Source organism: Xanthobacter wiegelii, from assembly GCF_043193855.2.
GTDB classification, from domain to species: domain Bacteria; phylum Pseudomonadota; class Alphaproteobacteria; order Rhizobiales; family Xanthobacteraceae; genus Xanthobacter; species Xanthobacter flavus_A.
Map to the genome: position 1 here is coordinate 3,952,322 of NZ_CM195529.1, position 224,805 is coordinate 4,177,126.

General features: G+C 66.7%; 208 protein-coding genes, 3 tRNA genes, 5 pseudogenes and 1 riboswitch (2 of these 217 only partly in view). Of the genes and pseudogenes, 113 read left to right on the forward strand and 103 right to left on the reverse strand.

Going from position 1 to position 224,805, the window contains the following annotated elements:
- On the forward strand, positions 1–607 hold the 3' portion of the coding sequence (locus tag V5F63_RS18440; RefSeq protein WP_394100667.1) for a carbonic anhydrase. 146 nt of this gene lie to the left of the window's left edge; 607 of the gene's 753 nt are visible here — the last part of the coding sequence; the start codon falls outside the window, past its left edge; the stop codon is at positions 605–607.
- A 119-nt stretch (positions 608–726) separates the two neighbouring features.
- On the opposite strand, the gene V5F63_RS18445 is transcribed toward V5F63_RS18440, so the two are convergent.
- The 5 genes from V5F63_RS18445 to V5F63_RS18465 all read right to left on the reverse strand — a co-directional run bounded on the left by V5F63_RS18445 (position 727) and on the right by V5F63_RS18465 (position 6,259).
- Positions 727–1,131, reverse strand: a complete 405-nt coding sequence (locus V5F63_RS18445) for an EF-hand domain-containing protein (protein ID WP_209484725.1) — start codon at positions 1,129–1,131, stop codon at positions 727–729.
- A gap of 161 nt (positions 1,132–1,292) precedes the next feature.
- The gene (gene rpsA, locus V5F63_RS18450; RefSeq protein WP_209484727.1) at positions 1,293–3,014 is read right to left on the reverse strand and encodes a 30S ribosomal protein S1; all 1,722 of its coding nucleotides are present in this window, start codon (positions 3,012–3,014) and stop codon (positions 1,293–1,295) included.
- 341 nt (positions 3,015–3,355) lie between these two features.
- Entirely contained in the window at positions 3,356–3,880 is a 525-nt protein-coding gene (locus V5F63_RS18455; RefSeq protein WP_394100666.1) for a universal stress protein, read from the reverse strand.
- A gap of 94 nt (positions 3,881–3,974) precedes the next feature.
- Positions 3,975–5,525, reverse strand: a complete 1,551-nt coding sequence (locus V5F63_RS18460; protein WP_394100665.1) for a M48 family metalloprotease — start codon at positions 5,523–5,525, stop codon at positions 3,975–3,977.
- 20 nt (positions 5,526–5,545) lie between these two features.
- Entirely contained in the window at positions 5,546–6,259 is a 714-nt protein-coding gene (locus V5F63_RS18465; RefSeq protein WP_394100664.1) for a hypothetical protein, read from the reverse strand.
- Positions 6,260–6,669: 410 nt separating this feature from the next.
- Between V5F63_RS18465 and V5F63_RS18470 the strand changes: the two genes are divergently transcribed.
- A tRNA-Arg gene (locus tag V5F63_RS18470) sits at positions 6,670–6,746 on the forward strand.
- A 50-nt stretch (positions 6,747–6,796) separates the two neighbouring features.
- Here V5F63_RS18470 and coaA read toward each other — a convergent pair.
- The 7 genes from coaA to hisB all read right to left on the reverse strand — a co-directional run bounded on the left by coaA (position 6,797) and on the right by hisB (position 11,525).
- The gene (coaA, locus tag V5F63_RS18475; RefSeq protein ID WP_209484735.1) at positions 6,797–7,768 is read right to left on the reverse strand and encodes a type I pantothenate kinase; all 972 of its coding nucleotides are present in this window, start codon (positions 7,766–7,768) and stop codon (positions 6,797–6,799) included.
- Positions 7,769–7,784: 16 nt separating this feature from the next.
- Positions 7,785–8,111 carry a phosphoribosyl-ATP diphosphatase gene (locus V5F63_RS18480; protein WP_209484737.1) on the reverse strand — a complete coding sequence of 109 codons (327 nt, stop codon included), beginning with the start codon at positions 8,109–8,111 and terminating at the stop codon, positions 7,785–7,787.
- A gap of 134 nt (positions 8,112–8,245) precedes the next feature.
- Positions 8,246–9,019 (reverse strand): imidazole glycerol phosphate synthase subunit HisF, encoded by a 774-nt coding sequence (gene hisF / locus V5F63_RS18485; RefSeq protein ID WP_209484739.1) that lies wholly within the window; start codon positions 9,017–9,019, stop codon positions 8,246–8,248.
- A gap of 7 nt (positions 9,020–9,026) precedes the next feature.
- Positions 9,027–9,764, reverse strand: a complete 738-nt coding sequence (gene hisA / locus V5F63_RS18490) for a 1-(5-phosphoribosyl)-5-[(5-phosphoribosylamino)methylideneamino]imidazole-4-carboxamide isomerase (RefSeq protein ID WP_209484741.1) — start codon at positions 9,762–9,764, stop codon at positions 9,027–9,029.
- On the reverse strand, positions 9,752–10,351 hold the full coding sequence (gene hisH / locus V5F63_RS18495) for an imidazole glycerol phosphate synthase subunit HisH (RefSeq protein WP_245327709.1): 600 nt from the start codon (positions 10,349–10,351) through the stop codon (positions 9,752–9,754). Before hisH ends, hisA begins: the two co-directional genes overlap by 13 nt.
- A gap of 60 nt (positions 10,352–10,411) precedes the next feature.
- Complete coding sequence (locus V5F63_RS18500; RefSeq protein WP_209484745.1) at positions 10,412–10,897, reverse strand: DUF2628 domain-containing protein; 486 nt, start codon at positions 10,895–10,897, stop codon at positions 10,412–10,414.
- A gap of 34 nt (positions 10,898–10,931) precedes the next feature.
- A complete protein-coding gene (gene hisB / locus V5F63_RS18505) occupies positions 10,932–11,525 on the reverse strand; it encodes an imidazoleglycerol-phosphate dehydratase HisB (protein WP_394100663.1) in 594 nt (197 codons plus the stop codon).
- Positions 11,526–11,670: 145 nt separating this feature from the next.
- Between hisB and V5F63_RS18510 the strand changes: the two genes are divergently transcribed.
- From V5F63_RS18510 to hslU, 3 genes are read left to right on the forward strand one after another with little or no spacing between them, the layout of a single operon-like run.
- Positions 11,671–12,462: an alpha/beta fold hydrolase gene (locus V5F63_RS18510; protein WP_394100662.1), complete on the forward strand. Its 792-nt coding sequence runs from the start codon at positions 11,671–11,673 to the stop codon at positions 12,460–12,462.
- Between the two features lie 60 nt (positions 12,463–12,522).
- A complete protein-coding gene (gene hslV / locus V5F63_RS18515; RefSeq protein ID WP_209484751.1) occupies positions 12,523–13,071 on the forward strand; it encodes an ATP-dependent protease subunit HslV in 549 nt (182 codons plus the stop codon).
- 31 nt (positions 13,072–13,102) lie between these two features.
- Positions 13,103–14,410, forward strand: a complete 1,308-nt coding sequence (gene hslU / locus V5F63_RS18520) for an ATP-dependent protease ATPase subunit HslU (protein WP_209484753.1) — start codon at positions 13,103–13,105, stop codon at positions 14,408–14,410.
- Between the two features lie 6 nt (positions 14,411–14,416).
- Here hslU and V5F63_RS18525 read toward each other — a convergent pair whose 3' ends face one another.
- A complete protein-coding gene (locus V5F63_RS18525; RefSeq protein WP_209484755.1) occupies positions 14,417–15,802 on the reverse strand; it encodes a sigma-54-dependent transcriptional regulator in 1,386 nt (461 codons plus the stop codon).
- A 132-nt stretch (positions 15,803–15,934) separates the two neighbouring features.
- A complete protein-coding gene (locus V5F63_RS18530) occupies positions 15,935–17,803 on the reverse strand; it encodes a hypothetical protein (protein ID WP_394100661.1) in 1,869 nt (622 codons plus the stop codon).
- Between the two features lie 294 nt (positions 17,804–18,097).
- Between V5F63_RS18530 and aptA the strand changes: the two genes are divergently transcribed.
- Complete coding sequence (aptA, locus tag V5F63_RS18535; protein ID WP_394027886.1) at positions 18,098–19,453, forward strand: omega-aminotransferase AptA; 1,356 nt, start codon at positions 18,098–18,100, stop codon at positions 19,451–19,453.
- A gap of 241 nt (positions 19,454–19,694) precedes the next feature.
- Here aptA and V5F63_RS18540 read toward each other — a convergent pair whose 3' ends face one another.
- Positions 19,695–19,847 (reverse strand): DUF3309 family protein, encoded by a 153-nt coding sequence (locus V5F63_RS18540; protein ID WP_168460109.1) that lies wholly within the window; start codon positions 19,845–19,847, stop codon positions 19,695–19,697.
- A gap of 125 nt (positions 19,848–19,972) precedes the next feature.
- Positions 19,973–21,868 carry an aminopeptidase P family protein gene (locus tag V5F63_RS18545; RefSeq protein WP_394100660.1) on the reverse strand — a complete coding sequence of 632 codons (1,896 nt, stop codon included), beginning with the start codon at positions 21,866–21,868 and terminating at the stop codon, positions 19,973–19,975.
- Between the two features lie 131 nt (positions 21,869–21,999).
- On the opposite strand from V5F63_RS18545, the gene V5F63_RS18550 reads away from it, so the two are divergent.
- Positions 22,000–22,074: transfer RNA gene (locus tag V5F63_RS18550), tRNA-Gly, on the forward strand.
- 122 nt (positions 22,075–22,196) lie between these two features.
- Here the strand turns inward: V5F63_RS18550 and gltS are convergent.
- Positions 22,197–23,405: a sodium/glutamate symporter gene (gene gltS / locus V5F63_RS18555; RefSeq protein WP_394100659.1), complete on the reverse strand. Its 1,209-nt coding sequence runs from the start codon at positions 23,403–23,405 to the stop codon at positions 22,197–22,199.
- Positions 23,406–23,472: 67 nt separating this feature from the next.
- Positions 23,473–24,810: a sugar porter family MFS transporter gene (locus tag V5F63_RS18560; RefSeq protein ID WP_394100658.1), complete on the reverse strand. Its 1,338-nt coding sequence runs from the start codon at positions 24,808–24,810 to the stop codon at positions 23,473–23,475.
- Between the two features lie 160 nt (positions 24,811–24,970).
- Between V5F63_RS18560 and V5F63_RS18565 the strand changes: the two genes are divergently transcribed.
- The 4 genes from V5F63_RS18565 to V5F63_RS18580 are packed head-to-tail and all read left to right on the forward strand — an operon-like array spanning position 24,971 to position 29,748.
- On the forward strand, positions 24,971–26,293 hold the full coding sequence (locus tag V5F63_RS18565; protein ID WP_394100657.1) for a DegT/DnrJ/EryC1/StrS family aminotransferase: 1,323 nt from the start codon (positions 24,971–24,973) through the stop codon (positions 26,291–26,293).
- Between the two features lie 46 nt (positions 26,294–26,339).
- The gene (locus tag V5F63_RS18570; protein ID WP_394028241.1) at positions 26,340–27,752 is read left to right on the forward strand and encodes a sugar porter family MFS transporter; all 1,413 of its coding nucleotides are present in this window, start codon (positions 26,340–26,342) and stop codon (positions 27,750–27,752) included.
- A gap of 9 nt (positions 27,753–27,761) precedes the next feature.
- Positions 27,762–28,109: a hypothetical protein gene (locus V5F63_RS18575; RefSeq protein ID WP_394027881.1), complete on the forward strand. Its 348-nt coding sequence runs from the start codon at positions 27,762–27,764 to the stop codon at positions 28,107–28,109.
- A complete protein-coding gene (locus V5F63_RS18580) occupies positions 28,102–29,748 on the forward strand; it encodes a GMC oxidoreductase (RefSeq protein WP_209484822.1) in 1,647 nt (548 codons plus the stop codon). The genes V5F63_RS18575 and V5F63_RS18580 overlap by 8 nt, the downstream gene beginning before the upstream one ends.
- Before the next feature lie 128 nt (positions 29,749–29,876).
- On the opposite strand, the gene V5F63_RS18585 is transcribed toward V5F63_RS18580, so the two are convergent.
- The gene (locus V5F63_RS18585) at positions 29,877–30,182 is read right to left on the reverse strand and encodes a hypothetical protein (protein ID WP_209484824.1); all 306 of its coding nucleotides are present in this window, start codon (positions 30,180–30,182) and stop codon (positions 29,877–29,879) included.
- Positions 30,183–30,378: 196 nt separating this feature from the next.
- Between V5F63_RS18585 and V5F63_RS18590 the strand changes: the two genes are divergently transcribed.
- From V5F63_RS18590 to V5F63_RS18605, 4 genes are all read left to right on the forward strand, one after another.
- Entirely contained in the window at positions 30,379–31,494 is a 1,116-nt protein-coding gene (locus tag V5F63_RS18590) for an NAD(P)-dependent alcohol dehydrogenase (RefSeq protein WP_209489883.1), read from the forward strand.
- Between the two features lie 431 nt (positions 31,495–31,925).
- On the forward strand, positions 31,926–32,408 hold the full coding sequence (gene fldA / locus V5F63_RS18595; RefSeq protein WP_209484828.1) for a flavodoxin FldA: 483 nt from the start codon (positions 31,926–31,928) through the stop codon (positions 32,406–32,408).
- Entirely contained in the window at positions 32,387–32,842 is a 456-nt protein-coding gene (locus V5F63_RS18600; RefSeq protein WP_394100656.1) for a DUF2023 family protein, read from the forward strand. Before fldA ends, V5F63_RS18600 begins: the two co-directional genes overlap by 22 nt.
- A 132-nt stretch (positions 32,843–32,974) precedes the next feature.
- Entirely contained in the window at positions 32,975–34,540 is a 1,566-nt protein-coding gene (locus V5F63_RS18605; RefSeq protein ID WP_394100655.1) for a bifunctional aminoglycoside phosphotransferase/ATP-binding protein, read from the forward strand.
- On the opposite strand, the gene V5F63_RS18610 is transcribed toward V5F63_RS18605, so the two are convergent.
- The 4 genes from V5F63_RS18610 to V5F63_RS18625 form a co-directional block, all read right to left on the reverse strand.
- Entirely contained in the window at positions 34,506–34,913 is a 408-nt protein-coding gene (locus V5F63_RS18610) for a hypothetical protein (RefSeq protein WP_394100654.1), read from the reverse strand. The two genes, V5F63_RS18605 and V5F63_RS18610, sit on opposite strands and share 35 nt — an antisense overlap.
- Before the next feature lie 105 nt (positions 34,914–35,018).
- Positions 35,019–36,095: a selenide, water dikinase SelD gene (selD, locus tag V5F63_RS18615; protein ID WP_394100653.1), complete on the reverse strand. Its 1,077-nt coding sequence runs from the start codon at positions 36,093–36,095 to the stop codon at positions 35,019–35,021.
- A 133-nt stretch (positions 36,096–36,228) separates the two neighbouring features.
- Positions 36,229–37,371 (reverse strand): transglutaminase-like domain-containing protein, encoded by a 1,143-nt coding sequence (locus tag V5F63_RS18620; protein ID WP_209484837.1) that lies wholly within the window; start codon positions 37,369–37,371, stop codon positions 36,229–36,231.
- Positions 37,368–37,967: a TlpA family protein disulfide reductase gene (locus tag V5F63_RS18625; RefSeq protein ID WP_394100652.1), complete on the reverse strand. Its 600-nt coding sequence runs from the start codon at positions 37,965–37,967 to the stop codon at positions 37,368–37,370. Before V5F63_RS18625 ends, V5F63_RS18620 begins: the two co-directional genes overlap by 4 nt.
- 427 nt (positions 37,968–38,394) lie before the next feature.
- Between V5F63_RS18625 and fdnG the strand changes: the two genes are divergently transcribed.
- The 10 genes and pseudogenes from fdnG (at position 38,395) to V5F63_RS18675 (ending at position 50,053) form a co-directional block, all read left to right on the forward strand.
- Positions 38,395–41,481 (forward strand): formate dehydrogenase-N subunit alpha, encoded by a 3,087-nt coding sequence (fdnG, locus tag V5F63_RS18630; RefSeq protein ID WP_209484841.1) that lies wholly within the window; start codon positions 38,395–38,397, stop codon positions 41,479–41,481.
- Between the two features lie 17 nt (positions 41,482–41,498).
- Positions 41,499–42,455 (forward strand): formate dehydrogenase subunit beta, encoded by a 957-nt coding sequence (gene fdxH / locus V5F63_RS18635; RefSeq protein WP_209484843.1) that lies wholly within the window; start codon positions 41,499–41,501, stop codon positions 42,453–42,455.
- Positions 42,452–43,150, forward strand: a complete 699-nt coding sequence (locus V5F63_RS18640) for a formate dehydrogenase subunit gamma (protein ID WP_394027874.1) — start codon at positions 42,452–42,454, stop codon at positions 43,148–43,150. Before fdxH ends, V5F63_RS18640 begins: the two co-directional genes overlap by 4 nt.
- Positions 43,151–43,240: 90 nt before the next feature.
- The gene (gene fdhE, locus V5F63_RS18645; protein WP_394100651.1) at positions 43,241–44,173 is read left to right on the forward strand and encodes a formate dehydrogenase accessory protein FdhE; all 933 of its coding nucleotides are present in this window, start codon (positions 43,241–43,243) and stop codon (positions 44,171–44,173) included.
- A gap of 9 nt (positions 44,174–44,182) precedes the next feature.
- The gene (gene selA / locus V5F63_RS18650; RefSeq protein ID WP_394100650.1) at positions 44,183–45,613 is read left to right on the forward strand and encodes an L-seryl-tRNA(Sec) selenium transferase; all 1,431 of its coding nucleotides are present in this window, start codon (positions 44,183–44,185) and stop codon (positions 45,611–45,613) included.
- A 676-nt stretch (positions 45,614–46,289) separates the two neighbouring features.
- Complete coding sequence (locus tag V5F63_RS18655; RefSeq protein WP_209489885.1) at positions 46,290–47,018, forward strand: tetratricopeptide repeat protein; 729 nt, start codon at positions 46,290–46,292, stop codon at positions 47,016–47,018.
- A pseudogene (gene selB / locus V5F63_RS18660) lies at positions 47,019–48,887 on the forward strand (selenocysteine-specific translation elongation factor); the annotation flags it as partial.
- Positions 48,888–48,977: 90 nt separating this feature from the next.
- Positions 48,978–49,073 (forward strand) — tRNA-Sec (locus V5F63_RS18665).
- Between the two features lie 92 nt (positions 49,074–49,165).
- On the forward strand, positions 49,166–49,675 hold the full coding sequence (locus V5F63_RS18670; protein ID WP_394100649.1) for a hypothetical protein: 510 nt from the start codon (positions 49,166–49,168) through the stop codon (positions 49,673–49,675).
- Between the two features lie 6 nt (positions 49,676–49,681).
- Positions 49,682–50,053 carry a hypothetical protein gene (locus V5F63_RS18675; RefSeq protein ID WP_394100648.1) on the forward strand — a complete coding sequence of 124 codons (372 nt, stop codon included), beginning with the start codon at positions 49,682–49,684 and terminating at the stop codon, positions 50,051–50,053.
- 163 nt (positions 50,054–50,216) lie between these two features.
- Here V5F63_RS18675 and V5F63_RS18680 read toward each other — a convergent pair whose 3' ends face one another.
- The 4 genes from V5F63_RS18680 to trxB all read right to left on the reverse strand — a co-directional run bounded on the left by V5F63_RS18680 (position 50,217) and on the right by trxB (position 54,210).
- Complete coding sequence (locus V5F63_RS18680) at positions 50,217–50,918, reverse strand: M15 family metallopeptidase (RefSeq protein ID WP_394100647.1); 702 nt, start codon at positions 50,916–50,918, stop codon at positions 50,217–50,219.
- A gap of 447 nt (positions 50,919–51,365) precedes the next feature.
- Entirely contained in the window at positions 51,366–51,884 is a 519-nt protein-coding gene (locus V5F63_RS18685; RefSeq protein WP_394100646.1) for a peptidoglycan-binding domain-containing protein, read from the reverse strand.
- 319 nt (positions 51,885–52,203) lie between these two features.
- Positions 52,204–53,094 carry a LysR family transcriptional regulator gene (locus tag V5F63_RS18690; protein ID WP_024277513.1) on the reverse strand — a complete coding sequence of 297 codons (891 nt, stop codon included), beginning with the start codon at positions 53,092–53,094 and terminating at the stop codon, positions 52,204–52,206.
- Positions 53,095–53,247: 153 nt separating this feature from the next.
- On the reverse strand, positions 53,248–54,210 hold the full coding sequence (trxB, locus tag V5F63_RS18695; protein ID WP_209484858.1) for a thioredoxin-disulfide reductase: 963 nt from the start codon (positions 54,208–54,210) through the stop codon (positions 53,248–53,250).
- Positions 54,211–54,489: 279 nt separating this feature from the next.
- Between trxB and V5F63_RS18700 the strand changes: the two genes are divergently transcribed.
- Positions 54,490–54,975, forward strand: a complete 486-nt coding sequence (locus V5F63_RS18700) for an Lrp/AsnC family transcriptional regulator (protein ID WP_209484860.1) — start codon at positions 54,490–54,492, stop codon at positions 54,973–54,975.
- 222 nt (positions 54,976–55,197) lie between these two features.
- Here V5F63_RS18700 and greA read toward each other — a convergent pair whose 3' ends face one another.
- Both greA and carB read right to left on the reverse strand, forming a co-directional pair.
- Positions 55,198–55,671, reverse strand: coding sequence for a transcription elongation factor GreA (greA, locus tag V5F63_RS18705; protein ID WP_024277510.1), 474 nt, complete (start codon positions 55,669–55,671; stop codon positions 55,198–55,200).
- Positions 55,672–55,908: 237 nt separating this feature from the next.
- A complete protein-coding gene (gene carB, locus V5F63_RS18710) occupies positions 55,909–59,283 on the reverse strand; it encodes a carbamoyl-phosphate synthase large subunit (RefSeq protein ID WP_209484862.1) in 3,375 nt (1,124 codons plus the stop codon).
- 394 nt (positions 59,284–59,677) lie between these two features.
- On the opposite strand from carB, the gene V5F63_RS18715 reads away from it, so the two are divergent.
- Positions 59,678–60,124, forward strand: a complete 447-nt coding sequence (locus V5F63_RS18715; RefSeq protein ID WP_209484865.1) for a GtrA family protein — start codon at positions 59,678–59,680, stop codon at positions 60,122–60,124.
- Positions 60,125–60,131: 7 nt separating this feature from the next.
- Here V5F63_RS18715 and V5F63_RS18720 read toward each other — a convergent pair whose 3' ends face one another.
- Complete coding sequence (locus V5F63_RS18720; protein WP_394100645.1) at positions 60,132–60,407, reverse strand: hypothetical protein; 276 nt, start codon at positions 60,405–60,407, stop codon at positions 60,132–60,134.
- 29 nt (positions 60,408–60,436) lie between these two features.
- Entirely contained in the window at positions 60,437–60,847 is a 411-nt protein-coding gene (locus V5F63_RS18725) for a DUF930 domain-containing protein (protein ID WP_394100644.1), read from the reverse strand.
- Positions 60,848–61,045: 198 nt separating this feature from the next.
- Between V5F63_RS18725 and V5F63_RS18730 the strand changes: the two genes are divergently transcribed.
- Positions 61,046–61,597: a DUF2478 domain-containing protein gene (locus V5F63_RS18730; RefSeq protein WP_394100643.1), complete on the forward strand. Its 552-nt coding sequence runs from the start codon at positions 61,046–61,048 to the stop codon at positions 61,595–61,597.
- A gap of 36 nt (positions 61,598–61,633) precedes the next feature.
- Here the strand turns inward: V5F63_RS18730 and V5F63_RS18735 are convergent, their stop codons facing one another.
- Entirely contained in the window at positions 61,634–63,130 is a 1,497-nt protein-coding gene (locus V5F63_RS18735) for an MFS transporter (protein WP_245327225.1), read from the reverse strand.
- A gap of 201 nt (positions 63,131–63,331) precedes the next feature.
- Between V5F63_RS18735 and V5F63_RS18740 the strand changes: the two genes are divergently transcribed.
- The 4 genes from V5F63_RS18740 (at position 63,332) to V5F63_RS18755 (ending at position 65,941) form a co-directional block, all read left to right on the forward strand.
- Positions 63,332–64,036, forward strand: a complete 705-nt coding sequence (locus V5F63_RS18740) for a hypothetical protein (protein WP_209484868.1) — start codon at positions 63,332–63,334, stop codon at positions 64,034–64,036.
- Between the two features lie 272 nt (positions 64,037–64,308).
- On the forward strand, positions 64,309–64,791 hold the full coding sequence (locus V5F63_RS18745; RefSeq protein ID WP_209484869.1) for a hypothetical protein: 483 nt from the start codon (positions 64,309–64,311) through the stop codon (positions 64,789–64,791).
- Between the two features lie 165 nt (positions 64,792–64,956).
- Positions 64,957–65,211: a hypothetical protein gene (locus tag V5F63_RS18750; RefSeq protein WP_209484870.1), complete on the forward strand. Its 255-nt coding sequence runs from the start codon at positions 64,957–64,959 to the stop codon at positions 65,209–65,211.
- Positions 65,212–65,245: 34 nt separating this feature from the next.
- On the forward strand, positions 65,246–65,941 hold the full coding sequence (locus V5F63_RS18755) for a class I SAM-dependent methyltransferase (RefSeq protein WP_394100642.1): 696 nt from the start codon (positions 65,246–65,248) through the stop codon (positions 65,939–65,941).
- A 57-nt stretch (positions 65,942–65,998) separates the two neighbouring features.
- Here the strand turns inward: V5F63_RS18755 and V5F63_RS18760 are convergent, their stop codons facing one another.
- Positions 65,999–66,361, reverse strand: coding sequence for a DMT family protein (locus V5F63_RS18760; RefSeq protein WP_394100641.1), 363 nt, complete (start codon positions 66,359–66,361; stop codon positions 65,999–66,001).
- Positions 66,362–66,521: 160 nt separating this feature from the next.
- Here V5F63_RS18760 and V5F63_RS18765 point away from each other — a divergent pair, with 160 nt between their 5' ends.
- Both V5F63_RS18765 and uvrB read left to right on the forward strand, forming a co-directional pair.
- Positions 66,522–67,166 (forward strand): hypothetical protein, encoded by a 645-nt coding sequence (locus tag V5F63_RS18765; protein WP_394100640.1) that lies wholly within the window; start codon positions 66,522–66,524, stop codon positions 67,164–67,166.
- Between the two features lie 58 nt (positions 67,167–67,224).
- Complete coding sequence (gene uvrB / locus V5F63_RS18770; protein ID WP_394100639.1) at positions 67,225–69,873, forward strand: excinuclease ABC subunit UvrB; 2,649 nt, start codon at positions 67,225–67,227, stop codon at positions 69,871–69,873.
- 2 nt (positions 69,874–69,875) lie between these two features.
- On the opposite strand, the gene V5F63_RS18775 is transcribed toward uvrB, so the two are convergent.
- The 5 genes from V5F63_RS18775 to V5F63_RS18795 form a co-directional block, all read right to left on the reverse strand.
- Entirely contained in the window at positions 69,876–70,658 is a 783-nt protein-coding gene (locus V5F63_RS18775; protein ID WP_394100638.1) for a hypothetical protein, read from the reverse strand.
- Positions 70,659–70,744: 86 nt separating this feature from the next.
- The gene (locus V5F63_RS18780; RefSeq protein ID WP_394100637.1) at positions 70,745–72,109 is read right to left on the reverse strand and encodes an 8-oxoguanine deaminase; all 1,365 of its coding nucleotides are present in this window, start codon (positions 72,107–72,109) and stop codon (positions 70,745–70,747) included.
- A 73-nt stretch (positions 72,110–72,182) separates the two neighbouring features.
- Positions 72,183–73,286 (reverse strand): PQQ-dependent sugar dehydrogenase, encoded by a 1,104-nt coding sequence (locus V5F63_RS18785; RefSeq protein ID WP_394100955.1) that lies wholly within the window; start codon positions 73,284–73,286, stop codon positions 72,183–72,185.
- 121 nt (positions 73,287–73,407) lie between these two features.
- A complete protein-coding gene (locus tag V5F63_RS18790) occupies positions 73,408–73,803 on the reverse strand; it encodes a hypothetical protein (protein ID WP_394100636.1) in 396 nt (131 codons plus the stop codon).
- A gap of 199 nt (positions 73,804–74,002) precedes the next feature.
- Positions 74,003–74,671, reverse strand: coding sequence for a glutathione S-transferase family protein (locus V5F63_RS18795; RefSeq protein WP_245327728.1), 669 nt, complete (start codon positions 74,669–74,671; stop codon positions 74,003–74,005).
- 226 nt (positions 74,672–74,897) lie between these two features.
- On the opposite strand from V5F63_RS18795, the gene V5F63_RS18800 reads away from it, so the two are divergent.
- The 5 genes from V5F63_RS18800 (at position 74,898) to msrP (ending at position 79,248) form a co-directional block, all read left to right on the forward strand.
- The gene (locus V5F63_RS18800) at positions 74,898–76,100 is read left to right on the forward strand and encodes a pyridoxal phosphate-dependent aminotransferase (RefSeq protein WP_209484877.1); all 1,203 of its coding nucleotides are present in this window, start codon (positions 74,898–74,900) and stop codon (positions 76,098–76,100) included.
- Positions 76,101–76,316: 216 nt separating this feature from the next.
- A complete protein-coding gene (locus V5F63_RS18805) occupies positions 76,317–76,790 on the forward strand; it encodes a DUF992 domain-containing protein (protein ID WP_209484878.1) in 474 nt (157 codons plus the stop codon).
- A 233-nt stretch (positions 76,791–77,023) separates the two neighbouring features.
- Positions 77,024–77,554: a DUF992 domain-containing protein gene (locus V5F63_RS18810; RefSeq protein ID WP_394027858.1), complete on the forward strand. Its 531-nt coding sequence runs from the start codon at positions 77,024–77,026 to the stop codon at positions 77,552–77,554.
- 115 nt (positions 77,555–77,669) lie between these two features.
- Positions 77,670–78,182, forward strand: a complete 513-nt coding sequence (locus V5F63_RS18815; protein ID WP_209484880.1) for a DUF992 domain-containing protein — start codon at positions 77,670–77,672, stop codon at positions 78,180–78,182.
- 88 nt (positions 78,183–78,270) lie between these two features.
- Positions 78,271–79,248 (forward strand): protein-methionine-sulfoxide reductase catalytic subunit MsrP, encoded by a 978-nt coding sequence (gene msrP / locus V5F63_RS18820; protein WP_394027857.1) that lies wholly within the window; start codon positions 78,271–78,273, stop codon positions 79,246–79,248.
- 147 nt (positions 79,249–79,395) lie between these two features.
- Here msrP and V5F63_RS18825 read toward each other — a convergent pair whose 3' ends face one another.
- Entirely contained in the window at positions 79,396–80,637 is a 1,242-nt protein-coding gene (locus tag V5F63_RS18825; RefSeq protein ID WP_394100954.1) for a type III PLP-dependent enzyme domain-containing protein, read from the reverse strand.
- A 327-nt stretch (positions 80,638–80,964) separates the two neighbouring features.
- Here V5F63_RS18825 and V5F63_RS18830 point away from each other — a divergent pair, with 327 nt between their 5' ends.
- Entirely contained in the window at positions 80,965–81,444 is a 480-nt protein-coding gene (locus V5F63_RS18830; protein ID WP_209489900.1) for a hypothetical protein, read from the forward strand.
- A complete protein-coding gene (locus tag V5F63_RS18835) occupies positions 81,441–82,133 on the forward strand; it encodes a ribonuclease T2 family protein (RefSeq protein WP_394100635.1) in 693 nt (230 codons plus the stop codon). The genes V5F63_RS18830 and V5F63_RS18835 overlap by 4 nt, the downstream gene beginning before the upstream one ends.
- A 24-nt stretch (positions 82,134–82,157) precedes the next feature.
- Here the strand turns inward: V5F63_RS18835 and V5F63_RS18840 are convergent, their stop codons facing one another.
- The gene (locus V5F63_RS18840; protein WP_394100634.1) at positions 82,158–82,556 is read right to left on the reverse strand and encodes a hypothetical protein; all 399 of its coding nucleotides are present in this window, start codon (positions 82,554–82,556) and stop codon (positions 82,158–82,160) included.
- A gap of 169 nt (positions 82,557–82,725) precedes the next feature.
- On the opposite strand from V5F63_RS18840, the gene V5F63_RS18845 reads away from it, so the two are divergent.
- The 3 genes from V5F63_RS18845 to V5F63_RS18855 all read left to right on the forward strand — a co-directional run bounded on the left by V5F63_RS18845 (position 82,726) and on the right by V5F63_RS18855 (position 85,402).
- Positions 82,726–83,598: a 23S rRNA (adenine(2030)-N(6))-methyltransferase RlmJ gene (locus V5F63_RS18845; RefSeq protein ID WP_394027854.1), complete on the forward strand. Its 873-nt coding sequence runs from the start codon at positions 82,726–82,728 to the stop codon at positions 83,596–83,598.
- Positions 83,599–83,721: 123 nt separating this feature from the next.
- On the forward strand, positions 83,722–84,723 hold the full coding sequence (locus V5F63_RS18850; protein WP_394100633.1) for a hypothetical protein: 1,002 nt from the start codon (positions 83,722–83,724) through the stop codon (positions 84,721–84,723).
- 67 nt (positions 84,724–84,790) lie between these two features.
- Complete coding sequence (locus V5F63_RS18855) at positions 84,791–85,402, forward strand: glutathione S-transferase N-terminal domain-containing protein (RefSeq protein WP_394100632.1); 612 nt, start codon at positions 84,791–84,793, stop codon at positions 85,400–85,402.
- A gap of 57 nt (positions 85,403–85,459) precedes the next feature.
- Here the strand turns inward: V5F63_RS18855 and V5F63_RS18860 are convergent, their stop codons facing one another.
- Both V5F63_RS18860 and V5F63_RS18865 read right to left on the reverse strand, forming a co-directional pair.
- Complete coding sequence (locus V5F63_RS18860) at positions 85,460–85,861, reverse strand: DUF1236 domain-containing protein (protein ID WP_209484888.1); 402 nt, start codon at positions 85,859–85,861, stop codon at positions 85,460–85,462.
- Between the two features lie 178 nt (positions 85,862–86,039).
- Positions 86,040–87,473: an aspartate aminotransferase family protein gene (locus tag V5F63_RS18865; RefSeq protein ID WP_394100631.1), complete on the reverse strand. Its 1,434-nt coding sequence runs from the start codon at positions 87,471–87,473 to the stop codon at positions 86,040–86,042.
- 132 nt (positions 87,474–87,605) lie between these two features.
- On the opposite strand from V5F63_RS18865, the gene tmpT reads away from it, so the two are divergent.
- Positions 87,606–88,244 (forward strand): thiopurine S-methyltransferase, encoded by a 639-nt coding sequence (gene tmpT, locus V5F63_RS18870; protein WP_394100630.1) that lies wholly within the window; start codon positions 87,606–87,608, stop codon positions 88,242–88,244.
- Between the two features lie 163 nt (positions 88,245–88,407).
- Here tmpT and V5F63_RS18875 read toward each other — a convergent pair whose 3' ends face one another.
- From V5F63_RS18875 to V5F63_RS18895, 5 genes are all read right to left on the reverse strand, one after another.
- Positions 88,408–89,889: an aldehyde dehydrogenase gene (locus tag V5F63_RS18875; RefSeq protein ID WP_209484894.1), complete on the reverse strand. Its 1,482-nt coding sequence runs from the start codon at positions 89,887–89,889 to the stop codon at positions 88,408–88,410.
- Positions 89,890–89,984: 95 nt separating this feature from the next.
- Positions 89,985–90,608 (reverse strand): hypothetical protein, encoded by a 624-nt coding sequence (locus V5F63_RS18880; RefSeq protein ID WP_394100629.1) that lies wholly within the window; start codon positions 90,606–90,608, stop codon positions 89,985–89,987.
- Between the two features lie 2 nt (positions 90,609–90,610).
- Complete coding sequence (locus V5F63_RS18885; protein WP_209484898.1) at positions 90,611–91,498, reverse strand: hypothetical protein; 888 nt, start codon at positions 91,496–91,498, stop codon at positions 90,611–90,613.
- Positions 91,499–91,579: 81 nt separating this feature from the next.
- Complete coding sequence (gene yacG, locus V5F63_RS18890; protein ID WP_394100628.1) at positions 91,580–91,801, reverse strand: DNA gyrase inhibitor YacG; 222 nt, start codon at positions 91,799–91,801, stop codon at positions 91,580–91,582.
- Entirely contained in the window at positions 91,798–92,418 is a 621-nt protein-coding gene (locus V5F63_RS18895; RefSeq protein ID WP_394100627.1) for a Maf-like protein, read from the reverse strand. Before V5F63_RS18895 ends, yacG begins: the two co-directional genes overlap by 4 nt.
- Positions 92,419–92,607: 189 nt before the next feature.
- On the opposite strand from V5F63_RS18895, the gene V5F63_RS18900 reads away from it, so the two are divergent.
- A complete protein-coding gene (locus V5F63_RS18900) occupies positions 92,608–93,015 on the forward strand; it encodes a thioredoxin family protein (RefSeq protein WP_394100626.1) in 408 nt (135 codons plus the stop codon).
- A gap of 7 nt (positions 93,016–93,022) precedes the next feature.
- A complete protein-coding gene (locus V5F63_RS18905) occupies positions 93,023–93,760 on the forward strand; it encodes a cytochrome c biogenesis CcdA family protein (protein WP_209484905.1) in 738 nt (245 codons plus the stop codon).
- 162 nt (positions 93,761–93,922) lie between these two features.
- Here the strand turns inward: V5F63_RS18905 and V5F63_RS18910 are convergent, their stop codons facing one another.
- A complete protein-coding gene (locus V5F63_RS18910; RefSeq protein ID WP_209484907.1) occupies positions 93,923–94,408 on the reverse strand; it encodes an MgtC/SapB family protein in 486 nt (161 codons plus the stop codon).
- Positions 94,409–94,618: 210 nt separating this feature from the next.
- Between V5F63_RS18910 and V5F63_RS18915 the strand changes: the two genes are divergently transcribed.
- Both V5F63_RS18915 and V5F63_RS18920 read left to right on the forward strand, forming a co-directional pair.
- Positions 94,619–95,434 carry a WYL domain-containing protein gene (locus tag V5F63_RS18915; protein ID WP_394027846.1) on the forward strand — a complete coding sequence of 272 codons (816 nt, stop codon included), beginning with the start codon at positions 94,619–94,621 and terminating at the stop codon, positions 95,432–95,434.
- Between the two features lie 77 nt (positions 95,435–95,511).
- Positions 95,512–96,066, forward strand: a complete 555-nt coding sequence (locus V5F63_RS18920; protein ID WP_209484911.1) for a hypothetical protein — start codon at positions 95,512–95,514, stop codon at positions 96,064–96,066.
- A gap of 18 nt (positions 96,067–96,084) precedes the next feature.
- On the opposite strand, the gene zapE is transcribed toward V5F63_RS18920, so the two are convergent.
- Positions 96,085–97,272, reverse strand: coding sequence for a cell division protein ZapE (zapE, locus tag V5F63_RS18925; protein WP_394027845.1), 1,188 nt, complete (start codon positions 97,270–97,272; stop codon positions 96,085–96,087).
- 261 nt (positions 97,273–97,533) lie between these two features.
- Between zapE and V5F63_RS18930 the strand changes: the two genes are divergently transcribed.
- A complete protein-coding gene (locus tag V5F63_RS18930) occupies positions 97,534–99,774 on the forward strand; it encodes an FUSC family protein (RefSeq protein WP_394100625.1) in 2,241 nt (746 codons plus the stop codon).
- A 99-nt stretch (positions 99,775–99,873) separates the two neighbouring features.
- On the forward strand, positions 99,874–100,260 hold the full coding sequence (locus V5F63_RS18935) for a hypothetical protein (RefSeq protein ID WP_394100624.1): 387 nt from the start codon (positions 99,874–99,876) through the stop codon (positions 100,258–100,260).
- A gap of 85 nt (positions 100,261–100,345) precedes the next feature.
- On the opposite strand, the gene V5F63_RS18940 is transcribed toward V5F63_RS18935, so the two are convergent.
- Positions 100,346–101,473 (reverse strand): 2'-deoxycytidine 5'-triphosphate deaminase, encoded by a 1,128-nt coding sequence (locus V5F63_RS18940; RefSeq protein WP_394100623.1) that lies wholly within the window; start codon positions 101,471–101,473, stop codon positions 100,346–100,348.
- 69 nt (positions 101,474–101,542) lie between these two features.
- Positions 101,543–101,623, forward strand: a riboswitch (SAM riboswitch).
- 83 nt (positions 101,624–101,706) lie between these two features.
- On the opposite strand from V5F63_RS18940, the gene V5F63_RS18945 reads away from it, so the two are divergent.
- The 3 genes from V5F63_RS18945 (at position 101,707) to V5F63_RS18955 (ending at position 105,076) form a co-directional block, all read left to right on the forward strand.
- Positions 101,707–102,927, forward strand: coding sequence for an O-succinylhomoserine sulfhydrylase (locus V5F63_RS18945; protein ID WP_394100622.1), 1,221 nt, complete (start codon positions 101,707–101,709; stop codon positions 102,925–102,927).
- A 125-nt stretch (positions 102,928–103,052) separates the two neighbouring features.
- Positions 103,053–103,445, forward strand: coding sequence for a Co2+/Mg2+ efflux facilitator ApaG/CorD (gene apaG, locus V5F63_RS18950; protein WP_209484922.1), 393 nt, complete (start codon positions 103,053–103,055; stop codon positions 103,443–103,445).
- A gap of 122 nt (positions 103,446–103,567) precedes the next feature.
- Positions 103,568–105,076, forward strand: a complete 1,509-nt coding sequence (locus V5F63_RS18955; protein ID WP_209484925.1) for a TrkH family potassium uptake protein — start codon at positions 103,568–103,570, stop codon at positions 105,074–105,076.
- Between the two features lie 14 nt (positions 105,077–105,090).
- Here V5F63_RS18955 and V5F63_RS18960 read toward each other — a convergent pair whose 3' ends face one another.
- From V5F63_RS18960 to V5F63_RS19025, 14 genes are all read right to left on the reverse strand, one after another.
- Entirely contained in the window at positions 105,091–105,846 is a 756-nt protein-coding gene (locus tag V5F63_RS18960; protein WP_394100621.1) for an SDR family oxidoreductase, read from the reverse strand.
- A gap of 47 nt (positions 105,847–105,893) precedes the next feature.
- A complete protein-coding gene (locus tag V5F63_RS18965) occupies positions 105,894–107,018 on the reverse strand; it encodes an MFS transporter (protein ID WP_348634245.1) in 1,125 nt (374 codons plus the stop codon).
- Positions 107,015–107,191: a cbb3-type cytochrome oxidase assembly protein CcoS gene (gene ccoS / locus V5F63_RS18970; RefSeq protein ID WP_209484928.1), complete on the reverse strand. Its 177-nt coding sequence runs from the start codon at positions 107,189–107,191 to the stop codon at positions 107,015–107,017. Before ccoS ends, V5F63_RS18965 begins: the two co-directional genes overlap by 4 nt.
- Entirely contained in the window at positions 107,188–109,416 is a 2,229-nt protein-coding gene (locus tag V5F63_RS18975) for a heavy metal translocating P-type ATPase (protein ID WP_394100620.1), read from the reverse strand. Before V5F63_RS18975 ends, ccoS begins: the two co-directional genes overlap by 4 nt.
- A gap of 330 nt (positions 109,417–109,746) precedes the next feature.
- Positions 109,747–110,265, reverse strand: a complete 519-nt coding sequence (locus V5F63_RS18980; protein WP_394100619.1) for a FixH family protein — start codon at positions 110,263–110,265, stop codon at positions 109,747–109,749.
- A 25-nt stretch (positions 110,266–110,290) separates the two neighbouring features.
- Positions 110,291–111,754, reverse strand: coding sequence for a cytochrome c oxidase accessory protein CcoG (ccoG, locus tag V5F63_RS18985; protein ID WP_394100618.1), 1,464 nt, complete (start codon positions 111,752–111,754; stop codon positions 110,291–110,293).
- 269 nt (positions 111,755–112,023) lie between these two features.
- Complete coding sequence (ccoP, locus tag V5F63_RS18990; protein ID WP_209484936.1) at positions 112,024–112,905, reverse strand: cytochrome-c oxidase, cbb3-type subunit III; 882 nt, start codon at positions 112,903–112,905, stop codon at positions 112,024–112,026.
- 4 nt (positions 112,906–112,909) lie between these two features.
- A complete protein-coding gene (locus V5F63_RS18995; protein WP_394100617.1) occupies positions 112,910–113,071 on the reverse strand; it encodes a cbb3-type cytochrome c oxidase subunit 3 in 162 nt (53 codons plus the stop codon).
- Positions 113,072–113,075: 4 nt separating this feature from the next.
- The gene (gene ccoO, locus V5F63_RS19000) at positions 113,076–113,825 is read right to left on the reverse strand and encodes a cytochrome-c oxidase, cbb3-type subunit II (protein ID WP_394100616.1); all 750 of its coding nucleotides are present in this window, start codon (positions 113,823–113,825) and stop codon (positions 113,076–113,078) included.
- 10 nt (positions 113,826–113,835) lie between these two features.
- A complete protein-coding gene (gene ccoN, locus V5F63_RS19005; RefSeq protein WP_209484942.1) occupies positions 113,836–115,500 on the reverse strand; it encodes a cytochrome-c oxidase, cbb3-type subunit I in 1,665 nt (554 codons plus the stop codon).
- A gap of 314 nt (positions 115,501–115,814) precedes the next feature.
- Positions 115,815–116,951, reverse strand: a complete 1,137-nt coding sequence (locus V5F63_RS19010) for an ABC transporter permease (protein ID WP_209484944.1) — start codon at positions 116,949–116,951, stop codon at positions 115,815–115,817.
- Complete coding sequence (locus V5F63_RS19015) at positions 116,948–117,931, reverse strand: ABC transporter ATP-binding protein (protein WP_394100615.1); 984 nt, start codon at positions 117,929–117,931, stop codon at positions 116,948–116,950. Before V5F63_RS19015 ends, V5F63_RS19010 begins: the two co-directional genes overlap by 4 nt.
- Positions 117,928–118,890 (reverse strand): HlyD family secretion protein, encoded by a 963-nt coding sequence (locus V5F63_RS19020; RefSeq protein ID WP_394027841.1) that lies wholly within the window; start codon positions 118,888–118,890, stop codon positions 117,928–117,930. Before V5F63_RS19020 ends, V5F63_RS19015 begins: the two co-directional genes overlap by 4 nt.
- On the reverse strand, positions 118,887–119,558 hold the full coding sequence (locus V5F63_RS19025; RefSeq protein ID WP_394100614.1) for a TetR/AcrR family transcriptional regulator: 672 nt from the start codon (positions 119,556–119,558) through the stop codon (positions 118,887–118,889). The genes V5F63_RS19020 and V5F63_RS19025 overlap by 4 nt, the downstream gene beginning before the upstream one ends.
- 231 nt (positions 119,559–119,789) lie before the next feature.
- Between V5F63_RS19025 and V5F63_RS19030 the strand changes: the two genes are divergently transcribed.
- A complete protein-coding gene (locus V5F63_RS19030) occupies positions 119,790–120,461 on the forward strand; it encodes a transglutaminase-like cysteine peptidase (protein ID WP_394100613.1) in 672 nt (223 codons plus the stop codon).
- 117 nt (positions 120,462–120,578) lie between these two features.
- Here the strand turns inward: V5F63_RS19030 and V5F63_RS19035 are convergent, their stop codons facing one another.
- Positions 120,579–121,109 carry a gamma carbonic anhydrase family protein gene (locus V5F63_RS19035; RefSeq protein ID WP_209484954.1) on the reverse strand — a complete coding sequence of 177 codons (531 nt, stop codon included), beginning with the start codon at positions 121,107–121,109 and terminating at the stop codon, positions 120,579–120,581.
- 167 nt (positions 121,110–121,276) lie between these two features.
- On the opposite strand from V5F63_RS19035, the gene V5F63_RS19040 reads away from it, so the two are divergent.
- Positions 121,277–122,974, forward strand: coding sequence for an O-linked N-acetylglucosamine transferase, SPINDLY family protein (locus V5F63_RS19040; RefSeq protein WP_394100612.1), 1,698 nt, complete (start codon positions 121,277–121,279; stop codon positions 122,972–122,974).
- A gap of 9 nt (positions 122,975–122,983) precedes the next feature.
- Here V5F63_RS19040 and V5F63_RS19045 read toward each other — a convergent pair whose 3' ends face one another.
- Entirely contained in the window at positions 122,984–123,493 is a 510-nt protein-coding gene (locus V5F63_RS19045; RefSeq protein WP_394100611.1) for a low affinity iron permease family protein, read from the reverse strand.
- Between the two features lie 159 nt (positions 123,494–123,652).
- On the opposite strand from V5F63_RS19045, the gene V5F63_RS19050 reads away from it, so the two are divergent.
- The 6 genes from V5F63_RS19050 to V5F63_RS19075 all read left to right on the forward strand — a co-directional run bounded on the left by V5F63_RS19050 (position 123,653) and on the right by V5F63_RS19075 (position 130,153).
- Positions 123,653–124,006, forward strand: coding sequence for a hypothetical protein (locus tag V5F63_RS19050; RefSeq protein ID WP_209484961.1), 354 nt, complete (start codon positions 123,653–123,655; stop codon positions 124,004–124,006).
- An 89-nt stretch (positions 124,007–124,095) separates the two neighbouring features.
- On the forward strand, positions 124,096–124,758 hold the full coding sequence (locus V5F63_RS19055) for a 5'-methylthioadenosine/S-adenosylhomocysteine nucleosidase (RefSeq protein ID WP_209484963.1): 663 nt from the start codon (positions 124,096–124,098) through the stop codon (positions 124,756–124,758).
- 21 nt (positions 124,759–124,779) lie between these two features.
- Positions 124,780–126,081 (forward strand): RsmB/NOP family class I SAM-dependent RNA methyltransferase, encoded by a 1,302-nt coding sequence (locus V5F63_RS19060; protein ID WP_394100610.1) that lies wholly within the window; start codon positions 124,780–124,782, stop codon positions 126,079–126,081.
- 597 nt (positions 126,082–126,678) lie between these two features.
- Complete coding sequence (locus V5F63_RS19065; protein ID WP_394100609.1) at positions 126,679–126,900, forward strand: hypothetical protein; 222 nt, start codon at positions 126,679–126,681, stop codon at positions 126,898–126,900.
- A gap of 106 nt (positions 126,901–127,006) precedes the next feature.
- The gene (gene guaA, locus V5F63_RS19070; RefSeq protein WP_209484971.1) at positions 127,007–128,575 is read left to right on the forward strand and encodes a glutamine-hydrolyzing GMP synthase; all 1,569 of its coding nucleotides are present in this window, start codon (positions 127,007–127,009) and stop codon (positions 128,573–128,575) included.
- Positions 128,576–128,869: 294 nt separating this feature from the next.
- A complete protein-coding gene (locus V5F63_RS19075; RefSeq protein ID WP_394100608.1) occupies positions 128,870–130,153 on the forward strand; it encodes a tyrosine-type recombinase/integrase in 1,284 nt (427 codons plus the stop codon).
- Here the strand turns inward: V5F63_RS19075 and V5F63_RS19080 are convergent.
- The 6 genes from V5F63_RS19080 to V5F63_RS19105 form a co-directional block, all read right to left on the reverse strand.
- Positions 130,083–130,379, reverse strand: a complete 297-nt coding sequence (locus tag V5F63_RS19080; RefSeq protein WP_394100607.1) for a helix-turn-helix transcriptional regulator — start codon at positions 130,377–130,379, stop codon at positions 130,083–130,085. The two genes, V5F63_RS19075 and V5F63_RS19080, sit on opposite strands and share 71 nt — an antisense overlap.
- A gap of 175 nt (positions 130,380–130,554) precedes the next feature.
- A complete protein-coding gene (locus V5F63_RS19085) occupies positions 130,555–132,288 on the reverse strand; it encodes a recombinase family protein (RefSeq protein ID WP_394100606.1) in 1,734 nt (577 codons plus the stop codon).
- Between the two features lie 931 nt (positions 132,289–133,219).
- Positions 133,220–134,440: an IS91 family transposase gene (locus V5F63_RS19090; protein WP_394100605.1), complete on the reverse strand. Its 1,221-nt coding sequence runs from the start codon at positions 134,438–134,440 to the stop codon at positions 133,220–133,222.
- 13 nt (positions 134,441–134,453) lie between these two features.
- Complete coding sequence (locus tag V5F63_RS19095) at positions 134,454–135,332, reverse strand: tyrosine-type recombinase/integrase (RefSeq protein ID WP_394100604.1); 879 nt, start codon at positions 135,330–135,332, stop codon at positions 134,454–134,456.
- Positions 135,333–136,045: 713 nt separating this feature from the next.
- Entirely contained in the window at positions 136,046–137,050 is a 1,005-nt protein-coding gene (locus V5F63_RS19100; protein WP_394100603.1) for a phosphonate dehydrogenase, read from the reverse strand.
- 41 nt (positions 137,051–137,091) lie between these two features.
- Positions 137,092–137,961, reverse strand: coding sequence for a LysR family transcriptional regulator (locus V5F63_RS19105; RefSeq protein WP_394100602.1), 870 nt, complete (start codon positions 137,959–137,961; stop codon positions 137,092–137,094).
- Positions 137,962–138,311: 350 nt separating this feature from the next.
- On the opposite strand from V5F63_RS19105, the gene V5F63_RS19110 reads away from it, so the two are divergent.
- From V5F63_RS19110 to V5F63_RS19135, 6 genes are all read left to right on the forward strand, one after another.
- Positions 138,312–139,193 carry a phosphate/phosphite/phosphonate ABC transporter substrate-binding protein gene (locus tag V5F63_RS19110; protein WP_394100601.1) on the forward strand — a complete coding sequence of 294 codons (882 nt, stop codon included), beginning with the start codon at positions 138,312–138,314 and terminating at the stop codon, positions 139,191–139,193.
- Between the two features lie 108 nt (positions 139,194–139,301).
- Positions 139,302–140,183: a phosphonate ABC transporter, permease protein PhnE gene (phnE, locus tag V5F63_RS19115; protein ID WP_394100600.1), complete on the forward strand. Its 882-nt coding sequence runs from the start codon at positions 139,302–139,304 to the stop codon at positions 140,181–140,183.
- Positions 140,184–140,204: 21 nt separating this feature from the next.
- A complete protein-coding gene (gene phnC / locus V5F63_RS19120) occupies positions 140,205–141,008 on the forward strand; it encodes a phosphonate ABC transporter ATP-binding protein (protein WP_394100599.1) in 804 nt (267 codons plus the stop codon).
- Positions 140,992–142,500, forward strand: a complete 1,509-nt coding sequence (locus V5F63_RS19125) for an NADH-ubiquinone oxidoreductase-F iron-sulfur binding region domain-containing protein (protein ID WP_394100598.1) — start codon at positions 140,992–140,994, stop codon at positions 142,498–142,500. The genes phnC and V5F63_RS19125 overlap by 17 nt, the downstream gene beginning before the upstream one ends.
- The gene (locus tag V5F63_RS19130; protein ID WP_394100597.1) at positions 142,497–145,235 is read left to right on the forward strand and encodes a molybdopterin-dependent oxidoreductase; all 2,739 of its coding nucleotides are present in this window, start codon (positions 142,497–142,499) and stop codon (positions 145,233–145,235) included. The genes V5F63_RS19125 and V5F63_RS19130 overlap by 4 nt, the downstream gene beginning before the upstream one ends.
- A 485-nt stretch (positions 145,236–145,720) precedes the next feature.
- Positions 145,721–145,924 carry a hypothetical protein gene (locus tag V5F63_RS19135; protein WP_394100971.1) on the forward strand — a complete coding sequence of 68 codons (204 nt, stop codon included), beginning with the start codon at positions 145,721–145,723 and terminating at the stop codon, positions 145,922–145,924.
- Positions 145,925–145,970: 46 nt separating this feature from the next.
- Here V5F63_RS19135 and V5F63_RS19140 read toward each other — a convergent pair.
- A pseudogene (locus tag V5F63_RS19140) lies at positions 145,971–146,087 on the reverse strand (transposase); the annotation flags it as partial.
- A gap of 78 nt (positions 146,088–146,165) precedes the next feature.
- On the opposite strand from V5F63_RS19140, the gene V5F63_RS19145 reads away from it, so the two are divergent.
- Both V5F63_RS19145 and V5F63_RS19150 read left to right on the forward strand, forming a co-directional pair.
- Positions 146,166–146,867 carry a class I SAM-dependent methyltransferase gene (locus tag V5F63_RS19145; RefSeq protein ID WP_394100596.1) on the forward strand — a complete coding sequence of 234 codons (702 nt, stop codon included), beginning with the start codon at positions 146,166–146,168 and terminating at the stop codon, positions 146,865–146,867.
- A gap of 66 nt (positions 146,868–146,933) precedes the next feature.
- The gene (locus V5F63_RS19150) at positions 146,934–147,188 is read left to right on the forward strand and encodes a hypothetical protein (RefSeq protein ID WP_394100595.1); all 255 of its coding nucleotides are present in this window, start codon (positions 146,934–146,936) and stop codon (positions 147,186–147,188) included.
- A gap of 849 nt (positions 147,189–148,037) precedes the next feature.
- Here the strand turns inward: V5F63_RS19150 and V5F63_RS19155 are convergent.
- Positions 148,038–149,243: a M14 family metallopeptidase gene (locus tag V5F63_RS19155; protein ID WP_394100594.1), complete on the reverse strand. Its 1,206-nt coding sequence runs from the start codon at positions 149,241–149,243 to the stop codon at positions 148,038–148,040.
- 444 nt (positions 149,244–149,687) lie between these two features.
- Between V5F63_RS19155 and V5F63_RS19160 the strand changes: the two genes are divergently transcribed.
- Positions 149,688–150,947 (forward strand): hypothetical protein, encoded by a 1,260-nt coding sequence (locus V5F63_RS19160; RefSeq protein ID WP_394100593.1) that lies wholly within the window; start codon positions 149,688–149,690, stop codon positions 150,945–150,947.
- Here V5F63_RS19160 and V5F63_RS19165 read toward each other — a convergent pair.
- Positions 150,944–152,842 carry a DUF3363 domain-containing protein gene (locus tag V5F63_RS19165; protein ID WP_394100592.1) on the reverse strand — a complete coding sequence of 633 codons (1,899 nt, stop codon included), beginning with the start codon at positions 152,840–152,842 and terminating at the stop codon, positions 150,944–150,946. The two genes, V5F63_RS19160 and V5F63_RS19165, sit on opposite strands and share 4 nt — an antisense overlap.
- Positions 152,843–153,422: 580 nt before the next feature.
- Here V5F63_RS19165 and tnpA (V5F63_RS19170) point away from each other — a divergent pair.
- The 3 genes from tnpA (V5F63_RS19170) to tnpC (V5F63_RS19180) all read left to right on the forward strand — a co-directional run bounded on the left by tnpA (V5F63_RS19170) (position 153,423) and on the right by tnpC (V5F63_RS19180) (position 156,271).
- Positions 153,423–154,319 carry an IS66-like element accessory protein TnpA gene (gene tnpA / locus V5F63_RS19170; RefSeq protein WP_394100591.1) on the forward strand — a complete coding sequence of 299 codons (897 nt, stop codon included), beginning with the start codon at positions 153,423–153,425 and terminating at the stop codon, positions 154,317–154,319.
- Positions 154,316–154,669, forward strand: a complete 354-nt coding sequence (tnpB, locus tag V5F63_RS19175; RefSeq protein WP_149574310.1) for an IS66 family insertion sequence element accessory protein TnpB — start codon at positions 154,316–154,318, stop codon at positions 154,667–154,669. Before tnpA (V5F63_RS19170) ends, tnpB (V5F63_RS19175) begins: the two co-directional genes overlap by 4 nt.
- Positions 154,670–154,741: 72 nt before the next feature.
- Positions 154,742–156,271 (forward strand): IS66 family transposase, encoded by a 1,530-nt coding sequence (gene tnpC, locus V5F63_RS19180; RefSeq protein ID WP_394100590.1) that lies wholly within the window; start codon positions 154,742–154,744, stop codon positions 156,269–156,271.
- 351 nt (positions 156,272–156,622) lie between these two features.
- Here tnpC (V5F63_RS19180) and V5F63_RS19185 read toward each other — a convergent pair whose 3' ends face one another.
- On the reverse strand, positions 156,623–156,868 hold the full coding sequence (locus V5F63_RS19185) for a helix-turn-helix transcriptional regulator (RefSeq protein WP_394100589.1): 246 nt from the start codon (positions 156,866–156,868) through the stop codon (positions 156,623–156,625).
- Between the two features lie 500 nt (positions 156,869–157,368).
- Positions 157,369–158,720, reverse strand: a protein-coding gene (locus tag V5F63_RS19190; RefSeq protein ID WP_244450521.1) for an IS3 family transposase whose coding sequence is annotated in 2 segments (ribosomal slippage) — positions 157,369–158,384 and positions 158,384–158,720 — 1,353 coding nt in all. Because the reading frame shifts where the segments join, the coding sequence is not laid out codon by codon here.
- 154 nt (positions 158,721–158,874) lie between these two features.
- Here V5F63_RS19190 and V5F63_RS19195 point away from each other — a divergent pair.
- On the forward strand, positions 158,875–159,171 hold the full coding sequence (locus V5F63_RS19195) for a hypothetical protein (protein ID WP_394100588.1): 297 nt from the start codon (positions 158,875–158,877) through the stop codon (positions 159,169–159,171).
- Positions 159,172–159,189: 18 nt separating this feature from the next.
- Here V5F63_RS19195 and tnpC (V5F63_RS19200) read toward each other — a convergent pair whose 3' ends face one another.
- The 5 genes from tnpC (V5F63_RS19200) to V5F63_RS19220 all read right to left on the reverse strand — a co-directional run bounded on the left by tnpC (V5F63_RS19200) (position 159,190) and on the right by V5F63_RS19220 (position 167,674).
- Complete coding sequence (gene tnpC, locus V5F63_RS19200; RefSeq protein ID WP_394100953.1) at positions 159,190–160,668, reverse strand: IS66 family transposase; 1,479 nt, start codon at positions 160,666–160,668, stop codon at positions 159,190–159,192.
- A 98-nt stretch (positions 160,669–160,766) separates the two neighbouring features.
- On the reverse strand, positions 160,767–161,123 hold the full coding sequence (gene tnpB, locus V5F63_RS19205; protein ID WP_394100587.1) for an IS66 family insertion sequence element accessory protein TnpB: 357 nt from the start codon (positions 161,121–161,123) through the stop codon (positions 160,767–160,769).
- Positions 161,120–161,515: an IS66-like element accessory protein TnpA gene (gene tnpA, locus V5F63_RS19210; protein ID WP_394100586.1), complete on the reverse strand. Its 396-nt coding sequence runs from the start codon at positions 161,513–161,515 to the stop codon at positions 161,120–161,122. Before tnpA (V5F63_RS19210) ends, tnpB (V5F63_RS19205) begins: the two co-directional genes overlap by 4 nt.
- 364 nt (positions 161,516–161,879) lie before the next feature.
- Positions 161,880–164,174 (reverse strand): nSTAND3 domain-containing NTPase, encoded by a 2,295-nt coding sequence (locus V5F63_RS19215; protein WP_394100585.1) that lies wholly within the window; start codon positions 164,172–164,174, stop codon positions 161,880–161,882.
- Positions 164,175–164,341: 167 nt separating this feature from the next.
- Complete coding sequence (locus tag V5F63_RS19220; RefSeq protein WP_394100584.1) at positions 164,342–167,674, reverse strand: NERD domain-containing protein; 3,333 nt, start codon at positions 167,672–167,674, stop codon at positions 164,342–164,344.
- 101 nt (positions 167,675–167,775) lie between these two features.
- Here V5F63_RS19220 and V5F63_RS19225 point away from each other — a divergent pair.
- The 3 genes and pseudogenes from V5F63_RS19225 to V5F63_RS19235 all read left to right on the forward strand — a co-directional run.
- Positions 167,776–168,312 (forward strand): annotated as a pseudogene (locus V5F63_RS19225) (xanthine dehydrogenase family protein molybdopterin-binding subunit); the annotation flags it as partial.
- Positions 168,313–168,810: 498 nt separating this feature from the next.
- A complete protein-coding gene (locus V5F63_RS19230; RefSeq protein ID WP_394100583.1) occupies positions 168,811–170,010 on the forward strand; it encodes an efflux RND transporter periplasmic adaptor subunit in 1,200 nt (399 codons plus the stop codon).
- 10 nt (positions 170,011–170,020) lie between these two features.
- Complete coding sequence (locus tag V5F63_RS19235; RefSeq protein WP_394100582.1) at positions 170,021–173,179, forward strand: efflux RND transporter permease subunit; 3,159 nt, start codon at positions 170,021–170,023, stop codon at positions 173,177–173,179.
- Positions 173,180–173,256: 77 nt separating this feature from the next.
- Here the strand turns inward: V5F63_RS19235 and V5F63_RS19240 are convergent, their stop codons facing one another.
- Positions 173,257–174,192 carry a pirin family protein gene (locus V5F63_RS19240; protein WP_394100581.1) on the reverse strand — a complete coding sequence of 312 codons (936 nt, stop codon included), beginning with the start codon at positions 174,190–174,192 and terminating at the stop codon, positions 173,257–173,259.
- 165 nt (positions 174,193–174,357) lie between these two features.
- Positions 174,358–175,251, reverse strand: coding sequence for a LysR family transcriptional regulator (locus tag V5F63_RS19245; RefSeq protein ID WP_394100580.1), 894 nt, complete (start codon positions 175,249–175,251; stop codon positions 174,358–174,360).
- 153 nt (positions 175,252–175,404) lie between these two features.
- Here V5F63_RS19245 and V5F63_RS19250 point away from each other — a divergent pair, with 153 nt between their 5' ends.
- The 3 genes from V5F63_RS19250 to V5F63_RS19260 all read left to right on the forward strand — a co-directional run bounded on the left by V5F63_RS19250 (position 175,405) and on the right by V5F63_RS19260 (position 178,717).
- On the forward strand, positions 175,405–176,055 hold the full coding sequence (locus tag V5F63_RS19250; protein ID WP_394100579.1) for a hydrolase: 651 nt from the start codon (positions 175,405–175,407) through the stop codon (positions 176,053–176,055).
- 225 nt (positions 176,056–176,280) lie between these two features.
- Positions 176,281–176,913 carry a LysE family translocator gene (locus tag V5F63_RS19255; protein ID WP_394100578.1) on the forward strand — a complete coding sequence of 211 codons (633 nt, stop codon included), beginning with the start codon at positions 176,281–176,283 and terminating at the stop codon, positions 176,911–176,913.
- 34 nt (positions 176,914–176,947) lie between these two features.
- Entirely contained in the window at positions 176,948–178,717 is a 1,770-nt protein-coding gene (locus tag V5F63_RS19260) for a monovalent cation:proton antiporter-2 (CPA2) family protein (RefSeq protein ID WP_394100577.1), read from the forward strand.
- Here the strand turns inward: V5F63_RS19260 and V5F63_RS19265 are convergent.
- The 7 genes from V5F63_RS19265 to V5F63_RS19295 all read right to left on the reverse strand — a co-directional run bounded on the left by V5F63_RS19265 (position 178,662) and on the right by V5F63_RS19295 (position 185,387).
- Positions 178,662–178,964 (reverse strand): AraC family transcriptional regulator N-terminal domain-containing protein, encoded by a 303-nt coding sequence (locus tag V5F63_RS19265; RefSeq protein WP_394100576.1) that lies wholly within the window; start codon positions 178,962–178,964, stop codon positions 178,662–178,664. The two genes, V5F63_RS19260 and V5F63_RS19265, sit on opposite strands and share 56 nt — an antisense overlap.
- A gap of 63 nt (positions 178,965–179,027) precedes the next feature.
- A complete protein-coding gene (locus V5F63_RS19270) occupies positions 179,028–180,047 on the reverse strand; it encodes an XdhC family protein (RefSeq protein ID WP_394100575.1) in 1,020 nt (339 codons plus the stop codon).
- Between the two features lie 31 nt (positions 180,048–180,078).
- Complete coding sequence (locus V5F63_RS19275) at positions 180,079–182,310, reverse strand: xanthine dehydrogenase family protein molybdopterin-binding subunit (protein ID WP_394100574.1); 2,232 nt, start codon at positions 182,308–182,310, stop codon at positions 180,079–180,081.
- Between the two features lie 3 nt (positions 182,311–182,313).
- Positions 182,314–182,766, reverse strand: coding sequence for a (2Fe-2S)-binding protein (locus V5F63_RS19280; protein WP_394100573.1), 453 nt, complete (start codon positions 182,764–182,766; stop codon positions 182,314–182,316).
- A gap of 62 nt (positions 182,767–182,828) precedes the next feature.
- The gene (locus tag V5F63_RS19285; protein WP_394100572.1) at positions 182,829–183,170 is read right to left on the reverse strand and encodes a hypothetical protein; all 342 of its coding nucleotides are present in this window, start codon (positions 183,168–183,170) and stop codon (positions 182,829–182,831) included.
- A 176-nt stretch (positions 183,171–183,346) separates the two neighbouring features.
- Positions 183,347–183,943, reverse strand: coding sequence for a class I SAM-dependent methyltransferase (locus V5F63_RS19290; protein WP_394100571.1), 597 nt, complete (start codon positions 183,941–183,943; stop codon positions 183,347–183,349).
- Between the two features lie 127 nt (positions 183,944–184,070).
- Positions 184,071–185,387: an MFS transporter gene (locus tag V5F63_RS19295; RefSeq protein ID WP_394100570.1), complete on the reverse strand. Its 1,317-nt coding sequence runs from the start codon at positions 185,385–185,387 to the stop codon at positions 184,071–184,073.
- Between the two features lie 165 nt (positions 185,388–185,552).
- On the opposite strand from V5F63_RS19295, the gene V5F63_RS19300 reads away from it, so the two are divergent.
- From V5F63_RS19300 to V5F63_RS19320, 5 genes are all read left to right on the forward strand, one after another.
- On the forward strand, positions 185,553–186,512 hold the full coding sequence (locus tag V5F63_RS19300; protein ID WP_394100569.1) for an AraC family transcriptional regulator: 960 nt from the start codon (positions 185,553–185,555) through the stop codon (positions 186,510–186,512).
- Positions 186,513–186,853: 341 nt separating this feature from the next.
- The gene (locus V5F63_RS19305) at positions 186,854–187,321 is read left to right on the forward strand and encodes a DUF2147 domain-containing protein (RefSeq protein ID WP_394100568.1); all 468 of its coding nucleotides are present in this window, start codon (positions 186,854–186,856) and stop codon (positions 187,319–187,321) included.
- Positions 187,322–187,393: 72 nt separating this feature from the next.
- Positions 187,394–188,221: a DUF2306 domain-containing protein gene (locus tag V5F63_RS19310; protein ID WP_394100567.1), complete on the forward strand. Its 828-nt coding sequence runs from the start codon at positions 187,394–187,396 to the stop codon at positions 188,219–188,221.
- Between the two features lie 127 nt (positions 188,222–188,348).
- Entirely contained in the window at positions 188,349–189,266 is a 918-nt protein-coding gene (locus V5F63_RS19315) for an SDR family oxidoreductase (protein WP_394100566.1), read from the forward strand.
- Positions 189,267–189,491: 225 nt separating this feature from the next.
- Positions 189,492–189,971, forward strand: coding sequence for a hypothetical protein (locus V5F63_RS19320; RefSeq protein WP_394100565.1), 480 nt, complete (start codon positions 189,492–189,494; stop codon positions 189,969–189,971).
- Between the two features lie 752 nt (positions 189,972–190,723).
- Here the strand turns inward: V5F63_RS19320 and V5F63_RS19325 are convergent.
- Entirely contained in the window at positions 190,724–191,191 is a 468-nt protein-coding gene (locus V5F63_RS19325) for an Hsp20 family protein (protein ID WP_394100564.1), read from the reverse strand.
- A gap of 333 nt (positions 191,192–191,524) precedes the next feature.
- On the opposite strand from V5F63_RS19325, the gene groES reads away from it, so the two are divergent.
- The 4 genes from groES to V5F63_RS19345 all read left to right on the forward strand — a co-directional run bounded on the left by groES (position 191,525) and on the right by V5F63_RS19345 (position 197,097).
- Complete coding sequence (gene groES / locus V5F63_RS19330) at positions 191,525–191,839, forward strand: co-chaperone GroES (protein ID WP_394100563.1); 315 nt, start codon at positions 191,525–191,527, stop codon at positions 191,837–191,839.
- 53 nt (positions 191,840–191,892) lie between these two features.
- A complete protein-coding gene (groL, locus tag V5F63_RS19335; RefSeq protein WP_394100562.1) occupies positions 191,893–193,521 on the forward strand; it encodes a chaperonin GroEL in 1,629 nt (542 codons plus the stop codon).
- Between the two features lie 242 nt (positions 193,522–193,763).
- Positions 193,764–194,879, forward strand: a complete 1,116-nt coding sequence (locus tag V5F63_RS19340; protein WP_394100561.1) for a glycosyltransferase family 4 protein — start codon at positions 193,764–193,766, stop codon at positions 194,877–194,879.
- A 13-nt stretch (positions 194,880–194,892) separates the two neighbouring features.
- Positions 194,893–197,097 (forward strand): amylo-alpha-1,6-glucosidase, encoded by a 2,205-nt coding sequence (locus tag V5F63_RS19345; protein ID WP_394100560.1) that lies wholly within the window; start codon positions 194,893–194,895, stop codon positions 197,095–197,097.
- A 26-nt stretch (positions 197,098–197,123) separates the two neighbouring features.
- Here the strand turns inward: V5F63_RS19345 and V5F63_RS19350 are convergent, their stop codons facing one another.
- From V5F63_RS19350 to V5F63_RS19360, 3 genes and pseudogenes are all read right to left on the reverse strand, one after another.
- Positions 197,124–197,342 (reverse strand): hypothetical protein, encoded by a 219-nt coding sequence (locus V5F63_RS19350; RefSeq protein WP_394100559.1) that lies wholly within the window; start codon positions 197,340–197,342, stop codon positions 197,124–197,126.
- Between the two features lie 80 nt (positions 197,343–197,422).
- Positions 197,423–198,036, reverse strand: a pseudogene (locus tag V5F63_RS19355) (PDZ domain-containing protein); the annotation flags it as partial.
- Positions 198,037–198,486: 450 nt separating this feature from the next.
- Positions 198,487–198,852 carry a DUF5335 domain-containing protein gene (locus V5F63_RS19360; protein ID WP_394100558.1) on the reverse strand — a complete coding sequence of 122 codons (366 nt, stop codon included), beginning with the start codon at positions 198,850–198,852 and terminating at the stop codon, positions 198,487–198,489.
- Between the two features lie 296 nt (positions 198,853–199,148).
- Here V5F63_RS19360 and V5F63_RS19365 point away from each other — a divergent pair, with 296 nt between their 5' ends.
- The 4 genes from V5F63_RS19365 to V5F63_RS19380 all read left to right on the forward strand — a co-directional run bounded on the left by V5F63_RS19365 (position 199,149) and on the right by V5F63_RS19380 (position 201,779).
- On the forward strand, positions 199,149–200,075 hold the full coding sequence (locus V5F63_RS19365) for a DnaJ C-terminal domain-containing protein (protein ID WP_394100557.1): 927 nt from the start codon (positions 199,149–199,151) through the stop codon (positions 200,073–200,075).
- On the forward strand, positions 200,062–200,412 hold the full coding sequence (locus V5F63_RS19370) for a chaperone modulator CbpM (RefSeq protein WP_394100556.1): 351 nt from the start codon (positions 200,062–200,064) through the stop codon (positions 200,410–200,412). Before V5F63_RS19365 ends, V5F63_RS19370 begins: the two co-directional genes overlap by 14 nt.
- Positions 200,413–200,466: 54 nt before the next feature.
- A complete protein-coding gene (locus tag V5F63_RS19375) occupies positions 200,467–200,973 on the forward strand; it encodes a phosphate-starvation-inducible PsiE family protein (protein ID WP_394100555.1) in 507 nt (168 codons plus the stop codon).
- Between the two features lie 287 nt (positions 200,974–201,260).
- The gene (locus tag V5F63_RS19380) at positions 201,261–201,779 is read left to right on the forward strand and encodes a nucleotide exchange factor GrpE (protein WP_394100554.1); all 519 of its coding nucleotides are present in this window, start codon (positions 201,261–201,263) and stop codon (positions 201,777–201,779) included.
- A gap of 243 nt (positions 201,780–202,022) precedes the next feature.
- On the opposite strand, the gene V5F63_RS19385 is transcribed toward V5F63_RS19380, so the two are convergent.
- From V5F63_RS19385 to V5F63_RS19400, 4 genes and pseudogenes are all read right to left on the reverse strand, one after another.
- Positions 202,023–202,415, reverse strand: a complete 393-nt coding sequence (locus V5F63_RS19385; protein ID WP_394100553.1) for a hypothetical protein — start codon at positions 202,413–202,415, stop codon at positions 202,023–202,025.
- Between the two features lie 666 nt (positions 202,416–203,081).
- Positions 203,082–203,300 (reverse strand): annotated as a pseudogene (locus tag V5F63_RS19390) (hypothetical protein).
- A 98-nt stretch (positions 203,301–203,398) separates the two neighbouring features.
- Positions 203,399–203,689 carry a glutaredoxin family protein gene (locus tag V5F63_RS19395; protein WP_394100552.1) on the reverse strand — a complete coding sequence of 97 codons (291 nt, stop codon included), beginning with the start codon at positions 203,687–203,689 and terminating at the stop codon, positions 203,399–203,401.
- A gap of 12 nt (positions 203,690–203,701) precedes the next feature.
- On the reverse strand, positions 203,702–204,433 hold the full coding sequence (locus tag V5F63_RS19400) for a peroxiredoxin (RefSeq protein WP_394100551.1): 732 nt from the start codon (positions 204,431–204,433) through the stop codon (positions 203,702–203,704).
- A gap of 178 nt (positions 204,434–204,611) precedes the next feature.
- On the opposite strand from V5F63_RS19400, the gene trxC reads away from it, so the two are divergent.
- The 11 genes from trxC (at position 204,612) to V5F63_RS19455 (ending at position 214,048) form a co-directional block, all read left to right on the forward strand.
- Positions 204,612–205,061 (forward strand): thioredoxin TrxC, encoded by a 450-nt coding sequence (gene trxC, locus V5F63_RS19405; protein ID WP_394100550.1) that lies wholly within the window; start codon positions 204,612–204,614, stop codon positions 205,059–205,061.
- A gap of 155 nt (positions 205,062–205,216) precedes the next feature.
- The gene (locus tag V5F63_RS19410; RefSeq protein ID WP_394100549.1) at positions 205,217–205,699 is read left to right on the forward strand and encodes an Hsp20 family protein; all 483 of its coding nucleotides are present in this window, start codon (positions 205,217–205,219) and stop codon (positions 205,697–205,699) included.
- 94 nt (positions 205,700–205,793) lie between these two features.
- Positions 205,794–206,300 carry an Hsp20/alpha crystallin family protein gene (locus V5F63_RS19415; RefSeq protein WP_394100548.1) on the forward strand — a complete coding sequence of 169 codons (507 nt, stop codon included), beginning with the start codon at positions 205,794–205,796 and terminating at the stop codon, positions 206,298–206,300.
- A 74-nt stretch (positions 206,301–206,374) separates the two neighbouring features.
- Entirely contained in the window at positions 206,375–207,106 is a 732-nt protein-coding gene (locus tag V5F63_RS19420; RefSeq protein ID WP_394100952.1) for an ETC complex I subunit, read from the forward strand.
- Positions 207,107–207,115: 9 nt separating this feature from the next.
- The gene (locus V5F63_RS19425; protein ID WP_394100547.1) at positions 207,116–207,529 is read left to right on the forward strand and encodes a DNA-directed RNA polymerase subunit omega; all 414 of its coding nucleotides are present in this window, start codon (positions 207,116–207,118) and stop codon (positions 207,527–207,529) included.
- Positions 207,504–207,869, forward strand: coding sequence for an SPW repeat protein (locus V5F63_RS19430; protein WP_394100546.1), 366 nt, complete (start codon positions 207,504–207,506; stop codon positions 207,867–207,869). The genes V5F63_RS19425 and V5F63_RS19430 overlap by 26 nt, the downstream gene beginning before the upstream one ends.
- A 111-nt stretch (positions 207,870–207,980) precedes the next feature.
- On the forward strand, positions 207,981–209,366 hold the full coding sequence (locus V5F63_RS19435; protein WP_394100545.1) for a DegQ family serine endoprotease: 1,386 nt from the start codon (positions 207,981–207,983) through the stop codon (positions 209,364–209,366).
- A 15-nt stretch (positions 209,367–209,381) separates the two neighbouring features.
- Positions 209,382–211,217 carry an ATP-dependent zinc metalloprotease FtsH gene (gene ftsH, locus V5F63_RS19440; protein WP_394100544.1) on the forward strand — a complete coding sequence of 612 codons (1,836 nt, stop codon included), beginning with the start codon at positions 209,382–209,384 and terminating at the stop codon, positions 211,215–211,217.
- Entirely contained in the window at positions 211,214–211,711 is a 498-nt protein-coding gene (locus V5F63_RS19445) for a hybrid sensor histidine kinase/response regulator (protein WP_394100543.1), read from the forward strand. Before ftsH ends, V5F63_RS19445 begins: the two co-directional genes overlap by 4 nt.
- Before the next feature lie 56 nt (positions 211,712–211,767).
- The gene (locus V5F63_RS19450) at positions 211,768–212,019 is read left to right on the forward strand and encodes an ATP-binding protein (RefSeq protein WP_509210838.1); all 252 of its coding nucleotides are present in this window, start codon (positions 211,768–211,770) and stop codon (positions 212,017–212,019) included.
- A gap of 208 nt (positions 212,020–212,227) precedes the next feature.
- Positions 212,228–214,048, forward strand: a complete 1,821-nt coding sequence (locus V5F63_RS19455) for a cation:proton antiporter domain-containing protein (protein ID WP_394100541.1) — start codon at positions 212,228–212,230, stop codon at positions 214,046–214,048.
- A 46-nt stretch (positions 214,049–214,094) separates the two neighbouring features.
- Here V5F63_RS19455 and V5F63_RS19460 read toward each other — a convergent pair whose 3' ends face one another.
- A complete protein-coding gene (locus tag V5F63_RS19460) occupies positions 214,095–214,748 on the reverse strand; it encodes a helix-turn-helix domain-containing protein (RefSeq protein WP_394100540.1) in 654 nt (217 codons plus the stop codon).
- A 304-nt stretch (positions 214,749–215,052) separates the two neighbouring features.
- On the opposite strand from V5F63_RS19460, the gene V5F63_RS19465 reads away from it, so the two are divergent.
- Positions 215,053–216,152, forward strand: a protein-coding gene (locus V5F63_RS19465) for an IS3 family transposase (protein ID WP_394100539.1) whose coding sequence is annotated in 2 segments (ribosomal slippage) — positions 215,053–215,314 and positions 215,314–216,152 — 1,101 coding nt in all. Because the reading frame shifts where the segments join, the coding sequence is not laid out codon by codon here.
- Between the two features lie 137 nt (positions 216,153–216,289).
- Here the strand turns inward: V5F63_RS19465 and V5F63_RS19470 are convergent.
- Complete coding sequence (locus V5F63_RS19470; protein WP_394100538.1) at positions 216,290–217,381, reverse strand: LuxR C-terminal-related transcriptional regulator; 1,092 nt, start codon at positions 217,379–217,381, stop codon at positions 216,290–216,292.
- A 319-nt stretch (positions 217,382–217,700) separates the two neighbouring features.
- On the opposite strand from V5F63_RS19470, the gene V5F63_RS19475 reads away from it, so the two are divergent.
- From V5F63_RS19475 to V5F63_RS19490, 4 genes are all read left to right on the forward strand, one after another.
- Positions 217,701–217,934: a hypothetical protein gene (locus V5F63_RS19475; RefSeq protein WP_394100537.1), complete on the forward strand. Its 234-nt coding sequence runs from the start codon at positions 217,701–217,703 to the stop codon at positions 217,932–217,934.
- A gap of 270 nt (positions 217,935–218,204) precedes the next feature.
- Positions 218,205–218,645 (forward strand): Hsp20/alpha crystallin family protein, encoded by a 441-nt coding sequence (locus tag V5F63_RS19480; protein WP_394100536.1) that lies wholly within the window; start codon positions 218,205–218,207, stop codon positions 218,643–218,645.
- Positions 218,646–218,656: 11 nt separating this feature from the next.
- Positions 218,657–219,040: an Hsp20/alpha crystallin family protein gene (locus V5F63_RS19485; RefSeq protein WP_394100535.1), complete on the forward strand. Its 384-nt coding sequence runs from the start codon at positions 218,657–218,659 to the stop codon at positions 219,038–219,040.
- Between the two features lie 9 nt (positions 219,041–219,049).
- Complete coding sequence (locus V5F63_RS19490) at positions 219,050–219,553, forward strand: Hsp20/alpha crystallin family protein (RefSeq protein ID WP_394100534.1); 504 nt, start codon at positions 219,050–219,052, stop codon at positions 219,551–219,553.
- 210 nt (positions 219,554–219,763) lie between these two features.
- Here V5F63_RS19490 and V5F63_RS19495 read toward each other — a convergent pair whose 3' ends face one another.
- Together V5F63_RS19495 and V5F63_RS19500 are read right to left on the reverse strand one after the other, a co-directional pair.
- Positions 219,764–220,594 (reverse strand): aldo/keto reductase, encoded by an 831-nt coding sequence (locus V5F63_RS19495; RefSeq protein ID WP_394100533.1) that lies wholly within the window; start codon positions 220,592–220,594, stop codon positions 219,764–219,766.
- Between the two features lie 297 nt (positions 220,595–220,891).
- A complete protein-coding gene (locus V5F63_RS19500; RefSeq protein ID WP_394100532.1) occupies positions 220,892–221,932 on the reverse strand; it encodes a zinc-dependent alcohol dehydrogenase family protein in 1,041 nt (346 codons plus the stop codon).
- 515 nt (positions 221,933–222,447) lie between these two features.
- Here V5F63_RS19500 and V5F63_RS19505 point away from each other — a divergent pair.
- From V5F63_RS19505 to dnaK, 3 genes are all read left to right on the forward strand, one after another.
- On the forward strand, positions 222,448–223,284 hold the full coding sequence (locus tag V5F63_RS19505) for a universal stress protein (protein ID WP_394100531.1): 837 nt from the start codon (positions 222,448–222,450) through the stop codon (positions 223,282–223,284).
- Positions 223,285–223,354: 70 nt separating this feature from the next.
- Positions 223,355–224,014, forward strand: a complete 660-nt coding sequence (locus V5F63_RS19510) for a hypothetical protein (RefSeq protein ID WP_394100530.1) — start codon at positions 223,355–223,357, stop codon at positions 224,012–224,014.
- A gap of 283 nt (positions 224,015–224,297) precedes the next feature.
- Positions 224,298–224,805: the 5' portion of a molecular chaperone DnaK gene (gene dnaK / locus V5F63_RS19515; protein ID WP_394100529.1), read on the forward strand. It continues 1,394 nt past the right edge of the window; 508 of the gene's 1,902 nt are visible here — the first part of the coding sequence; it begins with the start codon at positions 224,298–224,300; its stop codon lies beyond the right edge, outside the window.

Sequence of the window (224,805 nt, forward strand, 5' to 3'; positions counted from 1 at the left end):
CGCCTGTTCGGTCGGCACCCAGCAGTCGCCCATTAATCTTGAAGGCGCGGTGAAAGCCGAGAGCGCCGGCCCCATGCTCGCGTGGAAACCGTTCGCCTACAAGGTGGTGAACAATGGCCACACCATTCAGGCCGACGTGACCGGGGACGGCGGCACCGCCACCCTCGGCGGCAAGACCTATGCGCTGAAGCAGTTCCACTTCCATGCGCCGAGCGAGCATGCCGTGGACGGCAAGCGCACCGCCATGGAAGCGCATTTCGTCCATGCCGCGCCCGAGGGCGGGCTTCTGGTGGCGGGCGTCTTCATGGTGCCCGGCACGGCCAATGCCGCTCTCTCCACCATCATGGCGGCGGCGCCGCGCGCGGCCGGAGACAAGACGCTGGCCGCCCCGCTCAATCCGGCTGGCTTTCTGCCATCGGCCCGCGGCACCTATCGCTACGAGGGGTCGCTGACCACCCCGCCCTGCTCTGAAATCGTGGACTGGAACGTGTTCGCGGCGCCCATCGAAGTGGCGCAGGCGGATATCGACGCCTTCCGCGCCATCTTCCCCATGAACGCCCGCCCGCTGCAGGCGGTGAACCGACGTTTCCTTCTGCGCCTCAACTGAGACGAAGCAGGGGACGGGAGGCGCCGCTATGGGGGGCGCCCACGTGCTTTCCATCGGGGAAGGACGCCGCGCCCTCCCCGACTCCCTCACGCTCGCGTCAGGCGCGCGTCAGCCCCGCGTCACTTGGCGATGAGCAGAATGAGCTGCTGGCCGGCGGGGGCATCCAGCTCCGCTTCGGTCAGCTTGCCGTCCTTGTTGGCATCGGCATCGTTGAAGCGCTTGCGGACGATGATGAGCCACTCGTCCAGCTCCAGCGTCTTGTCACCGTCCTTGTTGAACTGCGCCCAGTCCTCGTCGGACAGCCGGCCCTTGGTCTCGGCGGCCTCCAGGGTCTTGTCCTTGTCGGGATTGATGGCCTTGAACACCTTGGTCCCGAGGTCGATGGCCTCGACGATCTCGACGGTGCTGTCCTTGTCCTTGTTGTACTTGCGAAGGAATTCCTTGCCGGTGAGGGCGAAGGCCGACCCCGTGGCAGCGAGCGAGACCGCGGCGACGACGCCGAGGGAAATCATCCTGCGCTTCATGGCAAAACCTCCCGATTTTTGACATCAAGACTGGGATACGTCCGCACCGATCCCGGCACAAGAACGCCGGGCGGCGTCCGAATGGCGCACGGGTTGAAAAAAAGGGCCGGTGCAATGCACCGGCCCTTCGTTCTTTCAGACGGTCCGATCGCGCGTGGCGATCAGTCCTCCTTCTCGACCTCGTCGACGGTGGCATCGGCGGCGCGCTGCTTCAGCGCGGCACCCAGGATATCGCCGAGCGAAGCGCCCGAATCCTGCGAGCCGAACTGGGCCACGGCCTCACGCTCTTCCGCGATTTCCATCGCTTTGATGGAGACCTGCACCTTGCGCGCCTTGCGGTCGAACAGGGTGACGCGGGCGTCGAGCTTGTCGCCGACCGAGAAGCGCTCGGGGCGCTGGTCGTTGCGGTCACGAGCGAGCTCGGAGCGCTTGATGAAGGCGGACAGATCGGTGCCGGTGAGCTTCACCTCGATGCCGCCGTCCTTCACGTCGGAGACTTCGCAGGTCACGACCGCGCCCTTCTTCACCTCGCCCGCGTCGGCGAAGGGATCGCCGGCCAGCTGCTTGATGCCGAGGGAGATGCGCTCCTTCTCGACGTCCACGTCGAGCACCACGGCCTTCACCATGTCGCTCTTGCGGTATTCGTCGATCACCTGCTCGCCCGGACGGTTCCAGTCGAGGTCGGAGAGATGGACCATGCCGTCCACATCGCCGTCGAGGCCGAGGAACAGGCCGAACTCGGTCTTGTTCTTGACCTCGCCTTCCACCACCGCGCCGGGCGCATACTTCTCGGCGAAGGCCTCCCAGGGGTTCTGGAGGGTCTGCTTGAGGCCGAGGGAGATGCGGCGCTTGGCCGAATCCACTTCCAGCACCTGAACCTCGACCTCCTGGGAGGTGGAGACGATCTTGCCGGGGTGGACGTTCTTCTTGGTCCACGACATCTCGGAGACGTGGATGAGGCCCTCGATGCCGGGCTCCAGCTCCACGAACGCACCGTAGTCGGTGATGTTGGTGACGCGACCCTTGAAGCGGGCCTCCACCGGATACTTGGCCTCGATGCCCTCCCAGGGATCGCCCAGAAGCTGCTTCATGCCGAGCGAGATGCGGTGGGTCTCGTGGTTGATCTTGATGATCTTGACCTTCACCGTCTGGCCGATGTTGAGCACCTCGGTCGGGTGGTTCACGCGGCGCCAGGCGATGTCGGTGACGTGCAGCAGGCCGTCGATGCCGCCGAGATCAACGAACGCACCGTAATCGGTGATGTTCTTGACCACGCCGTCGATGGCCTGACCCTCTTCGAGGTTCTGCACCAGCTCGTGGCGCTGCTCGGCGCGGGTCTCTTCCAGCACGGTGCGGCGGGAGACGACGATGTTGCCGCGGCGACGATCCATCTTGAGGATCTGGAAAGGCTGCTGGTTGTGCATCAGCGGGCCGACGTCGCGGATCGGGCGGATGTCCACCTGGGAGCGCGGCAGGAAGGCCACGGCGCCGTCGAGATCGACGGTGAAGCCGCCCTTCACCTGGTTGAAGATCACGCCGAAGACCTTCTCGTTGGCCGTGAAGGCCTTCTCGAGCTTGACCCAGCTTTCCTCGCGGCGCGCCTTGTCGCGCGAGAGGACGGCTTCGCCCATGGCGTTCTCGACGCGCTCGAGATAGACCTCGACCTCGTCACCCACCTTGATGGCGTTCTCGCGGCCGGGGCCGGCGAACTCGCGCAGGGCCACGCGCCCTTCCGTCTTCAGGCCGATATCGATGATCGCCAGATCCTTCTCGATGGCGACCACGATGCCCTTGACCACCGAACCTTCATTGGTGTCGGCACGGCCGAAGCTCTCGTCGAGCAGGGCGGCAAAATCCTCACGGGTGGTTTCTACGGCGGACATTCACGCTCCAGACTTGCTGCGCCGGCATCTCGTGTTGCGAGGCCCGAGCCGCTCGGGTGTCCGCCATTCAAGAAATGACGAACGGCCGCCGCAAAAGCGGCGGGCCGGCGCGAAGGCCGGGCGGCACGGGCGATGAATTGGATGTCGCTGCGCGCTCACAGAAAGCCAGGGCGGGCTGCCTCCAACGATCAGGACCCGCGTATACCGCCGGTCCCTGCCCGCCCGGGCGGCTCCCCGCTTGGGGAGCGCGGCCACGAACGGGGCTCACATAGTGCAAAAACCCCGCTGGCGCAAGGCCGCGGGCCAGTGTCCCAAGCGCGGGCGGTACGCCGGGAGGCGGCTCAGCGCCCCGGCGCCAGGAAGGCGGGGCTGGGCTCGGGCCATTCCGCGCTACCGGCTGGCTTGGCCTGGACGGCGGGGGCCATCTCCTCCCGCACCACCAGCACCGGTATGCCGGAGTGCGTGAGCACCTTCGTCGTCTCGCTGCCCAGCACCACGGCCGAAAGCCCCCTGCGGCCGTGGGAGGCCATCACGATGAGATCGCAGCCCTCGGCCTCTGCGGTGGCGATGATGCCGTGGAAGGGCTGGTCGTCCTCCACATGCACCTGCTTGGCCTCGATCCCCGCCGCGCTGGCGGAAGCGGCGGCGCGGGAGAGCACGGCTTCGGCCTTTCGCCCGCTCTGGCGCCGGTATTCGGCCTCCGTGTCGGCGATCTGGTCGGCCTCGGTGCTGAAAAGGTGGAAGCGCTCGCTGGCGGTGACAATCACGAGGCCGGCGTGAAGCGCGGCGGCGAGCGCGACGGCGTGGGACACCGCGAGGACGGACAGGGCCGATCCATCGGTGGCGACGAGGATTTTCTTGTACATGGGCTCCCTCCCGAACGGGAGCTCGATCATAGCAGCGGGGGACAATGAAACCGCTTGCGCACCATCAATTCGCCGGGAGCGGGGAGAATGCCCGTCAGTCGGCGATGATCTTGACCTTCTCGCCATACTTCAGCCGGGCGTTCGCATCGAGCCCGTTCAGGATGAGGAACCGCTCCACCGGGCGGTCGGGCACCTGCATCTTGCCGGCCATCTTCTCCACCGTATCGCCGAGGCCCACCTGCACGATGCGCACGCGCAGCGGCTTCACCGTATCCGCCTCGCCGGAGGAGACGCGGCGGAAGGTGTCGGCGGCCGCGCGGAACTGCCGGTCCAGCTCCGGCGTCAGCTCACGGGCGGCGAAGATCAGGCGGTAGACATCCGAGCCGAAGCGGATGGCGAACATGCGGAACGACCACTGGTCCCCCCGCGCCACCGCCGTCGCGGCGCTGAAGCCGTTCACCGTGAGCGATTCGACGGTGTTGATCTCCACCCCGTCGATCCAGCCGGACGAGAGATATTGCGCCAGCGACTGGTCGCCGGGAATGCGGACGGCATCGAGCCTGAGCGCCTCGCGGCCGGTCTGGGTCGCGCCCAGCACCGCCTGGGAGGTGTTTTCCAGCGAGAAGCCTTCCGGCGCGGAGAAGGTGAAGCCGAGCTTGGGGTGCAGGAACCTGCGGCCGCGGACGAAGCCTTCCTTGGGATCGTCGCCGTAGACCATGCCGTTGATGACGTTGAAATAGGCGCTGCGGTCCCGCTCGCCGTCGGACGGGCCGGCCGCCGGCGCATACTGGCGGGCATTGGCGATGGCGATGGAGATGCGCTCGGGCGTCGCCGGGTGGGACGACAGGAAGTCCATGTCCGGCGTGCTGGAGGACGATCCCGAGATGGCCGTGCTCTTCATCTCCGAATAGCGGCCCATGTCGGTGAGGAAGCGCGAGGCGCCATAGGGATCGAAGCCGGCGCGCGCGGCGATGCCGACGCCGATGGCATCCGCCTCCAGTTCCTGCCCGCGATTGAACGAGGCGAGCGTGCGCCGGCTCTTCTGCATGGCAAGGGCGCCGAGATCCGGGTCGTTCACCACGTCCGAGATGACGCGGCTCACCAGCACCGCCTGCTTCACCTGATCCTCGCGAATGGTGGCGTGGCGGGCGATGACATGGGCCATCTCGTGCGCCAGCACGGAGGACAGCTCGGACGTGTCGTTGGCCAGCGCCAGTAGGCCGCGCGTCACGTAGAGCGAGCCATCCGGAAGGGCAAAGGCGTTGATGGCCGGGGAATTCAGCACGGTGACGCGATACTTCAGGTCCGGCCGCTCGGACGCCGCGACGAGGCGCTCCACCACCTTCTGGATGAGCGCCTTCAGCTCGGGATCGTCATAGGCACCGCCGTAGCTCGCAACGAGCTTTTCATGCTCGCGCCGCTGCGAGGGCGACATGTCGGCGAATTCGGACGCCGGGCTGGTGGAGGCGAGGGGCACGCTCACCTGATCGAGGTCGATGCCCGTGCATCCAGTGAGCCACAGCGGGAAGGCGACGGCGGCGCAGGCGAGCAGCGTACGAAGGCCTGATCGCGGGGCGTGCGCGTGCGCAGGCGCTTCCGCCCGAACCCGCCTCGCCGCACCCTGGCCTCTCAGCGCCTCACGCACCCAGCACCTCATTCATCCGTTCACCGCTCCCGGCGCCTCGACGGCAGCGCCTGCGTATCGGGCGCGGGATCGACCCTGCCCTCGATGCGCAGCACCTCGCCCCGCCGCCGCGGCGCCATGGCCGGCCCGCCTTCATCGCGGACGACTCCCCTTACCTGGATAAGGGAACCGCGCAAAATGGCAGGATCGAGCCTATCGCCCAAGATTGTGGCGAAATCCTCCCTCGCCAGCATGACAGTGAAATCTTGCTTCCACCTTGCCCCGAAATTCAGAAAAATCCGGTCGCGCCCGCCGGCGGCAAGGACCTTGCCTTCCGCAACGGAAAACAGGCCGAGCCGTTCCTCCATGGCCTGTTCATCGCCGGCTTGAGCAATCGCCGTGGCAAGGCTCCAGATGCCCCGGCGCGCGCCGCGCGCCTGCGCTTCGGCATCAAGGCGGCGCGCGGCGCAGGTGGTATCGCCATCCGCCGTCGCATAGCCGGCGCCCGCCCGAATGAGCGCCGTTGCGAGATCCTCCCGCCGCCCCTCCCCCGCCGCCGGGCACACGAGCCCCGCGGGGCCGACGAGCCGGCCGTGGCGGTCGGGCACAGCGGCGGCCGGCGCGATTGCGCAGCCATCAAGCACCGAAGCAACGGCCGCCCCCGCGAGCGCGAGCATCCGCCGGTCAGGCCAGAGGCGCGTCGGCAAGGCGATGCCTTCGGGGACAAGGCTTTTTCCATCCGCGAGGGAGAGCACCCCGGTTTCGCTCCAGCGGGCAACGCTTCCGGCCGCATCCGCCGGGTCTCCGGCACAGTCTGGAACACTTGCGGCGATCGGCGCGCCGCTCCGCTGGGGTGAGCGGGCAAGAGCCGGGGAGACGTTCGCGAGAATAAACCCCACCGCGAGAGCAAGACCCGCGAGACCGGCAAACGCCCGCCATGCCCCGCGCAATGCATGCATGTCGTGCGTAAGGACTGCGCGCTGTGGTGGATTGCCCCGCGTCATGCGACGACGATAGCGGCAACCCGCCCCTCAATTGAAGACAGGACCGATCAACTGTCCTTACCCCGCATTTCGCACCACCCCAGCCGTCCCCGCGCCGCACTGGGGAAAGCCGCCTTCCCGCCCCTTCCCTCCCGGCGTGCCGCGTTTTAGAAGAGGGGCATGTCCCGGTAGCTCAGCAGGATAGAGCAGCGGTTTCCTAAACCGCAGGTCAGGGGTTCGAATCCCTTCCGGGACACCATTTCCATTATAAATCAAAGACTTACACAAGGGCTCGCCACAGCGAGCAGCCTACAGCCGCCGGAGGCTCACCTCAGCCACCTCGTGGCGGCCGGCCTTGCGCAGGATGAGGTCGGCGCGCTGGCGGGTGGGCAGGATGTTTTCCTGCAGGTTCAAGAGATTGATCCGCCGCCAGATGGAGAGCGCGGTCGCCTGCGCTTCCTCCTCGGACAGCTGCGAGTAGCGGTGGAAGTAGGACAGGGGATCGGTGAAGGCGGTTTCGCGCAGGCGCATGAAGCGCTCCACGTACCAGCGCTCGATCACGTCCTCGTCGCCGTCGATATAGACCGAGAAGTCGAAGAAGTCGGAGACGAAGGGGATGGCCTTGCCGTCCTTGGGCGGGCGCGTGGTCTGCAGCACGTTCAGCCCCTCGACGATGAGGATGTCCGGCCGGTCGATCTCCACATACTGGTCAGGCATCACGTCGTAGAAGAAATGCGAGTAGAGCGGCGCGCGCACCGGCCGGCGGCCGGCCTTGATGTCTGTGAGGAAGCGCAGCAGCAAGGCGACGTCGTAGCTCTCCGGAAAGCCCTTCTTCTCCATCAGCCCCTCACGCTCGAGGATGGCGTTGGGCAGAAGGAAGCCGTCGGTGGTCACGAGGTCCACCTTGGGCGTGTTGGGCCAGCGGGCGAGCAGCGCCTGCAGCACGCGGGCGGTGGTGGATTTGCCCACCGCCACCGAGCCGGCGACGCCGATGATGTAGGGCATCTTCTCCTCGCCGTGGGCATCGCCCTCGCGATGGTCGAGGAAGTGGCTCATGGCGCGATAGAGCTTCTGCGTCGCCGCCACATAGAGCGACAGCAGGCGCGAGAGCGGGAGGTAGATCTCCTCCACCTCCTTCATGGAGAGGCGGACGCCGAGGCCTTCCAGCCGCGCGATCTCGTCCGGCCGCAGCGTCATGGGCGTGTCGCGGCGCAGCTTCGCCCACTCCTCACGCGAGAAGGAGCGATACGGGGAGAGGCCGGGATCGAGGGGCCGGTCCATGGTCGCGATGTCTCTGTCAGGCCTGAGGACGGGCGGCTTTTTCGGCGAGGCCGGACTGGGCGGTCCTGCGCGCAAGCTCGGCATGGATGTCGGCGAGCGCGATCCCGCGCGCCTTCAGCACCACCATGAGGTGGTAGAGGAGATCGCTCGCCTCTCCCACGAGATCCTTTTCGCTGCCCGAGACGGCGGCGATCACCGTCTCCACCGCCTCCTCGCCCAGCTTCTGGGCGCATTTGGCGACACCCTTGTCGAGCAGGGAGCGAGTGTAGGAGGCGCCGGCGTCCGCCGAGGCCCGCGCCGCGACGATGGCTTCGAGATCGGCGAGGGAGAAGCTGTCGCTCATCGGGTCGGCCCCACAAAAAGGGTCAGGAACGAAGGCACTGAAGCATTTTCAGCGACATGGGGCGCGGTTCGCATCAAGAAAATGCGAAAAACGGGTTAAACGGAAGCGCTGCTTTAGCAGTGCCCCCGCGAAGCTCAGTCGAGCCGTACCGGAAGACCGGCCTCGGCCAGCCGGTCCTTGGCCTCGCGCACCGTGAAGGTGCCGAAATGGAAGATGGATGCCGCGAGCACCGCCGAGGCGCCGCCGTCACGGATGCCCTCCACCAGATGGTCGAGGATGCCGACGCCGCCGGAGGCGATGACAGGAACGTGCACCGCATCCGCAACCGCACGGGTCAGCGCGCAGTCGAAGCCCCGGCCGGTGCCGTCGCGATCCATGGAGGTCAGCAGGATTTCCCCGGCGCCGAGGTCCACCACCTCGCGGGCATACTGGATGGCGTCGAGGCCGGTGGGGTTGCGCCCGCCATGGGTGAAGATCTCCCAGCGGTCCGCCTCGCCCGGCTGCGACACCTTCTTGGCGTCGATGGCGACGACGATGCACTGCTCGCCGAACTTCTCCGCCGCCTCGCCCACGAAGGCGCGGCGGTTCACGGCGGCGGTGTTGATGGAGACCTTGTCCGCCCCGGCGTGCAGCAACGTGCGCACGTCGTCCACCGTGCGGACGCCGCCGCCCACGGTGAGGGGCATGAAGCACTGCTCGGCGGTGCGGCGCACCACGTCGAGGATGGTGCCGCGGTTCTCGTGGCTGGCGGTGATGTCGAGGAAGGTGAGTTCGTCGGCCCCGGCGGCGTCATAGGCGCGCGCGGCTTCCACCGGGTCACCGGCGTCGCGCAGGTCCACGAACTGGACGCCCTTCACCACGCGGCCGTCCTTCACGTCGAGGCAGGGGATGACGCGGACCTTCAGCATGGCGCACCTACCGTCCTGCCACCAGCGCGAGGGCCTCGCGCGGGTCCAGCCGGCCGTCATAGAGGGCGCGGCCGGTGATGGCGCCTTCGAGCTTCTTCGCGGCAGGGGTGAGCAATCCCTCGATGTCGGCGAGGGAGGCGAGGCCTCCGGAGGCGATCACAGGCAGCGAGACGGCCTCGGCCAGCGCGATGGTGGCCTCAAGGTTGAGCCCCTTCAGCAGGCCGTCGCGGGCGATGTCGGTGTAGATGATGGCGGCGACGCCGGCATCCTCGAAGCGCCGGGCGATGTCCACGGCGGCAAGCTCGGACGTTTCCGCCCAGCCTTCCACGGCGACGTTCCCGTCGCGGGCGTCGAGGCCCACCACGATGCGTCCGGGATGGGCTTTCGCCGCCGCCTTCACGAAGTCCGGGTCGCGCACCGCCGCGGTGCCGAGGATGACGCGAGTGACGCCCTTCTCCAGCCAGCCTTCCACCGTGCGCATGTCGCGGATGCCGCCACCGAGCTGCACCGGGATGGAGACCGTCTCCAGGATGCGGTCCACCGCCGCCGCGTTCACCGGCTTGCCGGCGAAGGCGCCGTCCAGGTCCACCAGATGGAGATAGCGGAAGCCGAGGCTCTCGAATTCGGCCGCCTGGGCGGCCGGGTCGCGGTTGAAGACGGTCGCCCGCGCCATGTCGCCCTGTTCGAGGCGCACGGCGAGGCCGTCCTTGAGATCGATGGCCGGAAAGAGGATCACGGATGCCACTTCAGGAAATTGGCGAGGAGCGCGAGGCCGAGGGTCTGGCTCTTCTCGGGATGGAATTGGGTGCCGGCCACATTCTCCCGCGCCACCGCGGCGGTGATGGTGCCGCCGTAATCGGTGGTGGCGAGGAGGTCGATGCCGTCCGCCGGCTTGAGATGGTAGGAATGGACGAAATAGGCGTGAAGGCCGGACGCACCGGTGGGAATGCCGGCCAGCAGCGGGTGCTCGCGCGCGACTTCGAGCGTGTTCCAGCCCATGTGCGGGATCTTGAGGGTCGGATCGTTGGGGGTGATGCGGTCCACCTCGCCGCGGATCCAGCCGAGGCCCTGCGTAACGCCATGCTCCAGCCCGCGCTCGGCGAGGAGCTGGAGCCCCACGCAGATGCCGAGGAAGGGACGCCCCCTGCCCTTCACCGCCTCGGTCATGGCCTCAACCATCCCGGGAACGGCATCGAGGCCGGCCCGGCAGTCGGCGAAGGCGCCGACGCCCGGCAGCACGACGCGGTCGGCGGTGCGCACCACATCCGGATCACTGGTGACGACGACGCTCTGCCCCAGGTCGTGGGCGAGGCTCTGCGCCGCGCGCTCCATGGCCTTGGCGGCGGAGTGCAGGTTGCCGGAATTATAGTCGATGATGGCGACGTTCACGCCTCAGGCTCCCGGAAAGGCGCCGATGACGCCGGATGAACCGCCCGGAGCCGGGAAGGACGGGCGGATGGCCGGAAGGGCGGCGGCTGCGCGCGGCGCCGGATACAGGCCCTCCCATCCGGCGAAGAAGCGATGTTCCGCCTCATCCCGGTCGGATGCCACCACGACGGCGGCCTCCTCATAGCCGAGGCGCTCCAGCTTGCGCTGGCGCAGGCGGGGCAGCTCCAACGCGAGCAGGACATTGAAACCGATCATCACCACATTGCCCACGGCATCGGGAAGCCCGCCATAGACCTCGGCGAGGCCGAGGGTCACGGCCACTGCGACATAGGCGGCGAACACCAGCCACAGGCGGAAACGCAGCAGCACGATGGGGGCGAAGAACAGCGTCACCCAGGAGAATTTCTCGCGGACGAACACGGTGCGCCCGGCCGCGTGCTCGGCGGTGTCGCCGGGGACGGCGCGGGTCAGAACGGTCCAGCTGGCCATGGCTGCCTCGTCTCCTGCCTCGTCTCTGCCCGCCTCAGGTGCCCAGCGCGCCCTTGGTGGAGGGGATTTCCCCCGCCGCCGCCGGGTCTACCGCCACCGCCGCGCGCAGCACGCGGGCCAGGCCCTTGAAGCAGCTTTCCGCGATGTGGTGGGCGTTCACCCCGTACAGCGTCTCCACATGCAGGGTCACCCCGGCATTGGAAGCGAAGGCCTGGAAGAATTCCCGCACCAGCTCGGTATCGAACTCGCCGATCTTCTGCGCCGCGAACTCGGTGCGGAAGACCAGGAAAGGCCGGCCGGAAATGTCGATGGCGACGCGGGCCAGCGTCTCGTCCATGGGCAGCAGGACGTCGGCATAGCGCGTGATGCCGCGCATATCGCCGAGCGCCTTCTTGACCGCCTGGCCGAGCACGATGCCCACGTCCTCGGTGGTGTGGTGGAAATCGATGTGGAGATCGCCCACCGCCTTGATATCGAGGTCGAAACGCGCGTGGCGGCCGAGCAGGTCCAGCATATGGTCGAGGAAGCCGACACCGGTGGACACGCTGGTCCGCCCCGTCCCGTCGAGGTCGACGGCGAGCGTGACGCGGGTCTCCTTGGTCTCGCGGACGATTTCGGCCTTGCGCATGGAACTCCTCCAAGGCTGCGGCTTCTATCAGCAACCTCGCTGCAACGCCATATGGCGATGAGATGACGCCGCTCGCGCGTGGCCCGCCTCGCCTCGGGTCGCCATCTATGGCATAGCGGCACCGTCAACTCGACGGGGATCGCCGATGCCGACGACGCAGAACGACGGGCTGGAACTTGCCTATCAGGTCAGCGGCGAAGGCCCGCCGCTCCTCATCATCTCGGGCCTGTCTGCGGAGCGCTCTTTCTGGGCCCTGTCGCGCCCGCTTCTCAAGGGCTTCACCCTCGTCGAGTTCGATAACCGCGACATCGGGAAGAGCCAGCGGGCCACGGCGCCCTATACCGCCGCCGACATGGCCCGCGACGCCCTTGCCGTGCTCGACGCCTCGGGTTTTCAAAAGGCACACGTCATCGGCCATTCCATGGGTGGCATGATCGCGCAGGAACTGGCACTCGCCGCGCCGCAGCGGGTGAACCGGCTGGTGCTGGCCAACACCATCGCCCGCAACGACCTCTACACCACCGAGATCATGCGGCTTTTCAAGGAGCTGCGGCTGCAGCTCGACAACGAGCTGATGTTCGGCGCGGCGCTCACCACCTTCGTGCTCGGCATGCGCACGCTGAACAAGATCCCGCTTTTTGCGGCGGTCCAGCAATCGCTGGATGCGGGCCTTTATCAGGAAAAGGACGCCTTCATCCGTCAGGTCGGGGTCTGCGTCGGCTTCGACAGCCTCGCCCGCATCGGCCGTATTGCCGCCCCGACCCTCGCCATCTATTGCGACGACGATCGCGTGTTCTCCCCGCACATGGTGCGGGACCTGGCCAATGGCATCCCCGGTGCCAAGCTGGACGAGATCCTCGACAGCGGCCACTGCCCCATGGTGGAGGCGCCGGAGAACTTCTGCACCACGGTGCGCGCCTTCCTCAATGCGAGCTGACCGGGAGACGAGTTGCGTCCGCCACGGAAGCGCATAAGTAAGCTCCAAGCGGAGCACTTCATGCAGCATTCCCCTGATACCATTTACGGCACCACCATCGTCACCGTGCGCAAGGGCAACCGCGTCGCCATCGCCGGCGACGGGCAGGTTACCCTTGGTCAGACCGTGCTCAAGGCCAATGCGCGCAAGGTGCGGCGGCTCGGCAAGGGCGACGTGATCGGCGGGTTCGCCGGCGCGACGGCGGACGCCTTCACGCTGTTCGAGCGGCTGGAGGCGAAGCTGGAGCAGTATCCCGGTCAGTTGCAGCGTGCCGCCGTGGAACTCGCCAAGGACTGGCGGACCGACCGCTACCTGCGCCGGCTGGAAGCCATGATGATCGTGGCCGACGCCTCCATTTCCCTCGTCCTCACCGGCACCGGCGACGTCCTGGAGCCGGACGCGGGCGTGGCGGGCATCGGCTCGGGCGGCATGTTCGCCCTCGCGGCCGCGCGGGCCCTACTCGATCGCGAGGAGGATCCGGAAGCCATCGTGCGCCGGTCCCTGGAGATTGCGGCGGACATCTGCGTCTACACCAACCGGAACATCGTCGTGGAAACCATCGGGTCCTGAGCGCCCGCCACCGCCAGAAAGACACCATTCCATGAGCGATTTTTCCCCCCGCGAGATCGTTTCCGAGCTCGACCGCCACATCGTCGGCCAGGCCAAGGCCAAGCGCGCGGTCGCCATCGCCCTGCGCAACCGGTGGCGCCGTCAGCAGCTGGACGAGAAGCTGCGCGAGGAGGTTCTGCCCAAGAACATCCTGATGATCGGCCCCACAGGCGTCGGCAAGACCGAGATTTCCCGCCGCCTCGCCCGCCTGGCCGGCGCGCCCTTCCTGAAGGTAGAGGCCACCAAGTTCACCGAGGTCGGCTATGTGGGCCGCGACGTGGAGCAGATCGTGCGCGATCTCGTGGAGGTCGGCATCGGCCTGACGCGCGAGGCCAAGCGCAAGGATGTGCAGGCCAAAGCCCACCTCAACGCCGAGAACCGCGTGCTCGATGCCCTCGTCGGCGCCACCGCCTCGCAGGCCACCCGCGACGCGTTTCGCAAGAAGCTCCGCGCCGGCGAGCTGGACGACAAGGAAGTCGAGATCGAGGTGCAGCAGGGCTCCCAGGGCATGCCGATGTTCGAGATTCCGGGCATGCCCGGGGCGCAGATGGGCGCCATCTCGCTCGGCGACATGCTGGGCAAGGCCTTCGGCGGCCGGTCCAAGCCGCGCCGCGTGACGGTGAAGGAGGCCCATCCCCTCCTCCTCACCGAGGAGGCGGACAAGCTGATCGACCAGGACGCCATTACGCAGGAAGCGATCCACGCGGTCGAGAACAACGGCATCGTCTTCCTTGACGAGATCGACAAGATCGCCGGGCGCGAGGGCCGCTCCGGGGCCGATGTCTCCCGCGAGGGTGTGCAGCGCGACCTGCTGCCGCTCATCGAGGGTACCACCGTCTCCACCAAGCACGGGTCGGTGAAGACCGACCACATCCTGTTCATCGCCTCCGGCGCGTTTCACGTGTCGAAGCCCTCCGACCTCCTGCCGGAACTTCAGGGCCGGCTGCCCATCCGGGTGGAGCTGGAGGCGCTGACCCGCGCCGATTTCGTCCGCATCCTCACCGAGACCGAGGCGAGCCTTGTGAAGCAGTCGGTGGCCCTGATGGGCACCGAGGGCGTGACGCTCGACGTGACCGCGGATGCGGTTGAGGCCATCGCCGACGCGGCGGTGGAGGTGAATTCCAATGTGGAGAATATCGGCGCCCGCCGGCTGCAGACGGTGATCGAGCGCGTGCTCGACGACCTCTCCTTCTCCGCGCCCGACCGCTCCGGCGAAACGGTGGTGGTGGATGCGGACTATGTGCGCTCGCGCGTCGCCGACCTCGCGAAGAACGCCGACCTCAGCCGCTTCATCCTCTGAGGCGGCTCAGGACAGGCGGGTGCGCTCGCCCCAGGCGAGCTTCTTGCGATAGAGGGTCGAAGGACTGAGATCGAGGGCGGCCGCCGCAAGCGAGATGTTGCCGTCGAAGGCGGCAATGGCCGCCTCTATGGCCCGCCGCTCCACCACCGACAGGGGCTCGACCCGGCCCTGCCAGGCGAAGCTGTCCGACCAGCCCTGGATGAGCACCTCGGGGGGGCGCCCGGCGCCCGGCGCCTCGGGTGCCTCCGGCTCGGCCAGGAGGCCCGGCAGAATGGTACCCCCCTCGCTCAGCACGACCACCCGGCGCATGAGGTTCTGCAGTTCGCGCACATTCCCGGGGAAACGGCGGGCGCGCAGCGCCTCCACCACCTCGGGCGTGAAGCGCGGCATGGGGCGGCCTTCCTCGCCGGCGAAGCGGGCCAGGAAGGTTTCGGCCAGGAGGAGAACGTCGTCGCCCCGCGCCCGCAGGGGCGGCAGCGCCAGCGGCAGCACGGCGAGGCGGTAATAGAGGTCTTCCCTCAGGCGTCCCGCGCGCACTTCTTCCAGGGGGTCGCGGCTGGTGGCGCATACGAGGCGCACATCCGCTTCCCGCTCGGTCACCTCGCCCACCGGGCTGAAGCGGCCGGTTTCCACGAAGTGCATCAGCCGAGCCTGGCAGGCCAGGTCCATCTGCGTGATCTCGTCGAGGTGCAGCGTGCCGCTCTGGGCGCGGTCCATGGCGCCGGCATCCTCGCGGCCGAACAAAGCGATTTCCATCAGCTCGGCGGGAATGACGGCGCAGTTGAGCGCGACGAACGGCGCGTCGCGGCGGGACGAGGCGGCATGGACCGCCGCCGCCACGAGATCCTTGCCGGTGCCGCTCTCCCCCGTCACGAACACCGCCGCGCGCGAGGCGGCGAGACGCTCGATCTGCGCATAGACCGCCTGCATGGGCGCCGAGCGACCATAGAGACCGCAGAAGTCTCCGCCCCGCGGCAGGGGACGCGCCGCGCGGCGGCGACGTTCGGCCCGGCGCGCTGGCGTCGCGGCCAGCAGGCGGTCCATCACTTCCTCGACCACGAGCGGCTTCTGGACCACATCATCGGCCCCCGCCCGCATGGCGGCCACCGCCCCACTCACCGAGCTTTCCCCCAGCGCCACCACGAGCGTGCCGCCGAAGCCGCTGGCGCGGATTCGGCGCACCGCGTCTTCCGGCTCGTCGGAGCCGACGAGGGCCGAGGTGCAACGGGGCAGAAGCGGCAGCGCTGCGGCAATATCGGCGGCCTCGATCATGTCGAGGGAATCGCGGCGGGCGAGCGCGGCGCGCACGATGGCGCGCACGGCGGGATCAGGATCGCAGATCAGCAGGCGGGCAGGCCCGCTGGAGCGTCGCGCAAGGGAAAACTGAGACATGGATTGCGGATCGCGGGAAACGGACATCGCCGGGAGTAAACCGCGACAGGGTAAAGGAAGCCTTGTCGTGGGCGCAACCCGTTCACGCGCGGCCGAAGCTACCCCAGGCCCCACACCCCCATTGCCCTTGCGTCATCCCCTCGGCGGCTTGACCACTCTCGCCTCGACCGAGAGACCCGCGCTTTCAAGCGCGTCGAGCGCGCGGGTCGCATGGTCCTTGGAGGGCAGCAGGCGCGTCACCAGCCGGCGCACGCCATCGGCGCCGTCGGAGGCCTGATGAACCATCAGATTGACCACCTCCCGCTCCTCGCTGTGCCGGCCGAGAGCGTGGAGGCTGAGGGCGAGCGCGACCCGGTTCTCCACCGTCGGATGGAGGGTCAGCTGGGGCAGCATGGCCTGGGCCGCGATCAGGTCGCCGCGCAGGAAGGCCGCGAGCGCAAGATAGGAATCGCGGAACGGTGTCGCGACCGCGCCCTGCCGGCGGGCATTGGCCAGCAGCGCCTCGCCCTCGGCGATGCGTCCAGCGCCGATGAAGACCACGCCCGCCGTCGCCGCCACGTCGAAATCCAGCGGGTTGAGGCGCAGGGCGCGCTCGGCGGTGGCCACGGCCTCGTCGGGCTCTCCTGCGAACAATTGGACCAGAGCCAGGGCGCGGGCGGCATAGGCGCTGGCGGGAGCCAGTTCCACGGCCCGCTCGGCCTCGTCCAGCATCACTTCCAGCTCCGCCTCTGAGGGCGCGGGCGTGTCGTCGTGCAGGGTGCGCTGCAGCTGGGTTTCGGCACGCACGGCATGGCCGAGGGCGAAGGCGGGATCCCGGTGGGTGAGTTCCGCGAGGCACTCGTCCACGTTGATGCCGCGGGTTTCCTGCCGGGTCTCGGCCTTCATCTCCGGCCGGGTCTCCTGGCTGTCGCTACGGCGCTGGGCGGCAGCGGCGGCGACACAGCCATAGCCGGAGGCGGGAGCACGGGCGAGCGCCTGGGCCCGGGCGCGGACCTGCACCACGCCATAGCCTTCCATAACTGCGACGGCGACATCGTGGATGACCCGTTGCTCGCTCTCCGCCAGCTTTCCGGCCCCGGCCAGACCATCCATCACGGTGGACCAGACGATGGAGCCGTCGCAGCGGTCGGTCAGCCGCACGGCGAGGGAGAAGGTGCCGTCCGGCCGCCCCTCGGCGAGGCCGGCGAGGGAGAAGACCGAGCGCGGCACGGCCGCCGAGCAGGCTTCGGCGACGGTGCCCTCGCGAATGTCGGCACCTGCCGCGCGCACCTGGGCAAAATCGAACCGGGCGAACGCATCGCGCATGCGCTCCTCGATGGCCCGCAGCTCGGTCGTGTTCGGCGCGCCATCGCCGGCCGCCTCGAAGGTGCGGACCTCGACCAGCGGCAGGCGGATCCGATCCGCCGTCGCGGCGGCCGACACCGAATCCCGCGGCGTCTTGCTTTCCAGGTTCCACAGGGAGAGCCCGACACCCGCGGTCACGACCAGCGCGAGGCCCGCAGCCAGGGCCGGAAGCAGCCGGCGCGGCCGGATGGCCTGCGGCGGCGCATCGGAGGGGGGCGGATCGACCACATCCTGATCGGCCGGCGCAGCATCCTCCAGCCCACGGGTGCGGAACTGGGGCACATAGCCGCCCTTGGGCACATCGATGATGACAGGATCATCGACGCCAATCGTTGTATAATACCTTTCCAGCGCCCGCCGAAGCCGGGTGGCCTCCACCCTGACGATGGGATCGGACTGGGGATCGAAGGACGGCGGCCGGCCCAGCGCCTCCACCGCGATGGTGTAGCCCTTCAGCGCGTCCGCCCGGCCATCCAGAGTCGTTTCGACGACGAATCTCAGAAAGGCCGCGAGCCGCGGAGAAGCGGCGAAATCGGGCGAGGCGAGCACGCGATCAAGCGCCGCACGCACGCCAACGGAGGCATCGACCATCTCGGTCACGCCTTCGGAGACGGCCTCGACCGCGCCCTGTTCGCCTGCATCCGCAGCACTGCCCACCACAATACCGTCCTAACCTACGGTCATGACCTTTGTCCGTCAGAACCCTTGCACAAGCAAGAGGGCGGGATGATGGTGACCGCCTCCCTGCGTCAAGCCGCCACCGGCCAGTTTCCACCGGCGGTACGGGCTGCTAGCGTTGCAGCGACGCGACCGCATGCGAGGCCGCCGGGCGGCTCCAGGCCGCAGGCGCGAAACTCGCGCCGCACCGGCCGGAGCGTTGCAAAAAATCGGCGCCACAGGCCTGGCGCCCAAACATGGCGCGCGATCCATTGCGCGCGGGAGAGGACCATCATGGCTCTGGACGATCTGGTGACCGACGGCATGCGCGCGGACAGTGTTCCGAACGACCTCGAAGCCTTCTGGATGCCGTTTACCTCGAACCGCTCCTTCAAGAAGCGGCCACGGCTCGTGTCCCGCGCCAAGGACATGCACTATTACACGCCGGAAGGTCGCCCCATCCTCGACGGTTGCGCCGGCCTGTGGTGCGTCAACCCCGGCCATAACCGGGAGCCCATTGTCGAAGCCATCCGCGCCGGTGCCGCCGAGATGGATTTCGGCCCCACCTTCCAGTACGGCCATCCGAACGCCTTCCGCCTCGCCACCAAGATCGCCGACCTCGCGCCCGGCGATCTCGACCATGTGTTCTTCTGCAACTCGGGCTCCGAGGCGGTGGACACCGCGCTGAAGATCGCCCTCGCCTACCAGCAGACCATCGGCCAGGGCACCCGCACGCGCCTCATCGGCCGCGAGCGCGGGTATCACGGCGTCGGCTTCGGCGGCATCTCGGTGGGCGGCATGGTCGCCAACCGCCGCACCTTCGGCACCATGCTCGCCGGCGTCGACCACCTGCGCACCACCTATGACCGGGAGAACCAGGCCTTCTCCAAGGGCGAGCCGGACTATGGCGCGCACTTCGCCGACGAGCTGGAGCGCATCGTCGGGCTCCATGACGCCTCCACCATCGCCGCCGTCATCGTCGAGCCCATGGGCGGCTCCACCGGCGTGCTGCCGCCGCCGAAGGGCTATCTCAAGCGCCTGCGCGAGATCTGCGACAAGTACGGCATCCTGCTGATCTTCGACGAGGTGATCACCGGTTACGGTCGTCTCGGCTACGCCTTCGCCGCCGAGCGTTACGGCGTGATCCCGGACATGATCTGCTTCGCCAAGGGCATCACGGCCGGCGCGGTGCCGATGGGCGGCGTCATCGCCCGCAAGCATATCCACGATGCCTTCATGAAGGGGCCGGAGCACATGGTGGAGCTGTTCCACGGCTACACCTATTCCGCCCATCCGCTGGCCTGCGCCGCCGGGCTCGCGACGCTGGACCTCTACGCGCAGGAGAACACCTTCACCCACGCGCTGGCGCTGGAGCCCTTCTTTGCCGATGCGGTCATGTCGCTGAAGGACAAGCCCGGCGTGCTCGACATCCGCACGGTGGGCATCACCGGCGCGGTGGACCTCGCCCCGCGCGCCGGCTCGCCCGGCCTGCGCGGCTATGAGGCGCTGGAGAAGGCGTTCCATGAGGAAGGCCTGATGATGCGCATCGCCGGGGACACGCTGGTCATCACGCCGCCGCTCATCATTTCCAAGGATCAGGTCGGCGAGCTGGTCGAGAAGCTCGGGCGGGTCATCGAGAAGACCGTCTGAACACGAAATCGATCGTCCGACGGCCCAGCGGGCGGCGGACGATCGTTCGAACTCCGGACGCACCCTGGCCGCCGGTCCGCAGCGGGGTGCGGCCGACGGCCAGGTCGTTCGGGCCGCGAAGCAGGGGCGTCAAGCTCGTGAGCCGCACGTTCGCGGTCTTATGTGAAAGCGGTTTGACCAGAAGGGGTGCGCCCCGGGCGACCGGCTCGCCCGTGGCGGAGCCGGCGCAGCCGCTATGGCGCTAGAGCCGCCCTGTGAGCGCGAGCACGATTACGATGATCAGCAGCACACCCACGATGCCACCCGGCCCATACCCCCACCCGGAGCTGTAGCCCCACGTCGGCAGCGCTCCGACGAGCAGCAGCACGAGGATGATGATGAGGATCGTGGACATCAGCGGCCTCCCAGTCAGTCCGACGGAGCCACGCTCCGCCTTGCGTTTCTGGTAACGCGCGCGAGGCCTTGCAGTTCCTTGGCTTGTGGCGATCGCGCGCGGTCCTGCAGGCGATCGCACCCATCCTAGAGCGGCGCCGTCGCCGCTGCGAGCCAGTCCACGGTGCCCGCATCGACCAGCGGCGCAAGGGTGGCCCGGACCTCGGCGTGATAGGCATCGACCTGCGCCCGCTCGGTGCCGGTGAGGAGATCGAGGTCGATCAAGCGCCGGTCGTAGGGCACGAGGGTGAGGGTCGCGAAGCCGAAGCACGGCTTCTCCCCGTCCTCCACCGGACGGTCCTCCACCAGGATCAGGTTCTCGATGCGGATGCCGTAGGCGCCCGTGCGATAGAAGCCCGGCTCGTTGGAGAGGATCATTCCTGCCGCCAGTGGCAGATGGCCGAGCTGTGAGATGCGTGCCGGCCCCTCATGCACGGAGAGCCCCGCGCCGACACCATGGCCGGTGCCATGGTCGAAATCGAGCCCTGCCTCCCACAGGAACTGCCGCGCCAGCGGATCCAGCTGGGCGCCCGTGATGCCCTTTGGAAACACCGCGCGGGTGAGGGCCAGATGGCCCTTCAGCACCAGCGTGTAGTGGCGGCGCATGTCCCGGGTCGGCGTCCCGACGGCAAGGGTACGCGTGATGTCCGTGGTGCCGTCCGGATATTGCGCGCCGGAATCGAGCAGGAACAGCTCGCCCGGATGGATCGCCCGGTTGGTCTTGCGTGTGACCCGATAATGAACGATGGCGCCGTTCTCCCCCGCGCCGGCAATGGTCGGGAAGGAGATGTCGGTGAGACAGCCGGTGGCGCGGCGGAAGGTCTCCAGCGCCTCCACCGCATCGATCTCCGTGAGCGTGCCGGCGGGCGCCTCCCGGTCGAACCAAGCGAGGAAGCGGGCCAGCGCCGCGCCGTCGCGCACATGGGCCGCCCGCATCCCCGCGATCTCGGCCGGATTCTTCGACGCCTTGATGAGGGAGATGGGGTCGGCGCCCTTGTCGGCGACGCCGCCTGCGGTCTCGATGAGGGTGGCGAGGCGAACGGGTGCGGTGGCCTGATCGACGCGGATGCGCCGGCCCTTGCCGTTGCCATTCTCCCCCTTGGCGAAAGCAGCGAGCACGCGGTCGAGGTCGCCGACGCCGTGCAGGCGGGCGTGGCCGGCGAGGGCGGCGCGCACCTCATGGGAGAGCTTCAGCGCCTCGAGGAAAAGATCGGGCAGCCCCTCGCGCGGCACGATGCACCAGGCGAGCGGCAGCGGCGTGTGGGCCACGTCAGCGCCGCGCATGTTGAAGAGCCATGCCGCGCCGTGGGGGTCGGAGACGAGCAGGCCATCGAGCTTCTCCTCGGCGAGCTTCTCCTGCACCTGCCGGAGCTTGCTTGCCGTGTCCTCGCCGGCGACGGACAGGTCCAGCAGACGCACCGGCGCGCGCGGGGGGGCGGGCCGGTCGGGCCAGATGGGATCGAATGGATCGGCCTCCAGTGGCGCGAGGATGCCCCCGGCCGAAGCCACCGCCTTCACCAGCCGCTCGCGGCCGTCGATGGTGGTGCGCCACGGATCGAACCCGAGGCGGGCACCGCGGGGGAGATGTTCCTCGATCCACTTGTCCGGCCGCGTTTTGGAAAGCGGCACCACGGTGAAGGCCGCCTCGTCCACCTGCGCGGGGGCCTGGAGCGTGTAGCGTCCGTCCACGAAGAGCGCCGCCTCCGTGGGCAGCACAACGCAGGTACCGGCCGAGCCGGTGAAGCCGGTGAGGTAGGCGAGGCGCTCCTCGCACGCCGGCACATATTCGTTCTGATGCGCGTCGGCGCGGGGGATCACATAGCCGTCGAAGCCGAGGCGGGCGAGCTCCGCCCGGAGCGCCGCCAGCCGCGCCGGCCCCTCGGCGCCATCGGCCAGATCCTCGAAGGTCTGGAAGTGCGCCTTGAACGGGGGATGGCCGTGGGAGGCGGAATGAACGGACGAAGAGGACGAAGAAGACGTCATGGGCGGGGCGCCGGCGCAATCGTTGAAATCCCGCCGACCATAGGAGCCCCGCCGGGCGACGGCAACGCGGTGGGTATTTCGCGAAACGCCCTTGATGGGCAACCCCGCATCCGATTATGGTCGGCGCCATCGCGGGCGTAGTTCAGTGGTAGAACGACAGCTTCCCAAGCTGTATGTCGTGGGTTCGATTCCCATCGCCCGCTCCAGTTTCCCCCCATTCTGAGAGATCGGCCGGGATCCGGCCAGACGGTCCGCGCGCCGGCGCGCGCTCTATGCCGCGGCATGGGGTGGCAGCTTCGCGAGATCGCAAGCGCCCTGCCCCGCCCCCTCACCTCAGCATGAAGCCGATCGCAATCGCGTTGGCGATGTCGATGAAGAAGGCGGAGACCAGCGGCAGGATGATGAAGGCGATGGGCGCCGGGCCGTGGGTGCGGGTCACGGCGGTCATGTTGGCGATGGCGGTCGGCGTGGCGCCGAGGCTGATGCCGGTGAAGCCGGCGGCCAGCACCGCCGCCTGATAAGTCCGGCCCATGGCGGGAAACACCACGAACAGGATGTAGGCCACCGCCACCAGCGTCTGCAGCGCCAGCACCGTGCCGAGCGCCGGACCAAGGCCGCCGAGGGTCCACAGCTGCATGCTCATGAGCGACATGGCGAGGAAGATCTTCAGCGACAGGTCGGAGACCAGCGCCAGCGCCGGGGTGCGGGCCGGCCACGGCAGGCGCGGCGCCACCTTCGGCAGGATGTTGGTGATGACGATGGCGACCAGCATGCACACCACGAACATGGGCAGCTTCAGCCCGGTCTTCTCCACCACGCCTTCCAGCGCATAGGCGATGATGATGACGATGTTGAGCGCCAGGATGGTGACGAGGATGTTCTTGTAGTTCACCGAACCGCCCTCGGACTCGGCCGGTGTGTCCGGCAGGCCCACCATGGGGGCGTCGTCGCCGGTGCCGCGCAAGTTGAAGCGGGAGATGAGCAGGCCCGCCACCGGGCCGCCCACCAGGCTGGCGATGACGAGGCCGAGGGTGGCGCTGGCGATGCCGATTTCCAGTGCGTTGGGCAAATCGAACCGCTGCGCGATCAGCGGCGCCCAGGCGATGGTGGTGCCGTGGCCGCCCACCAGAGACACCGAGCCCAGCAGCGGCCCCACGCCATAGGGCAGGCCGAGCACTGCCGCGCCGCCGACGGCGACCACGTTCTGCAGCACCAGATAGACCACCGTCAGCAGCAGCAGGATCACCAGCGGCTTGCCGCCGGTGGCGAGGTCCGAGACCCGGGCGTTGAGGCCGATGCCGGTGAAGAAATAGAGCAGCAGCATGTCGCGCGCATTGAGGTCGAAGGTCACCGCGAGGCCCAGCACCTTGTAGGCGAACAGGGTGGCGAGCGCCGCGATGATGCCGCCGGTGACGGCCTCGGGGATGTTCCAGCGCTTGAGGGGGGTGATGATCTCGTTGAGGCCGGCGCCGAGAAAGTAGACGAGGATGGCGATGGTGAAGCTCAGCAGCCCCGAAACCTCGAACGTCGCTGGCATATGGCTTCCCCCTGCGCGGCACTGTCTCGCCCCACCTGTAGCCCATTCCGGGCGGGGCTGAAAACGGTCAGGCGCCGAGGTGTCGCAGGGCCTTGCCAGCGAGCACGTCCGTCTCGATGTCCTCCAGCTCCACCTGCCGCGTCTCCGGCACGTAGGCGAGGGAGATGAAGAGCGAGGCGACGCACACCACGAGGAAGATGCCGATGGTGGCGGCAAGGCCGATGCCCTCCACCACCGAGAGGAAGCTCGCCGCGACGATGGCGTTGAACAGCCAGCTCGTTGCCGAGGCGGCGGCGATGCCCCGTTCGCGGATGGCCGAGGGGAACAGCTCGGACATGAGCACATAGGGCAGCGGCCCGAGGCTCAGCGCGAAGGCGACGATGTAGGCGCAGAGCCCCGCGAGCGCCACATAGGGCCAGTCCGCCAGCGCCGCGACGATCACCACGGCGAGGCTCACCGCCATGGCCGCCGAGCCGGCGATGAGCAGCGGGCGGCGGCCGAGGCGGTCCACCAGCATCATGGCGGCCAGCGTCGCCAGCACGTTGACGAGGCCGAGCCCGAAGGTGGCGGCGAGGGCGGCGACGCCGGCCGGAAAGCCGAGCTCGGTGAAGATGTGCGGGGCGTAATAGAGAATGCCATCGATGCCGGAGAAATTCTGCAGCACGAACAGAACGCTGCACAGCACCAGCACCGCCTTGGTGCTGCCCGTGCCGAGCACGGCGCGCCAATCGCCGGCCGGCGCCGCGCCTTCCGCGTCGGCGGAGGAGATCTCGCCGGCAAGGCCCAGCCGCACCGCCGCCGCCTCGCCCTCTACGATCCGACCGCGGGACATGAGCCAGCGCGGGCTTTCCGGCAGCAGCAGCACGGCGCCCGCGCAGGCCGCCGCAATGAGCACGCCGCCGCCCAGCATCTGCGCCCACGTGGCGTGGCCGGTGAGCGCGAGGGGCACCGCATAGCCGAGCAGGATGCCGATGGTGACGGCGAGCTGGAACAGGGAGACCACCGCGCCTCGATGGCGGGCCGGCGTCACCTCCGCCGCATACATGGGGACCACCATGGAGGAGAGCCCCACCCCGAGGCCGATGAGGATGCGCGCCGCCACCAGCATCCCCACCCCCGGCGCCATCGCCTGCCCGAGCGGCACCAGCGCGTAGCCGGCGAAGGCCAGCGCCGCGGCGAGCAGGCAGGAGGGGCGCCGGCCGATCCGCTGGGAGATCGGCGCGGCCAGCACCGCGCCGACGAAGCAGCCGGCCAGCAGCGACGTCACCATCATCTCGGTGGCGCGGGTGGACAGGGCGAACGCCTCGGAGATGGTGCCGACCACACCGGCAATGGACGCCGTGCTGAAGCCGAACAGCATGCCATTGAGGAGCACGAGGCCCGCCGTGAGGAACAAGGTTGCCATGTGATCCGACGGGTATGGAGGTAGGGCGCGGATAACGTGCGCGAGATGGAGCGGCCTGCAGGACTTGTAAGCGCCACCTACAGTAGAGCATAAGTACGAAAAATCGAGCGGCGATAGGCCCGGCCACCTGCCGGAGCGTGCCGTATGGGGAGGGCGCCAAGTGACCGTTTCCGCGGCAACGCACGAACATGCCAACCGCCTCGCCATCGAGGGCGGCGAACCGGTCCGCACCAAGCCCCTGCCGTGGGAACTACCCGGCGCCCACTGGATCGGCGCGGAGGAGCTGGAACTCGTCTCCCGCGTGGTGCGCGCCCAGAGCCCCTTCCGCTTCTACGGCCCCGACCTCCAGCACATGGTGGACACGCTGGAGAAGGAATGGTGCGCCGCCTTCGGCCACAAGCACGCGCTGGGCGTCTCCTCCGGCACGGCCGCGCTGACCATTGCCATGTCGGCCCTCGACATCGGCCCCGGCGACGAGGTGCTGGTGCCCGGCTATCTGTGGGTGAGCTGCGTGGCCGCCGTGGTGCGCGCCGGCGCCATCCCGAAGCTGGTGGACGTGGACGACTGCTTCACCCTCGATCCCGCCGACGTGGAGCGCAAGATCGGCCCCCACACCCGCGCCGCGCTGATGGTGCACATGAGCGGCGCGCCCGGCCGGGTCGCCGATGTCGCCCGCATCTGCCGCGAGCGGGGCATCGCCCTCATCGAGGATTGCGCCCAGACCGCCGGCGCCAGCCAGAACGGCAAGGCCGTGGGTACGTTCGGCGATATCGGCATCTTCTCCTTCCAGCTCAACAAGAACATGACCTCGGGCGACGGCGGCATGGTGGTGACGGAGCGGGACGACCTGTTCCGCCGCATCGTCGCCCTGCATGACCTCGGCTATCCGCGCAACGAAAAGGGCCGGCTCGACACCTCGGACGAGAGCTGCCAGCTCTGGGGCGTCGGCGCCCGCATGTCGGAGCTGACGGGCGCCATGTGCCTCGCCCAGATGCGCAAGCTGCCGCAGATCACCGGCAACATGCGCTCGTCCAAGTGGCGCATCCGCAATGCCCTCGCCGACATCCCCGGCCTCGGCTTCCGCAACGTGCCCGACCCCTCCGGCGACACCGGTCCCTTCATGCTGATGACGCTGAAGGACGAGGCCACCGCCCGCCGCTTCGTGGACGCTTTGCGCGCTGAAGGCATCGCCGGCCCGGCCGGCTCGCTCGCCTGCCTCGCCATGCGCGAGTGGGGGATGCACTGGTATTCCAACATTCCGAGCCTCGTGCACAAGCGCTCCGACAGCCGCGACGGCTTCCCCTGGACCCACCCCTCCAACGCCTTCGGCGAGAGCTACAGCTACGCCGCCGGCGCCCTGCCCCATTGCGACGACCTGCACGCCCGCGGCGCGCTGCTCACCATCGCCTCGACGCTGACGACCGAGGACGAGGACGACATCATCGCCGCCGTCCGCAAGGTGGCGCGCGTGGTGCTGGCCTGACGCCCGGGCATCGGGCCTTCACGACACAGGGGGCCGCGCCGCGGGGCTGTCCGGCGGGCGGAAAAGCGCGAAGGGGAAGCGCATGATCTATCTGATCGCCGCCATCGCCGGCCTCGCCGGGGCGCTGTTCGGCTTCGACGAGGGCGTGATTGCGGGGGCTCTGGCGCCGCTGCGCAGGGACCTTGGCATCGATCCCGTCACCGACGCCGCGGCCGAAGGCTTGATGACGGCGGCGGTGCCGTTCGGCGCCTTCATCGGCGCCATCGTCGGCGGACGGCTCGCCGCCGCCGCGGGGCGCCGCAAGCTGCTGCTCTGGGCCGCCGTGCTGTTCGTGGGCGGAGCGCTCCTGAGCGCGCTCGCGGGCGGGCTCGTCACCCTCTCCCTCGCGCGCCTCGTCATCGGCTTCGCGGTGGGCGTCGCGGCCATGATGGCGCCCCTCTATATCTCGGAGAGCGCGCCGGCCAAGCAGCGCGGCATGCTGGTTTCCATCTACCAGCTCGCCATCACGCTCGGCATTCTCGGCGCCTATGTGGTCGGCTATGCCTTCGACGAGAACTGGCGCTGGATGTTCGCCATGGGTGCGGTGCCGGCGGTGCTCCTGTTCGCCGGCATCTTCGCCATGTCCGACACGCCCCGCTGGCTGGCCATGCGCGGCCGCGGCGCCGAAGCGAAGGCCGCCCTCGCCCGCATGCGCGAGAAGCCGGAGAGCGATCCGGCGGTCGCCGCCGAATATGCGGAGATCCAGGCCGCCGTGGCGGAAGACGAGGGTCGCAAGGCGACGTTCGCCGATCTCGTTTCCCCCCGCGTGCGTCCGGCGCTGATCGTCGCCATGGGGCTGTTCCTGCTGCAGCAGCTCTCCGGCATCAATGCGGTGATCTATTACGCGCCCACCGTGTTCCAGCTGTCGGGCTTCGATTCCGCCGCCACCCAGATCCTCGCCACCGCCGGCATCGGCGTGGTCAACGTGCTCATGACGGTGGTGGGCATGATGCTCATCGACCGGCTCGGCCGGCGCCTCCTCCTGCTCATCGGCTTCGCCGGCACCGCGGTTTCGCTGGGCGCCATCGCCATCGCCGCCGCCACCGACAGCGCGGCGCTCGACACGCTCGCCCTCGCCGGGCTCGTGCTCTACATCGCCTCCTTCGCCATCGCCATCGGCCCGCTGCCGTGGGTGATGATGTCCGAGGTCTTCCCGCTGGACTGCCGGGCGCTGGGCATGAGCATCGCCTCGCTGGTCAACTGGGGCTTCAACTTCATCGTGGTGTTCAGCTTCCCGGTGCTGGTGGCGGAGTTCGGCCTCGCCGGCGTGTTCGGCCTCTATGCCGTGGTGTGTGTCGCCGGCCTCGCCTTCACCCAATGGCTGGTGCCCGAGACCAACGGCGTGAGCCTGGAAGAGATCGAGCGCCACCTGAGGAGCGGTCGGCCTCTGCGCGAGCTTGGCCGCCTGCACGCGGCCTGAGGAGAAGACATGAGCGAGACCTCTCCCGACGCCCCCCTCGATTTCGAGGCGCTCGTCGTCGCCCTCCTGCCCCTCGGCCCCTACCACGCGGCCTTGGAGCCGATGGTAGGCGACCTTGCCCGCATCGCGACGCTGAACACCCAGCTCAACGCCGCCTTCCATCGCATCGCCGCGCGCGCCGGCTTCCCGGCGGGCGCGGTGCACCGCGAGCATCTGGCGGAGGATGCCGAGGCGGTGGGCACCTTCTTCGAATATGTGCATTTCGCATCGCCCAGCTTCCTGGGCTCGGTGGGGGAATGGCCGCTGGTGGGCGGGCGGCCGCTGGCCGGAAAGGCTTCAGGGGGCGCGCATGGCTGAGGCAACCCATTGCGACGTGATCGTCGTCGGCACCGGGGCTGGCGGCGGCATGCTGGCCTATGAGCTGGCGAAGGCGGGGCTCAATGTGGTCTCGCTGGAGCAGGGCGGCCGCCTCGCGGACGACCATTTCAAGCGCCTGGACCCACCGGGAACCCAGCTCGACTTCGGCATCCGCGCCAACACCGTGTGGCCGGCCGAGCCGCACGACAGCCTGTTCGTGCATCCCCTGTTCGAAAAGGGCGCGGATGGCTCCACCGGCTGGCCGGACACCGGCTTCCACCACTACCAGATCCTCGCCGTCAACGGGCTCCAGAACCTCTGGAACGGGGTGAGCGTGCGCTTCTCCGCGCGCGATTTCCGCGACTGGCCCATCTCCTATTCCGACCTCGCGCCCCATTACGAGGCGGTGGAGCGGCGCATCGTTGTCTGCGGCACCGAGGAGCAACTCGAAGAACTTCCGGACGGCATCTATGTGCCGCCCAAGCCGCTGCGCCCCGCCGACGTGATGATCGTCGATGCGGTCAACGCGATGGACGAGCCCTATTCGCACGCCATCCCCAACCGCAAGGCCATCGACACGCGGCCGGACAGCCCCAACGCCTGCGTCTCCACCGGCATCTGCACCTCCGGCTGCCCCACCGGCGCGGTCTACAAATTCACCGCCCGGCTGCTGCCGGAGATCGAGAAGCTTCCGAACTACGAGCTGCGCCAGGGCGCCAAGGTCGTGCGGCTGCTGCGCGAGCCCGGCACCAAGCGGGTGATGGGCGTCGAATATCGCGACATGGCCACCGGCGAGGCGCGCGTCCTCACCGCCGATCACGTGGTGCTCGCGGCCGGCGCCATCGAGAGCCCGCGCATCCTGTTCAATTCCGCCGACGATGCCGCGCCCGAGGGCATGGGCAACACCACCGGCCAGCTCGGCCTGCGCCTGCAGGACAATCCCAAGGCCGTGCTCTCCACCTCGCTGTGGAAGCTGTGGGGCAAGGGCCGGGACTTCGACATCGGCTATGGCGACCTGCTCATCCTCATGTCGCGCGGCACGCTCCCGGACGGGGAGGAATTCCCCTTCATCGGCCACGCCATCCACGGCGTGCCGGACATTCCCCACTATCTCGCCGGCATGAAGCGCTTCCCGCCCTTCATGAAGGAGCGGCTCGCCCGCTTCATGTTCCATTCCTACGTCACGCTCGGCCTGTTCTGCGCCGGCGAGCCGACCCCCGCCAACCGGGTGCGGCCCGGCGCCACCCGCGACCGCTTCGGCGTGCGCCATGTGGCGGTGGACTTCTCCGCCACGCCGCGCGCGGAGGCGATGATGGAGGCCATGAACGGCTGGGGCCGCCAGGTGCTGCGCCACGCCGGGGCGACCTCCATCTACCCCTCGCGCGACAACACCGGCACCGGCATCCACTATGCCGGCACCACCGCCACCACCGCCGATCCCGAGAGGGGCGTGGTGGACGCGGACCTGAAGCTGCACGATCTCGACAACGTCTATGTCTGCGACGGCGGCGTGGTGCCCGTGCTGCCGGACAAGCACCTCACGCTCACCATCATGGCGCTGGCCCACCGCCTCGCCGGCCATCTGGTGGAGAAGGCGCGCAGCGGGGCGACGGTCGAGGGGGAGCGCGCTCTGGCCTGAGGCTGAAGGCCTCAGTCTGGAGATATGCCGGCATGCCCGGGCTTGTCCCGGGCATCCACGTCAGACCGACGGTACAATCCCCGTAAGGCGTTCCGAGCCATGACGGCGGGATAGCTTCCGCAGTTCACTCACCTCTCGGGTACGGCCCCTGCCATAACGGCCCCGACGAAGCCGTTGATGCGGCCGAAGGCGGCTTGGGAGAGCTCCCCTGCCCGCAGCACCGCCTCATGGCATGCGCCATGGTCCTGATTGAGGTGCGCCACCAGCGCCGCCGCCAGCTCGCTCTGGCCGATGGCGAGCGTGCGCAGGCCGAGCAGCAGGTTGTCGAGATCGGCCCGCGTGAGGGCGAGGCGCAGCGGCGCCTCCTCGGGCAGCCCTGTCCAGCGCGCAATGGCTTCCGGCGCAAGCTGCGCCGGCTCGCTGTGACTAGTCATGAAAATCCCCGTCTGAAAATCGTCGGCCGGCCCGAAAAGGGCCGCTTCTTGAAGTCTACACTCTCCCTCTCCGGTGCCGAAGCCGTGTCGCCGCGTTGACGGGCATCAATGCCCCGCCGCCAACCGACCAATATTAAAATACCTCGAGGCAGCCGCGCATGCGGCCCGACGGAAAGGCAGGAACGCCATGACGGATATGCTCTCCCCCGCCGCCTATGTGGAACGCCAGCGCCCCGGCCGGGCGAAGATGAAGGCGGCCGTCTTCGTCGAGAAGAACCGCATCGTGCTGGACGAAAAGCCCATCCCCGATGTCGGCCCGCTTGATGCGCTCATTCGCATCACCACCACCACCATCTGCGGCACCGACGTGCACATCCTGAAGGGTGAGTATCCGGTGGCGAAGGGCCTCACCATCGGCCACGAGCCGGTGGGCATCATCGAGAAGCTCGGCTCGGCGGTGGAGGGCTTCGCCGAGGGTCAGCGCGTCATCGCCGGCGCCATCACCCCGTCCGGCTATTCCAATGCCTGCCTGTGCGGCCAGTGCTCGCAGGACGGCCCGCGCACCAAGCACGGCTTCAAGGCCATGGGCGGCTGGCGCTTCGGCAACACCATCGACGGCGCGCAGGCGGAATATCTCGTCGTGCCCGACGCCATGACCAATTTGTCCCCGGTGCCGGAGGCGCTCTCCGACGAGCAGGTGCTGATGTGCCCGGACATCATGTCCACCGGCTTTGCCGGCGCCGAGAGCGGCAAGGTGAAGATCGGCGACACGGTGGCCGTGTTCGCGCAGGGGCCCATCGGCCTGTGCGCCACGGCGGGCGCCAAGCTCATGGGCGCGACGCGCATCATCGCGGTGGACCGGGTGGCCGCGCGGCTGGAGATGTCCCGCGCCATGGGCGCCGACCTCGTGGTGGATTTCTCCAAGGTCGATCCGGTGGAGGAAATCCTGCGCCTCACCGACGGGCGCGGCGTGGACGTCGCCATCGAGGCGCTCGGCCGGCAGGAGACGTTCGAGGCGGCGCTGCGCGTGCTGCGGCCCGGCGGCACGCTCTCCTCCCTCGGCGTCTATTCGAGCGACCTGAAGATCCCGCTTGATGCCTTCGCGGCGGGGCTCGGCGACAATGCCATCATCACGTCGCTCTGCCCTGGCGGCAAGGAGCGCATGCGGCGCCTGATGGATGTGGTCGCCGCCGGCCGGGTGGATGCCCGCGCCCTCGTCACCCACCGCTTCAAGCTGGACGAGATCGAAGCCGCCTACGACCTCTTCGCCAACCAGCGCGACGGCGTTCTCAAAGTGGCCATCACGCCCTGAGGGCCGGACTGCCTTAGAGCGCGATCCGATCAAGTTGAAACAACTTGATCAGCAAATCGCCCTCCAATTTTAAGAAGGAGAACGCGTGATCCGATCTGATTGCGATGCAATCAGATCGGCGCGTGCTCTAGAGGCGAACCGAGCGGATTGAAATCAATTGCGCCCGTCGTCGTCTGGTTACGCCGGAGGACGACGGGCGCAAACATGAGATGGGCTGCGCCCGGCATGCGCGTGCGGAGGATGGATTAGCCCCGCACTATCGAGGCATTCCAATGTCGCGCTGGGCCATTGTCTTCGACGAAACCTTGATGTCTGATGCTCATGCGATGCGTTTGCGTTGCGAATGATTGTTTAGAAAGTCTCCGCAGGAACCGCACATTGGCGAAATCTGCAGAGCAACGTTTTGAACTGTTCCATAATGAGACGCGGACATGATTGTTAACGTGATCTTTGGTTCCGATGGGGGAGCCACCAAGGGCGTTGCGTCCCGGATTTCGAAGAAGTGCCAGGGCCGTGCGGTGGACATAAAGACGGCGAGCCCGGCCGATTTCGAGAATTGCGAACTGCTGATTCTCGGGTCGCCCACCTATGGCGACGGTACGCTCCAGACCGACTGGGAGGAGCATATCGACAAGCTCCGCTCGGCGCGGCTCAAGGGCAAGAAGGTGGCGCTGTTCGGCACCGGCGACCAGGAGAGCTATCCCGGCTCCTTCGTGGACGCCATGGGCATCCTCTATGACGAGGTGACGGCGCTGGAGGCGGTGGTGGTCGGCTTCACCGACACCAAGGGCTACGACTATCTCAACTCCACCGCCGAGCGGGAGGGCAAGTTCGTCGGCCTTGCGCTCGACCTGGACACCCAGTCCGGTCTCACCGACAAGCGAGTGACCGCATGGCTCAGCAGCATTCTTTAGAGACCGCCTTCGATCCGAGCGAGGGGGAGCCCGGCTGGCCGCCGGCTCCGGTGCGCGGGGCGGCGGGCGAGGAGGCAGGCGCCACGCAGCGCCTGTTTCACCACCATCTCTACGAACTCGGGCGGGGCGTGCGCCCCCTGTTCCTGATGACGCTCGCGTCGCGGGAGCTGCCGCTCCTGCTCGCGCGGCTGGAGCGGGCGAGCATCGACCATTTCGTCCAGCAAGTGAGCCCCGCCAAGGCCAACCTCTTCTTTGGACGCGATGCCTTCGTCGCGGTGGCGCGGGCGCTGGTCATCCGTCCGCTCAATGCCCTGACGGCGGAAGAGGACTTCATGCTGGGAACCATGCTCGGCTACGACCGCGAGCAGCAATGCCGCCGCTACCTCACCCGCTCCGGCCGCGGGCTGGGGCGGCCGGCGCTGGCGGCGGAATAGGCCTCTCTTTGCATCCCATCGGCAGGACACGCCAGCCGATGACAAGCCACGCGGGGGGAGCGATAACAATCGCGCTCCGGGGTATATGGACCGGCCCATCCGGTTCAGAATATCCCCCCTTGCGAGGCGACCATGACGGCACCGCAACCGCCCGAGAAGAGCGCAGGCGACCATGTGGTCGCCGACCAGAGCGCCGTCTTCGCCCTCCTCGCCGATCCCGCCACCCATGGCGTTAAGGAAACGGTCACGCGCATCGACACCCACGGCGCGGCCGTCTTTCTCGCAGGCCCCTACGCGTACAAGGTGAAGCGCGCGGTCTTCTTCCCCTTCATGGATTTCTCCACGCTGGACAAGCGCCGCGCCGCCTGCGCCGCCGAGGTGGAAATATCGGGCGCGGGAGCGCCCGGCCTCTATCTCGGCGTCGTGCCCATCGTGCGGATGGCAGACGGCCTCGCGCTCGGCGGGGACGGCGAAGCGGTGGAATACGCGGTGAAGATGCGCCGCTTCGACACCAACCTGACCCTCGACCGCATCACCGAGCGCGGCGCCCTCACGCCCGAGCTGACGAAAGACGTCGCGGCCATGGTGGTCTCTGCCCACGCCGCCGCGCCCGCGCGCCGGGGCTTCGACAGCGCGGGAAGGCTTTCCACCTATCTCGAAGACAACATCAACGAATTCGCCGCCCGGCCTGACCTCTTCCCAGCCAAAGACGTGGCCCGCCTCGCCGAAGCATCTCGCGCGGCGCTGGTGCAGGTGCGGCCCCTGCTGGCGGCACGCTCTGAAGCAGGCTTCGTTCGCCGCTGCCATGGCGACATGCACCTGCGCAACATTGTGCTCCTGGATGGCAAGCCGGTGCTGTTCGACGCCATCGAATTCAACGACGAGATCGCCACCTGCGATGTTCTGTATGACCTCGCCTTCCTGCTCATGGACCTGTGGCAACGGGGCGAACGGCACGCGGCCAACGCGATTCTCAACCGCTATCTCTGGGTCAGCGACGACACACAGCTGGACGGATTGGCCGCGCTGCCGCTCTTCCTCAGTCTCCGCGCCGGCATCCGGGCGAAGGTGGAGGCAGCAGGGCTCGCGCATCTGGTAGAAGAGAAGCGGTCGGAGGGGGAGGCGCGGGTCACCCATTTCTTCCGTCACGCCTGCGACCTTGTCGGCGGAACGCAGCCCGGGCCGACGCTTTGGGGGGTGGGCGGGCTGTCAGGGAGCGGCAAGAGCACCTGGGCTGCCAAGGCTGCGGTGAAGGTGGAATCGCGGGCGCCCGGCGCCGTCGTCCTGCGCTCGGATATCGAGCGCAAGCGCCTCTTCAACGTGCCGGAAACGGAAAAGCTGCCCCCAGAGGCCTATGCGGCTGAGGTGAGCCCCCGCGTTTATGAGCGGCTTCGGAGGCTGGCGCGGCACGTCCTCACCAGCGGGTACACCGTCATCGTCGATGCCGTGCATGCGCGACCGGAGGAACGCGACGCTCTCGAGGACGTCGCCAAAGAGGCTGGCGTACCGTTCAACGGACTCTGGCTCGACGCGCCGGCGGACGAGATGGTGCGGCGGGTGACCGCCCGCTCCGGCGATGCGTCAGACGCGGACGCCGCCGTGGTGCGCCATCAGCTGGCCTATGATCTCGGCCCCATCCGTTGGGTAAGAAGCCAAAGTCCCGTCAGCACTTCCCCTGCGGTTCCGGCTTCGGATTGACGCCCGAAACCGTGTCCGGCTGCCGGGCGGGAGACGCCGGCGTCCCAGCGTGGGGCGTGAGGCCGGTATAGGAACCGCCGGTGCCGCCGCTCCACGCGGTGGAGCCTTCGCTGCCGGGCTTGGTGCCGGAATCCGGGCCATGCGCCGGGGGCGTCGCGGCGGTGTGGGGCGGCTCCTCGCAGGCGCCGGTCTGGGCCGCGGGTGCGCCCGTCTGTGCGGCGGCCGGCGCGGGTACGCCCGAAACCAGAAGGAACATGATGCCGCCGACAATCGCAGTGGCGCAGATGCGCGCCGGATTGGGCGAGGGCAGCACGAGGGGAGACGGGCGCCGGGGCGCCGTCGCTTGGGGGGTCAGGGCGTCGGTGAAGCGCATGGCCGTTCTCCTTTCATCGGGAGAACAACCTGCCACGCCCCATGGTTCCTCGATTCTTGCGCCGGCTCCCCGCCAGCGCCCCCGCTTTCGCCCCAACCTGCCGCCTCAGCCGGCGATGCGCACCCGCCCCGGCCCGGCTTCCACGCGGCCAATGCGCGCCGCCGCCGGATAGCCCGCCGCGCGGATCTCGGCGAGCAAGCGGTCGGCCTCTTCCGGCGCGCAGGACACGAGCAGGCCGCCGGAAGTCTGCGGATCGGTGAGGAGGTGGCGCTGCCAGTCGGGCGTGCCCTCCCGCAGGTCCACCTCGGCGCCGTAGCTTGCCCAGTTGCGGTGCGAGGCGCCGGTGACGAAGCCCTGCTGCACCAGCGCCTCCGCCTCCGAGAGCCAGGGCAGCGCGGCGCGCTCGATGACGAGGGTGGCGCCCGAGCCGCGCGCCATCTCCAGCCCATGGCCGAGGATGCCGAAGCCGGTCACGTCGGTGATGGCGCTCACCGCAGCCTCCTTGCCGAGGGCGGCGCCGACGCGGTTCAGCTTGGTCACCGAGGCGATCATCTCGTCATAGGCGGCGGCGGAGAGCGCATCCTTCTTGAAGGCGGCGGAATAGACGCCGACGCCGAGCGCCTTGGTGAGGATGAGCGCATCCCCCACCCGCGCCGTCGAATTGCGCCGCAGCCGCGCCTTGGGCGCCCGACCGATGACGGCGAGGCCATAGACCGGCTCGGGGCAATCGATGGAATGACCGCCCGCCACCGGAATGCCCGCCTCGGCGCAGATGGCCGCCCCGCCGGCAAGGATGGCGCGAACCGTCCCGGTGTCGATCTTGCCCAGCGGCATGCCGAGAATGGCCAGCGCCATCAGCGGCTCGCCGCCCATGGCATAGACGTCCGAAATGGCGTTGGTCGCGGCGATGCGACCGAAATGGTCGGGGTCATCAACCATGGGCATGAAGAAGTCCGTGGTGGCGATGATGGCGGTCTCGCCGTCGAGATCGTAGGCGGCCGCATCGTCTCCCGTCTCGGTGCCCACCAGCAGCCGCTCGAACGGCCCGCCAGACGCCTGCCCCGCCAGCAGTTCCTGCAGCACGGACGGCGCGAGCTTGCAGCCGCAGCCGCCGCCATGGGCGAGGCTGGTGAGGCGCACGGGCGCGGGCTGGGCGGAAGCAGCGTGGGGCACGTCGAGCATGGCGATGTTCCATAAGGGAGAAGGCGCGCGGCGGACGCGCCGCCGCGCGGATTGGGGGTCGGGCGGGGAAAAATTCCCCGCCGCCGGGCCACGCCCCGGCACGGCGACGGAGAACGCCCTGACCGGCGTCAGGTCACACCGCGATCTCTGCGGCGCGGATGGTGTATTTGAAATTGTCCGGGTCGAGGCAGTCGAGCAGGCCGCCGGCGCTGACGGCCTGCGGATACATGAGGAAGCCGAGATGCGGCCCGTCGAAGCCGGGCAGGGCCACGTCATGGGCCGTGTTGTAGGCGAACCAGTTGCCCTCCCACGAGCCGAACAGCGCCTTGCGCGCGGCGACCACCTTGGGATCGTCGATGGCGAGCTTGCCCGGGGGCTCCTCCAGCACCACCTTGCGCACGTCGGCGGGGTCCATGGGGGTCCAGCCGAAGTCGGAGAGGAACACCTCGGCCCGGCAATGCTGCGCCTTGGTCACGATCTCGGAATTGGCGCCGAGGCTCTTGTAGCCGAAGCGCGAGGGCACCACCCGCAGGCCATAGACATCGCGCGCCGGAATACCCTGCGCCCGCACGAGGCCGACGAACAGCGCGTTGAGGTCGGCGCACTTGCCGCCGAGATCGCCGCTCTTCAACAGCGCCGCAATATCGCCGATGCCGCAGCCGCGGGTGGCGGCGTTGCGATAGGTGTTCTCGACGATCCACTGAAAGATGGCGCCCACCTTGTCCAGCTCGGTGGCCTTGCCGGCGACGATCTTGTCGGACGTCGCCTTCACGATGCCGTCGGTGGGGATGAGGTCGGTGGCCTCGGTGTTGCGGCGACGCTCATCCGCGTTGAGGGGCGCCGGCTTGCCGGGCTTCGTCAGATCCACGGCGAAGTCGCGGGTCGTCGCGCGGCTGACCAGCTCCACCTTCGGCGCCGGCTCGCCCTCGGCCCAGGCGACATGCAGCATGTCGGCGCCGGAGCGCGCGTCGCGCACGATCTTGGCGGTCTTGGCGTTGGTGGTCCAGGTGTTCTCGCCGGGCTTGAACCAGTCCGGATTGCTGAACGAAGCCACCGGCAGCCAGGCCTGCACCTTGCCGGCCGGCTTCAGGATCTCGACCGTGGTGGTGATCTGGAAGCTGCGCCAGTTGCCCACCGTAGGGGCGAACACACGCGCTTCCGAGGCAGCCGGCGTGCCGGCGGCTTGCGCGAAGGCGGCACGGGACAGGACGGCGGCGGCACCGGCAGAAAGGCCGGCGAGCGCGCCCGCCTTCAGAAGGTCGCGACGGGTGGTCATCGGGTCTGTTCTCCCTGGAAGTCTCTCGGCTGGGTTCTTGCGCTTGCCACCGCCGCGGCCGTGATCACGGCGAGGGTTTCAGGGTCGGCCCAGTCCACCTCACCCTCGCGGGCGAGCAGGATGCGGCCGGACATCACGACAAAGCTCGCGGGCAGCAGGCTGGCTCCCCATGCCCGCGCAGCCGCGCGGTTCTGATCCATCAGCACGGGACCGGGCGCGGGGCCGGCCGTGCCTTCGGCGAAGAAGCGGCGCACGCGATCGGCCGGCTCGGCCACGTCCACCAGCAGCACCGGCACACCGCTGCGGCGCGCGAAACCGGCCAGAGCGGGCAGCTCCGTGCGGCAGGGCACGCACCAGGTGGCGAAGAAATGGACGATGGTCGGCGCATCATCCGGGGCGAGCGTCACGCGCCCGCCATCGAGTGCATCGAGCGAGAGCGCAGGAGATGTCGGCCGGCCTTCGACGATGGCCAGTCGTCCCGGCGGTGCCTGCTCCTCTTCGGCGGCGGTCAAAGGCGAAGTTGCCAGCAGAAGCGCGAGCGCCAGTCCCAGCGGCGCGGCGCGTGGCCGCTCCTGCCCCGGGAGTCGTTTCCGCACGTGCGTGCGGCCCCGCAGGCGATGCCGCGGTTCAGGCTGTGCTGTATCCGACTGGATAGATTGTGCGCCCCGACCCGCGGGAGCCAAACCGACCTTCACACGGGCACTGTGCGCCAGGCGCGCGCGACGGGTCAACGCCCGTTTCCGTGATCACGCTCGGCTTCGGCAGCGCACAATTGCCGGACACCGCCGAACCCCGTTCCGTTATGTGATGAGAGGTAACCGGGAAGCTTGAGCGTGCCGCATCGCACCATGCGACAAGAAGGCGATTTTCGTTCAAACACGCGGAGTTGCGCGGGGATAAATTGACATCATTCCAGTTCCAAAATACCGTCCCGTCACGCTGGGAGAACCAGCATCCGGAGCGGCTCCAAGGCCGTCCGAAACCGTCCCCGGTCGGGGCACGAAAGGTCGGAGGTTTCCTTCGATGAATATGGAGCTCTCGCGGCGCCAGTTTTTGAAAACGGCGGGCGCGGGCGTGGCGGGAACGACGCTGGGCGCGTTGGGATTCGGTCCCATCGAGGAGGCCCTGGCCTCCACCATCAAGCCCTTCCGCCTCGTCAACACCACCGAGGTGCGCAACACCTGCACCTACTGCTCGGTGGCCTGCGGCATCCTCATCTTCTCCAAGGGCAATCTCGCCAAGGGCGAGAAGGCGGACATCACCCATATCGAGGGTGACACCGACCATCCCACCAATCGCGGCACGCTCTGCCCGAAGGGCGCGGCCCTGCTCGATATCGTGAAGTCCGAGCAGCGCCTCAAGCAGCCCATGATCCGGCGCGCGGGCTCCGACAAGTTCGAGAAGATTTCCTGGGACGAGGCGCTCGACAAGATCGCCAAGGCCATGAAGGCGGACCGCGACGCCAACTTCATCGCCAAGAACAACGACGGCGTGACGGTGAACCGCTGGCTCACCACCGGCTTCCTCGCCGCCTCCGCCACCACCAACGAAACCGCGTTCGCCACGTACAAGGTGGTGCGCTCAACCGGAATTCTGACTTTCGATAATCAGGCGCGCGTCTGACACGGCCCCACGGTGTCCAGTTTGGGCCCAACTTTTGGCCGTGGCGCGATGACCAATTCGTGGACCGATATCAAGAACACGGATCTGGTCGTCATCATGGGCGGCAATGCCGCCGAAGCGCACCCGTGCGGATTTAAATGGGTCACGGAGGCGAAGGCCACCCGTGGCGCCAAGCTCGTTGTCGTGGACCCGCGCTTCACGCGCTCGGCCGCGGTGGCGGATTATTACGCCCCGATCCGGCAAGGCACCGACATCGCCTTCCTGCTGGGCGTCATCAACTATCTGATTCAGAACGACAAGATTCAGTGGGACTATGTGAAGGCGTTCACCAACGTCGGCTACATCGTCAAGGAAGGCTTCGGGTACCAGGACGGCCTGTTCACGGGCTATGACGAGATGAAGCGGGACTACAACCGCTCCACCTGGGACTACGAGATCGGCCCCGACGGTTACGCGGTCGTGGACGACACCCTCCAGCATCCCCGCTGCGTCTTCAACCTTCTGAAGCAGCACGTCTCCGTCTACACGCCGGAGATGGTCGAGCGCATCACGGGCACGCCCAAGGACAAGTTCCTGAAGGTGGCGTCCATGATGGCGGAGTGTTCGTCGCCCACCAAGACGATGACCTCCATGTACGCGCTCGGCTGGACCCAGCATTCCAAGGGCTCGCAGAACATCCGCTGCATGGCGATGATCCAGCTGCTCCTGGGCAATATCGGCGTGCGCGGCGGCGGCATGAATGCCCTGCGCGGGCATTCCAACATCCAGGGCCTCACCGACATCGGCCTGATGTCCAACCTGATCCCGGGCTATCTCACGATCCCGACGGAGAAGGAGCCGGACTTCAACGCCTACATGTCGACGCGCGGCTTCAAGCCGTTGCGTCCCAACCAGATGAGTTACTGGCAGAACTACAAGAAGTTCTTCGTGTCGTTCCAGAAGGCCATGTGGGGTGCGTCGGCGACGGCGGACAACAATTGGGCCTACGACTACCTGCCGAAGCTCGACGTGCCGGCCTATGACGTGCTGCGCGCATTCGAGCTGATGAAGCAGGGGAAGATGAACATCTACTTCTGCCAGGGCTTCAACCCGCTGCAGGCCTTCCCCAACAAGGCCAAGCTCGCGGAGGCGCTCGGCAAGCTCAAGCTCCTCGTGATCATGGATCCGCTGGAGACCGAGACCGCGCGCTTCTGGGAGAATCACGGCGTCTACAACCAGGCCGATCCGTCGAAGATCCAGACGGAGGTCATCCAGCTGCCCACCACCTGCTTCGCCGAGGACAACGGCTCGCTGGTGAATTCGGGCCGCTGGCTGCAATGGCACTGGGCCGCCGGGACGCCTCCGGGCGAGGCCAAGACGGACATCTACATCATGGCGCAGCTCCATCTGCGCCTGAAGGAGATGTACAAGAAGGACGGCGGCGCCTTCCCCGATCCCATCGTCAACCTGACGTGGAACTACAAGGACCCGCACGAGCCCTCGCCCGACGAGCTTGCGAAAGAGCTGAACGGTTACGTGGTCTCGGACGTGCTCGACCCCAACGACCCCACCAAGAAGGTCCTGGAGGCGGGCAAGCAGGTTCCGGGCTTCGGCGTGCTGCGCGACGACGGCACCACCGCGGCGGGCTGCTGGATCTATTCCGGCTGCTACACCGAGGCGGGCAACATGATGGCGCGCCGGGACAATTCCGATCCCGACGACACCGGCGCCTACCTCAAGTGGTCGTTCGCCTGGCCTGCCAACCGGCGCATCATCTACAACCGCGCCTCCTGCAACATCGACGGAAAGCCGTGGGACGACACCCGCAAGCTGATCTGGTGGGACGGGGCCAAGTGGACGGGCTACGACGTGCCCGACATCGCCCCCACCGCCAAGCCGCGGGATGTGGGCCCCTTCATCATGAACCCGGAAGGCGTCTCCCGCCTGTTCACCCGGGGCATGATGCGGGACGGGCCGTTCCCGGTGCATTACGAGCCGTTCGAGAGCCCCGTCGCCAACCTCATCGCCCCCAAGGTGCGGGGCAACCCGGTGGCGCGCGTGTTCAAGGACGACTTCGCCCAGTTCGCCGACGTGGCGTCGAAGGAGTTCCCCTATGCGGCGACCTCCTACCGGCTCACCGAGCACTTCCACTACTGGACGAAGAACAACCATGTGAATTCGGTGCTCCAGCCCGAATTCTTCGTGGAGATCTCCGAGGAACTGGCCAAGGAGAAGTCGATCCAGAATGCCGGCTGGGTGCGGGTGTGGTCAAAGCGCGGCTCCGTCACCGCCAAGGCCTACGTGACCAAGCGCATCCGTCCCCTGATGGTGGACGGAAAGCCCGTGCACATCGTCGGCATCCCCATCCACTGGGGCTTCGTCGGCGCCGCCAAGAAGGGCTTCCCGGCCAACGTGCTCACCCCGTTCGTGGGTGACGCGAACATCGAGACGCCGGAGTTCAAGGCGTTCCTCGTCAACATCGAGCCCACCACCGGGCCGGTGGCGTAAGGGAAAGGAGAACCAGCATGTTTCCTCCGATTCCGAACCCCACCACCGCCCCCGTGGCGCCCAAGATGAGCGATGCGGACCTCGTCCGCCGCTCCGCCTCCGGTTCCCCCTCGCAGGTCGAGTTCAAGGAGCCGGTGGCCAAGCTCATCGACGTGTCGAAGTGCATCGGCTGCAAGGCCTGCCAGGCGGCGTGCCTCGAATGGAACGAACTCCATGAGGAGATCGGCACCTTCAACGGCACCTACACCAACCCGCCGGACCTGACGCCGGCGTCGTTGACGCTCATGCGCTTCACCGAGTGGGTGAACCCCGAGACCGACAATCTCGAATGGCTCATCCGCAAGGACGGCTGCATGCATTGCGCCGATCCGGGCTGCCTGAAGGCTTGCCCGGCGCCCGGCGCCATCGTGCAGTATTCCAACGGCATCGTGGACTTCGACCACGCCAAGTGCATCGGCTGCGGCTATTGCGTGAAGGGCTGCCCCTTCAACATCCCGCGCATCTCGCAGGTCGATCACAAGGCCTACAAGTGCACGCTGTGCTCGGACCGCGTGGCGGTCGGCCAGGGTCCCGCCTGCCAGAAGGCATGCCCCACCCAGGCCATCGTCTTCGGCACCAAGACGCAGATGAAGGAATGGGCCGAGGGCCGCATCAAGGATCTGAAGTCCCGCGGCTACAAGAATGCGGGCCTGTATGATCCGCCCGGCGTGGGTGGCACGCACGTGATGTACGTGCTGCAGCACGCCGACAAGCCGTCGATCTATGCGGGCCTGCCGGACAATCCGCGCATCAGCCCCATCGTCGAGGCGTGGAAGGGCGTGACCAAATATGTGGGCCTCGGCGTCATGGGCTTCGCCGCCCTCGCCGGCGCGCTGCACTACCTCGTCAACGGCGCCAACAAGGTGTCGCCGGAAGACGAGGCGAACGCCGAGAAGCTGACGGCTGAGAAGCTGTCGTCCGGAGGCCGCTCATGAGCGCACCCTACGATCTGGAGAAAGGCGACGCGGTTCACCCGGGTCGCCCGGTGCAGGTGGACCGCTACACGGTGGGCGCCCGCATCAACCACTGGATCACGGCCATCAGCCTGATCCTGCTGGCCATTTCCGGCCTCGCTTTGTTCCACCCCAGCCTCTACTTCCTCACCGGCCTGTTCGGCGGCGGGCAGATGACGCGCACCATCCATCCCTGGATCGGCGTCGTGCTCTTCTTCTCCTTCGCCGGCATGTTCCTGCGCTTCTGGAAGGCCAATCTCTGGAAGAGCGAGGACGGCACCTGGATGCGTCGCATCCGCGACGTGATCGCCGGCCATGAGGAGAAGCTGCCCGAGCTTGGCAAGTACAATGCCGGGCAGAAGATGGTGTTCTGGGGCATGAGCCTGCTCATCGCGGTGCTCATCACCTCGGGCGTGGTGATCTGGCAGGCCTATTTCGCCTCCTACACCACCATAGAGCAGCAGCGCGTCGCCCTTCTGGTGCATGCGGTGGCGGCTGTGGCGATCATCTGCGTCTGGATCGTCCACGTATACGCTGCCATCTGGGTCAAGGGCACCATCAGCGCCATGACCCGGGGGCAGGTGACGGGCGGCTGGGCGTGGCGGCACCATCGGAAGTGGTTCCGCGAGCTGGTCAGCTCCCGCAAGTCGGGGACCCGCGGGACTCCCGCGGAGTAGGCCTTTTCCCTATAATGGCCTCCCGGCCGCCGCGTGCGACCGGGAGGTTCATGTCCGGTGCACGTGACCCGTGAGGTTCGTGAGGTCATCATGTCGCGTACCTTCGGCCCCACCTCGGCGCCCCCGATTCCCGATCCCTCCGTGCTGGAGGGCGTGACGGCGCCGACCTTCGCCTATCTGCCGGACCCCTCGCCCCTGTTCGCGCGCCGCGCGGCGCGGTTCCGGCATCTGGCGCAGAACCATCCCCTTTCGCCCTACCTCACCTTCCTCGCCGGGCTCAGCGAGGCGCAGCACGCCGCCATCGCCGCGACGCCCGCGCCCGAGCCGGTGGAGGCGGCGCAGGTTGAGCGCGCCCGCGCCAACGAGATGCCGCCCCTCGACCGCAGCCATTTCACCACCGATGCCGCCTTCGACACCCTGTTCGAGCGGGCGCTGGCGGAAGCGACCAAGATCGAGCAGCCCGAGGCCGCCCGCACCGCCCTGGAGCGGGTGCGCATGGCTTCCGACGTCGCGCGCGGCGAGATGATCCGCAACGTGCTAGCCTCCTCCATCCCGGAGGAAGCTTTGGCCGAGCACCTCTATGTGGCGGCGGCGCTGGAGGTCCATTTCGCCCGCCTCGCGTCCCAGCTCGATGCCAGCCGCCTCGTGCCGGTGGGAGACGGCGTGTGCCCCACCTGCGGTGGACCGCCGGTGGGCAGCCTGATCGTCAACTGGCCCACGGCTCATGGCGCGCGCTACTGCGCCTGCGCCTTGTGCGGCACGCTCTGGAACTTCGTGCGGGTGCGCTGCACCGCCTGCGGCTCCACCGCCGGCATCGGCTATCAGGAGGTGGAGGGCGGCAACGGCGCGGTGAAGGCCGAGACCTGCGACACCTGCCACGCTTATTCCAAGGTGTTCTATCTCGCGCAGGATGACGGCCTCGATCCCGTCGCCGACGACGTGGCGAGCCTCGCCCTCGACATCAAGCAGAAGGACGGTTCCTACCGGCGCGCCGCCTTCAATCCCTTCCTCCTCGGCTATTGAGGAGCGCAGATGACAAGCGCTCCGGCGGCTCTCTCCCCTGCCCCGCCCCTGCGGCTGCTTCCGTCCGTGGATCAGGTGCTCAAGGCCGAGGCCGCCCGCGCCGCGCTGGAGCGCCACGGCCGGCAGGCGACGACCCAGGCGGTGCGCGACGCCCTCGACGAGCGCCGGGCCGCGCTGAAGGCCGGTGCCGGCGCCGCAGCGACGCCCGAGGAGATCGCCGCCGCCGCGCTCGCCCGGCTCGATGCCGCCGCCGCGCCCAGCCTGAGGCCCGTCTTCAACCTCACTGGCACGGTGCTGCACACCAATCTCGGCCGCGCCATTTTCGCGGAAGAGGCGATCGCGGCCGCCACCCGGGCCATGCGCAATGCGGTCTCACTGGAATACGACCTCGACGGCGGCCGCCGGGGCGAGCGCGACGATCATGTGCGCGGCCTCATCTGCGAACTGACCGGCGCCGAGGACGCGACGCTCGTCAACAACAACGCGGCCGCCGTCCTGATCGTCCTGAACACCCTCTCCGCCGGAAAGCCGGCTCTGGTCTCGCGCGGCGAGCTGATCGAGATCGGCGGCGCCTTCCGCATGCCCGAGATCATGCGCCGTGCCGGAGCGGAGCTGGCGGAAGTCGGCACCACCAACCGCACCCACCCGCGCGACTATCGCGACGCCATTGCCCCCGAGACGGGGGTGATCCTGAAGGTCCACACCTCCAATTACCGCATCGAGGGCTTCACGGCTGAAGTGTCGCCCCGCGACCTCGCCGAGATCGCCCGCGCCGGCGGCGTGCCCCTCGTCAACGACCTCGGCTCCGGCACGCTGGCCGACCTCTCCCGCTACGGCCTCGTGCACGAGCCCACCGTGCGGGAGGCGCTGGCGGAGGGTGCGGACATCGTGACCTTCTCCGGCGACAAGCTGCTCGGCGGGCCGCAGGCCGGCTTCATCGTGGGGCGGCGCGATCTCATCGCCCGCATCAACAAGAATCCCATGAAGCGGGCGCTGCGCGTGGACAAGGTGCGCCTCGCCGCCATCGAAGCAACCCTGCGGCTCTACCGCGACCCGGACCGCCTCGCCGCGCGTCTTCCCACACTTCGTTACCTCACTCGCTCGCGCGAAGATCTCGCCGCCCAAGCTGCCCGGCTGGTGCCGCACTTCGCGCGCATCCTCGGCGAACGCTTCACCGTAGAAAGCGCGCTGTGCCGCAGCCAGATCGGCTCCGGGGCGCTGCCGCTGGAGACGCTGGAGGGCGTGGGCCTCGCCATCCGCGCCCGCGACGGCAGCGGCGGCGCCATCGGCCGGCTGGCCGATGCCATGCGGCGGTTGCCGGTTCCGGTCATCGGACGGATTGACGATCAGGCGCTGGTGCTGGATGTGAGATGCCTTGAGGACGAAGCGGCGCTTGTCGCGTCCGTGACCGCTTTGGAGGGGGCACATGAGCTGGCTTGACCGACTGAAGGGCAAGGGCGGGGGACCGGACGATCCGGATACACCGGCGGATGCGCCGCAGGACCGTTCGTCGCCGGATCGTGCCCAGTCTCGTCCGTCCCATGTCCATCCGCCCATGCCCCGGCTGCAGCGCGCCTCCGAACGCCGCCCGGTGAGCGAGACCGAGGTGGACCTCGACGCGCTGCTCGGCGATATCGCAAGCGGCCTTGCCCCCGCGCGCCCCGCTGCGCCGGAACCGCGTTCCGAGCCCGACCTGGCGCGCCGGCCCCGCCTGGGCGAGCGTATGCGGGAGGACAATCCGTTTGCCCCCGTCTCCGAACCCGAGCCCCAGGCCCCCGAGCTGACCGCGCCCCAACCTGCCGCGCGCGAGCCCGAGGCGCCAGCGGTGGAACTGAAGTTCGAGGAGATCGTCTTCGCCCGCGCCCCGGCCGCACCGGCGGACGAGCCGCCCGCAGTCGAGGCCCCGGCACCGCACGCCTATGCCGAGCCCGCGCCGCCCGTTGCGGTACCGGAGGCCGCGCCACCCGATTTCGCGCAGACCTATGCGGCCGAGGCGCCCTACGCGACGGGCTCCTACGTCGAGCCGACCTTCACGGAACCGACCTTCACCGAGCCCGCCTTCGTGGAAGAGGCGCCGGAAGAGCCGGTCGCCGAGGCCCGAACGCCTGAGGAACTGATGGCCGAGGCGCTGGCGGCGGCGACCGCCGGCCAATACGAGGCCGCGCTCAACATCTGGGAGCCGCTGGCCCGCGCCGGCAATGCCCGCGCCCAGAACAACATCGGCGCCTGCTTCGTGGACGGCCTCGGCGTCGACCAGGACCTCGACCTCGCCCGCCGCTGGCTGGAACTGGCCGCCGAGGGCGGTGATCCGGTGGGCCGGCGCAATCTCGCGACCCTCTATTTCAAGGGCCAGGGCGTCGAGCAGGACTATGCCCGCGCCGCCGACCTCTACCGCGCCGCGGCCGAGGATGGCGACGCCCCGGCGCAGGACATGCTGAGCTGGATGTTGCTGGAGGGCGAGGTTATGCCGCCCGACGCGACGGAAGCCGGCCGCTGGGCGATGGCCGCCGCTGAGCAGGGCGTCGGCTCGTCCATGACGCGCCTCGGCATGATCGCCCACAATGCGCTGGGCACGGATCGCGATCCGGTGGAAGCCGCCCGCTGGTGGCGCAAGGGGGCGGAGGCGGGCGACGCGGACGGGCAGGCCATGCTCGGCGCCGCCTACCACCTCGGTGCCGGCGTCCCGCATGACAAGATCGCCGCCTTCGCCTGGCTGCTGCGCGCCCGCGCGGGCCACAGCGCCCTCGCCGACCGCTTCTTCGAGGCGGTGCGCGGCACGCTTACGCCCGAGGAGGCCGCCGCCGCCCAGCGCCGCGCCGCCATACCGCTGGGGGAGCTGCCCTAGGTGATCATCGGCACGGCCGGACATATCGACCATGGCAAGACCACGCTGGTGCGTGCCCTCACCGGTGTCGATACCGACCGCCTGAAGGAAGAGAAGGCCCGCGGCATCTCCATCGACCTCGGCTTCGCCTATCTCCCGGTGGGAGACGACGTGCTGGGTTTCGTGGATGTGCCCGGGCACGAGAAGTTCGTCCACACCATGCTCTCCGGCGCGGGCGGCATCGATTTCGCCCTGCTGGTGGTGGCGGCCGATGACGGGGTGATGCCGCAGACCCGCGAGCATCTCGCCATCCTGGACCTGCTCGGCATCGACAAGGGCGTGGTCGCCCTCACCAAGGCCGATCTCGCCGATGCCGACCGCCTCGCCGCGGTGGAAGCCGAGATCACCGCCTTGCTCGCCCCCACCGGCCTCGCCGACGCCCCCATCCTGCCCGTGGCGGCAGCGCGCGGAGACGGGGTGGATGCGCTGCGCGACATGCTGGTGGACGCCGCGCGCAGCCTCGGCCGGCGGGCGGGAGGCGGGCGGTTCCGCCTTGCCGTGGACCGCAGCTTTACCCTCTCCGGCGCAGGAACGGTGGTGACGGGCACGGTGCTGTCGGGCGCCGTGAAGGTGGGCGACCGGGTGACGGTCAGCCCCTCCGGCCTCTCCGCCCGTGTGCGCTCCATCCGCGCGCAGGACCGTGTGGCAGAGACCGGCGTCGCCGGTGACCGCTGCGGGATCAATCTCGCCGGCGAGGCCATCTCCAAGGATGCCATTTCCCGTGGCGACGTGGTGCTGGACCCCGCCCTCCACGCCCCCGCCGACCATATCGACGCCGAGCTGAAGGTGCTCGCCGGCGAGCCGCGCCCCATCGCCCAGTGGCTGCCGGTGCGCCTGCACCATGCCGCGCGCGAGGTTGGCGCGCGGCTCGTGCTGCTCGGCGATGCTATCCCCCCCGGCGGCAGCGGCAAGGTGCAACTGGTGCTGGAGGCGCCCATCGCGGCGGCGGCGGGCGACCGCTTCGTCATCCGCGACACCTCGGCCCAGCGCACCATCGGCGGCGGCCGCTTCCTCGATTTGCGCGGACCGCGCCGCAAGCGCCGCACGCCCGAGCGCATCGCTCAGCTCGACGCGCTGGCGCACCGCGACTCGGCCGAGGCGCTCGCCGCCCTGCTCGCCGTGCCGCCGCACTTCGCTGACCTCGATGCTTTCGCGCGCGACCGGGCGCTCTCCGCCGAGGAGACGGCGGCGCTGGCGCTGCGGCTCGATCTTGCCCGCCTGTCCGCGGGCAACACCACGCTGGCGCTGACGCAGGCCGCCTTCGCCGCCTTCACCGCCGGCCTCATGGCGGCGCTGGACGCCTTCCATGCGGGCAATCCGGATCTGCCGGGCATCGGCCGCGAGCGGCTGCGCATGATGCTGGAGCCGCGCCTGCCGGCCACCGCCTTCCTGGCCGCCCTCGCCGCTTTGCCGCCGGCCACAATAAGGCAAGAAGGCGCCTGGGTTCGACGCGCCGACTTCTCGGTGAAGCTCGCCGCCTCCGACGAGGATTTGTGGGCGCGCATCAGGCCGCTGCTCACCGGCGAGGAGCGCTTCCGCCCGCCCCGCGTGCGTGACATCGCCGGCCTCCTCGCCGTGCCTGAGCCGGAGGTGCGCCGGCTGATGAAGCTGCTCGGCCGCATGGGGAGGGTGGACGAGGTGGCCCACGACCACTTCTTCCTGCGCCCGGTGGTGTCGGAGATGGTGGAGATCATCACCCGCCTCTCCGGTGAGCGGATGAAGGACGAGTTCACCGCCGCCGCCTTCCGCGACGAGGTGCAGAACGGCCGCAAGGTGGCGATCCAGATCCTTGAATTCTTCGACCGCCACGGCCTCACCTTGCGCCGCGGCGATCTGCGGCGCATCAATCCGTTCCGGCTGGACCTGTTCGCCGGCGCGGCGGACGACGCGCCTGAAATCACCGCGGCGGCGCCGTCGCGGGGAAGAGAAGCGTCCCTGGTGGGGCGTCCGGACTTCAAATCCGGGAGGGGCCGCGAGCCGGTCCTTGGTGGGTTCGACTCCCACTCTCTTCCGCCAAATTCCATTGCGCCAAATTCCGCTACACCGGAACTTGCGGCGCCAACGCCGCCCGCGCCCGATGCGCGCCCCCGCAGCTACGGGAAGGGACGATGATCCCCGAGACCACAATCCCTGAGACCACAATCCCCGCCCCCGGCACCGAACCCGCGCCCGATCCCGCCATCGAAGCGCGCGCCGCCGTGCTCGCCCGCCTCGATGCTGCGAAAGTGGCTGCTGACGTGGCCGAGACGGCCTATCGCGCCGAGGCCGCCCGCCGCACCGAGGAACTGGCGCGCGAGCGCGCTCATGCCTGGCGCCGGGCCGATCTGATGCGGTCCCTCGCCGGCACCCTCGACAGCGTTCCCGATGCGGAGATGGCGGTTGCCGCCGGGCAGGCGCTGCTGCGCGCGCGGCTCGGCTGGTCCGACGACAGCGAGGCCCGCGCCGAGGTGCTCGCCCGCTTCGCCCCTGTCGCGGTGGCCCTGTTCGAGATGGAGAGCGAGGCCGCGCCCGAGGCGGCGCTCGCGACGTTCGAGGAGTGGTACGCCACGACGCGGCAGAGCGCCTTCTGGTACCTGTTCGAGCACTACCTTCCCGACACGCCCCTCGTGGATTTCTGACTTCCCATGGCCACCGATTTCGACGACTGGCTCACCCGCACCTTCGCCGACCATGGCGGTTTCACCGCGCTCGTGGTGCTGGTGCGCATCGCCGAGCCGGAGGTGAAGCCGCTTGCCTCCACCTTCCTCAACATCATCGGCGACGAGGTGGACTGGGCCGGCATGATCGCCTTGTTCGCCGGCTCCCGGCAGGCGTGGGATGGCGCCGCCTTCTTCGCCCAGACGGACGACGGCGGGCCGCTGGAGAACGGCGAGGCCCGTGGCCGCCTGCGCGCGCTGGAAGAGCGCATCCGCGAGAACCGGCTGGTGCTGAACGAAGGCGATTTCTTCGACACCTTCGGCCGACGGCTGAAGGTGGAGGAGATCGCGCCGCATTGAGGCTGGGGAGCAGACAGCACTGTTTTTAACGTTGTCATGCCCCGGCTTGTCCGGGGCATCCACGGTGCCGCGTGCTCGGTGCCTCCCCACTCCGCGCGAACGGTGGAGTGGATCCCCCGCACAAGGCGGGGGATGACGGCAGGGGAGTACGGCTTCCCCCGCCCTACTCGATGGGAAAATCGAAATAGGTGTCCGGGAAGGGCTCGTCCTTCAGGGTGAAGTGCCACCATTCCTTGTCGAACGGCTTGAAGCCTTTGTCGCTCATCAGCCCCGCGAGCAGCCGGCGGTTGGCGCGCTGGGTCGCAGAGACGGCAGGGGAATCCGGCCAGGAGCGGGGGCTGAACAGATCGAAGGGCGTACCCATGTCGAGGTCGCGCCGCGTGGCGAGATCAAACAGGGTGAGGTCCAGCGTGGATCCGCGCGAATGACCGGAGCGGGCGGCGATGTAGCCTTCCGCGAACAGGTCCTTTTTCGCCACATCGGGATAATAGGTGGGCTTGGTTTTCTCGTCGGCGAGGTCGCTGGCCCAGCGGGCGAAGTGGGCGACGGCGCGGGCCGGGCGGTAGCAATCGAAGATCCTGAGGCCAAGGCCCTTCTTCTTCGCCTCCGCCGCCACCTTCGCGAGCGCCTCGGCCGCCGGGCGGGTGAGGAAGCAGCGGGCGGCGCCGTAGCCGTCCACCCGCGTGCCCACGAAATTGTGGGTCGAGAAATAACGCACGTCGAACACCGCGTCCGGCACCAGGCTCGCGACCTCCACGAACAGGTCCGGCCGATCGGTGCGGGCGTCGGCTGCGAGCGGCAGGCCCGCAATGGTGAGGGCGAGGGCGGCGGGCTTCACCAGTCGATCCATCAGGGCTTTGGCCATGCTGCATTGCATGGCTTCAGCATAGGGCCCGCGCGGGGCGCCCGCCAGAGCGGGCCTCGCCGCATTCCCTCACCGCATGCGCGGGGGCGTTTCGGGCACATCGACGGGATCGCGCAGCGGCGTTGGCTCCGGGATCGGGTCCTTGCGCGGCTCGCGGGAGGGATCGCCCTCCGGGAGCGGCGGAAGATCAGGCCCCGGCTCAGGAAACTCCGGCGGATCCTCCACTGGATCGGGCGGCAGGATGGGGGGCTCCGGGGGACGGCCGGGCTCGGGCGGGGGAAACGGGCCGCCGATCAGGGCGGCCAAGCCTGAAGACGAGGACCGGCCGCCCATCGGGGCGGCCGTGTGGGTTTCGGCGCCGGAGCGCAGCGGGGGGACGCGAGGGGAAAGGGTCATCCCGGGCCAACGCCCGGGGGTCACCGCTGTTCCCGCACCCTCCGCCTTCGCTCAGGAGAAGAAGGAGGTGATGGTCTGCCAGATGCTCTTCTTCGGCGCCGCGGTGGCACCGGCCTCGGCGGGCTTGGCATCGGTGGAAACGGTGCCGGGCGCCGCCTGCGACTTCGCGACCGCTTCCGGCGAGAAGACGCCGGCGAAGGCCGGGATCTTGGCAAGGGTGTCGGGGCCGGCCATGCCGTCCGCATCGAGCCCGTTCTTCTCCTGGAACTCCTTCACCGCCTTGGCGGTGGCAGGGCCGAAGGCGCCGTCGGCGGCAATGCCCAGGGCCGTCTGCAGCTTCTTCACCGCCTCGCCCTTGGTGCCCACGGTGAGCAGCACCAGTTCCGGCAGGCCGAGCGCCGTGAAGGTGTCCGGCCCGGCGATGCCGTCCGCGGCGAGGCCGTGCTGGGTCTGGTAGGCCTTGAGGGCGGTCTCGGTGGCGGGGCCGAACTGGCCGTCCGCGGTCACGCCGAGCTTGGCCTGAAGGATCTTCACCGGCTCGCCCGCGAGCCCACGCTTGAGAAGTGCCATGACACACCCCGGTCCGGTTGAGCCGGCCAAAAGGGCCGGCAGCCGGACTTTGCGGGAAAAGCGCGCCTGCGGCACCTTTAAAAATCAACCGCGCAAAAGAAAAATGCCGGGTCCTGGAGGGGACCCGGCAAGTATCGCTGCAATGCAGCGAACCTTCCAGAGGGGAACAGCTGACGCACCGCATAGGATGCAATCAGCGCAACCCGAAGATGCCCCCCGATTAGGCAGAAAGCAACGCATACTGATCGCATATCAGGCATGTGCCCAGCGCTTGGCTAGGAATGTCAAACCATACCTGAACACCGTCATATGTCATAAATCAGTAATTCCAGCGTTGTGCCTTGGAAATCAGAAAGTCCCGGAACACCTGAATTCGGGCTACCGAGCGCATTTCCTGAGCATAAGTGAAGTATGCCTCGAGTTTGGGCGTCTCGCGATCGGTGAAGAGCTGAACCAGCGAGGTGGAATCGTCCGAGAGATAGTCCGGCAGGGTGCCTATACCCACGCCGCGCTCCACCGCCCGCTTGAGGCCGAGCACGTTGTTGACCTCGAAGGCCGGAATGCGCGGCGTCGAGCCGTCGCGGCCCGCGTGCTCCAGCCAGTTCAGCCCCTGGAAATAGGAGGGGATCGGCCCGCCGAGCAGCAGGATGCGGTGCTTGTCCAATTCGTCCAGCGTGCGCGGATGGCCGTGGCGCTTGAGATAATCCGCCGAGGCATAGGCATGGAAATGCACGGTGAAGAGCTTGCGCTGCACCAGGTCCGGCTGCACCGGCTGGCGCATGCGGATGGCCACGTCCGCCTCGCGCATGGCGAGGTCCAGTTCCTCGTCGGTGAGGATGAGCTGGATGCGGATGTCCGGGAACAGCTCCACGAACTCGCCCACCCGCGCGGTGAGCCAATGGGTGCCGAGGCCCATGGTGGTCGTGACGCGCAGGTCGCCGTTGGGCTTCTCGCGGCTGTCAGTGAGTTGGGCTCGCGCCGATTCCAGCTTGAGGAACACCTCATGGGCGGTGCGGTAGAGCAGTTCGCCCTGCTCGGTGAGAATGAGACCGCGGGCGTGGCGGTGGAACAGCGGAACCTTAAGCTCCGCCTCCAGGGCCGACACCTGCCGGCTGACCGCCGACTGGGAGAGCCCCAGCGTCTCGCCGGCATGGGTAAAGGAGCCCGCTTCCGCGGCGACGTGGAAGACCTTCAGCTTGTCCCAATCCATCCGGCCCGAGCCCCTTGAGCGTCACCGGCCGTGACAGCCGGTGAGGTGGCGCTGTTCTTTCGCTGTCTCGGGAGAAGCCGCGGGTTCCCCAACTCCGCGGCCTTCCTTGAACCCCACTAAATCCGCGCCGGGCAGTTCCCCCGCCCGGCCGACCTATTCCGCCGCCTGCGCCACGCTGTGGTGGGCGAGGAAACGCTCCGCCTCCAGCGCCGCCATGCAACCCCGGCCGGCCGCCGTGACGGCCTGCCGATACACATCGTCGGCCACGTCGCCGGCCGCGAACACGCCCGGCACGGACGTCGCCGTCGAATCGGGCGCCGTCCACACGTATCCGCTCTCCTTGAGCTTCAACTGGTCTTTGACCAGCTCTGTGGCGGGCGCATGACCGATGGCGATGAATATGCCGTCAGCGGGTAGCTCGGTGAGGGCGCCGGTGCGCACGTCGCGCAGGCGCACGGCGGTGACCTTACAGATGTCGCCGGTCTCGCCCACCACCTCGGCCACCTCGGAATGCCACACCACGTTCACCTTGGGATTGGCAAACAGCCGATCCTGAAGGATGCGCTCGGCGCGGAAGGTGTCGCGGCGATGCACCAGCGTGACCTTGGAGGCGAAATTGGTGAGGAAGAGCGCCTCTTCCACCGCCGTATTGCCGCCGCCCACCACCATGACTTCCTTGCCGCGATAGAAGAAGCCGTCGCAGGTGGCGCAGGCTGAGACGCCGAAGCCGCGGAACGCCGCCTCCGATTCGAGGCCGAGCCAGCGCGCCTGGGCGCCGGTGGCGAGGATCACCACGTCCGCGAGCCACGTATCGCCCGATTCCGTCTCCATGCGGAACGGCCGCCGGGACAGGTCGAGGCTGCTGATGTGATCGGCGATGATCTTCGTGCCCACATGCCCGGCCTGGGCGCGCATCTGCTCCATCAGCCAGGGGCCCTGGATGGGATCGGCGAAGCCGGGATAATTCTCCACATCCGTGGTGATGGTGAGCTGGCCGCCGGGCTGGATGCCCTCGAACAGGACCGGCTCCAGCATTGCGCGGGCCGCATAGATGGCCGCCGTGTAGCCGGCCGGACCCGACCCGATGATGACGACCTTGGCGCTGTGGGTGGTCATGACGTCCTCGAAAACCTGAAGCGCGATAGGCTGAAAACCGCGACAAGAGAGGGACAGGCCGGGAAGCCCGGGCGTCCGATGGCCGCAGCGTGAGCTATGCCCGAATGTAGGGGCTCCCTCCCCTGCCCACAAGGCGCCAGCTTCTGTCTCTTCGCAACGCAAACGACGCAATATTATTTCGTTGCGTTGCCGCATACGGCGACTAAGGTGCGCGGACGTCAAACCCCTGCCGCCGCGTCCGCGGTCCCGCCCACCAACCTGCTCTCAAGGAGCCGTGCCTTGACCGTTCGCCTCGATGCTGTCGACTGGAAAATCCTCGACGAGCTGCAGCGGGACGGTCGCATGACCAACGTCGAACTGTCCCGGCGCGTGGGCATATCCGCCCCGCCCTGCCTCAGGCGCGTGCGGGCGCTGGAGGAGGAAGGCATCATCGAAGGCTATCGGGCGCTGCTCGACGAGAAGCGCCTTGGCTACGATCTGATGGCCTTCGCCATGGTCCATCTCATCAGCCAGGCGGAAGCCGACCTCGCCGCCTTTCAGGAGCGCATCACCGGCTGGCCGCTGGTGCGCAGCGCCTGGATGCTCTCGGGCGACGTGGATTTCCTGATGCTGTGCGTGGCGCCGGACCTGCGCACCTTCCAGACCTTCGTGCTGGACATCACCGCCGCGCCCAACGTGCGCAACGTGAAGACAGCCCTGACGCTGAAGCAGTCCAAGGACGCGCCGATCGTGCCGCTGGAAGCAGGGTTGCTGAAGGGAGCGTGAGGGGAGCGTGACAACGGGGCGGGAGGCCCCCGGCTTGTCCGGCGGATCCACCGTGCGACCCGGCTGGCTTCTCGCGTCGCGCGCCGAGCCTGCGGCGGCGTGGATGCCCCGGACAAGCCGGGGCATGACGGTGGAGAGGATGGGCGAAGGCCCTCGGAAAACACCCAGTCAAGCGCGCCGGCCGAGGCACCAGAGCGGCCGGCACGAAGTCCAGACGCCCCCTCAGGCCCAGCGGACGTCCGCGATCTCGAACGAGCGGGCGCCCTTGGGGGTGACGACCTCCACGGAGGCGCCCTTCTTCTTGCCGATCAGCGCGCGGGCCACCGGAGAGGAGATGGAGATGCGGCCGGCCTTGGCGTCGGCCTCGCTGTCGCCGACGATCTGCCAGACCTTCTCTTCCTCGGTGTCCTCGTCCACCAGCGTCACCGTGGCGCCGAACTTGACGATGTCGCCGGAGAGCTTCGACACGTCGATCACCTCGGCGCGGGAAATCTTGTCCTCCAGGTCGGCGATGCGTCCCTCGTTCAGAGACTGCTGCTCCTTAGCGGCGTGATATTCCGCGTTCTCGGACAGGTCGCCATGGGCGCGCGCCTCCGAGATGGCATTGATGATGCGCGGACGCTCCACCTGCTGACGCTGCTTCAACTCTTGCTCGAGGGCGACAAAGCCGCCCGCCGTCATCGGAATCTTCTCCATGGGTCCTTGTCAGACCTCCTGAAACTGCTCGGTGCGCCGGAGCGCCACCTCAGGTGGTACCCGCGCCGAAAAGAAAGCCGCCCCGTGGAGCCTTCCGGCCCCCGGCTGCGGCGACTGGCCCGGCTCGCGATTGCAAGCCCCGGGCGATGCGCCCGCCCTGCGTCTCCTGACGCCGGGCGGCCGCGACGAGTGCGCGCCGGCCCAACGGACCGGGCGCGCTGATGTTCCCTTTCGGGATCAGGCGACGGAGGCTTCGCCCCGCGGGCCGACGCTGGCGCTGTCGCCCCCGGCACCGAAATAGCCCTGCAGCGGACGCACCGTCAGGTCGCCGCCCACGTAGGCCTTGATCCCCTGCGCCGCAGCGATGGCTCCGGATAGCGTGGTGTAATACGGCACTTTCTGCAAGAGGGCGGCGCGGCGCAGCGAGCGGCTGTCCGCGAGCGCCTGCGCGCCCTCGGTGGTGTTGAACACCAGCTGCACATCCCCGTTCTTGATGGCATCGACGATGTGCGGCCGCCCTTCCAGCACCTTGTTGATCTTCGCGGCCGGCACGCCGTGCTCCTCCAGGAAGCGCTGGGTGCCGGAGGTGGCGATGATCTTGAAGCCCAGATCCACCAGCATCTTCATGGTGGGCAGGATCCGGATCTTGTCGCTGTCCTTGAGAGAGATGAACACGGTGCCGGACTTCGGCACCTTGGTGCCGCCACCCAGCTGGCTCTTGGCGAACGCGACGCCGAAATCGGTGTCGAGGCCCATCACCTCGCCGGTGGAACGCATCTCCGGGCCGAGCACCGTGTCCACGCCCGGGAAGCGGGCGAAGGGGAACACCGCCTCCTTCACCGCGATGTGGCCGAGCTTGGGCTGCACGAGGTTGAAGCTCGCCAGCTTCTCGCCGGCCATCACCCGCGCCGCGATCTTGGCGATGGGCAGGCCGATGACCTTGGCGACGAAGGGCACCGTGCGCGAGGCGCGGGGGTTCACTTCGAGCACGTAGATCTCGTCGCCCTTGATGGCGTACTGCACGTTCATCAGGCCGCCGACGCCCAGCGCCAGCGCCATGGCCGCGGTCTGCTTCTCCAGCGCCGCGAGGGTATCGGGCGAGAGCGAATAGGGCGGCAGGGTGCAGGCGCTGTCACCCGAATGGATGCCCGCCTCCTCGATGTGCTCCATGATGCCGGCGATGAACACGTCCTTGCCGTCACACAGCGCGTCGACATCCACCTCGATGGCGTCGGACAGGTAGCGGTCGAACAAAAGCGGGTTCTTGCCGAGGACGGTATTGATCTGGCCCGTCTTGTCGTTGGGATAGCGCGCCTTGATCTCCTGCGGCACGAGGCCCGGCAGGGTCTCCAGCAGGTAGTCGCCGAGCTGGCTCTCCTCGCGGATGATCTGCATGGCCCGGCCGCCCAGCACGTAGGAGGGGCGCACCACCATGGGATAGCCCAGCTCCGCCGCGACGAGGCGGGCCTGCTCCACGCTGTAGGAGATGCCGTTGGCCGGCTGGCGGATCTTCAGCCGGTCGAGCAGCGTCTTGAACCGGTCGCGGTCCTCGGCGAGGTCGATGGCGTCGGGCGAGGTGCCGAGGATCGGCACCTCCGCGTCCTCCAGGGCCTTGGCGAGCTTGAGCGGCGTCTGGCCGCCGAACTGGACGATGACGCCCTTCAGCGTGCCACGGGTCTTCTCGCGCGCGATCAGCTCCAGCACGTCCTCGGCGGTCAGAGGCTCGAAATAGAGCCGATCCGAGGTGTCGTAGTCGGTGGAGACCGTCTCCGGGTTGCAGTTGACCATGATGGCTTCATAGCCGGCCTCCTTCAGCGCGAAGGCGGCATGGCAGCAGCAATAGTCGAACTCGATGCCCTGGCCGATGCGGTTGGGACCGCCGCCGAGGATGATGACCTTCTCCTTGTCGGAGGGCTGCGCCTCGTCGGCGAGCTTGCCGGCGAAGGGCGTCTCGTAGGTCGAGTACATGTAGGCGGTGGGCGAGGCGAACTCGGCCGCGCAGGTGTCGATGCGCTTGTAGGCGGGGCGCACGTCCAGCGCCTGCCGCCGCGCGCGCACCTCGCCCTCGTGGAGGCCGGCGAGGGTGGCGAGACGGGCGTCCGAGAAGCCCATGGCCTTCAGGCGGCGGAACTGGCCGGCCGTCTGCGGCAGGCCGAGCCGGCGCACCTTCTGCTCCATCTCCACGATGCCGCGGATCTCGGCGAGGAACCAGGGGTCGATCTTGCAGGCGGCGTGGATCTGCTCGTCGGAGAGGCCGAGGCGCATGGCCTGGGCGACGTAGAGCAGCCGGTCGGGGGTGGGCGTGCCCAGCGCGGCGCGCACGGCATTCTTGTCGTCGCCCTGGCCGAGGCCCTCGATCTCGATGTCGTCGAGACCGGACAGGCCGGTCTCCAGCGAGCGCAGCGCCTTCTGGAGCGATTCCTGGAAGGTGCGGCCGATGGCCATGGCCTCGCCCACCGACTTCATGGCGGTGGTCAGCGTCGGCTCGGCGCCGGGGAACTTCTCGAAGGCGAAGCGCGGGATCTTCGTGACCACATAGTCGATGGTGGGCTCGAAGGAGGCCGGGGTGGCGCCGCCGGTGATGTCGTTCTCGATCTCGTCCAGCGTGTAGCCGACGGCGAGGCGCGCGGCGACCTTGGCGATGGGGAAGCCCGTGGCCTTCGACGCCAGCGCCGAGGAGCGCGACACACGCGGGTTCATCTCGATGACGATGAGCCGGCCGTCCTCGGGGTTCACCGCGAACTGCACGTTGGAGCCGCCGGTCTCCACACCGATCTCGCGCAGCACCGCAAGCGATGCGTCGCGCATGATCTGGTATTCCTTGTCGGTCAGCGTCAGCGCCGGCGCGACCGTGATGGAATCGCCGGTGTGCACGCCCATCGGATCGATGTTCTCGATGGAGCAGATGATGATGCAATTGTCCGCCTTGTCGCGGACAACCTCCATCTCATACTCCTTCCAGCCCAGCACGCTCTCCTCCACCAGCACCTCGTTGGTGGGGGAGGCATCGATGCCGCGCTCGATGATCTCGATGAACTCGGCCTTGTTGTAGGCGATGCCGCCGCCGGTGCCGCCCATGGTGAAGGACGGGCGGATGATGGCGGGCAGGCCCACTTCCTCCAGCGCGTCGAGCGCCTGGGGCAGGGTCTTGATCTGGCGGGACTTGGGCGTCGAGAGGCCGATCTTGGTCATGGCCTCGCGGAAGAGTTCCCGGTCCTCGGCCTTGTCGATGGCCTCGGCGGTGGCGCCGATCATCTCGACGTCGAACTTTTCGAGCGTGCCCATCTTCTTGAGCGACAGCGCGCAATTGAGCGCGGTCTGGCCGCCCATGGTGGGTAGCAGCGCGAAGCCCTTGGAGCGGTCGCCGCGCTCCTTCTCGATGATCTTGGTGACGATCTCGGCGGTGATGGGCTCGATATAGGTCGCGTCCGCCATGTCCGGGTCGGTCATGATGGTCGCGGGATTCGAGTTCACGAGGACGACCCGGTATCCCTCCTCCTTGAGCGCCTTGACCGCCTGCGTTCCGGAATAGTCGAATTCGCAGGCCTGCCCGATCACGATGGGACCGGCGCCGATGATGAGGATGGTTTCGATATCGGTGCGTTTCGGCATATCCGTCTTTGAGCTCTCGACCGCCGCCACCCGCGCCGCTGAGCCGGCGAGGACAACGGGATCCGTTTCCATCAGGAGCCGCCCCGTCGCAGCGCCCGCGCCTTCCTAGCGCCCGCCGGGCGCAAAAAAAGGGCCGCGGGTCACGCGCCCCAGAAAGGTACGAGCTTGGCCGGGGCCTGCTCCCAAGATTTGCGCGCGGGCGCGGGACGCGGCGCGGATGTCACACCTGCGCAATATCCCTGGCCCTTGGCGCTGATGGGCTTCCTTAGACCATAATTTGCGGCGACGGAAGCCGTGTCACCGAGATGACGCCGCGCCGGGACTACACATCCTCGCGGGGTTCGGCGTTCGCCCCGCGCCGCCTCGGCCAGTGAAATTGCTGCCGGAGACGCATGTGCTGCCGCCCTCCCTCGCCCGGACGGTCAAAGAATACCGCGTGCGTCATGACGCGCTGATCCGCCAGTTCGCGCGATTCGTCGGCGTGGGCCTCACCGCCGCCGCCGCCCATTTTTCGACCCTGGCCATATTGGTGGAGATGGATGCGGTCGGCCCCGTGCTGGCCTCGGCGGTGGGGTTCATCGTGGGCGGCATGGTGTCCTACATCCTCAACCGCCGCTTCACCTTCGACGCCACGCGCTCCCACGCCGGGGCGGTGCCGCGCTTCATCGTGGTGGCCGGGGTCGCATTCGTGCTGAACGAAGCGCTGATGTGGCTGTTCGTGCACGAGGCGGGGATTTTCTACCTGCTCGCCCAGTTCCTCACCACGGGCATCACCATGATGTGGACCTTCACAGGCTACCGCGTGTGGGCCTTCGCCCACCGCAGCCCCGTGCGGGGCTGAGGCCGCCTTATTTGCGGGCGATCCGCCCGACGATCAGTTCATCGATCTCCAGCCGCCGGATGCGGGCGCGGCCGATGGCGAGGCGGCCGATGGCCACGGCCCCGACCGCCAGCGCCCCGAAGGCCAGCGCGCCGATGGCGATGGCACCGATGGAGCCGGCCCCGAGCGCCCCCGCACCCACGGTGCCCGCCCCAACCGCCCCGGCGCCCACGGCCGCCTTGCGGATCTGGCGCTTCCGGGGGCGCCCTGCGGCGGGCGCTTCAGCCTCTGGATCGGCGGTCATCGTGCGTCCTTGGATCGGAAGTCGACGGATCAGGGCACGAGGCTGTGCGCGTCCCAGTCCTGCCGCGGCACCTCGGCGCCCAGAGTGTAGCTGAAGGCTAGCACATCCATGCCGTCCGGGCTGGTCTTGCAGCGGTACGAGAGGTGATACCAATGCTCCCGGCTGCGGATGGCCGCGCCGGGTGCCGAGATGGCGGCATCGCCGTGCCGGAAGTCGCCGAGCTTGGGATCGGCGAAGGCATAGGCCACCACCTCCTCCGGCCGCATGTCCTTGTGCTCGCGCCCCACCTCGCCCATGGCCCGGGCGTTGCACCGCTGCTCGATACGGGTGCCGGGGTCCACATGCAGCATCATGTCGTCATGCCGGCCCGAGCCGGCGCGTGCCGGCACGGACATGGCGGCGGTTATGAGAATAAGGGGCAGCGAGAGCGGGCGAATCACGGCGGTGGCATCTCCGCAGACAGGGTACCGCGCCGGCTCTAGGCCGAATCTGTGGCGGGGATGGGACGGAACCGATGGCTCGGGACGGACCGGGGCTCGCCCGCCCGTGGCCTCGCGTGTTATGGTGTCCGCGATACAGCTTCAGCGGCGGAACGCAGGGTGGGCGGGCCGCAAATGCAGACGGGACGGATGTTCGCGATGACGGGGGACGAACGACCGATGATCCTCGCCCTTCAGGGCGGCAACCGGGAAGCGATCCAGTCTCTGCTGGCGGAAACGGCGCGGCGCCTTGCCGCGCAGGGCGTGCGCGTGCTCGGCGTGGTGGAGCACCTCACCCCCGGCTGCGCCCATGAGGACGTGCTTTTGCTCGACCTCGTTTCGGGAGAGACCAACCGCCTGCATCAGGATCTCGGCCCCGGCGCCGCCGGGTGCAGCCTCGATCCGGCGGGCCTCGCCGCCGCCTCGGCCGGGGTGGAGCAAGCCATCGCCGATCGCCTCGCCGAGGGCGGCGACCTTTCCGACACGGTGGTGGTGCTCTCCAAGTTCGGCCGGCAGGAGGCCGAGGGCCGTGGCCTGACCGCCGCCTTCCATGCCGCCGTGGCGGGCGAATTGTGCGTCATCACCTCGGTGTCGCCCGGCATCACCGCCGAATGGGAGGGCTTCGCCGGAGACCTTGCGCAGCTGCGGCCGGCGGTGCCGGCCTCCATCGATGCGTGGTGGGGCGTGAGCGTCGCCGAACCGGCGGAATAGGGCGGGCTCCGCCGGAGCCCGCCCCCTACATCCCGATTACATGCCGATCTCGTCCAGGCTGCGGCCGCGCGTCTCGATGCGGTAGCACCATGTGACCACCGCGCCGAGGAGCGAGGCGCCAATCAGCATGAACAGCAGCGCCCGCGTGCCGAAATCGGCCAGAAGGATGGGGAAGAGGAAAGCGGTGAGCACCGCCCCGATCTTGGCGAACGCCGCGGCAAAGCCCGCCCCCATGCCGCGGATGCGGGTGGGAAAGACTTCGCCGGCGATGAGGTAGGTCTGCGCGTTGGGTCCGAGATTGGTCATGAAGTTGAACAGCATGAAGCCGATGACCACCATCGTGACGGCGCGGTCGCCGCTGTAATAGGTGGAGAGCGCGGCCACCAGCAGGCCCGCCGCGCAGCCGATGAATCCGATGATCTGCAGCGGGATGCGGCCGATGCGGTCGGACAGGGCCACGGCCACGCAGATGCCGACGAGCAGCAGGAGATCGACGAGGGCGGCCCCTTCCGCGGCGAGCAGGTCCGCCGAGACGAGATCGCTCAGGTTGCGCCCGGTGGCGGCCTGGTGCCCGAAGGCCGCCGCGAGGATGGTGGGGGTGAAGATGCCGATGCCGTAGGTGGACAGATCCTGCAGGAACCAAGGCACGGCCGCGAGGATGGTCGCGCGTCGGTTGTGCGGGGTCTTGAACAGCGCGGCCGGCGTGCGCTCGTGCCCGTGGTCGTGCCCGGCCGCCCCGGGATGGCCATGGTGCCGGTGGGCAAGCTCGATGGATTTCGGATATTGCGGAGAACGGGCCAGCAGGCGCTCCGCCGCCTGCCGGGCCTCTTCCACCCGGCCATGGGCGAGCAGCCAGCTCGCGCTCTCCGGCACGAACAGCCGCGCCACCGCCACGAGTACCGCAGGCAGGATGGCCGCCGCATACATCAGGCGCCAGGCCGAGACCGTCTCGATGTTGGACAGCACCAGATAGCCGAGCAGCGTGCCGGTGAGCGCCCCCACCGCCTGGAAGCCGAAGGCGCTCAGCACCAGGCGGCCGCGCGCCACCGAGGGGATGCTTTCGGAAATCACGAGATGCGCGGTGGGATAGTCGCAGCCGAGCGCGATGCCGATGCCGAAGAGGAACACCACGGTCCAGCCGAAGGAAGGGCTGACCGCCAGCAGGGCCAGGAAGATGATGAAGATCACCATCTCCGACACGAACATCAGCTTGCGGCCGAACTGATCGGCGAGGCCCCCAAGCAGCAGCGCGCCGACCAGGATGCCGGCGAGGCTCGCGGCGCCCACGAGGCCGTGCTGGAAGGCGTCCATGTCGAACTCGCGGGCCATGAGGGGCAGCGTCACGCCCGTCATGAACACCACGAGGCCCTCGAAAAACTTGCCCGCCGCCGCCAGCCACCAGATACGCCACTGCATGGCGGTCATGGGCGTCGCGGCCACCTGCGTGCCGTCACGCCAGATGGGCGTTTCGTCGATATAGTCCTGCACCGACCGCTTGTGGTCGAGCCCGCTCGGCTCCCGCATTTGGTTCATCGACGTCTCCCCCGGCTGTAGCGTGACAGAAAGCCGACGAGGCGTGAATTGCCGATGACAGAGGCGGCCCGCTACCACCTCGGGGACTGGCGGGCGGACAGGGGAGCGGCTAAGAAAGGCGATCATCCGCGTGTTGCGCGGCCGTTCCGGCGGCCTCCCAGCGCATGGCGCCCCCCATCCCGTCCCGCGCCGCAGGTTCATATGGTTTTTTCCCGCGTCACTGCCTTGTCCCTCGCGGCGCTCGCAGCCGGCTTCGCCCTCGCCGCCTGCCAGGGCAATCCGGACAGCTGGGGCACGGGCGTGGTGAAGCAGACCGACGCCTTCGGAGACTATTCGGAAACGGTGGTCTCGATCCCCAAGCCCACCGCCGGCCCGCGCCAGTTCGAGTGCACGGGGCCGTTCGCGCCCAACGCGACCGCCATCAACATCGCCGCCGACTTCGGGCAGGCGAACGTCATCACCGGCAACATCATGTCGCCGGACGGCAGCACCGCGCCGGGCATCATCCTCCTGCCCAACGATCCCGCCCTCAGCCTCGAGATCGCCTGGAAGGATCCGGCCAACATGGCCGCGCCCCGCCGTGTGGCCTTCACCGAAAGCTCGGCGTGGACGGTGAATGGTGTCGGCATCGGCACCAGCCTCGCCGACCTCGAGCGGGCCAACGGCAAGCCGTTCCGCATCCAGGGCTTCGGCGGCAACGGCGGCGGCGTGGTGGCGGACTGGCGCGGCGGACGGCTGGGCAACCTCGGGGGCGGCTGTGTGCTCGGCGCGCAGCTTGCGCTCTCCGCCACCGCATCCGACGGCGCGCAGGCGCGCATCTCCGGCCCCAAGTTCTATAACTCGAACGATCCCGCCATCCGGGCCGCCAGCCCCAGCGTGGGCGTGTTCTGGGTGAACTACCGCTAGCCGGGGCCGCGCCGCCGGTTGCTATCGCGAAAGCGGCGACGGCGTTAAGATTAACCGCCTGTAAATACCGCAGACCTAGCGCCGTCGTCGTTCCAAGAACGGCAACGGTTGTAGAGTGCCTTTGCGCATCGCGGACCCCACCGTGCGCAGGAGACACTCCAATGAAACGCCTGATCCTAGGAGCACTGCTGGGGGCGGTCTGCGCCGTCAGCGGAGCCTTTGCACAGGGGACGCCCCCAAGCGCCCCCCTGGCCGGCGGACCTGCCAGCGGCATGAGCGGCCCGCCCGTCAACATCGAGGAGCTGAAGGGCGTCCAGTGGCTGTTCGTGCAGGTGGCGGATTCCATCTCCGTCACCGACAAGACGATCACGCTGAAGGGCGTGGCGCCGCAGGTGATCATGTTCGCCGACCGCCCCGAGCGGATCACCGGCGACGCCTCCACGGCGACCTTCATCAAGATCTGGAACGAGGGCAAGGACAGCTTCCAGAAGGATCCGCCCAACGCCACCCTCTCGGTGACGGTGAACGGCGAGCCCAACCTGTCGGTGATCGAGCTTTCCAACCCGGTGCTCGCCGGCGATACGCTGACCTACGACTACAAGCTCCTCAGCGAGGACAAGCCCCTCTCGGGCGCCAACGCCAGCCTGTTCATCGACTGGTGGCACTATCACCGCTGGTGGGGTCCCGGTCCTGGCCGCTGGGGCGGCGGCGGCTGCTGGCGCGGCCCGTACGGCGGCCTGCACTGCCGCTGGTGAGTTCTCTCCCGATCCTGTGACGTGCGCCCCGCCCGGAACCTGTGGCGGGGCGTTCGCGTTCGAGGGGCGCTGCCATGATGGCGCCGTGTTGCTGGTGCCGTTTCCCCTGCACGTGCTAGGACGTCGCCCCGACCCGCCGTCGCTCCTGAGACCGTGAGAGACACCATGATCCGCAACAAGGCCGTCCTGCGCTCCGCGACCCTCGCCCTCACCTTCGCCGCGGGCCTCGCCACCGCCGGGCTCGTCCAGTCGGCCGTCGCCGACCAGCCCAACATGCAGCGGGCGCTCGAGGCGCTGCGCACGGCGCGCGCCTTCCTGCAGCAGGCGGAGCCCAACAAGGGCGGCCATCGCGAGCGGGCCATCGACTTCGTGGACCGGGCCATCGGCGAGACCGAGGCCGGCATTCAGTTCGCGCGCTGACCACCCGCGCTGCCTTGCTTTCGGAAAGACACTGATGGCCGATTGGATTTCGTTCTGGAACGGCAGTCACGCCATCTATGTGAACGACCGGCACAAGGCCGTGCATTATGCCGCCGTTGCGGCGGATCTCGCGGGGTTCCTGCCGGGGCCTGAGGCGCGTGTGCTGGACTTCGGCTGCGGCGACGCCCTCGCCTCGGCCGAGCTGGCGCTGCGCTGCGCCCATCTCGTGCTCTGCGATGCCGCCCCGGCCGTGCGTCACCGGCTGAAGGGGCGCTTCGTCGCCGCCCCCTCCATCGATGTGATGTCGCCCGAGGAGGTCTCAAACCTGCCGGACGGCAGCTTCGATCTCATCATCTGCAATTCGGTGGCGCAGTATCTCTCACGCGAGCTGCTCACCAGCCTCATGCGCGACTGGCACCGACTGCTGGCGCCGGGCGGCCGGGTGCTGCTCGCCGACATCATCCCGCCGCATGTGAGCGCGCGCGCCGACGCCGAAGCGCTGCTCAGGCTGGCCGCCCGGGAGAAATTCCTGCTGGCCGCGATCGCCGGCCTCGCCCGCACCGCCGTCTCGCCCTATCGCAAGCTGCGCGCCCAGCTCGGCCTCACCACCTACGAGGAGAACGAGATCCTCGACCTGATGGAAAGCGCGGGCCTCGCGGCGCAGCGGGTGCGGCCGAATGTCGGCCACAACCAGCAGCGCATGGCCTTCATCGGCGAACGCACGGCCTGAGGCACGGCGGGCACCTGAGCCCGGACCCTTCCCGCCCCCCGGATTGCGCGTCCCGGTTCAGAATTTGTGGAAGATGAAGAAGGCGCCGGCTGAAATGAAGGCGAAGCCCAGAAGGTGGTTCCAGCCCAGCGGCTCTTTCAGATAAAGCACCGAGAAGCCGGCGAAGACGACGAGGGTGATGACCTCCTGCATCGTCTTGAGCTGGGCTGTGGAATACACCTCGGAGCCGAAGCGGTTTGCCGGCACGGCCAGACAATACTCGAAAAAGGCGATGCCCCAGCTCGCGATGATGGCGAGAGCGAGCGGCGCCGACTTGTGCTTGAGGTGCCCGTACCAGGCGAACGTCATGAAGACGTTGGAGGCCACGAGCATGACGATGGGCAGGATCTGGGGGGGCAGGATGTTCGTCAGGGAGGGCATACGGGGCATCCGGCTGCGTGCAACTCGTCCGCCCTCTAGCACGAAATGCCCTGCGCCAAGACCTGCCGCCCTCCATCCGCGGACAACGGCGGCACACCCATTGACTGCTTTATGAAAAAATACAACCTTAAGTGAACATATCCATGCTGGGGGGCATCGCATGTTTACGCATTTCAAAGTGCTCGGCGCATTGGGAGCCTGCGCGCTCCTCGCGGGATGCGCCACTTTCCGGCCGCTCAATCCGCCAGAGACCAACGTGCGGGCGGGCTATCTCTATTCGGCGGACTTGAGCTTCAGTGGCAGTAGCCCGGTTCATCTGCGGCTGATGTGCAACGTGCCGGGGAGCATCGCCAATTCCATCAATTACCAGGAGGAAAGCACGGTTGCGAACCTCGGCGTAACGAGGGAAATTTCCCTGAGCGGGACCATTTCCGGAATTCAAGCGTCGGTGGTTTCTGCGAGCTTGGCAGGATCTCTTTCGGACTATTACGACCTGAAAATGACAAATACGGTCAAGAAATTTCTCTCGGAGGAGGAAGCTCGCATTGTATTTAACAAACTCATGAATCGGCCGTCGTGTTATAATGAGTATGTAGCAAATAGAGGGCGCTCCGTTTATCAGATTTTTGCGATATATGTTGGAGATGTGGAATTGAAAGTCCGAGGTGACCGCGGCTTTTCTGCGGACCTGTCAGCGAAGCTTAAGGCGCTCGAGCCGAAGGCTAAGGTTGAGATCAAGCGGAAGTTTGATATGAGTTTCTCCGGCAAGCAGATGGTCGGTGCCGTGGAGACCATAAAGCGGTAATATGCCGCTCTCCGGCGCCGCATTGCGGCTCCGGAGGCGAGGCCCCATATTCCCCCCCATGGCCAAAGCATCCCGTCCCGGAAAGCTCGGTGAGCGTTCGCAGCGTCATTTCGAGCCGGCGCCCCAGCAGGCGCTTGATCCCGCGCTTGCGCAGTCCCTGGGTCTGAACCCGGGCGACCTCACGGTCGATTTCGAATCCGCCGGCGCCTCCGCCACGGTGCAGGCGCTGGCCAAGCTGATCGAGACCGGCCGGCCGGAGGTCAACGGCCAGACCTGGGTGCCGCACCGTCCGCCGCGGCCGGAGAAGTCCGAGGGTGGCGTCGCCTTCACCATGAAGAGCGATTTTGAGCCCGCTGGCGACCAGCCGCAGGCCATCAAGGAATTGTGCGCGCAGGCCGAGGCGGGGGAGCGCGACCAGGTGCTGCTCGGCGTTACCGGCTCGGGCAAGACCTTCACCATGGCCAAGGTGATCGAGCAGTTGCAGCGCCCGGCCATCGTTCTGGCGCCCAACAAGACGCTCGCCGCCCAGCTCTATGGGGAGTTCAAGAGCTTCTTCCCCGACAATGCGGTGGAGTATTTCGTCTCCTACTACGATTACTACCAGCCGGAAGCCTACGTGCCCCGGACGGATACGTATATCGAGAAGGAATCCTCCATCAACGAGCAGATCGACCGCATGCGTCATGCGGCGACCCGCTCGCTGCTGGAGCGGGACGACGTCATCATCGTCGCCTCGGTGTCGTGCATCTACGGCATCGGCTCGGTCGAGACCTATTCGGCCATGACCTTCGACATCAAGGTGGGCGAGCGCATCGACCAGCGCGGCCTCATCGCCGATCTCGTGGCCCTGCAATACAAGCGCATCCAGTCGGATTTCGCCCGCGGCACGTTCCGCGTGCGCGGCGACAGCGTGGAGATCTTCCCCGCCCATTATGAGGACCGCGCGTGGCGGGTGAGCCTGTTCGGCGACGAGGTGGAGAGCATCGCCGAGTTCGACCCGCTCACCGGCCAGAAGAGCGGCGACATGAAGAGCGTGCGCGTCTACGCCGCCTCGCACTATGTCACCCCGCGCCCGACGCTCATCCAGGCCATTTCGGGCATCAAGGCCGAGCTGAAGATGCGGCTCGACGAATTGTACAAGATGGGCCGCCTGCTGGAGGCCCAGCGGCTGGAGCAGCGCACCCGCTACGATCTCGAGATGATGGAGGCCACCGGCTCCTGCGCCGGCATCGAGAACTATTCGCGCTGGCTCACCGGCCGCAAGCCCGGCGAGCCGCCGCCCACCTTGTTCGAATATGTGCCGGACAACGCCCTCGTCTTCATCGACGAGAGCCATGTGACCGTGCCGCAGATCGGCGCCATGTATCGCGGCGACTTCCGCCGCAAGGCGACGCTGGCGGAATACGGCTTCCGCCTGCCGAGCTGCATGGACAACCGCCCGCTCCGCTTCGAGGAATGGGAGGCCATGCGGCCGCAGACCGTCCACGTCTCCGCCACCCCCGGCCCGTGGGAGATGAACCAGACCGGCGGCGTATTCGTGGAGCAGGTCATCCGCCCCACCGGCCTCATCGACCCGCCGGTGGAGGTGCGCCCGGCGCGCACCCAGGTGGACGACCTCCTCGGCGAGGTGCGGGCGGTGGCCGCCAAGGGCTACCGCACCCTCGTCACCGTGCTCACCAAGCGCATGGCCGAGGACCTGACCGAATATCTGCACGAGAACGGCATCCGCGTGCGCTACATGCACTCGGACATCGACACCATCGAGCGCATCGAGATCATCCGCGACCTGCGCCTCGGCGCGTTCGACGTGCTCATCGGCATCAACCTCTTGCGCGAGGGCCTGGACATTCCCGAGTGCGGGCTCGTCGCCATCCTCGATGCGGACAAGGAAGGCTTCCTGCGCTCGGAAACCTCGCTGGTGCAGACCATCGGCCGCGCCGCGCGCAACGTGGACGGGCGGGTGGTGCTGTATGCGGACCGCGTGACCGGCTCCATGGAGCGGGCCATGGCGGAAACCTCCCGCCGCCGCGAGAAGCAGGTGGCCTACAATACCGAGCACGGCATCACGCCCGAGAGCGTGAAGAAGGCCATCGGCGACATCCTCAATTCCGTCTACGAGCGCGACCATGTGCAGGTGGACGCGGGGCTCGCGGAGGACGGGGCCGCGTTCGGGCACAATCTCAAGGCGGTCATGGCGGACCTGGAAAAGCGCATGCGCGCCGCCGCCGCCGACCTCGACTTCGAGACCGCCGCCCGCCTGCGCGACGAGATCCGCCGGCTGGAGGCCACCGAACTCGCCATCTCCGACGATCCTTTGGCGCGGCAGGAGGCGGTGGACGACCGCACCGGCGGCTTCAAGGGCGCGCGCAAGTACGGCAAGGCCGCCAACCTGCCTCCAAAGGAGGACGCCGGCCGTCTCTTGCCGCGGGGGCGGGGCAAATCCTCCGCCAAGGGCCGGGCGGCGCCCTCCGACGACGAAGGGATGGGCGAGGCGCAGGCACCCTATGCGCCGCCGGAAATGCCCCTGTCCTCGCCAAGGGCCGGCGCGTCACGCACGGCCGCCGCGCGTGCCCACAAACCATCGCTGGACGACATGGGGCCGGGCACCGACCGCGCCGTCCCGCTCTCGGAGGACGCCTTCCGTCCCGGCCCGCGGCCCGATCCCGGCACCAAGGGCTATCGCAAGGGTGGGCGACGGAAGGGGTAGGCTCACCCCAGCGCGCGGCGGACCAGAGCCTCGACGGCATCCACGGGCTGCTTCAGCCATCCGTATTCGGCGGGGATATCCGCCTCGGCCAGCTGGTCGGCGAAGCGCTCCACATGGCGGCGGGGGTCGGCGCGGAACTGCGGCTGGGCCATGAAGAACTGCACCGAGACCGTGGAGCACGGATGCTTGGAGGCGGCCGAGAGATAAAGTGGCACCTTCTTGGGCGGCCACCAGAATTTCCCGAAGCGCCGGTCCGCGTGATAGTGCTCGAACAGGCGCGGATAGCCATGGTGGTTCAGCGCGCGGCCAGTGACGGCATAATTGTTGGTGTAGATCACCCGCTCCAGCGGCCGCAGCTCGATCAGCGGGAGGGTCTGGGAGTCTTCGTAGGTGGTCAGCTGCGGGCCGACCAGGATCGAGCCCCACCAGATGCCGTTGAGCGGCCGGGGACAGGCCTTCTCCAGCTCCTCGAACAGGCCGGGCGAGAGCCAGTCGTCGTCGTCCACGAAGGCGATGAGGTCGTCGGGAGCGCGCTTCGTCTCGCGCAACACGGCGTGGGGGATCACCTCGGCGCCCCGCACCGCGGCGAAGCTCGCCCGGGAGAGCTTCGCGATCTCGTGGCGGAAGCTGCGATAGTCCACCTTCAGGTGCCGGTCCCACAGCCCCATGAAGTCCACCAGCAGATTCTCGTCGATGCCGTGGCGGCGCAGGAACGTGCGGGTGTCGTCGTCGGTCAGGGCGAGCCAGTCGGGACTGTAGCGCACCGCGACGATGCGTTTGCCCATCGTCAACTCCGGACGGTCTTCCTGGAAACGCCAGCGCCGTTCCCGGCACCGTTACGGCGGGCCGCCAGCCGCCGCGCGTCGTCTTATCAAGCTGAAGCCAGACGCGCCAGTTCGGCGGCCATGGCGTTGTGCCGCGCCACCGTAGCGTCAAGGTCGATGGTGAGGAGGCGCCCGTCGCGCACCACCACCTGCCCGTTGATGACGCTGAGCGACACATTCTGCGACTGGCAGAAGATGAGCGCCGCCACCGGATCATGCAGCGCCCCCGCATAGGCGAGGCGCGCCATGTCGAAGGCGATGAAATCCGCCGCCATGCCGGGGGCGAGCGCGCCGATGTCGTCGCGGCCAAGCACCCGGGCGCCGCCAAGGGTGGCCATCTCCAGCGCCGTGCGCGCGCTCATGGCGTCGGGGCCATGGGCGACGCGCTGCAGCAGCATGGCCTGCCGCGCCTCGTTCAGCATGTGGCCGCTGTCGTTGGAGGCGGAGCCGTCCACCCCGAGGCCCACCCTTATCCCCTCGGCGAGGAAGCGCTTCACCGGCGCGATGCCGGAGGCGAGGCGCATGTTGGAGCAGGGGCAATGGGCGACGCCGGTGCCGGTCTTGGCGAACAGGGCGATGCCGTCGTCGTCCAGCTTCACGCAGTGGGCGTGCCACACGTCCGGTCCCACCCAGCCGAGCGAGCGCACATATTCGGTCGGCCCCATGCCGAAGGTTTTTTCCGAGAAGGCGACGTCGCTGTCATTTTCGGCGAGGTGGGTGTGGAGCGTCAGGTTGTTGTCGCGGCCGAGCTTCAGCGTCTCCAGCATGAAGTCCCGGCTGACCGTGAAGGGCGAGCAGGGCGCGAGCACGATGCGCAGCATGGAGTAGCGGTCGGGGTCGTGATAGGTGCCGATGAGCCGCTCGGCGTCCTGCATCACGAAGTCCTCGTCCTCCACCACCCGGTCGGGCGGCAGGCCGCCCTTGCTCTCGCCGATGGTCATGGCGCCCCGCGCCGCGTGGAAGCGCATGCCGATCCGCCGCGCCGCCCGGATGGAATCGTCGAGCCGCGCGCCGTTGGGATAGATGTAGAGGTGGTCCGAGGAGGTGGTGCAGCCGGAGAGGATCAGCTCCGCCATGGCGGTTTCCGTCGCCGCCTCCACCATCTCGCCGGTCAGGCCCGCCCACAGCGGATAGAGCGATTTCAGCCAGGTGAAGAGTTCGCCATCCTGCGCCCGCGGCACCGCGCGGGTCAGGCTCTGCACCATGTGGTGGTGGGTGTTGACCATGCCGGGCATCACCACATGGCCGGACAGGTCGATCACCTCGTCGGCGCTCGCCGGCAAATCCTGCGTCCGGCCCACCGCAACGATGCGCCCGTCTTCCGCATAGAGCCCGCCGCCCGCGATCTCGCGCCGTTCGCCGTCCATGGTCACGAGCACGAGGGCGTTGCGGGCGAGAAGCGTCGAGGCCATGGGAACTCCGGTTCGGGCGCCGCATGCTGCGGCCATCCGATCCTAGGTTGCTTCGGGAGAAGAAGAAATCCGCTCAGCGCCCGGCCGGCACTACGCGGAGAATCTCGCCCGTGCTCTCGGCCACGAGCCAGAGCGCGCCGTCCGGCCCCATGCGCACGTCGCGGATGCGCTTGCCCATGGGCAGGCGCTCCTCGCCGATGACGGCGCCGTCCCGCACCTTCACCATCACCAGCGCCTGACCCGCGAGTGCGCCGACAAAGAGCTGGCCGCGCCAGCCCGGCAGCGCATCGCCGGAATAGAAGGCGGCACCGGAGGGGGCGATGGACGGGTCCCAGTAGAACAGGGGCTGCTCCATGCCCTCCTTCGCCGTGCCGACGCCGATCTTGGCGCCGGAATAGTGCCGGCCATAGCCGATCACCGGCCAGCCGTAGTTCTTGCCCGCCTCCGGCCGGTTCACCTCGTCGCCGCCGCGCGGGCCGTGCTCGACGGTCCACAGCCGGTCGGTGCCCGGCTCTATGACGGCGGCCTGCACGTTGCGATGGCCGTAGCTCCAGACCTCGGCGCGCGCGCCGTCCTTTTCCACGAAGGGATTGTCGGGAGGAATGGCGCCGTCCGGCAGGATGCGGACGACCTTGCCCAGGGTGGTGGTGAGGTCCTGCGCCTTGTCCATGTAATTGAACCGATCGCCGAGGGTGACAAACAGCATGCCATCCGGCGCGAACACGAGGCGCGAGCCGAAATGGTTGCCGCCGGACACCGCAGGCTGCTGGCGGAAGATCACGTCCACATCGGTGAGGCGCGTAAGGTCGTCGGAAAGCTTGCCGCGGGCGACGGCGGTCGCGGCACCTTCCGGGCGCGGCTCGGCATAGCTCAGATAGATCAGGCGGTTCTGTGCGAACCTCGGGTCCACCGCCACGTCCAGCAAGCCGCCCTGCCCCCGCGCCGCGACCTGCGGCACGCCGGAGATGGGCGCGCCCACCTTGCCCGTCGCATCGACAGGACGCAGCCGCCCGTCGCGCTCGGTGACGAGGAGGCGGCCATCGGGCAGGAAAGCGATGCTCCAGGGGGTATCGAGGCCGCTGGCAAAGGGCACCACGCGCACCTGCTCGCCGCCCAAACGGGCACCCACCGGCTGCGCGAAGGCGTAGGTCGCCGCCGCGACCAGAATGAGAAGGATGAGGGCGCCAAGTGCGGCATGACGTGCCGCACCGCGCCGCCGTTTCGTTCGCGGACCGGCGGCGAGCTGGGCGTCCGGCAGCACGGAATTCAGCGGCGTGGGCGTGTGCCGCGCCGCCGGATCAACGCCGCGCACGCGTCCGGGCTTCGACGCGGGCGGTTGCGAGACGGGAGGTGGCAACGCGCCGGGCGGCAAGCGCGGACAGGAAAACCGTGCCACCTACCGCGCCGAGGGACAGCAGGAAGCCGGACGAATCCTTGACGCTTCCCGCGATCAGGTCGCTTGCCATCGCCGCATGGCCGCCGAGAACCAGCGCCACCGCACCGATTGCCACCATGAGGGCGAAGGTGAGCACCGCCTGCGCAAGAGCGTCACCCTCCTTGTGGGCGCGCACGGCACGGGCCAGCAGCTCGGGATCCGCCGGCGACTGGCGCACGGCCCGGCGGGTGAGGGAAAAGTGCCCTGCTTCCATGTAACCGCCGACGTCACAACGTCCGGACATGATGGTCTCGCTCATTGGGGCAGCCTCCTCATCCCCTGTTCCGCGCGCACTCTGGCAACGTAAAAAGGGGCGAATCAGTTCCGCCGACACAAGGCAGGGTGGAAAAGAATCGTGGCGCCACGGCGGCTTAGCCATCACGGATGATGGCAAGATGATGTCGAACGCTCACGGACGCGCGAGCCATCCCCGCTGTTCTGCCGCGCCATCGCGCCGCTCAGGCGAGGACCGGCTCGGCCCCCCGGATCTCGGGCCGCCACTCGATGTCCACATGGCCCGGCTCCGCCGCGACGCGCGCCAGCCAGCCGCGCACGGCCGGGAACGCTGCGAGGGAGAAGTCCCCCTCCTCCGCCACATGGGTGTGGGCGAACAAGGCAATGTCGGCGATGGTGAGCGCATCGCCGACGAAATAGTGGCGCGCGGCGAGGTGGCGCTCCATCACCTTGAGCGCCGCGTAGCCCTCTTCCATCCAGCGATCCACGTCATGGGCGCGCAATTCGCGCCCGCCGCGCACCTGCCGCAGCCAGAAGCGGGCGGTGGCGATGCCGGGCTCGTGGCTGTTCTGCTCGAAGAACATCCAGCGCAGCACCTCGGCGCGGGCGAAGGCGTCGGCGGGCAGAAGCGGCGTGCCCTCGGCGAGATGGAACAGGATAGCGTTCGACTCGGCGAGGAAGCGCCCGTCCACATCGAGGAGCGGCACCCGCCCCTCCAGGTTCATGGCGAGGAATTCGGGCGTGCGGTGCTCGCCGGCGAAGATGTCCACCTCCACGAGGCGGAACGGCCGGCCGAGCTTCGCCAGCATCAGGCGCACCTTGTAGGAATTGCCCGACGACTGCGTGGAATAGAGCGTCAGCACCTCGATCGTCCTCCCAGCCCCGCCGAGCATGTGGCGGCAGGCCGGGGCGGCCGCAAGCCCCGATTGCACCGGGCCGCACCGCGCGCCGATCCATCAATCCGGCGTGGCGCGACATTCACGATCCTTGCTTGTTCGCGGCAAGGCTCTGAACTAGTGTCCCGCCGCCGGCATCCGGCCGGCCCTCGACCTGTCATCGTTGCGCCCGTGCCGCGGCATCCGCTCCGCCCACGATCGCGCGTCCCGGAGCCCCAAGGCCATGAGCCTCCTTTCGTCCGCCCTCAAGCGCATCAATCCCTCCCCCACCATCGCCATCTCCAACAAGGCGCGGGAGCTGAAGGCGTCGGGGCGGGACATCATCGCGCTCTCGGCCGGCGAGCCGGACTTCGACACGCCCGACAACATCAAGGAAGCCGCCATCGCGGCCATCCGTCGCGGCGAGACCAAGTACACCGCCGTGGACGGCATTCCCGAGCTGAAGGCCGCCATCTGCCGCAAGTTCAAGCGCGAGAACGGGCTCGACTACAAGCCCTCGCAGGTGTCGGTGGGCACCGGCGGCAAGCAGGTGCTGTTCAACGCGCTTCTCGCCACCGTGGATGCGGGCGACGAGGTGATCATTCCGGCGCCCTACTGGGTCAGCTATCCGGACATCGTGAATTTCTGCGGCGGCACCCCGGTGCCGGCGATGACCACGCTGGAAGACAATTTCAAGCTGCGTCCCGAGGTGCTGGAAGCCGCCATCACGCCGAAGACCAAGTGGCTGATCTTCAACTCGCCCTCGAACCCCTCCGGCGCGGCCTACAGCTTCGACGAGCTGAAGGCGCTCACCGACGTGCTGGTGAAGCATCCCCATGTGTGGATCCTCACCGACGACATGTACGAGCACCTCGTCTATGACGACTTCAAGTTCGTCACTCCGGCGCAGGTCGAGCCCGCCCTGTACGATCGCACGCTGACCATGAACGGCGTGTCCAAGGCCTATTGCATGACCGGCTGGCGCATCGGCTATGCCGCCGGCCCGGAGGCGCTGATCAAGGCGATGGGGACGCTGCAGTCCCAGTCCACCTCCAACCCCTCCTCCATCGCCCAGTGGGCCGCGCTCGAGGCGCTGGACGGGCCGCAGGACTTCATCGCGGCGAATAACAAGGTGTTCAAGGAGCGCCGCGATCTCGTGGTCTCCATGCTCAACCAGGCCAAGGGCCTGACCTGCCCGAAGCCGGAAGGCGCCTTCTACGTCTTCCCGTCCTGCGCCGGCACCATCGGCAAGACGACGCCGGGCGGCGTGACCATCACCAATGACGAGGTGTTCGCCACCGAACTCCTGAATGCCGAGGGCGTGGCGGTGGTGCATGGCTCGGCCTTCGGCCTCGGCCCGGCCTTCCGCATCTCCTACGCCACGGCTACCTCGGACCTCGAAGAGGCCTGCCGGCGCATCCAGCGCTTCTGCGGCTCCCTCACCTGAGCCCGACGGCGCGCGGCCATCGTCGCGCGCCCGCCTCCCTGCAAAGTCACCTCCTTGCAAAGTGACGTTCCGGCAGGGTGGGATTTGCCACAGAAACGCGAAAACGGAACCCGGCGCGAACTGGAGCGTTGGCGCAGCGGTGAAGTCTGGGCTAAGGCTGCGCGGTCGTCGGGCGCCGGATTCGACCCGCCCGCTTCCCATAGGAGGAACGACATCATGAAGACTGTCCTCAAGGCCGGCCTCGCCGCCGCTGCCGTCCTCGTCGCCGGTGCGCTTCCCGCTTCGGCCCAGTCCCGCGTCCAGGTGGGCACGCTGACCTGCAACATGGCGCCCAACGTGGCGTTCGTGATCGGCTCGGTGCGCGAGATGACCTGCGCGTTCCGCCCGGCTGTCAGCGGCGCCAAGCGTGGCACCTATCAGGGCACCGTGCGCCGCTTCGGCCTCGACATCGGCGTGAACGGCCGCGGCACCCTGGTGTGGGGTGTGTTCGCTCCGTCCGCCAAGGTTCCGGCTGGCGCCCTCCGTGGCACCTACGTGGGTGCGGCCGGCTCGGCCTCCATCGGCGTGGGCCTCGGCGCCAACGTCCTCGTGGGCGGCTCGCAGAACACCTTCGCGCTGCAGCCGCTGTCGCTCGAGGGCCAGACCGGCCTCAACCTCGCCCTCGGCGTTTCGGACCTCACCCTGCGCTGATTCGGCCCCGCTCTGCGGCGTGACGGCTGAACTGCCGCCTGCCGCAGCCGCATCTGCCCCACGCGCAAGACTGCCCCGCGCCCCCGGCCCAACCGGGGGCGCGAGCATTTTCAGGCCTCTCCTGTCCCCCGCCCAGCCAGATGATTCCGCTCGCGCCAAGCCGTCAGCGGTGGAGATTGCGCGGGACTCCCGGGCAACGTACCTCTTCAGGGTCGCTCTCCGGGGGATCATTCATGCGCGCCACCATCGCCGCCGGCCTTCTTGCTGCCTCGACCCTCTTCGCCGCCGCGATGCCGGCAGGCGCCCAGACTCTCGCGCCCGTGCCCCTGCCGCCGCCGCCCACCGGACCGCTGGTCCAGTCCGGCATGCTGGTCTGCAAGGTGGCGCCGTCCATCGGCTTCGTCATCGGCTCCATGCGCGAGGCAGCCTGCGAATTCCGCAACACCTCCGTCCAGCCTTATGTGGTGCTGTCGCGCTACAAGGGCACCATCGCCCGATTCGGCATCGATCTCGGCGTGCTCGCCGCCGACACGCTCGCCTGGGCGGTGTTCGCCCCCACCGCCACGCCCACCCCGAGCGATATCGCCGGCAGCTATATCGGCGTCTCCGCCGACGCGGCCTGGACCATCGGTGCGGGTGCCAACGTGCTGCTGGGTGGCTCGAGCAATCAGATCGCCCTGCAGACCGTCTCGGTGGAAGGCATGGTGGGCGCCGATGTGGCCGCCGGCGTCGCCGACCTCACCCTCGTTCTCCTGCCGAACTGACGGCTTTTCGCGGCCCATCACAAAAGGGCCGCAGCTGTCGTGCCAGAGTGAGCTTCGCCTCGGCCGGAACGGGCGTGTTCCCGCCGAGGCGCCATCCCTGTGCGGAGGGTGCGGCGTGTCCAACTTCCTGTCCCGTTCCATGGCGATCACGTGCGCCGGCCTCGGAGCCACCCTGGCCCTGCTCCCGGCGTTCGCCGCCGGGCCGGCGATGCCCCAGGTCGCGGCGGGCCTGCTGGAGTGCCGCGGCGCCTTCGCCACCGGCTACGGCTTCGGCTCGACCCGCACGGTGAAATGCGAGTACCGGCCCTCCCTGGGGGTCAACCACTATTACAGCGGCACCATGGAGCGCGTCGGCCTCGATTTCGGCGTCTCCGATCAGGCCAGCATGCTGTGGGCGGTGATCGCGACCTCGCCGGCGGTGGCGCCCGGCGCGCTGGCGGGGAAATATATCGGCATCTCGACCGGCTTTTCCGTCGGTCCGGGCTTTTCCGCCAACATGCTCGCCTCCGACGACGCCACCAAGCAGGTGACGCTCCAACCGCTCAGCGTCTCGTCGGACAGCGGGCTCAGCGTCTCCATCGCCGGCGCGACGCTGACGCTCGAACCCTCCGCCGCCGCCCCGCAGTGAGCGCCTACACGCCCGTGTGAGACACGCCTGTGTGACTTGCTCCGTCATCGCGCGCCCCCGATCTTGGCGCCGCGACGGAGGACATTGAATGCTCATCAGATCAAGGCGCGGCTGGGAACTTCCCGAATCGGCGGCAACGCCGGAGGACGTCTATCTCAATCGCCGGCAAGCCATGGGCGCGGGAGCCATGCTCCTCGCCGGCCTCGGCGTGGGGACAATCGCCAGCCCCGCCGCAGCCCAGCGCGTCGGTGATGTTCCGGACCCGTCGGCCAGCCTATACCCCGCGGCGCGCAATCCTCGCTATACCCTTGAGCGGCCCGTGACGCCGGAGGCCAAGTCGAGCCTCGTGAACAATTATTACGAGTTCAGCTACGGCAAGGTGGTCGGCCCCTCCATGACGCGCTTCCAGCGCCGGCCGTGGCTCGTGAAGATCGATGGGCTGGTGGAGAAGCCCCAGGAGATGGGCATCGACGACCTGTTCAAGAAGGTGACGTTCGAGGAGCGCCTCTATCGCCACCGCTGTGTGGAGGCGTGGTCCATGGCGGTGCCGTGGACCGGCTTTCCCATGAAAGACCTGGTGGCGCTGGCCGCCCCCACCTCGGGCGCGAAATACATCAAGATGGAGACCTTCCTCGATCCGAAGGTCGCGCCCAACCAGCGGGATTTCCGCTATACGTGGCCCTATGTGGAAGGCCTGACGCTGGAGGAGGCGACCAACGAACTCGCCTTCCTCGTCACCGGCGTCTACGGCAAGCCCGCCCCCAACCAGTTCGGCGCGCCGCTCAGGCTGGTGCTGCCGTGGAAATACGGCTTCAAGTCCATCAAGGGCATCGTGCGCTTCACCTTCACCGACAAGCAGCCGGTGAGCTTCTGGGAGCAGTTGCAGGGCTCCGAATACGGCTTCTGGGCGAACGTGAACCCCAAGGTGCCGCACCCGCGCTGGAGCCAGGCGACCGAAGAGGACATCGCCACCGGCCAGCGCATCCCCACGGAACTCTTCAACGGCTACGGCGAGTATGTCGCCGACCTCTACAAGGGCCGGGAGACCCAGAAGATCTGGTTCTAGGGCAAGCATCGCCATCCCATGCGGCCGTCATCCCCCGGCTTGTCCGGGGGATCCACTTGGCGGCCAGTGCCGATGATGATTCAGAGATCACGCTGTCGGCACGGTGGATGCCCCGGACAAGCCGGGGCATGACGGCTCAGATTGACGTCACCGCTCTTCCTGCCCCTCCACCCCGCCCCGCCGTTCCGGCTCGGCGAAGCCGTCCGGCGCTTCGCCGGCGTCGAACGGCGTCGTCACCTCCACGAAGGTGTCGGGGTAGAAGCCGTTGAACCGGGTGCGCAAAGAGAGGGAATAGGCCCCGATGTGGCCGATCTCGATCCAGTCGCCGGTGTCCACGCTCTCCGGCAGATAGAAGGGGCGGGTGAGGACGTCCACGCTGTCGCAGGTGGCGCCGTAGATGCGGAACGGGGCGGTCACGTCTGGCCGCCCCGGCCGGCGGCGGCGGGCGGGATCGGGAATGTGACGCACCGGAAGCAGGATCTTGCCGGTCCACGAATCCGACAAAGACGACCACACGCCGTCATTGATGTAGAGCCGCTGGCCCTTCTTCAGCAGCACCCGCACGATGACCGAGAAGGCGCGGGCGACGATGACCCGCCCCGGCTCCGCCACCAGCGGGACGCCGGCAAAGCCATGCCGCTCCACCGCCCCCATCAGCCCGCCGACGATCTCGCTCAGCGGCGGCATGGGCGGGACCGGCCGGCGCGGGTCCACCGCATAGGTCGCCGGGAACCCGCCGCCCACGTCGAGTACCGAGATGGGCACCTTCGCCGCATCGCGCACTTCGGCCGCGGTGGCGACGGCGCGGGCGTAGGTGTCCACATCCTCCACCTGGCTGCCCACGTGGAAGCACAGGCCGCAGCGGATGCCGAGGCCATGGATGCGCTGGAGCAGCTCGGCCGCATGGCCCGGCGCCGCGCCGAACTTGCGCGACAGCTCATAGGCCGCCTCCCCCTTGGAGGCGATGCGCACGAACAAGGTGAGGTCTTCCGGGTCGAGATCGAGCGCCCGGACGATGCGCAGGATCTTCGCCACCTCGTCCTCATGGTCGAGGGCGGTGGCGCGGATGCGGTAGTGCTCCAGGGCGAGGCGGATGTCCGACTGCGCCTTCACCGGATGCATGTAGAAGAGTTCAGCCCCCGGCGCGGCGGCGCGGGCGGCGGCGAACTCGGCGGGCGACGCCACGTCGAAGGCGTTGATGCCCGAGCGCGCCAGCACATCGAGCACCATGGGTTCGCCGTTGGTCTTCACGGCATAGGCCGTCTTGCCCGGAAAGGCTGAGAGGAAGGACGCGGCATCGGCCGCCAGCACATCCGGCCGGAAGCAATAGACCGGCTGGTCCGGCCGCATCTCCAGCGCCGCCTCCCGCCCGGTGGCGAATCGCGGCAGGGCCTGGGTTTGGCTGGAGGACTGGCCTGCGGTCCGGTCGGCGGCCACGAGGTGGGGCGTCGTTTGCGGCATTGGGGCTCCTCCCGCGAGTCGGACGATGCGAGCTTGCCCGTCTTTTCCGGCGAGAGCACGACACCCGCGATCGAACCGCTCGTTCATTTTCTCTTAAGGTGTTGCCGCCGCGTCCTTGACCGCGGCCAAAGCCGGCCGCATCGTCCCGCCGAGGTACGCCCGGAAGGGCAAGAGGCCGAAGTGGAGACGACCATGGGTGAGCGGGCGCTGGGCGCGAAAGCCGTTGGCGAAAAGGCTGCCGGCACTATGAAGCGCATGCGCGCGGCCTTGGGCGGCGCCGTCGGCCGCATCGCCGCCGCGGCGGCCGTGGCCGCGCTCGCGATTGCCCCCGCCTCGCTCGCCCCGGCCAAGGCGGCGAACCTGCTGGAGCTGAACTTCTGGCTCTCGGGCCCGAACTATTCCGGCGTCGTGCCGGCCTGCGACAGCCAGGAGGCACTCGACCTGATCGCCACCCGCTTCGCCGAGACCGAGCGCCGCTTCTGGGCCTCCAGCCTCTCGATCACCGATTTCGAGAAGGTGCACGAGATCGCCTTCCGCCCGTGGGGGCAGGAATACCAGCCGCGCCGGTTCTGCCGCGGCACGGTCTTCACCAACGATCTCAAGAAGCGCACCATATATTATTCCATCATCGAGGATGGCGGATTCATCGGCGCCACCTGGGGCGTGGACTGGTGCGTGGTCGGGCTCGACCGCAATTATGCCTACGCCCCGTCCTGCAAGATGGCGGGTCCGTGACGCGGCCTTTCGGGGAGATTCTGCGGGCTTTCGCCGGCCAGTGCGCCGTCGGCTTCGCGCTGCTCGTTGCGCTGGCGGCCCATAGCCCGGCGCGGGCGGAGGGCCAGCCCGGCCAGTTCGATTTCTACGTCCTGTCCCTGTCCTGGTCTCCCACCTATTGCGAGGACCAGGGCAAGCGCGCCGACAGCGAGCCGCAATGCTCGCTCACGCGCCCCTATGCCTTCGTGGTGCATGGCCTATGGCCGCAATATGAGCGCGGCTTCCCGGACTATTGCCAGAACCCGCCGCCCTATGTGCCCAACCCGCTGGTCAATTCCATGCTGGACGTGATGCCGAGCCGGCGGCTCGTCATCTACCAGTGGAAGAAGCACGGCACCTGCTCGGGCCTGTCGCCCCAGGCCTATTTCGATCAGGTGCGTGCGGCGAAGGCCAAGGTGGTCATCCCCGCCGAATTCAGCCGGCTGGATGATTACAAGATGGTCGCGCCGCAGGAGGTGGAAGATGCCTTCCGCGCGGCCAATCCCGGCCTGGAGGCCGGCATGATCTCGGTGGATTGCGACCGGCGGCGGCTCAGGGAAGTGCGGGTGTGCCTGAGCCGAGATCTCGCCTTCCAGCCCTGCCCCGAGGTGGACCGCCGCACCTGCCGGCTCTCGCGCATGGTGATGCCACCCGTGCGCGGCGGGCGCTGAGGCCCGCCGGCCGATCGGGTTTGGTTACGGCTGCTTGGCGAGGCGGGCGCACAGGGCCAGCGCGTCGTCGTCGTCCACCTCCAGATAGCAGAGGTCGAACTTTCCGTCGGGCTGCAGCGTGCCGATGTGGAAGCCGTCGTCGCCCACCACGTAGACGGTCTTGAGATCAGGCGTGATGGTGCCGTGGATGGGTTCGGACTTGGTGCCGCCGGGCACCGGATAGATCACCTTGCCCTTGAAGGAGCGGCCGCGCTGCTCCTCGATGACGAGGCCGTAATCCGAGTTCACATAGCCCATTTCCATGCCCACGCCGTCGCTCGGCCCCTTCCAGGTACCGACGAGGGAAGGGGTCTGCTGCGCCGCGGCGGGGGCCGCGGCGGCGAGGGTGGCAACAAGGGACAGCGCGAGAACGAGAGGCTTCATGTTTCCCTCCTGCGGACGCGGGGCCGCGCGCGGAACACTGCCGCTTGACGCGCCGGCATCCATGCGTCACGCCGGGACGGTCGCACGGCGGCACCAGGGCCACAATACCGTCACGTCACAGCTGCCCGCGCCATCCACATCCTCCCTTCCGCGCCATCGCCGAGCCGAGATGAATTATCGCCACGCCTTCCACGCCGGAAATCCCGCCGATGTCATGAAGCATGCGGCGCTCGCCCGCGTGCTCGCCTATCTCGGCAAGAAGGACTCGCCCTACCGCGTGCTGGACACCCATGCGGGCGCGGGCCTCTACGATCTCGACGGCATCAATGCGCGCAAGACCGGCGAGGCGGATGCGGGCATCGAGGCGGTGCTCGCCGCGCAGGATTCAGGCACCCTTCCCGCCCCCGCCGCGGCGTTGCTCGCGCCCTATCTCGATTGCGTGCGATCGCTGCGCGAAGGCGGCCGCAAGCTCTATCCCGGCTCGCCGGCGCTCGCGCTCGCGCTCGCGCGGCCGCAGGACAAGTTCCTGTTCTGCGAACTGCACAAGGAAGAGCGGGCGAAGCTGGAAAAGCGTGTGGCCGAGGCGCCTGGCGCCGAGGGCCGGGTGAAGATCCTCGCCCAGGACGGCTGGCAGGCGCTTGCCGCGCATCTCCCCCCGCGCGAGCGGCGCGGCGTGGTGCTGGTGGACCCGCCGTTCGAGGAACCGGGCGAGTTCCAGCGCATGGTGGCGGGGCTGGAGGCGGCGCACCGGCGGTTCGCCACCGGCATCTTCATGCTCTGGTATCCCATCAAGGACCTGCGCGCGGTGGACGCCTTCCGCCGCGACGTGGCCCACCTGAAGCTGCCGAAGACGCTCCGGGTGGAACTGGACTTCGCGCAGGTGCGCGCGCTGGACACGCTCTCCGGCTCCGGCCTCATCATCGTCAATCCGCCCTTCACGCTGGCGGATGAGATGAAAACGGTGCTCAACGCCCTCGCCCCGCTGCTGGCGCGGGACGGGGCCGGCCGCGTGCGTGTATCCTGGCTTACCGCCGGGGGTTGAGCCCGGCACGGGGGTCAGGGCATGACGGGGACATCTGCGAGGCAAGGAGCACTCGGGGGAAAAGTGCAGGGGCAGCCCCCTGGGAAGCATTTGCGCGCGGGGGCCATTGGCCTCGTTGCGACCATGCTTCTCGTTGTTGCGACCATGCTTCTCGTTGGCTCCGCCATCGCCGAGCCGACCCCGCAGGGGGCGCAGAAGCCCGCACCGAAGCCGGCACCCCAGACGACGACCCCCGCCGCGGCTCAATGGGCCCAGCCGTTCGCGCCGGCGGTGGGCAGTCGCTGGCTGATCGTCAGCGAGCACACCTACTCTGATGCGAGCCTCGCCAGCCAGAGCGGGGGTCGGCTCATCCTGCGCCGTGATCTCGCCTTCACGGCCCGCGAGGGCACGGGATATCGCGTGACACTGGTGCTGCGCGAGGCAGCCGTGGAGGGCGTAAATTCGGCGCTACAACTCACCGCGAACGCCCTCGCCGCATTCCGCGACCTCAAGGTGGAAGCAATTACCGATGCCGCGGGAGTGCCGCTGCAGGTGGTGAACGAGGCCGCGGTGCGTGCTGCCGCCGCCTCTGCCAGTAACCGACTGATGGCGCCCGTTGCCGACAAGCCGCAGATCGTGTCGCTCATGCGGCTGATGCTCTCGAACTTTCTGGATCCCAAGGGCGCGGCCGCAGCCGCCGCCTGGCTCGATCCGCTGCCGAGGCTGGCAGCAGCGCAAAACACGGCCTTGGAACGGGGCGCCGAGTCGCGCATCGAAGACACGCTCCCAAGTCCGTTGGGCGGCACCATCCGCAGCACGACGGTGAAGCGGCTCGCCCCCAATGCGCGGCCCGAGCGATTCACCCTTCTTGCCACCACCACGCCTGATCCGGCCTCCACGCGCGAAGTCATGCTGGCCGTGGCGCGCCAAATTGCGGCTGGCCAGCCGCAATCTGGTCTCAATGAGCGGACGGTGAAACAGGTGTTAAGCCAGATGAAGGCGGACATTCACATGAACCAAGAGATCGAAGTGGAGGGCGGCATGGCGCGCCATGCGCTCTTCGAGCAGGTCATCGACTTTGGTCTTGTCGGCAAGCGCATGACGCGCACCCAGACGGCCAGAATCACCGTCACGCCCGCCCCTTGAGGCACCAGCCCAATTTTCCCGATTCCCCTTTCGCCGTAATCGCTTTAGCTAGGAGCATTCCCACCGGATGCCCCTGCCCATGCTGCTCCGCCACTCCCCCACCTCTCCCTTCGTGCGCAAGGTACGCGTCGCCGCGGCCATTCTCGGTATTCCGCTCGAGCTGGAGCCTGCCGACACGCTCGACCCCAACGACACGCTGCGCCAGCAGAATCCGCTGGGCAAGATCCCCGCGCTGCTGACGGACGATGGGCAAGTGCTGTTCGATTCGTCGGTGATCCTCGCTTATCTCGACCATCTGGCGGGAGACGGACGCATCCTGCCCACCGAGCCGGCTGCGCGCATCAAGGTTCTGCGCCGGGAAGCCCTCGTGGACGGGATGATGGATGCGGGCATCCTGATCCTTTACGAGGCGCGCTTCCGGCCGCAGGAGAAGCACGAAGAGCGCTGGCTGGAGCATCAGGCGGGCAAGCGCAATCGTGCGATCGATGCTCTGGAAGCGGAAGTCGAGCCCTATTCCGGCGCACCCAACGCGGGCGATATTGCGCTGGCCTGCGCCCTCGGCTGGTTCGACTTCCGCTTCGGCGGAGACTGGCGGGCCGAGCATCCCAAGCTCGTCACGTGGTTCGACGCCTTCAGCGCCGCGCATCCGGCATTCGCGGAGTCGACGCCGGTCGCCTGACACGCGAAAGGCGCCACCCGTGGGGGCGGCGCCTTCGACGCGGTACCTGTCGGGTCGTCACTCGACGATATAGACCACCTTGCGGGTCTTCGGCTCGACGATGACGCGGCGGTCGTTCACCACCGTGTATTCATACTCGTTGTTCTGCGGAATGTCGTAGAGCGTCACATTCGGCGGGAGCTGGCGGCCGACCACCACCTCCTGCTCCATACGCACGGACGGGCGGCGCTCCTTCATCACATAGGTGCGCACTTCCTGGGACGGCTCGCCGGCAGCGCCGACACCCGCCCCCACCACGCCACCAACCACCGCGCCCACGGGGCCTCCGACCACGGCGCCGACAGCCGCGCCGCCCACCGCGCCCGTAGCGGTGGAGGCCTGCGCGAAGGCCGCGGCGGGAGCGATCACGGGAGCCGCAAGGGCGGCGATCACGGTACTCATCAGCAACGTCTTTCGCATCTTACCTCTCCTGCTGCATTCAGATCGCATCAGAAACAGTGGTCGAGGCAAAAACGTTCCCGGCAGCATCCAAGAGCTGCAGATACCTGGGACTGACTTGAGGAATCCGGGGGCGAAAACCTTGGCCTTCGCCCCACCGCCGCCATCTTTGACTTCGGCTTTGCCGTGCGCGGCGCGCTCAGGTGCTCGCCACAGCCTTCGCAGGCACGCGCGGAACGGGAACCATCATCCCCCGCTTGATCAGCTCCGCATGGGTGAGGTCCAGCACCCGCCAGGCGGTGGCGACCAGTTCGTCCGCCTCCTCGTGCGACAGGGTGAAGGGCGGAGCGAGGATCATGCCGTCGCGCACCGCGCGCATCACCAGCCCCTCCTTGAAGGAGAAATCGCGGCAGATGAGGCCCACCGTGCCCTCTTCCGATGCGAAGGCAGCGCGGGTGGCTTTCTGCGGCGTCAGCTCGATGGCGCCAATAAGGCCCACCATGCGTGCCTCGCCAACCAGCGGATGCTCGGCGAGCTTCAGCCAGCGTTCCTGCAGGTAAGGGCCGATATCGGTCCGCACCCGGTCCACCAGCATTTCCTCGTGCATGATCTTGAGGTTGGCCAGCGCCGCCGCGCAGCCGCCGGGATGGCCGGAATAGGTGTAGCCGTGGTTGAAGTCGCCGCCATGCTCGATGAAGCCTTCGGCGAAATGATCGCCGACGATCACCCCGCCCAGCGGGAAGTATCCAGAGGTCACGCCCTTCGCGAACGTGATGAGGTCCGGCTTCACGCCCATGTATTCGGCGCCGAACCAGCGCCCCGTGCGCCCGAAGCCGCAGATCACCTCGTCACAGATCAGGAGCACGTCGCGCTCGCGGCAGATCTTCTCCACCTCGGGCCAGTAATTGGCCGGCGGAATGATGACGCCGCCGGCGCCCTGGATCGGCTCGCCGATGAAGGCGGCCACATTCTCCGGCCCCGCCTCGTCGATGGCGCGGGCCACCTCGCGGGCGGCGAAAAGCCCGAAATCCTCGCGGCTCATCTCGCCGCCCTCGGCCCACCAATAGGGCTGAGCCACATGGACGATGCCGGGAATGGGCAGCCCGCCCTGCGCGTGCATGGGCTTCATGCCGCCGAGGGAGGCGCCGCCCATGGTGGAGCCGTGATAGCCGTTACGGCGGGAAATGAAGATGTGCTTCTCGGGCTTGCCCAGCGCCGCCCAATAGTGCCGCACCATGCGCAGAACCGTATCCACCGCCTCCGAGCCGCCGGAGGTGAAGAACACATGGTTCATGTGGGCCGGCGCCACCTCGGAGATGGCCGCCGCCAGCTCCGCCGCGCCGGGATGGGTGGTCTTGAAGAAGGTGTTGTAATAATCGAGCTGGTAAAGCTGCTGGGCGATGGCATCGACGATCGAATGCCGCCCGTGCCCCACCTGCGAGCACCACAGGCCCGACATGCCGTCGAGGATCTTGTTGCCGTCGCTATCGAAGACAAAGACCCCCTCGGCCCGCGTGATGACCCGCACCCCCTCGGCGTTCAGCGCCTTCGTGTCGGAAAACGGGTGCAGGTGGTGCGCCGCATCCAGCGCGCGCCAGTGGGCGGTGGAGTTGGACAGGGGGGCGGACGTCACGATGGCGATGCTCCGTGTTGAACCTCTGCGGTTCTAGCGCGAAAGCGGGGCCGTGGGCCACCCCCGCGCTGTCGCCGCCCGCCCGATCTGCTAAAGCTGCGGCCGGTGGATCGAGCGTGTGGAGGCGAGGGCATGGAACCGGGGTTCTGGCAGGCACGGTGGGAGACGAAGCAGATCGGCTTTCACGAGGGAAAGCCCAATGCCCATCTGGTGAAGCACCTGCCGCGCCTCGGCCTTGCGCCCGGCGCGCGCATTTTCCTGCCCCTGTGCGGCAAGACGCGGGACATCGCCTACCTGCTCGGCCAGGGCTTCGCCGTGGCCGGCGCGGAACTGAGCCGCATCGCGGTGGAGGAATTGTTCGCCGAGCTGGAGGTGGCGCCTGAGATCACCGAAGCCGGCGAATTGCTACGGTTCAGCGCGCCCGGCCTCGACATCTTCCAGGGCGACATCTTCGCCCTCGAAGCCGAGACGCTCGGGCCGGTGGATGCCGTCTATGACCGCGCCGCCCTGATCGCTCTGCCGCCCGACATGCGGCCGCGCTACGCTGCCCATGTCACGGCCATCACCGGTGCGGTTCCGCAGCTGGTGGTAACGATCGTCTACGACCAGTCCCTCGTCGGCGGCCCGCCCTTCTCGGTGCCAGCGTCAGAGGTCCATGCGCTGCATGATGCCGGCTTTCAGGTGACGCAGCTTGATGCCGTCACCCGTCCCGACGCCCTCAAGGGCCAGTGGGAAGCGACCGAAGAGGTGCATCTGCTGGAGCGGCGCTGAGGGATCGTCCCTTCAGCTCCATGCGTCATCCCCGGCCTGTCCGGGGGATCCACCCCGCCGATTGTCCGCGCTTCGGGATCATCGCACGGGCCGAATGGTGGATGCCCCGGACAAGCCGGGGCATGACGGCAACGGGAAAGTGGAACAGCTGGCTGCGACAGGCCTAAAGCCGCGTCCACACCGTCTTGAGGTCGGAATACTTCTCCAGCGCGTGCAGGGACTTGTCGCGCCCGAAGCCGGATTGCTTGACGCCGCCGAAGGGGGTGGTGATGTCGTCGGCGTCGAAGCAGTTCACATAGACGATGCCGGCCTTGAAGCGCCGCGCCACCTTGTGCGCGGCGGCAAGGTCGGCGCTCCACACCGAGGCACCGAGACCGTAGACGGTGCCGTTGGCGATCTCCACCGCCTCATCCAGCCCGTCGAAGCCGATCACCGACAGCACGGGGCCGAAGATCTCGTTCTGCGCCAGCGCGGAAGAGGGGGCCACGTCGTCGAACACGGTCGGCGCCACGAAGGCTCCGCCGGTTTCCGTGCGCACGGCCGTGCCCCCCGTCACCAACCGTGCTCCGCTCTCGCCGCCGGCCTGGATCGCGGAGAGGATGCGGCCCTGGTGTTCGCGGCTCACCACCGCGCCGGCCGGCGCATCGGGATCGAGCGGATCGCCCGGCATCCAGCGCGGGGCGAGCGCGGCGACGCGCTCCACCAGTTCGGCGCGGATGCGGTTGTCCACGAGGAGGCGGGAGGCGGCCGTGCACATCTCGCCCTGATTGAAGAAGATGCCACCGGCCACCGCCTCGGCCACGGCGCCGAGGTCGGCCACGTCGTGAGCCACCACGAAGGCGGTCTTGCCGCCCAGCTCAAGGGCGACGCGCTTGATGTTGCTCTCGGCGGAATAACGCAGGAAATAGCGGCCGACCTCGGTGGACCCGGTGAAGGCGATGGCATCCACATCCATATGGAGCCCCAGCGCCTTGCCGGCCTCGACGCCGAGCCCCGGCACCACGTTAAACACACCGTCCGGAATGCCGGCCTCGGCGGCCAGCTCGGCGAGGCGGAGCGCGGTGAGCGGACTTTCCTCCGCCGGCTTCAGCACCACGGAATTGCCCATGGCCAGCGCCGGCGCCACCTTCCAGGCGGCCATGATCATCGGGAAGTTCCACGGCGTGACGCAGCCGACCACGCCGAGGGGCTCGCGCAGCACGAGGGCGAGGTTGTCGTCGGTGGTGGGCGCGACCTCGCCATAAACCTTGTCGCAGCACTCCCCGTAATAGGCGAAGCAATCGGCCGCCGCGCGCACGTCGATGGCGCGGGCGTCCGAGATGGGCTTGCCCATGTTCAGCGTCTCGGTCAGCGCGAGTTCGTCGCGGTGGGCGCGGATGAGGTCGGCGAAGCGCAGCAGGGCGCGCTTGCGCTCCAGCGGCCGCTGCCCGGCCCAACGGCGATCCTCGAAGGCGCGGCGCGCGGCCTTTACCGCCCGGTCCACATCCTCGGCATCGCAGGCCGCCACCTCGGCGATGGCATGGCCGGTGGCGGGATTGACGGCGCTGAAGGTGCGGCCCGAGGCTGCCGGATGGAAGGCCCCGTCGATGAAGGCCTCAGTCCGGAAGGAGGGAATGTCCGCCGCCGTCCGTTCCGCCGCCGCCATGATGCTCGCCTCCGCTGCCGGACCGGCCGCTGCCGGACCTGCCGCACCCTCGCGCGGCGCGGCGGCCGCCGTCAAGGTGGCGCAGACCGCCGCCCTCAGGCGAGGATGACCACGTAGAACAGCCCCGCATTCATGAGCACGAAGGTCGGGAACTGCGGTGTCCAGAAGGCGTCCAGCCACGAGGTGGGCGGAAACTGCAGCACGCTGCGGATGGTCAGGAGGACCCAGGCCAGAAGGCTGAACACCAGTGCGGTGAGGAAGTCGCCGACCCGGAGGGGATCAAGGCCCACCGCGAACATCAGGTCGGCCAGCAGCGTCGAGGGCGCTTGGCGCAGCACGAACAGGCCGATGCCATCGATGAGGATGAACAGCATGATCGTCAGGATCAGATAGCACATCACGAAGACCGACCCGCGCAGGCTCTGCGATTTCGGATCGGGCTTCGGGTAGAAGATGTAGGCGAGCAGGGACACGAGGATCACGGCGACGAGGGCGACGCCGGCCAGCATCGCCGGCACCGACAGGGAGATGCCTCCACCGGCGAGGAAGCTGCGCGAGACGAGCACCAGAACCGTCACCAGAAGGAGCTGCGAGAGCGCGACCGCGTCCTTCTGCGCGCCCGGAGCGTCCTGCCCCAGCGGCGGAACCCGGGTGGAGTAGAAGGAGTCGAAGAAGATCTGGATGTTGCGCTTGAGGGTGGCGACCAGCTTGCCGGCCATGCCTAACGCTCCGGACGCGCCCAGCGCAGGGTCCAGGTCCTTTGCGGCACCGTGGACTGCTGGCCGGTGTCCAGGTCCGCGACCGTCACGTAGGTGGTCGTCACATTGGCCGCGGCATCGAAGCTGAAGGCGACGCAGTTCGGCGCCCCCTGCGGCACCGGCTGGTAGCGGCGCAGCATGGTGCGCAGATAGACATAGCGCATGCCCGGCGCGCCGCCGGCCTGGGCCTGCGCGGGCTTCAAGCCCGTGATCACGGCGATGGCATCGCGAACCGGGACGAGGATCAGGGGAATGGCATCGCCGGAAATCTCGGCGACACGAAAGGTGGGCTCCCCGGACTCGCCCGGCTGGGTGAACGAATAATGCCTGCGGCCGCCGATGTTGGCGTCGTCGGTCCGGTGGCAATCCGGCCGCTCCGTGGAGCGGTACCGGAAATGGAAGGCGTGCAGCAGCTGGGATTCCTTGAGGCCCGCCGCGTGGTAGTCGTCATATTCCCGCGCCGCCACCCGGCGATCCATGGGGCCTCTCCTGCCCGCAAAGCAGCTTTCGTTGAGGGCCGGGCGCTCGATATGGACTTCCTGCACGTCCGCGGTGTCCCGCTCGGTGCGCGGCGCCTCGTTGCGCAGCTTGATCGCGACGACGCCGCCGCGGTCGGGTTCCAAGGCATAGATGGCGCGCACGCGGTCCGAGGTGGCCATCACGGACTTCACCTCGGGGCCGGTGGCGTCGATCCACCGTCTTCCGTCGGGCGAGCGGAGATAGAGCTGACCCGGGACCAGTTGCCCCGATGCCACGGGGCATGCGGACTGGGCCCTTGCCCCATCGACCGGGAGCAGAAGACCGGCGGCAAGCGTGGCCACCGGCAGCCAGGAACAGATCGCCACACGCATAGGAAGCCCTCCCCCTCACAACTCTATTAAAAGTTGTATTAATTGAGAAGGCTTATTCTTGCGCGAACGCGAGGTGTCGCTTCACCCCCGCTCGGGTGGACCGCTCTCGCCGTCCTCGTCCTCTTCGGGACGACCGGGGATGGCATAGCTGCCGGAGAGCCAACGGTTGAGGTCCACGTCTGCGCAGCGCTTGGAGCAGAAGGGCTTGTAGCGTTCCACGGGAGGTTTGCCGCAGATCGGGCAGGGCCGGGCGCCGGGGATGGGCTTGGCGGGGGTGGCTTTCTTGGGTGCGTCGCCGCTCACGCCGCGCGCTCCACCCAGCCGGCGCGCACGTCGTAGCCCTGGCCGGTGAGGAGGCCGAGGGTCTCGGAGAGCGGCAGGCCGACCACATTGGTGTAGGAACCCACGAGCTTCACCACGAAGCCGCCGGCGATGCCCTGGATGGCGTAGCCGCCCGCCTTGCCGCGCCACTCGCCGCAGGCGAGGTAATCGTTGATCTCGTCGCGCGACAGGCGCTTGAAACGGACGCGCGTCTCCACCAGCCGGGTGGCATTGCGCCCGCGCGGATCGATGAGGCAGATGCCGGTATAGACGCGGTGGGTGCGGCCGGAGAGCAGGCGCAGGCACGCCTCCGCCTCGTCCACCAGATCGGGCTTGGGGAGGATGCGCCGACCCACCGCCACCACCGTGTCGGCGGCAAGCACCAGCGCGTTCATCCCGGCATCCTTGGCGCGGCCGGCCACCAGCTTCGCCTTCTCCTGCGACAGGCGCTGGGCGAGGCGGCGGGGCAGTTCGCCGCGCTCGGGCGTCTCGTCCACATCGGCGGGCATGAGGAGGTCCGGATCGATACCGGCCTGGTTCAGCAGCGCCAGGCGGCGGGGAGAGCCGGAGGCAAGGACGAGCTTCACCTGATCGTTCACGGAGCAAATTCCTCCCGGGCCGACCCGCGCCGGCTCCTGTGTGTTGCGTGGTCTAGCGGAATTGGCCGGACCTGTGAACGCCGATCAACTGGCCGTGATCGTGCCGTTCACCTGTAACCGCCGCAGGCCGCCCTCCGAATAGCCCCATGTCGGCCAAGCGCAGCCGATCCAGGGAAGAAGGACGCCATCATGTTCACCCGCCGTTTCACGCTCGCCCTCGCAGTCGCCCTTCCGCTCGCCGGGCTGACCTTCGCCGGCGCGTCGGCTCTCGCCGCGACCGACCATGTCGCCTACACCCCCGCCGCCTTCGCCGACGCGCAGAAGGCGGGCAAGCCCATCCTGGTGGAAATCCACGCCAGCTGGTGCTCGGTGTGCGCGGCCCAGGCACCCATCCTCGGCGAGCTGCTGGCGACCCCCAAGTTCAAGGACATGGTGGTGTTCCGCGTGGACTTCGACAGCCAGAAGGATGCGGTGAAGGCGTTCGGCGCCAGATCCCAGAGCACCCTCATCGTCTACAAGGGCAAGACCGAGGAAGGCCGTTCCGTGGGCGACACCGCGAAGCCGTCCATCGAAGCTTTGCTGGCCAAGGGCGTCTGAGGCGGCCATGGTTCTCGGTAGCTTGGCCCTCGGCAGCCTCGGCCTCGCCTTCCTCGCGGGCGTGCTCTCCATCCTGTCGCCCTGCGTCGTGCCACTGCTGCCTCTGGTGCTCGGCGCGGCAGCGGCCGAGCACCGCCTCGCCCCGCTGGCGCTGGCGGTGGGGGTGACGCTCTCTTTCACTGTCATCGGTCTGTTCGTCGCCACCGTCGGCTACGCCATCGGGCTGGAGGGCGACGCGTTCCGCATGGTGGGCGCGGTGCTGATGATCGGCATCGGCGCGGTGCTCGCCGTGCCGCCGCTGCAGACGCGGCTCGCCACCGCGGGCGGGCCGGTGAGCGACTTCGCCAGCCGGCATTTTTCCGGCTTCGCGACGGAGGGCGTGGGCGGCCAGTTCGCCGTCGGGCTGCTGCTCGGCGCGGTGTGGAGCCCGTGCGTCGGCCCCACCCTCGGCGCCGCCTCGGTGCTCGCCGCGCAGGGCCGCAACCTGGGCGAGGTGGCCGCGGTGATGGCCCTGTTCGGCCTCGGCGCCGGACTGCCGCTGGCGCTTGCCGGAACCCTCTCGCGCCCCACGCTGATGCGCTGGCGAGCGCGCATGATTTCCGGCGGCAAGGGGGCGAAGGCCCTCATGGGTCTGGTGCTGGTGGTGGTCGGCCTCCTCATCGCCACCGGCGCCGACAAGCGGATCGAAGCGGCTCTGGTCCAGGTCTCCCCGGCCTGGCTGACAACGCTGACAACGCGGTTCTGACCTCCCGCGGGGCGTTTCCGCTTCGATCCAGAGACGGGCCGAGCCGGCGCCGTCTCCCTCCGGCTGCAAGTAGACCTGCGCGCAGCCAGTTCTGCGTGTCCCGCAGGCTGCGGCCGGCGCCCGGTGGCGCACGCCGATCCCACGTGCGCCGCCGGGCCTTTCCTACGGCTGGTCCCTGGCAGCATGGCGCTCCAGCTTCTTCTCCAGGGGATGGAGCACCACCAGCAGGAACAGGGCGAGCACGACCCCGAGCGCGATCAGCTCCCAGGATGCCAGCGCGCATGCGATGCCCACGGCGGCGGTCACCCAGACCAAGGCGGCAGTCGTCAGCCCCCGGATACGCCCGGCGCTGCGATCGCGCAGCACGACACCGGCCCCGAGAAAACCGATGCCGGTGAGCACGCCCTGGATGACACCCTGGATCACGCGGCTGGTCGCGTCCGGATCGCTCGCCATCCCGTCCACCTGCAGACCCGCGAGGGCCACCAGAGCCGCCCCAAGCGCCACGAGGCCCAGCGTGCGCATGCCGGTCGGCTTGTCGCTCAGATCGCGGTTCAGCCCGAGCGCCATGCCGGCGGCCATGGCTGTCACCAGGCGCAGGACGGCATCGATCGCGCTGGCATCGATGAACAGGGGACCGATCTGCATGGCGGGGCTCGCCTCCTGCCCGCAGCAAGCACCACAGCGCCTGTCTTGTTCCGGCCAAGGCAAGCGGAGCGGAGGCAGCGCCCGCCGCTACCCCCGCAGTCGGGAAAACAGCTTGATCGGTGAACAGCCCTCTAACTATAAGAAAGAGAATGCGTATCCGGCCTGACTGCGTCGCATCAGTCCCGCGCGTGCTCAAACGCGAGCGCCTCCATGAACGCCATCACCTCGCTGAAGTCCTTCATCCTTGACCGGGTCGAGATGATCGGCGCCCCCTTCTATGCCGACGCCCACCGCCTCTCGGTGCCCGAGGACGATCCCCACGATACCCTCGCTGCCGCGGCGGCCGAGGACCATGACCCGGCCGACGGGCAGTCCTTCGCCATCGATTACGTGGACCACGCCGGCAATATCAGCCACCGCCGCATCTCGGTGTGGGCCGTGCAGCGCAATGTGGAAGGCGTGCCTATCCTCATCGCCAAGTGCCACGAGCGGCAGGCGGCCCGGGCCTTCCGGGTGGACCGCATTACCGCCGTCACCGACCTCGACGGCGCGAAGCGCGAGCCGCTGTCACGCTTCTTCTACGAGACCTTCGGCTTCATCTGGCCGAAGGACGCCGAGGTGGTCGCCCCCGAGGAGCCAGAGGACCAGCGCTGGGACCGTATCCGCATGGTCATCCGCAAGGCCGGCATCACGCTCCTGGCCGCGCTGGCGCGGGCCGACCGCGAGATCGGCGCCGCCGAGGTGGAGGAGATGGTGTTCTTCGGCGAGCGTGCCTGCGCCGCCGAGGATATCGACCTCACCGGCGCCGAACGCGAGCGCCTCGCCGCCTGGGTTGCCCGCCTGCGGCCGACGCCGGAGTCCGTGGAAAGCTCGCTCGACACCCTGTTCGAGAGCGGCACCGAGGCCATCGCGACCCTGCTCAAGGCCGGCATGCGCGTCATCAGCGCCGACGGCTCGCTGAAGGAAGCCGAGGCCGAGATGCTCGACGCCTTCTGCTATGCGCTGACAGGCCGGCACGTGAGATAAGGTTAACCGAAAGCACAGGCGCGGCGGCACCATATGGCCGCGCCTGCGTTGTCCTCCCAAACCATCCGGAGGACATGATGCCGTCTGCCGACCCGATCCGCTTCGTCCGGCCCGCCCTTGCGGGCATGTTCCTCGCGAGCGCGCTCCTGAGCGGTGCCGCGCTGGCCCAGCAGGCCGCACCGGCGGACCCCGTCCCGCCGCGCCCCGCGCCCAGCCCGGCCGCACCCGCCGCGCCGGCCACCGCGCCGGTGGTCTCGCCAAAGGTCGCGCCCCCGCTTGCCGCCCCCAAGCCGGAAGATGCGCTGAAGGCGCGGGCGGAACAGACCGTCACCGAGGAGGCACTCAAGGACGCCGAAGCCCAGGCGCCCGGGGATGCCGAGCGCGCCGCCGCCTGCAAGGCCCATGCGATGGCACGGCTCAAGGCGAACTCGCCCTCCGTCGACGACATCTTCATCGACATGGACGGCCTCACCATCGCCAAGGCCGACCTGGCCGTGGGGCAGGAGAAGATCACCGCCGTGCTGATGGGCGAGGCCTATATCAAGCGCGATCGCTCGGACAAGGCCCACCGCTTCCTCTGCCTCGTCGGAGAGAAGGACAAGGTGGTGATGACCTTCTTCACCGAAAGGTAGGTGTCCCGCCGACAGGCGTCACGTTTCGACGAGGCCCGTCGTGTTGCCCGTGGCGGCCGAATCCGAGCGGCCGTGGGGCTTGGCCAGATATTCGCTCGATCGCATCTCGTGCAGGCGCGAGATGGTGCGGGCGAACTCGAACGCTTCCGCGCCGTCGGTGCCGAGATAGAGCTGCTCCGGCTCGGCGGCGGCCGAGGCGATGAGTTTGACGTTGGCGTCGTAGAGCGTGTCGATCAGCGAGATGAAGCGCTTCGCCTCGTTGCGCTGGTCCGGCCCCAGAATGGGGATGTGCTCCAGCACGATGGTGTGGAAGAGGCGGGCGAGGCTGAGATAATCCGGGTTCGGCCCCAGCGCCGCCTCACAGAGATCGGCGAACGAGAAGCGCGCCGCGCCCTGCCCCATGGCGGGAATGACGAGCTTGCGGCCCTTCAGCAGCATCTCGCCCGGCCTGCCTCCGCTGGCTCCGGCGAGCCGCCGCCACGCGGCCTCCACCGCCGCATCGGCGGCGGGCCCGAGCGGCGTGTGCCAGGTGCTCACGCCCTCCAGCTTCTCCATGCGGTAGTCGGTGCGCGAATCGAGGGACATGACCCGCATGCGCTGCTCGATCTCGCCGATGAAGGGCAGGAACAACGCGCGGTTGAGGCCGCCAGCATAGAGATCCTGCGGCGCAACGTTGGAGGTGGCGACCACCACCACGCCGTCGGCAAACAGCTTCTCGAACAGCCGGCCGAGGATCATGGCGTCGGCGATGTCGGTCACGTGGAATTCGTCGAAGCACAGCACCTTGGCCTCGTCGGCCAGCGCCTGCGCCACCGGCGCGATGGGATCGGCGCTCTTGCGTTCGCCCTTTTTCTGCGCCTGCCGCTCGCGGAAGATGCGCTCGTGAACGTCGCCCATGAATTCGTGAAAGTGCGCCCGGCGCTTGCCCTTGGCCGGCAGCGCGTCGAAGAACAGGTCCATGAGCATGGTCTTGCCGCGGCCGACCTTGCCGTAGACGTACATGCCCTTGGGCTGCACCGGGGCGCGACGCTGGAACAGCCAGCCGAGCGCGGAGGATTTTTGCGCCAGCGCCCGCTGCCGCAATTCCAGCTCCAGCCGGGCAAACTCTCCCACAACTTCCGCCTGGGCCGGATCCTCCGAAATGTCGCCCGCGGCGAGCCTTGCCGCATAGAGCTCCTGGACCCGCGCCGTCGTCTCGCCCGCCATGAACGTGTTCCCGTTCACCCGCCGTCGCCGGCGCCTTCATCTGCCGCGCCGCGTGTCGGCGCTTGTGCACTGCCGCATCCGCTTAGAGCAGATTGGCCCAAAGTTGAAGCGCAAGCCGGCGAACCAGTGACTTCGGGAGGCCATTGCCCCGTGGAGCGAAGCAGTAGAGGTTGGGGCACAGACCCGCACATGTGACCGCGCTAAGGCCAAAATCCGCGTTCATCCACCGTCCCGCCCGACAGGAACAGCCGAGCCCGCACGATGGAGTCCCCCGCCCCGCAGTCAGCAAGCCTCGTCCACACGCGCGAGCCGTTCGCCCGCAGCGTGAAGCGCTGGCTGGCCGACCATGATCCCGGCGGCATCGACACCACGCGGGCGCTGGCGCTGGGCATCTCCTTCGTCATCGTCATCGTCTCCGGCTATGCCACGTCGGTGGGATTCCGGCTGGGCATGGATACCACCTTCCCGATGATGGCCGGCTGCGCCGCGCTGGTGATGATCTCCTTCACCCCCGGCGCCAGCGTCGCCGCCGAAGGGCGCAACATGCTGCGCCTGTTCGCCCTTTCCGTGTCCTTCCTTGCGCTCCTCACCGCCATCGGCCCGGGCAACGGGCCGGCCAACGACATGGTGCAGAAGCTGCTGCTGGTTCCCCTGTCCTTCATCGCGCTGGCGCTCAGGCGCACCGGTATGGACGGCCAGCGCCTCGGGCTCGCTCTGATCGTGGTGGCGACGGTGGGCACCATCATCCGCCCGACACGCATGGAGGCAGCCCTGCTGCTGCTCGCCTTCTGCCAGGGGGCGCTGGTGGCGGCGGCGGTGCGCCTGTCGCCGTGGCGGCCGTCAGCGGTGAACGCCTTCGTCGATACCACCCTCGACATGCAGGGCGCGGTCGCCGCCTATCTCCGCGAGCTGTCGGCGGCGGTGCGCGACAATCATCCCTTCCCTCCGGATGCCTCCGAGGTGCTGGAAAACCTGCGCGGGCGGGTGTGGAACGCGCTCGCCAACGCCATTGCGGAGGACCCCGGCGCCCAGCCCGATTTCGAGCAGCTGCGCGTGCGCTTCTATCGCCTGCGCGTGGCGGTGCAGCTTCTCGCCGGCTGCGTGCCCAAGAACACGCCGGATTCCGTACCCTGGCGCCACCCCTTCGCCGCCGCCGCCGACCACATCGCGCGCCGGCTGGAGGCGGTGGATGTCTCCGATATCCACGCCGAGGAGCGATTCGAGCGGGCAGTGGCGCAATTGCGCCATGTCGCCTTCTCGCCCGAACTGCCCGGCGAGGCGCGCTTCGCGCTGCTGCGGGCGCTGACCGCTTTCGACCGCCTGTCCATGGTCGTCACCGGCATCGCGGCGGCCGAGATGGCGCCCTTCCCGCCGCCCCATCCGGATGCGGAAGACGATACCCTGCCCCCGCGGCAACGGGCGATCCCGCTCTTCGTGAAAGGGCCGGACGGCCGGCAGATCCTCTCCGCGCCCTATCGTGTCGCCTGCCAGGGCGCGGTGGCGACGGCCATCACCACCGCCTTCGATCTCCTGGTCCACCTCGATCACGCCTATTGGGCGACGATGACGGTCATGTTCGTCATCGGCAACAGCGTGGGCGAAACCTACATGCGGGTGCGCTACCGCACGGTGGGCACCCTCATCGGCGTGGCACTGGGTTTCGCCGTGTTCCTCGCGCTGGAGGGGCAGATCTGGCTCATGGCGGCGTTCTGCATGCTGGCGCAGATGATCGCTGTCATCACTCAGAAGGACCGCTATGACATCGCCTCCGCCGCGGTCGGCCTCTCGGTTGTGCTGGGTCTGCACATCATCTCCGGGCTCGGGCCGGAGGGCATGATCGCCCGCGTCTACGAGACGGCCATCGGCGCGGCGGTGGCGCTGGCGGTGTCCTTCATCGTGCTGCCGGTCTACCTCACCGATCAGGTGCGGCCGGAGGTGCGGGCGCTGCTCAGGCGCTGCCGCTCGGCCTTCGCCTCCTGGTGGCCGCATCCCGGAGAGGCCACCAGCGTCGCCGCCCTGGTGCAGGACGTGCGCGGCCTCGGCCTGCGCCTGCCCCATCTCGGTGCCGAGCAGGTGTTCGGCCATTCCGCCGGAGACGTGGCGAACATCGTCTCCACCCTCGACGTACTCATCACCTATCTCGCCCTCATGGAAGACGTGGCCCACCGCCTTGCCGCCGCCAATCCGTCCGAGGAGCTGGTGACGGTGGTGGAGGCCGCCCGCTCGCGCACGCTCACCGCCTTCGAGGTGGTGCTGGGGGAGGCTGGCTCCGGCAGCGCCGATGCGGCCAATCCGGCCGTCGCGGCCGCCGTTTCCACCGTGCTGGGCCTCGCCGACGATGCGAAGCTCAGGGAAACCCTTCCGCTGGTGGCGGACTATCTCGCCTATTCGGACGCGCTGCTGCGGCCGCTGCGCGAACTGAATGCCGGCCTGCGCGACAAGCCCTGGCGCAAGGAAGACATGATCGCCGCCGGCGCCGCCCCGGCGACGCCCGCGCCTTAGATCCAGCCTTGATCGCGGTGGACGTGGCTGTAGAAAAGAAATCGAGGTGACGGCCGAGCAGAATTGGATCGTGACGACCATCACCCATGCGGGGGGACGATGAAGAGGGCTGGCTTTTTCGATTTGGTCGCCGTGATGGCGCTTACGACCGCGGGAACGCATCTGGCCAACGCCCAGACGCCCATCGATCTCGGCACAATCTGGAACGAGCAGGAAGCCGGATGGCAAGGCGTGTGGACGCGCGTCGGCCGGTCGAACACATTTCAGGCCGTCTGGACCAAAGACAATCGCGTTGTCCGCGCCACTCTTCAGATGGTGGTCAGTGGAAATGTCGTTTCGATCACGCGGGATGACACGTCCGGGCCTGGTGTCGGCAAGGCCGGCTGCGAATATACCGGAACCGTAAAGGGCAACACGGTCGCTGGCGATTACAATTGCGCCTGGTCGAAAGCTGCTGGAAAGTGGAAGGCGACCATTTCGCGCTGACCAAGCGAGCCGTGTCTGGCGCCCGGTGCGGCTTTCTTGAACGATGGCCCGAGCGGTTTGATTTCAATCCGCTCGGATCGGGGCGCTACAGCGCCATCGGCTTGAAGTGCTTCGACAGCTTCAGCCCCTGCCCTTGGTAATGGGAGCGCATATCCGCGCCGTAAAGCGTGTGGGGACGTGCCGCCATGCGCTCGTAAACGAGGCGGCCCACGGTCTGCCCGTGCTCCAGGATGAACGGCACCTCGCGCGAGCGCACCTCCAGCACCGCCCGCGCGCCGCGCCCGCCGGCCGCCGGATTGCCGAAGCCGGGATCGAAGAAGCCGGCGTAATGCACCCGGAACTCGCCCACCAGCGGATCGAACGGCACCATCTCCGCCGCATAGTCCGGCGGCACATGCACCGCCTCGCGGGAGGCGAGGATGTAGAAGGCGTCCGGATCGAGCACGAGACTGGCCGGCCGGTCGGGCCGCACGTGGATGGGCTCCCAGAAGTCCGCCACATCCAGCACGCCGGCCTGATCCACGTCGATCACGCCCGTATGCTTCTTGGCGCGGAAGCCCATGAGACCGCCCAAGGCGTCGCCGGCGAGATCCACGCCCAGCGCGATGCCGCCCGCCGCCACGTCCGGGCTTGCTGCATCCACGAGACATTCGGCGGACTGGAGGTTCAGAAGCTCAAGGTCCGACAGGCGCGACACGCCGCGCCGGAACCGCACCTGCGACAGGCGCGAGCCGGTGCGCACCAGGATGGGGAAGGTGCGCGGGGAGATTTCGAGATAGAGCGGGCCGTTATAGCCGGCCGGGATGGTGTCGAAGGCCCGCGCGCCGTCGGTGATGACGCGCACGAACACGTCCAGCCGCCCGGTGGAGCTTTTCGGATTGGCGGCGGCGGCAAGGTCCGCCGGCAGCTTCAGCCGCTCGAACAGTTCCACGAGATAGACGCAGCCGGTCTCCAGCACCGCGCCTCTGGTGAGATCGAAATCGTGCAAAGCGAGGTCGCTGAGCCGTTCCTTCACCGAGACCCCGGCGCCCGGAAGAAAGCTCGCGCGCACGCGCCACGCGGTGCGGCCGAGGCGCAGGTCCAGGCTCGCCGGCTGGATCTGGTCGTCGTCCAGCGCCTTGCGGCAGGCGATGGCGCCGGATGCCTTCAACAGACCGATCGCCTCGGCGGGCAGGATGCCGGGCTTCAGATGCTCCGTGGCACGCATCGTCATATCCGCTTTCCCGTCCTTTTTGTTCGATTTACCGGACGGAGCCCTTGACGCCAAGGGGGCCCCGCTCTTTAGTGCGGCGGTGGAGAATTTGAGCCGGCCGGCTTGCAGCCACGTTAAACAACCATGCTAAAAGGCCGGGGAGACGACAAGGCACATCGTCCGTGCTGCAGGTCCATCTGCGCATCTGGCGAACGCCCGGTCCGATCCCCTCGGCCTCCCCCTCGGAGACCGTCATGTCCGTGGCGCCAAAGCCCACCCCCCGGTTCGTCCCCCGCGATCCCCTTACACTCCACCCGGAAACACGGCTAGTCCATGGCGGGACGACGCGCTCGCCCTTCGGCGAGACCTCCGAGGCGCTCTTCCTGACGCAGGGCTTCGTCTATGACGATGCCGAAAGCTGCGAGGCCCGCTTCAAGGGCGAAGATCCCGGCTTCGTCTATTCGCGCTATTCCAACCCCACCACCGCCATGTTCGAGGAGCGCATGGCGCTGCTGGAAGGCGCGGAAGCGGCGCGTGCCACCGCATCCGGCATGGCGGCTGTGAATGCCGCGCTGCTGTGCCAGCTCTCGGCCGGCGACCATGTGCTCGCCGCCCGCGCCCTGTTCGGCTCCTGCCGCTGGATCCTGGAGGACTTCCTCCCCCGCTTCGGCGTCGAGACCACGCTCATCGACGGCGGCGACCTCGACGCCTGGAAGGCGGGCGTGAAGCCCAACACCAAGATTTTCTTCCTTGAGAGCCCCACCAACCCGACGCTGGACCTCATCGACATCGCCGCGGTGGCGGAGATCGCCCACGCGGCGGGGGCGAAGCTGGTGGTGGACAATGTGTTCGCCACCCCCCTCCTCCAGCATCCGTTCGAGTTGGGTGCCGACGTGGTGGTCTATTCCACGACCAAGCATGTGGATGGTCAGGGCCGCTGCCTCGGCGGGGTGATCCTCGCCTCGAAGCAGTTCGTCACCGACCACCTCCAGACCTACCTGCGCCAGACCGGCCCCTCCATCTCCCCCTTCAATGCCTGGATCATGCTGAAGGGGCTGGAGACGCTGGCCCTGCGCGTGGAGCGCATGCAGGCAAGCGCCGGCAAGGTCGCCGATGCCCTCGCCAGCCTTCCCGGCGTGGAGAAGGTGATCTATCCCGGCCGTGCCGATCATCCCCAGGCGGAGCTGGCGAAGCGGCAGATGAAGGGCGGCGGCACCCTCGTGACCTTCGTGGTGAAGGATGGCAAGGAGGGCGCCTTCCGCTTCGCCAACGCCCTGCGGCTCATCCGCATCTCCAACAATCTCGGCGATGCCAAGAGCCTCATCACCCACCCCGCCACCACCACCCACCAGCGATTCACGCCGGAGACGCGGGCGGAGATGGGCATTTCCGACGGTCTGCTACGCCTTTCGGTGGGTCTCGAGCATGCCGACGATCTCATCGCCGACCTGGCCGGTGCCGCCGAAGCCTTGTGATTGCTAAGGTTGCGGCGCGCACCTTGCCGCGCTGCACCACGCCCTGTTGCGTGCCGGCGACAACGCAGGTTCACTAAGCGCCCGCGGGGGCATTTTCTCCCGCGGTGTGGGGAGGTCGAGCGGGTATGTACCGCGCCATCACTCGGAATATTCAGGTGACCGCGACGCCGCGTTATGTGGCGGAGCGGTCGGAGCCCGACCAGGGCCGTCATTTTTGGGCCTATACGATCGAAGTGGCCAATTTGGGCCAGGAGACGGTGCAGCTCAAGGCGCGCCACTGGATCATCACCGATGCCAACGGCCGCACCGAGGAGGTGCACGGCGCCGGCGTCGTCGGCGAGGAGCCGACCCTGCCGCCCGGCGGCCGGTTCGAGTACACAAGCGGCGTGCCGCTCACCACGACCACCGGCATCATCCGCGGACGCTACGAGATGGTCACCGACACGGGGGAGGCCTTCTCCATCGAGATCCCGGCCTTCTCGCTGGACGTGCCGGACGTGCGCCGCGTGCTCAACTGACCTCATCCATCCGCCCGGCGAAGGCCGGGCGGGACGATTTCAGCTTCAGCCTTTCCGCTTTAGCCATTTCATAGCCCCTGTCCTTTATTGACGTTGCAGCGAACCGGGCGAGAGGGGAGATCATGCACGCGGGCATTCCCACGGTGGAGGCCGAGGCCGTATCCGTCCTCAGCCTGCGCCCGGTCGCGGCCACGCTCGGCATCCTGCTCGCCATCCTCGGCGCCGCCATGCTGGCACCGGCCGTTGCCGATTTCGCCGCCCGCGCCAACAGCCGGGAGACTTTCGCGGGCGCCGCCTTCGTCGGCTCCGCCGCCGTCACCATCTTTGTCGGCGTACTCTTGTGGATGACCGGGCGCGGCCAGCTCACCCGCAAGCTCGACCTGCGCCAGGCCTTCGTTCTCACCACCTCGGTCTGGGTGGTGCTCTCGGTGTTCGCGGCCCTGCCGCTGATGTGGGGGCCGTCTCGCCTCTCCTTCACCAAGGCGGTGTTCGAGAGCATGTCCGGCCTCACCACCACCGGCGCCAGCGTCATGTCGGGACTCGATGCCATGTCGCCGGGCATCCTCCTGTGGCGGGCGCTGCTGCACTGGTTCGGTGGCATCGGCATCATCGCCATCGCCATCGCCGTGCTGCCGGTGCTGTCCATCGGCGGCATGCAGCTGTTCCGCACCGAATCCTCGGACAAGTCCGAGAAGTTCCTGCCGCGCGCCGGCAGCATCGCCAAGCGCCTGCTCCAGGCCTATGTGCTGCTCACCATCATATGCGCCGGATGCTATCTGGCGGCCGGCCTGAAGCCGTTCGATGCGGTGACGCTCGCCATGTCCACCCTGTCGAGCGGCGGCTTCGCCAATTCGGATTCCTCAATCTCGGTATTCGCGAACCCGGCCGTGGACTATGTGGCCATCGTCTTCATGCTGGCCGCGGCCATGCCCTTCCCGCTCTACGTGCGGGCGCTGTCGGGGGATGCGAGCCGCCTGTTCACCAATCCCGAGGTGCGGGTCTTCCTCGCCATCGTCGCTCTGTTCACGCTTCTGTCCTTCGCCCAGCAGAGTCTCCAGGGCATCGCCAGCGGCGAGACCGCGCTGCGGGGCGCGCTGTTCACGGTCAGTTCGCTCATCTCCACCACGGGCTTCATGTCGGTGGACTACACGAACTGGGGGCCGTTCTCGGATTCCCTCTTATTCGTGCTGATGTTCCTGGGCGGCTGCACCGGCTCCACCTCGGGCGGGCTCAAGGCGCTGCGCATCTCGATCACCGCCAAGGCCATCCGCCAGCACCTGAAGCGCATCTCCTTCCGCGCCGGCATCTTCCCCATCCGCTATGGCGGGGCGCCGGTGGCGGACGACGTGGTCGGCTCGGTGCTGTCCTTCGTCTTCCTCTATCTGCTCACCTTCTTCCTCATCGGCGTGGCGCTGAACCTGATGGGGCTCGATCTGCGCACCGCCTTCTCGGCGGCCATCGCCTGCCTCGCCAATGTGGGGCCGGGTCTCGGGCCGGTGGTGGGGCCGGCCTCCAATTTCGGCAGCCTGTCCGATCCCGCCCTGTGGCTGCTCACGGCGGCCATGATGCTGGGGCGGCTCGAAATCCTCACCGTTCTGGTGCTGTTCATGCCGCGCTTCTGGCTGCGCTGATCACGCCGCTCCCGTCAGAAGTGGGCCATATAGCCGCCGTCCACCGCCAGGATCTGGCCGGTGATGTAGGACGCCGCCGGGGAGGCGAGGAACACCGCCGCCCCCGCCACCTCTTCCGGATGCCCCCAGCGGCCGAGCGAGGTGCGGCGGGAGAGCCATTCCCGCAGCGTCTGGTCGCGCGACTGCGCCTCGTTGGCAGCGGTCAGCATGTAGCCGGGCGCGATGGCGTTCACCGTGATTCCGTGCGGGCCGAGATCGGCGGCGAGCGCGCGGGTCAGCGCCTCCAGCCCACCCTTCGCCGTTGTGTAGGCGGCATCCCCGGCGCGGGAAAGCGGACCGGCGATGGAGGTGATGTTGATGATGCGCCCGCCCGACTTGCGCGCCACCATGCCCCGCGCCACCTGCCGGGTGAGATGGGCGGGCGCGAGGAGGTCCACCTCCACCAGCCGGCGGAAATCGGCATCCTCCATGTCCAGGAAGGCGCGACGGTCGCGGGCGCCGGCATTGTTGACCAGGATGTGGATGGGCGGCGCCTTGGCCATGGCCGCATCCACCGCTGCCGCGTCAAACACGTCGAGCAGGAAGGGCTCGGCCTTGCCGCCCTTGCGGATGATGGCGGTGACGGCCGTGCCGAGCCGGTCGGCATGACGCCCGTTCACCAGCACATGGGCGCCGGCCTGCGCCAGCGCCATCGCCATCTCGAAGCCGAGCCCCGAGGCCGAGCCGGTGACGAGGGCGGTCTGTCCGTCGAGGGCGAAGAGGTGGGTCACGGCGGGGCTCCGGGGTTGTTCTCCCCTGCCTACCGCTCCTGGGGGATTCAGGCCAGCAGATAGCCGGTGAGCGCGCCGCAGATGGCGAGGGCGAACAGGCCCCCGTCATGCAGCGCCAGCGCGAGGCGGCTCGGCTGGCCGGACTGGTAGATCCACGCGGTCGCCCCCACCGTCGCGACCGACCAGCCCGCGCCGACGCAGATCAGCGCCGCTGTGATGCTCTCCGGCGTCCCGAGCCGCTGGAGCGGCACGCCGATGGCAACGAGCACGACGCCCGTCAGCGCTATGGCCAGCGGCGGCAGGCGGTCCCCAGCGAGGGCCAGCGGCACGGCTGGCGCATACATGGCCGCCACGTGCAAGGCGATGAAGCCGAACACCGCCGCCCCGCCGATGCCGCAGCCTACCAGCGCCAATGGCGCTCCGGACATGACGGCGTTCATGCCGAACCAGGCGATACCGGCCACAACGGTCGGCCAGACGATGGCCGAGAGCGGCGCGGTCACCTTGGGGCGGAAGGTGGAATTGGGATCGTCCGCCAGCATCACCGCGACGCCGAGCGAGCAGGTGTGCGCCAGAGCCGCCAGCGCAGCGGCGCCGACGAGGAAGAAGGGCGCCGCGAGGCTTTCCGCGAAGCCCGCCAGCGTCGGCCCGGCCACGGCCGCGAGGAGGCCGCCGGCCAGCACGCCGGCGGTGGCGGCGGCAGGCCGTCCGCTCGCGGCGGCGGCCTCATGCCGGTAGAAGAAGGAGAAACCCTGCGCCATGCCGAGCCAGAGGGCGCCGAGGCAGGCCCAGGCGAACTGCCGCTGGATCAGCGCCGCCACCAGCAGCGCGCCGCCGGCGATGCCGAGGGAGGCGCCGAGCGCAAAGCCGGTGCGCCGGCCGAAGGCATCGCGCAGGAAGGAGGCGGGGAAGGAGGCGAGCGCCGCGCCCAGCAGCAGGGCCGCGAACGGCCACGTGACCAGTTCCGGCCGGGGCGCCAGTTGCGCGCCGGCCAGTGGCAAGGCGGCGGAGGCCACCGTCTGCGCCAGCACGGCGAAGGCAAAGCCCAAAGCCAGGCCGAAGGTGGAGACCGCACGCGGGCCGTTGTCATTGGCCGGGGCATCGAGCTGCGGGTCGCAGACGCAGACCAGCATCCCCGCGCGGGGCTCGGGAGCGGGCGCGGCACGCCTCACGGCCGGCGCCTTTCGGTTTGCTTGCTATCCGGCAAATCGTCATCGGAGAGCATGCGGACGGCCGCGCCGTCCAGGTCGTCATACTGCCCGCTCTTCAGGCTCCACAGGAAGGCGAACAGGCCGCCAAGGCCGAGCAGCAGGGCGAGGGGCACGAGATAGACGAGGACGTTCACGCCGCCACCTCCGTGAGCGCGACGGTTTCGCCCGCCGCGCCGTCGTCCCCCACCGCCTCTTCCTTGCGCCCCGGACGGGCCGCGCGCAAGGCGTTCACGGTCACAAGGATGGAAGAGCCGGACATGGCGAGCGCCGCGACCAGCGGCGTCACGAAACCGGCGATGGCCAGCGGTACGGCGATGATGTTGTAGCCCACCGCAATGGCGAGGTTCTGCCGCATCAGCCGCGCCGCCGTGCGGGCGCCGTCCACCGCCGCGAGCACCGGCCAAAGGCGGCGGCCGAGGAACACCGCATCGGCATGGGCCTGCGTGACCGCCGCGCCGCTTGCCGGCGAGAGGGAGACGGCTGCTGCCGCAAGGGCAGGCGCGTCGTTGAGGCCATCGCCGACCATGAGCACGCGGCGGCCCGCACCCTTGAGGGCGTCCAGCGCGGCGATCTTGTCGGCGGGATTCAGGCCGGCCTCGGCCGCGACGATGCCGAGGGCCTCGGCCACCGGTACCACCGCCGCCGGCCGGTCGCCGGAGAGGATGCGCACGTCGAGGCCGCGGGCCTTCAGCTCGGCGACCACCTCACGCGCATCCGGCCGCAGCGCCTGCGCGACGCCCATGACGAGCACCTTCTCGCCGTGGCGGAAGGCGATGAGGGAGGCGTCGGCGGGCAGGTCGGCGGGAGCCGTGGCCTCGCAGAAGGAGAGGCTGCCGAGGCGGGCGCGGCGGCCGTCGATGATCGCCTCGATGCCCTGCCCGCTCACCTCGGTGACGTGCTCCAGCGCCGGCCCCTTGGCCCGGCCTGCGATGACGCCGGCGAGCGGATGACGGCTCGACAAGGCCAGCCGGCCGGCCAGCGCCACCAGTTCCGGATCGGCGCCGCGCGGCAGAGCGAGGGCCGGCTCCGGCAGGGTCAGGGTGCCGGTCTTGTCGAAGACGATCGTATCCACCGCAGCGAGGCGCTCCAGCATGTCGCCGGCATTGATGAGGAGGCCCGCGCGGAACAGCCGGCCCGCCGCCGTCACCTGCACCGCCGGGACAGCCAGCGCCAGCGCGCAGGGGCAGGTGATGATGAGCACGGCGACCGCAATCATCACCGCATCGTGCAGCCCGGCGCCGGCCAGCAGCCAGCCGATGGCCGAGACGAGGGCGGTGAGGTGCACCATGGGCGCATAGAGCCGGGCGACGCGGTCGGCGAGGCGCACATAGGCGCCCTTTTCGGCCAGCGCGCCATCGAGAAGGCGCTGTACGTCGTCAACCAGGGTGTTCTCGCCGCCGGCGGTGACGGTGAGGTGCAGCGCGCCCTCCCCGTTCAGGCTGCCGGCATAGACATGGTCTCCGGCCTTCAGCGCGCGCGGCAGCGTCTCTCCGGTGACGAGGCTTTCGTCCACCGCCGAGCGGCCGGAGGCGACCACGCCGTCCGCCGCGACCCGCTCGCCGGGATGGATAAGTATGGTGTCGCCGGGCTGGAGCGCCTGCACCGGCACTCGGATGGGCACGCCGTCCGCTCCGATGCGATGGGCCATCTCGCCCCGGAGCGCCGCGATGTTGCCGGCCGTGGCGCGGGTGCGCCGGCGCGCCTCGTGGTCGAGGTAGCGGCCGGCGAGAAGGAAGAACAGCAGCATGATGGCGCTGTCGAAATAAGCGTGCGGCTGGCTCATGGCCGTTTCGAGCACGCTCATGCCCAGCGCCAGGGTGACGCCGATGGTGATGGGCACGTCCATGTTCAGCCGGCCGGAGCGGATGGCCCGCACCGCGCTCTGGAAGAAGGGCTGGCCGGCATAGGCCGCCGCCGGCAGCGCGATGAGGGCGGAGATCCAGTGGAAGAAGTCGCGCGTCTCGGGGGTGATGTCGGTGACGTTGCCCGACCACACCGAGACTGACAGCAGCATGATGTTCATGGCCGCGAACCCGGCGACGCCGAGGCAGCGCAGCAGCCAGCGGGCGTGCCGCGCCTCGCTCTCCTCCGCCCGGCCGGCGAAGGGATGGGCGCGGTAGCCGAGCGCTTCCAGCTGCCCCACCACCCGGTCCGGCGCGGCGCCGTCCGACCAGGCGACGGTGAGGCGGTGGGTCGAGTAGTTGAGGCGGGCGCGCACCACCCCGGGCAGCGCCTTCACCCCGTTCTCGATCTCGCCGATGCAGGCGGCGCAGTCGATGCCGTCGATGGCGAGGCTCATCTGCGCCAGGCCGTCCTCGGACGTGCCGACGAAGATGGAATAATCGATCGCCTCGGACATCTTCAGGTCCCCGGGGGCTGCAGGGAGGGTGCGGGCTCAGAGCACGCGCCGATCTGATTGCATCGCAATCCGATCGGATAACGCGTTCTCCTTCTTCGAGTTAGAGGGCGATTCACCGATCAAGTTGTTTCAACTTGATCGGATCGCGCTCTAGCACGCGGCACGGGTCAGCACCGTGCCATGAAATAAAGTGAGTACGACAGGCCGGCGGCGCGACGAACCGCCCAGCCTCTCGTACTCAAGGCACGGACGGCACTGGACGGTAGCCGCCCGGCAGTCTCGATGCCGCCTCGGGAGGCCCGGAGGAGGCCTGATGCCCGTTCAAGCGGCTTACGGAAGCTGCACACGATTCTTGGACCGGAAGACCCGCTCGCCGCCTTGCGCAAAATCAATCACCAGATCCCACTGCCCGGCCCCGGCCTGGGTGCGGGCCCGGTAGCGGCCTTCGCCCTGGGGTTCGAGATCGAGCACCACATCGCGGCGGGCGTCGGTGGGATGAGCGAGCTCGCCATCGGCGACGAGGTTGGTCAGCGGCTTTCCGGCCGCGTCGCGCACGACGACATCGATCTCGCGGGCGCCGCCGCCGGGAGAGGCGAACGCCACGTCCACCTTCCAGTGCAGGGCCGCCTGCCGCTCGGCCGCCTGATGCTCGGCGGTGAAGGCGAGTCCCGCCTTGTAGGAGCTATCCGTCTCCACCCCCGCGAAAGTGGTGACGGCGAAGCGCGCCATGATGACGTTGACGCCGATGACCACGCCGAAGAAGGCGAGGAGCATCAGGAGCACAGCGCGGCCGGTCAGCTCACGCGAGGGCTTCGGGGCATTGGCGGCCGGGGCAGAGGCTCGAGCCATGGACTTATCCTTCCGTGCGGCCCGCTCAGGGGCCGATGAAATGATCGGTGACGGAGGCCGACAGGCCGGAGGCCTTGTCGCGGATGCGGAACGTCACCGGCAGAGAGGCCGAGGGCGGCAGCTTGTCGCCGGTGGTGACGAGCACCCGCACCTCGCGCGTCTGGTCCGGGCCGATGGTGAGGCCGTCCGCATTGTCGCCGACCACCTCGAGGGTGGCATCGGGAACGCCCTCGACGGAGAGGATGAAGGTCCGCTCTTCCAGCTTCTTGTTGATGAGGCGGATGGTGTAGGCGTTGCGGATGGCGCCGCTGGAGAGCCGCACGAACAGCGGGTTGCGGTCATGGATGGCGGCAACGCCCTCCGTGGAGCGCCCGATCAGGGCGGTCAGCATGAGGCCCGAGACGAAGGCGATCAGCACGCCGTAGAGGATCGTGCGCGGGCGCAGGATGCGCTGCACGAAGGGCTTGCCCGCGGCACGCGCCTCGAGGTTCGCCTCGCTCTCATAGGTGATGAGGTTCCCGGGCCGGCCGATCTTGTGCATCACGGTGTTGCAGGCATCGATGCACAGGCCGCACTGGATGCAGGGAAGCTGCATGCCCTGGCGGATATCGACGCCCGTGGGACACACGGCGACGCACTGGCCGCAATCCACGCAATCGCCCGCGGGCTGCCCCTTCTCGCGGAGCGCCGCCGCCTTCTTCACCGAGCCGCGGGGCTCGCCGCGGTCGTAGAGATAGGTGACGTTGAGAGCGTATTCGTCCGTCAGCGCCGCCTGGATGCGCGGCCACGGGCACATGTAGGTGCAGACCTGCTCGCGCATGTGGCCAGCGAGGGCATAGGTGGTGAAGGTCAAAACCGCGATGGACATGTAGGCCACGGCGGGTGCCTGGAAGGTGGCAAGCTCCACCACCAGGGTCGGCGCATCGGCGAAGTAGAGCACCCAGGCGCCGCCGGTCCACCACGCGATCAGCAGCCAGATGGAATGCTTCAGCGTCTTGTGGGCGAACTTGTCGATGGTCCATGGCCCGGCGTCAGCGATCATCCGCTCGCGGCGGTCGCCCTCGATCAGGCGCTCCACCGCCATGAACAGGTCAGTCCACACCGTCTGCGGACAGAGGTAGCCGCACCAGACGCGGCCGGCGACCGCGTTCATCAGGAACAGGACGAGTGCCGCGAGGATGAGAAGGCCGGCAACGTAATAGAATTCCTGCGGCCAGATCTCGAGGAAGAAGAAGTAGAAGCGGCGGGCCGGGAAATCGATGAGCACGGCCTGATTCGGCGCGTCCGGCCCGCGATCCCAGCGCACGAAGGGTAGGAGATAATAGATGCCGAGCGTGATGCCCAGCAGCACCCACTTGATGGTGCGGAAGCGGCCGTGGACGCTCTGGGGATAGATCTGGCGCCGGGCCTCGTAGAGCGGGATGTCCTCATCGCCGCTCACGACCACGGGGGCCTTCTTGTCCTCGGACTTGGTGGACAGGGCAGTCATCATCTTCACCGCGATTTGCCGGTCATGACGGACCAGCCATACGTCGGGGCCTTGCCCCTCGGGTGCACATCCGGAGACCCCCGTCTCCGGCCTGCATCGCTACATTCATATCTTAGAATGTAGCTAGTATCCCCAAAGCAAAAGGTCGCGCCGACGTTTGGTCGCGCGACCTTTTGGCATTTCCCTGCGGCCTGATCCGGACGGTGCGCGTGTCCGTCCGGAAGGATGGCCGGTGGGCGTGTCCGGGGCGGATGTCCCGGACCTCCGGCTCAGCGTCCGCCGCCCAGCGAATGGACGTAGACGGCGAGCGCCTTGATGGTCGTCGGGTCGAGACGCGCATGCCAGGCTGGCATCACGTTGCCGCGTCCGTTGACGATCCCGTACTCGATGGTGGCCTTGTCGGAGCCGAAGAGCCAGATGCCGTCGGTGAGGTTCGGGGCGCCCAGTTCCAGGTTGCCCTTGCCGTCCTCGCCATGGCAGGCGGCGCAGTTGGCGGCGAATACTTCCTTGCCCTTGTCGAAGTCCGCACCGGGCTTGGCGATACCGGAGAGGGTGCGCACATAGTCCGCCACCGCCGAGATTTCCGGCTTCTGCAGGATGCCGTCCTTGCCGAAGGCCGGCATGTTGCCCTGGCGGGTGTCGGGATCGGTGGAGCGGATGCCGTGCTCGATGGTGGTCTGGATCTGCTCCAGCGAACCGCCCCACAGCCAGTCGTCGTCATTGAGGTTGGGGAAGCCGGTGGCACCGCCGCCGCCCGCGCCGTGGCAGGGCGCGCAATTGTCGGCGAAGGCCACGCGACCCTGCGCCCGGGCGAGGGACAGCAGCGCCGGCGTCTGCTCGATCTGTTCGAGCGACGCGTTGGTGAGCTTCGCCGCGCTCTCGGCGCGGATGGCATTGAGGTCGGCGATCTGCACGGCCACCGCCGAGCGCGAATGCCAGCCGAGGATGCCCGGCGTCGCGGAGGAGACCAGGGGCCAGGCCGGATACAGGATCCAGTAGCCGATGGCCCACACGATGCAGGCGTACCACACCCACAGCCACCAGCGCGGCAGCGGGTTGTTCAGTTCGGAGATGCCATCCCATTCATGGCCGGTGGTCGAGACGCCGGTTGCCTGGTCGACCTTGCCGTGGGTGTCGTGGGTCGTGCTCACGGGATCAATCCTCTTTGAGCGGAATATTGGCGGCGTCGTCGAAATCCTTCTTCCTCTTCTTGGAAGGCCAGAAGGCGTAGGCGACCACCAGCAGGAAGGCGACGACGAAGAGGATCAGGCCCCCCGTCTGGGCGAAGGCCGCGAGGCCGAGATAGGTGTCTTGCATCCCATCACCTCACATTCGCCTGGTTGTCGTAGAGCTTGAAATCGACCAGCGTGCCGAGCATCTGGAGGTAGGCGATGAGCGCGTCCGCCTCGGTCAGCTCCCCCGGATTGCCGTCGAAATCGCGGCCCTGCGCCTTGGGATAGCGCTTCAGGAGCCCGTCCGAGTCGGCGGCGTCGATGGTCGCCTGGGTCTTCAGGTCGTCCTGCGCCTTGGCGATCATCTCGTCCGTGTAGGGAACGCCGAGGATCTGCTGAACCCGCATCTCCTCGCCGACGTGCTTGGCGTTGAGTCTGGTCTTCGCCAGCCAGGGGTAGCTCGGCATGATGGAGGCCGGGACCACGGAGCGCGGGTTGTTCAGATGCTCCAGCTGCCACAGGTCCGAATACTTGCCGCCGACGCGGGCAAGGTCCGGTCCGGTGCGCTTGGAACCCCACTGGAACGGGCGGTCGTACATGCTCTCGGCCGCCAGCGAGTAGTGGCCATAGCGCTCCACCTCGTCGCGCAGCGGGCGGACCATCTGCGAGTGGCAGTTGTAGCAGCCCTCACGGACGTAGATGTTGCGCCCCGCCAGCTCCAGCGGCGAGTAGGGGCGCATGCCCTCCACCTTCTCGATGGTGCTCTTCAGGTAGAAGAGCGGGGCGATCTCCACGAGACCGCCGATGGCGATCATCACCAGGATGCCGAGCATCAGCCAGTAGGAGTGCTTCTCGAAGATCTGGTGCTTGGACCAGATGGAGGTGCCTTGGTTTGCCATGCTCGCCTCCTCACTCGGCCGCCTGCAGGGCGAGCTCGCGCTCGGCTGCGGTCTGGGGCGTGGTGATGGTCTTCCAGATGTTCCAGGCCATGATGAGAGCGCCCGTGAGGAAGAGGATGCCGCCCAGGGCACGGATCACGTAGAGCGGATGCATCGCCTCGACCGTCTCGATGAACGAGTATTCGAGGAAGCCGAGCTGCGTGTAGGCGCGCCACATGAGGCCCTGCAGGATGCCCGCGACCCACATCGAGGAGATGTAGAGCACGATGCCGAGGGTCGAGACCCAGAAGTGCCAGTTGATGGCCTTGACCGAATACATTTCGCGCTTGTTCCAGAGCCAGGGCACCAGGCAGTAGATGGCGCCGAAGGAGATGTACGCGACCCAGCCGAGCGCGCCGGAATGCACGTGGCCGATGGTCCACTCGGTGTAGTGGCTGAGCGAGTTCACCGCCTTCACCGACATCATCGGGCCTTCGAAGGTGGACATGCCGTAGAAGGCGACGGCCACCACCATCATGCGGATGACGGGATCGGTGCGCAGCTTGTCCCAGGCGCCCGAGAGCGTCATGAGGCCGTTGATCATGCCACCCCAGGAGGGCATCCACAGGATCACCGAGAAGGTCATACCCAGCGTCTGCGCCCAGTCCGGCAGAGCCGTGTAGTGCAGGTGATGCGGGCCGGCCCAGATGTAGATGAAGATCAGCGCCCAGAAGTGCACGATGGACAGGCGGTAGGAATAGACCGGCCGCTCAGCGCGCTTGGGGATGAAGTAATACATCAGGGCGAGGAAGCCGGCGGTCAGGAAGAAGCCCACCGCGTTGTGGCCGTACCACCACTGGAACATGGCGTCCTGCACGCCGGACCACAGGATGTAGGACTTCGGCGAGAAGACCGACACCGGGATCGTCGCGTTGTTGCCGAGATGCAGGACCGCGATGGTGATGATGAAGGCGAAATAGAACCAGTTCGCCACATAGATGTGCGGCTCGGTCCGCTTCAGCACCGTCACCAGGAACACCAGCAGGTAGGTGACCCAGACCACCGTCAGGAACAGGTCCGAATACCACTCGGGCTCGGCGTATTCCTTGCCCTGGGTGATGCCGAGCAAATAGCCCGTACCGGCGATGACGATGAAGAAATTGTAGCCGAGGATCACGAACCAGGGCGCGAGGTCGCCGGCGAGGCGGGCGCGCGAGGTGCGCTGCACCACGTAGAAGGAGGTCGCGATCAGCACGTTGCCGCCGAAGGCGAAGATCACCGCCGAGGTGTGCAGCGGGCGCAGCCGGCCGAACGAAATCCAGGGCAGGTCCAAATTCACCATCGGGAAGGCCAGCTGCAACGCGGCGATCACCCCGACGAGGAAGCCGGCGATGCCCCAGACCACCGCGAAGATCGTGCCGACCTTCACCACGTCCATATTGTAATTGGGCTTGCCGTCGATGAATTGCGGCGTCGCACCGGCCGGACGCGCCATGTAGCGGTTGCCGATGGCGAACACCGAGGCGATGCTCGCCGCGGCGAAAAGATAGGCGTGGAAAGCATATTCGGAGGTGTAGGCCTTCGCCGCCACGACAATCGAGAACAGGGCGAAGAGGGAGAACACCCCGATGAGAGCGCCCTCACCCCACCTCATCGACTTCGCCGGGGGCTGGATTGGAGCTTGCAATGTTGTCATCTGTGGACCCTTCACGCCGGAGCGCAGAACGACACCCGGGGGACTAGGACGCAGATCAACGCCCTAGGACCGTTTTTCACCTTGACGCATGTCAAAGGCTATGCCCGGCGAAATACGGATGTGCGCTGTGGCGGGCCGTCGCAAGTTGCCAAGCCAAATGCCGCAGCGCAGCGGACATCAGGTCGCATAGCCTTCGTGCAAACGCTGGGCGCGCGAGCCTGGAACGCCTCCAGGCTCCACCACATCGCGCACTATTTTCCACAGGACGAATTCGGGCAAGCGCCAAAGCTTCGCGGCCACATGCCGCACGGCTTTTAGTCTAGAGTTTGCCGGAATCTCGCCACGGCGATGGCCATCGCCACCAGCATCAGCACCACGAGCGCGCCCGCGTCGGTGGTTAGGTCGGAGATGCCCGAGCCCTTCAGGAGAATGCCGCGTACCATCCGCAAATAGTGGGTGAGCGGCAGCCCCTCGCCGATCCACTGCGCCCACAGCGGCATGCCCGAGAAGGGAAACATGAAGCCGGACAAGAGGATGGAGGGCAGGAAGAACATGAACGACATCTGCACCGCCTGGAGCTGGTTCTGCGCCAGGGTGGAGAAGGTGTAGCCGATGGACAGGTTGACGACGATGAACAGCAGCGTCGCCACCGCCAAGAGGATCGCGCTGCCCTCCAGCGGCACGCCGAAGAGAATCATCCCCGCGCCCATGATGAGCAGCGCCTGAAGGATGCCCACCAGCACATAGGGCGTGATCTTGCCCAGCATGATCTCCACCGGGTGGATGGGCATGGAGAGCAGGCTCTCCATGGTCCCGCGCTCGATCTCCCGCGTCACCGACAAAGCGGTGAAGATGAGCATGGTCATGGTGAGGATGGTGCCCAGGAGGCCCGGCACGATGTTGAGCTGGCTGGTGCCGGCGGGGTTGTAGCGCCGGTGCTGCACGATCTCGAACGCGGCGCTGCCCGGCGCATCCACGAACCGCTCGCGCGCGAGCGCGGAATTCACGACCCCGGCAAGCGCCGCCAGCGCATTGGCCGAGCCGACCGGATCGGTGGCATCGGCCGCGACCAGCAACTGGGGCGCATCCCCCCGCCGCAGCGCGCGCTCGAAGCCGGCCGGGATCTCCACGAAGAACAGCACATCGCCCGAGCGGATCATGTGCTCGGCATCCTCTGCACTCTTCACCTCGCGCACGAAGGCGAAGAAGGCGGTGTTGCGCAGCGCGGCGAGGATGGCGCGGCTGACGTCGTTGTTCTCGTGGGTGAAGACGGCGGTGGGCAGGTGGCGCGGCGTGGTGTTGATGGCGTAGCCGAACAGGATCAGCTGCAACAGCGGGATCATGATCATGGTCGCGAACGTCACCCGGTCGCGGCGGAGCTGGATGAACTCCTTCACGATCATGGCGCCGACGCGCGTGAAGAAGCCGCCCCGCGCGGCGCGCGCGCTCATCGCAGCTCGTCCTTGGAGCGGCGCATCAGGTCGATGAACACGTCCTCCAGCGTCGGCGCATCGGCGCGGAAGGCGAGGCGCTCATCGGCCCGGAAGGGGGCGAGGGCCGCCTCCAGCGCCCCTGCGTCGCGGCCGGAGATGTGCAGGGCGGTACCGAAGGGCGCCACCATGTCCACGCCCGCCCGCTGGGCCAGATCGCGAGCGAGGTCGCGGGCGATGCGGCCGGCCTCCTGCCCCGCCTCGCCCTTCACCTCCACCGTCACGGTGGTGAGGCCGGCGGCGGCGATCACGCTCTGCACCGTGCCCTGGGCGAGCAGCTTGCCGTAGGCGATGTACGCGATCTCGTGACAGCGCTCGGCCTCGTCCATGTAGTGGGTGGAGACGAGGACGGTCAGCCCTTCGGCGGCGAGATCGTGGATCTGCTCCCAGAACTCGCGCCGGGCCTGCGGATCGACGCCGGCGGTCGGCTCGTCGAGAAGCAGGAGGTCGGGACCGGGCAGGATGCAGGCGCCGAGCGCCAGCCGCTGCTTCCAGCCGCCGGACAGCGCGCCGGCCAACTGCTTGCCGCGCCCCTCGAGCCCCAGCCGCTTCAGCGCCTCGGCGGCGGCCGCCTCCGGCTTGTCGACGCCGTAGAGGCGGGCGACGAACTCGAGATTCTCCCGCACGGAGAGATCCTGGTAGAGCGAGAAGCGCTGGGTCATGTAGCCCACATGCTCGCGGATCGCCCGGGACTCGGTGAGGATGTCCATGCCGAGGCAGGTGCCCCGGCCCGCGTCAGGCGTCAGCAGCCCGCACAGCATGCGGATGGTGGTGGTCTTGCCCGAGCCGTTGGGGCCGAGGAAGCCGTAGATCTGTCCGCGCCGCACCCGCATGGTGAGGTTGTCCACCACACGATGCCCGCCGAAGCTCTTGGAGAGGCCTTCCACCTCGATCACCACCTCCGGATCGGGCGCCGAAGCCGCCTGCGCCGTTGTGCTCACGGGGCGGCTCCGAGGGTCACGTTCACCGGCTGTCCGGGCTTTGCCCTGGCCGGATCGTCGGGCCGCGCCTCCACCATATAGACGAGCTTGGAGCGCTCCTCGCGGCTGTAGATGACTGGCGGGGTGTATTCGGCCTGCGCCGCGATGAAGGACACCTTGGCGGTGAAGGGGGCGCAGCCGTCGCAGGTTACGGTGACGGGCGCGCCAGCCGCGACCTTCGGCAATTGCGCCTCGGGCACGAAGAAGCGCACCTTCACCAGCCCCGGCGGCAGAACGGAGACGATGGGCCGCCCCTCCGGCACCATCTCACCGGGCCGGTAATAGACGGTCTGCACGGGGCCGTCCGCCGGGGTCTTCACGGAGCGTCGATCCAGCCGGATCTGCGCGGCGGAGAGATTCGCCTTCGCCGTTTGGACGGCCTGTTCGGCGGCCTCGATGTCCTGTGTGCGCGAGGCGATACGGGCGGCGGCGATGCGGCGCTTGGCCTCGTCAAGGGCGGCCTGGTTCTGGTCGTACTGGTGCTGGGCGGAATCGAGATTGGCCTGAGAGGAGGCGCCCTTGGGCACCAGCGTCTTCTGGCGGTCCAGCTCGATACGGGAGAGATCGAGCGCGGCGGCGGCGCGGCGCTCGGAGGCTTCCAGCACCGCCACCTCCTCCGGCCGCTGGAGCGGCGAGCGGGCATTGGCGAGGCGCGCCTCGGCTTCCCGAAGCTGCGCGGCGGCGGCATCGCGGTCGGCGATCTGGAGATCGTCCTCCACCTTCGCCAGCACCTGCCCGACCTTCACCTGCGCCCCTTCTTCCACCAGGAGCGCGGTGACACGCCCCGGCTCGGTGGGGCCGATGAAGACGAGATCGCCCTCCACATAGCCGGAGAAGCCGCCTCCCTTGTCCCCGTCGCAGCCGGCGAGGCCGAGCGCGGCGAGGGCAAGCATGGCGCACAAAGCGGGAGCGCGTGTCACGTCTCTCTCCATCCAAGGCCGCGCAGGATCAGGTCGCGATGGGCGGCAAGAAACCGGCGCACGTCCAGGGGGTCGAATGTGCCGAACATGCTGTTCCACACCACCGCCACGATGGCCGGGGCAATGACGAGCTGGGGGAATTGGGCAGGAATGTCGCTGTCGATCTCGCCGCGGGCGATGCCGCGCGCGACGATGGCGCGGATGAGCGCGAGGCCGCGCACCACGACTTCCCGGTGATAATAGGCGGCGAGTTCGGGAAAACGCGGCCCCTCGGCAATCATGAGGCGCACAAGAGCCTGAGCCGGCGCTTCCAGCACGCGCTGGGCGAGAAGCTCGATAAGTAGGTCCAGCAATTCCCGCGTCGTACCCGGGAACAGGGCGACCATGCCGCCGGCATCCACGATAACCGGCGAGAGGTTCTCTTCCACCAGTCCCCGGAACAGCGCCTCCTTGTCGGAGAAGTAGAGATAGAGCGTGCCCTTGGCGACGCCCGCCCGCCGGGCCACGTCCTCCAGCCGCGCGCCGGCGAAGCCGTGGGCCGCGAACTCGGCCAGGGCCGCGTCGAGGATGGACCGCCGCCGCTCTCCCCTGTCCATAGCCGGCGCGCGCCGACGCCGGGCCTGCGGCGACGAGGGGCTCTCCTGCGAGTCTTTGGGCATCTGCGGCATGGCAACTCGCAATGACTGACCCGTCAGTCATTAGCATGGTCAATGGCGCGATCCAACTGCTGGCCTAGGGTCAAGCCGGCAAACAGGGTTGCGGCGAAGCAACAGCGGCGAAAGATCGCAAAAGGCGGAGGTAACTAAAAACCGGGCAATTAAGGTTAACAGAAGGTTGACGGAGCCAAGCCCGGCGGCTTGAGGCATTATCTTTTTGTTAACTCCGCTCGGACCCCGGCAATGTCGAAGCGCGTCTCGCTCCTCAGCCTTCTTCTGGCGCTGGCCGCATGGGTCGCGCTTCTGGGCGCAAGCGTCCCCGCCGCCGCGCAGCAGGACACGCGCGGGCATTTGCGCCTTGCCAATCTGGCCGCCACCTTCGCGCCGCGCCATCTTGCCGACGGGCGCTATACCTCCGCCCCGTCCGGCTACGTCCGCTTCTGCGCCGACAACGGCGGCGACTGCCGCGCCGCCGGGGCCCTCATGCCGGCTATCCGTCTCGACGCCGAACACAAGGCCGAGCTTGAGCGCGTCAATCGTACCGTCAACGAAGTGGTTCAGCCCGAGACAGATCTCGATCATTACGGCGAGACGGAGCGCTGGGCCTATCCCGACGACCGCCGCGGCGATTGCGAGGATTATGTTCTCGAAAAGCGCCGCCGCCTCATCAACGCCGGCTGGCCCACTTCGGTTCTGCTCATCACGGTGGTGCGCGATCACGAGGGCGATGGTCACGCCGTCCTCACCGTCGTCACCGACAAGGGCGACCTCATCCTCGACAACCAGGAAGCCGAGATCCTCACCTGGACCGACACCGGCTATCGCTTCGTCAAGCGCCAGTCCAAGGAGGATCCCTCCCAGTGGGTTTCGCTCGGCGAAGCCCGGGTGCCGCCGGTGGTGGGCACCGGGCGCTGACAGCTTGACCGTCAAAGGGTCGCCTCGCCGGCTCCTGCCTCAGCGAGACGAAAACGGGCCGGAACCGACGCCGCGGTTCCGGCCCGTTTTGCGTTGTATCAGGCCCGATCGGCCCCCTCAGTCGATGCGCTTGAGGCCGGCGGCGTATTGGGGCCAGCGGTGCTGGTAGCCGGCCGCCGTCGCGATCAGCCGCTCCGCCGCCGCCTCGTCCAGGGTGCGCGCGACCTTGGCCGGGGCTCCGACAATCAGCGAATAGGGCTCGAAGGTCTTGCCCTCGGTCACCAGTGCCATGGAGCCGACGAGGCAGTGATCGCCGATGACGGCGCCGTTCAGCACGGTCGCGCCCATCCCCACCAGCGCCCCCTCCCCCACCGTGCAGCCATGCAGCGTCACGCTGTGGCCGATGGTGGCCTTAGGGCCGAGCGTCATGGGATAGCCGGGATCGGTGTGCAGGACGCAGTTTTCCTGAATATTCGTGCCCTCGCCCACCACGATCGGCTCGTTGTCGCCGCGCAGCACCGCGCCGAACCAGATGCTCGCGCCCTCCTTCACGATCACCCGGCCGATGAGGACGGCCGTGGGGGCGATCCAGAAATTGCCGGAGGCGGGCAGCTCCGGGGCGATGCCGTCGAGGGCATAAAGCGGCATGGGGTTCCTCCAGAAGATCGATCGGCGGGCCGGCGTGGCGGCCGGGCGCGCCTGTCCCTGCCTATCGCCATCGGCGCCCGCATGCTAGAGGCGCGCCACGCCTTGCCGTCGAGCAGCCATGTCCAGCCGGCCGTCGCGGCCTCCGCCGAACCCAGCCCGTCGAGACCATGTCCCAGCCTCCTGCGCTCCCCCCGCCCCTCGCGAAGCTGCTCTATGACGGCTACCAGCAACAGCTGCGCGGGCAGTATGAGGAGGCGGCCCGGGCCTATCGCAAGATCCTGAAGAGCGCGCCGGACCATGCCGACGTCATCCAGCTCCTCGGCATCTGCCGCGCCCGCCAGGGACGCGAGATCGAGGCCATCGAGCTTTATCGCAAGGCGCTGGCGCGGCGACCGGACGATGCCAAGTGCCTGTACAATCTCGCTCTCGCCTATGGGGCGCTGAAGCGCGAGGCGGAGGAAGTGGCCGCCATGGGCGAGGCCTTCGCGCGCGACCCCTCGCTTCCGCTGGCGGCCAACGTGCTGTTCCCGGCGCGCCGCGCCACCTGCGACTGGCGCGGCCACGACCGGCTTCTGGAGAACCTGAGGCTCGGCGCCACCGGCCAGAGCGCGCCCTCCATTCCCTTCCTGACGCTGTACATCGACGACCCCGCCCTGCACCTCGCCGCGAGCCGGCGCTGGGTGGAGGCGGAGCGGCAGCCGACGCGGCCGCTCACCTTCGACCATTCGGCCCGGCGCGCGGCCACCGGACCGATCCGCGTGGCCTATGTCTCGGCCGATTTCCGCATCCATCCCACGACGCACCTCATCGCCGGCCTGCTGGAGCGGCACGACCGCAGCCGCTTCGAGATCACCGCCGTCTCCATCGGCCCGGACGATGGCTCGCCCGAGCGGGCGCGGGTGAAGGCGGCGGTGGACCGCTTCGTCGATGTGGAGCAGGCGAGCGTCGAGGACATTGCCCGCCAGATCGCCGGCCTCGGCATCGACATCGCCGTGGACCTCATGACGCACACCAAGGGCGAGCGCATGAGCCTGTTCGCCCATCGCCCGGCCCCGGTGCAGGTGAGCTTCCTGGGTTATCCTGGCACCAGCGGCGCGCCGTTCTTCGATTACGTGATCGGCGACCCGGTGGTGCTGCCGTTCGCGGACGCGCCCTTCTACAGCGAGAAGATCGTCCAGCTGCCCCACTGCTACCAGCCGAACGACCCAGACCTGCCAGTCGGCGAGCCGCCCGGCCGCGCCGCCTGCGGCCTTCCGGAAGATGCCTTCGTCTTCGGCGCCTTCAATGCGGCCTCGAAGCTCGATCCGCAGACCCTGTCCAGCTTCGTCCGCATTCTCGAAGCGGTGCCGGGCTCGGTGCTGTGGCTGCTGGAGGGCCGGCCCGGCACCGCCGACAATCTGCGTCGGGAGGCCAAGCTCAGGGGCCTCGACCCTGCGCGTCTCGTGTTCGCGCCCCGGGCGGAGCTGAAGGAACATCTGGCCCGCATCGGCCATGCGGACCTCTTCCTCGATACCTTCCCTTATACCGCCCACACCACCGCCAGCGATGCGCTGCGCCGCGGGTTGCCCATCGTGACCCGCACCGGACGCTCCTTCGCCTCGCGGGTGGCGGAAAGCCTCATGCGGCAGGTGAACCTCGACGATCTCGCGGTGACGACGCCCGCGGCGTTCGAAGACCGCGCCATCGCCCTCGCCCGCGATCCGGCCGCGCTGGCCGAGGTGCGCGCCCGCCTTCAGGCCGCCTTGCCCGGCTCGCCGCTGTTCGCGGTGGACCGCTACGCCCGGCACATCGAAAGCGCCTTCGAGACCATGGCCGCGCGCATGCGGGCGGGCGCGCCGCCGGAGGCGTTCGCCGTCCCGGCCTGAGACAAAAGCTCAGCCGGAGACCGGTCCATCCTCCGCCCGCCCCCGCCCCGGTTGGCACTCCGGCGCCTCCGAAAGCGGCACCCGTCCCCGGCTGTCCCCGGCCTCGCGCGCCTCGTCGGCGAGCAGCGCATATTCCAGCCTGAGGCGCTCCAGCACCTCCTCGTCCAGATCCTCAAGATCGAGCAGGCTCTGGCGCGGGCCTTCGAGGCGGGCGATGAGCTCGTCCAGCTTGATCTGGAGCGCGGCGGTGTCCTGGTTCTGGCTGTTCTGGATCAGAAAGACCATCAGGAAAGTGACGATGGTGGTGGAGGTGTTGATGATCAGCTGCCAGGTGTCGTTGAAGCCGAAGAGCGGCCCCGTCATCCCCCAGATCACGATCAGCGACACCGCACCGATGAAGGTCGCCGGCTTGCCCGCATAGCGGGATACTGTTTGCGACACGCGGGTGAAGAAGGGCCGAGGCGCGCGGCCGGCGTCCACCTTGCGCCGCAGTTCCCGGATGTCGTCTTGCTGGCTCATCTGTGATGCCTCCAACGGCCCGCGAGGCCGGGGACCGCGCACCGGATGCGTTCATCCCTGAAAGAACGCAGCGAGGGAACGAACGGCCGCTCCAGCGGTTCCGCTCATGGCAGCGCTGGCGCTTTATGGCATGCGCGGCCGCCCGCCCCGGAGGCTTTGATGACCGTTCAGATGATCCTGCTGCCGCTTTTCGTTCACGTCGCTCTGGTGCTCGCCGTGCTGCTGCGGGCCGTGCGCTCCACCGAGGTGACGGCGGACGGATTGCGCGCCGGCCTCGCCGCCGTGCTCTTCTACACGCTCACCTGCCTCGCCTTGTTCACCCGCAAGGCGGACGTGGCCTTCGTGGTGCTGGCTTGGCTGTTCGTGATCCTGCGCATCGCAGCCGCCTTTCCCCAGCTGTTCTCTGCGCGGGCGCGGGGCGGCATCGGCGGTGTCAGCCTCGATCTCGCCAGCCTTGCCGTGCTGGCCCTGATGTGGGTGTTGTTCGCGCTCGCCGTCCTTCTGGCCGTCTGAGGCGCCGCGGTTGACAGGCGCGGCGTGGCGGTTGAGGAGTCTGCTCATTGCGCAGGGTGCCCATCCGGGGGCGCCCGATGGGATTTGCGATGACCGACCCCGCCCGCCACGTCCTCGCCTTTGGCGGCCACGACGTCCTCTTCGTCATGGCGACCAGCCAGGAGTACGGAGAGCACCTGAAGGCCCGCATCGATCCGCTCATCACCGGCGTCGGGCCTGTGGAGGCGGCGGTGGAGACGGCGCGGGCGCTCGCCATCCTGCACCATCAGGGCCGCCATCCGGATCTGGTGGTGACGCTGGGCTCGGCCGGCTCGCGCCGGCTCGACCATGCGGAAGTCTATCAGGTGGCGCGCGTCGCCTATCGCGACATGGACGCCTCGGCGCTCGGCTTCGAGCGTGGCAAGACGCCCTTTCTCGACGAGCCGGTGGTGGTGGAGCTGCCGCACCGCATCGCCGGCGTGCCCGAAGCCTCCCTCTCCACCGGCGGGGCCATCATCTCCGGCGCGGCCTATGACGCCATCGCCGAGGACATGGTGGACATGGAAACCTTCGCCGTGCTGCGCGCTGCCCGGCGTCACGGCGTACCCCTCCTCGGCCTGCGCGGCATCAGCGACGGCAAGGCCGAGCTGACCGGCTATGCCGACTGGACCGAATATCTGCATATCATCGACGAGAAGCTGGCCCGCGCACTGGACCTTTTCGCCCGCCAGCTGACCGCGGAGGGGCTCGCCCCCGTCGCGCCGCAGGCCTGACCCGACAACAGAAGAGCCGCCGTGACCCCTGCCGCCCGCCTTTCCGCCGCCATCGAGATCCTCGCCGACCTCGCCGCGCGCCGCCGCCCCGCTGCCGACGCGCTGAAGGACTGGGGCCTCTCCCACCGCTTCGCCGGATCGGGCGACCGCGCCGCTATCGCCGGCATCCTCTACGACACCCTGCGCCGGCGCGCCTCCGCCGCCCATGTGATGGGATCGGAAGAGCCGCGCGCCCTCGTGCTCGGCATGCTGGCGCTCATGCGCGGCCTGTCGGTGGACGCAATCGCCGCGCTCGCCGATGGCGCCCGCTTTGCCCCCGCGCCGCTCTCCGAGGCCGAGCGCGCCCGGCTCGCCGACCCGAGCCTTCAGGGCGCACCGCCCTTCGTGCGCGGCGACTATCCCCAGTGGCTGCATGCCTCGCTGCGGCATGTGTTCGGCGACAGTGTGGTCGAGGAAGGCGCGGCGCTGGCCGCCCGCGCGCCGCTGGACCTGCGCATCAACACGCTGAAGGGCGAGCCCGAGGCCGTTAAGGCGGAACTCTCCCATCTTCACCCAGAGCCCTGCCGCTTCTCTCCGCTGGCCCTGCGCATCAAGCTCGATTCCGAGGGCAAGGCGCCGCCGGTTTCCGCCGAGCCAGCCTTCCTGCGCGGCGAGGTGGAGGTGCAGGACGAGGGCTCCCAGCTTGCCGCCATCCTCGCCCGCCCCGTGCCCGGCGGTCAGGTGCTGGACCTGTGCGCCGGCGCCGGCGGCAAGACGCTGGAATTCGCCGCGCTGATGGACAACAAGGGCCAGATTTACGCCCATGACAGCGACATCCGCCGCCTGAAGCCCATGCACGAGCGCCTCGCCCGCGCCGGCGTGCGCAATGTGCAGGTGCGCAGCCCGCGTGGCGCCGAGGACGTGCTGCACGACCTTGAAGGCAGGATGGACCTCGTCCTCGTGGACGCCCCCTGCACCGGCACCGGCACCTGGCGGCGCAACCCCGACGCCAAGTGGCGCGTGCGCCCCGGCGCCCTCGCCCAGCGCACCGCCGAGCAGGCCAAGATCCTGGAGGAAGCCGCCCATTATGTCCGTCCCGGCGGCCGGCTCGCCTATGTCACCTGCTCGCTTCTGGACGAGGAGAACGGCGCCCAGGTGCGCGCCCTGCTCTCCAAGCGCGAGGACTTCCACGTGGTGCCGCCCAACGAGACGGTGCTGTCCCTCGGCACGCACGGGCAGGCCCTCGCGGACGCCGCCCTCACCAGCCGCGAGGGCATCCTGATGACCCCCCGCCGGACGGGGACGGACGGCTTCTTCGTCAGCGTGATGAAGCGGGCGGGGTGAGGCGGGTTCAGATCTCCGGCGGAGGCGCGACATGCCGAGCTACAGCGAAGACTGGAACCCGTTTCCCGGTCTGACGCCGAAATTCCAGATGAAGGTGACGCGGCTGGCGGCTCTGGGATGCCTCCTGATCCTCGGCACCGAGATCGGCATACTGACTTGGGTCGATTCCAGCCGGACCTATTGCCCTGGGTGGGCAATCGACACAAACAACACCATCGGGTTGGCGGTGTTTGGCTTCGGCCTGCCTCCCACGGCCTTCTGGTGCTGGCGCGCCGCAGTCATGACTAAGCGGAAGTTCCTGAAGGAAGTGCAGGCCAAATACCAAAAGGGGCCGCCCTACCCCATGGGGGAGGATGTCGTTCTCACGACGCCGGAGGAGTTCCGGACCTTGGCGTTTGATCAAGCCATCTGCGTGGGCGCGATAGCCTGGACCTTGGTCTGCGCCATCCCGCTCTTCCTCATGCTCGCCTTCTGCTCCCCTCTCGCCCCCCTATGGCGCTCCCCTCCCGCCCAGCGGCCGGACGTGAACCTTCACCGCAGCTCCGGCGTTCCCGCCTTGCCCGTGACGCGCACGGGTGAAGGAGAAGGTGCCGCGCCATGGGTCTCATCCGCCTGCTGCTCCTCGTGGTCGTCCTCGTCGGCGGCTACTGGGCTTATTATGTCTATGCCTCCGGCGAGCCCTATGACGAGATCGGCAGCGCCATCAATTCCCGCCTTCCCGAACAGGCCCGGGAATTCGCCTGCGCCGAGCTGAAGCGCCGGCATTCCGGGGCGGTCAACGCGCCCGTCGGCTGTGAGGCCTACTGGACGCGCATCTGACCCGCGCCGGGCGCTCATAGGAGCCCTGCGCGGCGCTTGACTTTTGGAATCGGTGCTTTGCGGCTAAAGGAAGGGCCGAAACCGCCCTCTCGCCCAAGGCTTGCCCATGACCGCCGCGCCCGCCGCCTCCCAGGACACCGTCCTCATCATCGATTTCGGCAGCCAGGTGACGCAGCTTATCGCGCGCCGGGTGCGTGAGGACGGGGTCTATTCCGAGGTGGTGCCGTTCCAGAAGGCGGAGGAGGCCATCGCTCGCCTCAAGCCCAAGGCCATCATCCTCTCCGGCGGTCCCGCCTCGGTGATCGAGGGGCAGAGCCCCAAGGCGCCGGACGCGGCGTTCGGGGCGGGCGTGCCTGTGCTGGGCATCTGCTATGGCGAGCAGTGCATGGCCGCGCAGCTGGGCGGCGCGGTGGAGGCGGGCCACCACCGCGAGTTCGGCCGCGCCGAGGTGACGGTACAGAAGTCCGTGCCGCTGTTCGACGGCGTCTGGCGCCCCGGCGAGCGCCACACCGTGTGGATGAGCCACGGCGACCGCGTCACCCGCCTGCCCGAGGGCTTCGAGGTGGTGGCCACCTCCGACAACGCCCCCTTCGCCGCCATCGCCGATGTGTCGCGCAACTATTACGGCGTGCAGTTCCACCCCGAGGTGGTGCATACGCCGGACGGCGCGCGGCTCCTCTCCAATTTCGTGCGCAAGGTGGCGGGCCTCGAAGGCAACTGGACCATGGGCGCCTTCCGCGAGCGCGCCATCGCCCGTATCCGCGAGCAGGTGGGAACGGGCCGGGTCATCTGCGGCCTCTCCGGCGGGGTGGATTCCTCCGTCGCCGCCGTGCTGATCCACGAGGCCATCGGCGATCAGCTCACCTGCGTGTTCGTGGACCACGGTCTGATGCGCCACGCCGAGGCGGACGAGGTGGTCTCCCTCTTCCGCGGCCACTACAACATCCCGCTCGTCCATGTGGACGCCGCCGACCTGTTCCTGAAGGAGCTGGAGGGCGTCGAGGACCCGGAGGTGAAGCGCAAGACCATCGGCCGGCTCTTCATCGATGTGTTCGAGGCCGAGGCCAAGAAGGTCGGCGGCGCCGATTTCCTCGCGCAGGGTACGCTCTATCCGGACGTGATCGAGAGCGTCTCCTTCGCCGGCGGGCCCTCCGTCACCATCAAGAGCCATCATAATGTGGGCGGCCTGCCCGACCGCATGAACATGAAGCTGGTGGAGCCCCTGCGCGACCTGTTCAAGGACGAGGTGCGCGCGCTCGGCCGCGAGCTTGGCCTGCCGGAAAGCTTCGTCGGCCGCCACCCCTTCCCCGGCCCCGGCCTCGCCATCCGCTGCCCCGGCGCGGTGACGCAGGAGAAGCTCGACATCCTGCGCAAGGCAGACGCCATCTATCTGGAAGAAATCCGCTACGCCGGCCTCTACGACGTGATCTGGCAGGCCTTCGCCGTGCTGCTGCCCGTGCGCACCGTGGGCGTGATGGGCGACGGCCGCACCTACGACCACGTCCTGGCCCTGCGCGCCGTGACCTCCGTGGATGGCATGACCGCCGACTTCTACCCCTTCGACATGAGCTTCCTCGGCCGCACCGCCACCCGCATCATCAACGAGGTGAAGGGCGTCAACCGCGTGGTCTACGACGTGACGAGCAAGCCGCCGGGGACCATCGAGTGGGAATGATTCAGGCTCATCCGGCGCTATCCGTCGGCATCCCGGAACACTCCATAACACGCTGATAGATAAAATAAAATCGTCCAGAGACGTTCGGGGGCTATCGGCCGGCAGAGATCGCCGCTGACGTACTCCCTGACGGTCCGGCTCCCCATTGCGAAATCCGATTTCGTCCGATACCGTCAGAGTCTGAATGGCCTCTGACGGTCTTTTTTTCGATCTAACTTGCTGTAAGAAAAAGAGATTTTGTCGTGATGACGCCCAAAAATGGCCTGACGGTCTTTTTACGAGGAGGCGGCCAAAATGTTGACGGATGCAGCCCTTAAGCACCTGAAACCAAAAGACAAAATTTATAAGGTGACGGACCGGGATGGCATGTACGTGCTGGTGAAGCCATCCGGGACACTCACGTTTCGGCTGGACTACCGGATGAATGGGCGGCGCGAGACCGTCACCTTCGGCAAGTACGGCCCCGCGGGGCTGTCGCTCGCTCGAGCACGAGAGCTGTGCATCGATGCCAGGCGGGCGATCAGCGAGGGACGATCGCCGGCGATCGAAAAGCAGCGGGAGAAGCGCCGGCTCCTGGAAGCGAGGAGCTTTGGCGAGTTCGGCGAGAAGTGGCTGACCGCGGCGCCGACGATGGCGGACAGCACGCGGGCGATGCGCCGGTCGATCTTCGAGCGCGAGCTGCTGCCCAAGTGGCGCAACAGGCTGCTGACCGAGATCACACCGGACGATCTCCGGGCTCTTTGCGGGGCGATTGTCGAGCGGGGCGCGCCCGCTACGGCAATCCACGTCCGCGACATCGTCAAGCAGATCTACGGCTTCGCGATCTTGCACGGCGAGAAGATCGCCAACCCCGCTGACGATGTGGGGCCGTCTTCCATCGCTACCTTCGTGCCCAAGGACCGCTCGCTCTCGCCAACCGAGATCAGAATCATGCTCAAGCTGATCGAGAAGGTGGCGACCCTACCGACCATCCGGCTCGGCATGCGCCTCTATCTGCAGACGATGGTTCGCAAGAGCGAGTTGCAGGACGCGACTTGGGATGAGGTCGATTTCGAGAATGCCGTGTGGACGATTCCGAAGGAACGCATGAAGCGTTCGAAGGCGCACAACGTCTATCTGTCGCGGCAGACACTCGACATCATGATCGCGCTGAAGACCTGCGCAGGGAATTCGCGATACCTGTTGCCGTCGCGGTACGACGCGGATGCGCCGATGTCGCGCGCGACGTTCAACCGGGTAACCTACTCGGTTGTTGAACTGGCGAAGAAGGAAGGTCTGCCACTCGAGCCATTCACGGTTCATGATCTGCGAAGGACAGGATCCACGCTGCTCAACGAGCTGGGCTTCAACAGCGACTGGATCGAGAAGTGTCTTGCCCACGAGGATGGTCGTTCTTCGCGCGGCGTCTATAACAAGGCGGAGTACGAAGTTCAGCGTCGCCACATGATGCAGGAGTGGTCGGACATCATCGACGCCTGGGTCGCTGGGAAGAAGCGCGTCCCGGTGCTCATCCCGCCTTCGATGCCGCTGCTTGAGCCCGATCCGGCTCTCGAACCGGGCGCGACCGCCGTTGCCTGACGTCGGGAGCCTGCGCACGGCCGATTGGGGCTGATCGACGCGACGCTAGCCAGGCCTCGACTTCGGCCAGGTCCCAGACCACGCATCTCGGCGAGAGCGCAAAACGGCGCGGGAACTCGCCCCGCTGTTCCATCTCGTAGATCGTGCTGTCGGCAAGTGGGACGATTTCGCGCAGTTGCTGTCGGCGGATGGTCCGCTTCATTGGCGCGCTATTGCGGTCAGCCATCATCATCTCCTCAGTTCGTCTTCTCGAGGAAATGAGCGCGATAGCCGCCGAAAGGGAAGGAGCGAAATTCAGTGCGCAGACGGGCGGATACTGTGGCGTACAAATAGAAAGGTGTCTCGGCTTCGTGATCGCGAGACATCAATCTTAAAGACGTGTGACGCTCCGAAGGCGCGTGTCAAGTCGGCTGTCGCGGAAATGGAGACGAAAAGAGACTTAGGGGCCACACGTTCGAATCGTGTCGGGTGCGCCACTTCGGTACAAAACTGCGAACGCCGTTCGCCGCCGCTCCTACGCTTGATGCGGCAGCCAACGTGCGCAGAAGGTCCGATTTATTTCCCATGAGCCGAATCTCTGACTTGCTCACCACCTCGACGCGTTGAGCGAGCGCGCGAAGATGGTCGCGGTGATACTCGCCGGTCTCGGTGCGCAGCTTGGCGCGAGCGACCTCGGAGAAGTGCTTCAGGCTCTCGACGGTAACTTTCGGGCCAGTCCTCTCCACAGCCGCTTGCGCGCGCTCGGCGTCGGCCTGGGCCTGGTCGCGAATCGCGGTCAGCTCGGCGATGCGGTCCTTCAATGAGAGATCGGCCATGTTGATGAGGCCGTTTTCGATCGCCTCATAAAGGCGCTTCAGCTTAGCCTCGGACTCCGTCGCCCGCTTGTTGAGCTCGGCGATGTGGTTGCGCCGCCGCTCGACCCATTCTTCGCGCCGGTCGAGAAGCTGCTCCAGAAGGGTGGACAGGCGCTCAGGATCGAGGATGCGTCGCTCCAGATGATCAATGACGGCCCGGTCCAGCCGGTCCATGCGGACAGCTAGCCCTTTGCAGCCGGTTTTACCCATGCGCGCGGTCGTCGAGCAGGCATAGTAGCGGTACATGCCGCCAGAGCTGCCTTTTCCGGTCCGCAGCGTCATGGCGCCACCGCAGCTGGCGCAGAAGCAGATGCCAGTCAGAAGTGTCGGGCCGCTCACCTCCCGTGGCGGCGTCCACTGCGGGCTTCGCGCCTTGAGGTTCGCCTGCACGGCACGGAATTCAGCCTCGGTAATGATCGAAGGGACTTGGGCAATCGCGTGCTCGGCTTCCGGTTTGGGGGCTCGGGTCTTGTGGTCCCGCGTGTTGAACCGATGCTCCCCGATATAGGTGGTTCGGGTCAGGATCTGATGGACGGAAGCGATCCCCCAGCGCCCGCCATCGCGGGTGCGGATGTTGCGCTCATTGAGGTAAGCGGTGATCGATTTGATCCCCATCGGGCTGCCGTTGCGCTGCGGATCACCCGTTAGGGCCAGCCTGTAGATTAGCCGCACCGTGTCGGCATGGATCGGATCGATCTCCAGCTTTTTCTTGACCTTGGAGCCGCGCTGGCCGGCAATCACGATGCGATAGCCGATGGGAGGGCGTGAGCCGTTCCAATAGCCCTGACGGGCATTCTCCTTCATCGCCCGTAGGGTGTGCTTCGCATTTTCCTTCGACTGGTACTCGTCAAACAGCGTCATGATCTGGCGCATCATGACGCTCATGGGATCGTCGCCGAGGTCCTGGGTGATGGAGATCAGCCGCACGCCGTTCTTCGCGAGCTTGCGGACATAGAACTCGAACTGGAACTGATCACGGAAGAAGCGCGAGAAGCTGTGAACGATGATGACGCCGAAGGGAGCGGGCTTGGTCAGCGCGGCGTCGATCATAGCCTGAAAGGCGGGACGCCGATCATCGGTAGCGGTATTGCCGGGCTCAACGAACTCCGCGACCCGCTCCCAACCCTTCGATTGGCAGTAATTTTCGATCTGCCGGCGCTGATCGGGAATGGAGAGATCGCTATCAGCCTGTCGCCCGGTTGAGACGCGGAGATAGAGAGCGGCTCGCTCAGCGATGCCGGTTGTAGCTCCTACATTCCGCTCCGCTGCATGTCTGGCCACGTCCGGCGTCTCCTCTCACGGAAGAGGGCCGAACAGCTCGTCGAGCACCTCTGCGAAGTGGGCTTCGATGACCCGCAGCTCGGCTTCCGCTATCGGCAGCACCTGGGGCCAGTCATCGGTCACGCGGATTCTAGCACGGTCAGATTCGATGGGGCGCGGATTATCAGAAGGCCCCGGCGTCTCTCTCGCATAGGCGTAAAGGTCCACCGGCAATGTGCCGTGGGGCGCACGCACGCGGGAACATCGATTTCGGAGCGTACGGCATTTGGACATTTCGCCAGTCTGGATGGCTGACGGGCTTCACGAAATAGCCGTTACGCACGCCGCGGCTTCCGATGGTTGCCGGGTGAATGAGACGTGTCAGCTTGGCCGGTCTAGCCGGCCATTTTCCGCTGTCGAGCATGTCCACTTGCTTTCGATCAGCTCGATTGCGGCCCGCACGCAGTTCCGACCCCTTGCGGACCCTCGGCTCCCCTCAGCGACGTCTGCTTTGCGCCGCCATCTCGGACGTAGAGGTCGGACTGGCTATTCCATAAAGCAGACCTCGGCCTTTACCGTTCCGGAGGTCAACATTTGTGAAGGGTTTCGGATGCCGGCCCGATCACGACGGTGGGGCTGGCCACGGGGGCCGGCGTCGGAAAGCCTCCAGGGGAGGAAACCGCGGTCCGACGTGCGCGAGGGCTGAGGTCTTGGCGATGCTATGGGGATTTGAGATCCGGGCAGGCGCCTGGGGCGTCGTGCCGGTGTAGGATGCCGGAAGATCCTCCGGTCCGGGACAGTGCAGCGGGGCGGCTGGCGCCCATTGAAGAGCGTGCGGCCGGTCGCCGTGACCAGTCTGAGCGTGGGATCGACGGCGTGAGGACGAAGCTGTCCTTCACGCCTGCGACGCGGCCTGCTGGATGAAACTGGAGTTCCGGAGAGGTGGGGCCGCTCATGAGCTGTCGATCCTGATGATGGAAGCGGCGGGCCAGGTCTTCGGCACCGAGCCTCGGGCGAAGGTCTCGATGATGGTCATGATGCCGGAGCAGCACCGGCAGCGCAGCGTGAGCTCTGTTGGTTTCTCTTCAGCCGGCGGAGCCCTCTCCGGCGAGGCGGCGGGTTTTGCCTTCGCGAGAAGCGCACGGATCCTGTCGATGTTGGCGGCGCGCACGGCGCTGGCGAACAGGCCGTAGTGGCGGATGCGGTGGAAGCCGTCGGGCAGGACATGGAGCAGGAAGCGGCGGATGAACTCATCCGCCGGAAGCGTCATGGCCTTGATCCAGCCATTGCCCGCGGCCTTGGCCCTGGCGCGGTAATCCTTCCAGCGGAAGGTGACGCCGCGGTCGTCCAAGGCAAGGAGCCGGCTATTTGAGATCGCCACACGGTGGGTGTAGCGCGACAAATAGGCCAACACTGCGGCAGGGCCGGCGAAGGGCCGCTTGGCATAGACGACCCACTCGGCGCGGCGCAGGGGTGCCAGCATCGCCTCGAAGGCAGGCGTCTCCGCCAACGGGGTGAGGTCACTGAGGAAGGCGAGCCGGCCGGCGGCATGCAGGGCGCGAAGGCCTTCGAGGAAGAGCCGCCGGAACAGGCGGGACAGCACCCGCACCGGCAGGAAGAACCGGGCCCGACCGGTGATCCAGCGTGCGCTGCCGGCAGACAGTCCCCCGCCGGGCACCACGGCATGGATATGGGGATGATGGGTGAGCGCCGATCCCCAGCTGTGGAGTACGGCGGTGATGCCGATGCGGGCGCCTAGATGCCGGGGATCGGCGGCGATGGTGGTGAGCGTCTGGGCCGAGGCCCTGAACAGCAGGTCGTAGACCGCCGCCTTGTTCTGGTAGGCGATGGCGCCGATCGCGGCCGGCAGGGTGAAGACGAGATGATAATAGGGCACCGGCAGCAGTTCAGCCTGCCGGGCGGCGAGCCAGTCCCGGGCCACGGCTCCCTGGCACTTCGGGCAGTGCCGGTTGCGGCAGGAGTTGTAGGCGATCTCCACATGGGTGCAGTCGGCACAGCGCGCCACATGCCCGCCGAGCACCGCCGTGCGGCAGGAGCGGATCGCCGACATCACCTTCAACTGGCCGCGGCTGAGACGCCCGGCGTGGGCCTTCTCATAGGCATCGCCATGGGCGTTTAGGATATCCGCAACCTCTAGCGCAGGCCGCGCCATGGGCCGGCATGGCTTACAAGGGCGGAGGTGTCAGCAGGGAGAGCGGGCTCTCCACCTCGCGCAGGGTCTTCAGGGCGACGCGGGTATAGACCGCCGTGGTGTCGAGCTTCCGGTGCCCGAGCAGCACCTGGATGACGCGGATATCGGTCTTGCGCTCCAGGAGATGGGTGGCGAAGCTGTGCCGCAGGGTGTGCATCGACACCCGCTTGTCGAGCCGGGCGGCGGAAGCCGCCATCCTGCAGGCCCGGTCGAGCTGGCGGGTGGTGATGGGCTGGCCGGGATCGCGGCCCGGGAACAACCAGCCCTGCGGCCGCCGCTCCTTCCACCAGCGGCGCAGCAGATCGAGCAGGTCGGGCGCGAGCATGACGTAACGGTCCTTGCGGCCCTTGCCCTGCTCGACCCGGATCAGCATCCGCGCGCTGTCGATATCGGCGACCTTGAGATGGGCCACCTCCGACACCCGCAGGCCGCAGCCATAGGCGAGGCTGAGGGCGGCCCGGTACTTGAGGCTCGAAGCGTGGGCGAGCAGCAGCGCTACCTCCTCGGTGCTGAGCACCACTGGCAGGCGCTCCGGCGTCGGGATGCGCGCCATGCGATCGCCGAAGCCGGCCCGGCCCAGCGTGACGTGAAAGAAGAAGCGCAGCGCCGTGCAGGCGAGGTTCATGCGGGCATAGCTGGCACCGAGGCTGGCCAGATGGAGCTGGTAGCGCCGCAGGTCCTCGGGCTCGGCCTGGTCCGGCGCCCGGCCGAGGAAGGCGGTGAACTCGGCTACCTGGCGGACATAGTCGCGCTGTGTGTGCTCGCCGAACCGGCGGATCGTCATGTCCTCGATCATCCGCTGCCGCAGCGGGCTGATGGTCGGCCGTGTGTTGGGGTGCTCCTGATGGTCCATGGGGCTCTCCAAAGGTTGAGAAACCCCGTGATCGTCCGCCCGCCTATGCCGGACGCCACATCGAAAATATCCAACTACCCGTCATGCAGCGCGGTTACCGCGGCAGCGGTTTAGTCCTCTGGCGCAAATGAGACTTGATCGCAGAAATTATACATTTCCTGCAATGACATAGGCGTTCCCATTTTTATCTTCCCCGGCGCGCCAATTTTAGACCTCTTCGGAACAAAACTGGGCACCGGGGGATCTACTTGGGAGCCCCGCATCTGACTCCAGCCCTTTGCCGCCACTGATAGCGTCCGGTTTCGGGCGGGTTCGCCATCTCAGTGTACGGCCAAAATTTGCCAGGCCCCCTGGCAGACGCGTCTGAAGATGCTGGATCCATCTTCCAGTGTCGCCGCCATCAGCTTTTCCACCAATCTGTCCAGCTCTGGCGGCGACGGCTCCGCGCCCACCCGAAACAAGCCGGCTTGGCAGCGCCAGCGGAATCGCACTTTGCTCCTTCGCTCGATCGGCCGCCTGCACGGTGTTGAGCTCCGGCACCGCCCCCTGCCAGGGTCGCTTCGCCGCCGCCTGCCGGCGGCGCCGGGTTCTCAGATATGGCGCCGGCCACACCGTACCGATGGACCTTGCCTTCATCACGGGTAATCGTCGATCGGCTTCGCTGAGGTCATCTGACCCACGGGCCGGACCCAAGCTGCGAGAGCCTATCCCTCTCAGGCCATAGCTCGATCGAATGCGGATACAAGTGTTTCAGCCATGGGCTCGCCATCCAGGTAACGCACGATATCGCGTGCGGCGGCCAGCGCGATGTCGCGACGGACACGGTCCACTGCCGAACCGATATGGGGGGTCAGCACCGTGCGCGGATGCGACAGGAGCCGCGGCTCGATGCCGGATGGGCGATCGGGGCGGGCCCAGTCCTCGGTCTCGAACACGTCGGCGGCGTAGCCGCCCAGATGCCCGTGCTCCAGGGCGTCAGCGACCGCCGCCTCGTCAACCAGCGAGCCACGGGCGGGATTGATCAAAAGTGCGCCCGACTTCATGGCGGCAAGTGCCTCGGCATCCACCAGATGCTGTGAGGGGCCGCTCAGCGGCAGCGCCAGGACCAGATAGTCGCTGTTGGCGAGAAGGCTTGGCCAGTCGCGCCGCAGCAGACCGAGTGCATCTTCGGCGGCGGGGGTGAGCGGGCGGCGCTCGCAATAGGAGATGCGGCAGCGGAACGGGCGCAGGCGGTGGGCGATGGCCTGGCCCACCGCGCCCATGCCCACGATCCCCACCTCCGCGCCGTCGAGGCCCATCCCATAGAGCACCGGCCGCCAGCCGGCGAAGAGCTCCGCGCGGATCAGCCGGTCCCCCGCGAGCAGGTTGCGGCCGAGGGCGATCATCAGCCCCACCGTCAGCTCGGCGGTGGGCGCCGTGAGCAGGTCGGGCACGATGGTGAGGGCGACGCCGCGCGCCCGGCAGGCCTCGGCGTCGAAATTGTCCGCGCCCTTCAGAGCGCACGCGACCATCCTGAGATTGGGACAGGCATCGAGAAAGGCGGCATCCACATGGTCGGTCATGAAAGCCATCATGGCGTCCGCGTCCCGGGCGCGGCGGATGATCTCAGCGCGGGGCCACGGCTCCCGCGAGAGGTTGGCATCCACCGCGCCGCGGGTGGCGAGGAGGTCGAGCACGTCCGGGTGCACCCAGTTGGTGACGAGGGTCTTGCGGGCCATGGCGGTCCTTTGATCGCGACTGAAAGGAAAGGGAAGAGGTCTCAGGCGGAAGCGGCGCAAAAAGCGGCGAACCGGCGCGTCAGGGAGGAGTGCGGGCTCTCGCGCGCAAGGCCCACGAAAAGGGTCTTGAAGATGTCGGCCTCCTCCAGCTCGAGGGTCACGAGGGTGCCGGCTTTCACGTCCTCCGCGACCGCATAGGCGAACACCACGGACAGGCCGAGATTCGCCTTCACCGCTTCCTTCACGGCGGCGGTGCTGCCGAGCTGGCGCGTGGTCTTCAGCCGCGCGACGTCGGCGCCGAACACGCCGGCCAGCGCCCGGCCGGTGCCTGTGCCCGGCTCGCCGCCGATGATGGGCTGATCGAGCAGCGCCTTGCGCGGAATGCGCTTGCGGGTCGCGAGCGGATGCTCGGGAGCGGCGATCACCACCAGCTTCTCGCGGCGCCAGCTCTGCCATTCCACGGCGGGGTGCTCCTCGCTCCATTCGGTGAGCACCACGTCCGCCGCGCCGGCCACCAGCGCGTCCACGGCATCGCGATTGGTGGCGATGGCGAGATCGACGGCGCCGGGCCGCTCCAATTCCCGCTCGAAGCCAGCCACCAGGCGCGGAGCGAGGAAGACGCCCACATTGCCGCTGGCATGCACCACGAGGCGCCGGTCGGTGATGAGCGCCCGCGCCCGATCGGCGGCGGCCAGCAGAGAGCGGGCCTTCGGCAGGAACAATTCGCCGTCGCGCGTGGGCACCGCCCGAGCGCGATTGCGCACCACGAGCGGCACGCCGAAGAACTCCTCGAGCTTGCGCAATTGCTGGGACACCGAAGGCTGGGAGCAGGCGAGCCGCTCGGCCGCCGACTGGATGCCACCCTCATCGATGACCGCGAGGAACGTCTGAACCTGGGACAGATTCAGCATGGGAAGGCGTCTCCTCCTGTAGCGGAGCCCGTGCTCCGCAATCCGGCTGCGGCCTCGTGGTGAGCCGGTTCCGGATATATGCATCATCTCTTTTGTACAGGCAATTTCATTATGATCTAAAATCCGGCGCGGACGCGCTCGGACACCGCAAATATTGCGATTAACTTATTGATTATACGAAATTTAATGGAATTTCACGCCGCCAATGTCATCAGAATGAAATATGATTGTTATTGTTATTTCATTGAATATTGCAATGTTCCGCCGCGCAGGGCGATGCCACTGAAACGGCGCGCCACCCGTCGGCGCGGCCGGGCTTGCCGCAGACATCAACAACCCATGAGGTCGTCATGATCACGCGTCGTCGCTTCGGGGCGCTCGCCGCCTCCGCGCTTTCGGCTCCTCTCCTCGCCCGTGCCGCGCACGGACAGCAGACCCGCGACGGCAAGCTGCATCTGCGCTTCGCCATCGCTCCCGTGCGACCCACGCCGTCCATCACCATCAAGGAGTTCGATCCGGTGTTCCGCTATCTGGCGGGCGAATTGGGCGCCACCTACGAGCTGGTGAGCCCGGAGAGCTGGGCCGCCATCTCGGTGGCCATGGCCAATGGCCATGTGGATCTGGGCTGGCTCGGCCCGTGGGGCTACGTGCTCGCCAACAAGCGCGCCGGCACCGAGGTGATCGCCACGGTGAAATATCGCGGCAAGCCCTCCTATCACGCCATCATTGAGGGCCGGCCGGGCCTGCCCATCAAGAATTTCCCCGAGGACGCCAAGGGCATGAAGCTCTCCCTCAGCGACCAGGGCAACACCTCCGGCTGGCTGATCCCCTATGCCTTCCTGGTGAAGCAGGGCATCGATCCGCGCACCTTCTTCCAGCTCCGCGAGGGCGCCACCTTCGGCAACAACGTCTCCATGATCCAGCAGGGCCTGATCGACCTCGGCTCCGACATGGATCGCGGCCGCAACGGCATGATCGAGGCGGGCGAGATGGACCCCTCCAAGGTGGTGGTCTACTGGACCTCCGAGGCCCTGCCCAACGACGCCATCTGCGTGCCCAAGGGCTTCGATCCGGCGCTGAAGGCCAAGATCCGCGACATCCTCGCCTCCCTGCCCGAGGACAAGGCGCAGACGCTCATGGGCAGCGGCTATAACGGCTTCGTGCCGGCCACCCACGAGGATTACGCCCTCATCGAGGACGCCGGCCGCGTCACCGGCAAGCTGCGCTCCTGATCTCACCGGCCGGCGCCTCTCGGGCGGCCGGCCTTCCCCATCGGTGCGGCGGGAAGCACCGGCTTCCGGCCGCTCGCGCCCCACAGGGCGCGCCTCAGGAAACAGAGCATGACCCTCGCAAGCTTCGAAGGCCGGCGCTATGCCGAGCCCGCCCAGTCCATCCTTGCTTGGCACAACATCAGACGCTGGCTCGCCTTCCTGGTGGTGGCGCTGTTTCTGAGCGCATGCTTTGCCGCCGCGCGCGTCGATCTCGGTAAGCTCGCCGAAGGCCTGCCCAAGATCGCCTCCTGGTTCACCGAGATGTTCCCGCCGGACCTGACCGACATCGATCGGGTCCTGAGCGATGCCTTCCAGACCCTCGCCATGGCGACCGTGGGCACCCTCGGCGCCCTCGTCATCGCGACGCCGCTGGTGCCTTTGGCGGCGCGCAACACCACCCCCAACATGCTCGTCTTCCGGCTGGTGCGCGGCCTGTTCGGGGTGCTGCGCGGCACCGAGATCCTGGTGTTCGCGCTCATCTTCGTGGCGGCGGTGGGCTTCGGGCCGTTCACCGGCGTGCTCGCCATCACCTTCAACATGGTGGGCGCCCTCGGCAAGCTGCTCACCGAGGTGATCGAGCCGGCCGATCCCGGCCCGGTGGAGGCGGTGGAGCTGACCGGCGCAGGCCCCGTGCGCGCCTTCCGCTATGCCCTTCTGCCGGACGTGTGGCCGAACATCGTGGCCGTCACCCTCTACATCTGGGAGTTCAACGTGCGCGCCTCCACCGTGCTCGGCATCGTCGGCGCCGGCGGCATCGGCCAGACGCTCAAGGATTCCATTGACCTGCTGGACTTCCCGAAAATGCTCACCGTGCTGGGCATCATCCTCATCATGGTCATCACCATCGACACCTTGAGCTCGTATCTGCGTCGCCTGGTGCTGAGCCCTGAGACCGCAGCCACCCGTGCCGGCACGCCGGTGCGCATCGCCGAAGGCCGGACCGCCGTCTGATCGGCAATGGGAGCCTCCCCCATGAAAAGCATCGCCCCCACCACTCTTTCGCCCTACCAGTCCCTGGCGCAGGACGGGCCCGCGGCCATCATCGTGCGCGAGCTCTCCAAGGCCTTCAATGGACGCATGGTGTTGGATCGCATTTCCTGCGCCGTGCCCAAGGGCCAGTTCGTGGTGCTGCTCGGCCCCTCGGGCTGCGGCAAGTCCACCTTGTTCCGCTGCCTCACCCGCCTCGTGGAGCCGGACACCGGCACGGTGGTGATCAACGGCACCGAGGTCACCGCGCTCAAGCCCTCCGCCCTCAAGGCGCTGCGCCGCCAGGTGGGCTTCGTGTTCCAGCAGTTCAATCTGGTGAAGCGTTTCAGCGCGGTGGACAACGTGCTCGCCGCCCGCCTCGCCGCGACGCCTTTGTGGCGGGTGCTGCTGCGCCGCTTCGCGGCGGCGGACCGCCAGCTCGCCCTTGCGTGCCTCGACAGCGTGGGCCTCATGGACCAGGCCTATCAGCGGGCCGAGCGGCTTTCCGGCGGCCAGCAGCAGCGGGTGGCCATCGCCCGCGCCTTCGCCCAGCAGGCGGAGCTGATCCTCGCTGACGAGCCCATCTCCAGCCTCGATCCGGAATCCTCCGAGAACGTGCTGCAGATCCTCCAGCGGGCCGCGCGCGAGCAAGGATTCTCGGTGCTGTGCAGCTTGCACCAGGTGGATCTGGCCGCGCGTTATGCGGACCGCATCATCGCCTTGCGCCAGGGCCGATTGTTCTTCGATGGGCCGGCAAGCGCCTTCACGCCGGACCTGCGCGAGGAGCTCTATCGTGCCGCGCGCCCCTGAAATCGCGCCGGCCGGGCCGGTGGACGCGGCGGAGCTGGCGGCGCTCGAAACGTCCCTCGCGCGGGGCGCGACCCGCGAGCGGCTCCTGGAGATCCTTCTGGAGGTGCGCGACGCGAAAGGCGGTCGCGGCATCTCGGAGAAGGGACTGCGCCATCTGGCCGATCGTCTGCGCCTGTTCCCCGCCGAGGCCTATGAGGTGGCGACCGCCTTTCCTGCGGTGAATTATGGGGCATCTGAGCCCTATGCCACCGAGGCCTGCGGCGACCTTGCCTGCGCCCTGCGGCACGGGACGACATCGGGGCGCGGGGTCTGCCGTAACCACTGCGACGGGCCCCGTCAGGCCCCCGAGCCCCGCTCTTTCGCCGCCTATCGCGCCGCCGGCGGCTATGGCGTGCTCGACGCCCTCAGGGACGATCCCGACGCGCCCGCCCGCATCCTGGAGCTTATCGCGACCCATCATGCGGTGGGACGGGCGGGCGTCGGCTTTCCGGTGGCGGAGAAATGGCGTCAGGTGATGGCCGCCGCAGGCACCCCCGTGATCATCGTGAACGTCGATGAGGGCGAGCTCGCCATCTTCAAGGACCGCTTCATCCTGGAGAGCGATCCCCACGGTGTCCTGGAGGCGGCGCTGGTGGCCGGGCGGGTGACCGGAGCGGACGCGATCTTCCTCTATGTGCGGGACGATTACGCCCCCATCCATGCCATCCTGCGCCAGGCGATGTCTGATGTCGTGGCCGCCGGGCTCACCGAAGGCATCGCCATCGAATTGAGACGCAGCGGCGGGGCGTTCATCTGCGGCGAGGAGACGGCGCTCATCGCCAGCCTCGAAGGCCGCCCGGCGCGCCCGAGCGAGCGCCCGCCCTTTCCCACCGAGCGCGGCTATCTCGGCCGGCCGACCGTGCTCCACAATGCGGAGACCTATTTCCGCCTGCGCGCCGCCTGGGGCGCGGCGCCCGATCCTGCCGTGCCGGTCTCCGGCCTGCTCGATCCGCAGGCGGCGGTGTTCAGCGTCTCGGGACGGGTGCGCGCGCCGGGTCCAAAGCTGGCGCACGGCCTTGCCCGGCTCGAAGACCTCGTGGAGCTGGCGGGTGGCATGGCCGCCGGCGCACGGCTCGGCGGCATGGTGGTCGCAGGCTCCTCCGGCACCCTCGTTGCCGCTGCGGACTGCCGCCGGCCTCTCGCGGATCTTCTGGCAGAGGGGCTGCGCCTCGGCACGCGCGGCATCATTGTTTTCGGTGCCGACGACGACAAGCGCGCCATCGCGGCGCGGATGGCGGCCTATCTCGCCCGCGAGAGCTGCGGCCAGTGTGGGCCGTGCCGCGTGGGCACGGCCAAGGCCGCTCACGTTCTCGCGGCGCCGGAGCCGCTCGACATGTCCATCCTTGGCGACCTCTCCACGGTCATGGGCGAGGCCTCCCTGTGCGCCCTCGGACGCAATGCGGGCCGCTTCCTGGGCGGCCTTTCCTCCTCTCTTGCACCGTCCAATCCATGAACAGCATTCTGATCGAGATCGACGGGCGCGCCGTGCACGCCCAGCCGGGCCAGAGCCTCCTTCAGGCTGCTGCCGCGGCGGGGCTGGACCTGCCCCATCTGTGCGCCTCGACACGCGCGGGCTTTGCCCCCATCGGCGCCTGCCGCACCTGCCTCGTCGAGGTGGAGGGCGCGCCCGATCTTGTGCCCGCCTGTCGCCATCAGGTCGCCCCTGGGCTCCGGGCGCGCACCGACACGCCCCGCGCCTTGAAGGTGCGCCGTCTCGCCGTGGAGCTGCTGGCCTCCGAGATGAGCGCCGAGGCCGTGGCACGCCATCGGGACAGTCCCTTCCTGGAGCTGGTCGCCCGCACCGGCGCGGACCCCGAACGCTTCGGACGGCGCGCCGCCAGCCGGGCGCCGGATGCGAGCCATCCCGGCATCCTGCTCGACCCCGACGCCTGCATCCGCTGCGGCAAGTGCCGGATGGGCTGCCGCGACGTGCAGGTGAATGGCGTCATCGCCCTCGCTGGACGCGGGTCGGAGCTGCACGTGGCCTTTGATGCCGGCGCCGTCATGGGCGAGAGCCGCTGCGCCTCCTGCGGGGAATGCGCGCAAGTCTGTCCCACCGGCGCGCTCGCTCCGAAGGCGTTGCTGGAGGCCGGCGGCAGGTCCGCAGTGACGGCAGAAGGCGAGACCGTATGCCCCTTCTGCAGCGTGGGCTGCCGGGTCACGCTGCATCTGGTCGACGATCGCGTAGTCTGGGCGGAGGGCGCGGACGGGCCCGCCAATCACGGCCGGCTGTGTGTTAAGGGGCGCTTTGGCTTCGCATATCTACGCCATGAGGAGCGCCTGACCACGCCCCTCATCCGTCGGGCCGATGCGCCCAAGGATCCGAGCCATGGTCTGCGCGGCGCCGAAGTCCTTTCCCTTTTCCGGCCGGCCAGCTGGGAGGAAGCGCTGGCGCACGCGGCCGAAGGCTTTGCCCGGCTGCGCGATCATCACGGCCCATCCGCATTGGGAGTGCTGGGTTCGGCCAAGGGCTCGAACGAGGATGCCTACCTGCTTCAGAAGCTGGCCCGGCTCGGCTTCGGCACGCCCCATATCGACCATTGCACGCGCTTGTGCGCCTCGGTGCCGCCGCTGACGGAGGCCACCGGATTTGCCGCGGTGACCGCGCCCATCGAGGAGATCGCCCATTCGGACGTCGTACTGATGGTGGGCTCCAATCCGGATATGAACCATCCCGTGGCTGCGTCCTTTTTGAAGGGTGCGCTTCGGCGCAGCACGAAGCTGATCCTGATGGATCCCCATGCGCAGTCTTTGTCGCGGTTCGCCAGCCATCACCTGCCCCTCGCGCCCGGTTCCGACGTGGCGCTGCTCTCCGCCATGACGCGCCTCGTCATTGCGGAGGGGCTTTATAACAAAGCCTTCGTTGCGCAACGGCTGGAGGGTTTCGAAGCGCTGCGCGCGCGGGTGGAGCCGTTTACGCTGGACGTGGCCGCGCGCTGCAGTGGTCTTGCGCCCGAGGTCATCGCCGAGGCTGCGCGCTTGTTCGCCGGCGCGCGCGCCGCCATGACCTTCTGGGGCATGGGGGCCTCCCAGCACGCCTTCGGCGCCGACAATATCCGCGCGGTGATTGCCCTCGCGCTAGTCTGCGGCCAGGTCGGGCGTCCGGGTGCCGGCCTCCACCCCTTGCGCGGTCAAAACAATGTGCAAGGCTCGTGCGATGCTGGCCTCCTACCCAATTATCTGCCGGGCTACCGCAGCCTGGAGAGCGCGGCTGAGCGTGCCGCGTTCGACGAGATGTGGGATGGCCATGTGCCGTCCGCCGCCGGGCTCACGGTGGTGGAGATGCTCGACGCCGCCCGGCGCGGCACCATCCGGGGCCTTTATGTGGTGGGGGGCAACCCCGCCATGGCCAATCCCGACCTGGCGGCAACGCGGGCGGCATTGGCCAGCCTCGACCATCTGGTGGTGCAGGACATCTTCCCCACCGAGACGACGGCTTTCGCCGACGTGATCCTGCCCGCCGCCGCGCTGGCGGAGCGCGAGGGCACCGTGACCAATACCGACCGCATGGTGCAGCGCGTGAAACCGGCCCTTGCGCCGCCCGGCGTTGCACGGCCGGACTGGTTGATCGTGCGTGACCTCGCCGTTCGCCTCGGCCTGCCCTGGGAGGATGTGACGGTGAAGACCCTCTTCGACGAGATGGCGAGCGTGGTGCCGGCGCTCGCGGGCTTCAAGTGGTCGCGGCTCGTGCGCGATAGTCATGCCCGCTATCCGCTCGATTCGGCCGACCTGGGACGGAACAGCCTGTTCGCCGACGGCTTCGCGCGCGGACCACGAGCGCTCATCGCGCCGCTCGACGGGCCGGGCGCCGATGAGATGCCCGATGCCGACTATCCCTTCATCCTGATGACGGGGCGACTGCGCGAGCACTGGCACACCGGCGCCATGACGCGCCGTGCCCCTGTCCTGGAGGCGCTGAGCCACGAGCCGCGGGCCCATCTTCATCCCGATGACCTGGCGCGCCTCGGCATCGCCACTGGCGACACGGTGGAAGTGCGCACGCGGCGGGGCATGGTGCATCTGGCCGCGCGACCTGATCCCGCGGTGCGCCCAGGCGTGGTCTGGATGGCCATGTCCTTCTTCGAGGCCGCCGCCAACGAGCTGACCATCAACCGCCTCGATCCAACGACACGTGTGCCAGAATTCAAATTCTGCGCGGCGGCCGTGGAGCGCTGCGCGAGTCCATAGCGACGCCATTTCAGCATACAAAGTGGCACATGCTGGATGGTGCAGGTATTCGGTTTGCCGGCGGGATGCCGATGCCAACTCCTGGCGTGCGGCGGCCGCGCATTCAAAAGCTCGTCTTGTAAACAAGAAGATAGGACTTCCCAGCCTCATCCTTCCCGGCGCGTCGGTTTCGGCGTGCCATGTGGCGGTTGGTCTGGTCTTGATCACGGATGGGGCATCCCGCGTTCTGCGCGCCCAGAGGGCGGCGAGCGGAGGCGCCCTGCGCTTTGGCGATTAGGCTTGGCGCTGGAGAGACCGGCATCCTCGAAGACGACCGCCACCTCCTAGCCCGCTTTCTCCGCCACGGCCTGAAGCTCGCAGCGCTGATTCTCGGTGGTCTGTTCGAAGGTGGAGACGCGCAGGTAAAGAGCGACGCGGCGTGAGACTTTGCGGGAAAAATGCAGGGCTCCGAGCGGCTGGCAACAGCCATACCGATAATAAGCCATATGCGTATGGTGACGGATACGATGGTGATCGTGTCGACACATCTACAGATCAAAGGGCAACGCTTGATAGGCGGCGCAGAAATTCAACTTCGCGGCAATCATTCCCTTCGCGTTCTGCACAAGCAGGCGGACGAACGATGGCTCATTGTCTCGGAGATGGACAAGGACACCCACCAGGACCAGACATATGCAGGGCATTCGTGAAGCGTGCGGCGTCCGATGACCCCCTTGCCGGTTGGTTGGGAGAAAGGCGCAGCTCGTTCACGACACGAAGCCGGAATTTGGCACCCTCGTTTTGCTCCAGCCCAAGGCCGAGGATCGCCTTGGCGTCATCGGCGCATACGCCGAGCGCAATGTGACATGCCCGAGCCACCATCTGGCGTTGGAAGAACAAGCTGAAACGAGCGAGCAGAGGATCGCCACGCTGATGGCGTAGGGGCAGCTCATGCATGAACCCATCATGGAAGGACGCGGCTATTATAATGCCCATTCTGAGCTGCAGGCCCGCTCCGCGCGTGAGGCCGACAGCATCCTGGAAAGGGCGCTTGCTGCGGCCGCAATCCCCGAGGGCCCCGTCACCATCGCCGATTTCGGCTGCTCTCAAGGACGCAATTCAATGCGTCCAATAGGACTCGCGCTTGACCGGCTGGGGCTGCGTACAGGACAGGGCCGGGATGTGATGGTCGTGCACACCGATCTGCCGCACAGCGATTTCGCCTCCTTATTCGCCACCATACAGAGCGCTCCCGACAGCTACCTTGGGGGAAGGAGAAAAGTGTTCTCCTCCGCCATCGGCCGGTCTTTCTATGACCGCCTGCTGCCGGCGGGCAGCCTCACCTTTGGCTGGTCGTCCTTCGCACTCCACTGGATGAGCGCGCTTCCTCTCTCACTTGGTGCCCATATCTGGCCGATCTTTGCGACACCAGATGAGAATGCGGCACTAGCTCAGGCCGTGGCCGCGGATTGGCGCGCCTTTCTGAATCACCGCGCCCAGGAGGTGATACCGGGCGGGGAACTCGTGCTGGTGATAGGTGCAATTGACGATAGCGGCACGACCGGTCTGGAGCCGCTGATGGAGCTGGCGAACGATGAGCTCGGTCGGCTGGTTTCGAGGGCGAGCTTGCGGCCGACGTCCATGCCACAATGACGATTCCCGCGCGACCGCGCACCCGTCAGGCGTTTTGGCGCCATCGCAAAGGGCGATGTGGCGCCGTTGGTCGTCAAGGAATTCGTGATCGCGGAGACGCCGAACCCCGCCTTGCTACGCTGGCAAGAGACGAGAGATGCCGCCACCTTTGCCGCCGATATGACCGGCTTTTTCGTCGCCGCGTTTGGTCCCTCCCTGTTCGGCGGCAGCGAACCGCTCCACGATCTGTTCGCGAGTCGGCTCGAAGCGGCCATCGCACGAACCCCAGACGAAATCGCGAGGCCGCTCGTCACGGCCACGCTCCGGATTGCCCGCCGCTGACTTCGTAGATGCCCCGCGGAGCCGCCGCGCCGCCCTGCGGTTTATCTCTCCCGCAAGGGTCTCATTGGAGCGCGCCCCTGCGTGTAGAGCGGATCAGGCTACCAGCTCGCCGTGGGTCGGGCGCGTTGAGCCGCGAACCACTGCGGATTGATCCGCGTTTCCTTAACTCATCTGGAGCTGATCATGTAAAACTACCGCTATAATAATGAGTTTATCGAGTTTATAGTTTTTATCTACTCCACATAGCGACGGACTATTTAAGGTCTTTCGCCTACCGCTTCCCTATTTCTTTGAGGGCGGTCCGGAGGCGAAGGTCCCGCCTGGGCAGCGTGTCGATCTCGATCCCCAAATTCGGGCCGGATGAAGTGATCCGGTAGGCATAGGGTAGCGACCTTGGGCACCTTCCCGTCCCTCAACGTGCGGTCCGGCTTCAAACTGGGCAACCACTGCGAACGCCCCAATCGAGCTCTCGTCGGGATTCGGCGCTTAGCAACCCCGTGTCGAAGAATTCATATTAGAAACAATGAGATACCAGTTCCCACCTTCATCCTCGCCGGCGCGCCATTATTTTCGCGAGAGACATCAACACCGTGGATCGCGTGGCGATCTTGTCTCTCGGGCGACGCTCCCTATTGTGCTCTCCAGGCCGTTCCCGGCGAGGTTCACCACCGTTCTTGCGGCTGGCGATGTGCGGCCCCGGGGAAGAGCAGTTCCTCCGTCGGCGGCACCGTGTCGGGAAGCCGGTCGAAGGCCGTCTCCAGCCTCTCCTCGCGCCTGCGGGGCAGCCCTTGGTGGAAGCACCCGCAGCAGGCGTAGCGCGAGCTCTTGCTGGCGCCGGGTACGGGATGGTCACTCGGGGTATGTCTCGCCCCGATCCGTTCCAGCCTTGTGGAAAAGGATGAAGACGAGGGGATTGCCGGGCTCGGCCATCGCGTCGCTGCGCTGGCCGGTCACCTCTCCTGCCACCTGGCTGGTGTATTCGGCGACCACTTCGCCAAAGCTGTTGCGTTGAATGGCGAGCTTCTGCCCGGGTTCCACCCTGTCGTTGAGCCCGACCAGATGCTCGACGAGCCCGCCCTCGGTTGCCAGCACCGGGAACGCACTGTTGCCGATGAAGACGCTCACGTCCTTCCCCGTGCGTCCCATCGGTCCGGCCACGATGCCGTGATGCCGGAGGACGTTCATCGTGCCTTCCACGAACAGCCCGATCATTTCGAGGTCCAGCACGCGCGCCGCGCCGATCTCGGGGGTGAAGGCGGGGATGCCCACATCCATGAAGGCGTTGTGCAGCACACCCGGATAGACGTGATTGTCGAAGATCTGACCCACCGGATAGAGCTCCACCATCGCCTTGACCTCAGGCACATCCATGCCGGCGATATTGAAGGCGGTGACCTCGAACCCGGTTGTCCCGGTATGGAAGTCGATGGCGGCATCGGCGTTCGGCCGCAGCAGCCGATTGAACAGTAGGCCGGCATGTCGGCTGGGAGCGGTGAGGCCGTTTTCATTGCCCGGCCATTCCCGGTTCATGTCGATCAGATCGGCGCCTCTGCCGGCATTGGGCCATCGGCGCTGCATGCCCTCCATAGCCGGGCGGGACACGTCGGTGACTGCCATGACCGTGCCCGACATCCGCGACGGATCGAGCTGGTTCATAACCGTCTGGACCGTATGCACGGAACTCATTTCGTCGCCATGCACGCCGCTAACGAGAACGACACGCTTGCCCGGCTGCGCGCCCTTGGCGACGGTCACGGACACATACCAGTGCTGTCCGGTGGGCATCTCGACGCCCTGAAAATATAGAAGATGCTTCCTTCCCGGCTCCAGGTCGTCGACGTCCAGCGCGCTGACGACCTTCCTCCCCTGGATGACATCGCCGGTATACACCGTTGCTGATGCAGCGCCGTAAGCCGGACTGGAAGCGGTGTGCGTCGGGCCCTGGGCGCTGGCGGAAGGAGCATTGGCGACGAGCCCAGCCGACGCGCCGATTGTCGCAACTGACGCGATCATGAAATCGCGGCGGTCGAGAAACTCGTTTGGCTTGTCCGACATGACGTGGATCCTTCCGGTGAGTTGCCCGCCCTTCTCCGAGCATGGTTACGCCCAGCGACGCTGAGTGCAATGCTGCCGGGAGCGCAGGTAGCTGCGTCATTCGCTCTCGTCCGACTGACCGCCGACCATCCGTAACCTGGGGCAAGCCGTAGGCTGGCTCCTGGGAGTCCGGATCATTCCGCGTCTTTCACCCGCCCGAATGAGCAGGTCACTCACACTCCACCTTACGCGATGGCCAGCCCCTGCCGGTCCGCCGCGGCGGGGGTCAAGGCCGTAGCCGCGTGAGCGGTGGCGCGAAGCGCCAGCCTTGACGCGGCTGCGACGGACCGGCCTACTGGTTCTGCGCGGAAGCCCTTTTCTGTGAATGGCGTTGGTCGGCAAGCGGACCTGTCATCGAACGGCGATAGATTGCGGGCTTCCCGTTGACGTCGATCGCATATCCGCATGATCGCCCATGTCACCCGCCGCGAGATGTACGATCTCGTTTGGGCCGAGCCGCTTGAGGCCGTCGCTGCCAAGCTTGGTTTATCGCATTGGCGGCTCAGGGATCTCTGCGTCCAGCATCGTGTGCCGCTGCCGACAGCGGCCTATTGGCGTGACCGAGCGGCCGGCAAGAAGCCTAGGCAGACAATCTTTGCCTCTTCGGTCGATCCTGCTGTCGAACTCATCAGCCTCGATCCGACGAGCCCATCAGATCCCGTCATCGAGGAGCGCCTCGAAAGCGCGCGCAAGGCAGCGATCGCACCGCGCCGGCTGATGAAGCCACGAGAGCCGAGCACACGGACGATCGAGTGGAGCCGGATCGACAAACCCCACACGGCCGTATCGCTGACCGCCCATACGCTGCGCCGCGCCAAGCCGGATCATGACGGCATCATCGCGATTAGCGGGGAAGGCCTGCTGTCTATGCGACTGGGAGCCGGTTCGGTCGAGAGGGCGATCTTCATTCTCGACAGCATCGCGCGCGGGATGGAGGCGCGGGAAATTTCCTGCACCCTCGCGGGCAAGCACGTCGAAGTGCGCCGGGGCGTCGACAAGGTGCCCTTCATCCTGGCGGAGACGATAAAGCGCCGAAAGCACGATCCGACGGTCGATGAGTTGAAGGCGGAGGAACGCTATCGGCGCTCGGCTCGCTACCGTGATTGGGATTTCACCTACGAACGCCAATATCCCGAGTTCGATTATATCCCGACCGGTGAGCTGACGATCTCCATTGAAGCCTGGAGCATGGACCAGCGCCGACGCAACTGGCGGGACAACAGCCGTGCGACCCTGGAGGCCCAACTCGACTCTATCATCGAGGAACTCCATGGCTGGATCGATTACCGGCGTGATGACCGCCTCAAAGATGAGCGCAACGCACGCCTCCGCCGCCGCGCGGAGGAAAACCGGACGCGTACAGAGGCGCGCACGAAGCGCGAGGAGGAACGCGACGAACTGCTCGACGAGATCGTCGAGATGGGCCGCAAGGCCGAACAACTGCGCTCCTGGATCGCGTGGGCGGCGAATATCGAGGATGCCGAGACGCGGCGCATGCTGAGTTGGGCGCGCCAGCGCCTTAGCGAACTGGAGCGTGCGCTCGATCCCGCCTCGTTTGGCGATTGGCTGCGCGAGCGCAAGCTGTTCCCAGAGACCGATCCCTTCGCGCCGCTGCCGGCCGATCCAGATCTGGAGATGCCGCCACCGCCGGGCAGCGAGGTCTAAAGCCCCAGCCCGCGCTTCCGTCCAAGGCTCCACTCGACGCCGCCGTCGCGGGAGACACCGGAGATGTGCCGGCCGATCTGCCTCTCCAGCACGGGCTGCCAAGGCACGAGCTGGAAGCCAAGACCGTCGTTGATCATGGCGAAGCGCCCGCTGGCGAGATTGATGGAGCCGGTGAGCCGGCCGGACACATACTCGCCGGGTTGGCTCGGGGCGTAGGTAAGGCCACGCTCCGCCGCTAGGGCACGGCCAACACGTTCCACCTCGATAGCCTCAAGGCGGGTTAGGATGTCGCGAGGTGCGCGGACGTTGCCGTTCTCCAGTCGAACGGCATGTCCCTGATCGACGAGGCTCTGGCGGCGGCGCTCCAGCGCTGCACTCACTTCGCCCCCAAAGCCCGCGTCGGACAGCTCCGTGCGCTGGCGCGAGGCCAATTCCCGGTCGAGCCAGGTGGCGCCATCGCTGGCGACCTGCCGGTCGAGATCGAAGGCGGAGAGCGTACGGACCGCGAAGTCTTTCCTTGCCGTTCGCGCGTCATGGGCGATGCCGCGCTCTGGAAGATCGTCCGGGATCTTCCAGTGATCCGCGTCGATGCGCTCGACATGGCCGGCGCGGCGCAGCGCTTCCAGCCGCCGCACATGGGCGCGGATGAAGGCATCGGGATCACCGCGCTGCTGCTCGATCACTGGGCGCGCCAGTTCCAGGTGCTCGCTCGGCCGGTAGATGCCGCCACTCCTCTCGGCCATGGTGGCGATGTTGAGGTCCGCCGGGCGCGTGTCAGACCTTGTCGGCAACGGGTCGAGCGCGACGATGTGGCCGCGCTTGATATCCTCCAGCCGGGAGGCGTCGCTGGTCTCGACATGATGGGTGCGTCCGTCCACACCGTCGATGACGATATAGAAGCGCTCGCCCATCTCGTCGCCCGCCAGTCCCTTGTCGAGCACACGTCCGATAAGGGCATGCGAGATGCGGTTGCCATGGGTGACGTACTGCTCGGCACCGCGCTCCTCCGCGAGGCCGTGATCGGTCAGCGCCCGGTGCATGGTGCGCAGGATGTCCTCACGCTCGCCCATGGCCCGGAGCGTGCTCTCCGCTCGCTCCGCAAGGCTCCAGCGTCCTGGCTCGATCTCCTCGGCGATGCCAAAGTTCTCCAGCCGCTTCACCCGGTCGATGAGAACATGCCGGTTGGTCCGCACTAGGTAGCTCTCGCCAGCGTCCGGCCGCAGATCGAGGACACCATGTTCGCGCTGCTCGGCGATCATCATCCGGTCCAGTCGGGTGAGACGGTCGGCGTCCACCTCATGGCGCAGCTTGCTCTGCAGCTCGACCTCGGTGTGCGGGCCAAGTTCCAGCGTCATCAGTTCGCTCGCCCGATGGCGGATGCCATGGGCAACGTAGTTACCGGCGATGTTGAGGATACGGCCATCATCCAGCACGCCGCGCACGAGGATATGGCTGTGCGGATGGCCGGTGTTGTGATGATCGACGGCGATCCAGTCGAGCTTGGTCCCGAGGTCACTCTCCACCTGCCGCATCAGGTCACGGGTGAAGCGCTTCAGGTCACTGAGCTCTGCGGCATCCTCCGGCGCGACGATGAAGCGGAACTGATGGCGATCCTCACCGCTCCGCTCCACAAAGGCCTTGGCGTCGACCTCGTCCGCGAGGCCCGAATAGGCGCGGCCCTTCTCCCCGTCGCGGGTGACACCGTCACGTTCGAGATAGCGCAGATGCGCTCCCACCGCACCGATGGACACCGCGCCGCGCATCTTCGGGCCGTGCGCGCTCTTCCCCTTCCCGGCAAGCCTCACCACCCGCGCCTTCACCACGACGCGGCGGGCACGGAACCGGCCGGACGAACCGCTCTGCCAGCCGCCGCTGTCGCGCGGCAGCGACGCCATCACCTTCGCGCCACGACCTCGCGCATTGAACCGACCGCTGCTGCCGCCCGCTCCAGCGAACCCGCCACCTATCCCGGCGCCACCGCCGGCATTGCGAGCGGCGATCAGGGCCTGGCGAACGAAGGGCAGTTCGTGCGTCTTCAGCCGCGTCTCACGGCTTCGCGGACGTCCTGGCTTGATGCGGAAATCGTTCTCGTCGCGGCGTGTCATGACCGCAGGTTTGGCCGTGCCAATGGCTACCGCAAGTCGAAAATCACCCGATCAAAGTATAGCGTGGAAACGTCGGCTTTGGCGCACAGCCGGCGGAACGCACATTGCGTATGCACACGAAAACCAGAAACCTATCAATGGCTTGAATGATGGCCGCGCAGATGCGCACCTTCCGAAAAGTCGCTTAGACCCGTTTTCCGGAACGGAAAACAATGTGCATACAACACACTAAGGGTACCGGCCGCGCGGATTGAAAATCCGCTTTATCTTGCCCTCAATTCCTTCTGAGTATCCGTCCGGTCTCTGCACAGTATTGGTGGAGTGCAAAATCGGGGCATGTCGGTTTCCTTCGAAGCATGGAGGATCTCCGATGAATTTGAGACATTTCGAGAACACGGCGCGTCAGTCCTGGTGGCGGGTTCACGTTGAGGCGTGGCGGGAGAGCGGTCTCGACCGCACGAACTATTGCCGCCAGCACGGACTGTGGAAGTGCACGTTCGATCGCTGGCTGAACTATCTGGCAGGCCAGGACGCGGCACGTAAGCATGCGGAATATCAAGCGGAACTGCGCCGGGAAAAGCGCCGTGAGGCGCAGGAGAAGCGCCAAAGAAAGCGCGCCCGGCTGCGGTTCAGCGTGAGCACGGACGCGCGCAACCGCGCCCTGCAGGCGTTCTGGGCGATGCATGTCGAGGCGATGAACTGGAGCGGCATGGGCGTGCGCGAGTACGCCGCCGCGCTGCAACTGTCGCCCACATCGCTGCGCAAATGGCGCGACCGGCTGGACGAGGTCGAGGACACGATCGACTGGCGGGCGCATCTTCATCCCTCCGCCCGGCCGGTGGCTGGCACTAGTGCCAGAAAAATGCTCCCCGAAAGCCCGTTGACGGTGCCGACGAATAGCGATCCGGAACCCGTTCCGCAGCCGGTCCGGCGCTTTTTCAGCGACGAGCAGAAGCGCACTATTGCGCTCGAGAGCGACCAGCCTGGCGTCAGCGTATCGAGCGTGGCGCGCAAGCACGGCATCGTCACCGGGCTACTGTTCCGCTGGCGGGTGCAGTTCGGCGTGGCGCAGAAGAAGCGCGCGAAGCTGGCGCCCGTCGCGCTGACCGACGGCACGCCGGCCGCTCGCCTGCTGCAGGATTTATTGCAGCCACCCGACGGCATGATGGTGGTTGATCTCACTGACGGGCGGCGCGTCTTCGCCCCGACCGGCAGCGATCCGGCCGTGGTCCGAACGCAGGCCGGCTGTGGGGATATCGCGCCATGATGATCGTTCCCGCTGGCGTGAAGGTGCATCTGGCGCTGGGCTACACCGACATGCGCAAGGGGATGGATGGGCTCGCCATGCTGGTACAGCAGACGCTGAAGCAGGACCCCTTCTCGGGCCATCTGTTCGCCTTCCGCGGCCGCAAGGCGACGATGCTCAAGATCCTGTTTTGGGACGGCAACGGACTGTGCCTGTTCACCAAGCGGATCGACCAGGGCGCCTTCGCGTGGCCGGTGATGACGGGTTACGACGGCTCGATCACGCTCACCCCGGCGCAACTCGCCATGCTGATCGAGGGCATCGACTGGCGCGCGCCCGAGCGCGTCTGGAAGCCCGCTCTGGCGGGATGAAATGCCTCCTAAACGTAGCCGCTGCAACGCTTTGATGCTTGGGTGACAGACCGTTCTGCAGTAGAATCGGACATGCGGCTCGATCTGGAAAACCTGCCTTCCGACATCAGCCTCCTGCACCAACTGGTGCGCGAGATGGCAGGCGTCGTCGAGAGCCGCGACGGCGAGATCGAGCGCCTCCAGTCGATCATCAAGAAGCTGCAGCGGGCGCAGTTCGGCCGTCGCTCCGAGCGTCTCGATCCTGACCAGCTGGCACTCGCTCTGGAGGATCTCGACGCGGATATTGCGCGCATCCGCGAGAGCCGCCCGGCGGCTGCGAAGCTGCCGTCGGAACGCACGTCTCATCGCAAGCCGCTGCCCGATCATCTGCCCCGCGAGGACGTTCGTCTCGACATCGAGGATGCGGTTTGCGCGTGCTGCGGCGGCGGGCTTCATGCCATCGGCGAAAGCCAATCCGAGATGCTCGACTGGGTACCGGCGCAGCTTCGGGTGATCCGCATCACCCGGCCGAAATATGCCTGTCGAGTGTGCGAGACCGTGGTGCAGGCGCCGGCGCCCGAGCGTCTGATCGCGGGCGGTCCGGCAACGCCGGCGCTGATCGCGCAGGTCCTGGTCAGCAAATATTGCGATCACACGCCGCTGTATCGGCAGTCGCAGATCTTCGCCCGGCACGGCGTCGATCTGGCGCGTTCCACGCTGGCCGGTTGGGTCGGTGGCGCCTGCTGGTGGCTTGAAGCCTTGCAGGAGCGATTGTGCCGGAACGTGTTCGCTTCCGATCATCTGTTCGCCGATGACACGCCGGTTCCGGTGCTCGATCCCGGCCGTGGACGCACCAAGACTGGAAGGCTCTGGGTCTATGCCCGCGAGCAGCGCGGCTGGTCGGGACCCGAGCCGCCGGCAGCGGTCTATCTGTTCGCGCCGGACCGCCGCGCTGAGCGTCCGGCGGTGCATCTCCAGCACTTCTCCGGTGTGCTGCACGTCGATGGCTATGCCGGCTTTGAACCGCTGGCTCGCAACGGCGATGTCGTTCTCGCCGCCTGCTGGGCCCACGCCCGGCGCAAGTTCTATGACGTTGCGCAGGCCACCGGATCGCCGGTTGCCACTGAGGCGCTGCGCCGGATCGGCGAACTCTATGCCGTCGAGGCGCAGATCCGCGGGCAGTCGCCCGCCTATCGGCTTGCCGCGCGCCGGCAGCACTCCCGCCCGCTCGTCACTGAGTTGTGCGCCTGGCTGGAAGCCCAGCTCGCGCAGGTCTTCGGACGCAGCTCGCTCGCCGAGGCAATCCGGTATGCGCTCACCCGGTGGGAGGCCCTGACGCGGTTCCTGCACGACGGCCGCATCGAACTCGACACCAATCCGGTCGAGCGCGCGATCCGTCCCGTCGCCCTCGGGCGCAAGAACCATCTCTTCGCCGGCAGCGACGGTGGAGGCCATCGCTGGGCCGTCATCTGCTCGCTGATCGAGACCGCCAAGCTCAACGACGTCGAGCCCTACGCCTACATCGCCGACGTTCTCCAGCGCATGGTGGGCGGTCATCCCGTCAACCGGCTCGATGAACTGCTGCCCTGGACGTGGAAAGCGGGAAATCCCGTCAATAGCTGACATCAGTGCAGCCCCCGGACGGATACCCTTCTGATTGCTACCGCTGCACATAAATCGGCTGTTCACGCCACATATACTACGAATAAACATCCGAGAAACGTTGGCAGTCGCCCGATCTAACCTATGACGCGCCGACGCGGCCTCAGCTTCTACAGCCGGCCTGGTATGAGTGACTATTGATGCCGCGAGTTTGCGGTCAAAGGTCGATTAGGCCGCAGTCGCGCTGCCGTCGAACCTGCACTGAAGATGCCGATCAGTGCCCGATACCGTGCAGAAACTTTGCAACGAAACTGCCGTCGAGCTGCGCTGATCTCGCAGTTTCTCATCGGCCTAGCTGTAACCAACGCGGCCTTATTCCGATGCTGATGGTTTGCGGAAGCGCACACCGGCACCGCCGCCATTCTCCGGAATGAATTCGATGCCAGAGGCTTCTAGCGATAATACGAGCGCCTGGATGATCGATGCAGAGATAGAGGCTGAACCGCGCTCAAACTGCACGATCGTGCGCAATCCGACCTTCGACAAGTCTGCCAAATCCTGCTGCGATATGTCGAGCAACGCCCGCGCGGCACGGACTTGAGCTGGCCTAACCTTCATCAGTCAACACGTCTCGTTTGCGCAAAATACGCAGATATGCCCATAATGAGAAGCGGCTGAGCGGGTGCTGACACACCCACCCAGCCTGACCACAACCTAGCTGCTTGGAGCTCGGATCATGGCTGATTCTGAGATTAGCACGAGTCTGTCCCGGCCATCCCGGAGGGACGTTCTGTCTGCGGCCCTTCTGACGGTCGGCGGTACTTCTTTCAAAAGTTCGGCTGTAGCCGCGCCGCAGGATGAGAGCGCCACAGATCCCGCTGTCATTGCATGGAAAGCGTGGCGCACAGCGCATCGGCGGACGCTCGCTCTTTGCCGGAAGCAGCAACGGCTGGAGTCTGAGTTGGCGCGGACGATCGGCTTTCCGCAGGTGGTTCTTGCTGGAGCCGAGCTGCCGTCGCCCGTGCGGATAGGCTCACTGCTGCAGTGTCCGTCGTCAGATGATTTGAGACTATTGCGGCGTCTCAGGAACGGAGGTTCTGGCTCATCTGGGTTTGAGGTTATGCGGCCTGCAGCTGATGCTGCAAGCGTCTCTGTTGGATGGTCTGGCGCTTGATCCTTTCGCGTTCGGTGAGGATGGCCTGCCCACGACCGAGGTAGACGTCGGCGGGCGTCAGGTTGCCCAGGCTCTCGTGGTAGCGGGCATGGTTGTAATGCTCGACGAAGGCGGCGACCTGCCGTTCGAGATCGCCGGGCAGATAGTATTTTTCCAGCAGGATGCGGTTCTTCAGGGTCTGGTGCCAGCGCTCGATCTTGCCCTGCGTCTGGGGATGATAGGGCGCGCCGCGAACATGCTGCATGCCCTTGCCGTCGAGCCAGGTGGCGAGGTCGGCTGAGATGTAGGAACTGCCGTTGTCGCTCAACAGCCTCGGCCGATGCGCGACCGTGATCTGGTCGAGCCCCGATGCCGCCAGAGCCAGATCAAGCGTGGCAGTGACGTCGTCAGTGCGCATCGTGGCGCAGAGCTTCCAGGCGACGATGAACCGGGAGAAGTCGTCGAGCACGGTCGAGAGATAATACCAGCCCCAGCCCGTGATCTTCAGGTAGGTGAAATCGGTCTGCCAGAGCTGGTTGGGCGCCGTCGTCTTGTCCTTGAACTCGGACGCCGCCTTGATGACGATGTAGGCTGGGCTGGTGATCAGATCATGCGCCTTCAGCAGCCGATACACCGATGCTTCCGAGACGAAGTAGCGCTTTTCGTCGGTGAAGCGCACCGCCAGCTCGCGTGGGCTCAGCTCCGTTTCGCGCAGCGCCAGCTCGACGATCTCGTCCCGAACCGGCTCGGGGATCCGGTTCCAGACACGGTCGGGCCGTGAGCGATGATCGGCAAGCGCCTCGACCCCGCCGGTGAGATAGCGATCGTACCAGCGATAGAACGTGGCGCGCGGGATGCCGAGCTTGTCCAAGGTGCGCCGCGCCGGCAGATGCGATCCCTCGACCAGCCGGATGATCTCGGCCTTCTCGGAGGCAGGATACCTCATGTGTCGTCCTCCCCATCCGCGAGCATGCTTTTTTTGAGCAGGCGGTTTTCCAGGGTCAGATCGGCCACGGCCTCCTTCAGCGCCTGCGCCTCACGGCGCAGCTCCTTCACCTCGTCCGAGGTCGCCGCGCGCGCCGTGTCACCGGCGAGACGGCGCTTGCCGGCGTCGAGGAACTCCTTCGACCAGCCGTAATACATCGACGAGGCGATCCCCTCGCGCCGGCACAGCTCGGCGATGCTCTCCTCGCCGCGCACGCCTTCCAGCACGATGCGGATCTTCTCTTCGGCCGAGAACTGCCGCCGCGTCGCTCGGCGGATGTCCTTCACGACCTGCTCTGCCGGTGCTTTCTCCGGCCCGGATTTCTGTCTCATCTGCGCTCCTGAATGGCTGCGATGATCCAGAAATCCTCCCTTCCCGAAAACCATCAAACTGTCTCAAGAGCGCTGACGGCGGACACTGCTGCAGTTCGATGAGCTTGCAGCCGATCTGCCGTCGCTTTGCACGCGGCGCGCCGAAGTCGCCGCAGTGCTGCGCACACATCAGCAACGTTGGGACGACGCGGATCGCGCCATCGGCTACTCCGTCACCCGGCTGGAAGAAGCAGCAGCATCAGACGATGAAGAGCGTCTGATGAAAGGAGTTCTTGCAGCGGAAGCCACGTCTCTGCGCGGCCTTTCCACGAAGCTCGACGTGCTGCTTGCCGTCGGCGCGGATGGCGCCGAGGGGCGGCATTTCCCATGGCCGGAACTGCGGCGCATGCGCAAGGATGTTGCACGCTTGATGCAGCTGCAGCGTCAAGATGGAGTGGGCCTCACTGCTTGAAGCAGGTAACCGCTGTTTTCAGGCCACGGCCTTGAGCGGCTGGGGTGCGTAGGCCCAGGGCAGCAGGTCGTCGATCTTGCTCTGGGGGTGGCCGGCGACGATGCGGGCGATGACATCGGCGAGATAGGCTTGCGGATCGAGGGCGTTGAGTTTGCAGGTTTCCACGAGCGAGGCGATGACGGCCCAGTGCTCGCCGCCGCCGTCTGATCCGGCGAAGAGCGCGTTCTTGCGATTGAGCGCGATCGGACGGATCGCGCGCTCGACCACGTTGGAGTCGATCTCGACGCGGCCGTCATCGAGGAAGCGGGAGAGACCCTGCCAGCGTGAGAGGGCGTAGCGGATCGCCTCGGCGAGTTTGCTCTTCTGGCTGACGAGGCCGAGCTTCTCCTTGAGCCACGGCTCCAACGCGGCGACGATGGGGCGGCTCCTGGTCTGCCGGGCGATACGACGTTCCTCGGCCGGGCGCCCTCGGATGTCGGCCTCGATCTGATAGAGGGCCGCGATGCGCGCGAGCGCCTCCGTGGCGATTGGCGCCGGGCCGGATTGGGCCAGCTCGTAGAACTTGCGTCGGACGTGGCTCCAGCAGAACGCCAGGCTCACCGCGTTGCGCTCGGCCAGGACCTTGTAACCTGCGTAGCCATCGACCTGCAGCGTGCCAACGAAGCCCTGAAGATGCCGGATCGCCTGCTCGGCCTTGCGGTCCGGCGCATAGAGGTAGGCCACACCAGGTGGATCCGATCCGCCCCAGGGTCTGTCGTCGCGGGCATAGGCGAAGAGCTGGCCGGTCTTGGTCCGGCCACGGCCTGGATCGAGCACCGGCGCCGTGGTCTCGTCGGCGAAGAGCTTGTCCGAAGCCTTCAGGCACTCGAACAACCGCGCATGGACCGGCCGTAGGAGGAAGGCGGCCTTGCCGACCCAGTCGGCCAGGGTCGAGCGGTCCAGGTTGACGCCCTGCCGGGCATAGATCTGGGCCTGGCGATAGAGCGGAAGATGATCGGCATATTTCGAGACGAGGACATGGGCGACCGTGGCTTCCGTCGGGATGCCACCTTCGACGAGCCGGGCGGGCGCCGGTGCCTGCACCACCACCTCTTCGCAGCCCCGGCAGGCGTACTTTGGTCGGCGCGTCACGATCACGCGGAACTGGGCGGGCACCACGTCGAGACGCTCGGACACATCTTCGCCGATGGCATGCAGCGTGCCCCGGCAACAGGGGCAGGTCTTGTCCTCGATGTCGATGATCCGCTCGAGGCGCGGCAGGTGCGCCGGCAGCGATCCACGGTTGATCCGCCGCTTCCTGGCCCGCTCGGCCCGTTTGACAGGATCGGCGGCCTCCTCGCCGGCAAAGCCCTCGGCCTCGATCTGCTCAGCTTCCTCGAGCCCCAGCAGCAACTGATCGACCGGAAGGCTTTCGGCCCGGCGGCCGAAGCGATGACGCTGCAACTCCTTGATGATCTGGCGCAGGCGCTCATTCTCGGCGCGCTCCGCCGCGAGCATAGCCCGAAGCGCGATCGGATCGTTGGTCACAGGTTCAGCCGCGTTGCCCACGAACCTGATTCAATCATAGATTCCAGAAGCTTGCTAGGACGAAGCGGTCAGCTCGCCGCGACCGGAACCTGCGTTTCGCGCCGCTCGTGCACCCGGCGCCAGTCCAGACCTTCCAGTAGGGCCTGAAGCTGCGCCGCGCTCAGCCGCACGACACCGTCGGCGATGGCGGGCCACTGGAACTTGCCGTCTTCCAGCCGCTTGGAGAACAAGCAGACGCCGGTTCCATCGAAGTAAACCAGCTTGATCCTGTCGGCGCGCCGGGCCCGGAACACATAGACCGTGCCAGAGAACGGATCGGCGCCAATGCTCTCGCGCACCAGCGCGGCCAAGCCCTCCGCGCCCTTGCGGAAGTCGACCGGCTTCGTCGCCACCATGACGCGGACCGCCCCGGTCGGTCCGATCATGAGCTGGCCTTCAGCGCACCGATGACAGCCGCGATTGTCGCCGGAGAAGCTCCGTTCTCGATCGTCACCGTCACGCCGGCGACGTCGATCTCGATCGCCGCCGCGCGCCGAGGGCGACTGCGCCGCTTTCGGCGTGGCGGCGCAGCCGGTGGCTCCGCTGCTGTGACAGGTTCGGGTGCAACGACCGCCGGCACGAATGCCGGCAGCGTCTGCGCGGCCTTGCGTGCCTCGCGGCGCCATGTGAACAACTGCTGCGGCGTCAAGCCATGCCGGCGTGCGACCTCGGACACGACCGCTCCAGGAACCAGCGTCTCTTCAAGAATCCGCGCCCGGTCGTCGACACTCCAACGCCGCCGGCCCATCGCGCCGGTGATCACCTCGAGGCGGCGCACTTCGCCCTCAGGCTCAAGTCTATGGTCAAGCCTAGACACAAAACGATCCTCCAAATCAGGATCGTCACAGTGGGCGCTCAACTCGCCGCGATGAAGGTGCGGCCGCGGCACCGCTTACTGAAGCAGTGCTCCCGATGCCAACGCAGAAAGTCGCATGCGGACGCTCGAACGCCCGTTGCGGGGCAATTGCGCGTCCGCCTTTGACGACGGCCCGCATCTAATCACTTTTTGCGTGTTGCTGAAGGGTACCGGGTTGGCAAGGAGGGGCATAACCGGCGCGCGCCTTCGATCTGTCGTGGTGGATTTGTGCGTCGGCTTGGCCTCCCCAACACCAACCTGCATGGAGGCCTGCTCTCCCCCGCTGTTAGGAGCCGTCGCCCTTCATGGACCCGAACATGTCTGAGATGCTGCGATCACTTGCGCGTTCGTCGCGGTAGCGTTCCTTCCACTCGTCATGCATGTCGTCGGCGTATCGATCCTCATACTCCTCGAACTCGGCGTTCGCTTCCTCAACACGCTGGATCATCGCGTCGACGTCAACGCCAAGCTCATCTCGGAACAGCTCCAGGTCCTCAATCAGACCAGAAAATTGGTCGCGCGAGCGGCACTCTCGTATTTCTTCCGCAAAATGATCCTGCTGGTACTTGAAGAAGCTTTCCCGCGCGATAGCGATTTCCCGTTCCGCTCCTCCGGTATCAACTACGCCCAGAAGCTCGCGCAACTCGTCCGAGCGGCAACCGGTCCGCGCTTCTTCCAGAGCCGCGTCGAGCACTGTCCGGCGCATCGCATCTATCCCGGCCATGATCGAAGACGGCGCCGCGTCCATCGCGCGGATCAACTCGACGGCATCGTTAATCTGGAGACGTTCCGTCAGCCACTCGTCGATTAAGCGTGAATAGGCGGGTCCGATCAATGCCGCAATCGCGGGCGCTTCGAGCCGCTGTGCCATCTCCACGATAGTCGCAAGCCGCCGCTCAAAGGTGGGACCGAAATAGCCAACGCCGCCACCAGCCAAGGGCATGCGTCGCGGCGCGTTCACAGTCCGGGCGATAGATGCTGCGATTCGTCCCGCGTCGCGTCTAAGCGCGGTCATGATAGCATCGGCCTGATTGGCTTTCGCAAGCGTCCACAGCTGCTCGATTTGATCGAAGCTGGCCGCGCCCGCGAACATGTCGAGTGCGTTGTCGGGTGCGTTCCGCGCTACGGCGTTAAGCAGATCGAGGACAGACGGATCGATAACCTCGAAGCCGTGGGCACCCCACGGTTTTATGAAGCTGTTGATGACCTCGCGGATGCCTGTCCGCAGATCTTCCGGCCGGGTAGAGAAGTTGTGCCGCTTTGCACGATAGGCGTGCAGCACACCGAAGGCGGCTTCAAGCGCAGGACCGCCACACTTGCCGCCGAGTGAACGTAACGTGAGCAGCACCGATCGACCGGGCTCGGTGATCTCCTGCTCATAGGCGTGTCGCCAAATTTCTGACGGGTCGCGCAAGAGCTCTTCAATGAAACGGCGGTATTGATCCGCCGGCACATGCTTCAGCCGACGATAGGAAGACAGCCATTCGATCAGGCGCGGATTGAACTTCTTATGCTTGACTATGCGGAAATAAAAGTCATCGCGGAGCAGTTCGTATCGATAGGCCTCGGGTAGGTCGCTGAAATATACATGATTGTAAAGAATGCGCGCACGCTGCATCGTGTCATAGTTCGGCATGCTGAGCACGACGCGCACATCATTCAATCCCGCATTACGTAGACGTTCTGATCGTCCGAGCGCCTGCGCATACACATGCTCCCGCGTCGTGAGCACAAGACGAGCGTTCGGCGTCGCCCTGACCATGGCTATAAAGTTGAGCAGCGCGCGGTCGCTGGTGCCGCGTCCGCCACCGACATGTTCGCCGGCGAACGTAGCGCCCATGAAGTCGTCGAAGTAAAATATCTGGCGCAAACCGGGTTGAAACAGTTTTTCGCCCTCTTCAACATCGCGCTGTATAAGTACTGATTGATAGCCGCTCTCAAGATGGGTATAGAGGATTAGGTCGGCCAGCGTTGTTTTGCCAACGCCTGGCGCGCCCGCGATAATGACAACGCGCTCGTCGCTGAGCATCTTTAGCGCCTGCGGGTAAGCACCGCTGACCACATAGCGCTTGGCCGCCTCGTAAACCTGCCGCGCCTTAAATTCACTGCGGGTAATGGCTGCGTTGTTGATGACCCGGTCGAGCACGCCTCGGCTCGCTAACCACAGCTTGTAGTGTCGCCCCTCGATATCGCGGTGCTGACCAAGCAGATTGTTGAGGTCGTCGGGACCAAGGATATCGGCGGATTGCAGCAAATCAGGTCCGATGATCTGAACGATCGTATCTTTATTGAGCGGCGAAAGGGGGACGGAGGTAATGAGCACATAGCGGCGGGGGGCAAGCCGGCGAACCTTGGCGGCTTCTGTCCTCAGATCACGCAATAGGCCAGCAAGCCCGGTCCGCAGGTAGTGTTTGACCTGCACGATGGTGTTGGCGGGCCCTGACGCGAAACGGAGATCAATCCCTCCGTCTTTTCCCGACTTGAAGCTTTCAAGCGGAACCCCCCACTGCGCTTGCAGGAGATCGCGGCTCAGGACCTCAAGATCATGAGATGAGAGCTGGTGAAAATCATACTCAGGCATTGTCGGCCTTAGCCTCGCTTCTCGCGGCAGGCCCCGCTGAGCTTGCGCACCGCATACCAAGCCAATATCACCTCTGGAGTAACCGACAAGGCGTACTGCGCCATTTGCGCGTTTCGACGTCGCTCCAATCTGGGTCTCGCAACCGCTCGGTAAGCGTTATTCATCGACTATTCTGAACCCGGCCCCACCGTCTGGGGTGAAGCGGACCATCGGTCCGACGTCGGGCCATCCAATGCTTTGAGGGCGCCTACTGCGAAAGCCGAATAGGAATGGTCGCGACTTAGGCGCCGTAGGATATCTAGATCACTGCGATCTCCGAAGCGAGCAATTGTATCAAAAGCCAGGGTTGGCCCTCGGTCACGTAAGGGAGCCTGGTGGAAATATTCTGCCTCCCTTGCCTCTTCCAAGAATCTGCGGGCAAGCCGCAGGCATTCGGCCGGATACGCCCGCCGGATATCAAGCGCCTCGTAGGGGAGCTCCACGTCGCCCCAACGGTGGCGCTGGGCCATTGCCGCATGGACCTCTGACAGACATCCCATCACAAGACCCGAAGGCAGCGCCTCCAAATTCATCCAGGCCCGTCCAGCCGCGGTAAGATCAGCAGACCGACCAGATTCCGCAGCATAGATCAGTACGCGGATCTCGTTGAGACAAATCTCACGGGGCTCGACACCCTCCGACGGTGGCAGGGGCGCGCCATGGCGTCCGAAAAATCTAAGGCTTGTCGTGAATGCGTCCCATTCTTCCTGCGGGAATACGTTTGTCCTATCCGGGAGTAGCGTAAAACGCGTAAAAAGATCAAGATCCGCGGGATCATCGTGCTTCAGAACCTCATCGCAGATCGATCTCAAGCTGAGGCTGCGATTGATCTCCACGGTGCCGAGCGCCCGGCGATAGATCGTGCGACGCTCATGTTCCTCAAGGGCGTGTATTTCCTCGTAGTAAATACCGTCGAAGGGGTGATCGAACATCCTCGTATAAACGGAGAGGGCGAGGTCTCCATCGGCGCCGTCGGCTAAGGCCGCGGCGATCTCAGCGCGGATACCCTCGCGTGCGCCTTCCGCGTCCTCTTCTAACGCACCGAGCCACTTCAACGCGTCGATGACGCTTGAGCCAATGGCCCAGTTACTCGGCGCGACATCGAGATTCTCAATGGCTTGGGTGAGCTCCACCAAGGTCTCCTTGGACGCCTCGCGCGTGAAACTGACCGCGTGCAATGCTGCTAGTTGCACATGGTAGGGCTCTCGCGAAAACCGGTAGCGGAGAACGAAAATCAACTCTTTTGCGAAGCGGTCCGGCTCTTCAGCGCCAGAGAACGAAGGCCGATTTTCCAGGTAGAAGTGAAGTTGGCCCGACGAGAGGTTAGACACGTCCTGGAGCGGCAGAGGTGAAGTTGGCTCTCTGCCCCAGCCGTGATAGCCGCGATGATCGATCTTAGAGAATCCGATCTGCGATCCGAAACCGTAGTACGCTAGGGCGAAGCTCGCGCTTCTAAGACCGACTTTTGCGGCCTTCGCTTCCGGTGCAAGCCTTGCTCGTTCTTCCAACAGCCGAGCGTCCATCACGGCGCAGAGGTCCAGATAATCTTGAACACCATCGGCTGACGTCGCCAACTGCCCAATTGCGCCAAGACAGGCCATCTCACCCAGCGCCCACACGCAGCGACCGGATTCAGACCACTGCACCGGATGGGCAGGGCTCGCGGCGTCGAATTCAAGTTTGACGGCCTCGATCTCGGCGATGCACTTTGCCTTCGCCGCTGACACCAGTTCTTTCGCAACCGATTTGGCGAGATGGCCGTTTGATCCCTTGGCCGCCGCTGCAAGAATTTCCGGGCTGCCGACTGCGGCCAGTACCTCACGGCCCAGCCTAGGGTCTTCGATCGCGGTAATGATCTCGCCGGCCAAAGGGGCCAATAGCGGCGTTGAAAGGCGGGCGCCGAAGGCTGTGGGGTCATCTGTCGCCTCGGCGGCAAGCCCGAAGGCCGCCGATCCATTGAGCAACATCTCGTGGGCGAACGATGCCCGCCCCGCGCGGCGAACGAGGAGCCCGGTCGCAAACAGGGCATCGCAAGTTTCAAAACTGATCCCAGCGTCCCGCAGGAAGTCGTCGACGCGCGCCTCAGCCATCGAAAACGCCAAGTCGCGATGAAGCGCGACCGCGAAACGTCGCAGGCCGTGGGCGCCAGCCCGTGCGTGGGCTCCAAGCCGCATGCGAATGTACTGGTCGATAAGAGCGAGCCGTGTGGGTTCGCCGACCAGTTCGGCGCCAATGCCACCGACCATTGCGGCCTCGAAGCCGCTGCCGATGGCCTCCAGGAATTCGATCGTGGCAGCATCCAAACGACCGCCGGCTCGCTCGGCGATTCGACGCTTCAGCCCCGCGCTTGGCCGAGCAACGGACAGAGTGGAGAGCCCTTCGAATCCGGCAGGCGGCGGAGCCTGCGAGGTGACGATGATCTTTGCGTCGTACCGACGAGCCAGGGCTCGAAGTCCCCTCAGAGCCCTAGCTTCGGACCCGGACAACTCGTTCAGGCCATCCACGATTAGGAAGATATCACGTTCACTGTTCGCCGCTGCGCGCAGCAGATCCGAGGATCCGGTGTCAGTCAGCAGGGCAATTTCGCGCCGGACAGCCTTCGCCCAGTCGGCGCCGATGTCCTTGGCAGCGAAGTAAAATACGGGGGAGCCTGCGGCGGCGAGCTGGGCGGCCATCCACTTAGCCATAAGTGTTTTGCCGCAGCCAGAAGGTCCAACGATCGCGAGGCCAACCGCCTGATTGGCTGCTCGTTGCAGGGCGCTGGGTAAGTCGTCATTCTCAGCCATCCAGCGATCGCCGTCGCGTCCGTATTCCTCAACGACCGCTGCGTTATAGCGCTGCAAGATATCGAACTGAATCCGAAGAAGATCCGAAGCCAATGCCTCCTGAGTGGTTACACGAGTCAAGGACAGCGAAGCTGCGAACCGGTGCCAATCTTCCAGATTCCATGGAGGCGCTTTTCGCGAGTTGTTCGGAAGGTTGGCCGAAAAGTCGGCCAGCGTCGTTACACCGACCTTGAAGTCTCCCGTCGTGAGCGCGGATCCCGCCGGCAGCCCGCCAAAGAAAATCACACATGCATCAGGATAGAAGTCGCCGACCGGTTTGATAGCTGACATCGCGCTCCTAAGCGCGTTCTTCCCTTCAAGCGCCTGTCGATATCCATTTCCATATGGACGCCAGTTTCCGCCTGCGTCGCGCCGCTCCCATGAACCATTCTCCGCACCGCGGACGGGCGCACGCGATTGTTTGACCTCTATAACCGCCACAGAACCGGCCGTCGCAACGATACAATCTAGCTGTCGGCCGCCAATCTGCACGTTGGCGAAGATGACGTAGGGGGCGTGAGCGTGATCCAGGCGGTCGACGATACTTGCAAGAACGGCGCGCTCGGACGCGAGCTCAATCGCCGCACCCAAGTAAATTGCGCTTTGTCTTCCAAACATGCTCACCAGTGCATCCATGTTGATACCTTAGCAGGGCGCGAACATGAGGTGAACATCGCTGTGCCGTTGCGCGGTACATCGGCCGCCTTGCCTCAACGGCTGCTCGCGGCGGTGTCGCGGAGCCCTCTCGGCACGAGAGCTACCGTTCGATCCTGACCCGCGCGGCGCGCGAAGAGGTGAGCGTCATCGCCGCCGGGAGCCCGCCGCTGGAGATGCTGAAATTCGCCATGCACAGCTCGTCCGCCGTCTTCTGCGAGCTGCGGGTGAGCGAGGTGACGGGCGAGGTCCGCGTCGACCGGCTGCTGGGATCGTTTGATTGCGGCACGATTCTCAACCCGAAGACCGCGGCAAGCCAGTTCAAGGGCGGGATGATCATGGGCCTCGGCCTCGCCCTGACCGAAGAGACGCTGTTCGACGCGCGCAGCGGACGGATCATGAACGCCACCCTCGCCGACTACCACATCCCCGTTCACCTGGATGTGCCCGAGATCGACGTGATCTGGACCGGGATTGCCGACCCGCGATCACCGCTCGGCGCCCGCGGCATCGGCGAGATCGGCATCACCGGCGTCGCCGCCGCAATCGCCAATGCGGTGTTCAATGCCACCGGCAAACGCATTCGCGACCTGCCGATAACGCTGGACAAGCTGCTCTGAACCCCGCAGCGGCAGATCGCCATCGGCGCCAGGAGCCGTCTGCGGCGGTTCCGCCCCGCCGCGGGCGGCAGAGCCGGCAGGAGGACACGGGTTCGCCGGCGGCACGGCAGATGTATCAAAACGTCACCGTCTCCCGGCCTGTTACAAGCCATGACAACATTCGCAACGCATGGGAAACGCTGGCGACATTCGCTCCCTAGCATCGCCTCGTCAGCCGTTTGAGCGGCGGCCGAACGCGGGTGAGCGGATGGGCAGGCACAGCATGACATTCCCGCCAGCGCGCGGCCCCGGATGACGAGAACGTCGACGCACCACTGGCGCCCCCACCAGGCGGTGCGTAGGCGGAAGTGAGACCGGCAGCGGCAATGATGGCCCCTCGCCCCCCAGGCGCCGCCTGCCGGTCTCGCCACCTCCGCTTCAAGACCTCAACTCCGTCCGCCCGCGCGGCGCCCGTAACTTGGCGGCAGGCTTTCAATGCCGCGACGATGGAAAGCACTCATGCCCCGCGACCGCAGGCTCATTGCTGGCGCCGTCCTCTCCCTCACGGCGGCACTCGTCGCCTCGGCCCTCACCTGGCACCTCGCCGCGCCATCGTCGGAGGCACAAGCCCAGGCTCAGCCGCCGGAGCCGCCGACTGTGCTGGTGTCCTCGCCGGTGGTGCGCGATACCGTCGACTGGCGGGAGTTCTCGGGTCGCTTCGAGCCCAGCGCGGCGGTCGAGATCCGGTCACGTGTCTCGGGCCATCTCGATTCCATCGCGTTCCAGGACGGCGCTCTCGTCGAGGCCGGGCAAATTCTGTTCGTCATCGATCCCCGGCCCTACCGCGCGGCGCTGGACCAGGCGCGCGCGCAACACGCCAGTGCCGAGGCGCAGGTGGAACTTGCCAATCTTGAACTGCAGCGGGCCGAGCAGCTGGTCAACAGCAATGCCGTTTCGCAAGCCTCCCTCGACCAGCGCCGCCAGCAGAAGAAGGCCGCCGACGCCGCCCGCGCGCTCGCCGCTGCGGCCGTGAGCCGGGCCGAGATCGAGCTGGGTTTCACCGACGTGCGCGCGCCTTTTGCCGGGCGCGTCTCCAATCGCCGCGTCGACGCCGGCGCCCTCGTGACCGACGGCGCGATGCTGACCACGCTCGTCGCGCTCGATCCGGTCTACTTCGTCTTCGACATCAGCGAGCAGGACCTGCTGGCCTATCAGGCGGCCGCCCAGCGAGGCGAGGTTCCGCTGCTGAACGGGCGGCAGATTCCGATCCAGGCCCGCGTCCAGTCGGACGAAGGCTGGCCGCTCGCAGGCACAATCGACTTCGTCGACAACCGCCTGGAAGCCGGCGCCGGCACGCTGCGCGCCCGCGCCGTGATCGCCAATGAGCGGCGTCAGATCACCGCCGGCCAGTTCGGCCGCGTCAGGCTGCCTTTCTCCGGCAGCTACCCGGCGACGCTGGTTCCGGAAGCCGCCTTGATGACCGATCAGGCGGATCGGGTCGTCTTCATGGTGACCGAGGACGGAACGGTACGCGCGTCCAAGGTCGATCTCGGGGCGCGGCAGCCGGACGGTATGCGCGTCGTGCGCAGCGGCGTCGGTCCGGGCGACCGGGTCGTCGTCAGCGGGCTGCTGCGCGCCCGGCCCGGACAGAAGGTAACGGCCAAGCCCGCGGAGGGCGAGCCACGTGCGGCGGCCCTCATCGCTCCGACCGGCGGCTGAGGAGAAACCCATGCGGCTCGCCCATTTCTGCATCGAGCGGCCGATCTTCGCCGGCGTGATGTCGATCCTCATCGTGCTTGTCGGGCTCGCGGGCTATGTCACCCTGCCCGTCGCGCAATATCCTGAGATCGCGCCTCCCAACGTCGTGGTCAACGCCCAGTATCCCGGCGCGTCGGCCGAGGTGGTCGCCAGCACCGTCGCCGCGCCGATCGAGCAGGAGATCAACGGGGTCGAGGACATGCTCTACATGTCCTCGCAGGCCACTGGCGACGGCCAGCTTTCCATCACCGTCACCTTTGCCCTCGGCACCGATGTCGACGAGGCGCAGGTGCTGGTGCAGAACCGCGTCGCCGTCGCCGAACCGCGCCTGCCGGAGGATGTGCGCCGTCTCGGCGTCACCGTGCGCAAGACCTCGCCCGACCTGATGATGGGCATCCAGCTGTCGTCGCCGGACAATTCCCGCTCGCAGCTCTATCTCGCCAACTACGCCACGCTGCAGATCCGGGACGCGCTGCTGCGCCTCTCCGGCGTGGGCGACGTCCGCCTCGCGGCCTCGCGTGATTACGCCATGGTGGTGTGGCTCGATCCGGAGCGCGTCGCCGCGCGCAATCTCACGGCGGGCGAGGTGGTCGAGGCCCTTCGCGCCCAGAATGTGCAGGTCGCCGCCGGCGTCGTGAACCAGCCGCCGACGCCGACGGAGGGGGCGTTCCAGCTCAATGTCGAAGCGCTCGGCCGGCTGTCGGAACCTGCCCAGTTCGAAGACATCATCGTGCGCACCGACACGGAAGGCCGTGTCACCCGTGTGCGCGACATTGCCCGTGTCGAGCTGACGGCGCAAACCTACCGCGCGGGTGCCCGCTTCGATGGCCGCCCGTCGCAGCCGATCCTGGTCTATCAGCAGCCCGGCTCCAACGCGCTGGAGACCGCCCGGCGCGTGGCCGCGGAAATGGAGCGGCTCGGCGAGCGGCTGCCCGAAGGCGTGGCCTACGAGATACCGTTCAACCCGACGCTGTTCATCCAGGAATCCGTAGACGCGGTCTATGTGACGCTGGCCGAGGCGATGGTGCTGGTCGTGGTCGTGGTGATGCTGTTCCTGCAGAGCTGGCGCGCCGCCCTTATCCCCATCCTGGCGATTCCGATCTCGCTGATCGGCACCTTCGCGGTGATGGCGGCGCTCGGCTATTCGCTCAACAATCTCTCCCTGCTCGGCATGGTGCTGGCGATCGGCATCGTGGTCGACGATGCCATCGTCGTCGTCGAGAACATCGAGCGGCATCTGGCACGCGGCCTCTCGCCGAAGGAGGCCGCCCATGTCTCGATGGACGAGATCTCCGGGGCGCTGGTCGCCATCGCGCTGGTGCTGTCCGCCGTCTTCATACCGGCCGCCCTGGTGCCGGGCATCACCGGCCAGTTCTTCCGGCAGTTCGCCGTCACCATCGCCGTCTCGACCCTCATCTCCGCCTTCGTCTCGCTCACCCTCAGCCCGGCGCTCGGTGCGCTGCTGCTGAAGCCGCATACCCATCAGACCACGCACAGGCGCGGCCCGCCCGGCTGGGTTCCGCGCGGGTTGAGCGCGTTCAACACCGGTTTCGACCGGATGGCGGGCGGCTATGGCGCGCTGACCCGGCGCGTGCTGCGCCTCGGCACCTTCATGCTGGTGCCCTATGCCGGCCTGCTGGCCCTCACGGCCTTCCAGATGGAGCGCACGCCGCGCGGTTTCATCCCGGAACTCGACCAGGGCTATTTCATCACCTCGGTGCAGCTGCCTCCCGGCTCCTCGCTCACGCGCACGGAACAGGTGATGGGCGACCTGTCGACCCGACTGCTGGAGACCGACGGCGTCGCCCATGTCGTCACCATCGCCGGCCTCGACGGTGCGACCTTCACCAATGCTTCCAACAGCGGCGTCGGCTTCGTGATCCTCGATCCGTTCGCCGACCGTACCGGCCCCGGTCTCGGCATCGATGCCATCATGGCGGGGCTGCCACGGCGCCTGGCCGATCTCACCGAAGCGCGCGTCATTCCCATCAAGCCGCCCTCGGTGCGCGGCATGGGCAATGCCGGCGGCTTCAAGATGATGGTACAGGACCTCAACGGCACGAGCCCGGCCGCGCTGGAGGCGGCGATCGCCTCGATCGTCGCCGAGGCGGCGCGTCATCCCGAGCTGACGCGCGTCTTCACCCCCTTCAACACCGCGACGCCCAAGCTCTATGCCGACATCGACCGGGTGAAGGCCGAGATGCTCGGCGTGCCGTCGAGCCGCGTGTTCGAGGCGCTGGAGGTCTATCTCGGCTCGTCCTACATCAACGACTTCAACTTCCTCGGCCGTACCTTCCAGGTGCGCGCGCAGGCCGACGGCGCCTTCCGCCAGGACGTCTCCGTCATCGCCAATTTCAGGACGCGCAGCGAGTCCGGCGCCATGGTGCCGCTGAGTTCGGTCGCGACCTTCGAGGAGCGCTCCGGCCCCTACCGTGTTCCGCGCTATAATCTTGCGGCCGCCGCCGAAGTGCAGGGCACCGCCACGCCCGGCACGTCGACCGGCGCCGCACTGGACCGGATGGAGCAGATCGCCGGCGAACAGCTGCCGGAGGGCTACAGTTTCGAGTGGACCGAGCTGGCGTTGCAGGAGCGGCTCGCCGGCAGTTCCGGGCTGATCGTCTTCGCCGCGTCGATCGTGTTCGTGTTCCTGCTGCTCGCCGCGCAGTATGAAAGCTGGACGCTGCCGCTCGCCGTCATGCTGATCGTGCCGATGTGCCTGCTGGCGGCGGTGAGCGGCCTGCTGGTCATGGCGATGGACATGAACATCCTGGCGCAGATCGGCTTTGTCGTGCTGATCGGGCTCGCGGCGAAAAACGCCATCCTCATCGTGGAATTCGCCCGCCAGCGCGAGGATGACGGCGCGTCCCCGGCCGAGGCCGCCGCCGAGGCCGCGCGCGTGCGGCTTCGCCCGATCATCATGACCTCGCTGGCCTTCATACTCGGGGCGTTGCCGCTGGTTCTCGCCGAGGGCGCCGGCGCCGAACTCCGGCAGGTCCTCGGCGTCTCGGTGTTCGCCGGCATGCTCGGCGTCACCTTCTTCGGCCTGATCTTCACCCCGCCCTTCTACGCGATGTGCCGGCGCATCGGGCGTAGCCGGGCGAAGGCCGGCAGGGAGCTTGCCGCCGAATGAGCGGCAGTTGAGCGCGGCCAGATCCGCCCGCGCAGGCTTGTCCTGCCAGGACGAGCGTCGTCGTCGATATGCGGCGGTCAGTCCGGAAGGGGAATGTGTTCGTCCCGATCGTCGATCGGCAGATCGAAGCGCCCCCTGCCCCAGTCCTGCGCGCGCCATTCGGCTTTCGCCTGTTCGATGCGGTCCTTGGACGACGCGACGAAATTCCACCAGATGTAACGCGGCCCGCCAAGCGTGGCGCCGCCGAGGATCATCAGCCGGGCGCCCCGGCCACCGGCCGCGACCGTGATCCTGTCGCCGGGGCGAAAGACCATCATCTGCGCGGCCTCATATTCCTGGCCAGCCACCGCGATCGAGCCTTCGAGGATATAGATGCCTCGGTCTTCGTGATTGTCCGGCATGGGAAGGCGACATCCGGCTTCGAGCGTCACGTCGGCGTAGAACGTTTCCGAGAACATCGTCGCGGGCGCTTTCTGGCCGTAGGCATCCCCGAGGATGAGCCGGACGGAAACACCGCGATCCTCGATTGTCGGCAGCGCCTCTTTGCCATGATGCTCGAAGAACGGCGCCATATCCTCACGGCCATCGGGAAGCGCCAGCCAGGTCTGGATCCCGAACAGGCTGTTCGGGCCGCCTCGTGCCGCTGCCGATGTGCGCTCCGAATGGGTCACGCCGCGCCCGGCGACCATCCAGTTCAGCTCGCCGGGCCGGATGATCTGGTCGGCCCCTGTGCTGTCCCGGTGATGGAAGTCGCCGCGATAGAGGTAGGTTACGGTGCCGAGGCCGATATGCGGGTGGGGCCGAACGTCGATCCCCTGTCCGGTCAACAGCTCCGCCGGCCCGGCCTGATCGAAGAAGATGAACGGCCCGACCATCTGCCGGCTCGGCGCCGGCAGGGCGCGGCGAACCTCGAAACCGCCAAGGTCCCGGGCACGCGGCACAATCAGTGTTTCAATGGCGTCGAGGCCGACCTCGTCGGGACAGGCCGGGTCGATTGCCGGATTCCAACTCATGCGCCGCATCCCCTCGGGTTTCCCGGAAGGCTCTGCCCCCCTTGTGAAGGCCCAGGCTCGCGCCCGCCTGCCCGCCGGGCTAGCCCTGTGATCGGTGCAGCTGTGTCGCAGCAAGGGGAACGAGCGCGGAGCGCCCTCCAACAAGGCGGCGCCCCGCGCGCCTTCCTATCCGTCAATTCCCCACAACTGGGGATGGCGCGCGAAGTACGCGATCAGCATGTCGGTGAGAACCCGGACTTTGCGTGCGGTGTGCTGGCCCGGTGGCCGGACGACATAGGCGCCCGCCGAAGGTGGGGGATAGCGTGTCATCACCGGAACGAGCGCGCCGGACGCCACATAGTCGTGGGTGACGCAGTCGGGAAGCCAGGCGATGCCGAGCCCTGCCGCCGCGGCCGCGGCAAGCGCCATGGCGTTGTCGGCCTTGAACCGCCCCTGCGGCTGAACCGTGATGATCCGGTCGCCATCCATGAACTGCCAGGATTCCGTTCCCTGCATGAGGGCCTGATGGTCGATGAGCTGGTCCACCGTCTCGGGAGAGCCGTGGGTTCTGATGTAAGCCGGGCTGGCGACCAGCTTGCCAAAGATCGGCCCGACACGCTTTGCGATCAGATTTGAGTCCTGGAGGTAGCCGACCCGGATCGCGCAATCGAAGCCTTCCGCGATCAGATCGACGAAGCGATCGCTGTACGAGGTATGGATGTGGAGCTGCGGGTGGCGTTGCGCCATTTCCGCAATCACCGGGGAAAAGTGGGTCGGGCCGAAGGAGAGCGGCATGGCCACCCTCAGCCGGCCGCGCAACTCGCCCGTGGGGAGGATCGCTTCCCTGGCGGTATCGATCTCGGCGCTCGCCCGGGCCGCGTGATCCCGGAATGTGTTGCCCGCCTCGGTGAGCGCGGCGCCACGCGTCGTTCGCGCCAGCAGCTGGACGCCAAGTTCGGCCTCGATCCGGAAGAGCCGACGGCTGACGATCGATTTGGAGATGCCGAGCCGGCGCGCGGCGGCTGATACGCCTCCGGCATCGGCCACCGCCACGAATGTCCGAAGGTCCTCGATGTCCAATTCGCGTTCCTCCTTCAGCGACACAGCTTGCCGGACTCCGGCACTATCCCATCACCCAAAGGAACAGCAAGTTGCGCCATGGCAACGGCGCCTGATGGCGCTTGTCTCCCGTGAACTCATTGCCGTCCGTGGCGGCAGAGAAAGGAAGACGTGATGAGCTTTCGCAATGGCCTCGCCTCGCTTCTTCGTCCCGAGGATTCGGTCCTCGTTCTCATCGACCACCAGCCCTACCAGCTCGCCAACGTGAACAGTCACGAACCGCAGATGGTGATCAACAATACGGCCGGGCTGGCCAAGGCCGCCAAGGCCTTCGGCGTCCCCACCATCCTGACCTCCGTGATCGCGGCGCGCGGCGGCCTGCTGTTCCCCCAGATCACCGACGTGTTTCCCGGGCAGGAGGTGATCGACCGCACCTTCATCAATACCTGGGAGGACCCCAAGGTGGTTGACGCGGCGAAGGCGACAGGCCGCAAGCAACTCATCATCGCCGGACTTTGGACCGAGGTCTGCGTGGCGATGCCGACCATCCAGGCTCTTGGAGAGGGCTGGGATGTGACCGTGGTAACCGACGCCTCCGGCGCGGTGTCGGTCGAGGCCCACCAGGTCGCCATCCAGCGCATGATTGCCGCCGGCGCGAACATGATGACCTGGCTGGCGCTCGCGGCCGAATGGCAGCGCGACTGGGCCCGGATGGATACTGCCATCAAGCTGACCGAGGTGATTACCCAGCATGCGGGCGGCAGCGGCATTGCCTATCTGTGGGAGCAGCAGCTGCTCAACACGCCGGTGCCGACCGAAGGTTGATCAGTTCGGGGACGGCGAGGATTTCGTGGCGCGTCGGTGTGACCCGCCAAACGGGCCGCGCCATCCTCGTCCGCCCGGGCCCCGCCATAGCGGCCTCCGTCGCAGTCGATCTGCCGATTGTCCTTCCGCGCGCGGCCGCATCAGGACGTCCCGGGACCGACGCGCCAACTGAAGGGGGCATTCGATCCCGCTGCTTCATCGACGACCATGTCAGCCAGGTGCGCGATGGAAATCTCTTCGTATCTTGCCTATGTGCTGGTCAGCGCGGCGCAGAGCGCGGCACCCGGCCCCTCGACATTGTTTCTGGTGAACAATGCCCTCGCCCTTGGGTGGCGCCGCGCGTTGGGAGCCTTGAGTGGCGATCTTGTCGCCATCGGGCTGCTGGCGACTCTGTCGATCCTGGGAGTGGGCGCTCTTCTCGTCGCCTGTCCCATCGCCTTCATGGCCCTGCGCCTGATGGGCGCGTCCTACGTCATCTGGCTCGGATGGAGCTATATTCGCTCCCCCTCGCCGCAGGATGGGGCTCCCGCGACGGAAACGTCGCCCGCACAAGGCACTCTGGCGCTCTGGCTCCAGTCGTTCGGCGTGGGCATCAGCAACCCGAAGGCCGTCCTGTTCTTCGCCGCACTGTTCCCTCAGTTCATCCCGGCGGGGAGCGGGCCGTTGGTGCTCGCGCTTCTGGTTGCAACTTTCGTCATCGTGAAGCTCGTCGTTCTCGGCGGCTACGCGCTCGGGGCCCGGCACCTCGTCCGACGGCTCGGCAGGCCTGAGCATGCGCGGCGCGGACGGATGCTGACCGGCATCATCTTCGTGGTCTTCGGGGCGCTGATGATCGGGTCCGCCCTGACGGCCAGCTAGCGTGCGGCCGACACCCTACTGGAGAGGCACGTCGATGGCAGAAGCGAGCCTTGGGGAGATGATCGGACCTGCGGTCGTCCTGATGGGGGCGGCTGTCGTCGCCGTGCCGCTGTTCCGGCGGATCGGGCTGGGATCGGTGCTCGGCTATTTCGCCGCCGGCCTGCTGGTCGGGCCGTCGGTGCTGGGCCTGATCACCGATGCCGAGGCCATTCTTCATTTCTCCGAGCTCGGGGTGGTGATGTTCCTGTTCGTGATCGGACTGGAACTGCGCCCGCAAAAGCTCTGGGCGATGCGGGGCCATATCTTCGGGCTGGGCTGTGTCCAGGTGGCGGCCGCGACAACCGCCCTGGCGCTGGCCGGCGTCGCGGTCTTCGGATTTTCCGGCCCGGTCGCCTTCATCGCCGGCGCGGGCTTCGTTCTTTCGTCCACTGCCGTCATCATGTCGGTGCTGCAGGACCGGGGCGAACTCGCCAGCACGGAAGGCCAGAAATCGGTCGCGATCCTGCTGTTCGAGGATTTGATGATCGTGCCGCTGCTGGCGGTGGTCGCCTTCCTCTCGCCGCTGTCGCACGGGCGGGCCGGATGGACCGACATCCTGGTCGCGGCGGCGGCGCTGATGGCTCTGCTGGTCGTGGGGCGCTGGGGACTGAACCCCTTCTTCGCCCTGCTGGCGCGCGCGCGAATCCGGGAAGTGCTGACGGCCGGGGCGCTGCTGGTGGTCCTTGGTGCGGCGCTGCTGATGGATGCCGCCGGCCTCTCGATGGCGATGGGTGCCTTCCTTGCCGGGGTGATGCTGTCGAGCTCCAGTTACCGCCACCAGATCGAGAGCGACGTCGAACCGTTTCGCGGCCTGCTGATGGGGCTGTTCTTCCTCGCTGTGGGAATGTCGCTCGATCTTTCCGTCGTCGCGGCCGAATGGCAGCTCCTGCTGGCGATGCTGGCGGCGTTCACCGTGGCGAAGGGCGCCATGGTCTACGCGGTCGCACGTCTGTTCGGCAGTTCCAACCATCAAGCCATGCACCGCACGTCCATGTTCCTGCAGGGCGGCGAATTTGCCTTCGTGCTCTACGCCGCGGCAACGTCGGGCGGCGTAATCGAGGCGCGGGAAAATGCGTTGTTCGTCACTGTGGTGATCCTGTCGATGGCGATAACACCGCTGTTCATGATAGCGGCCGACCGGCTCTTGCGTACCGGGGTGTCGATGGACGGCGTCGATGTCGCGGATGATCTGAAGGGGCGGATGCTCCTGATCGGCTTTGGCCGCTTTGGCCAGATCGCCTCGCAGCTTCTGCTGTCCAGGGGCATCGAGCTTGCCGTCATCGACCGGGATCCGGACCGCATCCGCGACGCTGCCCGATATGGGTTCAAGGTCTTCTTCGGCGACGGCACCCGGCTGGACACGCTGCGCCACTCCGGTGCGCGTGAGGCGGATGCGATCATGGTCTGCATCGACGACCCGAAGGCCGCGACGCAGATCGTGGAACTGGCGCAGCATGAATTCCCGCAGGCCAGGCTTCTGGTGCGCAGCTATGATCGCGAACATGCCGTCGAGCTAATCCGCGCGGGCGTCGACTATCAGATTCGCGAGACGGTGGAGTCCGCCTATCGGATGGGAGCGGAAGGTCTTCGTGCCCTGGGGTTTGCCGAGGTCGACGTCGGGGAGGCCGCCGAGGATATACGTCGGCGCGACGCAGAGCGCCTGTCCGAGCAGGTCCAGGGAGATGCCATGTCCGGCCTGGATCGCCTGCTCACCAAACCCATCCCGGAGCCGCTCGGATCGGCACCACCGGGCTCACGGCCTTGAAGTGGCGATAGAAGGTCGCGACGCTCAGCCAGGCGCCGATCATCTCTGGCGATGCGGTCGAAACCGCGAAGCCGGTGGGGTTGGGTGTGGTGCCGGCGCCGTGCATCTCCGCCATCAGCGCCGCGATGATCTTCGGATCAAGGCTCAGGCTCACCGCGAGAGGCGAATCCGCGCCGGCAGGCTGCGCCTCGCCGGTCGCCGGCATATTCACAGGCACCACAGCATAGCCTGCTTCGTCGAAGCGCAATTCGGCTCGCGGATCGACAGCCTCTTGCTGCCCTGCAGGGCCAAATGGAGCCTCGAAGCAGCGCTATTCGATCCGGTTTCCCGGCCTGCTCGACCAATCCTCCCGGCCGCGCGGGCGGGCGACGGAATAGCTCTGCCCGGCGTGTGCCGAGCCAGGCGTGACGAGCGAGGAAAACGTCCTCTGCTCGGCCTCCAGGATCTCTGCGAGGATGGCAACCGCCAGAGCGCCCCCGCTCTTCGCCCCGTGAAACAGTCCCGCCGGGCCGCGAATGCGCGCTATGTCGTCGTCGCCGAAGCCGGCCTCGCGCAGCCTTTGCCGGCGTTTGGCATGGACCATCCGGCTGCCTTGCGCGCCGATATAGAAGGCCTCGCTTGCCAGCGCCGCAGGCAGGAACTCACCTTCCCAATCGTGATCGTGGAACGTCAGCACGAAAGCGGTGCGGAAGTCGGCGGCGAAGTCGCGGGCGTGGCCGGTACCGAAAATGGGCCGGGCGTTCAACCCCTCCCGAGCGCAGGCCGCGCGCGTCGGCGCGTCCGGCGAGAGCAGTTCGGTCTCGAAGCCGCTGATCCGGCCCAGCCGCAGCAGCTGAACCGCCGCCGCGCCGGTGCCGGCGACGAGGAGCCGGGGTCGCGGGCGGTAATGGCGGGTGAGCACCCGTCCCGTCCCGTCCACCGGTCCGATCCGCACCGCGCTCTCGCGGCGCGCGCGGCGGGCGCGATCCACCTCGTCGAGGTCGTCCGGGCATGGCGTGACGTCGAAAAACAGCTCGATCGCGCTGCCGCAGGGCAGCTGGATATCGAGGTAGGGCGAGCCTTTGCCGTACCGCACCAGGCGGTTCTCGCCCAATGCGATGGCGTCGACGGCCTCGGCGATCACGGCGCGCTCCAGGCAGCCTCCGGAGAGATAGCCGATGCTCTCCCCGCTGGCCGTGACCACCATCTGCGCGCCGAGCGGGCGCGGCGACGTGCCGTCGATTGAAAACAGCGTCACAAGCGCGACCCGTTCGCCCTGCCGCAGGCGGGCAAGGGCGAAGTCGATGACATAGTCGTCGAACGGGTCCCAGCTGCCGTCAGACATCTGCATGTCGTGATCCCTTGGGTCTGAGGGGCCCCGGTCAGCCGGCGAGCGCGGCCTTCACCCGATCCGGCAGGAACGGGTAATGGCGCAACCGCACGCCGCCGGTCAGGCGGGCCACCGCATTGGCGATGGCGGGACCAATCGGCGGCAGGCCGACCTCGCCGATGCCAGCCGGTTTGTTCTCCGGCGTCGGCGTCACCACGACATGGATGCGCGGCATCTCGGACATGCGCAGGATGCGGTAGCTATCGAAATTGGTTTCCTGCACCTCGCCGGCGACGATGTTGATCTGCTCATAGAGCGCGTGGCTGACGCCGAACACGATGGCGCCGGCGACCTGCGCCTCGATGTTGCGGGGCTGGATGGCCACGCCCGGATCGATCACGCACCACACCTCGTGCAACCGGATTTCGCCGCTCTCCCTGTCCAGCGACAGCTCGACGACCTCGGCGCAATGCGCCCCGAAGGCGTCGGTATAGGCGAGGCCGAGTGCCCGCCCTTCGCGCGGCCTTGACCACTTCGCCAGCCCGGCCACCGTCTCGATCACCTTGCGCGCCCGCGGCTGGTCGCTCAGCAATTGCAGCCGCAGCGCGACCGGATCGACGCCGCTGGCGGCCGCCACCTCATCGATCATGCACTCCACGCCGAAATTGTTCTGCCCATAGCCGACGGCGCGCCAGAAGCCGACATCGCGCCCGCTGTCCTGCCGGATGTACTCCACCAGATGGGCGGGGACACGGTAATTGAAGATCGTGCCGTCGGTGACGACGGTATCGAGCCCGCCATCGCTCTTGAACATCTCCGGCAGGGTGCGGGCGAAGATGGAGTCGGCGACGACACGGTGGCGCCAGCCGACCACGGAGCCGGACGCGTCGAGACCCACCTCGACATACTGGGCGGCAAGCGGCCGATACTTGCCGTGCTGGACATCGTCCTCGCGGCTCCAGATCATCTTGACCGGACGTCCCTCCACCTCCTTGGCGAGCAGCACCGCGTCGATGATGAAATCGGCCTCGGCCTTGCGGCCGAAGCCGCCGCCAAGCAGGGTCGTGTGCACCGTCACCTTGTCCGGGGTCGTGCCTGCCGCATCGGCAGCGAAGCCCTGCGTCCCCGTGGGTCCCTGCGTGGGCGCCCACACCTCGACCCGGTCGCCGATTACAAGCGCCGTCGCGTTCATCGGCTCCATCGGCGCGTGATAGACGAGATCGGTCAGATAATCCGCGACGATCACCCGCGTGGCGCTGGCGATGGCGGCGGGGGCGTCGCCCTCGGCGCGGGCGGGCACGCCGTGCTGGGTGAGATCACGGCCGATGTCGCGATAGGCGTCCGCCAGCACCGCGCTGTCATAGGCGCGTGCCCGCGAGGAGGTGCTCCAGGTGACGACCAGCGCCTCCTTCGCCCGCCGCACCGCATCGGTGCTCTCGCCGATGATGCCGATTCCATAGGACAGCGGCACGATGCGGGTGATGCCCTTCACCGCCTTCGCCGCCGCGTCGTCGATGCGCTCCGGCCGCTCGCCTGGCACGGGCGGGCGCAGTACGGCGCCATGCAGCATGTCCGGCAGGTCGATGTCGATGCCGAACTGCGCGGTGCCGTTGACCTTGGAGGGAACGTCGACGCGGTCGACATCGCCGCGGCCGATATAGCGCCATTGGTCGGCCGGCTTCAGGTCCGCCTCGCTCGCCTGCGGCAGCGGATCGGGAAGCACGCCGAGAGCAGCGATTTCGCCATAGGAGAGCGTACGCCCGCTGCCGGCATGCACGACACGGCCGGGCTCGGTCGCGAGTTCGCCCACCGGCACGCCGAGCTGCGTGGCGGCCACGGCCAGAAGAACCTTTCGCGTCTGCGCACCGGCAAGGCGCAGCAATTGGTAATAGCCGCGCACCGTCTCGCTGCCGCCGGTCAGCTGGATGCCGTAAAAGCCGGGGTTGCCGTAGGTTTCGGCGTCGGAGGCCGACTGCACGACGCGCACCTTGTCCCAGTCGGCATCCATGTCCTCGGCGATGAGCAGCGGCAGGGCGGTCTTCACCCCCTGTCCCATTTCGGCGGCGGGCGAGACGAGGGTGACGGTTCCGTCCGGGGCGATCGTCACCCAGGCATTGAGCGCGAGGCCTTCGGCGGCAGCCGTGCCGCTGGCAACGCTCCCGGTGGCGCCCTGCGCAGAGGGAACGAGGCCGCCAAGGGCCACGGCGACGCCGGCGCCGCCAAGCGTGACGAGAAAGCTGCGCCGGGACAGGGCGGTGGTGTGGGGCTGGAGCGTGGTCAGCATGGGTCAGCCCTCCTGAGCCGCGCGCTCGATGGCGCTGACGATGCGGTCATAAGTGCCGCAGCGGCACAGATTGCCGTCCATATGCGCGACGATCTCCTCGCGGCTGGGGCGCGGATTGCTGGCGAGCAGCCCGGCCGCCCGCATGATCTGGCCGGACTGGCAGTAGCCGCATTGCGGCACCTGTTCGGCGATCCACGCCTTTTGCAGCGGATGGCTGGAATCGGGGGAGAGCCCCTCGATCGTCGTCACCTGCCGGCCGGCCACCATCTCCAGCGGCGTCTGGCAGGAGGGCATCGGCTCGCCATCGACATGGACGATGCAGGCCCCACACGCCGCGATGCCGCAGCCATATTTGGTGCCGGTGAGTTTCAGCGTGTCCCGGATCACCCACAGAAGCGGCGTATCGGGTTCGGCGGCGACCTCGACGGCTCGCCCGTTGATGGTAAACGCGGTCATGGTGCTTCCCTGGGGTTCATCTGGAGGTGTGGGACGGGCAACCGGGCTCGTGGTCCGGTGGTCTAGTGGAGCCGTTGGCTTCCTGCGCCGGGGCGGCTCGCCTCCTCGACGAGCCGCATCGTGCGCGCCGGCGCGCCGCATGCCGGCTGCGGCGCGCTCGGCTTGCCGGGTTCCAGCCATGTCTCCCCGTCATCGGGCAGAAGGGCGGGCGTGCACGCCCGAAAGGTTGCCGGGGTGGCTGGCGGGGCTCTGCGCGCCTCCGAGGCGATGCCAGGCATCAGCACCATCAGGCCGATGGCCAGCGCGCAGAGCGCCCCTCCCGCCGGCAGGGCCTCGCCGATATGGACCCCTGCCGCGCGGCGCCGGATGTCGTCCGGCTCCTGATCGTTGTCTCGCGTGGTCATGACGCTCCCCCCTCTGGCGCCGCCTGCGGAGGTGGCGCCCGTCGCGGGACGACGAAGGAGGATGCGCTTCGCCGTCCGATACCGAGGAAGGCTAGCGGGAACTTGTCGCGCAGATTGCGCAGCCGGACCGCGATTTTGTCGTGACCTGTCGCAGCGGCGGGCGCACATACGAATTGCTACAATTGCGATCCGTCCGGCGCGCTCCGCCGCAGCCGGTAGACGGACGCCGGCGGTAGGTTGGCGAGCGTGCCACCGACGCGCTCGGCTGTGATTCCGAGATGGTCGAGCACGCGCGAAGGCACGGGACAGCGCGGGCCATAGGTGAACTGGTAGAACGCCCCGTCCGGCCGCATCTTGGCGAACGCACCGAGCAGGATGGCCATGACCTTGCGTGGGGCAATCGAGAGGAGCGGCAGGCCGCTGACCACCGCCCCCGCCGGCTGTCCGTCAAACAGCTCCACGGTCCGGAGGCGGGCAGCGTCCATCCAGAGCGTGCGCGCCGCGGGATAGCGGGCCTGAAGCGCAATGGCGAATTCCGAGCCGGCTTCGATCAGGGCGAGGTCCTGCTGGCGGACGCCGCGCGCCAGCAGGGCGCGGGTGAAGGCGCCGGTGCCGGGGCCCAGTTCGATCACTGGCCCGGTCTCGCGGGAGATGTCGCTTGTGATGAGGCTTGCCAGCGCGCGGCCCGAGGGAGCGATGGCGGCAACCCGTAGCGGGCTGCGGAGCCACGCCTGGAAGAAGGTGAGGGTCTCGGCGATGGGCTGTTGATGCATGAGGGGTCTTGCCTCTGGTGCCTGGCATCCTCGGCCGGCCGTGGGACCGCCTTGGGCACAGGGGATCGCCGGCGCTCGAGGCGCGTGGCGATCGGGTTGTGGGAGGTGAAAAGGAGGGCCGCGCCGATCAGCGCCGGCCGAAGCGGGCGGCAATGTGCCGGTTGGCAACCAGCATCGCGAGGGCGGTGGCGACGCTCGCCACCGGGGCGACGAGCATGCCGAGGGCAAGCCCGTCGGGAATCTGCGCGGCTGCGGCCGCATCGCTGATAAGGCCGACGATCAGCGGCCCCAGCGCCGGCCCCATGAGGCCGGAACCGACCATGACAATGCTGGTGGCCTGCGCTTCCCTGCCCTTGCCGGCGACGAGATGCGCGGCGCCGAAGGCCCAGGGCAGCATGAAGGCGAAGGACAGCATGCCGGGCACCAGCAGGGCGACGGACAGCCAGCCGATCGGCGTGAACAACGCCGCGGTGGTGGTCACGCTGGCCAGGAGGAACAGATAGGCCGGCGGCCCCAGCACCCGGCCGGTACCGGACTGAACCGCCCGGTCGAACATCCGCCCGCCGATCACGGTGCCGGCAATGCCCATCAGCCCCTGCAGCAGCCCGAAGGCGAGCCCCGCCTCGCCGGCAGTGAAACCGTGGATGCGGATGAGGAATGGCGCGGCAAAGGCGTAGAACGGTGCCGACGCGAAGCCCACCGCAATGGCGCCAACGAACAGCCAGCGGAAGGCGGGCCCCGCCAGCAGCCGGGCGCAGGAGCGCAGGAACGACTCGCCGCCGGCCGTGTTCGCCCGAAGCGGCGGCGTCGGGCCGATGACGAAGAGAACCAGGAGGGCGATCACCCCGCCAATGGCGCCCGCGCCGACAAGCACCGCGCGCCAGCCGAGCTGGTCGGCGATGGCGCCGCCGGCGGCGAAGCCCACCATGGAGCCAAGCGGCAGGCCCATGGCAAAAAGCCCGATCGCCAGCCCGCGCCGCTCGGGCCTGATCTTGCGGGCGATGATGGCATGGCCGGCCGGGAAGGCGCCGGCCTCGCCCGAGGCGACGCCGAAGCGGGTAAGCGCCAGGACGAGGAAGCTCGCGGCTACCCCGCCCAGCGCCGTCATCGCGCTCCAGGCGAGGAGGCAGAGCACGAGCACCGTGCGAGGCGAGCCGCGATCGGCCGCCCGGCCCAGCGGCAGGGACAGGAGCGTGTAGCAGATCGCGAAGGGTATGCCGGTGAGCAAACCGACCTGTGTGTCACTCAGCGAAAGCTCTGTCTTGATCGCCTCCGCCATAATGAAGGGCAGGATGCGATCCGCCTGTGAGATCGCGCTCACCAGGAAAAGTGTCAAAAGTATAGCATAGATCTGCCACCCACTCACGTATTCGCTACCGGATTCGGCGGATGGGTAGGAGAGTTCCTTTATTCCATCTATTGATTTCACAGCCGTTTCCGTCATTCTGGGCAGACTCCTCAGCTTATGTTCGCAGCAATAGGCTAGAAGGAGTGGCCGATGATCAGAATGCCCGAACGCTCAATAAACTTGCCTATTCCTGCAGGCTCGGCGCCGCCATCCGGGGCGCGAGGCCGGTGCGGCAGGTTGCCAAACGAACCGGAGGCCTGTGTGCCATCATCACTCCTTGAGGCCGTCACCGCGCATATCGAGAGCAAGGGCGGCGGACAGGGCCTGTTCCCGACCGCCATGCCGGGTTTCAACATCATCCGGTCCTTCCAGGAGGTGATGCCGCACCGTAAGATCTATCAGCCTTCGCTCTGCATCGTCCTGCAGGGCGCCAAGCAGATACTGTTCGGCGGCGAGACGTTGAACTATGGCGTGATGGAATGCCTGGTCGTGAGCGTCGCGCTCCCCGGCACGGGCCGGATCGTGAAGGCCAGCGAGACGGAGCCCTTCGTCGGGATCACGCTCGATCTCGACATCGCGGTGATCCACGACATCATCGAGCGGATGGAGGAGCGTCCCGCTCTGGCCGCCAGCAGCCGCCCCTGCGCCTTCGTCGCGCAGATCGACGAGCCGCTCGCCGAATGTATCCAGCGCCTGGTGCGGCTGGCGGACAACCCGAAGGCGGTTCCCATCCTCTACCCCTCGGTCATGCACGACGTCTGCTACTGGCTTTTGAGCGGGCCGCACGGCGCGGAAATCTGCAAGCTGTCCTTGCCCGCGTCCAATACTCAGCGCGTGGCCAAGGCGATTTACCTGCTGCGCGAGAACATCGCCCAGCCCATGCGGGTGGAACAGCTCGCGGAAGCGGTGAATATGAGCCTTTCCTCCTTCCATCAGCACTTCAAGGCGCTCACCGCGATGACGCCGCTGCAGTACCAGAAGCAGCTGCGCCTGCTGGAGGCGCGCCGGCTGATGGTGGCGAACGCCGCCAGCGTGGCGGCGGCCTCCTACACGGTGGGGTATGAGAGCGCCTCGCAGTTCAGCCGCGAATATTCCCGCATGTTCGGCGTGGCGCCCAAGCGCGACGTGCTGAACCAGCATCGCCTGTACCGCTCTCTCACCGGCCGGGACATGCCGACCGGTCCGGTGTCCCCGATGGGCCCGGCCGCCCCGGCCGCCTGAAGACCGCGCCGCTTCGCGCCGAAAACGCCCCGTCGTCAGCCCTCCGTGGCCTGGCGGCGGGGCTTTCTTTTGAATCGGGCCGACAACGCGCCAGCCGCCCTCCCGCCGGGGCGTTTGGAGGATCGGGCAGATTTTTTGCGCGTTCCGGCATTCATCCCGGGGCGGCCGACAGGTAGCGTCCCGCCTCGATGGCCGCCCATCGCCGCCGGCCTCTCGCGGAGGAGAGGCGGCGCGCCACCGGGCACGCTCGCGGCGCATGGACGCCGGGCCCGGCCATTCCCACGCCGAGGCGACGTGCTGTCGATCGTCGCCCGCGCCCCCTCTCTCCACAGGAGACCGTCATGTCCAATGCCTTCAAGGGACGCCTGCTGGCCGCCGCCGCCGCCGCGGCCCTCGCCCTCGCCGCTGTCGAAGCCGCCGCGCAGGCCGCCGCGCCGGACCAGATCGTCGGTGTCTGGGAGGCCGAGAACGGCGCCATCAAGCTGGAAATGTTCGATGCCGGCGGCAGCTATGCCGCCCGCATGCTCTATGGCCGGCAACTGATGGAGGCCGACGGCACCACCTTCAAGAAGGACACGCTCAATCCCGATCCCGCCCTGCGCGGACGCTCGCTGGAAGGCATCGTCTTCGTCTCCAATCTCACCTGGGACGCGCGCGACCGCCGCTGGGAAGACGGCAATTTCTACAGCGGCCTCACCGGGCGCACCATGTCGGTGCAGGCCGAGCTGGTGGGAGAGAAAATGGAGGTGCGGGCCTATATGGGCGCGCCGCTGCTCGGCCAGACCATCGTCTTCCGCCGGGTGCGGTGACGCCCGGCCCGAGGCCCTTCGCCGAGGCAAGGGTCTCGCCTCTCCTTGGCTCTCTTTGCAAGCGCAGTGCCCATGAATTCAGCCCATCAGAACCTGTCGCCCGACCGTCTCGGTACTGCGCGGCGCTGGAGCGCCGGCGCGCTCATCGCGGTGAGCTGGATCAGCGGCGCGATCTTCGCCACCTACATCGTCGTCTTCTTCGGTGGCGCGCTCGCCGCCGGCATGGGCGAGCGCTGGAACCGGGCGCTGCCGGGTCTCTATGATGCCGGCACGCCACTGGCGACGCTCGCCATCGGCGCGCATTTCTTCACCGGCGGCGTGCTGCTGCTGCTCGGGCCGATCCAGCTGATCGGCCCGGTGCGGCGGGCCGCGCCCGCCCTCCACCGTTGGCTTGGCCGTCTCTATGTCGTCTCGGCCGGCGCGGCGGGGCTGGGGGGCCTCGGCTTCATCCTCACCAGCGGCACGATCGGCGGCCCCCTGATGGATGTCGGCTTCGGCCTCTATGGCGCGCTGATGGTGCTGTGCGCCGCCCTCACCTACGCCCATGCCCGCGCCCGGCGCCTGGCGCAGCACCGGGCCTGGGCGATCCGCCTGTTCGCGCTGACCATCGGCTCGTGGCTCTACCGGATGGAATACGGCCTCTGGTTCCTGCTGTTCGGCAGCCTGGGCCGTGGGGCCGATTTCTCCGGCTGGTTCGATGCGGTCATGGTGTTCTTCTTCTACCTCCCCAACCTTGCCGTCGCCGAGATCGTCCTGCGCATGCGCGGCGCCCCTCGGAGCGCCTTGGCCAACAGGGCAGCCATCGCGCTGCTGCTGCTCGCGACCGTGCTGATCGGGGTGATGACGGCAACCTTCACCGCCCGCGCCTGGGCGCCACGAATCCTCGACGCCCTCTCCTGACCGCGCCTTCCCCATTTGGAGAAATAGGCACGTTTTCTGCGCGTTCCGGCATGGCAGTTCGGCGCACCGCAGGCACTCTGCGCCGACCCGACCGCCGCCGGCTCTCCCGAACCAGCAAGGATCGACCATGACACGTTGGACCACCCGGGACATTCCCCCCCAGCATGGCCGCTCGGCCCTCGTCACCGGCACGGGCGGGCTCGGCTATGAGGACGCGCTGGCCCTCGCCCGCGCCGGCGCCCGCGTGGTGGTCGCCGGGCGCAACCCGGCCAAGGGGGCGGCGGCCTTGGCCGCGATCCGGCAGGCGGTTCCCGGGGCGCAGGTGCGGTTCGGCGAGGTCGACCTCGCCAGCCTCGCCTCAGTCGCCAGCTTCGCCGCCCGGCTCGCGGGCGAGCAGGACAGCCTCGACCTGCTGATCAACAATGCCGGCGTCATGACCCCTCCGCAGCGGCGCGAGACGCGCGACGGCTTCGAGCTGCAGTTCGGCACCAATTATCTCAGCCATTTCGCGCTCACCGCGCAGCTGCTGCCGCTGCTGAGGAAGGGGCGCCAGCCGCGCGTCGTCACCGTGGGCAGCATCGCGGCGCGCCGGGGAGCGATCGATTTCGACGACCTGCAGGCGCAGCGCAGCTACCGCGCCTTTCACGTCTACGCCCAGTCGAAGCTGGCCTGCATCATGTTCGCGTTCGAGCTAAGCCGGCGCAGCAAGGTCGCTGGTTGGGGCGTGCAGAGCCTGGCGGCGCACCCGGGGCTCTCGCGCACCGATCTTCTGTTCAACACGCCCGGCGGTCCCACCCCCAGTGTCTATCTTTTGCGCCGGGCCTTCCGCCTGCTGTTCCAGCCCGCGGCGCAGGGCGCCTTGCCGACGCTGTTTGCCGCCAGTGACCCGGCAGCCCGGGACGGGGCGCATTATGGACCCGATCGCCTGTGGGGAACACGCGGCTATCCCGTCGAAGAAGCGCCTCCCCCGCAGGCGCTCGATGCAGCCGTTGCCGGGAGGCTCTGGGAACTGTCCGAGGCTCTTGCCGGCGTGAGGTTCGGCTGAAGATCGTGCCTGGCGCTCCGGCGGCCATGTCGACGTCGCGCCCCGAGCCGTTCGCTGCGATGAGGCCGTCGGCAACGGACGGGCACGATCGGGATCACGTGATTCAGCGCCACCTCCAGTACCCAGGGCCTCGTTCAAGACGCGAACGGTGGCGCCCGACTGTACCGAGGCAAGTCTTCGCGCGGTCGAGGCGTTGATCACCGCGGCGATCATCGGCACCGCACCATGGAGCCGCTCGACGGCCTGCCGGCGGGCGCAGACGTCATTTTGCCGGTCGACCTGCTCGATCGGCTCTATGACGCCGACGCCGGCGCCGCCGACATCACCGATCCGGCGCTGAAGGAGCGCATCGACGGGCTGAAGGCGATCCGTAACCAGGCGGAGGCCGATGCAGCTCGCGCGCAAACCTCTCTCGCGACCTCGGGCGAAGACGCCGTCACCCCCGCTATGGTCGCGCGCTTCGCCGACATTGCCCGCAAGCGCATGCGCATCGAAGGCGGCGGCTACCGCCGCGATCATTTGCGCGCCTTGGCTCAGCGCGTGGAGGTCGGAGCGAAGGACGTCCGCATCATCGGATCGAAGGGAGACCTGCTCAGAAAGCTGGCTGCCGTCTCGGGAGGGAAATCGGCTAAGCTCGGCGTGCCCGGTTTGGGACTGAAATGGCGGAGCGAGAGAGATTCGAACTGGGCCCTACGCCAGTCGTGATCCGTCAAATTGGCGTTCGCATCCTAGAGAGCTGCAGCGAAGACGTAGTTCTCACTTTCATCCACGTCAGCGCGCCAAACCAACTAGTGGTTGGCAGTACGGGTGGAGCAAAGCCTCCCCGCTCTTCAGCTTTTCAAAGCTTCGATTTGAGCGGTTGCTACCCGCGGGTGGATGACGCGCGATAGCGGCCACCGCCGCGATGAAATCGGGAACGCCGCTCGACAAACGACCTCAAAGGCTCAAAAAGCCTTCTTCAGGGAGGACCACTTTTCAGGCGGGCAGACCAAGACACGCGATAAGCAACTACGGACAGGCACCGGCTCCAGCCAAAGCGAGCTGCCATCCGGAACGTTCTGACCTTACATGCCGGCAGCACCGGTCCCTTCAGAGGATGGGCGGGAGCTTCGGTGCGGCGCTATCTGCTGAAGATCGGTCACCTCGTCCAGAGCTTGCAGCGCCTCGAGTATGTCGGAGAGGACCAGGATCTTTCCTGTCTCCGGGCGGCGAAGGTCCGGCCGGTTCGGGACGGCATACCGATCCGAGGCCCATGACGCGAGGAGTGCCCGCTTTGACCCCGTGCTCATGGTTGGGTCGGCCAGGACCTCTCCCGGCGAGCGCGGGTCGCCCCATGGCACGCGAGTTGGAAGAATCCCGGTGCTTACATTTATTTCGTGCAGCATCTCCAATCCTCCACAGGCCCGCCTCCCGGCGAATTCCGGGAGGCGGGATGCAGGCTCTTTGGGCGGGAAAAATCAGGCCGCCCTGGCCTGCTCGATCTGCCTGACATTGCTCTCGGCCGGCAGGCCTGCGGACGCGATCTCGATGCGGCGCGGCTTCAGCCGTTCCGGCACCTCGCGCACGAGATCGACCGACAGCAGGCCGTCCTGGAGCGTTGCTCCGGACACCTTCACATAGTCGGCGAGATTGAAAGTCTGCGTGAAATTGCGGAAGGCGATGCCCTTGTGCAGCATCTGGCGGTTGTTTGCGTCCGCCGTCTTCTTGCCAGTGACGACCAGCGTATTTGCCTGCTGCGTGAGCTCGACCTCGTCGGGACGGAAGCCGGCAACGGCCATGGAAATCCGGTAGGCGTCCTCGCCGGTCTTCTCGATATTGTAGGGCGGCCAGTCCGGACGCGGGGCCGCCGCAGTATCGATGAGATCGAAAAGCCGGTCGAAGCCGACGGTGGAACGATAACAGGGAGCAAAGTCGAAGGTTCTCATAGCCACATCCTCCACTGAGCAACATGGGCACAAGCCGCCCGCAGCCTTGCCACGGGCGCCATGCGCCGGTCCTTTCAGGCCCCGGCAACAAGCGATCTGGGGAGCGAAAAAATCTCGTTCAAGAGGGGGGTAAAAATTCTCGTCCACCTCCCACCGCGTCAGCCCGGTTCGATATTCGCTATTGTTTTCAGCTCATTGGCACTCAAGGTCGCCGAGTGACAAAAATTTTCCCGTACCCTCTTGAACGAGAAACGCGACCTTCCTAGCTCCATGCCGCTCGTGTGCCCAGGCGCCGAGTTCATGACATCGCTGCCCTGCACCAGGAGGATCTGCATGCATTTCCGCCCGCTGCACGACCGTGTCGTCGTGCGCCGCATCGAGGCCCTCGAGAAGACGGCCGGCGGCATCATCATTCCTGACACCGCCAAGGAAAAGCCCCAGGAGGGCGAGGTCGTTGCCGCCGGGCCCGGCGCGCGCGACGAGGCCGGCAAGCTGGTGCCGCTCGACGTGAAGTCCGGCGACCGCGTGCTGTTCGGCAAGTGGTCCGGCACCGAGGTGAAAATCGACGGCGAGGAGCTGCTCATCATGAAGGAGAGCGACATTCTCGGCGTGATCGAACGGAGCGAGACGGCCAGGAAAGCTGCCTGACCGGTATCCCTTGAGATCGTGAGCCATAGCAATCCAGGAAGGAGGACAGGATCATGGCTGCCAAGGAAGTGAAGTTCTCGTCCGAGGCGCGCGAGAAGATGCTGCGCGGCGTGGACACGCTTGCCAATGCGGTGAAGGTGACGCTCGGCCCGAAGGGCCGCAATGTCGTCATCGAGAAGAGCTTCGGCGCTCCCCGCATCACAAAGGACGGAGTCACCGTCGCCAAGGAGATCGAGCTCGAGGACAAGTTCGAGAACATGGGTGCGCAGATGGTGCGCGAAGTGGCCTCGAAGACCAACGACCTCGCCGGCGACGGCACCACCACCGCCACCGTGCTGGCCCAGGCCATCGTCAAGGAAGGCTCCAAGGCGGTAGCCGCCGGCATGAACCCGATGGACCTCAAGCGCGGCATCGACCTCGCGGTGGACGCCGTAGTGGCGGATCTCAAGACCCGTGCGCGCAAGGTGACGCGCAACGACGAGATCGCCCAGGTCGGCACCATCTCCGCGAATGGCGACACCGAGATCGGCCGTTTCCTCGCCGAGGCGATGCAGAAGGTCGGCAATGAAGGCGTGATCACCGTCGAGGAAGCCAAGACCGCCGCCACCGAACTTGAGGTGGTCGAAGGCATGCAGTTCGACCGCGGCTATGTCTCGCCGTATTTCGTGACGAACACCGAGAAGATGCGGGTCGAGCTCGAGGATCCGTACATCCTGATCCATGAGAAGAAGCTGTCCGGTTTGCAGGCCATGCTGCCGCTCCTGGAATCGGTGGTGCAGACCTCCAAGCCGCTGCTGATCATCGCCGAGGACGTCGAGGGCGAGGCCCTGGCCACCCTCGTGGTGAACAAGCTGCGCGGCGGCCTCAAGGTCGCGGCGGTGAAGGCGCCCGGCTTCGGCGATCGCCGCAAGGCCATGCTCGAGGACATTGCCATCCTCACCGCCGGCCAGGTGATCTCCGAGGACCTCGGCATCAAGCTGGAGAACGTCACCCTCGCCCAGCTCGGCCGTGCCAAGAAGGTGGTGATCGAGAGGGAGACCACCACCATCGTCGACGGAGCGGGGTCGAAGGAGGAGATCGAGGGCCGCACCTCGCAGATCAAGGCGCAGATCGAGGAGACCACCTCGGACTACGACCGCGAGAAGCTGCAGGAGCGCCTGGCCAAGCTCGCGGGCGGCGTCGCGGTGATCCGCGTCGGCGGCGCGACCGAGGTCGAGGTCAAGGAGAAGAAGGACCGCGTGGACGACGCGCTGCACGCCACCCGCGCGGCGGTCGAGGAAGGCATCCTGCCGGGCGGCGGCGTCGCCCTGCTGCGCGCGCTGAAGGCGATCGATTCCGTTGAGCCGGCCAATGAAGACCAGAAGGCCGGCGTCGCCATCGTCCGCCGCGCCATTCAGACGCCGGCACGGCAGATCGCCAGCAATGCCGGCGAGGATGGCTCGGTGATCGTCGGCAAGCTGCTGGAGAAGGACGACTACAACTGGGGCTACAACGCGGCGACCGGCACCTACGAGGATCTCGTCGCCAATGGCGTGATCGACCCGGCGAAGGTCGTGCGCACGGCGCTTCAGGATGCCGCGTCGGTCGCTTCGCTGCTGATCACCACCGAGGCTCTGGTCGCCGAGAAGCCGAAGAAGGAAGCGGCCCCCGCCGTTCCCGCCGGCGCGGGCATGGATTTCTAACGAGGCGGGGCCCGGAGGTGATCCGGGCCTCGCTGCCAGCCCAACCACGCTCCCGCTCGATCACCCGCTCGCCTTGGACGAGGCGTCGCGACTTCTGATCAACCGAAATGGAGGTCCCCGGATCTGGATTGTGAACGGGTGACTCCGACGACGAGGCGCGGACCATGCCTATGGGGTGGCCGCAGCACCTCTCCGACGCATGCTCATTGTCAACGCTTTGCTCAGACGAGGAGGTTTTGCCGATGAAGATCGCCCAGATCGCCCCGCTCGCGGAATGCTGCCCGCCACGGCTCTATGGCGGCACCGAGCGCATCGTGTCCTATCTCACCGAGGAACTGGTCCGGCAGGGCCACGAGGTGACGCTGTTCGCCAGCGGCGATTCGAAGACCAAAGCCGAGCTGGTGCCGTGCTGCGACATGGCGCTCAGGCTCAATCCGCAGGTCAGGGATCCGCTGCCCTATCACATGATGATGCTGGAGGAGGTACGCCGCCGCGCCGACGAGTTCGACGTGCTGCACTTCCACGTCGACTTCCTGCACTACCCGCTCGCCAGCGGCTTCGCCGACCGCATGGTGACGACGCTGCATGGCCGTCTCGACCTGCCCGACCTCAAGCCCTTCTATTCCGCCTTCCCACACTATCCGCTCGTCTCCATCTCCGACGATCAGCGCCGCCCCATGCCGCCCGTGCATTGGGCCGGCACCGTGCATCACGGCCTGCCCAAGGATGTCCTGCCCTTCACCGCGAACCCGCAAGGTAACTATCTCGCCTTCCTGGGGCGCATCTCGCCGGAGAAGCGGCCCGACCGCGCCATCGAGATCGCCGCCCGCGCCGGCATGACGCTCAAGATCGCCGCCAAGGTGGACAAGGCCGACCAGGCCTATTGGGACGAGGTGATCGGCCCCATGGTGGCACGGCATCCCAATGTCGAGTTCATCGGCGAGATCAATGAGCATCAGAAGGCCGATTTCCTCGGTAATGCCCGCGCGCTGCTCTTCCCGATTGACTGGCCGGAGCCGTTCGGACTGGTCATGATCGAGGCCATGGCCTCCGGCACGCCGGTGATCGCCTTCCGCCACGGCTCGGTGCCGGAGGTGATCGATGATGGCGTCACCGGCTTCATCGTGAGCGACCTCGACGAGGCGGTGGCAGCGGTGCGCTCGGTCGACAAGCTCGACCGAGCCGAGGTACGCGCCACCTTTGAGGAGCGCTTCACCGCCGAGCGGATGGCGTTCGACTATCTCGCCATCTATCGTGATCTTCCTGGCCTGCGCCGCGCCGCCATGCGCATCCCGGCCATGGCAAACGGCGCTGGCAACGGACTGGCCGATAGCATCGAATTGCGGGCCGTCGCCTGAGCGGGAGGTCCTCATGCACGGCACGATCGGTGCGGATGCGGTTGCCCATGCCCCGGCGCCGGGCACGCCGCTGGCGCAGTTCTTCATTCCGGCCGCCGCCTCGCTGCAGGAGCGGCGGCCGCGCACGCTCAAGCACGGCGACACCTTCGCCGTGTTCGACCACAATGGCGATGCGCTCTCCGGGCCGGGCAGCCCGGAGGGCCTCTATCATCGCGACACGCGCTATCTCTCGCATCTCTACCTGACGGTTGCCGGTCAGCGGCCGATGCTGCTGTCCTCGACGCTGCGCGACGACAATGCGACGCTGACCTGCGACCTCACCAATCCCGACCTGTTCGATGCCGAGGGCCGGCTGGTGCTGGAGCATGACCTCCTGCATCTGCGTCGCTCGCGCTTTCTGTGGAACGGCGCCTGCCATGAGCGCATCGCCATCCGCAACTTCGACGACCGGCCGCGGCGGGTACGGATCGATCTCGCCTTCGCCGCAGACTTCGCCGACCTGTTCGAGGTGCGGGGCACGCAGCGGGCGCGGCGCGGCACGCTGCAGGAACCGGAGGTGACGCAGGATCGAGTCAGGCTCGCCTATCTCGGTCTCGACGGACGGCGGCGGGAGACGATGCTGCACTTCGACCCGGCGCCGCAGGAACTGACAGCGGACCGCGCCAGCTTCGTCTTCGACCTCGCCTCGCGCGAGGCACGGATAGTGGTGCTGGAGATTGCCTGCGACGGCGTCGGCGAGGCGCCGGCGCGTCCTGCCTTCCTCCGCGCGCTAAGGGAGGCGCGCCGCGCCCTGCGTTCCTCCGCCTCGCGGGCGACCGCGATCGTCACCTCCAACGAGATCTTCAACGAGGCGGTACGACGCTCGGTCTCCGATCTCTACATGCTGGTCACCGACACGCCGGAGGGGCCATATCCCTATGCCGGCATCCCATGGTTCAGCACGGTGTTCGGGCGGGACGCGCTCATCACGGCGCTCGAGACGCTGTGGCTCGACCCGGCTATCGCGCGCGGCGTGCTGCAACATCTCGCCGCCAACCAGGCGAGCGAGTTCGACCCGGAGGCCGATGCCGAGCCCGGCAAGATCCTGCACGAGGTGCGCCATGGCGAGATGGCGGAACTGAGGGAGGTGCCGTTCCGCCGCTATTACGGTAGCGTCGATTCTACCCCGCTCTTCGTCATGCTGGGCGGCGCCTATCTGGAACGCACCGGCGACATCGTCACGCTGCGCCGGCTCTGGCCGAACATCGAGGCGGCGCTGGGCTGGATGGAGAGCCATGGCGATCGCGACGGCGACGGGTTCATTGAATATGGCCGGCAGACCGAGGAAGGGCTGATCAACCAGGGCTGGAAGGACAGCCATGATTCCGTCTTCCATGCGGACGGCACATTAGCGCGGGGCCCGATCGCCCTTGCCGAGGTGCAGGCCTATGCCTATGGCGCCTGGCGGGCGGCCGCGGATATCGCCCGCGCCCTGCGGCACCCTGAACGTGCGACCGGGTTCGACCGGCGTGCAGAGGCGTTGCGCGCCGCCTTCGATGCGGCCTTCTTCGACGTGGCGCTCGGCACCTATGTGCTGGCGCTTGACGGCGGGAAGCGGCCTTGCCGTGTCAGGAGCTCCAATGCCGGGCATGCACTGTTCACAGGCATCGCCCTGCCGGAGCGGGCAGGCGCCGTGGCGAGCACGCTGATGGGGCCGACGCTATTCTGCGGCTGGGGCGTTCGCACCATCGCCAGCAGCGAGGCGCGCTACAACCCGATAAGCTATCACAACGGCTCGGTCTGGCCGCACGACAATGCGCTGATCGCCGCCGGCCTCGCTCGCTATGGTTTCAAGCAGGAGGCGGCGCGCATCTTCGAAGGGCTGTTCGCCGCCTCGACCTATATCGACCTGCGCCGCCTGCCGGAGCTGTTCTGCGGCTTCGCCCGCCAGCAGACGCGCGGGCCGACCTTCTACCCGGTCGCCTGCATGCCGCAGGCCTGGGCGGCGGCGGCCCCGCTCTACATGCTGCAGGCTTGCCTCGGGCTCGGCTTTGACCCGGAGCAGATGCACATCACCTTCGACGAGCCCGCGCTGCCGGACTTCCTCGGAGAGGTCACGTTGCGCAACCTCAGGCTCGATGATGGAGCTGCCGACGTCGCGCTCCGCCGTTCCGGCTCAAAGGTGGTGGTCGATGTGCTCGACCGGCGCGGCTCCTTGCGGGTGCTCACGACGAGCTGACGCGGCTCAGGCGGGCGCCGCCCCGCTCACTCTTCGCCATCGTCGTCCAACTCCTCAAGAAGGGCGACGAGTTCGGTGACGCGTGCCGACGGATGTTGTCGGCCTTCATTGATCAAGGCCTCGTCGGCCTGGCGCCGGGCCCAGGCCTGCGCCAGTTCCTCGCTCGTGGCTCCGGTCATCAGGATATCGGCAATGATGCTCTCATCGACCGGGCCGAGCACGGCGACGATGTCACTGGCGTTCATGAGGTCCTCCCTGTCGAAACATCTTCGATGAGATTGGCCGGCGAAGGCAGAGTTCTATGCCGGCGTAAGCGGGACGGTCGTCAGGAACTGATCCTCACGCTGACATTGCGAGGACCGTCGCTGCGCCGCACGCTCAATGTTACGCGCGTGCCCGCGGGCGTCAGGCCGATGCGGTTGCGCAGGCTGGCGGCGCTGTGAACCGGGCGGCCGTCGACAGCTGTCACGACATCGCCCGCCGCGAGGCCGGCTCTTTGAGCGGGCGAGCCCGGCTCGACACCGGCGATCACCGCGCCACGGACCTCACCCAGCCCAAACGCTTCGGCGACGTCCGACGTGACATCCTGAACGGCGATACCGACCCGACCGCGATGGACCCTGCCGTCGTGCGCCAGCTGGTTCATCACCGCCAGGGCCATGTTGCTCGGCACGGCGAAGCCGATGCCGACATTGCCTCCCGCCGGGCTCAGTATGGCGGTGTTGATGCCGACCAGCCGCCCGTCCGGTGTCACCAGAGCGCCGCCGGAATTGCCCGGGTTGATCGAGGCGTCGGTCTGGATGAAGTACTCATAGCCGTCATTGCTGATGCCGGTGCGCCCGAGCGCGCTGACGATGCCGGAGGTCACCGTCTGGCCGAGGCCAAGGGATTGCCGATGGCAACCACATAGTCGCCGACCTTCAGCCAGTCCGAATCGCCGCTGGATGAAAACTCCGTGGCAGGTCAGAAGTTTGGGGCTGAGGCCTCAAGGACCGTGCGTATCGTCGCGAGACGAGCCGGCTCCTCGACAATCCGGTTCAGCAATGACTCTGAAAGCGTCGCCCGGTGCTCAATCTTCCCTTCGTAACGAGGTTTGAGGCCCCCACGGAGCTGAGCCGAGTAGGGTTGCTCACGGAAATAGCGGAATACCGTCTTGCCTAGGGCTCGGTTTCGATAGCGGAGCGGATTCACATCAGGTTCGACGAGCCGGTCCTGCCGGCGTTCCTCGAGGAGGTCACCATCCGCAATCTGGTGCTCGACGGAGGTTCGGCGGACGTCACGCTGCGCCGGTCCCGCTCGCAGGTGGTCGTCGACGTGCAGCAGCGCCTAGGGCCGGTCCGCGTGGTGACCACGCCGTGATGGAACCGGCGGCGCCGGAACGCCGCCCGGTCATGGGCCGGGCGGCGGGCCGACGCTGCCTGCCGGGGGTGGAAGCATGAGCAGCTCCGCAAGCTTGACGATTTGCTTCCGCCCCTCGCCGTCGATGATCTCCAGGCTCGAAAGCCCGGTGGCGCCTTCGTCTACAGTCACACTGCGCGGTCGATAGATCAGGTGATCGAGGCCCTCGAGGGCGACGTCGACGATATCGTCTTTGGGATCATAGGTAATACCAAAAATCGGAACCCACTTGGTGGCGACTTGATCCCCCAAGGGCAGTGCGGCGACCTCGATCTGAGCCCGTTTTCCCTGCAACCCCTTAGATACGCGATCGCAGTACGATTGCCATTCGCTCTTGGAGAGTTGTCGGACGGACATGCGGAATCTCCTGTGTGGTTATGGCGAGTGGTGCTCCAGGAGGGTAGGACACGACGTGTCACCTCCGTGCGGAATCCGAAAACGCCGCGCGGTGATTTGTGGGCTGACCACATTGTGCCTGATGCAGATCGGTCGTGAATTGACGACCGTCATTGTCGTGGCCGCCTGAATAGGCGAAGCAATTCATCATGAGGACGGGCTTCGTCTCGCCGATGACCAGGTTTTGCGCTTCCCGGTAGCCTCCTCATATTCAGGGCAAGAATGTAGATCTCTATCGAACCGCGACGGAGTGTTGATTGAGCGAAGATCCCTACAGGGTGCTGGGCGTGAGGAAGGAGGCCAGTCAGGAGGAAATCCAGAAGGCCTACCGCAAGCTGGCAAAGAAGCTGCACCCCGATCTCAATCCCGGCAACAAGCACGCCGAGGAGCAGTTCAAGGCGGCCTCGGCGGCATATGACCTGCTGAGCGATCCCGAAAAGCGCGCGCGCTTCGACCGCGGAGAGATCGACGCCGAGGGCCATGAGCGCCCGCGCCAGCGCTACTACCGGGATTTTGCCGGAGCGGGCGCCGGCGAGCATCCCTACGCCACGGCGGAGGGTTTCTCGGACTTCAGCGACGAGGGTGATCTGTTCTCCAGCATTTTCGGGCGCGGCGGACGCTTTAACCTGAGAATGCGGGGACAGGATGCGCATTACCGCCTCCCGGTGGAATTCCTGGAGGCCGTCAACGGTGCGGTGCGCCGTGTCACCCTCGCCGACGGCGCGACGGTGGACGTGACCGTTCCGCCGGGCGCGCGCGACGGGCAGGTACTGCGGCTCACCGGCAAGGGAAGCGCCGGCGTCGGCGGCGGCCCGCCCGGCGATGCCTTTATCGAGATCACCGTCAAACCCCATCCGATCTTCACCCGTAAGGGGGACGACATCCACCTGGAGCTTCCTATTTCGCTTACCGAAGCCGTCAAGGGGGGCAAGATTTCAGTTCCCACGCCTGGTGGGCCGGTGACGATGAGGGTTCCCAAAGGCTCCAATTCCGGGACCGTTCTGCGCCTGCGCGGCAAGGGCGTCCCGCGGGCAAACGGAACGCGTGGCGATGAATACGTCAGGCTGAAGATCGTTCTGCCGGACAAGCCCGACCCAGAACTGGAGCGGTTCGTACAAGGATGGGCCGCAGGCAAGAGCCACAATCCGCGCCGCGGCATGGGGGAATGGAATGCTCGATTTTGACGAGTTCGTGCTGCGGGTGAGACTCAGTCAGGAGACCGTCGAGGCATGGGTTGTGGAAGGGTGGCTGCGCCCCCGGCGAACCGAGCAGGGACGGGCCTTCTCGGAAATGGACGTCTCACGTGTGCAACTGATCCAAGACCTGCACAACGACTTGGGCGTCAATGAGGAGGGCGTTGCAATCATCCTGGACCTCATCGATCAGATGCATGGTCTGCGCAGGACACTGCGCGAATTGTGTGATGCGATCGGCGTGCAGCCGACCGAGCTGCAGCATCGCATCTTGGCGGGAGTCCGTAGTCGGCGCCCCATTCTGCTGAAGGGGAACGACGAACCGTGACCTGCTTGCCGCCCTGAAGATCGTATTGTCGCATAAGTGCGGAGGGAGTGGGTTGTGAAATTGCTCGAACGGTTGGATATCAACACAGCGCAATGGCATTTGGCGAGCACCTACGAGAAGTTCGAGCAGGTGGTCGTGCTGGCTTTGACTGGGCTGATCATCGTCGTCATCGCTTCTGCTGTCTGGCATTTGGCCGCCAAAGTCTTGTTCAGCCTCATTCTGTCAAGTTTCGACCCGACAGATCCGGCGGTGTTTCAAACCGTCTTCGGAATGATTCTGACCGTTATTATCGCTCTGGAGTTCAAGCATTCGATCTTGATAATGGTTAGGCGTCAGCAGAGCGTTGTACAGGTCCGCGCAGTTGTTCTGATCGCAATGCTGGCGGTGATTCGAAAGTTTATCATCATTGATATTTCGACAACGACAGCAAGCCACGTCTTGGCGTTGGCTGCAGCCATTACTGCCTTAGGCGCCGTTTACTGGCTGGTTCGCGAACAAGACCGCAAGGACCAGATCGACGTTCTCGAAAGTGGCACGCGCGAAGTCCGCGACCGCGCATGATTCACGCGTAGATCGAATATCCAGCGCGAACTTGGCCACGGTCTCAGTGGTTCGTCCCGACTTTTTACAGCGCGCGGGCTGGGTCTGCAGGGCCTTCGGACGAGTAATGGGACCCGCCGGCCGATCCGCGGTGCGTCACTTCGGCCAGACGCCCCTTACAGCTGAACTGACGGTTGTCAGGGCGGCTGTTCCTAGCCTGTGCGAATGGTCGGCCGAAGGCAGTCTGTTAAGGCCGGCTGACGAACGCCGCAGAGGATCGGGATTCATGAGATGGGTCAGGAGCGAGCATGTCGTCGCCACACAACAAAGAGGATGAGGTAGTCGCAGCCGAGGCCGTAGATATCGGAACGTTGCTCGCGGAGAATGCGTCGCTCCAAGATCGCCTGCTGCGTGCGTTGGCTGAAGCTGAGAACGTTCGGCGACGGGCGGATCGTGACATGGAAGAGACGCGCAAATTTGCCGTAGCGGAATTCTCGCGCGAGCTCTTACCGATTCTCGACAATCTGCAGCGCGTTCTCGACGCGAAAAGGCGGACGGAGAACCAGGTGAGTGACGCGTTGGTAGAAGGCGTCACGACAACGTTGCGCCTTTTTCTTCAGACCCTCGAGCGCTTTGGAATCAAGAAGATCGCTGCCCTGGGAGAGCGCTTTGATCCAACCCTGCATGAGGCGCTGATGGAATCTGCGGACCAATCTCACCCGCCAGGAACTGTCATGCAGGTCCTGGAAGAAGGCTTCACTATCCATGGACGCCTTCTGAGACCAGCGAGAGTGGTAGTAGCGAAGCCGATGCGATCTGATGGCTAACATCGCCAACCAGTTGAGGAATGCCCCACGGCAGCCACGTGAGGCTTCGCGAGGGTCATGCAACGAGTGAGCAGCGGGATCGATCTGGAGGTCGTGCAAACAGAGGTCGGGATGGGCCGAGGCTCACCATGCCGCGTCAGAGTTGCTTCGGGTGGTAGTCGCAGAAGAGCCAGCAGCATGACGACACGGGCGCGTTGCCATAATCGCAAGACGCGGAGCGCGGCTGGGAAACGTTGGCGCCGCCTACGCAGCCTTCCTGCTTTCCGGCTCCCTGATCAGCGCGTCGGGATCAGATCCGACTTCCGCTGCCGACACCGGTCGCTCCCAATTCGGAACGCGCAGCGCGGGATTGGACGGACCTTTAACTGGGGCAGTTTGCAGGGTTCTGAGCGCGATGCTCTGCAACGCGAGCCACGGAAATACTGCGGCAACGCTCATATGCGAGACGAATACTATGGAGAGAACCGCCTCTGTGAACATTTTACTAGCCTCTCGTATTATTGGCAAAGGGCCGGAAGGGCTGACCCACGCCACGACCTCATCCTGTTGCGGCTTCTCATTCGCGGTGACCGGAATGATGAAGTCGTCCGTTATCCGCTCTTCGGCCTCGATGCGCTTGACAACGAATCCACGCAACGGCCGGAAAGGCTTCCTCGTCCTCCGGACCACCAAACCATATTGTGCCAAAGCGACGGCGGATGGCCATCCACCGTCCCTTTGGAGCTAGGTACGGCTAAACGAATTTCAAGCGTCACCGTCGAGCGGATCGGAGCAGCGCCGCCTTCACGAGCTGCCCCAAGAAAATCCGCAAGTGGAGCGGGGGGACGAACCCCGCCTGATCTCTTCGCGCGGCGTCAAAGGGCTTCGCCCATAGAGGTGATAAAGTAGCATGCCGTCTGCTTTGCAAGGAGCGGCCATGGTGCTTCTCGTGCTGGCGGGAGGACCCGTGCCGAACTTTAGTGCCGAACCCTTTTGCCGCGGGATCGCCGAGCTTCTCCGAGAGCCGGAATACCTACAAATATGTCTAGACAGGGAGCGGGAGGCGAGCGACCAATTGAAGGCTTCGTGGCCTAAGTTCTCGCCGGCGGATCGCACGCGCTGCCTGCACCTCAGCTCACTGGGGAGCGCTCCTAGCTATGTCGAATTGCTCGCCTGTCTCGAGATTGCACAGGAGATTCGCGAGCGCGAAACACGTGAACGTGGGAACGGTTTCAGTCTGCCTCCTCGACGCAAGGCCGGCATGGCATAGAGCGGTGGTTGACGAGCCCTGAAGGCCCATGTGCTCGGCCAGACGCGAGAGCGTTACGCGTCCGGATCGGGCTCGATCGATTCAAGAATTTCAACAAGCGCGCCGACGCGTCCGGAGGGATGGGGCCGCCCCTCGTTGGTCAGCGCCTCATCGGCGTTGAGCCACGCTCACGCTTCCGCCAGCTCTTCGGACGTCGCTCCCGTCTGGTTGATCTCCGCGATCAAGATCTCGTCGACGGGCCCGAGAATGGCGGTGATTTCCTCCTCGGTCATTGTCTGTCCTCCGTCGTGCCCTTGTCGTGGTGGGCGACGACCGCGCGGCCGAGACGTTGTGATCTCGGCCGCCGGCCATCGCGGTCAAATTGCGTGCTTCAACGATATCCCGCTCGGCTGAGAGCCCAGTCGAGTTCCCGCAGCGACGGCTGGACGAGCACCTGGCCGCCGATCGTCACAGTCGGGCTTCCGATCCGCCCACCCGCCAGCCATTCGAGCTGGTCGCGCGCTTCGGGATGAAGGTCCCAGTCGATGAACCGATAGGGGATGCCGGCCCGGTCCAGATGACGGCGCACCATCATGGTGATGCCGCACCAGCGGCTGCCATAGACGGCCACGTCCGCGACCTGCGGACGGTACGGAAAGGGGGAGTAGGTTGACGCATACATGGTCCAATCTCCTCAAGCCGCCTTAGGGGTTGCCAATTGGTCCAGTGCGCTGAACAACTCGTAGATGTCGGGGACGTGCTGGAGCTTCGGCGAGACCTGCGCGTAGCGGATGATGCCGTTCTCGTCGACGATATAGAGCGCCCTTTCGGAGAAGCCGTCGGCCTCGCGCCAGACCTTGTAGCGGCGCGCGACGTCGCCCTTCGGATTGAAGTCGGCGAGCAGCGGGAAGGTCAGCCCGCGCACGGCCGCCCACGCCCCATGGCTGTAAAGGCTATCGACGGAGATGCCCATCACCTCGGCGCCGCGCTTGCGGAACTCATCGAGCTCGTGCTGATAAAGATCGAGCTGGCGGCTGCACCCCGGACTCCAGTCGAGCGGATAGAAGGCGAGGACGACACGCCGGCCCCGATAGTCGGACAGGCGAATGGTGCGGCCATTCGCGTCGGGAAGCGCGAAGTCGGGCGCGGGTTCTCCGACGGCAAGCGGCGTGTTGACAGCATCGCCCTCCATCGGGGGCGCGTGTTCATGGAGATCGACGATGTCATCAATGGTGGGGCCGGACCGGACCTGCCTCGCATTGCCGGACACCTGGATGCGCCAGAGCTCCTGCACCATGCCATGAAGGACGGACAAAGCCTTCCTTTCGGCACTGTCGGGAAGCTGCGGCGCAAGTGAAGCAAAATCAGCCTCAAGCTGCTCAATTCGGCTCGGCCGGACATTTAAAGGGCCTGCATGGCTGTCCATGGCTAAACCTCCTTCTTCAACCTGTATCCTTTCGTTCCTTTGAGTGATGTGCCGTGAACGCCGGACGACGCCACGAGCAGTGGTGATATAAGGACGGCATTTGAGAGATGCCACTCGTGGTAGCCGGTGCGAACGCTCCCCAAATGAGGGGAAAGTGTTTGCATAAGGAATCACGTCGATGGAGAAACGTCGCGTCGTTTGCCCGAACTGTGACAGTATCAATGCCGTGCCGGTGAATCGGCCGGCCGAGGCGGCAAAGTGTGGCCGATGCCACGCGAAGCTGTTCCAAGGAACGCCGGCTGAAGTTGATGCCGCCCGACTGGAGAGGCACATCGCCAATTCCGACATTCCGGTGGTCGTGGATTTCTGGGCGCCCTGGTGCGGCCCTTGCCGGGCGATGGCGCCGATCTTCGCCCAAGCCGCGAAAACGATTGAGCCGAGAGCTCGGTTCGCGAAGGTGAATGTCGATGAAAATCCTGAGGCGGCGCGCCGATATGGGGTCCAGGGGATCCCGGCTCTTTTGGCCTTTTCGGAAGGCAAGGTGGCAGCCCGGCAAGCCGGCTTGACCGACGCGAACACGCTGCACGGGTGGGTCGAGCGCCTGGGGGTCTGTTCGAATCCAGGCTGATCGGGGGGCTTCGCCTCTTGAACCGCTAAAGCGCTGAACTAAATTAAGAAACGCCGGCTGCCACTCCGGGGCCGGCGGCGATCGGTTGGGCGCCAACGGCGCCCGGCGTTCGCCGTGAAGTCGTGTGTCCATGTTGCTCAAAGGAGAATGTGGCTATGAGCACCGTTTTGGATTTCTCTCCCTTGTTCCGGTCGAGCGTCGGCTTCGACCGAATGTTGAACGCGCTCGAGAATGCGAGGCGCGTTGCGTCCATCGACAATTGGCCGCCCTACGACATCGTCAAGACGGGTGAGGACGAGTACCGCATCACCATGGCGGTGGCCGGTTTCACCGAGGACGAACTGACCATCACGCAGGAGCAGAACATGCTCATTGTGGCGGGCCACAAGTCCGGCGAATCTGAAGAGAACGGGCAATATCTGCATCGCGGTATTGCGGGCCGTGCCTTCCAGCGCCGCTTCGAGCTTGCCGACCATGTGAAGGTCGTCGGCGCCAGCCTTGTCAACGGTCTGCTGACGGTCGAGCTGAAGCGCGAAATTCCCGAGGAAATGAAGCCGCGCCGGATCGCGATCGCGACTGGCGAGACGCTGCCTAGGGTCGAGGCCAGACAGGCCGAGCCCGAGAAGCTCGCCGCCTGAGGCTTTCCGTCAACGCGGTTTCTGCAAGGTGCCGGGCAGCGTGCCCGGCGCCACGGGAAAGCTTTGCCAAACAACGAACAGAAGGAGAAGCAGTATGAGTGTGCGTGATCTGATCCCGTGGGGTCGCTCCAGCAACCAGGCCCCCACTGTGTTTCGCGACGATGATCGCAACCCGTTTCTCTCGTTGCACCGCGAGGTGAATCGGCTCTTCGACGACGTCTTCCGCTCGTTCGACAGCCGCCTGCCGGCCTTCGGCTCGCTGTCGTCGTTCAGCGCGGCCTGGCCGAATGTCGAGATCTCCGAGACCGACAAGGAGATCAAGGTGAACGCGGAAGTGCCCGGCCTGGACGAAAAGGACATCGAGGTTCTGCTCGATGACGGCGTGCTGACGCTGAAGGGCGAGAAGCGTTCGGAAACCGAGGACAAGGACAAGCAGTTCTCGGAACGATTCTATGGCCGCTTCGAGCGCCGCATCCCACTCGGCGTGGAGGTCGAGCAAGACAAGATCGACGCGCGCTTCAAGAACGGCGTGCTGAGCATCGTACTGCCAAAGAGCGCGAAGGCGCAGTCGCAGGTGAAGCGCATAGCGATCAAAAGCTGACAGGCCTGACTGCTGGCGGCGGGCCGACTGGCCGCCGTCAGCAGCATCCTTCGCCAGAATGGGAGGGATAAATGATGGAGAACATCAGACAGACAGAGAATAGCAGATCACCCACAGTGGCGCGGACATGGCCCTTCAACGACAATCGGGTTCAGCCGCTTTCGATGGGGCGCTCGGTTTTCCCGGAGGATGCCGTCGCCCACATCTACAAGCCGCCCCGTTCGGTGATGACTTCGGGAAAGGCGCGGACGAGGGGCTGGAAGTTCCGTTTTGAGCCGCGCCGCGCACCCTTCATCGAGCCGCTGATGGGTTGGACCGGCAGCGATGACACGCTGACTCAGGTCGAGCTCAGCTTTCCGACGCTCGATTCGGCGGTTCGCTACGCTGAACGGCAAGGTCTGAACTATGTCGTGGAGGGCGACGTGCACCGCGCTCCGATAGCAACTCGCGCGGGGCGTATGATGCATTCGTTCTCCGACGCTACCTTGAAGAAGCTCGGCCTGACGCATCTTCAGGGAACTTACGGAAAGGCTCTGGAGGACGCGGCCAACCGAAACGATCCTGTAGGCGCGGAACACTGGGATTCGCCAATGCAGGTTCTGGCTGACGCGACTTTGTCGCCCGACGCCAAGCGATCGATCCTGATGAACTGGGCCTATACGGAGTACCTGATCGATCAGGCGACGAACGAGGGTATGCCGGAAAACGATCGCCCCTCTCGTCTGGACGAGGTGGAGCAGGCCTTGCTGGCGCTTGAACGCGAGGTCGCGGCCGGCGGCGCCCGCCGCACACGAAAGGCGGCGTGAGGTGCGACCATGGACCCGTCCGTCGTCTTTGATTGCGAAAGGGTTCTGCCGAACCGCTTCGCGCTGACCTTGGCAGCGGCCGCGCGTAGCCGGGCGCTCAACAGGGGACATCCTTCGCGGATCGCCCGGCCGGCGGCCAGCACGGTCGACCTCGCGCTGCACGAGATCGCTGCAAACGCCTTCACGGAGGAGGAACTCGCCCCCTTCCTGCCGAGCCAGGACGGCGCGAGGCTGCTTCCGACTCCGGCAGGCCCCGCGCGTCGGGCCGACGCGGCTGCGCCGCTCTCTCTCGAAGCCAGATCTTTTACTGATGATTGTCATCGCGGGACCGCTTGCGGGTGGGGCATGCAGACGCCTGCTGGTGACGCATCCAACCGACAAGAAGGAGGAATGAACAATGGCAAACTCACTGTCTTCCAGTAACCGGACGGCCTTCGATGTCGTCAACATCGTTGCCGGTCTCGGTCTTCTGCTCTCACCTTGGTATCTGGGCTTCACGAACGAAGCCTATGCCTCGTGGAATGCCTGGATTGTAGGTGCTGCCGTCGCCGTGATCGCGGCTGCCGCTCTTTTTGCATTCCATGAAGCTGAAGAGTGGGTCAATCTGGTGGCTGGCCTCTGGGCCGTGCTCGCGCCCTGGGTGCTCGGCTTCTCAGCAGTTACTGTCGCGATGTGGGCGCACGTGATTGCCGGCATCGTGGTGGCTGTAGTGGCCGGCGCTTGCATCTGGTTCGTCCGTGGCCGCCCGCTCTCAACCGCGTGATGTATTTCGGCAGGACCGGCCCGGCCCGAACGCCGGGCCGGTTTGTGTCTTCCGTCTGACCTCAGACGGAAAGGAGGAGGCCAAACCGTCGGGTCAAACGGAGATTTGCTCATGATCAGAAAGGACACCGTCGTCCATCGAGCCATCATCGCTTTCTGGGTGGCGGCTGCAATTGTAGTGGGACTGCCCTCTTACGCTGTCGGGCAGGCGGTTCCGGGCATAGCCGGGCAACTTCCGACGCTCGCGCCTGTGCTTGAACGGGTCACTCCCGCAGTCGTCAACATCTCTGTCATTTCGGAAACGCCGGCGGCGTCCAACCCGCTCTACAACGACCCGTTTTTCCGCCGCTTCTTCGACCTGCCGGACGCGCCGCCGCCTCAGCAGCGCATGAGCGCAGGGTCAGGCGTGATCGTTGATGCGGCGCGAGGCCATGTGCTCACCAATCACCACGTTGTGGCGAACGCACAGGAAATCACGGTCACGCTGAAGGATGGACGGCGCCTGCCTGCCAAGCTTGTCGGCTCTGACCAGGCGACGGATATCGCCTTGCTCAAGGTTGAGAGCCGTAATCTCGTAGCGTTGGAGATCGGCGACTCCGATCATCTCAAGGTCGGTGACTATGTCGTCGCCATCGGCAACCCGTTCGGGCTTGGCCAGACGGTGACCTCCGGTATCGTCAGCGCGCTCGGGCGCAGCGGCATCAACAACGAGGGCTATGAGGATTTCATCCAGACGGATGCGTCGATCAATCCAGGGAATTCGGGGGGTGCACTGGTCACGCTGGACGGCAAGCTCGTCGGCATCAACACAGCGATCCTCAGTCCGGCCGGCGGCAATATCGGCATCGGATTCGCGGTGCCCAGCAATATGGCCGTTACCGTCATGAAGCAGCTGATCGAGCACGGCGAGGTGCGGCGTGGCCGGATCGGCATTGGCATCCAGGACGTCACTCCGGACCTCGCGGAGGCGCTGGGGCTCGGCGACCTGCGGGGTGCCGTGATCGCCAATGTCGAGCCGGGGTCACCGGCCGAGCGCGCCGGTTTGCAGGTTGGCGATGTCGTCACTGCCGTTGACGGACGCGCTGTTCTCGGATCGGCCGACCTGCGCAACCGGATCGGCCTCAAGCCCGCCGGGACCGACGTCAGGCTGACCGTGGCGCGTAGAGACGGCGTGCGCGAGGTCAAGGTCCGGATCGAAGCCGGCGAGCGTAACGCGTCCACTCAGCTGGCCGGAACGGCGTTCGAGGGCGCAAGCTTGCGAAATGCCTCCCGCCAGGAGGCGCGGGAGATCGGATCGGGCGGCGTGATTGTCGATAGCGTAACTCCTGGAAGTCGCGCGGCGCGTGCGGGCCTTCGCCCCGGCGACATGATCCTGGCGATCAATCGAATGCCGGTAACGTCCCTCGATGATATCCGCCGCTGGACCTCCGACCGTCACACCACACTCGCCGTTGAGCTCGCGCGGGGCGGCAGCCGCCTGCTGCTGATCATCAGGTGATCGGAGAGGGCGGCGATGGAAATGGACAAGAAGACTCAATTCAACATCTGGTACTGGATCGCAGCATTCTTCTTCCTGATGGCGTTCCAGTATGTGTTCACGACGGCCACGCAGGTGGCGCAGATTCCCTACAGTCAATTCGAGAGCTATCTGCGAGACGGCAGGATCGCCGAGGTGGCCGTGTCGGACCGCTTCATTCAAGGGCGGTTCAAGGACCCCGTCGAGGGCCGGTCGATGTTCATCACGACGCGGGTCGAGCCGGATTTTGCCCGCGATTTGCAACAGCACGGCGTCGTCGTTAGCGGGCAGATCGAGAGTACCTTCCTGCGTGACCTCCTGTCCTGGGTCGTGCCCGTGGTGCTCTTCGTCGGCATCTGGATGTTCATGCTCAAGAGGATGGGCGGTGGCCTCGGCGGCGGGCTGATGCAGATCGGCAAGTCGAAGGCGAAGGTCTATGTCGAGAAGAATACTGGCGTGAGCTTCGATGATGTCGCCGGCGTCGACGAGGCGAAGGACGAACTGAAGGAGATCGTCGACTTCCTGAAAGACCCACAGGGCTATGGCCGGCTCGGCGGCCGTATGCCCAAGGGCGTGCTCCTCGTGGGTCCGCCCGGCACCGGAAAGACGTTGCTGGCCAAGGCCGTCGCCGGTGAGGCCGGCGTTCCCTTCTTCTCGATCTCAGGGTCGGAGTTCGTCGAAATGTTCGTCGGCGTTGGTGCAGCCCGCGTGCGCGATCTGTTTGAGCAGGCGCGCGCCAAGGCGCCGGCGATTATCTTCATCGACGAACTCGATGCGCTCGGCCGGGCCCGCGGCATCGGGCCGCTCGTGGGCGGCCACGATGAGAAGGAGCAGACGCTCAACCAGCTCCTCGTCGAGCTGGACGGGTTCGATTCGTCGACAGGCCTCGTACTGTTGGCCGCGACCAACCGCCCCGAGATTCTCGATCCGGCCCTGCTGCGAGCCGGCCGCTTTGACCGACAGGTCCTGGTCGACCGGCCCGACAAGACCGGCCGCGTCCAGATCCTGAACGTTCATCTGAAGAAGGCGAAGCTCGGGCCAGAGGTGGATGCGGAGAAAATTGCTGCGCTCACCCCGGGCTTCACGGGCGCCGACCTCGCCAACCTCGTCAACGAGGCGACGCTGCTGGCGACGCGCCGCAAGGCCAACGCCGTGATAATGGAGGACTTCAACAACGCGGTCGAGCGCATCGTGGCGGGGCTCGAAAAGCGCAACCGTCTGCTCAACCCGAAGGAGCGCGAGATCGTCGCCTATCACGAGACGGGCCATGCGCTGGTGGCCATGGCGCTGCCCGGCGTTGATCCGGTCCACAAGGTCTCCATCATCCCGCGCGGCGTCGGCGCGCTCGGCTACACGATCCAGCGGCCGACGGAGGATCGCTTTCTGATGACCCGGGAAGAACTGGAAAACAAGATGGCGGTGTTGCTCGGCGGACGCGCGGCGGAACGGATCATATTCGGGCATCTTTCGACGGGAGCCGCAGACGATCTCGCTAAGGTCACCGATATCGCGCGCGCCATTGTCGCGCGCTACGGCATGACGGACCGGCTCGGCCACGTCGCGCTGGAGAAGGACCGCCGCTCCTTCCTTGCTACGGACCAGCCCTACTACGGGCCGCAGGAGCGTTCCTATTCCGAGGAAACCGCCGCAGCGATCGATGAAGAGGTGAAGCGCATCGTGGACGACACTTTCGAGAGGACCGTCGGACTTCTGCGCGAGCGCAGAGATGCATTGGAGCGGATCGCCCGAAAGCTCCTGGAAAAAGAGACGCTCGATGAGAAGGAGCTCGCTGCGCTGGCCAGGATGAAACCAGTACCAGCGGCCAACGCATGACCGAAGGCCTCTTTACCAGCTTGGGAGACGCACCTGCTGAGTGCGCAGAGGAAGAGCGCCTGCGCGAACTACAAAAGCTGGAGGCGCTGGGCAGACTTGCGGCCGGCATCGCTCATGACTTTAGAAATCTCATCATCGTCGTCCAGGCCGGCCTTCGGCTGATCGGCACAAAGCTGCGGGAGGGAGCGCCAGCGGCCGATGTGGACGCGCTCATCCACGAGATCATGCAGCGTACGCAAAATGCGCAGGCGCTCGCCGGACATCTGTTGGCGTTCTCGCGCAATCAGGCACTGGCGCCAAAGATCGTGAACGTCAACGAACGAATTGCGTCGATAGCATCCATTCTCGGCCGGACGTTAGGCAGGGGCATCGCAATTCGGACCGAGCTGGGCGAGGACGTCGGGATCGCTGAGCTGGATGCCGACCAGCTCGACGTCGCGGTGCTGAATCTCGCAATCAACGGACGGGATGCCATGAATGGTGCGGCACGCTGACGATCGAGACCGGCGTCGTAGCGGACGGGAGCGAGCCCGAAGACCAGCCGGGTTTCATCCGCGTCACGGTCAAGGACACAGGAATCGGCATGGACGCCGAGACGAAGGCCAGGGCGTTCGAGCCTTTCTTTACCCGCAAAGGCGACGGCAAGGGCACAGGTCTCGGATTGAGCCAGGTCTATGGCTTCGTCGTACAGTCGGGCGGCCAAGTCCGCATCGACAGCGAATTGGGAGCTGGGACCCAGGTGCATTTGTACTTACCACGGTGCGCGCGAGGCCTCCGCGCAGATCGAAGCGTGACCGTGTAAGGAAGCTGGGGAGCCAGGCAGACGGCCCGCCAGATCACATCGTAGAGCGCGATGAACCGCAGCCGGCGATGGTGGGGCCCGCCTCTCTCACCTCCGCTAGTCACGCGAAGGGCGTTGCAAGTCAGAAGGATTCTGTCGTCCATCAATTCGACTTTCGTGTGAGAATGCTTGCCTCTCTTTCGTGATGGCCAACTGATCGCACAACACCATGCCGCATCACCAGACCGAGCTTATCGCAATGCTGGCCCCCGGGGTGGTGCTTGCCTTCGGGCTGGGACTGATTGCACGGTTTCTGCGCCTGCCGCCTCTGATTGGCTATTTGCTGGCTGGGGTTGCAATCGGTCCGAACACGCCCGGTTTTATCGGCGATGTGGGGTTGGCGGGCCAAATCTCCGAACTTGGTGTCATCCTTCTGATGTTCGGGGTTGGGCTGCATTTCTCGCTTAATGATCTCCTCGCCGTTCGTCGGATTGCAGTTCCAGGCGCAATCATCCAAATCGCTGGGGCCACGGCCATGGGTACTGTCCTGACAAAGGCGTGGGGATGGGACCTGAGCGCTGGGTTGGTGTTCGGACTTGCGCTTTCGGTTGCAAGCACTGTTGTGCTGCTGCGCGCGCTCGATGAGATGAACCTGCTCGACTCTGCCAACGGACGCATTGCAGTCGGTTGGCTAGTTGTCGAGGACATCGCTATGGTCCTGGCGCTGGTGGTGCTGCCGGCTTTCGCTGTGCCGGTCGGGACGAATGATTCAGGCGCGGTAGGCCAGGCGGGAGCGACGAATCTCGGGTTCGCGATCGGGCTGACGCTGGCCAAGGTGGGCGCATTCACGGCGCTCGTGCTGGTGGTCGGTCGGCGCGTCGTACCGTGGCTGCTTAAACAGGCAGCGCGCGCCGGTTCTCGGGAGCTCTTCACGCTGGCCGTCCTGGCGATAGCACTCGGCATTGCCTATGGATCGGCGGAGTTGTTCGGGGTGTCCTTCGCACTTGGCGCCTTCTTCGCAGGTGTGGTACTCAGTGAATCCGAATTGAGCCATCGGGCAGCCACCGAGTCTCTGCCGCTGCAGGATGCCTTCGCGGTGCTGTTTTTCGTCTCGGTCGGCATGCTGTTCGACCCCTCTGTTCTCATCCGGGATCCATTGGCAGTGATCGCTGTGGTCTTGGTGATCGTTGTGGGTAAGGCTCTTGCGGCCGCAGCAATCGTTCTCGTGCTCGGCTATCCGCCTTCAACCGCGGTGATCGTCTCGGCCGCCTTGGCGCAGATTGGCGAGTTCTCCTTCATGCTTGCCGAGTTCGGTGTGTCGCTGGGGCTGATGCCAACGGAAGGCCGTGATCTGATCCTCGCCGGAGCCTTGCTCTCGATCACCCTCAATCCGTTTGCATTTGCGGTGGCAACCCTTGCAGAACCGCGCTTGACGAAATTGAGAGCGGGAGCTGGAGGGGATGCGCAGGCTGGCCGCCTGTCTGGCTTTGGCAGTGAAGAGCATCAGCGGAAATGGGCCGACCACGTGATTGTTGTGGGCGCCGGTCGGGTGGGACGAACGGTCGCCGCGGCCCTACGACAAGCCGGGGTGCCGCATGTTGTGATTGAGCGCGACCGCCGTCGCGCCGAAGTGTTGCGAGACGAGGGCACTCCGGTGACACGGGGCGATGCCGCAGCGAGGGGCGTGCTGGAAGGCGCCAGAGCGGACCACTCTCGGCTTATCGCGATTGCAGTTCCAGACGGCTATGAAGCCCGGCGTGTGCTGGAACGCGCTCGAGAAGTGAACGCCGGCGTCGAGATTCTGGTGCGTGCGCACAATGATGCCGACCGCATGTATCTCCTGTCGCACGGTGCGACGCGTGCGATCTCGGGCGAGCAAAATGCAGGTCTTGCAATGGCCGAGGCGACCCTCAGCGGGCTTGGTCTGTCGCGGACGACGGCAACGTCTACAGTGGATGCGCTGCAGCATAAGCAGGCGAAAACTGCTGATGTTCCTGGCTCTCCCGAGGAGATGCATGGTGCGCCAGAGCTGCGTCCTCACCAAGAGTAGGGCCCCTTCAGATCGGGGGAACGGAGAGCGTGCATCAGGCTAATTGTTAGCCGTTTCCTGGCCGTATAATCGTGACCTGTCTGGGACCTTCCAGAGATATTGCACCGCGCTCGCGAAGATCGGTGAATGCTCGGCAGACGGTTTCAGTAGAGAGACCGAGTAAGTCCGCGATGTCGTAGCGTGTGATAGGGAGGGCCAGACCATCTTCACCAGCCTGTCCAACTCTGTTTCGGAAGTGCACCAGGAATGCCTTCACACGCTCAGACGCCGACATTGTACTGACCACCAGCATCTGCTGTTCAAGTCGTTCGATCGCCGCAACCGTGCTCACCCGAATGAGTCGGGCAACGGTAGGGTCCGAATCCGCGAGAGCTTCTGCCGTCTTTCGCGGATAGCAGGCGATCGTTGTCCCTTCGACTATGGCCTGGACGGAGAATCCATGGTTAGCCTTTGACGAGAAGCCAAGAAAGTCTCCGGGCAGGTGGATATCCGCGATCTGTCGGCGCCCGTCGCTCCGGATGCGATATTTGCGCGTTGCGCCAGAGACAATGCGATACCACCAATCGCAATGTTGATCGCATTCAAAGATGTGCTGATCGCGTTGAAATGTGCGCAAAATGCTGATCGAGTGGATGTCCTTCCGGTTTCTAATGGTATGTTGTGCAAATTCCGGGTCGGCACATCCTGAGGAACGAAACATTGACACCCCTTTCTAGACAGCACCGCCCAGAAAGGGGGACGGTCGGGGTGACGGTATGTAATGGCACGTATAAGAGCTATTTGTGGAATCCCCTTATGGACTTTCTCTCAACGGACAAGAGGCCTTCTCGTAGTAGAATAGACGCTTGGAGCGTTCTTCAGGCGATGGGATGGCCAGGTCTATGCCGAGCCGTTGCTCGAGCGCGGCCAAGGCATGTCGTTTCTCATCCTAACGTCTCACCGGTGACCTGAGCCCCTAAACCTCCTCCAGATTTAGATAGAGTCCGTCGACACGGAGACGGACGATGCGGGCCTCACGGTTCACAGAGGAACAGATCATTGGGATGCTGAAGGAGCAGGAGGCGGGGGCGAAGACCGCCGATGTCTGCCGCAAGCACGGCATCTCCTCGGCCACCTTCTACAAGTTCAAGGCCAAGTATGGCGGCATGGACGTGTCCGATGCCCGCCGGCTGAAGGCGCTCGAGGATGAGAACGCCCGCCTGAAGAAGCTGCTCGCCGAGCAGATGCTGGACAACGCCATCCTGAAGGATGTCGCCGCAAAAAAATGGTGACGCCCGATGCGAGGCGTAAAGCCGTGGCCCACGCCTGTGCCGCGCACGGGGTGAGCCAGCGTCGGGCGTGCAAGGCCCTGAGCGTCGATCGCACCAGCATGCGCTATCGGAGCATCCGTCCCGAGGATGCAGGCTTGCGCGAGGCCATGAAGGCCATGGCCGGCGAGCGCCGCCGGTTCGGCTATCGGCGGATCCACGTCATGCTGAGGCGCCAGGGCATCGTCATGAACCACAAGAAGCTGCGCCGGCTCTACCGGGAGGAGAAGCTCCAGGTGCGCCGGCGCGGGGGCCGCAAGCGGGCGCTCGGCACACGGCGGCCCATGCTGGTCCCGGATCGGATCAATGTCCGCTGGAGCCTCGACTTCGTGTCGGATGCCTTCACGGATGGCCGCCGCTTCCGGGTGCTGGCCGTGGTCGACGACTTCAGCCGGGAATGCCTGGCGTTGGTTGCTGACACTTCGCTGTCCGGCCTTCGGGTGACGCGTGAGCTGGATGCGCTCGTGGCTGTCCGGGGAAAGCCCTCGGCCATCGTCTCGGACAACGGTACCGAGCTGACCTCGATGGCGGTCCTCACGTGGTGCCAGCAGACAGGCGTCGAATGGCACTATATCGCCCCGGGCAAGCCCATGCAGAACGGCTTCGTGGAAAGCTTCAACGGCCGGTTCCGGGACGAGTGCCTGAATGAGACCCTGTTCTCGAACCTGGCGCAGGCGCGCGCCACCATCAGCTCATGGAAGGAGGACTATAACCTCAACCGACCCCATTCGGCGCTGGGCCATCGATCCCCAGCCGAGTTTGCCGCAACACTCACACTGGAAACCGTGGCCGCCTGAGGCCACAAACCAACATGCGGACTCTCTCCTGAACCGGAGGAGAAATGGGGCTCAGGTCACCGGCACCGGCGAGCGCCAAGGCCGTCAGCCCGATCTTATTGGGGAAAGGCGAGGTGTAAACGTCGTCGCTGGTGGCGCTACTCCTTCAGACCCGCGAGAACGGCGAGCTTGATCGCCTCAGCGACGGTTTTTACTCCAAGCCGCCGCAACATCCGCGACCGATGGACTTCGACGGTTCGGACGCTGATGCCAAGGCCGTGGGCAATTTCCTTATGCGCCTGGCCCTCCGCCAGCCTAACGAGCACCTGTCGTTCGCGCGCGCTAAGGCTCTGTAGACGGGCAGCCGCTTCCTGCCGTTCATCGGAGACCGCAGGGGATGCTTCTTCCTTTAGTTCAACTAATGTCTTTGAGGTGCTGGAGACTTCCTTGCCAATGATGCCGACTGCGACCGGGCCGGTTGTCGGCAGATCGAGGCGATAGCAGTCGAAGAGGAAAGGCCTTGCTTCCTTGGACTTGGTATTGAGAAGCCGGAGCGTGCCGGTCCAGCGGCCCTCGGAGAGGAGTCGATGCCAAGCGCCATAGCGCAGCTGATCACGGTCGTCGATCGTCAGAAAATCGGCGATATGAAGCTCCGAAGCCTCGCGCATGTCGGCCAGGCCGACGTGCTGTAGGCCGGCCGGGTTCACGAACAGCGGTCGGCCCTGGAGGTTCATGATGCCAATAAAGTCAGAGGAAGCCTCGATGAGCCTTGCGAGATATGCGCTGGGAGCGGTCGTCTCGCGCCGTCGGAGCTCAAGCATGGCCTGGCTTGCAGCCATCCGCTGGAGGAGTGTCTCGACGTCCGTCGGAAAACCCGGTCGTTCCGATGCAACGATAAGGGTTGCCTCTCCATGATTGCCGATGGGTGTCGCGTGGACGGTGACCTGATTGCCGCTGACGGGACTGACGATCTTCCCGCCATCGGTGACGGCACTAAGGAGCGAATTGCGGACTGTGGGAACGAATGCCGGTGGAAGACGCCCGCTGGGACCGTAGGCGAGCTCCACCACGACGTGCAGCGTTGCTATCGACACATAGGCAAAGTCGGCACGGAGTGTCTTCACGAGAAGCGAGGCGAGGCTTTCGGCGACGGCATCCTCGTCGAGATCCTTCCAGTCCGCCTGAATTGCGGAGAGGCGGAAGAGATCGTCAAACGCACGGACCAGGTTCTGTTTTTCCGCCTCAGGCATTCACGTCTCCGCCGATCAGGGTATATCCGACAAATCCTGCGGATCGGGTCTTGCCTGCTACACCCAGGATCGGATTTCGGCTACAATTCGATATGCGTTCATCGAGTGACAGTCAGCCTTATCAGCCGCCGTGGGCAGTTGCCAGGATCGATGGACGACCTAAATTTTGCAGCGGTGGCTATGTTCTGTCCAGACGGAGCGGCGAAAGTTCGAACCGGAAAGTGAGATCATGAGGTTGGACACGAACGTGACTGCGAAGGAGCGACCGACCTACACCGTTCTCGATGACCCCGGGCTGGCTGCCGGGAACGAGATTATAGTGACCATCTTCGACTGGCAGGGAAGGGCCCCTGTGCGGGCAACCGTCGGGTGGATGGCGCATGCCCGGAAGGAGGCCAATGTTGGGCCGGACGAGAGTGACGAGGTCGAAGTCGGTCTCGCCCTTGCTCGGGCCCGGCAGCTTCAGCAGCGCTATGGGTTCCAGAGGATCGTGATCGTGCTCGAGCACGAAGATCTTTGGGACCCGGCTTGGGGCGAACTCGTGCGTCGCTGAGGCCGTACCCGACGGCGATTCAGGACGGTCGCCAGAACTGGATACGCTAGACCATGTGGCTTGCTGCCCCGACGGCTCGGCGCCGTGGCGAGCAGGGGAATCCTGCCGAAGTAGGTCTCGGCCAGTACGCTGGACTGCTGGACCAGAAAATCGCCGACGGTCGTTCAGATAGGTATTCCGTTCGTCTTTTTTCTGAAACTGACGGTCATCAGTGCTGATCCCAGAGCTGAGCTGCCATCATCCCTGTAACATCAGCAAGGGAGTTCAGTGATGCTCGCTTACCAGGGAAATGCGGGGCGCTGGTTCGATCCGCTCCGCCAGATGCGGTTTATGCAACACGATATGAATCGCCTGATGGACAGCCTCCGGGTACCGGCGCCGCCCGAGTTCCCGCTGATGAACATCTGGACGGGTCCCGACGGGGCCGTCATCACCGCCGAGATTCCCGGCGTCTCGCCGGACGACCTCGAAATCACCGTCCACCAGAACACAGTGGCGTTTCGTGGCCAGCGCATGGCCGAGCCGGTCGGCGAAGGCGACATTCTGCATCGTCGCGAACGCGTTGCCGGCGCCTTCGCGCGTAGCCTGGTGCTGCCCTTTCGGGTGGACGGGGACAAGGCAGCGGCAACGTTTCGCAACGGGCTTCTTCGCCTCGACTTGCCTCGCCCGGAGGCCGATCGGCCCCGCAAGATCACCGTCAGCCGCTCTTAAGGAGAATCGTCATGGCCGATCAGGAAATCAACGGAAGTGCGGCTGCAGAGACCACACGAGATGCTCTGGTGTTCGTACCGCCCACAGACATTATCGAGACCCAGTCCAGTCTGCTGATGGTTCTCGACGTGCCTGGCGCGGATCCCGACAGCCTCGATGTGACGCTCGACAAGCGGGTCCTGCGGATCGCCGCCCGCTCTGCGTCAAGCCACCCGGAAGGTTATTCGTTGCAGCACGCGGAGTACCGGGATGGGAATTACGAGCGGAGCTTCGTCATCTCCGAACCGGTCGACACGGCAAAAATCGAAGCTGTGTTCAAAGACGGCGTTCTGCGGTTGATGCTACCGAAGGCAACGCCTGCGCCCGCCACCAAGATCCCCGTCAAGGCCGCGTGAGGAAAGACAATGAGGATCACCGATCTTATTCCCTGGCGCACTTCCCGTAGGGACGTAGCTGTACGAACGGAGCCGGCGGATCCGATTCGTGCATTTCGGCAGGACATCGATCGCGCATTCGAGAATTTCTGGCGGATAATGCCGTCTTTACTCCCGGCGCTCAGTCAATCCGAGTTTGCCGACACCGTTCGCGTTGATGTTAGCGATAGCGGCAAAGAAGTCACTGTTACGGCCGAATTGCCGGGGCTCACTGAAGACGATGTCAGCGTTTCCATCGTAGATGGAGAGTTGACGATCCGCGGTGAAAAGAGGACCGACCGGCAATCAGAGGATGACGGGCTCATCGTCCGAGAGCGTGCCTATGGTGCCTTCGAACGCACATTGCCGCTTCCCGTGGGAGTGGATCCCGACGCGGCCGGCGCGACATTCAAGAACGGTCTATTGACGGTGGTGCTTCCAAAGACAGCCGAGGCCCTTGCCAACGTCAAGCGTATCCCTGTGCAGGCGGGTTGACATCGCCGCTTTGTAGCCCCACCCGCCTTGCCCCGCCCGCCATCCCTACCCCCGGATGGCGGGCATCTCTTTGAGAGGCGAGCGCCGCAGTGTCCATGCGTCAATGATCGGCATACCGGGCGGTGGTTCGTTGACAGTGGGCGTATCCGCTCGATCCTCGCCCATGCCGGTCGGGTCGGCAGCTACTAAATCAGCCGACCGCCTCCGAGCTCATCGATTCCCAATCTGCGGAGCAAAGCACCGATCGAGTTCAACCATATCAGCTGGAGCAAGCCGCAACTCGAGCGCCGCACGATTGTCTCTGACATGCTCCGCGGCTGCGGCCTTCGGGATGGCGACGACACCCTCCTGACTCAAGATCCAAGCGAGGGCCAGGCGGGCGCGGCTTACTCCGTAGCGGTCGGCCATGCGCGCCAGCCTTCCGTCTCGAGCGAGTTGACCTCGCTCCATTGGTGAATGGGCCATGATTGGAAGTCCTCTCTCTCTGCACCAGGGCAGGAGATCGCGCTCGATGCCGCGTCTCATCAGGTTGTATGCAACCTGATTGATCTGAACGGATTTTCCCATCGGAACGGCCGCCAGGTCTTTCAAGTCGTCAATGCTGAAGTTGCTGACGCCCCAGTACTTGATTTTTCCTGTAGCTTTGAGGGTCTCGAAGGCCTCGATGGTTTCGCTCAGCGCAACGTTGCCCCGCCAATGCAGCAGGTAAAGATCGATCCGGTCGGTGCGAAGACGCCTTAGGCTCCGGTCGCAGGAGGTCAGGACGCTGAGGCGGGAGGCATGGTGCGGGTGTACCTTGCTGACAATGAAGACTCTATCGCGCTGCCCCGCGACGGCCTCCCCCACAACCTCCTCTGCACCCCCGTCTCCATACGTCTCCGCCGTGTCGATGAGCGTCATATCGAGGTCGAAGCCGGTTCGCAGCGCTGCTACCTCTGCGCTGCGCGCGCTGCGGTGCTCACCCATCCCGCATGTGCCCTGTCCGAGCAACGGTATCATCTCTCCGGCGGGCAAAAGCATCGTCCTCATCGTGGCAGGCATAAAGGTTCCTGTTGGGCTTGGCCGCGATGAACACCGGGCAGCTTGGGTTCTCTGATGCGAGGCTGATTGATCACGCGGACCACGCGAGTTTGTGGGAATCCCTTATCGTAAAATCCCGTATGGGCCGTTGGTGGTCCCGACTGAAGGCCCGGCCGACCGATCGTCCCGTCTGTCCCGGCGACCGAGCAGGGTAGGCACCCCTATCCGGTACCAACCGCCGAAAGCTCGCTGCTTTGCCAAGGCCCACCGGCAGCCGAAGGATCCGCGATGGGTCCGACCTGAATGATGGCGCGCTCGCTAGTCCACCTCGATGATGACCTTGAGCGCTCGCGTATCTGATGCTTTCGAGAAGGTCTCGTAAGCGTCGAGAATGGCATCGAGCTTGAAGCGATGAGTGATCAGCTTTTTCGGATCGATTTTCCCGGACCGCACGGTCTTCAGCAGCATCGGTGTGGTGACCGTGTCGACCAGACGCGTGGTGATGGCGATATTGTGCGACCAAAGCTTTTCAAGATGAAGGTCAGCCTTAACACCATGAACGCCGATATTGGCGATGATGCCGCCCGCGGCGACGATCTCCTGGCACAGCTCGAATGTTGCAGGGATGCCGACGGCCTCGATGGCTGTATCCACCCCCTTGTTCTCTGTCAGTTGGAGAAGCTGCCGCTTCGCCTCACCTCCGGTGGCCTTGACCGTCTTTGTCGCACCGAAACGCTTCGCCGCCTCGAGCCGGTTCTCGTCGAGATCGATCACGATCAGTTCTGCAGGTGAGTAGAACTGCGCCGTCAGCAGAGCTGCCAGGCCAACAGGCCCCGCGCCGACGATCGCCACGGAGGCACCCGGCTGGACTTTGCCATTGAGCACGCCGCATTCAAAGCCGGTCGGTAAGATATCGCTTAGCATTACCAGAGCATCTTCATCGCTGCCGTCCGGGATAGGATAGAGGCTGGTGTCAGCGTGAGGAATGCGGACGTACTCGGCCTGCGTGCCATCAATGGTGTTGCCGAGAATCCAGCCACCGGTTGTGCAGTGGGAATACATGCCGCGCCGACAATATTCGCATTTGCCGCAGGAGGAGATGCAGGAAATCAGGACATGGTCGCCCCTCTTGAATTGCGTCACTCCTGCGCCCGTTTGCTCGACGACGCCTACGCCCTCATGCCCGAGGACGCGCCCAGGCGTGCAGGTAGGAACGTCACCTTTGAGGATATGGAGGTCAGTGCCGCAGATGGTGGTTTTCGCCACCCTGACGATGACGTCGGTCGGATTTTGGACGGCCGGAATATCACGCTCCTGGAGCGATTTCTTGCCGGGCCCTTCAAAGATGAGAGCTTTCATTGTTTTCTCCGTCGCTGACGATCGGTTGGACGTGCAGTAATCACTAGATCAGCACTACGATTGGGCCTGCACTGATGTTTGTCAGTGTCGTGAGGACGCGCCTGCATACGCGCCAAATGAGCGTGATAATTGCGCCCGCCACTGCCGGGGCGCGTCAGCCTCTGTGATCGGGGGGCAATTCACGATCGTCACGCTGGGCCACGCCTCAAAGCTGGCTCTGACGCAGATACGGATTGTTCGAGAGCGCCGGTAGCGCGGCACTTCCGGTGACTTTTTGTGTCGGATTGAGAGCCGCTTTTCGACGGTGGCCAAGGACAAGATGCTTAGCCGGTGAGCCGGTTTTTCGAAGCCGGTGCCGTTCGCCTCCTGAAGACTGCGTCGCACCCTGGCAATCACAAATGTTGAGCAACGCTGACGAGCGTCAGTGAACGGCCAGCCGCGGGCCCTCATCGTACCAGGATGATCCGGACCTTGAATTCAAGAGGTCGGTCGTGGTCGCGCCTTGGGAGGAGAGCATGATTAAGGTGTTGGTGGTCAGACTAGACGGAACGGGCGGAGACGATTTCAGGCTCGCGGCCACGGAAAGTCTGGCGAAATTGTTCAATGCCCATGTGATTGGATTGATAATTAACGTTTTGCCCGACCCAACCATCGCCGACAGCGTGGTCAACGTGAACGAGTGGTCCCGACTTCTCGATCAGGCACAGACGGCAGGAAGAGAGTTCGAGGACAAGATCAAGAACCGCCTGAAAGGCCTAGCGTCGTCATCCGAAGTGCGTCGAATCGATGCGTACGCCCATGAGCAGGCGCGTCTCACGGCACGGGAATGCCGGACGGCAGACGCCCTCATCGGTCTTCGCCTCAGCGATGAGGATGATGCGATTGAACTGCACGACGTGGTGGAGGAAACCCTGTTCGAGGCGGGAAGGCACATCTTCCTCGTGGCTGACCAGAGGAGCTTCGACGAGGGTTTTCAGCATGCGGTGGTTGCCTGGAACGGCAGTCGCGAAGCAACACGAGCGGTAGCCGAGGCATTGCCGTATCTTGAGAAGTCGAAAGCAGTCACTGTGCTCCGCCTCGGCGGGGGAACTGAGTCAATTCTGACCGCAACGCAGGATGAAAGACTCGTTGCCTATCTTCGACGACACGGCATTAACGCGGCGCTGGAGCGGGTTGCAAAGAAGGGACTTGGCGACGTCGCGACGCTGCTGGTGGATGAAGTGGTTGCGCGGAAGGGTGACCTGCTTGTCATGGGCGGCTACGGCCACTCCCGATTGCGGGAATGGCTCCTCGGGGGCGCGACGTACCAGCTCCTTCGCAAGTCGCCAGTGTCGCTCGTCATGGCGCATTGAAAGGCTTTCCGCTGGCTTCCGGAAACAAATTGTCGGGTAGTGGCCTTTGCCCCTCGCTGCGAAGGAGTCGATGAGCATGACGAATCCGGAGGACGAGGAAATTCTCGAGGCGCGGAAAGTCCGCGAAGTGGCCGGCGTATTTCATAGGAAGCATGCCCTCGAGGAAGCAATCGAAGCCCTTCTGCATGCGGGTTTCGACCGGGCGGACGTCGACATCATGGGCGAGATCGAAGCGGTCAGGCGCCGTCTGGGCACATTCTACGTTCCGCCCGAGGAACTCGCCGATGTGCCGGGGACCCCGCGCCGGGCGTTTGTCGCCCGGGATGATCTCGCGACCGCGACCGTCAGCGTGGCCGGAATCCTTTTCTATGTCGGAGCGACCGCGGCCGTGATGTCCGTCGTCGCTTCAGGTGGAAGCCTCGCAGTGATTGCCGCAGCCGCAATGGCGGCCGGGACGGTCGGAGCGGGCATCGGCACTGCCGCGGTCCGGCTGCTTGGTAGCAAGCAGGCGGAGGAGCTAGAGCTTCAGCTGATGTCCGGCGGCATCGTGATATGGGTGCGCGCCCGCACTGCGGAGAAGGAGGCGGAAGCACAGGAGATTCTGGCCAAATTCGGTGCTGAAGCGATCCGCGTGCATGAGATTGATATCGTGAAGCGGCTGGAGGACGTGCCGCTTGCGAACGTTCATCCGGACCCGTGGCTGGAAAGAGACGCGCCGACCAGAGGCTAAGGCCACGAGAGGTCGGGGTGCCTCTACGGCGCCCGCTGCGAACGGCACAGTCCCCACCCTATCGAACGATTGAAAACCGTCCCTGCTGGAGCGCGGCGCATACACCGCTGCACGGTCGGCCCGAGCCGGCCGACCTCATTGCTCCGCGGCCGGCGGCCGGCAAGCTCGTCCGTTCTGCCCGGCATTGCCGCCGGACTGACGTTCGTCAGCGTCGATGACCTGCCCCGCGGCGATACTGCCGGGCAGGTGTTGCATCGAAGTTCCCGACTGACGGAGACACGGAATGGCAGGCAAGGTGATCGGCATCGACCTGGGTACGACGAATTCCTGCGTCGCCATCATGGAGGGCTCCCAGACCAAAGTCATCGAAAACGCGGAGGGTGGACGCACGACACCATCCATTGTGGCCTTCGCGAGCGACGGTGAAATTCTCGTTGGCCAGGCTGCGAAGCGACAGGCGGTAACAAATCCCGAGAACACCATCTTCGCCATCAAACGTCTAATCGGCCGGCGCTATGACGACCCCATGGTGGAAAAAGACAAGGCTCTTGTGCCCTACAAGATTGTCAGGGCCGACAATGGCGACGCATGGGTCGAGGTGCAGGGCAAGAAGTATAGTCCGAGCCAGATCAGCTCGTACATACTGGTGAAGATGAAGGAGACTGCTGAAGCCTATCTTGGCGAAAAGGTCGAGAAGGCGGTGATCACCGTTCCTGCATACTTCAATGACAGCCAAAGGCAGGCGACGAAGGATGCCGGCAAGATTGCCGGCCTCGAGGTGCTGCGGATTA

Bases quoted from the DNA above. Each gene is read 5' to 3' on its own strand.
- V5F63_RS18480 (WP_209484737.1), bottom strand. From the start codon at position 8,111: ATGAGCGACAGCTTCTCCCTCGCCGATCTCGAAGCCATCGTCGCGGCG.
- V5F63_RS19240 (WP_394100581.1), bottom strand. From the start codon at position 174,192: ATGAGTTGGAATCCGGCAATCGACCCGGCCTGTCCCGACGAGGTCGGC.
- V5F63_RS19080 (WP_394100607.1), bottom strand. From the start codon at position 130,379: ATGGCTGACCGCAATAGCGCGCCAATGAAGCGGACCATCCGCCGACAG.
- uvrB (WP_394100639.1), top strand. From the start codon at position 67,225: ATGGCCAAAGCATCCCGTCCCGGAAAGCTCGGTGAGCGTTCGCAGCGT.
- V5F63_RS18690 (WP_024277513.1), bottom strand. From the start codon at position 53,094: ATGGATTGGGACAAGCTGAAGGTCTTCCACGTCGCCGCGGAAGCGGGC.
- hslV (WP_209484751.1), top strand. From the start codon at position 12,523: ATGCAGCATTCCCCTGATACCATTTACGGCACCACCATCGTCACCGTG.
- V5F63_RS18685 (WP_394100646.1), bottom strand. From the start codon at position 51,884: ATGGCACTTCTCAAGCGTGGGCTCGCGGGCGAGCCGGTGAAGATCCTT.
- V5F63_RS19035 (WP_209484954.1), bottom strand. From the start codon at position 121,109: ATGCCGCTTTATGCCCTCGACGGCATCGCCCCGGAGCTGCCCGCCTCC.
- phnE (WP_394100600.1), top strand. From the start codon at position 139,302: ATGACCCTCGCAAGCTTCGAAGGCCGGCGCTATGCCGAGCCCGCCCAG.
- V5F63_RS18775 (WP_394100638.1), bottom strand. From the start codon at position 70,658: ATGGGCAAACGCATCGTCGCGGTGCGCTACAGTCCCGACTGGCTCGCC.
- V5F63_RS18620 (WP_209484837.1), bottom strand. From the start codon at position 37,371: ATGACCACCCGTCGCGACCTTCTGAAGGCGGGCGCGCTCGCCGGCCTT.
- V5F63_RS18560 (WP_394100658.1), bottom strand. From the start codon at position 24,810: ATGGCAACCTTGTTCCTCACGGCGGGCCTCGTGCTCCTCAATGGCATG.
- V5F63_RS19325 (WP_394100564.1), bottom strand. From the start codon at position 191,191: ATGAGAACCTTCGACTTTGCTCCCTGTTATCGTTCCACCGTCGGCTTC.
- trxC (WP_394100550.1), top strand. From the start codon at position 204,612: ATGGAGAAACGTCGCGTCGTTTGCCCGAACTGTGACAGTATCAATGCC.
- V5F63_RS19285 (WP_394100572.1), bottom strand. From the start codon at position 183,170: ATGACCACGCGAGACAACGATCAGGAGCCGGACGACATCCGGCGCCGC.
- V5F63_RS18810 (WP_394027858.1), top strand. From the start codon at position 77,024: ATGCGCGCCACCATCGCCGCCGGCCTTCTTGCTGCCTCGACCCTCTTC.
- V5F63_RS19040 (WP_394100612.1), top strand. From the start codon at position 121,277: ATGTCCCAGCCTCCTGCGCTCCCCCCGCCCCTCGCGAAGCTGCTCTAT.
- groES (WP_394100563.1), top strand. From the start codon at position 191,525: ATGCATTTCCGCCCGCTGCACGACCGTGTCGTCGTGCGCCGCATCGAG.
- hslU (WP_209484753.1), top strand. From the start codon at position 13,103: ATGAGCGATTTTTCCCCCCGCGAGATCGTTTCCGAGCTCGACCGCCAC.
- V5F63_RS18600 (WP_394100656.1), top strand. From the start codon at position 32,387: ATGGCTCAGCAGCATTCTTTAGAGACCGCCTTCGATCCGAGCGAGGGG.
- V5F63_RS19425 (WP_394100547.1), top strand. From the start codon at position 207,116: ATGGACCCGTCCGTCGTCTTTGATTGCGAAAGGGTTCTGCCGAACCGC.
- V5F63_RS18590 (WP_209489883.1), top strand. From the start codon at position 30,379: ATGCTCTCCCCCGCCGCCTATGTGGAACGCCAGCGCCCCGGCCGGGCG.
- V5F63_RS19340 (WP_394100561.1), top strand. From the start codon at position 193,764: ATGAAGATCGCCCAGATCGCCCCGCTCGCGGAATGCTGCCCGCCACGG.
- V5F63_RS19255 (WP_394100578.1), top strand. From the start codon at position 176,281: ATGGAAATCTCTTCGTATCTTGCCTATGTGCTGGTCAGCGCGGCGCAG.
- V5F63_RS19370 (WP_394100556.1), top strand. From the start codon at position 200,062: ATGCTCGATTTTGACGAGTTCGTGCTGCGGGTGAGACTCAGTCAGGAG.
- V5F63_RS19480 (WP_394100536.1), top strand. From the start codon at position 218,205: ATGCTCGCTTACCAGGGAAATGCGGGGCGCTGGTTCGATCCGCTCCGC.
- V5F63_RS19420 (WP_394100952.1), top strand. From the start codon at position 206,375: ATGGAGAACATCAGACAGACAGAGAATAGCAGATCACCCACAGTGGCG.
- V5F63_RS18905 (WP_209484905.1), top strand. From the start codon at position 93,023: ATGGTTCTCGGTAGCTTGGCCCTCGGCAGCCTCGGCCTCGCCTTCCTC.
- V5F63_RS18765 (WP_394100640.1), top strand. From the start codon at position 66,522: ATGTTTACGCATTTCAAAGTGCTCGGCGCATTGGGAGCCTGCGCGCTC.
- V5F63_RS18955 (WP_209484925.1), top strand. From the start codon at position 103,568: ATGCACGCGGGCATTCCCACGGTGGAGGCCGAGGCCGTATCCGTCCTC.
- ccoN (WP_209484942.1), bottom strand. From the start codon at position 115,500: ATGACAACATTGCAAGCTCCAATCCAGCCCCCGGCGAAGTCGATGAGG.
- V5F63_RS18795 (WP_245327728.1), bottom strand. From the start codon at position 74,671: ATGCTCGGCGGGGCTGGGAGGACGATCGAGGTGCTGACGCTCTATTCC.
- V5F63_RS18875 (WP_209484894.1), bottom strand. From the start codon at position 89,889: ATGGCGGCGGCGGAACGGACGGCGGCGGACATTCCCTCCTTCCGGACT.
- V5F63_RS18735 (WP_245327225.1), bottom strand. From the start codon at position 63,130: ATGAACCAAATGCGGGAGCCGAGCGGGCTCGACCACAAGCGGTCGGTG.
- guaA (WP_209484971.1), top strand. From the start codon at position 127,007: ATGACCGCCGCGCCCGCCGCCTCCCAGGACACCGTCCTCATCATCGAT.
- V5F63_RS18580 (WP_209484822.1), top strand. From the start codon at position 28,102: ATGGCTGAGGCAACCCATTGCGACGTGATCGTCGTCGGCACCGGGGCT.
- V5F63_RS18675 (WP_394100648.1), top strand. From the start codon at position 49,682: ATGGCCACCGATTTCGACGACTGGCTCACCCGCACCTTCGCCGACCAT.
- V5F63_RS19460 (WP_394100540.1), bottom strand. From the start codon at position 214,748: ATGTTTCGTTCCTCAGGATGTGCCGACCCGGAATTTGCACAACATACC.
- V5F63_RS18930 (WP_394100625.1), top strand. From the start codon at position 97,534: ATGGAGTCCCCCGCCCCGCAGTCAGCAAGCCTCGTCCACACGCGCGAG.
- tmpT (WP_394100630.1), top strand. From the start codon at position 87,606: ATGGAACCGGGGTTCTGGCAGGCACGGTGGGAGACGAAGCAGATCGGC.
- V5F63_RS19165 (WP_394100592.1), bottom strand. From the start codon at position 152,842: ATGGCGTCGCTGCCGCGCGACAGCGGCGGCTGGCAGAGCGGTTCGTCC.
- V5F63_RS18995 (WP_394100617.1), bottom strand. From the start codon at position 113,071: ATGCAAGACACCTATCTCGGCCTCGCGGCCTTCGCCCAGACGGGGGGC.
- V5F63_RS18880 (WP_394100629.1), bottom strand. From the start codon at position 90,608: ATGGCCGGCAAGCTGGTCGCCACCCTCAAGCGCAACATCCAGATCTTC.
- V5F63_RS19105 (WP_394100602.1), bottom strand. From the start codon at position 137,961: ATGCTGAATCTGTCCCAGGTTCAGACGTTCCTCGCGGTCATCGATGAG.
- V5F63_RS19510 (WP_394100530.1), top strand. From the start codon at position 223,355: ATGAGCATGACGAATCCGGAGGACGAGGAAATTCTCGAGGCGCGGAAA.
- V5F63_RS18745 (WP_209484869.1), top strand. From the start codon at position 64,309: ATGAGCGGCCCGCCCGTCAACATCGAGGAGCTGAAGGGCGTCCAGTGG.
- V5F63_RS19090 (WP_394100605.1), bottom strand. From the start codon at position 134,440: ATGGCGCGGCCTGCGCTAGAGGTTGCGGATATCCTAAACGCCCATGGC.
- V5F63_RS19275 (WP_394100574.1), bottom strand. From the start codon at position 182,310: ATGCTGACCACGCTCCAGCCCCACACCACCGCCCTGTCCCGGCGCAGC.
- ccoG (WP_394100618.1), bottom strand. From the start codon at position 111,754: ATGACTGCCCTGTCCACCAAGTCCGAGGACAAGAAGGCCCCCGTGGTC.
- V5F63_RS19455 (WP_394100541.1), top strand. From the start codon at position 212,228: ATGCCGCATCACCAGACCGAGCTTATCGCAATGCTGGCCCCCGGGGTG.
- hisB (WP_394100663.1), bottom strand. From the start codon at position 11,525: ATGCGCAAGGCCGAAATCGTCCGCGAGACCAAGGAGACCCGCGTCACG.
- V5F63_RS19250 (WP_394100579.1), top strand. From the start codon at position 175,405: ATGAGCTTTCGCAATGGCCTCGCCTCGCTTCTTCGTCCCGAGGATTCG.
- V5F63_RS18755 (WP_394100642.1), top strand. From the start codon at position 65,246: ATGGCCGATTGGATTTCGTTCTGGAACGGCAGTCACGCCATCTATGTG.
- V5F63_RS19360 (WP_394100558.1), bottom strand. From the start codon at position 198,852: ATGTCCGTCCGACAACTCTCCAAGAGCGAATGGCAATCGTACTGCGAT.
- V5F63_RS19315 (WP_394100566.1), top strand. From the start codon at position 188,349: ATGACACGTTGGACCACCCGGGACATTCCCCCCCAGCATGGCCGCTCG.
- fldA (WP_209484828.1), top strand. From the start codon at position 31,926: ATGATTGTTAACGTGATCTTTGGTTCCGATGGGGGAGCCACCAAGGGC.
- V5F63_RS18975 (WP_394100620.1), bottom strand. From the start codon at position 109,416: ATGTCCGAGGCGATCGATTATTCCATCTTCGTCGGCACGTCCGAGGAC.
- V5F63_RS19290 (WP_394100571.1), bottom strand. From the start codon at position 183,943: ATGCATCAACAGCCCATCGCCGAGACCCTCACCTTCTTCCAGGCGTGG.
- V5F63_RS19145 (WP_394100596.1), top strand. From the start codon at position 146,166: ATGCATGAACCCATCATGGAAGGACGCGGCTATTATAATGCCCATTCT.
- V5F63_RS18940 (WP_394100623.1), bottom strand. From the start codon at position 101,473: ATGACGATGCGTGCCACGGAGCATCTGAAGCCCGGCATCCTGCCCGCC.
- V5F63_RS19400 (WP_394100551.1), bottom strand. From the start codon at position 204,433: ATGGACAGCCATGCAGGCCCTTTAAATGTCCGGCCGAGCCGAATTGAG.
- V5F63_RS19260 (WP_394100577.1), top strand. From the start codon at position 176,948: ATGGCAGAAGCGAGCCTTGGGGAGATGATCGGACCTGCGGTCGTCCTG.
- V5F63_RS19075 (WP_394100608.1), top strand. From the start codon at position 128,870: ATGTTGACGGATGCAGCCCTTAAGCACCTGAAACCAAAAGACAAAATT.
- V5F63_RS19445 (WP_394100543.1), top strand. From the start codon at position 211,214: ATGACCGAAGGCCTCTTTACCAGCTTGGGAGACGCACCTGCTGAGTGC.
- V5F63_RS19095 (WP_394100604.1), bottom strand. From the start codon at position 135,332: ATGGACCATCAGGAGCACCCCAACACACGGCCGACCATCAGCCCGCTG.
- V5F63_RS19500 (WP_394100532.1), bottom strand. From the start codon at position 221,932: ATGAAAGCTCTCATCTTTGAAGGGCCCGGCAAGAAATCGCTCCAGGAG.
- ftsH (WP_394100544.1), top strand. From the start codon at position 209,382: ATGGAAATGGACAAGAAGACTCAATTCAACATCTGGTACTGGATCGCA.
- hisH (WP_245327709.1), bottom strand. From the start codon at position 10,351: ATGGAGCGCGCGGCGCAGAGCCTCGCCCACGACCTGGGGCAGAGCGTC.
- tnpB (WP_149574310.1), top strand. From the start codon at position 154,316: ATGATGATCGTTCCCGCTGGCGTGAAGGTGCATCTGGCGCTGGGCTAC.
- V5F63_RS19185 (WP_394100589.1), bottom strand. From the start codon at position 156,868: ATGAAGGTTAGGCCAGCTCAAGTCCGTGCCGCGCGGGCGTTGCTCGAC.
- V5F63_RS18850 (WP_394100633.1), top strand. From the start codon at position 83,722: ATGCTTCTCGTTGTTGCGACCATGCTTCTCGTTGGCTCCGCCATCGCC.
- V5F63_RS18680 (WP_394100647.1), bottom strand. From the start codon at position 50,918: ATGGCCAAAGCCCTGATGGATCGACTGGTGAAGCCCGCCGCCCTCGCC.
- tnpC (WP_394100590.1), top strand. From the start codon at position 154,742: ATGCGGCTCGATCTGGAAAACCTGCCTTCCGACATCAGCCTCCTGCAC.
- V5F63_RS19280 (WP_394100573.1), bottom strand. From the start codon at position 182,766: ATGACCGCGTTTACCATCAACGGGCGAGCCGTCGAGGTCGCCGCCGAA.
- V5F63_RS18640 (WP_394027874.1), top strand. From the start codon at position 42,452: ATGAGCGCACCCTACGATCTGGAGAAAGGCGACGCGGTTCACCCGGGT.
- greA (WP_024277510.1), bottom strand. From the start codon at position 55,671: ATGGAGAAGATTCCGATGACGGCGGGCGGCTTTGTCGCCCTCGAGCAA.
- V5F63_RS19490 (WP_394100534.1), top strand. From the start codon at position 219,050: ATGAGGATCACCGATCTTATTCCCTGGCGCACTTCCCGTAGGGACGTA.
- V5F63_RS18510 (WP_394100662.1), top strand. From the start codon at position 11,671: ATGCCGACGACGCAGAACGACGGGCTGGAACTTGCCTATCAGGTCAGC.
- V5F63_RS19045 (WP_394100611.1), bottom strand. From the start codon at position 123,493: ATGAGCCAGCAAGACGACATCCGGGAACTGCGGCGCAAGGTGGACGCC.
- tnpC (WP_394100953.1), bottom strand. From the start codon at position 160,668: ATGCTCGCGGCGGAGCGCGCCGAGAATGAGCGCCTGCGCCAGATCATC.
- V5F63_RS19505 (WP_394100531.1), top strand. From the start codon at position 222,448: ATGATTAAGGTGTTGGTGGTCAGACTAGACGGAACGGGCGGAGACGAT.
- selA (WP_394100650.1), top strand. From the start codon at position 44,183: ATGACAAGCGCTCCGGCGGCTCTCTCCCCTGCCCCGCCCCTGCGGCTG.
- aptA (WP_394027886.1), top strand. From the start codon at position 18,098: ATGGCTCTGGACGATCTGGTGACCGACGGCATGCGCGCGGACAGTGTT.
- coaA (WP_209484735.1), bottom strand. From the start codon at position 7,768: ATGGACCGGCCCCTCGATCCCGGCCTCTCCCCGTATCGCTCCTTCTCG.
- V5F63_RS18900 (WP_394100626.1), top strand. From the start codon at position 92,608: ATGTTCACCCGCCGTTTCACGCTCGCCCTCGCAGTCGCCCTTCCGCTC.
- zapE (WP_394027845.1), bottom strand. From the start codon at position 97,272: ATGGCGGGCGAGACGACGGCGCGGGTCCAGGAGCTCTATGCGGCAAGG.
- V5F63_RS18780 (WP_394100637.1), bottom strand. From the start codon at position 72,109: ATGGCCTCGACGCTTCTCGCCCGCAACGCCCTCGTGCTCGTGACCATG.
- V5F63_RS19305 (WP_394100568.1), top strand. From the start codon at position 186,854: ATGTCCAATGCCTTCAAGGGACGCCTGCTGGCCGCCGCCGCCGCCGCG.
- msrP (WP_394027857.1), top strand. From the start codon at position 78,271: ATGCTCATCAGATCAAGGCGCGGCTGGGAACTTCCCGAATCGGCGGCA.
- V5F63_RS18525 (WP_209484755.1), bottom strand. From the start codon at position 15,802: ATGTCTCAGTTTTCCCTTGCGCGACGCTCCAGCGGGCCTGCCCGCCTG.
- trxB (WP_209484858.1), bottom strand. From the start codon at position 54,210: ATGACCACCCACAGCGCCAAGGTCGTCATCATCGGGTCGGGTCCGGCC.
- V5F63_RS19215 (WP_394100585.1), bottom strand. From the start codon at position 164,174: ATGCCTGAGTATGATTTTCACCAGCTCTCATCTCATGATCTTGAGGTC.
- V5F63_RS18845 (WP_394027854.1), top strand. From the start codon at position 82,726: ATGAATTATCGCCACGCCTTCCACGCCGGAAATCCCGCCGATGTCATG.
- V5F63_RS19160 (WP_394100593.1), top strand. From the start codon at position 149,688: ATGATCGCCCATGTCACCCGCCGCGAGATGTACGATCTCGTTTGGGCC.
- V5F63_RS19485 (WP_394100535.1), top strand. From the start codon at position 218,657: ATGGCCGATCAGGAAATCAACGGAAGTGCGGCTGCAGAGACCACACGA.
- rpsA (WP_209484727.1), bottom strand. From the start codon at position 3,014: ATGTCCGCCGTAGAAACCACCCGTGAGGATTTTGCCGCCCTGCTCGAC.
- V5F63_RS19130 (WP_394100597.1), top strand. From the start codon at position 142,497: ATGAACAGCATTCTGATCGAGATCGACGGGCGCGCCGTGCACGCCCAG.
- V5F63_RS19345 (WP_394100560.1), top strand. From the start codon at position 194,893: ATGCACGGCACGATCGGTGCGGATGCGGTTGCCCATGCCCCGGCGCCG.
- V5F63_RS18855 (WP_394100632.1), top strand. From the start codon at position 84,791: ATGCCCCTGCCCATGCTGCTCCGCCACTCCCCCACCTCTCCCTTCGTG.
- fdhE (WP_394100651.1), top strand. From the start codon at position 43,241: ATGTCGCGTACCTTCGGCCCCACCTCGGCGCCCCCGATTCCCGATCCC.
- V5F63_RS18730 (WP_394100643.1), top strand. From the start codon at position 61,046: ATGACGGGGGACGAACGACCGATGATCCTCGCCCTTCAGGGCGGCAAC.
- V5F63_RS18935 (WP_394100624.1), top strand. From the start codon at position 99,874: ATGAAGAGGGCTGGCTTTTTCGATTTGGTCGCCGTGATGGCGCTTACG.
- hisF (WP_209484739.1), bottom strand. From the start codon at position 9,019: ATGCTGAAGGTCCGCGTCATCCCCTGCCTCGACGTGAAGGACGGCCGC.
- V5F63_RS18605 (WP_394100655.1), top strand. From the start codon at position 32,975: ATGACGGCACCGCAACCGCCCGAGAAGAGCGCAGGCGACCATGTGGTC.
- V5F63_RS18445 (WP_209484725.1), bottom strand. From the start codon at position 1,131: ATGAAGCGCAGGATGATTTCCCTCGGCGTCGTCGCCGCGGTCTCGCTC.
- V5F63_RS18920 (WP_209484911.1), top strand. From the start codon at position 95,512: ATGCCGTCTGCCGACCCGATCCGCTTCGTCCGGCCCGCCCTTGCGGGC.
- V5F63_RS19395 (WP_394100552.1), bottom strand. From the start codon at position 203,689: ATGTATGCGTCAACCTACTCCCCCTTTCCGTACCGTCCGCAGGTCGCG.
- V5F63_RS18800 (WP_209484877.1), top strand. From the start codon at position 74,898: ATGAGCCTCCTTTCGTCCGCCCTCAAGCGCATCAATCCCTCCCCCACC.
- V5F63_RS19100 (WP_394100603.1), bottom strand. From the start codon at position 137,050: ATGGCCCGCAAGACCCTCGTCACCAACTGGGTGCACCCGGACGTGCTC.
- V5F63_RS18500 (WP_209484745.1), bottom strand. From the start codon at position 10,897: ATGGCCAGCTGGACCGTTCTGACCCGCGCCGTCCCCGGCGACACCGCC.
- V5F63_RS19380 (WP_394100554.1), top strand. From the start codon at position 201,261: ATGTCGTCGCCACACAACAAAGAGGATGAGGTAGTCGCAGCCGAGGCC.
- V5F63_RS19025 (WP_394100614.1), bottom strand. From the start codon at position 119,558: ATGCCGCAGATGCCCAAAGACTCGCAGGAGAGCCCCTCGTCGCCGCAG.
- V5F63_RS19055 (WP_209484963.1), top strand. From the start codon at position 124,096: ATGACCGACCCCGCCCGCCACGTCCTCGCCTTTGGCGGCCACGACGTC.
- V5F63_RS19495 (WP_394100533.1), bottom strand. From the start codon at position 220,594: ATGCCTGCCACGATGAGGACGATGCTTTTGCCCGCCGGAGAGATGATA.
- V5F63_RS19065 (WP_394100609.1), top strand. From the start codon at position 126,679: ATGGGTCTCATCCGCCTGCTGCTCCTCGTGGTCGTCCTCGTCGGCGGC.
- V5F63_RS18980 (WP_394100619.1), bottom strand. From the start codon at position 110,265: ATGGCTCGAGCCTCTGCCCCGGCCGCCAATGCCCCGAAGCCCTCGCGT.
- V5F63_RS18585 (WP_209484824.1), bottom strand. From the start codon at position 30,182: ATGACTAGTCACAGCGAGCCGGCGCAGCTTGCGCCGGAAGCCATTGCG.
- V5F63_RS18670 (WP_394100649.1), top strand. From the start codon at position 49,166: ATGATCCCCGAGACCACAATCCCTGAGACCACAATCCCCGCCCCCGGC.
- V5F63_RS19320 (WP_394100565.1), top strand. From the start codon at position 189,492: ATGGAGCCGCTCGACGGCCTGCCGGCGGGCGCAGACGTCATTTTGCCG.
- V5F63_RS19050 (WP_209484961.1), top strand. From the start codon at position 123,653: ATGACCGTTCAGATGATCCTGCTGCCGCTTTTCGTTCACGTCGCTCTG.
- carB (WP_209484862.1), bottom strand. From the start codon at position 59,283: ATGCCGAAACGCACCGATATCGAAACCATCCTCATCATCGGCGCCGGT.
- V5F63_RS18575 (WP_394027881.1), top strand. From the start codon at position 27,762: ATGAGCGAGACCTCTCCCGACGCCCCCCTCGATTTCGAGGCGCTCGTC.
- V5F63_RS18540 (WP_168460109.1), bottom strand. From the start codon at position 19,847: ATGTCCACGATCCTCATCATCATCCTCGTGCTGCTGCTCGTCGGAGCG.
- V5F63_RS18655 (WP_209489885.1), top strand. From the start codon at position 46,290: ATGGCCGAGGCGCTGGCGGCGGCGACCGCCGGCCAATACGAGGCCGCG.
- V5F63_RS18720 (WP_394100645.1), bottom strand. From the start codon at position 60,407: ATGACCGCCGATCCAGAGGCTGAAGCGCCCGCCGCAGGGCGCCCCCGG.
- ccoO (WP_394100616.1), bottom strand. From the start codon at position 113,825: ATGGCAAACCAAGGCACCTCCATCTGGTCCAAGCACCAGATCTTCGAG.
- V5F63_RS19155 (WP_394100594.1), bottom strand. From the start codon at position 149,243: ATGTCGGACAAGCCAAACGAGTTTCTCGACCGCCGCGATTTCATGATC.
- V5F63_RS18760 (WP_394100641.1), bottom strand. From the start codon at position 66,361: ATGCCCTCCCTGACGAACATCCTGCCCCCCCAGATCCTGCCCATCGTC.
- groL (WP_394100562.1), top strand. From the start codon at position 191,893: ATGGCTGCCAAGGAAGTGAAGTTCTCGTCCGAGGCGCGCGAGAAGATG.
- V5F63_RS19295 (WP_394100570.1), bottom strand. From the start codon at position 185,387: ATGACGGAAACGGCTGTGAAATCAATAGATGGAATAAAGGAACTCTCC.
- tnpA (WP_394100591.1), top strand. From the start codon at position 153,423: ATGAATTTGAGACATTTCGAGAACACGGCGCGTCAGTCCTGGTGGCGG.
- V5F63_RS18910 (WP_209484907.1), bottom strand. From the start codon at position 94,408: ATGCAGATCGGTCCCCTGTTCATCGATGCCAGCGCGATCGATGCCGTC.
- V5F63_RS19110 (WP_394100601.1), top strand. From the start codon at position 138,312: ATGATCACGCGTCGTCGCTTCGGGGCGCTCGCCGCCTCCGCGCTTTCG.
- V5F63_RS18945 (WP_394100622.1), top strand. From the start codon at position 101,707: ATGTCCGTGGCGCCAAAGCCCACCCCCCGGTTCGTCCCCCGCGATCCC.
- V5F63_RS18750 (WP_209484870.1), top strand. From the start codon at position 64,957: ATGATCCGCAACAAGGCCGTCCTGCGCTCCGCGACCCTCGCCCTCACC.
- apaG (WP_209484922.1), top strand. From the start codon at position 103,053: ATGTACCGCGCCATCACTCGGAATATTCAGGTGACCGCGACGCCGCGT.
- V5F63_RS18610 (WP_394100654.1), bottom strand. From the start codon at position 34,913: ATGCGCTTCACCGACGCCCTGACCCCCCAAGCGACGGCGCCCCGGCGC.
- V5F63_RS18915 (WP_394027846.1), top strand. From the start codon at position 94,619: ATGAACGCCATCACCTCGCTGAAGTCCTTCATCCTTGACCGGGTCGAG.
- V5F63_RS19235 (WP_394100582.1), top strand. From the start codon at position 170,021: ATGCGGCTCGCCCATTTCTGCATCGAGCGGCCGATCTTCGCCGGCGTG.
- V5F63_RS18455 (WP_394100666.1), bottom strand. From the start codon at position 3,880: ATGTACAAGAAAATCCTCGTCGCCACCGATGGATCGGCCCTGTCCGTC.
- V5F63_RS19135 (WP_394100971.1), top strand. From the start codon at position 145,721: ATGCGTATGGTGACGGATACGATGGTGATCGTGTCGACACATCTACAG.
- V5F63_RS19435 (WP_394100545.1), top strand. From the start codon at position 207,981: ATGATCAGAAAGGACACCGTCGTCCATCGAGCCATCATCGCTTTCTGG.
- V5F63_RS19470 (WP_394100538.1), bottom strand. From the start codon at position 217,381: ATGCCTGAGGCGGAAAAACAGAACCTGGTCCGTGCGTTTGACGATCTC.
- V5F63_RS19270 (WP_394100575.1), bottom strand. From the start codon at position 180,047: ATGCAGATGTCTGACGGCAGCTGGGACCCGTTCGACGACTATGTCATC.
- phnC (WP_394100599.1), top strand. From the start codon at position 140,205: ATGAAAAGCATCGCCCCCACCACTCTTTCGCCCTACCAGTCCCTGGCG.
- V5F63_RS19030 (WP_394100613.1), top strand. From the start codon at position 119,790: ATGTCGAAGCGCGTCTCGCTCCTCAGCCTTCTTCTGGCGCTGGCCGCA.
- V5F63_RS18740 (WP_209484868.1), top strand. From the start codon at position 63,332: ATGGTTTTTTCCCGCGTCACTGCCTTGTCCCTCGCGGCGCTCGCAGCC.
- tnpB (WP_394100587.1), bottom strand. From the start codon at position 161,123: ATGATCGGACCGACCGGGGCGGTCCGCGTCATGGTGGCGACGAAGCCG.
- V5F63_RS19350 (WP_394100559.1), bottom strand. From the start codon at position 197,342: ATGAACGCCAGTGACATCGTCGCCGTGCTCGGCCCGGTCGATGAGAGC.
- fdxH (WP_209484843.1), top strand. From the start codon at position 41,499: ATGTTTCCTCCGATTCCGAACCCCACCACCGCCCCCGTGGCGCCCAAG.
- V5F63_RS19220 (WP_394100584.1), bottom strand. From the start codon at position 167,674: ATGGATGCACTGGTGAGCATGTTTGGAAGACAAAGCGCAATTTACTTG.
- V5F63_RS18840 (WP_394100634.1), bottom strand. From the start codon at position 82,556: ATGAAGCCTCTCGTTCTCGCGCTGTCCCTTGTTGCCACCCTCGCCGCC.
- V5F63_RS19415 (WP_394100548.1), top strand. From the start codon at position 205,794: ATGAGTGTGCGTGATCTGATCCCGTGGGGTCGCTCCAGCAACCAGGCC.
- V5F63_RS18545 (WP_394100660.1), bottom strand. From the start codon at position 21,868: ATGACGTCTTCTTCGTCCTCTTCGTCCGTTCATTCCGCCTCCCACGGC.
- V5F63_RS19310 (WP_394100567.1), top strand. From the start codon at position 187,394: ATGAATTCAGCCCATCAGAACCTGTCGCCCGACCGTCTCGGTACTGCG.
- V5F63_RS18805 (WP_209484878.1), top strand. From the start codon at position 76,317: ATGAAGACTGTCCTCAAGGCCGGCCTCGCCGCCGCTGCCGTCCTCGTC.
- V5F63_RS19230 (WP_394100583.1), top strand. From the start codon at position 168,811: ATGCCCCGCGACCGCAGGCTCATTGCTGGCGCCGTCCTCTCCCTCACG.
- V5F63_RS18860 (WP_209484888.1), bottom strand. From the start codon at position 85,861: ATGCGAAAGACGTTGCTGATGAGTACCGTGATCGCCGCCCTTGCGGCT.
- V5F63_RS19010 (WP_209484944.1), bottom strand. From the start codon at position 116,951: ATGAGCGCGCGCGCCGCGCGGGGCGGCTTCTTCACGCGCGTCGGCGCC.
- V5F63_RS19410 (WP_394100549.1), top strand. From the start codon at position 205,217: ATGAGCACCGTTTTGGATTTCTCTCCCTTGTTCCGGTCGAGCGTCGGC.
- V5F63_RS18885 (WP_209484898.1), bottom strand. From the start codon at position 91,498: ATGCGTGTGGCGATCTGTTCCTGGCTGCCGGTGGCCACGCTTGCCGCC.
- selD (WP_394100653.1), bottom strand. From the start codon at position 36,095: ATGCTCGACGTGCCCCACGCTGCTTCCGCCCAGCCCGCGCCCGTGCGC.
- V5F63_RS18830 (WP_209489900.1), top strand. From the start codon at position 80,965: ATGCGCGCGGCCTTGGGCGGCGCCGTCGGCCGCATCGCCGCCGCGGCG.
- V5F63_RS19430 (WP_394100546.1), top strand. From the start codon at position 207,504: ATGGCAAACTCACTGTCTTCCAGTAACCGGACGGCCTTCGATGTCGTC.
- gltS (WP_394100659.1), bottom strand. From the start codon at position 23,405: ATGCCAGCGACGTTCGAGGTTTCGGGGCTGCTGAGCTTCACCATCGCC.
- V5F63_RS18790 (WP_394100636.1), bottom strand. From the start codon at position 73,803: ATGAGCGAGACCATCATGTCCGGACGTTGTGACGTCGGCGGTTACATG.